Here is a 223,446-nt window from a genome sequence, read left to right as displayed (position 1 = left end):
AGCGGGTTCCGGCACCGCACCGCACGCAGAACCGGGCGGACGAGCGCCCCGCCGGCGTGACCGAGGGCTTCGCGAACCAGCCGGACAGCGACCCCGCGCTCGCCGCGAACCGCGCCTGGGGTCGCGACATCCTGCGCCGCTCCGTCTCCACGACGCTGGGGCGTGACGCGATCGCCGCCGCCCGCATCGAGACCGAGGCCGAGCTCGATGCGGTCTTCACCGCCGCGACCGCCGCCGCCGAGCGGTGGGCGGCGCTGCCGGCCGCCGAGCGTGCCGCCGTGCTGCACCGCGCGGGCGACGAGCTCGCCGCGCGCCGGGGACAGCTCATCGAGATCATGGCCAACGAGGCGGGCAAGACCATCGCGGAGGCCGATCCCGAGGTGAGCGAGGCCATCGACTTCGCCCACTACTACGCCGAGCGCGCGAAGGACCTGGAGGCCGTGACGGGCGCGGAGTTCGTGCCGTCGAAGGTCACCGTGGTCACGCCGCCCTGGAATTTCCCCGTCGCGATCCCCGCGGGCGGCGTGCTGGCCGGCCTCGCGTCGGGCTCCGGTGTGATCATCAAGCCCGCCAAGCTCACGCAGCGCTGCGGTGCCGTGATGGTGGAGGCGCTGTGGGCCGCTGGTGTGCCGCGCGACCTCCTCGCCCTCGTCGACCTGGCCTCGCGCGACCTCGGCACCCGCCTGGTCGCCAGCCCGCAGGTCGACCGGGTCATCCTCACCGGCGCCTACGAGACCGCGCAGCTGTTCCGCTCGTTCCGGGCCGACCTGCCGCTGCTCGCCGAGACCAGCGGCAAGAACGCGATCATCGTCACGCCCTCCGCCGACCTCGACCTGGCCGCCGCCGACGTCGCCCGCAGCGCCTTCGGCCACGCGGGACAGAAGTGCTCCGCCGCCTCCCTCGCGATCCTCGTGGGCTCGGTCGCGGACTCGAAGCGGTTCGAGCGGCAGCTCGTCGACGCCGTGACCTCGATGCGCGTGGGGCTCCCCGACGACCCCGCCACGCAGATGGGCCCGATCATCGAACCCGCGAACGGCAAGCTGCTCACGGCGCTCACCACGCTCGACAAGGGCGAGCGCTGGCTGGTCGAGCCCCGCAAGCTCGACGACGAGGGGAAGCAGTGGACCCCCGGCGTGAAGACCGGTGTGCGCGAGGGCTCGTACTTCCACCTCACGGAGTTCTTCGGCCCCGTGCTCGGCATCATGCACGCGAAGGACCTCGACGAGGCCATCCGCCTGCAGAACGCCGTGGACTACGGCCTCACCGCCGGCCTGCACTCGCTCGACTCCGCCGAGGTCGCCACCTGGCTCGACCGGGTCGAGGCGGGCAACCTGTACGTGAACCGCGGCATCACCGGCGCGATCGTGCAGCGGCAGCCGTTCGGCGGGTGGAAGCGCTCGGCCGTGGGCGCCGGCGCCAAGGCGGGCGGCCCGAACTACCTGTTCGGCCTCGGCGAGTGGCGGGCGGCCGAACTGCCCGCCGCCGCGCCCGGTGCCGCCGTGACCCCCGCGGTGTCGGGGCTGCTCGAGGCCGCCGCGCCCGAGCTCGACCCGGCCGCGATCGAGTGGCTGCACCGCGCGGCCGCCTCCGACGAGCGCGCCTGGGTGGACGAGTTCGGGGCGGTCAGCGACAAGTCCGGCCTCGGGGTCGAGCGCAACGTGTTCCGCTACCGCCCGGTCGCCGTCGACGTGCGCCTCGCGGAGGGCGCGACGCTCGTCGACGGTGTGCGTGTGCTCGCGGCCGCCCTGCGCAGCGGCAGCCCGTTCACCGTGTCGGCCGCGGCGCTGCCGTCGCGCGTGGCGAAGGCCCTCTCCGGTGCCGGTGTCGCCGTGAAGACGGAGTCCGACGCGGCCTGGACCAAGCGCTACGCGAAGGGCGCCCGGTCGTGGCAGCGCGTGCGGCTCGTGGGCGGCGACGCCACGGCGCTGTACCAGGCGCTCGAGGGCTCGCCCGATGTGGCCGTGTGGTCGCACGCGGTGACGGGTGCGGGTCGCGTGGAGATCCTGCCGTTCCTGCACGAGCAGGCCGTGTCGATCACCAACCACCGCTTCGGCAACCCGACCTCGCTGTCCGACGGCGTCATCTGACCCGCCGCCGCACACACGCCGAAGCCCCCTGCACCTCCGCGGTGCAGGGGGCTTCCTCGTGCGGGATCAGCCGCGCAGGGCCTCGGAGAGCTTGACGCGCGAGCCCATCCGCAGCAGCGAGTTCTCGTAGATCTTCGCGCCGATCACGATCGCGGCCACGCAGCTCGCGAGCAGGATCACGAGGCTCAGCAGCGGCTCCCACCACTGCGCCTCGCCGACGAACAGCCGCATGGGCATGCCGACCGGGGCGGAGAACGGCACGTACGACATGATCGTCAGCACCAGCGGGTTGTCGTTGAACACGATCACCAGGATGTACGGCGCCATGATCAGCATCGTGATCGGGGTGGTCGTGGAGCCGATGTCCTCCTGGCGCGACACCATCGAGGCCGCCGCCGCGAACATCGCCGCGAGCAGGATGAACCCGAACAGGAAGAACACCGCGAACCAGAGGATCGGGGCACCGAGCGTGGTCAGCACCTCGCGTTGACCCGTGACGATCAGGCCGATCGTCGCCACGGCCGCCAGCGCGAGGATCTGCCCCATCGCCAGCACCGTGTTGCCGACCACCTTGCCGGCCAGCAGGGTGCGCGCGGGGATGGCCGACAGCAGCACCTCCACCACGCGGGTCTGCTTCTCCTCGACGACGCTCTGCGCGATCGTGCCGCCGAACGTCGCCGCGGCCATCATGAACACCAGGCCGAACGCGATCGCGATGAAGTACCGCAGCAGCGGGTTGGTGGTGACCGGTTCCAGGATCACCACCTCGGGCGACAGAGACAGGGCCGACACCAGCGAGCCGGGAGCATCCTGCAGGGCGACGATCGAGTAACCCGTGTGACCCTCGGTGCCGCTCGCCGGGAGCACGGCCGCGTCGACCTTCTCCGCGCGGACCAGTTCCTCCGCCTCGGCCTCGTCGGCGACCGTGGTGACCTCGACGTTCGGGATCGCCGAGACGACCGAGGCGGTGTCGGCCGTCGCCGCGACCGGCATGGTGTCGGTGTTCTTGCTCGCGAAACCGCCGAACAGGACACCCGCGAGGGCGAGCACGAGCAGGATCCCGGTGGAGATCAGGAATGCCTTGCTGCGCAGCTTCGAGCCGATCTCACGCTCCGCGACGAGCCAGATGCCGCTGGGCGTGCGCGTGGGGGAGGGGGTGGGGGCGCTCACTGGATGACCTCCTTGAAGATCTGGGCGAGGGACGGGTGCTTGGGGGCGAAGCTCGCGACGTCGCCCCGGGCGACCGCCGACTGCAGCACGCGCTGCGCCGTCTCCGGACCGTCGGCGTCGAACAGGGCGTAGCCGCCCTCGAAATCGATCACGGTGACGCCCGGCTCGGTGCGCAGCCAGCCCGCGTCACCCGCCGACACCAGCTCGTAGCGGTCGCGGGCGTGCTCGGCGCGCAGGGAGTCACGCGAGCCCGCGGCGCGGATCGTGCCACCGGCGAGGATCACGAGGTCGTCGCACAGGCGTTCCACCACGTCGAGCTGATGGGAGGAGAACAGGATCGAGGCGCCCTTCGCGGCGCTCGACTGCAGCACGCCGGCGACCACGTCGACCGCGAGCGGGTCGAGCCCGGAGAACGGCTCGTCGAGGATCAGCACCTCGGGGTCGTGCACGAGGGAGGCGGCGATCTGCGCGCGCTGCTGGTTGCCGAGCGACAGCGACTCGATCGTGTCGTTCAGCCGCTCCCCGAGCCCGAGCTCCGTGAGCAGCGCGGTCGCGCGCGCGGTGGCATCCTGCTTGGCGAAGCCGTGCAGCCGCGCGAGATACACGATCTGCTCCAGCACCTTCATCTTCGGGTACAGGCCGCGCTCCTCGGGCATGTAGCCGAAGCGGCGGCGGTCCGTGGTGGTGAGCGGGGCGCCATCGAGGTCGACGCGGCCGCCGTCCGACGACAGCAGTCCGAGGACGATCCGCATGGTGGTGGTCTTGCCGGCGCCGTTGCCGCCGACGAAGCCCGTCAGGCTCCCGGGGGCGACCGTGAAGGAGACGTCGTCGAGCACGCGCCGAGAGCCGTAGCTCTTGGTGATGCCGGAGAGTTCGAGCAGTCCTGTCATGCCCCTCACGCTACGGAGCCCCGTGTTCCAGGGCATCCCCCGTGCGGCGGACCTTCCCTCCTCAGCCGTGGGGCGGAGGGGATCAGCGGTGGAAGGCGTGCAGCACGGTGCGCACCAGGAGGCCGGCGACCAGTGCCCAGAACGCGGCGCTCACACCCAGCACCGCGATGCCCGACGCGGCGACGAGGAACGTGACGACGGCGGGCAGGCGCTCGCCGGGGTCGTCGATCGCCTGCTGCACGGCCGAGCCGAACGCGGCGAACAGCGCCAGCCCGGCCACGGCGGGGATCACGGCCTGGGGGGCCAGCACCACGAGCGTCGCGAAGGCCGCCGAGAACCCGCCGAGCACCAGGTACGACACCCCGGTCGACACCCCGGCGACCCAGCGGCGCCGCGCATCGGGATCGGCATCGGGGGAGGCCGCGAGGGCCGCGCTGATCGCGGCGAGGTTGATCGCGTGTCCGCCCGCGGTGGCGCCGAGCGCCGTGCCGAGCCCGGTCACGAGCATCGCGGGACGCCACGGCACCTCGTACCCGAAGCTGCGCATGATCGCGATGCCCGGCACGTTCTGCGAGGCCATGGTCACGATGAACAGCGGCAGCGCGACGCCCACGAGCGCCCCGACCGTGAACACCGGAGCGGTCAGCTCCACCCGGGGCAGCAGCACCGCGGGGTCGACCGCGTCGCCCTCCGCCACCAGGGTCACCGCGACCACCGCGGCCGCGGCGAGGAACGCGAACGGCACCGCCCAGCGCGGCGCGAGGCGCGCGAACACCAGCCACGTGAGCACGACCGGGACCACGCCCCACGGGTTCGCGACGACGCCCGTGATCGGTGCGAGGCACAGCGGCAGCAGCACCCCGGCGAGCATGGCCTGCGCGATCGACGGAGGGATGCGGGCGATCAGGGCGCCGAGCGCGGGCCACAGCGCCGTGAGCAGGATCAGGGCCGCGGTGACCAGGAACGCCCCGACGGCCGCCGGCCATCCGCCCTCGATCGCCCCGGTGGAGGCCAGCAGCGCGGCGCCGGGGGTCGACCACGCGACCGTGATCGGCATCCGGTAGCGCCACGCCAGCATCACGCACGCGATGCCCATGGTCACCGTCACCGCCAGCAGCCCGCTGGCCGCCTGCGCCGCGGTCGCGCCCATCGCGTCGAGTCCCGCGAGCACCACGGCGAACGAACTCGTGAAACCGACCAGTGCCGTGACCACCCCGGCCAGGATCGGGCGCGACAGGGGAGCGGTTTCCGGCATGGCTCGGAGGCTATCGCGGAGCCCGGTCCCCGGCCGCGTCAGGCGAGCCCGAGCCGGTGCGCGAGCACCACGGCCTGCACCCGGTCGCGCGCGCCGAGCTTCTGCAGGATGCGCGACACGTGCGTCTTCACGGTCGCCTCGCCGATGTACAGCGCCCGCGCGATCTCGCCGTTGCTGCGGGCATCCGCGAGCAGCGCGAGCACCTCGGCCTCCCGCTCGGTGAGCGGCTCGGCGAGCGCGGGGGTCGTGCGTGCGGAGCTCGGCACCGGCGCGGGCGAAGGGGGGGCCGGCGCGGGCACCGCGGAGAACCGGGCGAGCACGCGCCGCGTCACCTCGGGCGCCAGCATGCCGTCACCCGCGGCGAGGGCGCGGACCGCGGCGATCAGGTCCTCCGCCCCGGCGTTCTTCAGCAGGAAGCCGCTGGCCCCGGCATCCAGCGCGCGGTACAGGTAGTCGTCGCGGTCGAACGTCGTGATGATCGCGATGGCCGCGCGGACCGCCGGATCCGCGACGATCCGCTCGGTGGCCTCGATGCCGTCCATGTCGGGCATCTGCACGTCCATCGTGATGACGTCGGGGAGCAGGGCGGACGCCTGGGCCACGGCCTCCGCTCCGGTCGAGGCCTCGCCCACCACCGTGATGTCGGGCTGCGTCTCCAGGATCGTGCGGAACCCGGTGCGCAGCAGCGCATGGTCGTCTACGAGCAGCACGCGGATGGCGTCGGCGCTCATCGGCTCGCTCCCGCCGCGACCGGGGCGAGGGGCACCCGGGCCCGCACGCGCAGCCCGCCGGACGGCCGCGGCGCCACCTCCAGCGTGCCCCCGGAGGCCGTCGCGCGCTCCCGCATCCCGAGCTGCCCGAGGCCCGGTCGCAACTGGGCGATCGCGCGGCCGGTGTTCACGACCTCCACCTCGACGCCGTCGTCGTCGTAGCGCACCCGCACATCGGCCGTGGCTCCCGGTCCTGCGTGACGGCGGGCGTTCGTGAGCGACTCCTGGGCGATGCGGTAGAGGTTCACGGCGACCACCGAGGGCACCGCGGTCGGAGTGCCGACGACTGTGTACGCGGTGGGGAGTCCCGCGGCCGTCGAGGCCTCCGCGAGTTCGGCGATGTCGTCGAGCCCGAGCGTCGAGGCGCCGTCCGCGGTCTCGCCGCCGGGCGTGCGCAGCGTCTCCAGCAGCTGCCGCAGCTCGTGGATCGCGTCGCGCGCCGAGCCCTCGACGCCCGACAGGATCTCGGCGGCCCGCGCGGGGTCCTGGGCCAGCACCAGGCGCGCCGCGCCGGCCTGCACGCCCATGACCGAGACGTGGTGGGCGACCACGTCGTGCAGCTCGCGGGCGATGCGCACCCGGTCGAGGGCGACGGCCTGCGCCGCCGTCACCTCGCGCTCGCGCTCCAGCTCGGTCGTGCGCTGCTCCAGCACCGACCGCTGCTCGGCGGCGGCCCAGGACCGTTCGCCGAAGTAGTAGGCCCCGCCGAAGTAGAGCCCATTGAGCAGGATCTGGATCAGCATGAAGGCGACGTAGGGCGACATCGCCCCGGCCACCACCTCGGCCTTGTCCGCCTCGCTGATCGCGTCGCGGTACATCGTGAGGAGCAGCCACACGAACATCCCGACGATGATCGCCACGCGCACGATGAGGGCGCGGCGCCGGTCGTTCATCCACGCGCCGACGGTGTAGAGGCCGATGAACATCGCGATGTTGCCGACGTAGATCTCCGGTACCCGGATCGTGACGGCCGCGAAGTAGGCGACGGATACGACCACGGCCACGGTGCCGGGCCAGCGTCGACGGAACGCGAGCGGACCGGACACCACGACGGCGTAGAGGAGGGCGGTCCACAGCGGGGCCTGCTCGTCGCCGTACACCTGGGCGATGGAAGAGAGCGCGGCGCTCAGGATCGCGCCGACGAACAGCACCCCGGCGAGCAGCAGGTCGCCGCGGCGGTCGCGCTCGGTCGGCGTGCGGGTGAAGGGCATCCCTCCACCGTAGGGCGGCGTTCGGCGGGGCCGCATCCCCCGGACGGCGGAGGCGGCGAGGAGGGGTCTTGACCGCGCACTTGTTTTTTGCAAGTATCACCGCATGAGCCTCTTCCTCACCTGCCCGGTCGAGAGCGTCGAACGCGCGACCGCCTTCTACACGGCCATCGGCTGGACCCTCAACGAGGAGATGTCCGACCACAACGTGTCGTGCTTCGCCATCGCGCCCGGGCAGTACGTCATGCTCGGCAGCCGCGAGATGTACGCCAGCGTCGGCGGCGTCGACGAGCTCGTCGGCGGCCCCGACACCCCGTCCAAGGTCACCGTCTCGTTCGACCTCGGCAGCCGCGAGGCGGTCGACGAGCTGGTCGAGCGCGCGAGAGCGGCGGGCGGGCGCATCGGCGACACCGACGACTACCCCTTCATGTACCAGCGTCAGTTCGACGACCCCGACGGCTACCACTACTCGCCGTTCTGGATGAAGCCGGACGCCGACGCCGACGCGTGAGCGACCTCGGTGCCGCGCTCGGCGTGGTCGGGGCGCGCTGGGCGCTGCTGATCGTGGAGCGGCTGCTCGACGGACCCCAACGCTACGGCGATCTGCAGCGCGACCTCGGAGTCCCCACGAACATCCTCGCCACGCGCCTGCGCGAGCTGGAGGCCGCCGGGGTGCTCGCGCGACTGCCGCTCCGGCACAACACCCGGGCGTACGCGCTCACCGACCGCGGGCTCGCACTGCGGGAGGCGATCGAGGCGCTGCGGGCGTGGGGTGCCGCGGAGGAGGATGAAGATCCCTCGACGAGAACGGAGAAGTGACATGAGCGACGACGCACCCGGTCGCATCCTGATCGACCTGTTCAGCACCCTCGACGGCGTGGCCCAGGGCCCCGGCGGCGTGGGGGAGGACACCTCGGGCGGATTCCGGTTCAGCGGATGGCAGGCCGGCTACCCCTCACCCGGCATGGGCGCCGAGGTCGACGCGGGCATGCGGGGCCTCGACGCGCTGCTGCTCGGCCGCCGCACCTACGACATCTTCGCCTCGTACTGGCCGCAGCACACCGACGGCGAGGAGGGCCACATCGGCCGGCTCTTCGACGCGGTGCCGAAGTACGTGGCGTCGCGGAACCCCGATCTCGCGCTCGACTGGCAGGGCAGCTCGCGCGTGGGCGACGACCTGGCCGCCGAGATCGCCCGCCTGCGCGCGACCCACCGCGAGGTGCACGTGATCGGCAGCATCGACTTCGTGCACACCCTGCTCGCCGAGGGGCTGTTCGATCAGCTCAACCTGTGGGTGTACCCGCTGCTGCTCGGCACGGGGAAGAAGGTGTTCGACGACGCAGCGCTCCCGTCGGTGCTGCGACTGCTCGAACCGCCGGTCGTCGACGACGCGGGCGTGATGCTCCTCCGCTACGGCCGCACCGATCGCACCCCGGAGGTCGGCACGTTCGGCGCCTGAGGCGGGTCAGCCCAGCAGTCGCTCGATCACGCGCGCGACGCCGTCCTCGTCGTTGGTCGCGGTGACCTCGTCGGCGGCGTCCCGCACCACGGGCTCCGCGTGCGCCATCGCCACCCCGCGGCCCGCCCAGCGGAGCATCTCGACGTCGTTCAGCGCGTCGCCGAACGCGACGACCTCGGCGCGGTCGATGTCCAGGTGCGCGCACAGCCGGGCGAGCCCGGTCGCCTTCGTCACGCCCTCGGCCATCACCTCCACGAACGGCGCGCCGGACAGGGTGGCTTCGAAGCCGGTGAGCCCGAGCGAGCGCAGCGTGTCGAACAGTGCGGCGGGTGCGAGCTCCGGGTGGCGGATCACGAGCTTCAGGCTCGGCGCCGCGAGCACCTGCTCCAGCGGCACCCCGCCCATCGTCGCCGGATCGCGCTTGTGGTCGGACAGGCTCGCGATCGCCGCGTAGCCGTCCTGCGCGACGAAGGTCTCGCCGCCCTCGCGCACGCTCGCGAACAGCAGCCCGGGGATGCTCGCGCGGAGGGCATCGGCGAGCGTGCGGATCGTGTCGGACGGCAGCTCCTCGGCGAACAACATCCGTCCGTCGCCGAGGTGCACCGCGTAGGCGCCGTTGCTGCACAGCGCCCACCCGTCGAATCCGGCGTCGGCGGCGATCGCGCGCAGTCCGATCGGCTGGCGCGCGGTGACGGGCACCACGGGGATGCCCCGCTCCCGCGCCGCGTCGAGCGCCGCGCGGGTGCGCGGTGTCACGGAGGAGGAGGAGTCGAGCAGCGTGCCGTCGAGATCGGTCGCGATCAGTCGCACGTCGTCGCGCTCCGTCAGGAGAAGATCATCGGCAGGTCGTCGTCGGCGTCTGCTCCGCCGAAGTCGAGGTCCACCACCACGGGCACGTGGTCGCTGGGCTGCTCGCCCTTGCGCTCGTTGCGATGGATCGACGCGCCGGTGACCGCGTCGGCCAGCGTCTTCGAACCGAGGATGAAGTCGATGCGGATGCCCTCGTTGCGCGGGAACTTGAGCCGCTGGTAGTCCCAGTAGGTGTAGCCCTCGGGCAGCAGCGGGCGCACCACATCGGTGACACCGGCATCGGCCAGGGCGAAGAACGCCTCACGCTCGGCGGGCGAGACGTGCGTCGAGCGGCCCACCACGATGTCGGGGTCGCCGTTGTCGTGGTCGAACGGGATGATGTTGAAGTCGCCGACGAGGGCGAGCGGCAGGTCGGGGTTCGCCGACAGCTCGGCCGCGGTGGACTGCCTCAGCTGCTCGAGCCAGTGCAGCTTGTACGCGTAGTGCGGGTCGTCGAGGGAGCGCCCGTTCGGCACGTACAGGCTCCATACGCGCACGCCGTCGACCATCACCCCGAGCGCGCGCGCCTCCTGCGGAGCGTCGGGGCCCTCGTGGCCCTTGGCGAAACCGGGCATCCCGTCGAACGCGGTGCGCACGTCGGTGATGGGCAGGCGGCTGGCGATCGCGACGCCGTTCCACTGGTTCAGGCCGTGAACCTCGACGTGGTAGCCGGCCTCCTCGAAGGGGGCGAAGGGGAACTGCTCCGGCTTGCACTTCACCTCCTGCATCGCGAGCACGTCGATGTCTTCACGGACGGCGAACTCGACGGTGCGGGCGACACGGGTGCGGATGGAGTTGACGTTCCAGGTGGCCAAGCGCATGCGTCCAGCCTAGTTGCGGCCTCCTACACTGGATGCCGTGACCGCACTCGACGCAGACCGCCAGACCCTCCTCGACCTCATCACCGACGAGGCGGTGTTCCACGGCGACTTCACCCTCTCCAGCGGCAAGAAGGCCACCTACTACGTCGACATGCGCAAGCTCACGCTCGACCACCGCGCCGCTCCCGCCATCGGCCGGATCATGCTCGACCTGATCGCCGACCTCGACGTCGTCGCGGTCGGCGGTCTCACGCTCGGCGCCGACCCCATCGCGAACTCCGTGCTGCACGCCTCGGTCGGCACCGACCGTCCGCTCGACGCGTTCGTCGTGCGCAAGGAGCCCAAGGACCACGGCCGCGGCCGTCAGATCGAGGGCGCCGACGTGAAGGGCAAGCGCGTGGTCGTGCTGGAGGACACGTCGACCACCGGGCAGTCCGCGCTCAAGGCCGTCGAGGCGCTGCGCACGGAGGGCGCCGAGGTCGTGGCCGTCGCCGTGATCGTCGACCGCAAGACCGGAGCGCAGGCGGCCATCGAAGCCGAGGGGCTGGAGTGGCGCGCCGCGTTCGACCTCGACGACCTCGGGCTCGACCCGCAGTGACCCGCTACGCCCTGGCCGTCGACGTCGGCGGCACCAAGATGGAGGCCGCCCTCGTCTCGGCGGACGGCGTGCTCGTCGAAGGCAGCCGCAGCCGCCAGCCCACCGGGCGCGAGGCCACGCCCCCGGCCCTCGCCGCCGCGGTCGACGCGATCGTGCGGCACGCCCTGGCCGCGCTGCCGGCCGACGCGGAACTCGTCGGGGCGGGGATCGGTAGCGCCGGTCCGGTGGATCGCGTCGCGGGCACCATCGAGCCCGTGAACATGCCGCTCGCGCACGGCTTCGCCCTCGCGGCGGCGGTGCGGGACGCGGCGACGGCGGTGCTCGGCCGCGACCTTCCCACGACGCTCGGCCACGACGGGGGCGCCCTCGCCCTGGCGGAGTCGTGGCTCGGGGCGACCCGTGACGCGGGGGCCTCGCTGTCGATCGTGGTGTCGACGGGCGTCGGCGGCGGCTTCGTGGTGAACGGCGCCTACATCCCGGGAGCCACCGGCAACGCGGGTCACCTCGGTCAGGTGCGCCGCGAGGGAGGGCTCACGCTCGAGGAGATCGCCTCCGGCCCCGCGAGCGCCGCCTGGGCGCAGGAGCAGGGGTGGACCGGCGCGACGGGGGAGGACCTCGCGCGCGACGCGGCAGCCGGAGACGCGATCGCCCGCGCGGCCATCGAGCGCTCGGCCCGCGCGGTCGGCGAAGCGCTCGCGGACGCCGCGACCCTGGTCGACCTCGACGTGGTGGCCATCGGCGGCGGGTTCTCGCGGGTGTCGTTCGACTACATCGACCTCGTGCAGCAGGCGCTCACCGCGCACGCGGTGCACCCGTACTCCCGGCGTACCCGGGCCGTGCGCTCGGGCCTCGGCGACGAAGGGCCCCTCATCGGCGCCGCCGCCCTCGCGCTCCGTTGAACCCTCACGCGCACGCCCTCAGCGGGCGGCGGTCAGCAGGTGGCGGGGCGGTCCCTCAAGTCGCGCGACCGCGATCTTGAGGTCGGTGACGTCGGATGCGACGGCGTCGAGGCGGGTGGTGAGCTTCTCCTCGACGGTGTCGATACGGGTGGTGAGCTTGTCCTCGACGCTGTCGATACGGGTGGTGAGCTTCTCGTCGACGGCGTCGATGCGGGTGGTGAGCTTCGCGTCGACGGCATCGATGCGGCGCACGACCCAGGCCATGGCGGCGAACATGCCGGTGCCGAGGGTGAGCACGATGCCGATCGCGCTGATGACGACCGTCAGGCTGTCGGTGGACACGGATGCTCTCCTCGGGTGCGGTGTGTCTTCGACGATACGTCGCCGCGGGTGTGGCGACTCCCGGAATCCCGGCATCTGTGAGGAAGGGGAGAGAGGCGCGGATGGGGGAGGAGGAGCGCCTCAGCCGGTCGCCGACACGCGCCGTCCGGAGCGCGACGTCACGAGCATCAGGACCGGGACGACAGCGCACAGCACGGCCGAGACGACGAAGGTCGCAGGAGCCGCCGGATCCCGACCGATGAGCAGGATCACCGTGGGCACGAAGGTGCCGCCCACCGCGCCGCAGGCGACCAGGGCCCCGGTCACGGCGGCGCTCCGTGCGGGGTCGAGGCGGTCGAGGGCGAGGCCGAGGATCAGGCCGTAGCTCGGCGCGAGCAGCACGACCACCGCCGCCAGGGCCACGAGCGCTCCCACCGGCTGAGGGCCCACGAGCGCGCCGGCCACGCCCATCAGCACGGCCGCGCCCGCCGTGGCCGCGACCAGGATCGCGAGCGGGGGCACCGACGCGCGGCGCAGGGCCGCTGCCCCGAAACGGCCCGCCGCCATCAGGCCCCAGAACGCGGAGGTGCCGAGCGCCGCCGCGGCCGGTTCGAGCGTGAGCACGCGCTCCGGGATCACGGCCGACCAGCCGGAGAGCACGGTCTCGACCCCCACGTAGAGCGGCAGGGCGAGCGCGAACGGCAGCAGCACCGCGAGCGATCGCACGTCACGCGGCGCCGGGGCTTTCGCGGCGACCGTCGGCACGGGCGCGATGAGCACCGACACGGTCACCAGCGGCACCGCGGCGAGAAGGGCCAGCAGCGGACGGGTGTGCGCTCCCAGCACCACCGCGAGCGGGGTGGCCGCGGCGCACACGGCGACCGTGCCCATCAGCGCACTCAGCAGCCCGGTCGCGCTGCCCGTGCTCGCGGCCTTCGCGGCCACCGAGCCCGAGGCCTCCACGAGCCCGAAGCCGAACCCGGCGACGGCGGCGGCGGCGATGAACACGACCGCATCGCCCGCCCACGCGGCGGCGACGAGCGCCACGGCCTGCAGGGCGCTGCCGAGCAGCAGTGTCGTGCGCGGGGGGTTCCGCGTCAGCAGCGGACCCGAGGCCAGCACGCCCACCAGCAGCCCGGCGAAGAGCACGGGCACCGCGGCGCTGAGGTCGGCGCCGATGTCCCGCTGCGCCGAGGGCAGCACGGCGGGGACGAACGCCGCGGTCACGCCGAGTCCTGCGAACGCGCTGAACAGGCCGAGGCGGATCCGGCCGTCCGCGCCCGTCATGCGCCGTTGGCGCGCACGTGGTGCACGGCCGCGAACGTGTCGCGCAGCGCCTCCATCGAGCGGTCGTAGTTCGACTGGGCGACCCCGATGAAGATGCAGTCGACGACCATGAGCTGGGCGATGCGGCTGCCGAGTGCGCCGGAGCGGAACCCGGTCTCGCGCGCGGCGGTCGTCAGCACGATGTCGGCCTGCCCGGCCAGCGGCGCGCCCGCGTGGTTGGTGATCGCGATCGTGGTGGCCCCCGCCTTGCGGGCGAGGAGGAGGAACTCGATGGTGTCGGTGGTCGCGCCGCTGTGCGACACCGCGATCGCGACGTTGCCGAGGCCGAGGGTGGCGGCGGAGGTCCAGGCGGCGTGCGGATCGGACCACTCCAGGGCCGTCCGCCCGATCCGGGTGAGCTTGCGCTGGAGGTCGAGGCCGACGATCGAGCTGGCCCCGACGCCGAAGATGTCGACGCGGCTCGACGACGTGATCGCCTCGACCGCGGCGCGCAGCGACTCGGTGTCGAGCACCTTGGCGGTGTCGGCGAGCGACAGCGTCTCGGCGAGGGACACCTTCGCCACGATGTCGGCGAGCGTGTCGTTGCGGTCGATGTCGCCCGATACGGCGGGGAGCGCGGCGGTGTCGTACGTCTCGCGCTCCACCTCGCGCAGCACGTGGTTGCGCAGCTCGCGCACGTGCTCGTATCCCAGGCGCTTGCAGAAGCGGACGACGGAGGTGGTGGAGGTGTCGCAGCGGTGGGCGAGCTCGGCGACCGAGAGGCCGGCGGTGGCGGCCGGGTCGGCGAGGAAGAGATCGGCGATGCGCTGCTCGCTCGGGCGGAGCTCGGGGCGGATCGCCCGCATGCGCACCAGCACGGGGGGAGCGCCGGCGTCGTCGCGGGCGGCGTCGTGGGACATGTGTTCTCCGATCGGTGTTCATAACAGTAGAGGAACTTCTGTTACACCGACAGCGACCTTCGTGTACTTTTGGTACCACCCAGACCGACGATGTTCACGGGACGTCAGGCAGCATCGCCTGAACCCAGCCAGGGCGACGCGGTCCCAGCCAGGAGGAAACAGCATGAGCACAGTACGGCGGGCGTCATTCGGCGCTCTCTCCGCCGCGGGCGTCGCGATGGCGCTCGTCATCACCGGGTGTTCCGCGCCGGCGTCGAACCCCTCGCCCTCCGAGGGCGGCACCGCGGGCGGCGACCTCGTCATCGGCGTCACCAGCGACCCGGACACCCTCTTCCCGTGGAAGGCCACGCAGTTCCAGGCGGTCAACGTCCTGCAGAACCTGTACGGCACGCTCACCGAGTTCGACGAGGACCTGAACGTGGTGCCCGGCCTCGCCGAGTCGTGGGACGTCTCGGAAGACGGCCTCACCGTCACCTTCCACCTCCGCGAGGGCGTCACCTTCGCCGACGGCAGCACGTTCGGCTCCGAAGACGTGAAGTACTCCCTCGACGCGATCGCCGCCGAGGCCACCGCGGCCGTCGCGCGCAGCTCGCTGGCGTCCGTCACCGCGGTCGAGGCGACCGACGAGACCACCGTCACCCTCACCCTCAGCGCCCCCGACGCGGCCCTGCCCGCCAACCTCGCCGTGATCAACATGGCCATGCTCTCCTCCGACGACACCGAGGAAGCGCTCAACACCACCCCGAACGGCACCGGCCCGTTCGTGCTCGAGGACCGCACCGCCAGCCAGTCGCTCACGCTCGCCAAGAACGACGACTACTGGGGCGACAAGGCGCTGCTCGACACGGTCGAGTTCCGCGTGATCCCCGACGAGTCGTCGATCGTGTCGGCCATGCAGTCCGGCAACGTGCAGCTCGCGGTGTTCGACGACCCGCTGGTCGCCCAGACCGCCGAGGGCGCGAACGTCGAGGTCGCCACGACCCCGCAGCTCAGCTACCACGCCCTTCAGCTCAACGCCACGCGCGGCGACCTGGCCGACGTGAACGTGCGGCTCGCGATCCAGTGCGCGATCGACCGCGAGGAGGTGCTGGAGACCGCCGCGCTCGGCGAGGGCGAGGTCACCGGGCCCATCACGTCGCCGGCGTTCAAGTCCGACCCCGACGCGCGCCCGTGCCCCGAGCGCGACCTCGACAAGGCGGCCGAGTACCTGAAGAAGGCCGGCAAGGAGGACGGCGTCACGATCAAGACGATCGTGTCGCAGGGCGAGTACGCCACCTCCGTCAACGAGGCGCAGAACCTGAAGGCGCAGCTCGCCGACGCCGACATCACGCTCGACCTCGAGGTGCTCGAGTCCGGCGCGTTCGTCGACCGCTGGATCGCCGCCGACTTCGACGCCGCGGTCGCCCTCAACGGCGGACGCCCCGACCCCGACGGCATGTACGGGCGCTACTTCACCAGCACCGGCAACCTGAACAAGGTCGCGGGGTACTCCTCGCCCGAGCTCGACGCGCTGTTCGCCGAGGGCCGCCAGACCGCCGACACCGAGAAGCGCAAGGAGATCTACGCCGAGGTCTCCGAGAACCTCGAGGACAACGCCGCCTGGGTCTGGCTGTTCACCAGCTACACCTACACGGCCACCGCCACCAGCGTGGACGGCTTCACCCCGATGGCGAACGGCTCGCTGCAGTACCTGCGGACCACCTCCATCCAGTAGCGGACCGGAGGGGGCGCGGCCGCCCGCGCCCCCTCCGTCCCCCTCCGACGACAGGCACCCTCACACGCGCATGTTCAGACAGCTCCTCCGCAACAGCGTGCTGCGACGCATCCTCGCAGCCCTCGGCACCCTCTTCGGGGTCGCCGTGTTCGTCTTCCTGATGCTGCGCGCCATCCCCGGCGACCAGATCAGCTCGGGACTCGGCACCGAGGCCGCCGCGCTCACCCCGGCGCAGCGTGAGGCTCTCGAGGCCTACTACGGCCTGGACCAGCCGCTGTTCGTGCAGTTCTTCTCCTGGCTGGGCAACATCTTCACCGGCAACCTCGGCTTCTCGTCGCGGGCGCAGACGAGCGTGCTCGACCTCACCGCGGCCGCCCTGCCCGTCACGTTCGAGCTCGCGATCCTCTCGATCGTGATCGCCCTCGCGATCGGCATCCCGCTCGGCATGCTGTCGGCCTCCAAGCCGGACTCGCTCCGCGACGGCGTCGGTCAGGTCGTGGGACTCGCGGGCCTCTCCATCCCGGCGTTCCTGCTCGGCACGGCGCTGCTGGCGATCCTGGCGCAGTCGCTCGGCTTCAACCCCAACGGCCAGGGCTACGCGCGGCTGTTCGACGACCCGCTGCTGAACCTGCAGCAGATGCTGCTCCCGTCGATCGTGCTCGGCTTCGGCATCGCGGCGCCCATCATGCGCACGACCCGCACCGCCGTGCTGGAGATCCGCGCGAACGACTTCATCCGCACGGCCCGGGCGAAGGGCGTGCCGCCCCGCCGCCTCCAGGTGCGCCACGTGCTCGGCAACGCGCTGGTCCCGATCGTCACCATGACCGGCCTGCAGTTCGGCTACCTGCTCGGCGGCGCCGTCGTGGTGGAGCAGATCTTCTCGCTCCCCGGCATCGGCCGTCAGGTGCTGCTCGGCATCCAGCAGAAGGAGTACGCGCTCGTGCAGAGCACCGTGCTGGTGATCGCGCTCGCCTTCGTCATCGTCAACCTGCTCACCGACCTGCTGTACCGGGTCATCGATCCCCGGGTGCGTGCCGCATGACCGACATCTCTCAGACACCGGCCCTCGCCCCCGGCGGAGGGCGCACCATGGAGCGCGTGCGTCTCCTGCTGCGCAGCCGCAGCGGGCTCGCCGGCCTCATCATCGTGTTCCTGCTGGCGGTGCTCAGCGTCGTGTCGGCGTTCGGGCTGCTGCCCTTCGACCCGCTGGCGCAGGATCCGCCCTCGCGTCTGCAGCCGCCGTCGGCCGTGCACTGGTTCGGCACCGACCAGTTCGGCCGCGACGTGTTCTCGCGCGTGGCCGCCGGCGTCGCGAACTCGGCGCTGATCTCGGTCGTCGCGGTGGCGTTCGCGACCGTGGTCGGCACGGTCTGCGGCCTCATCGCCGGCTTCTACCGCGGCATCTCCGACGGAGCGATCACCGCGGTCACCAACGTCCTGTTCGCGTTCCCGCCGCTGCTGCTGGCGCTGTCGCTCGCCTCGGTGTTCGACCGCAACTGGTTCACGATCGCGGTCGCCATCGCGATCGTCTACGTGCCGATCTTCATCCGCGTCACGCGCGGCCCGGTGCTGTCGCTGCGCGAGGTCGAGTACGTCAAGGCCGCCAAGAGCACGGGGCAGGGCCGCATGGCCACGATGTTCCGGCACGTGCTGCCCAACATCACGTCGATCATCATCGTGCAGGTCACGCTGTCCCTGTCGTGGGCCGTGCTGACCGAGGCGTCGCTGAGCTTCCTCGGCCTCGGCACGCCGCCGCCCGCGCCGTCGCTCGGCTCGATGATCTTCGAGGCGCGCACGCTCGTCACCATCGCGCCGTGGACCATGATCGCGCCCGGCGTGGTCGTGGTGCTGCTCGTGGTCGGGCTCAACCTGCTGGGCGACGGGCTGCGCGACAGCCTCGACCCGCGGAACCGGGGGAAGCGATGACCCTGGAGGATCTCGGCGCCCTCGCCACCGAGGCCAGCGACCCCCGCTACGCGCGACTCGACCAGATGAGCGTGGCGGAGCTCGCCCAGACCATGAACGACGCCGACGCCACGGTGCCCACGGCCGTGCGGCGCGCACTGCCGCAGATCGTCCCGGCCATCGAGGCCACCGCGGAGCGCATGGCGCGGGGCGGACGGCTGGTCTACGTCGGGGCAGGGACGCCCGGTCGCATCGGGGTGCTCGACGCCTCGGAGTGCCCGCCCACGTTCAGCACGCCGCCCGAGCTGGTGTTCGCCATCATGGCCGGCGGGCCCGGCGCGATCGTGAACCCGGTCGAGGGCGCGGAAGACGACGCCGAGGCCGGAGCCGCCGCGATCGACGCCGCCGACATCGGCCCGCTCGACACCGTGATCGGCATCGCCTCGAGCGGCCGCACCCCGTACGTGGTCGCGGCCGTCCGCCGGGCGCGCGAGCGCGGGGCGCTGGGCATCGGGCTGTCGTGCAACGCGGACACACCGCTGAGCGCCGTCGCCGAGCACGGCATCGAGGTCGAGGTCGGCCCCGAGGTGCTGTCGGGTTCCACCCGCCTCAAGTCGGGCACGGCGCAGAAGCTCGTGCTCAACATGTTCTCGACCATCTCGATGGTGCGAGGCGGCAAGGCCTACGGCAACCTGATGGTCGACGTGAAGGCCACGAACCACAAGCTCCGCGAGCGCGCGATCCGCATGGTGCGCACGATCGCCGAGGTCGATCGCGACACCGCGGTCGCGGCGCTGGAGACCGCCGCCTGGGACGTGAAGCTCGCGTCGATCATGATCCGCCGCGGCGAGGACCTCGCCGCGGCCACCACCCGACTCACCGCGGCAGGCGGACGCCTGCGCACGGCACTGGAGGAGAACTGATGCGCGTCCTCGGACTGATCTCCGGCACCTCGCACGACGGGATCGACGCCGCCGTCGTCGACTTCGCGACCAGCGGGGGCTTCACCGACCACGGCGTCGACCTGACCGGCACCGTGCTCGCGGCCACGAGCGTGCCGTACGCGCCGGAGCTGCGCGCCCGGCTGATCGCCGCCCTCCCGCCCGCGCCGACCACGCTCGCCGAGGTCGCGGAGCTCGACACCCTCATCGGCCAGGCGTTCGCCGACGTCGCGGCCGACATCGCCGCGCAGGTCGGCGGGGTCGACGCGATCTGCTCCCACGGGCAGACCGTGTACCACTGGGTCGACGGCGCCCACGCCCTGGGGACCCTGCAGATCGGGCAGCCCGCCTGGATCGCGGAGAGGGTCGGGGTGCCCGTGGTGTCGGACATCCGCATCCGCGACATCACCGCGGGCGGCCACGGCGCCCCGCTGGTGTCGTTCCTCGACGAGCTGCTGCTGCGCGGACGAGCCGGGGTCACGGCGGCCCTCAACCTCGGCGGCATCTCGAACATGACGGTCGTGCGCCAGGACGGCCTGGTCGCCTACGACATCGGTCCCGCGAACGCGCTGGTCGACGCGGTCATCGTGGAGCACGGGCTCAACCCGCTCGGCTACGACGACGATGCGGCCGTGGCGCGCACCGGCCGCGTCGACGAGGCGCTGCTGTCGGCGCTTCTCGACGACCCGTACTACGCGCTGACGCCGCCGAAGAGCACCGGCAAGGAGCACTTCCACCTCGGCTACGTGCACGAGCACCTGGCCGCGCAGGGCCGCGACATCCCGGTCGCCGATGTCGTGCGCACGCTCACCGAGCTCACGGTCCGCACGGTCGCCCGCGACGTCGCCGCGGCGGGCATCGGCTTCCTCGCCGTCTCGGGCGGCGGGTGCCGCAACCCGCTGATCCTCGAGGGTCTGCGCGCCGCGCTGCCGGAGACCGAGGTCGTGCTGGCCGACGAGCTGGGGGCTCCCGCCGACAGCAAGGAGGCGATCCTGCTCGCGCTCATCGGCTGGTCCACGATGCACGGTGTCCCCGCCATCGTCCCCGGCGGCACGGGCGCCCGCGAGCCCCGCATCCTCGGCACGATCACGCCCGGCGCCGGCCCGCTGCACATGCCGGAGCCGGTCGCGGCGATCGATTCGCTCACGCTCGGGGAGGCGACGGCGTCGTGAGCGGCCACGGAGCAGGCCAGGTGCGCGGCGCGAGCGCTGCGGGGGCCGTCGCGGCGGTGATGCGCGGCGACACCGCCCCCCGCGCGGTGGTCGCCGGGGTGGTCACGCGCACCTCGCGTGACGTCGCGGTGGGTGGCCTCGCGGACCTTGCGGGAACCCCGGTCACGCGCGACACCGCCTTCGACCTCGCCTCGGTGTCGAAGGTCGCGGCCACCACCACGGCTCTGCTGCGCCTGGTGAGCACGGGCGACCTCGGCGTCGACGACCCGGTCGACCGCTTCCTCCCGGGCACCGCGTGCGCTCCCGGCACCACGGTGCGCCACCTGCTGCAGCACCGCGCCGGACTGTGGGAGTGGCAGCCGCTGTACCTCGACCCCGCCCCCGCCGACGCGGTCGTGGACGCCCTGCCGCTGCGCTACGGCCTCGACGAGGGGCGGCACTACTCCGACCTGGGCTTCATCCTGCTCGGGCGCCTCATCACCGCGGTGACCGGCCTTCCGCTCGACGCCGCCGTGCGGGAGCTCGTCACCGCGCCGCTGGGACTCGCGCACACGGGCTACGGCCCCGTCGGCCCTCCCGTCGCGTCCTCCGGCATCGGCGACGCCGCCGAGCGCCGCATGGTGGCTACGGGCGACCCCTACCCGATCCTCACGTCGCGCCGGCACTTCCCGTGGCGGGAGGACGAGATCGCCGGCAGCGTCAACGACGGCAACTGCTTCCACGCGCTCGGCGGCGTCTCCGGGCACGCGGGCCTGTTCGGCACGGTCGACGACCTGCTCACGCTCGGCGCCGCGCTCGCCGACGCCGACCGGCACACCGACCTCTGGCACCCCGACGCGGTCGCCGACTTCTTCCGCGACGGCCCGGACGCCGGTCAGGCCCTGGGCTGGCGCAGCGACACCGTGCCGGTCGACGGCCGCCCCACCCGTCTGCTGTGGCACCCGGGCTACACCGGCTGCGCGCTCGGCCTCGTGCCGGCGACGGGGACCGCGGCCGTGCTGCTGAGCACCCGTCTCCTCGCGGCCGAGATCGCCCCGACCGAGACCCTGTGGCGTGCGGCGCTGCCCGCCCTCCTGGACCCCGAAGGAACGAGTACCCCATGAGCACCACCCCGCCCGTGCTGAGCATCGACGGCCTCGCCGTCGCCTTCCGGACCGGTTCCGAGCTGGTCACCGCGATCAGCGACGTGAACATCGACATCGCCGCGGGCGAGACCGTCGCGGTGGTCGGCGAATCCGGCTCGGGGAAGTCCACGACCGCCGCCGCCGTCAACCGCCTGCTCCCCGAGAACGGCGTGATCACGGCGGGCAGCATCCGCTTCGACGGGCGCGAGCTGACCGAGCTGCCCGAGAGCGCGATGATCTCGCTGCGCGGTGCCGGGATCGGCCTCGTGCCGCAGGACCCGATGTCGAACCTCAACCCGCTCATGCGCGTGGGGGAGCAGATCGGCGAGGCGCTGGAGGTGCACGGTTACACCAGCGGCGAGGCGACGAAGGTCCGCGTGGTCGAGCTGCTGGAGATGGTGGGCATCGCCGACGCCGCCCGGCGCGCACGGCAGTACCCGCACGAGTTCTCCGGCGGGATGCGCCAGCGCGTGCTGATCGCGATGGGGCTCGCGTGCAAGCCCCGGCTGCTGATCGCCGACGAGCCCACCTCGGCCCTCGACGTCACGGTGCAGCGCCGCATCCTCGACCAGCTCGACCAGCTCACCGACGAGCTCGGGACCGCGGTCTTCCTCATCACGCACGACCTGGCGCTCGCGGCCGAGCGCGCCGACCGCATCGTGGTCATGTTCCGGGGCCGCGTGGTCGAGGAGGGCACGTCCGCCCAGGTGCTGGGCAACCCGCAGCACGAGTACACCAGGCAGCTGCTGGCCGCGGCGCCGAGCCTCTCCTCCCGGCGCGACGCCCTGCCCGCGCGCACGGCCGCGACCGACGCCGTGCCGTTCGTGGAGATCCGCGACCTGCGCAAGGAGTTCCCGGTGCGCGGCGCCAAGGCCGGGGAGCCGCAGACCTTCACGGCGGTCGACGGTGTGAGCCTCACGATCCGCCGCGGCACGACCGTGTCGATCGTGGGGGAGTCCGGGTCGGGCAAGTCCACGACCGCGAACATGGTGCTGGGGCTGGAGGACGCCACCTCCGGATCGATCCTGTTCGACGGGCTCGACCTCACCACGCTGCGCCGCAAGGAGCTGTTCGCCCTGCGCCGCCGCGTGCAGCCGGTGTTCCAGAACCCCTACGCCTCGCTCGACCCGCGGTTCACCGTGGAGCAGTCGATCGCGGAACCGCTGCGCGTGCACCGCATCGGCACCGCGGCCTCGCGTCACGCCCGCGTCCTGGAGCTGCTGGAGCAGGTGGCGCTCCCGGCCGCGATGGCCGAGCGGCTGCCGCACGAGCTCTCCGGCGGACAACGGCAGCGCGTGGCGATCGCGCGGGCGCTGGCGCTCGAACCCGAGCTGGTGGTGCTCGACGAAGCCGTGTCGGCGCTCGACGTGCTGGTGCAGGCGCAGATCCTCGATCTGCTGGCGGAGCTGCAGACGCGCCTCGGCCTCAGCTACCTCTTCATCAGCCACGACCTCGCGGTCGTGCGGATGATCTCCGACGAGGTGCACGTGATGCAGCGCGGGGTCGTGGTCGAGAGCGGCACACCGGAGCGCATCTTCGACGACCCGCAGCACCCGTACACGCGGGAGCTGCTGGCGGCGATCCCCGGGGCCTCGCTGGCGTCCTGACCGCGGCCGGAGGCGACGGCCGCGGGCTCAGCGCTGGCGGTCGTCGTCGTCCCAGGGGCCTTCCCACCAGCCGGCACGACCGTCGTCCGAGCCGCGGCCGCGACGGGAGCGCACGAACTGCACGATGATCACGGTGAGCGACGTGAGCCCGATCAGGATCAGCACGAGGAACAGCAGGTCGTTCTGGGTCATGGGCGTTTCCCCTCCGCGGCGTCCGCCACGATCTTCGCGATGCGGGCGGCCTTCGTCTCCGGTCGCTTGGCCATCGCGATGTGCGTGAGTCCGAACTTCTTCACCGACTTCGGGAACGCGTCCCAGTTCTCACGGGCGGCGGGGTCTGCGTCGAGTGCGGCCGTGAGCTCGGGCGGCTCGATGCCCGCCTCCGGTCCGTCGAGCAGGGTCCACGAGCCGTTGGCGTTCGCGACCTCCAGGGCCCGGACGCCCGCGGGGGCCAGCAGCCCGGCGGCCTCCAGCTCGGCGATGCGCGCCTTGTTCGTCGCCGCCCACCCGCTGCCGGGTCGCCGCGGCGAGAACCACTGGCCGTTCGTCTGGTCGTCGAAGCTGCGCACCGGGCCGTCGATCCACCCGAAGCACAGCGCCTGCCGCACCGCGTCCTCATAGCCGACGCCGACGGCGGAGCGGCCGCGCACGCTCAGCAGCCACACGCCCGCGGTGCGCTCGTGGTGCTCCTCGAGCCAGGCGCGCCAGGCCGCGGCGTCGGCCGCCGCGATCCGCTCGCCGTCGTCGAGGGCGCCCACGTCAGTCCTCGTCCAGCGTGGGGATCGATGCGGTGATGGTCGGCAGCAGGTCGGCGACGGAGTCGACGATCTCGTCGGGCCGGAACGGGTACTGCTCGATGCTGCGCCGATCGCTGATGCCGGTCATCACGAGCACGGTGTGCAGGCCGGCCTCGATGCCGGCGACGATGTCGGTGTCCATGCGGTCGCCGATCATGCCCGTCTTCTTGGAGTGCGCGCCGATCTTGTTCAGCGCCGAGCGGAACATCATCGGGTTGGGCTTGCCGACCACGTAGGGCTCCTTGCCGGTCGCCTTCGTGATGAGCGCGGCGATCGCGCCGGTGGCCGGCAGCACGCCGTCGATGCTCGGGCCCGTCGCGTCGGGGTTGGTGACGATGAACCGCGAGCCGTTGATGATGTGACGGATGGCCTTGGTGATCGCCTCGAACGAGTAGTTGCGGGTCTCGCCGACCACCACGAAGTCGGGGTTCGTCTCGGTCATGATGAAGCCCGCCTCGTGCAGGGCCGTGAGGATGCCGGCCTCGCCGATCACGAAGGCGGAGCCGCCGGGCAGCTGCTGGGCCAGGAAGTCGGCCGTCGCGAGCGCCGAGGTCCAGATGCGCTCCTCCGGCACGACCAGGCCGCTCTGCCGCAGGCGCGCGGAGAGGTCGCGGGCGGTGAAGATCGAGTTGTTCGTCAGCACCAGGTAGGGGATGTCGTTGCGCTCCCACCCGGCGAGCAGTTCGGAGGCCCCGGGGATGGCGTCGTTCTCATGGACGAGCACGCCGTCCATGTCGGTGAGCCAGCATTCGATGTCGTCACGGTGTGCCATGTGCTCAGCCTAGAGGCCGCGTGTTTCCGGCAGGTCTCAGGCGGTGATCCACACGACGCCGGCGCTTCCGTCGGGAAGGGCTCGCTCGACGCCGTCCAGGCGCACGCCGTCGGCGAGGACCTCGACGGTGCTGCCGACCGTGAGCCCCTCGGCCTCCAGGGCCCGCAGCAGGTCGGAGTCGCGGTCGTCGACCCGCAGCACGCGACCGCTGTGCCCCTCTGCGGCGTCGGCGAGCAGCACGAACGGCTCCCGCTCGATGTGCCCGTCGGCGTCGGGGATCGCGTCGCCGTGCGGGTCGAAGAGCGGGCGGCCCAGGCGGGCGTCGATGCCCTCGAGCAGCCGGTCGCTGATGGTGTGCTCCAGCACCTCGGCCTCGTCGTGCACCTCGTCCCACCCGTAGCCGAACTCCTGCACGAGCCAGGTCTCGATGAGGCGGTGGCGCCGCACCATCGCGAGGGCTCTGGTCGTCCCGGCTTCGGTCAGCCGCACGGCACCGTAGGGCACGTGCGACACGAGCCCCGCGGCGGCGAGCTTCTTCACCATCTCGGTGACCGACGACGGGGCGATGCCGAGCTTGGCCGCCAGCACCGACGGGGTGATCGGGGCGTCCTGCCATTCGGTGTGGGCGTAGACGGTCTTGAGGTAGTCGTCAGCTGCGGGGGAGGCCACCCGTCCAGCCTACGCGGTGGCGTCGGAGGCTCTTTCGGCGCGCGCCCACGCGGTGAGGCCGTGGATGAGGGCGCGCACGCCGATCTCGAACGTGCGGCGGGCGGGGTCGGAGCTGAGGCGGGCGCGAGCGCGCTCGGCCTCGGCGAAGGTCGGGTAGGCGGGGGCGAGGTCGCCGGGCGACATGTTGTCCGCCGGGGCGAGGGCGTCGAGGGCGGATCCGATGATGAAGGACTCCAGGGCGACGATCGCGTCGACGATGGTGTCGGTGGGCCAGCCGTCGTCGGCGAGCAGGCGGGCGATCTGCTCGTAGTCGGCGAACGAGCCCTCGTCGGCGTCGATGGGGGAGGTGGCGAGCATGACCATCGCCTGGGGTGCGGCGATCGTGGCGTCGCGGTAGCTGTGCGCCCAGGCGAGGAGCGCGTCCTCCAGTGGCAGGGCCCCGGGCTCGGGGGTGGCGAGGTCGCGGCTGATCCGCCCGCGCATCGCCCGGATCACGGCGTCGCGGCTCTCGAAGTGGTGGTAGAGCGCCGAGGTGCGCACGCCCAGGGACTCCGCGAGCGCCGTCATCGTGAACTGCCGTGGTGTGCGCTCGGCGCTGAGCCGGAACGCCGCCGTGAGGATCCGCTCCTCGGTGAGCACCCTGGTCGACGGGCGGCCCACGCTGCGCGGGGATGTCGTCATCGTGGCTCACTCCTGCTCGGTGTCTGCTACTTTATTGAAACTCTTTCAATTCGCTCGAGGAAGAACGCCATGACGGGTTTCGACGCCGACACTATCGTCACCGGCGCGCGCGTCGTGACCATGGACCCCCGCCGCCCGGAGGCCTCGGCGTTCGCCGTGCGCGACGGCCGCTTCCTCGCGGTGGGCGACGACGCGCTCGTGCGGGAACTGCGCGGCCCGCGCACCGTCGTCCACGACCTCGCGGGAGCCGCGGTCACCCCGGGGCTCATCGACGCCCACCTCCACCCGCTGCAGGGGCTCGAGCTCACCGCCGGGGTCGACCTCGGCGGCATCACCACCGGCACCGCCTTCCTGGCGGCCCTGCGCGCCGAGGCCGACCGCGCGCTGCGCGACGACCGCGACCCCTGGGTGCGCGGCTGGAACCTCGACTACGACGTCTTCCACGAGCTCCCCATGACCGCCGATGCGATCGACGACGCCGTGCGCGGGCTCCCCGCCCTGTTCATCGTGTTCGACGGGCACACCGCCCTCGCCAGCCACGAGGGTCTCCGCCGCGCCGGCATCACCGGGGCCCGCGAGACCGACGACTCCTCGTGCATCGTCGTCGACGGCGACGGGCGGCCGACCGGGGAGCTGCGCGAGCTCGCGGCGTACGAGCCCGTGCGCCTCGCCGCCCCCGCCCTCGACCGCACGCAGACCCTCGCGGCGGGCCACGAGCTGCTGCGCGGACTGCGGGACTCCGGCCTCACGGGCGGCACCATCATGGACGGCGGCTTCGCCACGCTCGACCTGCTCGACGGTCTCGAGCACGGCCCGGGTCTGCCCCTCCGCATCGTGTCCGCGATCGACCACGAGCCCGGGTTCGACGCCGACCGCACGGCGGAGAACCTGCGGATGCGCGACCGCCGCGGCGAGCGGTGGCGCGGCGGGGTCGTGAAGCTGTACGCCGACGGGGTCGTCGAGACGGGCACCGCGTGGCTGTACGAACCCGATACGGCCGGCGGCGGCACGGAGCCCTTCTGGAAGGACGCTGCCGCCTACGCCCGCACCGTGCGGCGCTACGCCGACGCCGGCTTCCAAGTCGCGACCCACGCGATCGGCGACCGCGCGGTCGCCGAGGTCGTCGACGCCTACCTCGCCGCGGGCGCGCGCTGCGCCACCGGAGCCCCGCACCGCATCGAGCACCTGGAGACCACGACCGACCGCGACGTCGCCCGCATCGCCGCCGCCGGCATCACCGCATCGATGCAGCCGCTGCACCTGCAGTGGCGCAAGGCCGACGCCTCCGACGACTGGTCGCGGCGCCTCGGCCCCGCCCGGGCCGCCCGGGCCTGGCGCGTGCGCGACTACTGGGATGCGGGTGCCCCGGTCGCCCTCGGGTCGGACTGGCCGATCGCGCAGAACGACGCCCGGATCGGCCTCGCGTGGGCCATGCTGCGCCGCCGCCCCGGCGACCGCGACGCCCCGGTGTTCGAGCCCCACCAGGTGCTCACCCCCTACCAGGCGCTGCACGGCTACACCGTGGGCGCTGCGCGGGCGCAGGGCGACGGCGACCTCGGTCGCATCGCCCCCGGCTACCGCGCCGACTACGCCGTGTGGGCGGAGAACCCGCTGCACGTCGCACCCGACGACCTCCCCGACCTGCCCGTACAGCGGACGGTCGTCGGCGGCGTCGAGCCCTGACCCCCGGCTCGACCACCCCCTCCCTTTCCTTTCACACCGAGGTGAACCCCATGCCCGAATTCGGCGCCCTCGCGCTCCTGCCCATCGCGGTGATCCTCGTGGTCGCCGTCGCCACCCGCCGCACCCTCTTCGCGCTCCTCTGCGGCACCGTCGCCGGAGCTCTGATCCTCGGCGGCTGGGGCGGCTTCGACGTCTGGGTCGAGTACACCGGCAAGGCCCTGTCGAACGAGACGGCGCAGTGGCTGCTGCTGATCGTCGCCCTGTTCGGCATCCTGATGATGCTGTTCGAGAAGTCGGGCATCGTCACCGACTTCGCCCGCTGGGTCGAGCGGTTCGTGACCTCGCGGCGGAAGTCGACCCTGCTCACGTTCCTGCTCTCGATCGTGCTGTTCGTCGACGACTACCTCAACGTGCTCACCACCGGCACGTCGATGAAGCAGGTGACCGACCGTTACCGGGTTCCGCGCACCCAGCTCGGCACGATCATGAAGATGACCGCCGCCCCGATCGCCGTGCTCGTCCCCGTGTCGACGTGGGCACTGTTCTTCTCGGGCCTGTTCGAGGCGCAGGGGGTCACCGTCGGCGGCAGCGGCTTCGGGGCCTACCTGCAGTCCATCCCGTTCATCTTCTTCGGCTGGGCGGCCATCGCGGTGGCGCTGCTGATGAGCATCGGCTGGCTGCCGAAGCTCGGCCTGATCAAGAAGGACGCGCTGCGTGCCGAGCGCGACGGCGACGTCTTCCCGCTCGGCACGACAGACGCCGAACGCCGGGCCGAGGGCGCGGCGCTGCTCTCCGAGCTCCGCGCAGACGACGCGGACGGTTCGACCGCGCAGCGCGTCGCCGTGGCGCTCGAGACGACCACGGACACCGCGCGCAAGCCGCAGCCGTGGTCGTTCCTGATCGCGATGGCCGTGCTGGTCGGCGTCACGATCGCGACCGACGCCAATGTGGTCGCCGGTACCGCGGCGGCCCTCGCGGTCACGGTCGTGCTGGTGCTCGTGCAGCGTCGGCTCTCGGTGCGCGGCGTGCTGGACGCGGCGCTCGAGGGCATCGAGAGCATGCTCTTCGTGATGGTGCTCACCGTGCTCGCGTTCATGGTGCAGGAGATGAACATCGCCCTGCAGCTCGCCGAGTTCGTGATCCAGGTGACCGAGCCCGTGCTCACCCCCGCCCTGCTGCCGGCGATCGTGTTCGCCGTGTGCGGCGTCTACGCCTACGCGACCGGGTCGTTCTGGGACCTCGCGGCCGTCATCACCCCGGTCGTGCTGCCGCTGGCGCTCGCTCTCGGTGCCGACCCGATCCTGGCCGGTGCCGCGGTGTTCTCGGGCGCCGCGCTCGGCAGCACCACGTGCCTGTACGGCGACGGCATCATCCTGGCCTCGCGTTCGATCGGCATCAAGCCGATCAACCTCATGCTGGCGATCCTGCCCTACGCGGGGATCGCGGCCGGGCTCTCGCTCGTGCTCTATCTGGTGACGGGGTTCGTCGCGGCCTGAGTCACGGATTCGCGACGGCGACCAGCAGGCCGAAGGCCACCTGCCCCGCGAAGAACACCACGAGGAAGCCGAGGAGGGCGGCGGCGAGCGACAGGCGCCCGTCGAAGCCCTCCACCTCGGCGATCCCGACCTTGCGCGCGCGGAAGGCGAGCACGAGCGTGGCGATGCCGAGGGCGAGCTGCAGCCACGGTCCGAGCGGGTCGACGACCTTCGGGAACGCGATCAGCACGGCCCCGATCACCCCGGTCGCGATTCCGATCCAGGTGAGGATGCGGACGGTGCGGCGGGCGTTCTCGGCGGGCATGGTGTTGAGCCTATCCGGGCTCATGCCCCCGTCAGGACCAGCCAGAGCAGCGCGGCGTTGAGGGCGATGAGCAGCACCGAGGCGACGACCCCGGCGATGGTGGTCCACGCGCGGTTGACCCAGACCCCGAGCGTGCGCCGCTGCGCGGTCAGCGCCACCAGCGGGATGAGCGCGAACGGGATGCCGAACGACAGCACGACCTGGCTCAGCACGAGCGCGAGGGTGGGGTCGACGCCGAGGCCGAGGATCGCGAGGGCGGGGATCAGGGTCACCAGCCGCCGTGCGAGCAGCGGGATGCGCACGTGCAGCAGCCCGTGCATGATCTCGGCGCCCGCGTAGGCGCCGACCGAGGTGGACGCCAGGCCGGAGGCGAGCAGCCCCACTGCGAAGAACGTGGCGACGACGGGACCGAGACCGGCGGCCAGGGCGGCGTGCGCGCCCTCCAGGGAGTCGGTGCCCTCGACCCCGGCGAGGTTCGCCGCGGCCAGCAGGAGGATGCCGAGGTTGACCGACCCCGCGATGACCATCGCGATCGACACGTCCCAGCGCGTGGCGGTGAGCAGGCGGCGGATGCGGGAGGCCTCGGTCCGCGTGGCCTCCTCGTGGGGCAGGCCCGCGCTCCCGAAGCGGTCGCGGGCGAGCGAGGAGTGCGCATAGATCGCGTGCGGCATGATCGTGGCGCCGAGGATGGAGGCCGCGAGCAGCACCGACCCGGTGCCCTCGAAGCGGGGCACGAGTCCGCCGATGACACCCGCGGGGTCGGGCGGGGCGAGGAACAGGCCGGCCAGGAAGCCGACCGTGATGACGAGCATCAGTCCGATGATCACGAACTCGAAGGGGCGGGCGCCGCGGCGGCTCTGCACGGCGAGCAGGATCATCGACACGGCCCCGGTGATCAGCCCGCCGAGGAGCAGCGGCACGTCGAACAGCAGGTACAGCGCGACGGCGCCGCCGATCACCTCGGCGAGGTCGGTCGCCATGGCCACCAGTTCGGCCTGGAGCCAGTACGCGCGTCGCGCCCATGGGCGCTTCAGGCGTGCACCGAGCACCTCCGGCAGGCTCTGCCCCGTGACCACGCCGAGCTTGGCGGAGAGGTACTGGATGAGCCAGGCCATGACGTTTCCCGCGATGACCACCCACACCAGGAGGTAGCCGTACTGCGCGCCGGCGGTCATGTTGCTGGCGACGTTGCCCGGGTCGAGATACGCGACACCGGCCACGAGGGCGGGGCCGAGCAGCCACAGGCTGCGCGGGGCGGTGGCGGCGGACGGTGTCACGGGGGCGACGAGATTTTTCGGCACACCGAAACCGTAGCGCAGTTTTCGGCTTGCCTAAATATCCGGATCTGGGCCACCTCGGTGACGACGATCGCTCCGCCGAGACAGGCGGCAGTGGGGCGGCGATAGCCTGGCGGGATGGATGCACGCACGCCCGAGAGCCCGGCGACGGACGACTCCGCGGCCCCGGTCCCGGACGGCGCGGGCGGGTCCCTCGCCCAGCCCGGCTACGGCGTCGGCCCGTGGCCGGGAGGACGGGACGCCTGGCCCGAGGGGGAGCAGTACGACCCGGAGCTGCTCGCCAACGGCGACACCCGCAACGTGATCGACCGCTACCGCTACTGGCGGATGGAGCGGATCGTGGCCGACCTGGACACGCGGCGGCACCCGTTCCACGTCGCGATCGAGAACTGGCAGCACGACATGAACATCGGTTCGATCGTGCGCAGCGCCAACGCGTTCCTGGCCGACACCGTGCACATCATCGGGCGCCGCCGCTGGAACAAGCGTGGTGCCATGGTCACCGACCGCTACCAGCACGTCGTGCATCACGAGGACGTGGCGTCGTTCGCCGCCTGGGCTGCGGCGGAGGGGCTGCCCGTGATCGCGGTCGACAACGTCGAGGGCGCCGTCCCCGTCGACCGGGCAGACCTGCCGCGTGCGTGCGTGCTGCTGTTCGGGCAGGAGGGTCCGGGGCTCTCGGACGAGGCGCTCGCCGCGGCCTCCGCGCACGTGGAGATCACGCAGTACGGCTCGACCCGCTCCATCAACGCCAGCGCCGCGGCCGCCGTGATCATGTACGAGTGGTGTCGCCGCCACGCCGCGGACTGAGGCGCGCGTGTTCGGCCCGCCGCGCCGCGACGGTCAGGCGGCGGCGGAGAGCCAGCGTCCCGACCGCACCCGCCAGCCGAGCGTGCCGAGCCGCGCGAGCAGGTATACGCCGAAGAAGGCCACCGCGAGCCAGATCAGGCCCGCCGCGCCATCCACTCCCGTCGCCGCGATGATCCACAGCACGGGCAGGAACGGCACCAGGTTCAGGCCGCCCGCGATCGCGAGGTAGCGCGCATCGTTCGCGCCCATCAGCACACCGTCGAGCACGAACACGACACCGGCGATCGGCTGGGCGACCGCGAGCACCAGCAGCGCCGGCTGCACGAGTGCCGCGACGTGCGGGTCGCCCGTGAACACGATCCCGAGCACGCCCGACAGTGCGGCGATGACAGCGCCGACCGCCACGCCGAACCACGCGCCCCAGGCGACCGTCCGGCCGAGGACGCGCTGCACCTGCTGCTCGTCTCCGGCGCCCAGCTCCTTGCCGATCAGCGCCTGCGCGGCGATGGCCAGGGCGTCGAGGGCGAAGGCGGCCGCGGAGAAGATGGTGAACACGATCTGCCACCCGGCGAGCTCGTCGGTGCCGACCCCGGTCGCGACCGCCACGGTCGCCAGCAGCGCCACGCGGAGGCTGACCGTGCGCAGGAACAGCCATCCGCCCGAGGTGGCGGTGTTGCGCAGGCCGTCGCGCTGCGCCCGGAGCGAGGCGCTGTGGCGGGAGGCGAGCCGCTGCACCACCAGCACGTACGCGGCGACCATGCCCCACTGCGCGGCGACCGTGCCGGCCGCGGATCCGGCGATGCCCCAGCCGAACCCGTAGATGAAGAGCCAGTTGAGCAGCGCGTTGGCACCGAAGCCGAGGCCGGCGATCCAGAGCGGGGTCATCGTGTCCTGCATGCCGCGCAGCAGCCCGGTCGCCGCGAAGACGATGAGCATCGCCGGCAGCCCCCACATCGAGATCACCAGGTACTCGTCGGCCTGGGCGGCCACGGCCTCGCTCGCGCCGAACAGCGACACGAGCCATGGCGACGACACCGCACCGATCACGGCCAGCACGGCCCCGAGGCCCAGGGCCAGCCACATGCCGTTGATCCCGACCGACACGGCCTCGCCCGGCTGGCCGGCGCCGAAGCGCCGCGCGACCGCCGGGGTGGTCGAGTACGCGAGGAACACCATCAGGCCCACGACGGTCTGCAGCACGGCGCCGGCGATGCCGAGCCCCGCGAGCGGCGTGGTGCCGAGGTGGCCGACGAGCGCGGCGTCGACGATGAGGAACGCCGGCTCGGCGATCAGCGCACCGAGTGCCGGAACCGCCAGTCGCAGGATCTCTCGGTTGAGGGAGGTGCGCGCGGCCATCCTCCGAGCCTATGACCTCGCGCCGACACCCGTGCCGTGCCCCCGGACCGCACGTAGGCTGGAGGAGAGCAGGATGCGGCGGAGGTGCATCATGTCCGATCCCCGAGACGAGGCGGCGCGGTACCTCGCGCGCCGTCGGTCGCAGGGCGACGGGGCCGACGACGAGACGACCGTCTCCTCGACGCCTGGTGCGGCGGCGGCCGTGGATCGGGCGGCATTCATCGAGAGCGCGATCCAGGTGGCGATCCGCCGCGGCGACTTCGACGACCTCCCCGGTGCGGGCAAGCCCATCGAGGGGCTCGGCACCCACCACGACCCTGACTGGTGGATCCGGCGCAAGATCGAGACCGAGAATCTCACCGGGCTCGGGCCGCCCGCGCTGCTGCTGCGCACGGAGGACCGCGAGCTCGACGGACAGCTCGACCTCCTCGGACGAGAGTCCGACGTGCGGGCGGTGCTCGAGGACTTCAACCGCCGCGTGATCGAGGCCAGGCGGCAGCTGCAGGGCGGCCCGCCCGTGGTCACGGCGCCGCGGGACGTGGAGGCCGAGGTCGCCGCGTGGCGCGAGCGCCGCTCCGCCCGCGGGGTCGCATCGTCGGCAGAGGCCGCCCCCGCGCGTCCGCGTCGCCGGCTGTTCGGGCGACGGCCGCGCTGATCCGTGTCGGGGCGTGTCCGCCCTCGACACCGTGGGGGACCCCCGTCATAGGCTGGAGCGCATGACCGACGCGCTTCCCGTGGGCCTCGCCCTCGACGAGTTCAGCCCCGACATCCGCCCGCAGGACGACCTGTACCGTCACGTGAACGGCGCCTGGATCTCCCGCACCGAGATCCCCGGCGACAAGGCGCGCTGGGGCTCCTTCCACCTGCTGGCCGAGCAGGCGGAGAAAGACGTCCGCACGATCATCGAGGAGTCGCAGGACGCCGAGGAGGGCACGCTCGCCCGCAAGATCGGCGACCTGTTCGCGAGCTTCATGGACACCGACCGCATCGCGGCCGCCGGGGTCGCGCCGCTCGCGGAGACCCTCGCCGAGATCGACGCGATCGCCGACATCCCCGGCTTCCTGCGCACCGTGGGGGCGTACGACCGTGACGGTCGCGCCGCGGTGATCGGCCTCTACGTCGACGGCGACCCGGGAGACCCGGAGCGCTACATCCCGGTGCTCGTGCAGGCCGGGCTGTCGCTGCCGGACGAGAGCTACTTCCGCCTCGATACCTTCGCCGACACGCGCGCCGCGTACCGCGCCCACCTCGAGCGCCTGCTGTCCCTGGCGGGCATCGCCGACGCCGCGGACCAGGCCGAACGCTCCATCGCCCTGGAGACCGAGCTCGCGGGCCACCACTGGGACAACGTGCGCAGCCGCGACGCGGTCGCCACCTACAACCTCAAGACCTGGGACGAGCTGCAGGAGCTCGCGGGCGTCGACCTCGCACCGTGGCGCGAGGCCGTCACGCCGTCGAACCCCTCCGCGTTCGACGAGGTGGTCGTGTCGCAGCCCAGCTTCTTCGAGGGGCTGGGTGCGCTGCTCACCGCCGAGCGCCTCGACGACTGGAAGGCCTGGCTGCGCGCCAAGGTCGTGCACGCCGCCGCGCCCTACCTGACCGACGACCTGGTGCTGGAGAACTTCTCGTTCTACGGCACCGAGCTCACCGGCGTCCCCACGATCCGGGAGCGCTGGAAGCGCGGCGTCTCGGTCACCGAGGGCGCGCTCGGCGAGGCGATCGGCAAGGTGTACGTCGAGCGGCACTACCCGCCGACGGCGAAGGCCGCGATGGACGAGCTCGTCGGCAACCTCATCGAGGCGTATCGGCAGAGCATCGAGACGCTGGAGTGGATGACGGCGGAGACCCGGCAGCGTGCGCTCGCCAAGCTCGACGCGTTCACGCCCAAGATCGGCCACCCCGAGGTGTGGCGCGACTACTCCAGCCTCGTGATCGACCGCGAGGATCTGCTCGGCAACGTGCGTCGCGCGGCGACCTTCGAGCACGACCGCAACATCGACAAGGTCGGCAGGCCCATCGACCGCACCGAGTGGCACATGCCGCCGCAGATGGTCAACGCGTACTACAACCCGTCGATGAACGAGATCGTCTTCCCCGCCGCGATCCTGCAGTATCCGTTCTTCGACGCGGGTCGCGACGCGGCGGCGAACTACGGCGGCATCGGCGCGGTCATCGGACACGAGATCGGTCACGGCTTCGACGACCAGGGCAGCCGCTACGACGGCGACGGACGTCTGCAGGACTGGTGGACCGACGCCGACCGCGCCGCGTTCGAGGAGCGCACCAAGGCGCTGATCGCCCAGTACGACGAGCTCGTCCCTGAGGGGCTGGACGCGGAGCATCACGTGAACGGCGCCCTCACGATCGGCGAGAACATCGGCGACCTCGGCGGTCTGGGCATCGCGCTCCAGGCGTACGAGCTGTCGCTGGGCGGGCAGGAGGCGCCGGTCATCGACGGCTACACGGGCGTGCAGCGGCTGCTGCTGTCGTGGGCGCAGGTCTGGCAGCAGAAGAGCCGGGAGGCGGAGACGCTGCGGCTGCTCACGATCGACCCGCACTCGCCCAACGAGTTCCGTTGCAACCAGATCGTGCGCAACATCGACGCGTTCTACGAGGCCTTCGACGTGACGCCGGACGATGCCCTGTGGCTGCCCGAGGCGTCGCGGGTGACCATCTGGTGACCATTCTCCTCAGGCTGTGAGGTGTCCCCCGGCGGTGGGGTTACGATAGCCCTGCCGCTGGGGAGCGACTCCCTTGGCATGCCGATCAGCCCCCTCCCGAAGGATCACGCGTGGCCGCACTCGAGCCTGGCGACGGGTTCCGGAACTCCCCGGTCCCCGAGTCGATGGGAGGCGCGTCCGCGTCATCGAGCGGGCGCCGTTCGCAGCAGCGCACGAGCCGTCGTCTGCCCCGTCGGGCCGCCCTCGGCCGCCGATCGTTCACGGCCACGCTCAAGGCTCTCGAGGGCCTGGCCGATGCGGGCGCCCAAGTGTCGGTGCACGTGGTCGACCTCGACTCGCACGTGCATGTCCTGGCGGGCGACGACCACGTCACCATGCCCGTCGGCGGGCTCGGGGTCGTCCCGCTGCTGATCGAGGTCGCGGCGGCGTTCGAGTCCGGAGCGCTCGACCCGCTCGAGATCGTGGAGCGCGCGAGCGTCGACGCGGTCGAGTCGTCCGGGTTGTGGCGGCACCTGCGCGCTCCCGCGCTGCCCTTGGAGGATCTGGCGGTGCTGGCCGCGACCGCGGGCGACCCCATCGCGGTCAACATCCTGTTGGAGAAGGTCGGGCACGACCGGGTGCGCGAGCGCATCGAGGGGCTCGGCCTGCGCCGCACCGCGCTGCTCGACCGGTTCCGCGACCGCCGGGGCCCCGACGACGCGCCGCAGGTGGCGGTGGGGTCGGCGCGCGAGTTCGCCGGGCTGTTCTCCGCGCTCGTCAACTCCCAGGTGGTCGACGCCGCGGTGAGCGCGCAGGTGGCCGAGTGGCTGAGCCTCAACCAGGACCTGAGTCTGGTGGCCTCCGCGACCGGGCTCGACCCGTTCGCGCACGACCACGACGCGCACGGGCTGCTGTTCGTGAACAAGACCGGCCGCGACCGCGGTGTCCGCGCCGAGGCGGGCGTGCTGGCGGGACCGCGCGCGGGCGTCGGCTACGCGCTCATCGTGTGCTTCGACGACCTGTCGATCACGCACCGCCTGCGTGCGCACGACGCGTTCCGCGTGCTGGGCGTCGAGCTCATGGAGTACACCCACTGAGGCGACCGGCAGGGCAGCTCTCGACGAACCAGCCACTCATGTCCTCCGAAAGGTGGACAGACATGTGACGCATGACGTGTAACACTCTACAGGTCCACTGCGCTCACCCTTCGTCCAAACTCGATGCGGGTACGCCCGAAGAGTTCAAGGAGATCAGCATGCGCTCAACGGATTTCGGGGTCCCGGGATCGAGCGGGAAGGTCGACCAATGAGGCGGGGTTTGCAGATGTTCCTCGGCGCTGCCGTCGTACTTTGCACGGCACTCGCGACGGTGTCGCCCGCCAGCGCGCGAGAAGACGTGGCGGCGACGCCGAAAACGAGCGGTAGCGTCGCAGGTGCCCCTCCCGCAGGAGCGGTGGGCGGGGACGCATCGATCAATGCGCTTGTATCGCGGATCAATCAACTCGTGGCCGCCTACGACCACGACGCGCACCGGTTTGATCTCGCTGCAGTGCCGAGCGAGGTCTTGAACAGCGACGAAGGGCAGGCGTTCCTCGCGGTTGTGTCTCTGGGAGAGGCTGGCGCAAGCCCCGCCGAACTGAGTGAGGCATTTGCAGAGTTGCGCGACGGACTCCGAGAAACGAACGCACCCTCGTCGGTGGAGATCGATCGCAATGGCGTCGTCTCCACCTATGAGCTCGCGCCCGGGATGACCATCGTCTTTCCGACGGCTCTGGCCGCGGGAAGTGCGGTCCGCGGCCTCATGAGGGCGGCGGTGGTTGGCGGTGCTGACCCCTGGCCGTACATTCAGCTCACGAATGCCGAGCAACAGGCAATGGTGACCGGCGCATCTGGTGCGTTGGTCGCAGCGATCTGTGCGCTGCTCGCGCCGACCACCGCCGGTGTCGGTTGCGGCGTCGGTGCCGCTGTGATCGCAATGATCGTGGGAATCATCGTCGCCAATGGGGTATGCCCGTACAACCGACAGATGAGGATCTATCCGCTGGTCGGGCCGACTGGATTCAGTTGCCAGCGATGAAACGGAGACGAATGAGGCCGGCGCTGTTCGCGACACTTGTCATCGCACCGATCGTCGTCCTTCAGGGATTCTTCGTTGCGGTAGGGCTCTGGGCTGCATCGATCGAGTTGCTGTCCGTGCTCGCAATCGATGCCGGATTCTGGGTTGTGACCTACGTCCTCTGGTCTCAATCGGGTCGCATTCGCCATTGATCCGGCCCGCCCGCAGCGCACAGACTGGAGAGGCTCGCGCACGACGCGTTCCGCGTGCTGGGCGTCGAGCTCATGGAGTACACCCACTGACGCGTCGCGCCGAGGGCGTCACTCGGGCAGCGACGGATGCTGCTCGGCGGCGCGGCGCCGCGGGATGAACAGCGACAGCACGACCGCGAGCACCCCGGCCGCGATCGCGAGCCAGAAGCACACCTCGAACGCGCTGCGCGTAGGGACGGCCACCCCGTCGACGTCGATGCTCATGGCGGCGAGGACGCCGCCCATCACGGCCGAGGCGGTCGAGGTGCCCACCGAGCGGAACAGCGCGTTGAGCCCGTTCGAGGCGCCGGTCTCGTTCGCCGGCACCGAGCGCATGATGATCATCGGCATCGCGGCGAACGTGAAGCCGATGCCGATGCCGATGAAGATGTTCGCGACGAACACGTGCCACACGGCCGTGGACCACAGCAGCACGAACACGTAGGCGAGCACGATCGCGATCGCGCCCACGGTGAACAGGGGGCGCGGTCCGACGGTGCGCTCCAGCCAGCCGGACAGCGGGGAGATCACCATCATCACCAGGCCGGCCGGCATGATCACGAGCGAGGCCGCGACCATGTCGAGCCCGAAGCCGCCGCCGACCACCGGCATCTCCAGCATCTGCGGGAACGTGACGTTCGACGCGAACAGGGCGAAGCCCATCCCGATCGCGGCGATGTTGGTGAACAGCACGGCGGGCCGCGCGGCCACGCGCAGGTCGAGCAGCGGATCCCTCGTCCTGAGCTGGTACCAGCCCCACACCAGCAGCACGGCGACGCCGCCGATCACGCACGCGAGGGTCACGGGCGACGTCCAGCCCCACTCGGCGCCGCGCGACACGAAGAGCAGCAGTCCCGTGAGGCCGATCGCGAGGCCGACGGCGCCGAGCACGTCGAGCCGACCGGGGGAGCGGAGCACGTCTTCCGGCACGACCGCGAGCACGAGCGCGAGTCCGGCGACGCCGAGCGCTGCGGCGAGCCAGAAGAGCATGTGCCAGTCGGCGTTCTCGGCGAGCAGGGCAGCCACGGGCATGCCGATCGCGCCGCCCACGCCCATGGTCGCGCTCATGAGGGCGACCGCGGTGCCCAGGCGCTCGGGCGGGAGCACGTCGCGCATGATCGCGATGCCCAGCGGCACCACGCCCGTCACGGCACCCTGCAGGGCGCGGCCGATGATCACGCCGACGATCGAGCCGGACACGGCGGCGATCACGGAGCCGAGGATCAGGATCGCGAGCAGCACGATGACCACGCGGCGCTTGCCGTACATGTCGCCGAGGCGGCCCGAGATCGGGGTGGCGACGGCGGCGACGAGCAGCGTGATCGTGACGACCCACGTGGTGTCTTCGCGCGAGGCGTTCAGCAGCTGCGGCAGCTCGGCCTGCAGCGGCACGACGAGCGTGAACATGAACGACGAACACAGGCCCGCGAAGGCCAGCACCGCGATGATCGCCCACCGGGGCGGGGTGCGGGAGAGGCGCTTCCTGGCTCTGTCGTCGCTCGCACCCACCGGCCCAGGCTATCGGCCCGTGCGCGGTGCGGGGCCGTTCGGCCGTGGCTAGCATGTGGTCATGGTCACGAGCAGCGTCGCTCCGGACGATCCCGCCGCCCACCGCGGCATCTCCCGGCGTACCCAGTCCGACATCTATCGCGCCGGGATCAGCGGCAGCCGACCGGCCGTCCCGGTCGCTCCGGCCGCGCTGGAGGAGGCGGCGCGGAAGACGCTGAGCGCCGAGGCCTTCGCGTACATCGCCGGGGGTGCGGGAGCGGAGCACACGGTGACGGCGAACCGGGCGGCGTTCGATCGGTGGCAGGTCTGGCCGCGGCCGCTGCGCGACGTCAGCGAACGCGACCTCGGCGTCGAGTTCCTCGGGACACGACGGACGAGCCCGCTGATCCTCGCGCCGCTCGGGGTCATGGAGCTCGCGCACCCCGACGCCGACCGTGCGGTCGCCCGCGCCGCCGCCTCCCTCGGCGTCCCGTACGCGCTGTCGAACCAGGCGTCGCTCCCGATGGAGCACGTGGCGGCCGCGGCGCCGTCCGGGGCGCGGCTGTTCCAGCTGTACTGGTCGTCGTCGGACGACCTGAACCGTTCCCTGCTCGCCCGCGCCGCGGCGTCCGGCTGCGAGGCGATCGTCGTCACGCTCGACACGCACCTGCTGGGGTGGCGCACCCGGGACCTCGACCTCGCCTACCTGCCGTTCACCCGGGGCCTGGGCATCGCGCAGTACACCAGCGATCCCGTGTTCCGCGAGCTCGTGCGACAGCGGGCGGCCGCCCCGAAGAGCGACGCCTCCGCGGTGAAGGTCACCCCGACGGCGGTCGCCGCCGCGCTCAGCATCGCCAGGAAGGGCGCGGCCCTCACCGAGGGCGGACGCCTGCGCGACAACCTGCGCTCGCCGTTGCCGCGGGCGGCCGTCGAGACGTTCCTCGACGTGTTCTCCACCCCCGCGCTCACGTGGGACGACCTCGCGAAGGCGCGCGAGTGGACCACGCTGCCGATCATCCTCAAGGGCATCGTGCACCCGGACGATGCCCAGCGCGCGCTGGACGCGGGCGTGGACGGCATCTGGATCTCCAACCACGGCGGACGCCAGATCGACCGGTCCGTGCCCACCCTCGACGTGCTGCCGACGATCGCGGAGCGGGTGGCCGGGCGGGTGCCGATCGTGTTCGACTCCGGGGTGCGCGGCGGCGCCGATGTCGCGATCGCCCTCGCGCTCGGCGCCACGGTGGTCGCGCTCGGCCGGCCGTACGCGTACGGCCTCGGGATCGCGGGCGAGCAGGGGGTGCGCGAGGTGGTGCGGAACGTGCTCGCCGAGCTCGACATCACCCTCGGCCTCGCCGGGCTGACCGCGGTCGCGCAGCTCGACCGCGATGCCCTGCGCGCCGTGTGACCGGGTGGACCGCGCCGTGGTTGCATGAACGGATGAGCGACGGCGCCCCACCCACGCAGCACCCGGCCGATTCCCCGTTCCACCGCCGGCTGCCGATCGGAGAGGTGCTCGACGCCTCGGCGATCGCCGACGGTCTGCCGTGGGCCTTCGAGACGGTGACGATGCGACCGCTCGAGCCGATGCTGGTGCCGGAGGAGCCGAGGGCGGGGGAGCTCGACCCGCGCGAGTGCGGGCACTGCGGTCCGAGCCCGCACACGATCTGGCACGACGACCTCTGGCAGGTGCGCGCCGGCTGGGACGTCGGCGGCCTGCCGTTCATCGGCGGCGTCGCCCCGCGCGAGCACTGGCTGCTCGAGGACGCCCCGCATGACGTTCTCGCGGCGCTGGGCCCGCTGCTGCAGCGGGTGTCGCAGGCGGTGAAGAGCGTCCCCGGGGTCGCCCGCTGTCACTTCGGACGCTGGAACGATGGTTCTGCGCACTTCCACATGTGGGCGATGGGGCGCCCCGCCGGCATGATGCAGGGGCGCGGCGCGGTGCTCGCGTTCTGGGACGAGATCCTCCCCCCGCTGCCGCCCGAGATGGCGTCGGAGCACCTCCGCATCGTCGCCGATGCGCTCGCCGCGGGCGGGGGAGAGGCGTTCCCGTACCGCTGAGGCCCGCCCGGGTTTCCGCGAACCCGCCGTGGAGGGGCAGACTGGAGCCGTGCGTACCATCCGTGACCTCGACACCGTTGAACTCATCCTCGACGCGCAGGGCCTGCTCGACTCCATCCGGGGTCCGCAGCGCGTGGTGGATGCCGGCACCCTCCGCGCCCTGCAGCAGTCGGGCAACTACGTCGTCGGGTTCTTCGACGGCGAGGGCGATGAGGAGCGCATGGTCGGTGCGTCCATCGCGTTCTTCGGCGAACCGGCCCGCCGGGCGATGCACTCGCACATCACGGCGCTGCTGCCGGAGTACCGCGGCCGCGGCTGGGGTCGCGAGCTGAAGGAGCACCAGCGGCAGTGGGCCTTCTCGCGCGACGTCGGCCGCATCACGTGGGTGTTCGACCCGCTCGTGGCCCGCAACGCGCACTTCTTCTTCTCGGTGCTCGGGGCCCGCGCCACCGGCTACTCCGTGAACCGCTACGGCATCTTCGGCGGCGGTGACGCGGGCGATGAGAGCGACCGGCTCGATGTCGAGTGGGCGCTGGCCGACATCGCCAAGCCCCCGGCCGACGGCGACGTCGTGGAGACCCTGGAGATCCCGGACGACATCGAGGCGATGCGGGTCTCCGACCCGGCGGCCGCGCACGAGTGGCGGCTGCGGCTGCGCGCGCAGATGGAGGGTCTGCTCGGCAGCGGTCTGCGGATCGCCGGTTTCGAGTCGGGGCGCGGCTACCTGTTCACCGCCTGAGCGCCTCGCCGGGTTACGGCGCGGCTCAGCGCACGCCGCGCATGAGGCGCAGCACCGGCTTCACGCTCAGCAGCATCCCGACGCCGACGAGGATCGCGATCCCGCCGAGGATCGAGAAGAACGGCACCTCGTTCTCGGGGTCGTAGAACTGCACGAGCCACCCGGCGATCGCCGTGCCCAGCGCCACCGACAGGAAGAACAGCGCCACCATCTGCGTGTGGAACACCGCGGGGGCGAGCTTGGTCGAGGCGGAGAGCCCGACGGGGGACAGCAGCAGCTCGGCGACCGTGAACACGAAGAGGATGCCGACGATCGCCAGCAGCGGCGTGGAGTTCTCGCCGCCCCCGGAGAACGGCAGGAACAGCAGGAACGCCGCGCCCATGATGATGGCGGCGAGCCCGAACTTCACCGGCGTCGACGGCTGCCGGGTGCCGAGCTTGGTCCAGATCGCGGCGAAGACGCCCGACAGGATGATGATGAACACCGGGTTGATGGACTGCACCCACGACACCGGCATCTCCCACCCGAACAGGTTCCGGTCCAGGCGCTTGTCGGAGTAGACGGTCAGCACGGTGAACTGCTGCTGGTACAGCGACCAGAACGCCACGCTGGTGAGGAACAGCGGGACGAAGCTCCAGACGCGCGAGCGCTCGGTGGCGTCGATGCGGTGGCTGGACAGGATGACCGCGAAGTAGGCGATCGCCGCGACGATCGTGCCGATGATCACGATGAGTGCGAGGTTGTCGGCGTGGATCAGCCCGGTGAGCACGCACACGGCGATGACGAGCACGGCGCCGCCCGCGATGATCCCCACCAGCGGGTAGCGCGAGCGGGGCAGGGGGTTGGGCACCTCGCGCGCCGTGTCCGGGAGCCCGCGCCGTCCGAACGCGTACTGCACGAGGCCGAGCGTCATCCCGAGCGCGGCGAGTCCGAAGCCCCAGTGGAACCCGAGCGTGGACTGGAGCAGACCGGTGAGGATCGGCCCGAGGAAGGCGCCGAGGTTGATACCCAGATAGAACAGCGAGAACCCGGCGTCGCGGCGCACGTCGTCCGGGGCGTAGAGGGTGCCGACGACGGCGGTCGCGTTGGCCTTGAGGCCGCCGGAGCCGAGCGCCACGAGCACGAGTCCGACCCCGACGCCCACGAAGCCCGGCAGCAGGGCGAGCGCGAGGTGCCCGGCGACGATCACCATCGCGCTCACGAACAGCACGCGCTCCGAGCCGAACAGCCGGTCGGCGAGCCAGGCGCCGAGGATCGTCGCGAGGTAGACCGAGCCGCCGTACGCGCCGAGGATCCCGCCGGCCGTGGCCTCGGGCAGACCGAGACCGCCCTGCGTGGCCGAGTGGTAGAGGTAGATGAGCAGGATGCCCTGCATGCCGTAGAAGCTGAAGCGCTCCCACATCTCGACGCCGAAGACGTGCACGAGGGGCCAGGGCTGCCCGAAGAAGCGGGTGTCCTCGTCGCGGGAAGCGGGCTGTCGCTCGGTGGTGCTCATGCGTGGGACGGTACTCTCCGGCGGCGACCGCGGCCAGGGGGCGCGCTGCGACCACCGATAGAATGGGGATGCCCGTGCTCACGGGCGTTCTCCGCATCCGACCATTGGAGCCACCGTGGCCGAACAGTCCCGTCTTGACAAGGTCATCGCCCTCGCCCGCCACCGCGGGTTCGTGTTCCAGGCGGGTGAGATCTACGGCGGTTCCCGGTCGGCCTGGGACTACGGACCCCTCGGCACCGAGCTCAAGGAGAACATCCGTCGCCAGTGGTGGCAGACGTTCGTGCGCGGCCGTGGCGACATGGTCGGCCTCGACTCCAGCATCATCCTGCCCAAGCGCGTGTGGGAGGCGTCGGGTCACGTCGCCACCTTCACCGACCCGCTGGTGGAGTGCCTGCAGTGCCACAAGCGCTTCCGCGCCGACAACCTGATCGAGGACTTCGAGGCGCGCAAGGGCCGCAAGGCCGAGAACGGTCTCGCCGACATCCCGTGCCCGAACTGCGGCACCAAGGGCCAGTACACCGAGCCCAAGGCGTTCTCCGGTCTGGTGAAGACGTACCTCGGCGTGGTCGATGACGAGTCCGGCCTGTACTACCTGCGTCCCGAGACCGCGCAGGGCATTTTCGTCAACTTCTCCAACGTGCTCACCGCGAGCCGCAAGAAGCCGCCGTTCGGCATCGGCCAGGTCGGCAAGGCGTTCCGCAACGAGATCACCCCCGGCAACTTCATCTTCCGCACCCGCGAGTTCGAGCAGATGGAGATCGAGTTCTTCACGCCGCCCGCCGAGGCCCCGCAGTGGTTCGACCACTGGGTCGAGGCGTGCTGGAACTGGTTCATCGACCTCGGCATCGACCCGGAGAACATGCGGCAGTTCGACGTGCCCGAGGAGGACCGCGCGCACTACTCCGCCGGCACGATCGACGTGGAGTACCGCTTCGGTTTCGCGGGCAAGGAGTGGGGCGAGCTCATGGGCGTCGCCAACCGCACCGACTACGACCTCTCCAGTCACAGCGAGGCGTCCGGCCAGAGCCTGACCTACTTCGACCAGGCGACGGGCGAGCGCTACACGCCGTACGTGATCGAGCCGTCGTTCGGCCTCACGCGGGCCATGATGGCGTTCCTCGTCGACGCGTACGTGGAGGAGCAGGTGCCCAACGCCAAGGGCGGCACCGACACCCGCACGGTGCTCAAGCTCGACCCGCGTCTGGCTCCCGTCAAGGCCGCGGTGCTGCCGCTCAGCCGCAACGAGAACCTGTCGCCGCTCGCGCGCGAGGTGGCCGACACCCTGCGCGGCTCGTGGGCCGTGGACTTCGACGACGCCGGCGCGATCGGTCGCCGCTACCGTCGTCAGGACGAGATCGGCACCCCGTTCTGCGTGACGGTCGACTTCGACTCGCTCGACGACCGGGCCGTCACGGTGCGCGACCGCGACACGATGGCGCAGGAGCGGGTGCCGATCGACGGCCTGCACGCGTACCTCGCGGAGCGCCTGCGCGGGGCCTGAGCTCCGGGTCAGGAGCCCGCGACGGCCCTGGCATACCGCTCCGACAGCAGCTGGAGTCGGGGCAGCAGCTCGGGCGGCGACTCGACCGTGAAGTCCATCATCAGCATCCCGATGTAGGCCGCGATCGTGTCGAGGCTGTCGGCGCCGGTGACGAGGATGCAGTGTTCCTCGTCGACCGGCTCGACCACGCCGACCGCGGCGTGGATGCGGTCGAGCACGGCCTCGGCGGACGCGTCGATGCGCAGTCGCGCGTGCACCTGCCAGCCGCTCACGGCGATGGTGCGCATGGCGAACGCGGTGTAGTCGCCCCCGGGCAACGGCTGCGGGTCGAAGCGGCGGCGCGTCGGCATCCGCAGCTCCATCCAGTCCACGCGGTACGTGCCCCATTCGCTCGTCTGCGGGTCGCGGGCCACGAGGTACCAGCGTCGCACCCAGGTGAGCAGGCGGTACGGCTCGACCAGCACGGGGCGGCCGTCGTAGTCGAAGCGCAGCCACTCCTGGTCGCGGATCGCTCCCGCGACGGCCCGCAGCACGGCAGCGTCGACCTCCGGGTCGGGGGCGTCGGTGTCGTTGTTCTCCGGCGCGCGGTCGACGCTCGTGCGCAGTGCGTCGACGGTGGGGCGCAGGTGCGAGGGGAGGACCTGTTCGAGCTTGGCGAGCGCTCTCGCGCCGGAGTCGGCGATGCCCGCGATGCCGGCGGCGGCGCGCAGGCCGACGGTCACCGCCACCGCCTCCTCGTCGTCGAGCAGCAGCGGGGGGAGCTTGCCGCCCGCCCCGAGCCGGTAGCCGCCGGTGGAGCCGCGACGGGCGTCGACCGGGTATCCGAGTTCGCGGAGGCGCTCGACGTCGTGGCGCACGGTGCGGGGTGAGACGCCGAGCCGCTGCGCGAGCTCGCTGCCGGATCGCTCCGAACCCGTCTGCAGCAGGGCGAGCAGCGCCAGGAGCCGTGCGGTCGGGTCCGCCATGAGGCCTCCGAAAGTCGCCGAATAATTAGGAACGTATCCAGCCTAATGGGCTTCTATCGTCGGAGACATGAACACCACGACCCTCGCCTTCCGCCCCTTCTCCGTCGACGTCTCCGACGCCGAGGTCGCCGACCTCCGCGACCGCCTCGCCCGCACGCGCCTGCCCCGCACCGCGCCCGTCGACGACTGGGGCGCCGGCACCCCGAACCACTTCCTGCGCGAGGCGCTGACCGCGTGGCAGGAGTTTGACTGGGCTGCCGCGCAGGAGCGGCTCAACGCCCTCCCGCAGTTCACCACCGAGATCGACGGCCAGACGATCCGCTTCCTCCACATCCGCTCGCGGCACGAGAACGCGACCCCGCTGCTGCTCGCACACACCTACCCCGGTTCCTCCGTCGACTACCTCGACCTCATCGACCGGCTCACCGACCCCGAGGCGCACGGCGGTCGCGCGGAGGAGGCGTTCCACCTCGTGATCCCGGATGCCCCCGGCTACGGTTTCTCGCAACCGCTCGCCTCCGCCGGGTGGACGGTGGCGAAGGTCGCCGCCGCGTACGACCGGCTCATGCGCGGCCTCGGCTACGACAGCTACGGCATCCACGGCTCCGACAACGGCGCGATGGTCGCGCGCGAGCTCGGGCTGCTGGCGCCGGAGGGCTTCCTCGGGCTGCACGTGCTGCAGCTGTTCTCGTTCCCGTCGGGCGACCCCGCGGAGTTCGAGAAGCTCGAGCCGCAGGACTACGCGGGATTGGAGCACATGCAGTGGTTCCAGTCGGTGGGTGGCTACAACGCGATGAACGCCTCCCGTCCGCAGACCGTCGCGGTGGGCCTCAGCGATTCCCCGGTCGGGCTCCTCGCCTACAGTGAGCTGTTCACCTCCTTCGGCAACGGCACATCGCTCGTGCCGCTCGAGAGCATCCTGCTGGAGGTGAGCGTGAACTGGTTCGCGAACGCCGCCTCGGGCATGAGCCGCAGCTACCTGGAGAACGCGCGCGCCGAGGCCGAGCCGCAGGTCAACCACGCGCGGACCGGGGTCGCGGTGTTCGCGGACGACTTCCAGACCATCCGGGTCTTCGCCGAGCGCGACAACGACAACATCGTGCACTGGAGCCGTTTCGACGAGGGCGGGCACTTCGCCGCGCTGGAGCGCCCCGATCTGCTCGCCGCCGACCTCCGGGTCTTCTTCGCCGACCCGCGCTGAGCTCGTGCCACGATCGCCCCCGCGCCCCCACGGGCGGGGGCGATCGCGTGCCGACCCTGGCGTCGGGAGCCCGGGGCTGCTACGGTCTCTCTCCGTGGGTACTCTGATTCGCTAGATCGGGACACTGCGTCGAGACGTCTTCTCCGCGGTGGGTCCTGAGCGAACGCGTCCTCTTGTGACGCGATCGAGGTCCGTTTCCCTGCGTCGTCCGACGCGTATCCGCGGTGCCGTCCGCACCGCAGCGAGGACCCCTCATGTTCCCTGTACTCCCTTCCCCTTCTCCCTCCACCGTCCCGGCGATCCGTCCGCACCGCGTGTGCGAACTGCGCGCGGCCGGCGTGCGCTTCGCCGCGCACCGGGTGCTCGACGGGATCGATCTCGTCGTCGGTCCCGCGGATCGTCTGGCGATCATCGGCGACAACGGCGCCGGCAAGTCCACGCTGCTCGAGCTGCTTGCCGGAACGCTCGCACCGACCGCCGGGGAGGCGCGGCTGCACCTCCCGGGCGGTGTGGCCCACGCCCTCCAGAATCCGGAGTTCCCGCCGGGGGCGACGGTCTCCGCGGCGATCGACGACCTGCTGGGCGACCTGCGCGCGCTGGAACGCGAGCTCGCGCGGGCCTACGATCAGCTCGCCTCGGCCCTTCCCGCCGAGCAGGCGCAGCGCCTGGCAGCCGTATCCGACCTGCAGGACCGTTTCGAGACCAGGGCCGGCTATGACGTCGACCACCGCATCGACGTCGCGCTCGACCAGCTCGGCGTCGGAACCCTGGACCGCACGCGTCCCGTGGCCGCGCTGTCCGGCGGGGAACGTGCCCGGCTCGCGCTCGCGGTGGCACTGTCCTCCCGCGCCGAGCTGCTGCTGCTCGACGAGCCGACCAACGATCTCGACGAGCACGCGCTCGCCTGGGTCGAGGATCGGATCGCCGCGCACCGCGGGGCCCTGGTCGTGGTGACCCACGACCGCGACTTCCTCGACCGCTTCGCGACCGCGGTCGTGCACGTGAGTGACGGCGGCATCCGCCGGTACGGCGACGGCTACCCGGGGTTCCTGCGGGCGCGGGAGACCGAGCGACGACGACTCGCGGAGCGACACGAGGCGTGGAAGGCCGAGGTCGCCCGCACCGAGGAGCTGCTCGCGACGAACGCGTTCCGCCTGGACGCGATCCCGCGCAAGCTCGAACTCGACGGCTTCGGTCACGGCGCCTTCCGCGCCCGCAGCCGCGACCACGGCGCGGTCGGGCGCATCCGCATGGCGAAGGAGCGACTGTCTCGGCTGCGGGAGGATCCGGCGCCGCCCCCACCCGAGCCGCTGCGGTTCGTGCTGCCGGACGGCCCGGCTCCGGACGCGGAGCCGTCCGGCGAGGACGACGCCCTCGTCACGCTGCACGATGTCGTGTTCCAGGAGCCGGGCCGCCGGCTCACCGTGACCGCGTGGACCGTGGCGCCGGGTGACCGCTGGCTCGTGACCGGTCCGAACGGGGCAGGCAAGACCACGCTGCTCGACCTCCTCGCGGGCGAGCTGAGCGCCGCATCGGGTTCGATCGATCGGCGCGGGGGGCTCCGTGTCGCCCGACTGCGGCAAGACGTGGGGGCGGCCGCACGGGGCTCCGCGGTGGAGGTGTTCGCGCGACGGGCGGCGGTGCCCCCGAGCGATGCCCGTGCGGCTCTGCTCGCCCACGGCCTGTTCCGCGAGGACGAGGTCGAGCGCCCGGCGCGGGCCCTGTCGGTCGGGCAGCGGCGGCGGCTCGACCTCGCGGTCGCGCTGGCCTCCACGTTCGACGTGCTGCTGCTCGACGAGCCGACCAACCACCTCGACCCGGAGCTGGTCGAGCAGCTGGAGCGGGCGCTCGACGACCACCCGGCCGCGGTCGTCACGGTCTCGCACGACCGGCGGTGGCTGCGGCGGGCACGCCAGCACGGTGCCGCCGCGGTCCGTGTCACGGAGGGTGCGGCCGTGGTGGCGTCGTGACCCGGCGGCCGCGGGGGCGTGCGGTCAGCCGGTGACGGTGACCGCCGCGCCCACGTCGCCGCCCGCTTCGGCCCAGGCGAGCGAGTGCTCCAGGATCCCGCGCAGCACCGTCAGGTCCACCTGCTCCAGGTCGGGGAGGTAGAGGCAGCCGACGCCGGTGGTGTGCGGCCCGAGCCGTGCCAGGTCGTCCGCGTGCGCATCCGTCCCCTCGAAGAGGTAGATCGTGGTGGCGGCTCGGCGCGGCGCGAAGCCGAGGAGCGGGCTGTCGCCCTCGGTACCGGTCGGGTAGCGGTAGTGGCAGGAGCCGAAGCCGATGATGGTGCCCCAGGTCTGCGGCTCGCGGCCGGTGATCTCCTGCATGAGCGCGGTGAGCGTCTCCGCGTCTCGGCGCCGAGCGGCGGGGGAGGAGCGGGCGATGAGCCCGGCTACGTCGTTCCCCGTGGGCTTCACTTCGCCGCCTTGGCCGCGGCCTTCATCGCCTTCTTGTACTCGCGCACCTTCGTGAGCGACTCGGGGGAGACGATGTCGGCGACGCTGCGGTACGAGCCGTCCTCGCCGTAGGGCGCCGAGGCCTCGCGCCAGCCCTCGCCCGTGAAGCCGTACTGCTTGCCGAGCAGCGCCAGGAAGATCTTGGCCTTCTGCTCACCGAAGCCGGGCAGCGCCTTCAGGCGCTTCAGCACCTCCGCACCGTCCGGGTCGCCCGCGGTCCACAGCGCTGAGGCGTCGCCACCCCACTCGTCGACGATCGCCTGGCACAGCGTCTGCACGCGGGCGGCCATCGACCCGGGGAACCGGTGCACGGCGGGCGTCTGGCGGAACGCCTCGAGGAACTCCTCGGGTGCCATCCCCGCGATGGCCGCGGCATCGGCCGCACCGGTGCGCTGTTCGATCTTGAGCGGACCGGCGAAAGCGGTCTCCATGGGCACTTGCTGGTCGAGCAGCATCCCCACGAGCAGCGCGAGCGGGTTCTCGGTCAGCAGGGTGTCGGCGGCGGTGTCTCCGGTGATGTGAAGGGCCATGCCCCCAGTGTCCCATCCCGGGCGGATGCCGCGGGGGCGGTGGCAGGACCGTTCAGTGCAACGTCAGCGCGTATGACGCGATGTACCTCGTGCTCGCGCGCGCGGCGCAGTGCTCATTGCTGACTCTCGATGCTCGTCTCGCGGCATCCGCTCCGGATTGCGCACTGCTGCCGTAGTTCTTCGCGCATGACTGGCGTCGCCGCCTCCGGCTGAGCGGCTACGCGCTGATTTCGGGCGACCGCGCCGTCAGGCGGAGGCGGCGTCCTCGGCGGCGGGGGCCTTGGGGCTGAGGCCGTACAGGGCGGACAGCGCGGCGGCGAACTCGTCGGCCCTGCCTTCTGCGGCGAGCTCGTGGGCGCGGACGGTCGGGGTGTGCAGCAGCACGCCGACGAGGTGCCGCAGCGCCTGCTCGACCTTGCCGTCCTCGTCGCCGCGCGCACGGGCCCGGTCGATCTCGGTGTCGAGCAGCGAGAAGATGTGCGACCGCAGGGCCACGACCGAGGGGGTCACGCTCTGGCGGGCACCCACGACGTGGAAGGTGTCCGCGGCCTCACGCACGACGGTGCGGGCGGCGTCGGTCGCCTGCAGCTCCTCGAGCGGCGCGTGCAGGCGGATGGTCTCGAGGTCGAGCAGCGCCACGCCCTCCAGGGTCGCGACAGCGGGGTCGACGTTGCGCGGCATCCCGAGGTCGACGACCAGCTGACTGTGCGAGCCCACCGGGCACCCGGCCGCGGCGAGACCGACGGGGAGCTGCAGGTGCTCCGGTCCCAGCACCGGTTCGGTGGCGGACGTGCAGGTGATGAGCAGGCTGGAGTGTGCGGCTGTGCGGGCGTAGTCCGCGGCTGCGACCGCGCGGATGCCGTGCTTCGCCGCGAAGATCTCGGCCCGACCGGAGGGCGAGTACACGGAGATGTCGACCGCGCCGCGCTCGCGCAGCGTCGCGAGGGTCACGGCCGCGTAGGCGCCGGTGCCCACCAGGAGCACGCGCTCGGCGGACCAGTCGGCGATGCGGCTGTCGGCCAGTTCGAGTGCCAGGCGCACGAGCGAGCGACCGGCGCGCCCGAGCGCGGTGACGTTCTTGACCTTGCGCTGCGCCTGGCTCGCGCGCTGGAAGAGGCGCTCGAGCTCGGGGGAGGTGGTGCCGTCCTTGCGGGCCGACTTCAGGGCCCGGCGCACCTGGCCGGCGATCTCGCCCTCACCCGACACGACCGACTCGAGGCCGGAGGCGACGGAGAACAGGTGCTCGGCCACCCGGCGCCCGGCGTGGACGGTGTAGGCGCCGTCGAGGTCGGCGGCCGGAATGCCCGTGGCGGACTCGACGGCTTCGAGCACGGCCTCGACGCCGATCGCGCCCGCGGCGGTCATCGGCTCGTCCATCTCGACGTACGCCTCGAACCGGTTGCACGTCGCCAGCACCACGGCACCCTGCACGCACGGCGTCATGCCCACCAGGGTGGGGGCGACATCGTCGGGGGTGCGGCTCAGGCGTTCGAGCAGTTCGAAGGAGGCGGTCTTGTGACTCGCCGTCACACACAGCAGCACCCCTCGATTGTACCGGAGCGTTCGGACAGGCGGACTCGGCGGCCCCATAACCGGGCAATGGGAGGATGGGGGCATGGCCCTTTCCGACGCTCCGCTGCTGCGCGCCCTCACGGGCGACCGCCCCGACACGACGCCCGTCTGGTTCATGCGGCAGGCCGGCCGCTCGCTGCCCGAGTACCGGGAGCTGCGGGTGGGCACACGGATGCTCGACGCCTGCCTCACGCCCGACCTCGCGGCGGAGATCACCCTGCAGCCGGTGCGGCGGCACGGTGTGGACGCGGCGGTGTTCTTCAGCGACATCGTGATCCCGCTGCGCCTCGCCGGCGTCGAGGTGGAGATCGAGCCGGGGCGCGGGCCGGTGTTCGCGAACCCCGTGCGCACGAGGGCCGATGTCGAGCGGATCACCGCGATCGACCCGGAGTCGCTCGACGGCACGGCGATCGCGGAGGCGGTGGGCATCGTCGCGGCGGAGCTCGGCGACACCCCGGTGATCGGCTTCGCCGGCGCGCCCTTCACGCTCGCGGCCTACCTCGTCGAGGGCGGCCCGTCGAAGGAGCACCTGCGGGCACGCGGCATGATGCACGCGGACCCCGACGCCTGGCACCGTCTGGCGGGGTGGCTCGCCCGCGTCTCCCGACGATTCCTGGAGACGCAGCGCGACGCGGGTGCCGCGGTCGTGCAGCTCTTCGACAGCTGGGCCGGCTCGCTCAGCCCCGCCGACTACCGCACGTTCGTGGCACCGCATTCGACCGCCGCGCTCGACGGCATCGGTGTCCCCACCATCCACTTCGGCGTCGGCACCGGCCCGTTCCTCGCCGACATGCGCCTCGGCGGCATCGCCGACGGGGTCGGCGTGGACTGGCGTCTTCCGCTCGACGAGGCCGCGGCGATCCTCGGACCGGACACGAGCGTGCAGGGCAACATCGACCCCGCGCTGCTCGGGGCGCCGTGGCCCGTGCTGGAGGCGCACGTGCGCGACGTCCTGGAGCGCGGTCGTGCGGCCCGCGGGCACATCGTCAACCTCGGTCACGGGGTGCCGCCCGAGACCGACCCCGACCAGCTGACGCGCATCGTCGAGCTGGTGCACGGCGCCTGAGCACGCGTCGCCCCCGGGCGCGGTGGAAGGATGGACGGCATGAGCCCTGACCCCTCCGGTGCACACACGTCCGCGGCCGAGCCGGCCGACCTGGCCGCACGCGCCGCGGAGAAGCACGTCGTCGTGATCGGCGGGGGCATGGGTGGTCTCGTCGCCGCCCGCGAGTGCGCCAAGGTCGGCATGCGGGTCACGGTGCTGGAGGCTGCCGAGGCGCTGGGCGGTGCCCTGCGTCGCGTGGAGCTCGACGGTGTGACGCTCGATGCGGGCGCCGAGAGCTACGCGACCAGGGGCGGCCTCGTCCGCGCCCTGGTCGACGAGCTCGGACTCGCGGATCGGGTCGTGCCCCCTCGCGCGGGCGGCGCCTGGCTCTCCGGCATCCCCGGCACGGGTGCGGCTCCGCTCCCGGTGGGCGGGGTCCTCGGCATTCCCGGCAACCCGTTCCAGGACGACGTGCGGCGCATCATCGGATGGTCGGGCGCATGGCGCGCCTACCTCGACCGCGTACGGCCGCCGCTGACCATCGGCCACGAGCTGAGCCTCGGGCGGCTCGTCGCCTCCCGCATGGGCCCGAAGGTGCGCGACCGCCTGGTCGCCCCGGTCACGACGGGCGTGTACTCCGCGTCGCCCGACGACGTGGACATCGACGTGGCCGCCCCGGGGCTGAACGCCGCCCTGACCCGCGTCGGCTCGCTGTCCGGCGCGGTGCTGGCGCTGCGCGGGAACGGCGGCTCCGGTGGGGCGAAGGCTCCGGGCGCCGCGGTGGAAGGCCTCCGTGGCGGCATGACCGTGCTGGTGGACGCGATCGCCGACGACCTCGCCCAGCTCGGGGCGACCGTGCGCACGGGAGTGCGGGTGCTCTCGGTCGTGTCGGAGGACGGCGGTTGGCGGGTCACGGCCGCGACGCAGCTCGACACCCCGACGCAGACGCCGGAGCCGTGGGTTGCCGAGTCGGAGCCTCTGGCCGACGCCGTCCCGGTGACGGACGAGCCGGTGGAGGAGCTTCTCCGTGCGGACGCCGTGATCGTCGCGACCGCGGAGTCCGTGGCGCGCGAGCTGCTCGCCGACGCGGTGCCGGCGCTCGCTCTGGCCGAAGCGGCCGCGTCCCCGGAGATCGAGATCGTCACGCTGCTGCTGGATGCCCCGGCTCTGCGCAGCGTGCCGCGTGGCACCGGGGTGCTCACGGTGCCCGGGAGCCACACGGCCAAGGCGCTCACCCACTCGACGGCGAAGTGGGAGTGGGTGCGGGAGGCCGCGGGCGACAGGGAGGTCGTGCGGGTGTCGTTCGGCGCGCAGGGGGAGCCCGCCGCCACCGCCGCCCTCGACGACGCGGCGGCGATCGACCTCGCGCGGCGGGAGGCGGCCGCGCTGCTCGGCGTACCGCTGGAGCCGACCCAGGTGATCGCAGGGCACCGCGGACGGTTCGTGCAGTCGCAGCCCGCGTCGCTCCTCGGATCGGGGGCGCGGCGCCAGGCTGCGCGCGATGCGATCCAGGCGATCCCCGGCCTGGCGGTGGTCGGAGCCTGGGTGGCCGGGACCGGCCTCGCACAGGTGGTCCCGGACGCCACGGAGGCGTCCGATCGCCTCCGTCGCGCGCTCCTGTGGGACTGATCGGGCGACCTCCGCGCACCACGAAGCGCACAAGCGTGAGTGACGAAGGGCCCGCTGTCAACCCTCTCCGGGATTGATGCCGAAATCGGCATACGGGGTTACGCTGGGTACCTGATCGCGGCGGAGACGTCGGCGATCGGCGTCCGAACCGGACGACCACCGCCGGAACAACGTGAGGAGACCCCATGAAGGGGAAGATCGGACTCGTCGTCGGACTCGGCGTCGGCTATGTGCTGGGCACCCGTGCCGGACGCGAGCGTTACGAGCAGATCCGGACGCAGTGGCTCAAGGTCTGGAACACGGATCCCGTCCAGGACCAGGTGGAGAAGGTCAAGGACTTCGTCGGCGACAAGGCCGCGGCCGTCCCGGGTGCCGTGTGGACGGGCGCGGTGAAGATCGTGAAGTCGGTCACGGGCAACGGCACTCCCGGCCAGAAGCTCGACGCCGTGATCGCGTCGGGCAAGGAGGCCGCCGAGGAGGTCTCGGAGGCGGCGGAGGAAGCGGTCGACGAGGTCAAGGAGCGCGCCGCTGCGGCTGACAAGCCCGCTGCGAAGAAGCCCGCGACGAAGCCGGCAGCGCAGAAGTCCGGCGACTGACATGCCCCGCGGATACCGGGATCGCGCCGACGACAGTCTGCTGACCCTGCTCGGGGATCTGCCCGAGCTGGTCACCAACCTCGTGAAGGCGGAGATCGACGCCGCCAAGGCGTGGGTCTCGCGCACGGCGAAGGATGCGGGGATCGGCTCGGTCTGGTTCCTCGTCGCCCTGTTCTTCCTGTTCTGGGCCGTGCCGGTGATCCTCGTGTTCGCGATCGCCGGCCTGTCGTCGTGGTGGCCCGTGTGGCTGTCGGCGATCGCCGTGTTCGGCATCCTGATCCTCGCCGTGCTGCTGTTCGCGCTGCTCGGCATCCTCAAGTTCCGCAAGGTGCTCAAGCGCCAGAACCCGGCGCAGGCCGTGGCCGAGGACATCCGAATCGTGAAGGAGGCCGGCGATGAGCACCCCTGAGTCGCTGCCGCGCACCGCCGTCCCCGCGGGCATCGTCGATCCCGTGACGTCGGCCCGCGCCGAGCTGAAGGCGGCGCTCGCCGCGATCGAGATCAAGGGCAACATCCCGCGCCGGGTGGAGAAGGCGTCGGCGCGTGCCGCGGTCAAGGCACGCGCGTTCGCCGATCGGAACCCGGTGGGCGCGGTCGCCGCGGCCGTCGGGATCGCCGCCGTCGTCGGCGGCGCCGTGTGGGCGATCGCTCGGGCCATCGCACGCTGACGGTCGGCCGTTCCTCGCGGTATTCCCCTGATTAGGGGCTTCTCCGTGAAAGGGGCAGACTGGGATCATGTCCGAAGTGCGCGAAGAGAACCCGTCCGGCTTCACCCTCTGGGCTGTGTGGCGACGCAATCCCGATGCTCCCGTCACCGAGAACGACGCCACGGAGCTCGAGTCGATCGTCTCGCACATCGAGGACTCCGGCGTCACCGTCCGTGGCTTCTACGACGTCTCCGGGCTGAAGGCTGACGCCGATCTGATGGTGTGGCTGCACGGCGACACCGCCGAGGAGCTGCAGAAGGCGCTGCGCCGCCTCCGTCGCACGGAGCTGCTGCGCTCGCTGCTGCCGGTGTGGAACGTGATGGGCGTGCACCGCGACGCGGAGTTCAACCGCTCGCACGTGCCGGGGTTCCTCCGCGGCGTCGCACCGAAGGACTGGCTCTGCCTGTACCCGTTCGTCCGCACCCCGGAGTGGTACCTGGCGCCGGAGGCTGACCGCCGCGCGATGCTCGCCGACCACGGGCGCAAGGGCGCTGCGTTCACGGGCGTCATCGCGAACACCGTCGCCGCGTTCGCGCTGGGTGACTACGAGTGGCTGCTGCCGATGGAGGCCGACGACGTGACCGACCTGGTCGACATGATGCGCGACCTCCGTTACACCGAGGCGCGGATGTTCGTGAAGGAGGAGGTGCCCTTCTACACGGGGCGCCGTCTGCGCTTCGACGAGATCGCCGACGTGCTGCAGTAACCGCACCATGAGCACCCGCATCCGTCTCGGCACCCGACGCAGCGCGCTCGCGCAGGCGCAGTCGGGCCATGTCGCCGCCGCCCTCGAGAAGGTCACGGGGCGTGCCGTCGAGCTCGTCCCGATCACCAGCGAGGGCGACACCAATCGGGCGTCGCTGTCGGAGATCGGCGGTCTGGGCGTCTTCGCGACCCGGCTGCGCGAGGCTCTGCTCGCCGGCCGTTGCGACTTCCTCGTGCACTCCCTCAAAGACCTCCCGACCGCCGTGCCGGAGGGTCTCGTGATCGCTGCGACGCCCCGCCGAGAGGATGCCAGGGACGTGGTTCTCACGCGTCACGGCGCGCCCCTGCACGAGCTCGGCTCGGGCAGCACCGTCGGCACGGGCTCGCCGCGACGCATCGCCCAGGTTCGGCGCCGGGCACCGCAGGCGGAGGTCGTGGACATCCGCGGCAACGTCGACTCCCGGCTCGCGCGGGTGGCCTCGGGCGAGCTCGACGCCGTGATCCTCGCGGCCGCCGGGCTGTCGCGTCTGGGGACCGACTCGCCGCTGAAGCGCGAAGAGCTCGGGCTCGCGGAGTGGCCGACCGCGCCGGGGCAGGGGTCGCTCGCGGTGGAGACCAGGGCGGACGCCCCGGAGGAGCTGCGGGAGGCGCTCTCCGCCCTCGACGATCACGACACCCGACTGGCCGTCACGGTCGAGCGCGCCATTCTGGAGGGACTCGATGCCGGGTGTCAAGCCCCCATGGCGGCGCACGCACGCGTCGAGGGCGCCGAGATCCGCATCAGGACGGTCGTGTACGCCCCGGACGGGGGTCGGCGGATCGGGCTCGACGTCACGGAAGCCCTGAACGGGGAGTATATTCATCGGAACGGCAGTGGCAATGGAGCGGATGCTGCCGATGGTGCAGGCCCGATGCACGCAGCGCGCGAGCTCGGGCTCGCTGTTGCCCGTCGGCTGCTCGATCAAGGGGCGGCCGACCTCGTCCCCCGAGAGCACCCCGATTTCTCATGACCACATCCGAAACCAAGCAGGACCGACCGCTGGACGGCTGGCGCATCCTCGTGCCCCGTGGCGGGCCCTGGGGCGACAGTGTCGCCGCGAGCCTGCGTGCCCTGGGCGCCGTGCCGGTCGTCGCCCCGCTCATCAACTTCGCCCCCACGACCGATCAGGACACGCTCGACCGCGCGCTGGAGCAGCTGGCCGCCGGTGAGTTCGACTGGCTGACGGTGACGAGTGCGACCACGGTCGACGTGCTGTTCGCGCATCGCGCGGTCGTGCCCAAGTCCACGAAGATCGCGGCGGTGGGCGAGACCACGGCCGCAGCGCTCCAGGCCGTGGGCTACGAGGTGGCGCTGGTCCCCGAGCAGGACAACTCGGCGCAGGGCATGGCTCAGCAGCTGATCGCGCTCGAGCAGGAGCCCCGGCGCATCCTGGCGCTGCGCAGCGAGATCGCGAAGCCGGTGCTGAGCATCATGCTGTCCGAGGCCGGACACGACGTGCACGGTGTGGTCGCCTACCGCACGGTGGGCGTGCCGGTCACGGAGCGCATCCGTCGCGATGTGGAGAACGGCCGCATCAACGCCATCCTCATCACGAGCGGTTCGGTGGCGGAGCAGGTGCGCGAGCAGTTCCCCGACATCCCGGACGAGACCCTGCTCGCCGCGATCGGCCCGCGCACCGCGAAGGATGCCGAGCGTGCCGGTCTGCCGGTGTCGGTGGTGGCCGATCGGCAGACCATCGACGCGTTGATCGATGCCGTGTCCCAGTTCACGCTTCCGCACGCGGCAGACGAGTTCGCGCCGTGAGCTTCCCCGACATCCGCCTCCGTCGGCTGCGCCAGTCCCGCGCTGTCCGCGACCTCGTGCGCGAGACCTCGCTCGAGCCCCGTCAGCTCGTGCTTCCGCTCTTCGTGCGCGAGGGACTGACCGAGCCGGCGCCCATCGGCTCGATGCCCGGCGTGGCGCAGCACTCGCTCGACTCGTTGCGTGCCGCCGCCGTCGAGGCGGCCGAGGCCGGCGTCGGCGGGGTCATGCTGTTCGGTGTCCCGGCGGTGCGCGATGCGGTCGGCTCCGGAGCGGACGATCCGCGCGGCATCCTGAACGTCGCGACCGAGGCCCTCGCGGCCGAGGTGGGCGATGCGCTCGTGGTGCAGACCGACCTCTGCCTCGACGAGTTCACCGATCACGGGCACTGCGGGGTGCTCGCGGCGGACGGCTCGGTCGACAACGACGCGACCCTCGAGCGCTACACCTCGATGGCGTTGGCACAGGCGCGGGCCGGGTCGCAGCTGCTCGGGCTGTCCGGCATGATGGACGGCCAGGTCGCGGTGATCCGCCGGGCGCTCGACGCCGAGGGCTTCACCGACACGCTGATCCTGGCGTACGCGGCCAAGTACGCGAGCGCGTTCTACGGCCCGTTCCGTGAGGCCGTGGACTCCCAGCTGACCGGCGACCGGCGCACGTATCAGCTCGATCCGGGCAACCGCCGTGAGGGCGTGCGGGAGGCGCTGGTCGACGAGCAGGAGGGCGCCGACATCGTCATGGTCAAGCCGGCGATGGCGTTCCTCGACGTGCTGCGCGAGGTGCGCGACGCCGTGACCGTGCCCGTGTGGGCGTATCAGGTGTCCGGCGAGTACGCGATGGTCGAGGCCGCCGCGGCCAACGGCTGGATCGACCGCCGGGCGGCGATCCTCGAGTCGCTGCTGTCGATCCGGCGCGCGGGCGCCGACGCCGTGCTGACCTACTGGGCGACCGAGGCCGCCCGCTGGCTTCGCGGCTGACCGCCCCGCGGCGTCACCGCGCGGACTCCGGCGTCGGTACGGCGGGTTAGCCTGGAAGGGATGCCCGGGAGAGCTCCGCGCATCACCGAGGAGCTGCCATGACCGACCGCAATGACGACCTGTTCTCCGCTGCCCGCGCTGTGATCCCGGGCGGGGTGAACTCGCCGGTGCGCGCCTACGGCTCGGTGGGCGGGACGCCGCGGTTCCTCGCTTCGGCGAAGGGAGCGACCGTCACCGACGCCGCCGGCCGGGAGTACGTCGACCTGGTGGCCTCGTGGGGTCCGGCGCTGCTAGGCCACGCGCAGCCCGAGGTGGTCGCCGCCGTGCAGGACGCCGCAGCGCGGGGTCTGTCGTTCGGTGCCCCGACCGAGGGCGAGGTCGAGCTGGCCGCGCTGATCGCCGACCGGGTTCGTTTCGGCGACATCCGACCCATCGAGCGCGTGCGCCTGGTGTCCACGGGGACCGAGGCGACCATGACCGCGATCCGACTCGCCCGTGGCGCGACCGGTCGCGACCTGCTGGTGAAGTTCGCCGGGCACTACCACGGCCACTCCGACGGGCTGCTGGCCGAGGCGGGGTCGGGCGTCGCTACGCTCGCGCTGCCCGGATCCGCCGGGGTGCCGGCACCCATCGCCGCACAGACGCTCGTCATCCGCTACAACGACCCCGAGGCGCTCGACGCGGTGTTCGCCGAGCACGGCCAGCGCATCGCCGCCGTGATCGTCGAGGCGTCCGCGGCGAACATGGGCGTGGTCCCCCCGCGGCCCGGATTCAACCGCCTGATCGCCGACACCGCACACGCTCACGGCGCGCTCATGATCCTGGACGAGGTGCTGACGGGCTTCCGCGTGCACCCCGCGGGGTTCTGGGGTCTGCAGGCCGCGGCGGGCGAGGACTACCTCCCCGACATCATCACGTTCGGCAAGGTCGTGGGCGGTGGCATGCCGCTGGCCGCGCTCGGCGGTCGCGCCGAGGTCATGGACCTGCTGGCTCCGCTCGGCCCGGTGTACCAGGCGGGCACGCTGTCGGGGAACCCGCTGTCGGTCGCCGCGGGTCTCGCCACGCTGCGCCTCGCGACGCCCGAGGTCTACGCCACGGTCGACGCCGCGGCGACCCGGGTGGCGACCGCGCTCGACACCGCCCTCAGCGACGCGGGCGTGACGCACGCGGTGGCGTCGGCCGGCAACCTGTTCAGCGCCTCGTTCCGCGCCTCGATCCCGCGCGACTACGCCGAGGCGCAGGCGCAGCAGTCGTTCCGCTACTCGGCGTTCTTCCACGCCATGCGCGAGCACGGTGTCGCGCTTCCGCCGAGCGTCTTCGAGGCGTGGTTCCTCACGGCTGCGCACGGTGAGGACGAGTTGCAGCGCATCGAGGCGGCGCTGGCGTTCGCGGCCAGGGCCGCGGCAGACGCCCGGCCCTGATGTATCCGTGCCCACAACGGATCGTTGCTTTCCTGTGAGCAACTTCCAGCCAACCGGGAGCGCCGCGCTGGCAGACTAAGGGGCATGGTGACGTTGCTGCTGGACCAGACGCAACTCGAAGTCGTGCTCTCGCCCATCGAACGTGCCGCCACCTTCCACCGTGAGAACGTGCGGATCCCGCGCGACACCATCACCAAGGTGCAGCTGACCGACGACGCCTGGACCTGGCTCCGCGGTGTGCCGAACCCCGGGACCCACATTCCGACCGTGCTCGCCGCCGGCAGTTGGAAGGCCGCCGGAACCCTCGACTTCGTGCTCATCCGGCGGCGTCGCCCGAGCGTCGTGATCGACCTCGAGGGCGACCCGCAGTACAACCGGCTGATCCTCACCACGCGGCACGGCCTCGCACTCACGCAGGCGCTGCGGCTCGAGGTGTCGGACGAGCCGGCGAGCGTCGAGGAGATCGTCGCCACCGCACCGACGCCCGTGTCGAAGGGCAGCCGTCGTCCGGTCATCCGCCCGCGGCCGGCCTAGCAGCCCCACGAACGACAGACGCCCTCCCGGCCGTAGCCGGGAGGGCGTCTCGTGTCTCGGGCTCAGCCGCGGTGCTCGTCGCCGTCGGTGTGCTGCTCGCGATCGTGCCCGTCGTGATCGTGCGCGTCGCTCTGCCCGTCGTCGTGACCGGGGCCTTCGCTCTGCCCGTCGTCGTGACCGTGGCCCTCGCGGTCGCGGTCGTCGTCGCTGTGCTCGTCGCTGTGATCGCCGCTGTGCTCGCCGTCGTGCTCGTCGCTGTTCTCGCCGCTGTGCTCGCCGTCGTGCTCGCCGCTGTGCTCGTCGTCGTGCTCGCCGCTGTGCTCGTCGTCGTGCTCGGGCACCGCGTGTCCCTCGCTCTCGTGCCCCTCGCCGTCCTGCACCTCGGCGACACCGTCGTGGGGCTGGTGGTGCGCGTCGGCGGTGCCGTGGTCGTCCTGACCATCGGTCGCGGTGTCGCGCGCGAGCGGGACCGTGTCGATCACGCCGGTGGTCGCGACGCTCCAGTGGGCCCCGGCGTCGTGCGTCTCTCCCGGCGCGCCGGTCGCGGGCACGCTGTCGGCGGTGCTCAGCGGGTAGTCCCGCGGCTCGTCCTCGTAGTACGCGCGTGCGGCGGCGGAGAGCAGGGAGCTGACGGCGGCCGCGCGGGGGTCTTCGTCCTCGTCCGGGGTCGCGGCTCCGTCCGTGCCGCCCGCCTCGAGCGGCGCCTCCTCGCCATCGCGGTCGCCGTGGTCGGCCTCGTCGGTCTCGTCCGCCTCCTCGGCGTCGTCCAGCTCGGCGAAGAACTCGATGCCCGCGGGGTCTTCCTCGATGGACTCGTCATCGGCGGTGATCACCGGCTCGTTGTCCGCCGGAGCCGGATCTGCGGCGGGCTCGTCGGACGCGATTCCGGTGTCGTCCGCCGGCGCCTCATCCGCCGAGCTCTCGCTGTCGTGGGCGTCATCGACGGAATCCAGCGCGGACTCCTGATCGTCGGCGAGGGGCTCGTGGCCCGCGGGCTCGTCTACCGGAGTTCCGTCTGCCCCGGTTGCGTTCTCCGGAGTCTCGTCTGCCTCGGTTCCGTTCTCCGGGTCCTCGTCCGCCCCCTCCTCGGTCGGTGCGGAACCGGTGCTCCACGCCGAACCGCCCGTTGACTCCGCGTCGTCCGAGCCGATCGGGACATCACCCTCGGAGTCCTGCTCGTCGCTGGACACATGCTCCGGGGACGCGCTGTGGTCGTCGTCGGTGGACTCCGGCGTCGTCGCGAACAGCTGTGCGAGGCTGCGTCGGGTGGGCCGCTCGGTCGGCTCATCCTCCTGGACCGGCGCGGTGCCGCCGAACAGGATCTCGTCGAACGAGGTCGCCGTCTCCGCGCGCGACTCGGACAGGGAATCGCCATCGCCGATCCGCGCCGCGTCCTCCATCGTCACGGGACGCACGTCTTCTTCCACCGGGACGACCGCGACCGGGCCGGTGGCCGCCGTGACCTCCGCCACGGTCTCGATCACGTCGGAGTCCTCCGTGTCGGCGGCGACGAGGTCTTCCGACGCGGGCTCCGCGTCGGTCGACTGCTCGTCCACGTCGTCGTCTTCCGCCGTGGCGTCCGTCGGCTCGGGCATGGTCTCGGTGGTGAGGTCGTCCGCGAGAGCGGCCGCACCACCGGCAGCCAGAGCCGATGCGGCCGCACCGGCGCCCGCTGTCGCCACGTCGGCGGAGGAATCGCTCGCCTCATGGTTCGTATCGGTCGCTGCCGTCTCGCCCGGCGCCGCCCCGCCCGCAGCGGCCGCGGTCGTGTCCGCCGCTGTGCCGAAGCGACCACCGCGCATCAGATCGATGAAGACGTCTTCCAGCGTGGGCCCGCGCTGCACGAGGGTGCTGAGGGCGATGCCGGCCTCAGCGGCCACGGCACCCACCGTGCTCGCGTCGGCTCCGCGCACGGTCAGCCCGGAGCGCAGCACCTCGATGTCGAAGCCCGCCGCCACCAGCGCCGTCGTGAGGCCGGGACGATCCACGGAATCCACGATGACAGAGCCGCCGGCCGGGTCGGCCAGGGTCTCGATACCGCTGGACAGCACCAGCCGTCCCTTCGACAGCACCAGCACGTGGTCGGCCACCTGCTCGATCTCGCTGAGCACGTGCGACGACACCAGGACCGTGCGCCCCTCGTCCGCGAGACGGCGCATGAGCAGACGCATCCAGCGGATGCCCTCCGGGTCGAGGCCGTTCGCCGGCTCGTCGAAGACCAGGGCACCGGGGTCGCCGAGCAGCGCGTGCGCGACGCTCAGCCGCTGCCGCATGCCGAGGGAGAAGCCGCCGATGCGGGAATCGGCCTCGCTCTCCAGGCCCACGAGCGACAGGACCTCGTCGACGCGGGACAGGCGGATGCCGTTGGCCTTCGCGGCGATGGTCAGCTGCCGGCTGGCCGTGCGGCGAGGGCGGTAGACCGTCTCCTCCAGCACGGAGCCGATCGTGCGCAGCGGCTGGCGCAGCTCCGGATACGCGACGCCGCCGATCGTGGCGGTTCCCGACGTGGCACGCACCTGACCGAGCAGGATGCGGAGAGTCGTGGTCTTTCCGGCGCCGTTGGGACCGAGGAAGGCGGTCACGGCCCCGGGCTCGACGCGGGCGGAGAAGTCCGAGACGGCGGTCACCTCGTTGAAGCGCTTCGTCACATTCGTGAACTCGAGCACCTGTCCTTCAGGCATCCGGCACCTCTCGTCGCGATGAACAGTTCCCCCTATCCTGCCGGAAAACCGCCCCGGAACCCGCATTCCGTGCGGAATTCCACCCCTGGTGAGAAGGTAGCCTGGCACCCGTGACCGATACCTCTGCCGCCCCCCGTGTCCTCGTCCGCACGGAAGGAGCGCTCGGACGGCTCACCCTCAATCGCCCCGAGGCGATCAACGCGCTCGACGAGGACATGATCGCCGAGATCACCCGGGCGCTGGTGGCGTGGCGTGACGACTCCGACGTGCAGATCGTGCTGATCGACGGCGAGGGCGAGCGCGGCATGTGCGCGGGCGGCGATGTGCGCCGCCTGCACGAGCAGATCGTGTCCGGTTACCCCGAGCGGTCGGCCGAGTTCTTCCGCGCCGAGTACGCGATGAACGCGATGATCGCCGAGTACCCCAAGCCGGTCGTGGCGCTGGCCGACGGCATCACGATGGGCGGCGGCATCGGGCTCGCCGGGCACGCGGCCATCCGGATCGTCACCGAGCGGTCGAAGCTCGCGATGCCGGAGACCCGCATCGGCTTCACTCCCGACGTCGGTGGCACGTGGCTGCTCGGGCGGGCGCCGGGACGGTTCGGCGAGTACTTCGGGCTGACCGGGGCGACCATGAGCGCCGCCGACGCGGTGTACCTCGGGTTCGCCGACCACGTGGTGCCCTCCGACCGCCTCGACGCCCTGCGCGACGCGCTCGCGCACCGCGCCGACCCGACGAGCCCCAGCGAGATCGTGCTGCTGTTCGACGAGACGCCGGAGCCGTCGGCCCTCCCGGCATCGCGCGCCTGGATCGACGAGGCGTTCTCCGCGCCGACCGTGCCCGAGATTTTGGAGCGGCTGCACGCGCAGGGCACGACCGAGGCCGCAGCCGTGGCCGATCTCCTCGAAGGTCTCGCGCCGACCGGGCTGGTCGTGACGCTCGACGCCGTGCGTGAGGCGCGGGGGCTGCCGGGACTGCGCGCCGCGCTCGAGGGGGAGTACCGACGGGTGCTGTGGTTCGTCAACGAGCACCCGGACCTCGTGGAGGGCATCCGCGCGCAGCTGGTCGACAAGGACCGCAACCCGAAGTGGCAGCCGGCGACCCTCGCCGAGCTGCCGGCGGACGCGGGTGCGCCGGCCCGCGACTACACGCCGCAGCCGCCGTTGTTCTGAGGGGCGGCCCGCTCGCTGACGCGGGCGGCGATCGGGCAGGCTTCCGGCGGGCCCTTCTTCGTCACCGTGCAGAAAAGTGCTGATCGCACGGGATGCGGTTCGCTGTGAGCGAAGGTCCGCCCCCAGGGGGATACGAATGTCCCCGCTTCGTGGCACGCTGTCCTATGGCCGGTCGTCGGTCGGCATCCGTCTGCCGGGAGATCCGCCGCCTCCTCCTTCCTAGAAAGTCCGCCTGTGCTGGGAAAAATCCTCCTCCGCTATCTGTCCCGATATAAGTGGCTCCTCGTGGCCGTGCTGGTCTTCCAGTTCGCCAGCGCGGCTGCCACCCTCTACCTGCCCCGCCTCAACGCCGACATCATCGACAAGGGCGTCGCGCAGGGCGACACCGCCTACATCTGGCGCACCGGTCTGTTCATGCTCGCGGTCTCCCTGGGCCAGATCGTCGCCTCCGTGATCGCGACCTTCTTCGCCGCGCGCGCGGCGATGGGCGCGGGTCGCGACATCCGTGCCGACGTGTTCGGCAAGGTCAGCGGCTTCTCCGAGCGCGAGGTGTCGCAGTTCGGCGCCGGCTCCCTCATCACGCGCAACACCAACGACGTGCAGCAGGTGCAGATGCTGGCGATGATGGGCGCGACCATGCTCGTCACCGCGCCGCTGCTCGCGATCGGCGGCATCATCTTCGCCGTGCAGACCAACGCCGGGCTCAGCTGGCTCATCGCCGTGTCGGTCCCCGTGCTCCTGCTCCTCGCGGCGCTCGTGATCGGCCGCATGGTGCCGCTGTTCCGCAGCTACCAGGGCAAGCTCGACAACGTCAACCGCATCATGCGCGAGCAGCTCACCGGCGTGCGCGTCGTCCGCGCGTTCGTGCGCGAGCGCATCGAAGAGGAGCGCTTCCGCGGAGCCAACACCGACATCATGGTCGTCGGCCGCAAGGTCGGCTCGCTGTTCGTGCTGCTGTTCCCGCTGTTCATGCTCATCCTCAACGTGACCGTGGTCGCCGTGATCTGGTTCGGCGGCATCGAGGTCAACAACGGCACCGTGCAGGTGGGCACGCTGTTCGCCTTCATGCAGTACATCGGCCAGATCATGGGCGGCGTCATCATGGCCAGCTTCATGGCGATGATGATCCCGCGCGCCGCCGTCTCGGCCGAGCGCATCGGCGAGGTGCTCAACACCGAGTCGACCATGACGCGCCCCGCGAACGGCGTCACCGAGTTCCCGACGCCGGGTGCGGTCGCGTTCGACGACGTCGCCTTCACCTACCCGGGCGCCGACGCGCCCGTGCTGACCGGCATCAGCTTCGCGGCGCAGCCGGGTGAGACGGTCGCGATCGTGGGTTCCACGGGTGCGGGCAAGACCACGCTGGTCTCTCTCATCCCGCGTCTGTTCGACGTCTCGAGCGGCTCGGTGCACGTGGGCGGCACCGACGTGCGCGAGGCCGACGTGGAGGCGCTGTGGGACAGCATCGGTCTGGTGCCGCAGCGTCCGTTCCTCTTCACCGGCACCGTCGCGTCGAACCTGCGCTACGGCCGGGAGGACGCGACCGATGAGGAGCTGTGGCACGCGCTCGAGATCGCCCAGGGGCGTGACTTCGTGGAGGAGATGCCCGACGGGCTCGAGTCCCGCATCGCCCAGGGCGGCACGAACGTGTCGGGCGGCCAGCGCCAGCGCCTCGCGATCGCGCGGGCCATCGTGCACCAGCCGAAGGTGCTCGTGTTCGACGACTCCTTCTCGGCGCTCGACCTGACCACGGACGCGCGACTGCGGCAGGCGCTGTGGCGCGAGCTGCCGCACGTCACGAAGATCGTGGTCGCCCAGCGTGTCTCCACCATCACCGACGCCGATCGCATCGTGGTGCTCGAGGGCGGCACGATGGTGGGCGTCGGCACGCACGAGGAGCTGCTGGAGACCAGCGGCACCTATCGAGAGATCGTCGAGTCGCAGCTGGGGGTGGACGCATGAGCGCGCAGGACGACAAGCGCACCGCCGCGCCGAAGCGCGGACGGGGGAAGGCCCCGGTGCAGACCGAGGAGCGCGAGCTCACGGCGGAAGAGCAGTACGAGGCCGAGCTCGCGGAGCAGGCACGGCAGAACGGCGGCGGCTGGGACAGCGTCGCGCCGGGCAAGGCCGACAACTTCGGGCCGAGCTTCGCCCGCATGATCGGACTGCTCAAGCCCTCGGCCGTGTGGTTCGTGTTCGTGTCGATCCTCGGGGCCCTGGGCGTCGTGCTGACGGTCGCAGCTCCCAAGGTCCTGGCCGAGGCGACCAACATCGTCTACCGCGGCTTCATCTCCATCCAGCTCGGCCAGCCGAACGGCGACTTCCCCGGGTTCCCCGCCGGAACGTCGCAGGACGTGGTGGTCGATGCGCTGCGCGGAGCGGGACAGGACGACTTCGCCAACCAGGTCGGCGCCCTCGGCGACTTCCGGGTCGGCGACGGCATCGACTTCGATGCTCTGCGCTGGGTCATCGCCGCCGTCCTCACGATCTACGTGGTGGCCGCGTTCCTGAGCTGGCTGCAGGGATACGTGATCAACGTCATCATGGTGCGCACCATGTGGCGCCTCCGCGAGGCCGTCGAGGCGAAGATCAACCGGCTGCCGCTGTCGTACTTCGACAGGGTGCAGCGCGGCGAGCTGATCTCCCGCGTCACGAACGACATCGACAACATCACCCAGACGATGCAGCAGTCCCTCTCCGGGGCCCTGACCGCCGTGCTCACCGTGGTCGGCGTGCTGGTGATGATGTTCTCGATCTCGTGGCAGCTGGCACTGGTGGCCCTGGTCGCCCTGCCGCTCATGGGCGTGATCTTCGGCGTCATCGGCCCGCGCTCGCAGAAGGCCTTCGGCACACAGTGGCGCAAGGTCGGCCGTCTCAACGCCCGCGTCGAGGAGGCCTTCTCCGGGCACGCGCTCGTGAAGGTGTTCGGTCGGGAGCAGGACGCGCTCGACAAGTTCAAGGCCGAGAACGAGGAGCTGTTCCAGGCGAGCTTCAAGGCGCAGTTCCTGTCGGGCATCATCATGCCCGCCATGACCTTCGTCGGCAGCCTCACCTACGTCGGTATCGCGGTGCTCGGCGGCCTCATGGTCGCGAGCGGGCAGCTGCGCCTCGGCGACGTGCAGGCGTTCATCCAGTACTCGCAGCAGTTCACGCAGCCGCTGTCGGAGCTGGGCGGCATGGCAGCGGTCGTGCAGTCCGGCACGGCGTCGGCCGAGCGGGTGTTCGACCTGCTCGACGCCGACGAGCAGGAGCCCGACGAGGCCGACGCCCCGCGGCTCGGCGACGGCAAGGGCGTGATCGAGTTCGAGAACGTGTCCTTCTCCTACACGCCGGAGCGACCGCTGATCACCGACCTGTCGTTCCGGGTGGAGCCGGGCCAGACGGTCGCGATCGTCGGGCCGACCGGCGCGGGCAAGACCACGCTGGTCAACCTGATCATGCGGTTCTACGAGCTCAGCGGCGGGCGCATCACGCTCGATGGTCAGGACATCTCGCAGATCACGCGCGACGACCTGCGCTCGCGCACCGGCATGGTGCTGCAGGACCCGTGGCTGTTCGCCGGGAGCATCCGCGAGAACATCCGCTACGGTCGCTCGACCGCGACCGATGAGGAAGTGCTCACCGCCGCCAAGGCCACGTACGTCGACCGGTTCGTGCACGCCCTCCCCGAGGGCTACGACACCGTGCTCGACGAGGATGCGTCCAACGTGTCGGCCGGTGAGCGGCAGCTGATCACGATCGCGCGCGCGTTCGTCGCCCAGCCGTCGATCCTCATCCTGGATGAGGCCACCTCGGCCGTCGACACCCGCACCGAGCTGCTGCTGCAGCACGCGATGGCCGCGCTCCGCCAGGGGCGCACGTCGTTCGTGATCGCGCACCGCCTGTCCACCATCCGCGACGCCGACCTCATCCTCGTGATGGAGCACGGCGACATCGTGGAGAAGGGCACGCACGACGAGCTCATCGCCGCGCAGGGCGCCTACTGGCGGCTGTACCAGTCGCAGTTCGAGCAGGCCGCGACCGACCTCGACGCGGAGGAGGCCCTCACGGGCTCCACGCCCCTGGTCGTCACGGGGGAGGCCGCCGACGAGACGGCACGGGAGCAGGCCGACGACGCGATCGCCGGAGCCTCGGTCGGGGCGAACGTCCCGGCCGCGGAGGCCGCGGCCGCACGAGCGCTGCTCGATGACGGCGCCGAGGGCGCGGACCCCCGCGCCTGACACCTCGGCGGCCCCGCACCAACGACACGACGCCCCGCTCCGGATCCTCGGAGCGGGGCGTCGTCGTCTGCGCGGCCGGTGAACGGCGGCGCCTGGCTCAGTCGGTGTGGACGGTGATGCCCAGCAGATCGAGCGGGTGCGTCAGGCGCCACCAGGGACTGGGGCCCTCCACGTCTTCGCGCAGCACGAGGGCCGTGTCCTCCGTGTCGAGCGGCCCGGTGGTGGTCAGCGTGCCCACGCGGTCGTCGGCCTCTCGTCGCTCGCCCAGGTCGAACGCGGCGGTCGCGGTCGCGGCGGCACCGTTCCACAGCACGACGTCCGCGTCCTCCGCGGTGACCACGTCCACCTCCTCGCCCCACATCGTGGTGACGCGACCGACCACCGTGCCCGCGGCGACGGCCGGATCCTCCGTCTGCAGCTCCGCCTCGGCCTGACTGAACAGCGCGCGGGTGGCCGCGAGCCGCGACTCGTCGTCGGCCTGATCCAGCACTGCCGCGAACAGCCGCACGGTCGTGTCGCCCACCTCCACATCCTTCGCGGTGAGGAGGTTCCACCCGACCAGGGTCCCGGTCTTGATGCCGACGACGCCCGGATCGGCCAGCATGCCGTTGGTGTTCACGACCCTCCCCGCGCCCGGAAGCTCGACCGAGGCGGTGCCGACGATCTCCGCGAACACCGGGTTGCGCATCGCCAGCTCGCCCAGCGCGATCAGCGCCTCCGGCGTCGCGACGTTGCGCTCATCGAAACCCGACGGCGTCACCACCGTGATCCCGGTCAGACCACGCTCGCTCAGCCACTCCTCGGCCGCCCTGGCGAACTCGGAGTTCGACCCCCAGATCTCCGAGGCCAGCCGATCGATGTAGTTGTTCGCCGAGCCGAGCAGCGTGCCCTGCAACAGCTGATACTCCGTGAGCACACCGTTGACCGGGACGTCGAGCGCCGACTGATCCTGGCGTCGATAGTCCCAGTAGCGCACGCTGTCGCCGCGGGTGAAACGGAACTCCGGTCCCTGCTCACCCGGCGCGAGCGGCATCCGATCCAGCACCATCAGGCTGCTGACGACCTTCGTGATGCTCGCGATGCTCACCGCATCCGGGATCGACGCCGACGTGGTCATGCCGGCGACCCCCACGGCCGCGCTGCCCTCCGCAGGCCACGTGAGCTCGGCGGCCGAGGCGGGCGTCGTCTCGAACTGCACCGCCTCCACCGCCGGGGGCACCTCATGCAGCGGCCACAGCAGCGTCGTGCCCGAATAGGCCAGGACGAGCCCGGCCAGCACCCCCAACGGCACCAGCAGGCCGGGGCGCGCGATGGCCGGACGCAGCCGGGCCCCGCGGAACAGCCCCTCGGCGGTCTGCGCCTCCGGCTCGGCGTCCAGCGAGACGGCGGGAGCGTGGGCCGCGACATCGGCGGGATCCACCCAGGTCAGCGCGGTCGCCGGGGTCGCGTCGTCCGCCCACTGCGCGGCCGTACCGGACAGGAGGGCGATCGCTGCATCGTCGTCTTCGGCCGGGGGAGCCGGCTCCGAGACCCTCGCGCGGAACGGCGGCTTGGTCAGCGGCGGCGTCGGTGCCGTGATCGTCGAGGACGCGGAGTCCGCGGCGGGCGGGGCCGACGCGACGGACGCGATCGCGGGATCAGCGGAGGGGGAGGCGTCGGCCGCGGGGCGGTCCGTGCTCCCGTCCGCGTCGCCTGCGTCGGCGGCGTCGGTCGAGGAGGCGGAGTCCGCGGCGGGCGGGGCCGACGCGACGGACGGGATCGCGGGATCAGCGGAGGGGGAGGTCTCGACCGCGGGGCGGTCGGTGCTCCCGTCCGCGCCGTCTGCGTCGGCGGCACCGGTCGCGGAGGCATCGGTCGCGGTCGCGGTGCGCGCACGGTCGCCGAACAGCGCGCCGAGACCGGAGGTCGACACGGCGGAGGCGGCGGGAACCCGCGCCGGGGGTCGCGCGTCGTCGTCGCCCGCGTCGTCGCTCCCGGTCGGTGGGGTGGTGGTCGCCCGCGCCCGCGAGCGCAGCGCGGACGTGGGGGCGTCGTCGGAGGGGGCAGCAGTCGGAGCGGGGCCGTTGCCGCCGATGCCCGTCGCCTCGCCGGCGGGATCGGATGCGGTCACCCGCTTACGGTACCGAATCCGGCCGGGAATCGGCCGCGCCGGGGCGGCGACGCGCCAACCGGCGGACCGGGTAGGATCGTCAGCACAACCACGGGAGTCCGGCGAGCCGGGCTGAGAGGGAGCGAATCGCGCTTCGACCGTCGAACCTGATCTGGGTCATGCCAGCGCAGGGAGGAGTTCCTATGAGTACGTCCACGTCCACGTCCGCATCCGCGAAGACCTCGACGGCGGCCGCGCCGCGCAGCTACCTGCGCTGGCGCATCGTCGACATCGTCGTCGCCAGTGTCCTCGGTGTCGCCGCCGGCCTGATCTTCCTCGCCTGGAACGTCGGCTACCTCGGCCCCAAGGCCCTCCTCGAACCGCTGCTCCCGGGGCTGCAGGGCCTGCTCGACGGCCCCTGGCTGTTCGCGGGCGTGCTCGGCGGACTCATCATCCGCAAGGCCGGAGCCGCGATCTACGTCGAACTGCTCGCCGCCGTCGTCTCGGCGCTCATCGGCAACCAGTGGGGCGGCTTCCTCACCCTCGAGGCCGGGCTCGTGCAGGGGCTCGGCGCCGAGCTCGTCTTCCTGCTGTTCTTCTACCGTCGTTGGTCGCTGCCCGTCGCGATCCTCGCCGGTGCGGGCGCCGCGCTCGCGGGCGGCATCAACAACCTCGTGCTCTGGTACGCCGGATCCGGCCCGGCGTTCACGACGATCTACCTGCTCAGCACCGTCGTCTCCGGCGCGGTGATCGCGGGGGCGCTGTCGTGGGTTCTGGCCAGGGGCATCGCGGCGACCGGCGCGCTCGACCGGTTCGGCTCCGGCCGCGAGGCGCGCGTCCGCGTCTGATGGGGGCCGAGCAGGCCACCCCCGCCGCCGTCGAGGCCCGAGGGTGGGGGTGGCGTCACGCGAGTCGCCTCGCCTGGGCCCTGCGCGACGTGTCGTTCCGCATCGAGCCGGGCGAGCGCGTGCTCGTGCTCGGCGCATCCGGCGCGGGCAAGTCGACGCTGCTCCACGGGCTCGCCGGTGTGCTGGGCGGCGAGGAGGAGGGCGAGAGCGAGGGCCGGCTGCTCGTCGACGGCGCCGCGGCGACCGCCACCCGGGGTCGCGCAGGACTGGTGCTGCAAGACCCCGACTCGCAGGTGATCCTGGCACGCGTGGGCGACGACGTCGCCTTCGGCTGCGAGAACCTGGGCATCCCGCGCGCCGAGATCTGGCCGCGCGTCACCGCGGCCCTCGAGGCCGTGGGGCTCGACGTGCCGCTCGACCACCCCACCAAGGCGCTGTCGGGCGGGCAGAAGCAGCGCCTCGCGCTCGCGGGACTCCTCGCCATGCGCCCCGGACTGCTGCTGCTCGACGAGCCCACCGCGAACCTCGACCCGCACGGGGTGGCGGAGGTGCGCGACGCGGTGTCGCGCCTGCTCGACACCCACCCCGCCACGCTCGTGGTCGTGGAGCACCGGCTCGACGTGTGGCTGCCGCTCATGACCCGCGTGATCGTGATCGGCGAGGGCGGCGTGGTCGCCGACGGCCCCCCGCACGAGGTGCTCGGGGCGCAGGGGCAGCGGCTCGCCGACGACGGGGTGTGGGTCCCCGGGCATCCGCCCGCGTTCCCGCCGCCGCCGCGCACGGCCCCCCGCGAGGTGCTGCTCTCGGCGCGCGGGCTCGCGGTCGCCCGGGTGAAGGGTCGCCCGGTCGCCACGGGCATCGACCTCGACGTGCACGCGGGAGAAGCCGTCGCGGTCACCGGGCCCAACGGCGCCGGCAAGTCGACGCTCGGCCTCACGCTCGCGGGACTCCTTCCGCCCGCGGGGGGAGCAGTGGTCGCCGCGCCCGAGCTCGCGGACGGCGCCGACCCCGCGCCCATCCGGTGGAGCTCGCGCGACCTGCTCACCCGCGTCGGCATGGTGTTCCAGGAGCCGGAGCATCAGCTGCTCGCCACGACCGTGCGCGACGAGCTCGCCGTCGGCCCCCGCGCGCTCGGCCTCCCCGAGGACGAGATCGCCGCGCGCACCGACGAGCTCCTCTCCCGCCTGCGCCTCGACCGTCTCGCGGCCGCGAACCCGTACACGCTCTCCGGCGGGGAGAAGCGCCGCCTCACGGTCGCGGCCGCGATCGCCACACGCCCCCGGGTGCTCGTGCTGGACGAGCCCACGTTCGGGCAGGACGCGCGCACGTGGGCGGAGCTGGTCGCGCTGCTCGCGGCCTTGCGCGACGAGGGGTCGGCCGTGGTCGCGATCACGCACGACCTCGACGTGGCCAGAGCCCTCCACGCCACCCGGTTCGACCTGGGCGGCATGCCGTGACCCTGCTCGACGCGAAGGCCCGCACCGGCGCGGTGGCCCGCATCAACCCGGTCGCCAAGCTCGGCGTGAGCGCGCTGATCGCCGTGCCGCTCATCCTCACGCTCGACCCGGTCTCGGCCGCGGTCGCCCTGGCGCTCGAGTTCGTGCTGTTCCTGTTCGCGGGCATCGGCTGGCGGGAGTTCTGGGTGCGCACGTGGCCGGTGTGGCTCGCGGCGCCGCTCACCGGGCTCACGATCGCGCTGTACGGCGAGACCTCCGGCACCGTGTACGTGGACTGGTTCGTGCTTCGCATCAGCGAGGGCTCGCTCGCCCTCGCCGTGGCGACGATGCTGCGCGTGCTCGCGATCGCCCTGCCGTCCGTGGTGCTGTTCGTGACCGTCGACCCCACCGACCTCGCCGACGGGCTCGGGCAGATCCTCCGCCTCCCCGCCCGGTTCGTGCTGGGTGCGCTCGCGGGCCTGCGCATGGTCGGACTGTTCCTCGACGACTGGCGGGCGCTCGAACTGGCGCGGCGCGCACGCGGGGTGGCCGACCGCGGGCGCCTGCGCCGTTTCTTCGGGATGGCGTTCGCGCTGCTCGTGCTGTCGATCCGCCGCGGTGCCAAGCTCGCCACGGCCATGGAAGCGCGAGGGTTCGGGGCGCCGGGGCGCCGCACGTGGGCGCGCGAGTCGCGGTTCGGGGCGGCGGAGTGGCTGCTGCTCGCGGTCGGCGCGGCCATCTCCGGCATCGCGGTCGCGGCGGCCGTGCTCACCGGAGCCTGGAACTTCATCCTCGGTCCCGGCGCCTGAGCCTCACCCCGTTTACGCGAGGGGCGGGAGATACGTCAACGCGCCCTGGTTAGCGTGACGAACGGAGTGAGAAGCCGACTCAGCCGAAAGGACTCCGCACATGAGCACTGCACCCACCGACGGTCAGCCGATCTTCACCCGGCCGGGGGAGGCCACGGTCGCACCGCGACACGTGATCCCCGACGCCGAGTCGCTCCCGTCGACCGCGAAACAGATCGTCGAGGACGAGACCATCCTCGACGGCAACGCCCGTCTGAACCTCGCGACGTTCGTGAGCACCTGGATGGACGACGAGGCCAAGCAGGTGTACATGGCCTCGTTCGACAAGAACATGATCGACAAGGACGAGTACCCGCAGACCGCCGCGATCGAGGACAACTGCTGGCACATGCTCGCGAACCTCTGGCATGCGCCGGATGCCGCCCGCAGCATCGGCACGTCCACCATCGGCTCGTCCGAGGCGTGCATGCTCGGCGGGCTCGCGTTCAAGCGCCGGTGGCAGCAGGCGCGTCGCGCCGCGGGGAAGGACGCCTCCTCGCCGAACCTCGTGATGTCGAGCGCCGTGCAGGTGTGCTGGGAGAAGTTCTGCAACTACTTCGACGTGGAGCCGCGCTTCGTGCCGATCAGCGAGGAGCACAAGACGCTCGACGGGCACGAGCTGGAGAAGTACGTCGACGAGAACACGATCGGGGTCGTGGCGATCATGGGCGTCACCTACACCGGCATGTACGAGCCGGTCGCGCAGATCGCGGCGGCGCTCGACGAGATCCAGAAGAACACGGGGCTCGACATCCCGATCCACGTGGACGGCGCCTCCGGGGCGATGATCGCCCCGTTCCTGCAGCCCGACCTGGAGTGGGACTTCCGCCTGGAGCGGGTGCACTCCATCAGCACCTCCGGCCACAAGTACGGGCTCGTGTACCCCGGACTCGGGTGGGTCGTGTGGCGCGACGCCCAGTGGCTGCCGGAGGACCTCGTGTTCCAGGTCAGCTACCTCGGCGGGGAGATGCCCACGTTCGCACTGAACTTCTCGCGCCCCGGCGCACAGGTGCTGCTGCAGTACTACCTGTTCCTCCGCCTCGGCTTCGAGGGGTACCGGGCGGTGCAGCAGGCGTCGCAGGACGTGGCGAAGTTCCTGTCGGCGGGCATCGCGAAGCTCGACGCGTTCGAGCTGTGGAACGACGGCAGCGACATCCCCGTGTTCGCGTGGCGGTTGAAGGAGGGGCATACCGACAACTGGACCCTGTACGACCTGCAGGATCGGTTGCGCATGCGCGGCTGGCTCGTGCCCGCCTACCCGATGCCCGCCGACCTGGAGGAGCTCACGGTGCAGCGCATCGTGGTGCGCAACGGCCTCAGCATGGACCTGGCCGCCGAACTGCTCGACGCGATCACCGCCGAGGTCGCGCACCTCGACGCCCTCACCGCGCCGATGCCGGGCGACCACCCCGACTCGGCGTTCCACCACTGAGGCGCGGGTCATGTCTGCACACGGTGCCGAACACGCCCCCCGTCCCGCCGTCACCCCGTCGACCCGCGTCTCCCGGCCCGCGGTGGCCGTGCTGGGGGTGGGGCAGCTCGCCCTGCTGACGCTCGTCGTGGTGGCGAGCCTGCGCTCCCTGCCGGCGATGGCGGTCTACGGCCTCGGGAGCATCATGCTCTACCTCATCCCGGCGATCCTGTTCCTGGTGCCCACGGCGCTGGTGGCGGCCGAGCTCGCGACCGGGTGGAAGGGCGGCGTCTACGTCTGGGTGCGCGAAGCCCTCGGCAACCGCTGGGGGTTCACCGCGGTGTGGCTCCAGTGGATCCAGAACGTGGTGTGGTTCCCCACCCAGCTCGCCTTCGTGGCGGGCGCGCTCGCGTTCGTCTTCCTGGATCCGTCGCTGTCGAGCTCGGGCTTCTTCACCGCGGTCGTGATCATCGTCTGCTACTGGGGTGCGACGCTGGTCACCCTCCGCGGCGGCGACCTGTTCGCCAAGCTCGGCTCGTGGGGCGGCATCCTCGGCACGCTGCTGCCCGCCGTGCTGCTGATCGTGTTCGGCGCGGTCTGGGTGTTCAGCGGCGAGAAGAGCCAGGTCCCCCTCGAGGCGTCGGCGATGATCCCGCCGTTCACCGGGCTCGCCTCGATCGTGCTGATCGTGTCGAACGTGCTGGCCTACGCCGGTATGGAGGTGAACGCGGTGCACGTGAACCAGATGAAGGACCCCGGCCGCGGCTACCCCCGCTCGGTGTTCCTCGCGGCGGCGCTCATCCTGCTGGTGTTCATCCTGCCGACCCTCGCGATCGCGGTCGCGGTGCCGCCGAAGGAGCTCGGTCTCACGAACGGCATCATGCTCGCGTTCGGGGAGTACTTCGACCACTGGAGCATGGGCTGGGCCACCGCGGTGGTGTCGGCCCTGATCGCCGCGGGCGCCCTCGCCTCGGTCGTGACCTGGGTCGCCGGCCCGTCGAAGGGCGTGCTGGCCGCGGCGGAGACGGGGCTGCTGCCGCCGCTGCTGCAGAAGAGGAACAAGGCGGGCGTGCAGTCGGGCATCCTGATGCTGCAGGGCACGATCGTGACGGTGCTCGCGGCGATCTTCATCATCGTGCCGAACGTCAGCGCGGCCTTCGTCGCGCTGATCGACATGGCCGCCGCGCTGTACCTCGTCATGTACATGCTGATGTTCGCCTCGGCCCTCGTGCTGCGGCGGAAGGCGCCGGACGTGAAGCGCGCGTACCGGGTGAAGGGGCTGCCGCTGGTCGCCGGGGTGGGCTTCGTCGCCTGCCTGGCCGCGTTCCTCCTCGCGTTCATCCCGCCGGACGGCTTCACCGCGTTCCCGCCCGCGGCCTACCCGTGGATCGTGGGGGCGGTGATCGTGGTGCTGGGTGCTCCGCCCCTGGTGTTCTACGCGGTGCGCCGTCCGTCGTGGGACCGCCGGCCGGCGGACGGCAGCCTGCCCAGCGACGCCCACCCGGAGGCCTGAGCGCCCGGAACCGACGCCGACCCGCCGCCCGTCACAGGGGCAGCGGGTCGGCGCCGTCCTCGCGGGAGCCGTACCCCCAGCGGAGCGCGATCAGCCCCGGCGCGAACCCCGAGCGCACGGTGGTGGCCGTGCGGTTCGCGGGAGGCAGCGGCACGATCTCCTCCTCGCCGCCGACCATCGTGACCTCTTCGATCCAGGTGGGCGACGGCGACCGCGCGAAGTCCACGTGCAGGAGCAGCTCGGGCGTGCGGTACATGCTCGCGTAGGTCACGAGCCGGTCGCGCGGGTAGGGGAGCGGGTAGTGCAGGGTGAACTCGATGAGCGCGGACTGCCGCTGCTCGGGCGGATCGTCGACGGCGAGGAGCATGCCGAACGCCATGCGGGAGGAGTGCGCGTGGCGCTGCACCACGCGGCACCCGGTCACCGCGGTCAGCTCGGGCCACACGTCGGTCGGCACCCCGGGAAGGTCGATGTACGGGATGAGGCCGGCTCGTCCGCTGGGGGGCCGGAGGATCGCGCGGTAGTGGATGGTGTCGACGAGGCCGTGCGCGTCGGTGGTGCAGACCGCGTGGACGGAGTGGGTGTTGAACGACGCCGCGGGGTCGATGCCGAGCGCGCGGAACGTGTCGAGGATCGGCCCCTCCCTCGTCCAGTCCTCGCAGGGTGCCCGCGGCTTGGGTGGACGTCCGGCGCGGCGGCTGTGTCCGATGCGTCGCTGCAGGGTGCCGCTGTCGAGCAGGAGCAGCGTCTCGAGCTCCTCGACCGCCGCGAGCGAGCAGACCCCCTCGGGTTGCCGCGTGCCGTTCTGCCAGCAGCTGAGGGTGGCGATCGAGACGGGGTTCCCGTGTCGTCGGAGCCGATCGCTCAGCTGCGCGAGGGACGTGCCGCGGGCCGCGATGGCCTCCCGCAGTGTCTCGGCGAACCCGGCGACGGGAGCGGGTGGCGACGGATCGAGGTGCATGAGGCCTCCTGATCGGGGGGTCGTCCCACCCATAACACCAGATCAGACATCAGATGTCGAGAGTTCGTTGCCGCATCCCGACCTGCGCGCCGCCGGCCGGGAGCGTCAGGTGGCGTTCCACAGGTCGCGGTAGTACGCCATCCGCTCCCGGTCGGGTTCGAGGCCGTACGCCTCGACGAGGGCGTCTTCCCACCCCGGGCCGTAGTTCCACCCGGTGCTCATGGCGGCCACGGCGATGTCGGCCCAACGGTCGGCGACGCCCAGCTGCGCGAGGTCCACGTGCGCGAGCCACCGGCCGTCCGCGCCGATCAGGGTGTTCGGGCAGCAGGCGTCGCCGTGGCTCACCACCGCGCGGTCGATCGGCGGCGGAGTGCGCAGCGACTCCGGCACCACGATGCCCCGGCGCTCCGCGTTCGCGATGCGCGACGGCACGCTCCACTCCCACGGGCACTCGGCCACGGGCAGCGCGTCGTGCAGCGCCCGCAGCGCCTCACCCACCGCACGCACGGCGGTCGCGGGCTCGGCCGTCCACCGGGGATCCACGGCGCTCAGGCCGTCGAGGGCCGCCGTCACCAGCCACTCGTGCGTCTCGTCCTCGCCGCTGTCCAGCACGGTCGGCGCGCTGATCCACCGCGCGGCCCAGCGCATTCGCTCGGCCTCGTCGCGCAGCGTGGACTCGAGGTTGCGCGGACCCCACTTGATGTAGAACGGCTCGCCGACGCCGGTCGCGCGGAACGTGAGACCGCCGTCGTCGTTCCGCCAGACGCAGACGAGGTCTGCTCCGCGGGACAGCTCGCGCACCCGGTCGGGGACGACGACGGACTCGGCGGGGATCGTCATGCTCCCATCCTGCCGGACGCGCGGACGCTCAGGGCCGACCGGTCGCGCGAGGAGCGGACGCCGTCTCCGGACGGGCGGTGTCGTAGGCTCGCCTCGACGCCGTCCCCTCACGCCCGGTCGCACCGGCACCACCGCGGCCCGGGTTCGTCCTGGAACCAGGAACCACCTAGGCTGGGACTGCGTTTCAGGCATGTCGCACGACGTTCGAAGGAGAACCTCACATGCAGATCAGCGGACAGGGCGCCCTCGTCACCGGAGGGGCGTCGGGCCTCGGGCTCGCCACCGCGCGTCGCCTCGCGGCGGCCGGAGCCCACGTCACGATCATCGACCTCCCCTCCTCGGCGGGTGCCGAGATCGCGGAAGAACTGGGCGGGATCTTCGTGCCCGCCGACGTCACGAGCGTCGACGAGGTCGCGGCCGCGGTCGCCGCCGCACAGGCCGCCGCCCCGCTGCGCGTGGTGATCAACTGCGCCGGTATCGCCCCGCCCGCCAAGGTGCTCGATCGCGAGGGCAACCCCGCGGTGCTCGCCGACTTCGAGCGGATCGTGCGCATCAACCTCGTCGGCACCTTCAACGTCATCTCGCAGGCCGCGGCCGTGATCGCGACGAACGAACTGCACGACGAGGAGCGCGGCGTCATCGTCAACACCGCCAGCGTCGCGGCGTTCGACGGTCAGATCGGGCAGCCCGCGTACTCCGCGTCGAAGGGCGGCGTGCACGCCATGACCCTCCCGATCGCACGCGAACTCGCCCGGCACGGCATCCGCGTGTGCACCATCGCCCCCGGCATCATGGAGACCCCGATGCTGATGGGGCTGCCGCAGGAGGCGCAGGACTCGCTCGGCCAGCAGGTGCCGTTCCCCGCCCGCCTCGGCCGACCGGACGAGTACGCCGCCCTCGCGCAGCAGATCGTCGAGAACGGCTACCTCAACGGCGAGACCATCCGCCTCGACGGCGCCATCCGCATGGCACCGCGCTGACCACCCGCCCCGAAGGAGAACCCATGTCACTCGCCGGCAAGACCATCCTCATGTCGGGCGGCAGCCGCGGCATCGGCCTCGCGATCGCGCTGCGCGCCGCCGCCGACGGCGCCAACATCGCCATGCTCGCCAAGACCGACACCCCGCATCCGAAGCTCGAGGGCACCGTGCACACCGCGGCCGAGCAGATCCGCGCGGCCGGCGGCCAGGCGCTGCCGATCGTCGGCGACGTGCGCGAGGACGACGACATCACCGAAGCGGTCATGAAGACGCAGGGTGAGTTCGGCGGCATCGATATCGTGATCAACAACGCCAGCGTGATCGACCTGTCGCGCTCGCTCGACCTCTCGGCGAAGAAGTACGACCTGATGCAGGACGTCAACGTGCGCGGGACGTTCATGCTGTCGCGGGCGGCCGTGCCGATCCTGAAGGACGCCGAGAACCCGCACATCCTGTCGCTCTCGCCGCCCCTGAACCCCAGCCCGAAGTGGCTCGGGGCGCACACGGGCTACACGCTCGCGAAGTTCGGCATGACCATGGTCACGCTCGGGCTCGCGGCCGAGTTCGCGCGCGACGGCATCGCCGCCAACACGCTGTGGCCCCGCACGACCATCGCGACCGCCGCCGTGCAGAACCTCCTCGGGGGCGACAGGGTGATGGCCGCGAGCCGCACGGCCGACATCTACGCCGACGCCGCCTACGCGGTGCTGTGCCGGCCGGCCGCGACCACCACGGGGCAGTCGCTCATCGTGGAGGACGTGCTGGAGGCCGAGGGCGTGACCGACTTCTCGCGCTACGCCGCCGTGCCCGGCACCCCCGACAGCGCCCTGTTCCCGGACATCTTCCTCGACTGACCCGGTCCGCGGGGGATCAGAAGAGCAGGTAGAGCGCGCCGAGGATCGTGAGCGCGATCACGATGCGGTCGAACACCCGTTGATCGAGCCGTCGTGCCACGCGCAGTCCGAGGAGGGCGCCGAGCACCACCAGCGGCGCGAGCAGCGCGTCCGTCAGCAGCACCGGCGCGGTGAACAGTCCGATGCCGGCGAGGAACGGCACCTTGATCACGTTGATGATCGCGAAGAACCAGGCCGAGGTGCCCAGGAACACCTGGACCGGGGTGCGCGTCGCCAGGAAGTACATCGACATCACGGGTCCGCCGGCGTTGGCGACCATCGTCGTGAAGCCGCCCAGGGTGCCGTAGGCGCCGGCGAGCACGAGTCCGCCGCGGGGCGTGACCGTCGTCTCGACGCGCGACTGCCGCCATCGTCGCCACAGGGTGACGGCGATCATCAGCAGCAGGATCACGCCGATCGCGCGCCGCACCACGTCGTCGCCCGTCAGGGCGAGGAAGGCGAAGCCGAGCAGCAGTCCGGCGATGACGGCGGGGGCGAGTCGCAGCAGTGTCGGCCAGTGGGCGTGCCGACGGTAGGCGAGGAGCGCGAACACGTCGCCCACCATGAGCAGCAGCAGCGTGGCCGCGGTCGAGGTGCGGGCGGGCAGCACCGCGGCGAACAGCGCGATCGCGAGGATGCTGCCGCCGGGCAGTGCGGTCTTGGAGATGCCGATCACGACCGCGGCCAGGCCGAGCGCCGCCCAGGCCCACGCGTCGAGCGCCATCACCGGCGCAGCTCGTCCGCGATGTCTTCGAAGCCGCGGGCGGTCGCGAGGTCGAGCGGCAGCACGCCGTCGCCGTCGCGGATGGTCGGGTCGGCGCCGCCGTCGAGCAGGGCGCGCACCACGGCGACGTAGCGCCCCGAGCCGTCACCGAGCACGATCGCCTCGTGCAGCGCCGTCCACCCCAGGTTGTTCACGTGGTCGGGGTCGGCGCCCGCATCGAGCAGGATCTGCACGGTGTCGAGCAGTCCGCGCTCCGACGCGGGGATGAGGGCGGTGCCGCCGAAGCGGTTGGTGCTGGTCAGGTCGGCGCCGTTGTCGAGGGTGAGGCGCAGGATCTCGTCGTGACCGCGGGCACCCGCGTACAGATAGGCCGAGTCCTGGATGTCGTCTTTCGCATTCACGTCGGCACCCGCGGAGATCAGCGCGCGGGCGGCCTCGACGTGGTTCGCCTTGGTGGCCGCGACCAGTGCGGTCATGCCGCCCTCGCCGCGGGCCTCGATGTCGGCACCGGCGTCGAGCGCAACCCGGACGTCGGCGGCGTCACCGCGGGCGGCGGCGTCGAGCAGGGCGGACGTGGCGTCGCGCGGGGCGGGCGTGGTATCGGTCATCGGAGCCTCCGTGGTGGGTGCGGTCGGGTGCGTGGCGGTGGTCGCCGTGCACGCCGAGGTGAGCAGGGCGACCCCCGCGAGGGCCGCCCAGAGCACGCCCCGCCGCATCCGCATACCTCTGGTATACCAAACGGCCCGGAGGCGGGGGAGCGTCAGTCCCGGACGGAGGCGAGCGCGGCGGCGAACCGGGCGGCGCGCTGCTCCAGGTCGGCCCAGTCGGACGCCGCGATCGAGGCGCCGTTGGCGAGGTCGCCGCCGGCGCCCACCGCGACTGCGCCCGCGGCGTACCAGTCGGCGAGGTTGTCGGGCTTGACGCCGCCGGTGGGCATGAGCGGGGCGTCGGGGAACGGGCCGCGGAGAGCGCCGAGGTAGGCCGGGCCGCCGAGCGAGGCGGGGAAGATCTTCACGACGTCGACGCCGAGCTCCAGCGCGCCCATGACCTCGGTGGGCGTGAGGGCGCCGGTCATCACGACGCGGCCGGTGTCGAGCATCGCGCGGGTGAGGGCCGGGAGCGTACCGGGGCTCACCAGGAACTCGGCCCCGGCGTCGGCGGCCTGTGCGGCCTGTGCGGGGGTCGTCACGGTTCCGGCGCCGATGTAGGCGGCGTCACCGTGGCGGGCGATCAGCTCGCGGATCACGGCCGGGGCGTCGGGCGTGGAGTAGGTGACCTCGATGCCGGTCACTCCACCCCGGATGATCGCCTCCGAGGCCTCCAGGGCGAGTTCGGGCGAGGGGGCGCGGAGGACGGCGAGGACGCCGGTGGTGCGGGCGCGGGCGAGACGGTCGGACATGGCGCTCCTTGATCGAGGGATGCGTCCATTCTTCCGCACCACAACTTGTCATTACAAGTTGTGCTACTTGGCGACGAGCGTCGTCTCGAAGCTGTAGAGGTCGGGGCGGTAGCAGTGGTGGCCGAACTCGATCGCGGCGCCGGACTGGTCGAACGAGATGCGCTCCATTGTGAGCACGGGGCCGCCCGCCTCGATCTCCAGCAGCTCCGGCTCGTCGTCTTCCGCGCGGCGGGCGCCGATCTTCTGCTTCGCGATGCGGATCGCGACGCCCCGGGCGCGGAGCACCTGATAGAGGCCGCGCGACTCCAGCTGCTCGGTCGAGATGTCGGCCAGCTCGCGCGGGAGGTAGTTCTCGAGCACCGCGACCGCGACGCCGTCGGTGCTTCGTCTGCGGCGCAGATGCAGCACCTCGGTGCCCGGCTCGAGCCCGAGCGCGAGGGCCACCTCGTCGGTCGCGGGGATGATCTCGTGGGTCAGCACCTGCGTGCCCGGCTCGTGGTTCGCGCTCTGCAGGTCTTCGTACAGGCTGGTCAGCTCGACCTGCCGCGTGACCGAGCCCTGCACCACCTGGGTGCCGATGCCGCGGCGGCGCACGAGCAGGCCCTTGTCGACGAGCTCCTGGATGGCGCGGCGGATCGTGGGGCGGGAGAGTCCGAGCTGCTCCGCGATCGAGACCTCGTTCTCCAGGCGGGCGCCCGCGGGGATCGCGCCGGACTGGATCGCGCTCTGGAGTCGTGTGGACACCTGGAAGTAGAGCGGGACGGGCCCCGTGCGGTCGATGTCCGCGAAGAGCTCGTGGGGCCAGGGGGTGACGACATCGGCCATGGATGCTCCGCTCTGGGTTGGGGAGTCACATTGTAGCGACAATCATACGAGCGACTCCAGACGGCGTCGAGGCGCAGTATTCCGCGGATCCCGGCCGCGCCCGCGCACGACGGCGCCGCGGGTGAGCTCCGGGATGCTTAAAGTGCTATTGTGCTGACATGACGGGAGCAGCGTGAGCTTCGGGTGGGATCCCCACCTGCTCGTCGAGCTCGGGCTCCTCGGGCTGGCGTTCGTGCTCTCGCTGGCCGTGGGTGTCGAGCGCTCCCGCAAGCAGAAGAACGCCGGGCTGCGCACGCACGTGCTGGTGGGCCTGGGCTCGGCCATCTTCACCCTCATCTCGGCCTACGGCTTCGAGGGCGTGCTCGGGCCGGAGGTGGCCGTCGATCCCTCGCGCATCGCGGCGCAGGTGGTGTCGGGGATCGGGTTCCTCGGCGCCGGCGTGATCTTCGTGCGCAACAACGCCGTGTCCGGGCTCACCTCGGCCGCGACCATCTGGGTGGTCGCGGCGATCGGCATGGCCTGCGGGGCGAACATGCCCCTGCTCGCGATCGCGGGCACGGGTCTTCATCTCCTCACGGTCGGCCCGCTGTCGCGGCTGCGCGACCGCGTGCGCCCCGAGCCCGAGCGCCTGCGCGTGACCCTGCAGTACGAGGCCGACCGCGGCGCGCTGCGCGAGGTGCTGGCGGCGGCCGAGCGGCGGGGGCTGCCCGCCACACTGCTCGGTGCCGCGCGGATCCACGGTGAGGCGGACATGCGGGCGACGCTCGAGTTCGCGGAGGCCGAGCCGGGGTCGCGCTCCGAGCTGATCGACGCGATCGCCCGCCTCGACGGGGTGCGCTCGGTCGTGGTGCAGGGGTTCTCGGAGGACGATTGATGCATATGTCATGACCTGCTAACATTCGAGACGAACCCAGGGTTCGACCATTCAATGGAGAAAGGACAACGCGTGATCCGCATCGCGAACGCGCCGGTGAGCTACGGAGTCTTCGAACTCGCTCGACCGGACCTCGTGGCCCTCCCCGACGGGGAGCAGCTCGCCCGCTGGATCAGCGAAGCCGGATACCAGGGCATCGACCTGGGCCCCGTCGGTCTCCTCGGCCAGGGCGCCGAGCTCGACGAGCGCCTCTCCCGCCACGGCCTCGACCTCGCCGGCGGCTGGGTCGACCTGCCGTTCGCGGGCGAGGACGAGGAGTTCGCCGCCGCGCTGGCAGGCCTCGACCGCACGCTCGACGTGTTCGTCACCGCCGCCGAGCGCGGCCAGGACCTCGCACCGCTGCCCACCCTCGCCGACTCCGGCAGCCCCGCCCGCAAGGCCCGCCCGGGCGGCGCCCCCGAGCTCACGCTCCGCGGTGCCGCGTGGGAACGGTTCGCCGACCGGGTGAACCGCGCCGCCGCGCGCGTGCGCGACCGGGGCCTCGAGCCCACCTTCCACCACCACGCGTGCACGCACGTCGAGACGCCGGAGGAGATCGACGCGCTGCTCGCCTCCACCGACGTCGACCTCACGTTCGACTCCGGTCACCTGCTGATCGGCGGCGGCGACCCCCTGCCCGACTACCGGCGCTGGCGCGAGCGGATCAACCACCTGCACCTGAAGGACGCCCGCACCGCCCTGCTGCACGACGCCCTGGCCGCCGACGACCCCATGCGCTCGGTGTGGGAGAAGCGCGTGTTCGTACCCCTCGGGGAGGGCGACCTCGCCGTCGACGCCCTGCTCGACGAGATCGTCGCGAGCGGGTACTCCGGATGGCTGATCGTCGAGCAGGACGTGGTGCCGCGCTCGACCGCCGACGTGGAGCGCGCCGTGGCCGAGCAGGCCGCCAACCGCGAGGCCCTGCAGCGGTGGTTCGCATGAGCGCCGCCGTCACCCGCGTCGCCGTGATCGGACTCGGCGCGATCAGCCAGAGCGTGCACCTGCCGCTGCTGCGCCGCAACGCCGAGGCCTTCGCGATCGCCGCGCTCGTCGACCTGTCCGCCGCGCGCACCGCCGACATGGGCGCCCGCTACGGTGTGCCGTCCGCCCGGCAGTTCACCTCGGTCGACGAGCTCGTGGCCGCGACGGCCGCCGGCGACCTCGAGGTGGACGCCGCCATCCTCGCCACCACCGGCTCGCACGCGGGAGACACCCTGCGGCTCGTGCGGGCGGGCATCCGGGTGCTCGCCGAGAAGCCGCTCGCCTACTCGCTCGCCGAGCTGGACGAGCTCACGGCGTACGGGCGCGAGGCCGGCCTCGACCTGCGCGACTGGGTGCGCGTCGGCTACATGAAGGAGTACGACACCGCGTCGCTGCGCGCGAAGGAACTGCTCGCCGACGTGACCCTGCGCGCGATCGACGTGCAGGTCATGCACCCGCTCGACGGCTCGCAGCTCGCCTACGCGCGGCTCGCCGCTCCCACGGGCGACGTGCCCCGCGACACCATCGAGCCCCTGATCGCCGCCACAGCCGCCATCGTCGACGGTGCCGTCGGGTCAGACCTCCCCGTCGACCTCCGCACGCTGTACACCAACGTCGTGCTCGGCTCGATCGTGCACGACGTGGGGCTGCTCCGGTCGCTCGTCGGCGGCCTCGGCGAGGTCGCGTTCGCGCAGCACTGGGGCCCGAAGATGCCGGGCTCCGTGCACGTGCGCGGCACCCTCGCCCGCGACGAGACGCCGTGGACCGTCGACTGGCACTACATCGACGGCTACCCCGACTACCAGGAGACCGTCACGTTCCACCACGAGGCCGGATCGATCGAGCTCGTGTTCGGCGTGCCCTACGTGACGAACCTCCCCACCATCCTCCGCGTGACCGAGAGTCACCCGGAGCTCGGCATCCGCGTGAGCGAATCGCGGTGGATGCAACAGGAAGCATTCGAGAACGAGCTGTACGCGCTCGCGGCCCTGGTCCGCGGCGAACGCCCCGACGGGGCGAGCGTCGAGGAGTCGGTCGCCGACGTGCGCGTCGGGCAGCGGATCATCCGCGCGCTCGCGGTCTCGAAGGGCCACGCGCTCGACCCGAGCGCCGAAGCCGCGCAGTAGCCATCCCGCAACACCCGAATCCGAGCGCCACCGCTCGGCGATCAACGACAAGAAAGGTCGGAAATGGTCACGCAAGGAAAGCGCCGCCTGCTCGCGGCGTTCGCCCTCACCACCGTCGGTGCGGTCGTGCTGGCCGGCTGCTCCGGAGGATCGGAGCCCGAGGCCGAGGAGTCGACGGGGCCCGTCACCCTGACGCTCACCACCAACTCCATCACGGGAGGCAAGAACGCCGCCGAGGCCGACTGGATCGCGGACTGGGTCGTCCCCGAGTTCGAGAAGGCCATGGAGGAGGACGGCAAGGACGTCACCGTCGAGTTCCAGCCGCAGGGCGTCGACGACGAGGACTACAAGACGAAGATCGCCCTCGACCTGCAGTCCGGCAAGGGCGCCGACATCATCGGCATGGACGGCATCTGGGTCGGCGAGTTCGCCGAGGCCGGCTACATCAAGCCGCTCGCCGAGGTCGGCGGCGACGCCGTGGACGACTGGGACGGCTGGGGACAGATCCCCGACGCCGTGCAGAGCGCGCTGTCGTTCGACGGCGACCGCTACGGGGTGCCCCAGGGCGCGGACGGCCGGGTGCTCTACTACAACAAGGACCTGTTCGCGCAGGCCGGCCTCGACGAGGACTGGGCGCCGGAGAGCTGGGACGACATCCTCGATGCCGCGAAGGACCTCAAGAAGATCGAGGGCGTGACCCCGATCCAGCTCAACGCCGGTACCGCGATGGGCGAGGCCACGACCATGCAGGGCCTGCTCCCGATGCTCGTCGGCACCGGCGAGCAGGTGTACGAGGACGGCAAGTGGATCGGCGCCACCGACGGCATGCAGGAGGTGCTCGACCTCTACAAGACGATCTACGTCGATGAGGGCCTGGGCGACCCCGTGCTGCAGCAGGAGGCCTCCGGCCGCGACACGTCGTTCCAGCTGTTCGCCGAGGGCAAGATCGGCATCCTCCTGGAGGGCGACTACTTCTGGCGCTCCGTGATCAACCCCGCGGAGGGTGTGGGCACCGCGCCCATGGCCAACCGCGACGAGGTCGTCGGCTACGCCAAGATCCCCGCGGTCGAGCCCGGCGAGGGCATCAAGGGCCAGGACTTCGTGTCGATGTCGGGCGGCACCGGCCGCGTGCTCAACCCGAACTCGAAGCACGCCGAGCTGGCGTGGGAGCTGCTCGCGTTCATGAACTCGCCCGAGGCATACGAGGCCCGTGCCGCCGGCACGCTCGCGATCTCGCCGCGTGACGACGTGAACGAGAAGCTGCTGTCGTCCGACCCGATGCTGACGTTCGTGAGCCAGGAGGTGCTGCCGATCACGGCGTACCGCCCCGGTCTCGCCGCGTACCCGCAGGTGTCGGTGCTGCTGCAGCAGGCCACGCTCGACGTCGCCACCGGAACGTCGGTCGACGATGCGCTGAAGACCTACGTCCGTGGTCTCGAAGGCGTCGTGGGACCGGACGCGATCTCCGAGTGACCATGACGAATGCAACGATGCCGGCGGGGAGCGTCCGCGCTCCCCGCCGGCGCCGCGCGGAGGACGTCGCCGGTCTGGGGCGCGCCAGGGCGACGCTGTTCGCGGCCCCCGGGCTCCTCCTGATCGGCCTGTTCCTCCTCTTCCCCGCGATCTGGACCGTCTACCTGGGGATGACGAACTACCGGCTCACCGGCTTCGCGGCCGCCAACCCGCAGTTCGTCGGCCTGGACAACTTCTCCACCGCGCTGAACGACCCGCGGTTCTGGAACTCCCTGTGGCTCACGCTCGTGTTCGTGCTCGTCTCGGGCATCATCGGGCAGACCGTGCTCGGATTCGCGCTGGCGTGGATGCTGCGCAACGTCCGTCCCGGCGTCAAGACCTTCATCGAGACGCTCGTGCTCGCGGCCTGGGTCATCCCGGCCTCGGTCGCCTCGTTCCTGTGGCTCGCCCTGCTCGACCGCCGCACCGGCACGCTCAACGCCCTGCTCGGCACCGAGGGTGCCGCCTGGCTGATCGAGCATCCGATGGAGTGCATCATCATCTTCAACATCTGGGTCGGGACCGCGTTCTCGATGCAGCTGTTCTCGTCCGCCATCAGCGCCGTGCCGCCGTCGCAGCTGGAGAGCGCCCGCATGGTCGGCGCCAACACGTGGCAGCAGCTGCGCGACGTGATCCTGCCCAACATCAAGGGGCACCTGCTCACCAACACGCTGCTGATCACGCTGTGGACGTTCAACACGTTCACGCCGTACCTGCTGACCGCGGGCGGCCCCAACGGGCAGACCGACATCCTCTCGGTGTACATCTACCAGACCGCGATCCCGGGCGGACAGCTCGGCCTCGGTGCGGCGATCTCGCTCATCATGCTCCTGATCAACCTCGTGATCGCGCTGATGTACACGCGCGTCTCCCGGGGTGCGAATCCGAAGAAGAAGAAGGTGCGCTCATGATGTCGACCATCAAGACCGTCGCGCGCGACCGGTCCGTGACCCACTTCGTCTCGCGGATCCTGTTCACGCTCGTGCTCGTGATCGTGTCGCTGTTCTTCGCGCTGCCGATGGTCTGGCTGATCCTCGCACCGTTCGACGCGACCCCGTCGCTGACCGTGTCGTGGCCGGACTGGACGCTCGACAACTTCGCGCGCCTGGCGGAGAACCCCTACGCGCTGAAGTCGATCCTGAACTCGCTGATCCTCGGCGTGGGCACGATGGCGCTGGTGATCGTGCTGGGCGCGCTGGCGTCGTACGCCATGAGCCGCATCAACATCCCCGGCCGCGACGGCATCCTCTACGGGCTGCTGCTGCTGTCGTCGATCGTGACGGGGACCGCGGCCATGGTGCCCACGTTCCAGCTCATCAACCAGCTGCAGCTCATCAACACGCACGTCGGGGTGATCCTCGTGCTCGCCGGCGGCATCCTGCCCACCGTGATCTTCATCCTCAAGGACTTCATGGACTCGATCCCGAAGTCGTACGAGGAGTCGGCGCGACTCTACGGCGCAGGGCCCTTCCGCATCCTGAAGGACGTGGTCGTGCCGATCGCCCGACCCGGGCTCGCGTTCATCGCGATCTGGACCATCGTGCAGGTGTGGGGCAACTTCCTCGTCCCGTTCCTGCTGCTGCGCACGCCCGACATGCAGCCGGCCGCCGTGCTCATGTACACGTTCTACACCGAGAGCGGCCAGGCCGACCTGCGGCTCATCTCCGCGTTCTCGCTGGTCTTCTCGGTGCCCGTCCTCCTCATCTACTTCTTCGTCAACCGCCGCTACGGCTTCCGCTTCCACGGAGGGATCAAGTCCTGATGGCCGCCATCACTGCAACCCAACTCGTCAAGGAGTACCCCGGCGGGGTGCGCGGCGTCGACAGCGTCGACGTCGAGATCGCCGACGGCGAGTTCTTCGCCCTCCTCGGTCCCTCCGGCTGCGGCAAGACCACGCTGCTCCGCTCGATCGCCGGCCTGGAGAGCATCACGTCCGGCCGCCTCACCATCGGCGACAAGGACGTCACGAACGCCGAGCCGGGTGAGCGCGGCGTGGCCATGGTGTTCCAGGACTACGCGCTGTTCCCGCACATGGACGTGGCCGACAACATCGCCTACCCGCTGCGCATCCGCCGCGTCGCGAAGAACGAGCGCCGCACCACGGCCGAGTCGGTCGCGAACGGCCTGTCGCTGAACGGCCTCATCGAGCGTCGCCCCGGCCAGCTCTCGGGCGGGCAGCAGCAGCGCGTGGCCCTCGCCCGCGCGGTCGCCACGCGGCCCGACGTGCTGCTCCTGGACGAGCCGCTGTCGAACCTCGACGCCCGGCTGCGGCTCGAGGCGCGCACGTTCCTCAAGGAGCTGCAGCGCGACCTCGGCGTGACCACCGTGTTCGTGACGCACGACCAGGCCGAGGCGCTCGCGCTCGCCGACCGGATCGCGGTCATGAAGGCCGGGAAGCTGCAGCAGATCGGCTCGCCGCGGGAGATCTTCCACCGCCCCAACAACACGTTCGTCGCGGGGTTCATCGGCTCCGTGCCCATGAACCTGCTGGAGACCACGGTCACCGGCGGCCACGTGCGCATCGGCGACACCGACGTGCCCGTGCCCGCCGAGGCTGCCGCGGACGTGCGCGACGGGCAGGCCGTGAGCTGGGGCATCCGCCCGGAGTACGTGCGCTGGTCGACCGAGCCCGTCGCCGACGGCATCGCCGCAGAGGTCGTGGTGACCGAGACCCTCGGTGCGACCAGCCTCGTGCTGGTGAGCTCCGTCGACCACAAGCTGCAGGTCGTCGTGCCCGAGGAGCTCGAGCCGCAGCCGGGCGACCGCGGCTGGATCGTGCCGCAGCGCAACCGCGCCCTGCTGTTCGACACCGAGACCACCGAGCGGATCGGCTGATGGCCGCGATCCGCACCACCCTGCGCCTCACGCACGAGATCCAGAACGCGGACCGTTACGTGCGCGTGCCGTTCGAGGTGCCGCCCGGCACGGACTCGCTCGAGGTGCGCCTGTCGTACGACACCGAGGCGGCCGTGATCGACCTCGGCTGCGAGGGTGCGGCGGGGTGGCGCGGATGGTCGGGCGGCTCGCGGCAGGACTTCGTGATCCGCGCCGACGACGCCACGCCCGGCTACCTCCCCGGTCGCCCGGAGGAGGGGGAGTGGCACGTGATCCTCGGCGTGCACCGGCTCCCCGCGGGCGGGACCGACGCGACCGTCGAGGTGCTGCTCCCCGCGGAGTCGGGCATCGACCACGGCCCGGTGCCCGCGCGGATCGACGGGGTGCCCCGGGGGAGCAGCCGCGAGCTGCCCGCGGACGCCGGACTGCGGTGGTACGCGGGTGACTTCCACGCGCACACCCTGCACTCCGACGGGCACGAGAGCATCGCGGGGCTCGCGTCGCTCGGGGTGCGGGCGGGCCTGGACTTCCTGTCCGTGACCGACCACAACACCACCAGCCACCACGCGCACCTCCCGGTCGTGGGTGCGCAGCAGGGCATCACGCTGCTGCCCGGCCAGGAGGTCACGACCCACCGCGGTCACGCGAACGCGTTCGGCGACATCGGCTGGATCGACTTCCGCCGTCCGGCCCAGGAGTGGGTCGACGAGGTCGAGCGCCGTGGCGGTGTCCTCAGCGTGAACCACCCGATCTCGGGCGACTGCTCGTGGCTGCACCCGCTGGAGCGCACGCCCCGGGCGATCGAGCTGTGGCACTCCACCTGGTACCGCGAGCTGATCGCCACCTCGCCCCTCGCGTTCCACGAGCACTGGGACAGGGGGGCCGTGCTGCTGGGAGGCGCCGACTTCCACATGCGGAGTCAGGGTGTCGGCCCGGGCACGCCCACCACGTGGGTCGCGGCGGAGGACGACTCGGCCGAGGCGATCCTCGCCGGGGTCGCCGCCGGCCGCACCGCGATCATGGGCGGCGTCGCCGTGCGCGACGGCCTCACCGTGCCCGAGCTGTTCACCGCGCCCGTGCTGCTGCGCGTGGACGGCGACCTGCTCGCGATCGACGCCGACGGGCTCATCCTCGTCGACGGTGCGGGCGAGCGTCGTGCCGTGCACGGCGACCGCGCCTCCTTCTCCGGCGATCCCGCCGCCGGCCCGTACTACCTGCTGCACCCCGACCGCAGCATCGCCGCCCTGTGCGCCTGAGCGCCGCCCGAACCCCCCGAGATACAGGAGTCCCCGCCCGTGAGCAGTGAGATCGTCGTCGTCCCCCACACCCACTGGGACCGCGAGTGGTACGAGCCGCACGACGTGTTCCGCCTGCGGCTCGTGCACATGCTCGACCGCCTGATCGGCATCCTCGAGGCGGAGCCGTCGTACCGGTTCACGCTCGACGGACAGGCCGCGGCCATCGAGGACTACCTGGAGATGCGCCCGGACATGCGCGACCGCGTGGTGGCACTCGTCGAGAGCGGGCAGCTGAGCATCGGCCCCTTCCTGATCCTGCTCGACGAGTTCGGCTGCGACGGCGAGACCATCGTGCGCAACCTGGAGCTGGGCCGCGCCGCGAGCGCCCGCCTCGGCCGCACCATGCCCGTCGGCTACCTGCCCGACATGTTCGGCCACGCGGCGCAGATGCCGCAGATCCTGGCGGGCTTCGGCATCCGGCACAGCGCCCTGTGGCGCGGCGTGCCCGGTGACGTGCAGGAGCACGCGTTCTCCTGGGTCGCGCCCAACGGCGACGCGGTGCGCTGCGAGTACCTTTTCGACGGCTACGGCAACGGCCTCGACATGTTCGCCCTGCCCGGTCAGCTCCCCGCGCTCGCCCCCGACTACGCCGCCCGCACCGCGTCGTGGTACGGCGACGACCCCGTGCTGGCGATGCTCGGCACCGACCACTCCGCGCCCCCGGAGGACCTGGCCGAGGTGATCCGCGACTACGACGCGGCCGGCGGTGAGCCCCGCCTGTCGATCGCGACGCTCGACGAGCACCTCGCGCGCTACGCGACCGACGCGGACGCGCTCGCCGCGCTGCCCCAGGTGCGCGGGGAGATGCGCTCGCACGCCCGCGGCAACCTGCTGCCCGGCGTCTTCTCGATCCGCACGAACCTCAAGCGCGAGATGGCCCGCTCGGAGCAGGCGCTCGCCGCGGCCGAACGGCTCGACCTGCTGTACGGCACGCGCGACCACCGCTCGTTCTTCGACACGGCGTGGTACCGCCTCGTGGAGAGCACCGCGCACGACTCGGTCACCGGCTGCGGCGTCGACAGCACCGCGGAGCAGGTGGGCACCCGCATCCACACGGCCGGGCACATCGCCCGCGGCGTGATCGACAGCGTGCTGCGCGACCTGGCGGTGTCGGTGAGCCCCGCCCAGCACCTGGTGTTCAACCCGTCCGGCTTCGCCCGGCGCGCGCAGGTGGAGGTCACGCTGCACGGTGTGGATCCCGCCGCCCTCGCCCCCGGCGTGCAGGTGCTCGACCCGCTGCCCACGGTGCTGGGCGACGAGCAGTTGCGCACGGCCGACCTGCCCAAGCTCCTGCGCCGCATCCACGGGCGCGAGCTGTTCGGGCAGCAGATCAACGGCTACGCGTGGGGCGAGCGGTCGCTGCGCTTCGAGGTGGCCGAGAGCCCCCGCGGGGTGTGGGATCTGGCCGCGTTCACGGTCGAGCTGGAGGAGCGCGTGGCCGCCGATGCCGCGGGCGAGGACCTGTGGCACGTGGAGACCATCGCGGATCCGCGGCACCGGGCGCTGCTCGCGGTCGACCTCGACGGTGTCGCGCTCGCGGCCGTGTCGGAGACCTCGGCCCCCGCGCCCCTCGACCCCGTGCGGGTGACCGCGACCTCGCTGTCGAACGCGGCGCTGACCGCGACCGTGAACCCCGACGGCACGGTGCGCATCGACGGCGCGGACGGCTCCGCGATCGACGGCGCCCTGGCCCTGGTCGACGAGGGCGACTGCGGTGACTCGTACAACTACGGACCGGTCGACCCCGCCTCCGCCGTGACCGCCCCGGCGTCGGTCGAGGTGACGGTGGTCGAGGAGGGGCCGCTGCGCGGGCGACTGCGCATCCGCCGCGTGTACGACCTGCCGGAGCGCCTGGACGCCGACCGTCGTCGCAGCACCGCGACCGTGCCGCTGGTGACCGAGACCACGGTCGAGCTGCGCGAGGGCGAGGGCTTCCTCCGGGTGGGCATCGACTACGTCAACACCGCGTCCGACCACCGGCTGCGGGTGCTCGTGCCCACCGGGGCCGCGGGGCTGGAGTCGTCGCGCAGCGCCGGTCAGTACGGGCTCACGGTGCGCGGGCGCGAGGCCGAGGGCGGCTGGGGCGAGTTCCCGCTGCCGACCTACCCCGCGTACCGGTTCGCCGCGGCGGGCTCGACGGCGGTGCTGGTGCAGAAGCTGTCGGAGTACGAGCTCGTCTCGACCGCGGGGGAGCAGGACGCCCTCGCGGTGACGCTGTCGCGCTCGGTGGGCATGATGAGCGTGAACCTGCACCCGCTGCGCGATGAGCCGGCCGGCTCCGAGATCCCGGTGCCGGGCGCGCAGTACCTCGGGGTGCCGGTGCACACCGAGCTGGCGATCCTGGTCGGTGCCGACGATGCGACGGCGGTGCGGGCGTCCGACCTGTTCCGGCACGAGCCGCTCGTGGTGCGGGGCACCGGAGAGACGGACGGGCCGCTGCCGGAGCCCGCGTTCCGTGCGGAGCTGTCGGGTGACGTGGTGCTCGAGTCGGCGCGACGCGTGGACGACGAGGCCGAGCTGCGCTTCGTGAACTACCTCGACGGCGAGCGCGACCTGGCGTTCGCGGCCGAGGGTGCGTGGGCGCGTACCGATCTGCGCGGTGAGGTGCAGGAGGACGCCCTGGACACCCGCGGTGCGCGAGTGGCGGGCGGCGGCGTGGTCAGCCTGCGGCGCGCGATCCGGTGACGGCCGCACGGGTGGGAGCGCAATAGTGCTAATGTTAGGACAAATGCAGCGAGAGGAGGCGGGGCGATGAGCGAGCGACCACGGGCGACCGAGATCCTCAGCATCGGACGCCTCGGCGTCGACCTGTACCCGCTGCAGGACGGCGTGGGGCTCGGCGAGGTCACGAGCTTCGGCAAGTACCTCGGCGGCAGCGCCGCCAACGTCGCGGTCGCCGCCGCCCGGTACGGCCACGACACCGCGCTGTTCTCCCGTGTGGGCGACGACCCGTTCGGGCAGTACCTGCGCGACGAGCTGGAGCGCCTCGGGGTGTCGAGCCGGTTCGTCGCCACCGACCCCGATTACAAGACCCCGATCACGTTCTGCGAGATCTTCCCGCCCGACGACTTCCCGCTCTACTTCTACCGCGAGCCGTCGGCGCCCGACCTCCAGCTCCGGCCGGACGACGTCGACGCCGACACCGTGCGCGACACGGCCCTGGTGTGGTTCACCGCGACCGGTCTCAGCGAGGACCCCAGCCGCACGACCCACCTGGAGCTGCTGGAACAGCGCGGCCGCCGGGCGCACACCGTGTTCGACCTCGACTACCGCCCGATGTTCTGGGAGTCGGCCGAGGCCGCACGCCCGTGGGTCCAGCGGGCGCTGGGCTTCGCCACGGTCGCCGTCGGCAACCGCGAGGAGTGCGAGGTCGCCGTCGGCGAGACCGATCCCGAGCGCGCCGCCGACGCCCTGCTCGACCGCGGCGTGGAGCTCGCGATCGTGAAGCAGGGCCCCCGCGGCGTGCTCGCCAAGACCGCCACGGAGCGCGTCGAGATTCCGGCGCGACAGGTCGCCGTGGTCAACGGCCTCGGGGCGGGCGACGCGTTCGGCGGTGCGCTGTGCCACGGGCTGCTCGCCGGGTGGCCGCTGGAGAAGACCCTGACGTGGGCCAACGTGGCGGGCGGCATCGTCGCCGGCCGCCGCGAGTGCTCCACGGCGATGCCGACCGAGCGCGAGATCGCGGAGGTCGTGAACGGAGATGCGTGACATGACAGCACTGACGCAAGAGGACTTCGAGCGACTGCGCACCGTGCGGGCCGAGTCCCCCCGGGCGATCCGCGAGCTGCTGGCCGCGCGCCGCCGCCGCGACATCATCCGCGGCGACGGACGGCTGTTCATCATCGCGGCCGACCATCCCGCACGCGGAGCCCTCGCAGTGGGCGCGGAGCCCTACGCCATGGCCGACCGCTACGAGCTGCTCGACCGCCTCGCGATCGCGCTGCGCCACCCGGGCGTCGACGGGGTGCTCGGCACGCCCGACATCATCGACGACCTGGCCGTGCTCGGCCTGCTCGACGACAAGATCGTGGTCGGCTCGATGAACCGCGGTGGGCTGCGGGGTGCGAGCTTCGAGATGGACGACCGCTACACCGGGTACGACGTGCCGGCGATGGTGGACTCGGGCATCGACTTCGCCAAGGCGCTGCTGCGCGTGAACCTCGACGACGACGGCACGGCGCCGACCCTGGCCTCCACGGCCGACGCGGTGACCGCGGCGGCCCGCGCCGACCTGCCGATCATGCTCGAGCCGTTCCTGAGCCGCCGCGTCGACGGCCGTATCGTCAACGACCTCAGCCCCGACGCCGTGATGCTGTCGATCGCCATCGCGAGCGGTCTGGGCGCCAGCAGCGCGAGCACGTGGCTCAAGCTGCCCGTGGTCGACGACATGGAGCGCGTGCTCGCCGCGACCACCCTGCCCGTGCTGCTGCTCGGCGGCGACGCGGGTGCCGACCCCGACGACACGTTCTCCTCGTGGGAGGACGCCCTGTCGCTCCCCGGCGTGCGCGGCCTCACGGTCGGCCGCACGCTGCTGTACTCCGCCGACATCGACGTGGCCGCGGCCATCGACGTCGCCGCCTCCCTCGTCCACCCCGGCCTGTCGGCCTGATCCCGAAGGACCCGCATGAGCTCCGACACCCCCGTCATCGGCCACTGGATCGACGGTGCCCCGCACGCCTCGACCAGCGGGCGGACCGCCCCCGTGTTCAACCCCGCCACGGGCGCCGAGACCGCCAGGGTCGCGCTCGCCGACGAGGCCGAGATCGCCGCGGCCCTCGCGTCCGCGGAGCGCGGTTTCGCGGAGTGGAGCACGTGGTCGATCGCGAAGCGGCAGGGCGTGCTGTTCGCGTTCCGGGAGCTGCTGAACGCCCGCAAGGGCGAGCTCGCCGCGATCATCACCGCCGAGCACGGCAAGGTGCTCTCCGACGCGATGGGCGAGATCCTGCGCGGACAGGAGGTCGTGGAGCTGGCGACCGGGTTCCCGCACCTGATCAAGGGCGCCTACTCGGAGAACGCCTCGACCGGGATCGACGTGTACTCGCTCAAGCAGCCCCTGGGTGTCGTGGGCATCATCTCGCCGTTCAACTTCCCGGCGATGGTGCCGATGTGGTTCTTCCCCGTGGCGATCGCGGCGGGCAACGCGGTGGTCCTCAAGCCGAGCGAGAAGGACCCGTCCGCCGCGCTGTGGCTGGCCGAGCTGTGGGCCGAGGCGGGGCTGCCCGCCGGGGTGTTCACGGTCCTGCAGGGCGACAAGCAGGCGGTCGACGGGCTGCTGCACAGCGACATCGTGCAGTCGATCTCGTTCGTGGGATCGACGCCCATCGCGCAGTACATCTACGAGACGGCGTCGCGCACCGGCAAGCGCGTGCAGGCCCTCGGCGGTGCGAAGAACCACATGCTGGTGCTGCCGGACGCCGACCTCGACCTGGTCGCGGATCAGGCCGTGAACGCGGGCTTCGGTGCCGCGGGCGAGCGCTGCATGGCCGTGTCGGTCGTGCTGGCGGTGGAGCCCGTCGCGGACGAGCTCATCGCGAAGATCACCGAGCGGATCGCGACGCTGCGGGTGGGCGACGGCGCGGGCGACGGCACCGGCGAGCCCGACATGGGCCCGCTGATCAGCGCGGAGCACCGGGCGAAGGTCTCCGGTTACGTCGACATCGCGGAGGCCGACGGCGCCCGCATCGTGGTGGACGGCCGTGGCCTGACGGTGGACGGGCGCGAGGACGGCTTCTTCTTCGGCCCCACCCTGATCGACGACATCCCCACCGACTCCCGCGCCTACACGGAGGAGATCTTCGGCCCGGTGCTCTCGGTCGTGCGGGTCGAGACGTTCCAGGAGGGCGTCGACCTGATCAACTCCGGGCGCTTCGGCAACGGCACCGCGATCTTCACGAACGACGGGGGAGCGGCCCGCCGCTTCCAGCACGAGGTGCAGGTGGGCATGATCGGCATCAACGTGCCCATCCCGGTACCCGTCGCCTACCACTCGTTCGGCGGGTGGAAGGCGTCGCTGTTCGGCGACGCCAAGGCGTACGGTGTGCACGGGTTCGACTTCTTCACCCGCGAGAAGGCCGTCACCAGCCGCTGGCTCGACCCCGCCACCCACGGCGGCATCGACCTCGGCTTCCCGCAGAACCGCTGACGACACCGACCATCCGATCGACACCGACAGGAGGCGCCATGACCGCGAACGATCCGTGGTTCCACCCGCGCGGTGCCCTCGGCCGCGACGGCTGGGAGAGCGTGGTCGACGAGGCGCTGCCGGGGTGGGCGCACACGGGCCTGCGCGTGGGCGTGCTCGCGGACGGGGAGAGCCTCGCGCTCGCCGAGACCGGGGTCGAGCGCATCGTCGTCCCGCTCTCCGGCTCCTTCACGGTGACGCACACCGAGGGCGGCGCGACGACGGAGACGACCCTCGCCGGACGGACCTCCGTGTTCCACGGTCCCACCGACGTGCTGTACCTCTCGTGCGCCGCGACCGCCGTGATCCGCGGGACCGGACGGGTCGCGGTGGCCTCCGCCCCGACGACGGTCGTGCATCCCACCAGGCACCTCCGCGCCGATGAGACCCCGGTCGAGCTGCGCGGGGCGGGGCGGTCGAGCCGGCAGGTGCACAACTTCGGCACCCCGGCGACCCTCGACGCGGAGCGCCTGATCGTGTGCGAGGTGCTCACTCCCGCGGAGAACTGGTCGTCGTACCCGCCGCACAAGCACGACGCCCGGGTGCCGGGGCGGGAGTCGCGCCTGGAGGAGATCTACTACTTCGAGGCCGCGCCCACGCGTGACGGCGGGCAGGCGGCGTCGGCCGACGCGGCGTTCGGGATGTTCGCCACCTACTCCTCGGACGCGGGCGACATCGACGTCTCGGCGATGGTGCGCACGGGCGATGTCGCGCTCGTGCCCTACGGCTATCACGGGCCAGCGGTCGCCGCCCCCGGCTACGACCTCTACTACCTGAACGTGATGGCGGGCCCCGACCCGGAGCGCTCGTGGCTCATCACCGACGACCCCGCGCACGCGTGGGTGCGCGACAGCTGGAGCGGGCAGGACATCGACCCGCGGCTTCCCTATCGAGCAGAAGGAGCGCAGTGATGCGGACGAGGCGGATGACGGTCGGCCAGGCGCTGGTGGAGTTCCTGGCGCAGCAGTGGACGGTCGACGGCGAGCACCGCGAGCGCACGATCCCCGGCATGTTCGGCATCTTCGGCCACGGCAACGTCGCCGGTCTCGGGCAGGCGCTGCAGCAGTACCACCTCGAGCAGCCGGAGCTGATGCCGTACCACCAGGCGCGCAACGAGCAGGCGATGGTGCACCAGGCCGTCGGGTTCGCACGGATGCACCGCCGCCGCGCGACGTTCGCCAGCACGGCCTCGGTGGGCCCCGGCGCCACGAACATGCTCACCGGTGCGGCCCTGGCGACCACCAACCGCCTGCCCGCGCTGCTGCTCCCCAGCGACACCTTCGCCACGCGCGTCGCCGACCCGGTGCTGCAGCAGCTGGAGCGACCGCACGACATCGGGCTCACCGTCAACGACGCCTTCCGCCCGGTGTCGGTGTTCTTCGACAGGGTGCAGCGGCCGGAGCAGCTGTTCTCCGTGGCGCTCGCCGCGCTGCGGGTGCTCACGGATCCGGCCGAGACCGGGGCCGTGACGATCGCGCTGCCGGAAGACGTGCAGGCCGAGGCGCTGGACGTGCCGGTCGAGTTCCTGCAGGAGCGGGAGTGGCACGTGCGCCGGCCCCTCCCCGAGCGCGGACCCCTGGCCAGGGCGGTCGCCGCGATCCGCGGGGCGCGGCGGCCGTTCCTCATCGCGGGCGGCGGTGTGCTGTACTCCGAGGCGGAGGGCGCGCTGCGCGACTTCGTCGAGGCGACCGGCATCCCCGTCGGCACGACCCAGGCGGGCGGCGGCGCGCTGCCATGGGATCACCCGCAGTATCTGGGCGGGGTCGGCGCCACCGGCTCCACGGCCGCGAACCGGCTCGCGGCCCAGGCCGACGTGATCATCGGCGTCGGAACGCGGTACAGCGACTTCACGACGGCGTCGAGGTCGGCCTTCCAGCACCCCGACGCGGTGTTCGTGAACGTGAACGTCGCCCCGTTCGACGCCTACAAGCACGGCACGCAGCTGCCGGTGATCGCCGACGCCCGGGAGGCGCTGGAGGCGCTGACCGCCGAGCTGCGCGGCACCCGCGTGCGCACGGAGCTCGCCGACGAGGCCGCCGCGCAGAAGCGGGAGTGGGACGCGACGGTCGACGCCGCCCTCGCCCCGACCGGCCGCGACCTGCCGGGGCAGCCCGAGATCATCGGGGCGGTGCGGGCCGAGGTCGCGGACCGGGATGTGATCGTGCAGGCCGCGGGTTCGCTGCCCGGCGACCTGCACAAGCTGTGGCGCGTCAGCGACCCGCTCGGCTACCACGTGGAGTACGCCTTCTCCACGATGGGCTACGAGATCGCGGGCGGGCTGGGCGTCAAGCGCGGCCTGGAGGCGGCGGGCGACGACCGCGACGTGGTGGTGATGGTCGGCGACGGCTCCTACCTCATGCTCAGCTCCGAGCTCGCGACGGCGGTGGCGGAGGGCATCAAGCTCATCGTGGTGCTCATCCAGAACCAGGGCTTCGCGTCGATCGGGCACCTGTCCGAGACGGTCGGGTCGGAGCGCTTCGGCACGAAATACCGCCGGTACGACGCGCAGGCCCGCAGCTTCCAGCACGGCGACGTGCTGCCGGTCGACCTCGCCATGAACGCGCGCAGCTACGGCGTCGACGTGATCGAGGTCGCCCCCGGTCCCTCCGCGATCGAGGACCTGCGGGCGGCGGTGCGCGCGGCGAAGGCGGCGGAGCGCACGACCGTGATCCACGTGGAGAGCGACCCCACGGTCTATGCGCCGGACGGCGAGGGCTGGTGGGACGTGCCGGTCGCCGAGGTCGCGTCGACCGACAGCGCCCGGCGGGCCCGCGCGGAGTACGAGCAGCAGCGCACGGCGCAGCGCCCGCTGCTCGGCTGATCCGGCCCAGCCGCCTCCCACCCGGCCCCCGGTATCCTGGAAGGATGACTGAGAACCCCCGCACGCGCGAGACGCGCCCCCAGGCAGCGCCCGCGTCGTCCCGCTCGGGGGCGATCCGTGAGACCCGTGCCCCCCAGGTGCGCCCGGCGACCGAGGGCTGGACGCAGAAGAAAGACGCCGAGGGCCGTCCGCTGCTGCAGTTCGCGAGCCCCAAGCGCGGCAAGCCGCCGGTGCACCTGGCCGACCTCACCCCGGCCGAGCGCATCTCGAAGGTGAAGGAGCTCGGGCTGCCCGGCTTCCGCGCCAAGCAGCTCGCCACCCACTACTTCCGCCACTACACGTCCGACCCGGCCGAGATGACCGACCTCCCCGCCGGGATCCGCGACGAGCTGGTCGCGGGCATGCTCCCGCCGCTGATGACCGAGGTGCGCCGGCTGGAGACCGACCGTGGCGACACGATCAAGTTCCTGTGGCGCCTGCACGACGGCGCTCTCGTCGAGTCGGTGCTCATGCGCTACCCCGGCCGCATCACCCTGTGCGTGTCGAGCCAGGCCGGCTGCGGCATGAACTGCCCGTTCTGCGCGACCGGCCAGGCCGGGCTGACCCGCAACATGTCGACCGCCGAGATCATCGAGCAGATCGTGCGGGCCAACCGGGCGATCGCGAACGGCGAGCTGGGCGGCAAGAAGCGCGACGACCACTCGATGGAGCGCGTGTCGAACATCGTCTTCATGGGCATGGGCGAGCCTCTCGCGAACTACAAGCGCGTGATGGATGCGGTGCGCATCATGGTCGCGCCGCAGCCCGACGGCCTGGGCATGAGCGCCCGCGGCATCACGGTCTCCACGGTCGGCCTCGTGCCCGCGATCAGGAAGCTCGCCGACGAGAACATCCCGGTCACCTTCGCGCTGTCGCTGCACGCGCCCGACGACCACCTGCGCGACGAGCTCATCCCGGTGAACTCGCGGTGGAAGGTCGACGAGGCCCTCGACGCCGCCTACGACTACTACGCCAAGACCGGCCGCCGCGTGTCGATCGAGTACGCGCTCATCAAGGACATGAACGACCACGCCTGGCGCGCCGACCTGCTGGCCGAGAAGCTCAACCAGCGCGGTCGCGGCTGGGTGCACGTCAACCCGATCCCGCTGAACCCGACGCCCGGGTCGATCTGGACCTCGTCCGAGCGTGACGTGACCGACGAGTTCGTGCGCCGCCTCAACGACGCCGGCATCCCGACCACCCTCCGCGACACCCGCGGCAAGGAGATCGACGGGGCGTGCGGTCAGCTCGTCGCCACCACCGAGGACGAGGCCGCCGCCGCCGCGATGGCCTGAACAGGGCTTTCCTGAGAGCGACTCCAAGGCGGGCTTCGTACCCTGTCCGGATGCCCTATTCCGCCCATCGCCCGGGTCGCTTCGACTCGCAGGGTCGGATCATCCTCGACGGCGACCCGAACGCCGAGACGGATGACCTCGACTTCCTGCGCGAGTTCGAGCCGACGGGACCCGACCCCGACCCCTTCGTCGACGCTCCGGAGCATGCCGAGTCCGTGCGGACGACGGAGGACGCCGACGCCGATGCCGCAACCGAGGAGCAGCCGGCCCGCGCGCGTCGCGCCCGCCCGCCCCGTCGTCGCCGCACGGCCGCCGAGCGACTCCGCGCCCTCGCGATCCTCGGCGGCGCGGAGGGCGAGATCCTCGACCGCGTGCCCGGCGAGACGCCCCGCTTCGTGCAGATGTTCTTCGTGCTCGCCGGCACCGCACTGGTGTCCGCGATCTCGATGCTGTTCGCGCTGACCACGGGTGTGCAGGCCGCGATCTGGCTCGCGGTGCCGCTCGCGGTGGTGTGGGCGCTCATCATCTTCAACCTCGACCGGTTCCTCACCTCGACCATGACGTCGACCAGGAACGTGTGGAAGCTCATCGGGCTGGCGATCCCGCGGGTGATCATGGCGGCCATCATCGGCTTCGTCGTGGCGGAGCCGCTCGTGCTGCAGATCTTCCACAACGACATCTCTCGCGAGGTCGCCGCGACCAACATCGTCCAGGCGCAGTCCGATCAGGAGGCGCTCGAATCGGGCCCGGAGCGCAAGGCCCTCGACGCCGCCTCCGAGCGGGTCTCGGAGCTGGAGAACCAGGCGGCGACCGGGATCGTCGCGGGCACCGACTCGTCGTCCGCCAGCGAGTCGGCCGCGCAGGCCACGGTCGACGACCTCACCGCGAAGATGACCGCGCAGCAGGCCGTGATCGACCAGGCGCGCGTGCTCTACCAGTGCGAGCTGACGGGCGAGGGCGCTGGCACCGTCCCCGGGTGCACCGGGGTGAACGGCGAGGGCGCGAGCTCGCAGGCCGCGCAGGCCCAGCTCGCCGAGGCGCAGCAGACCTACGACGCGCTGGCCGCCCAGCTGCGCACGGCCAACGACGAGCTCGCGGCCGCCGGCACCGCCGCCAAGGAGAACACCTCGACCTCCGAGACGCAGAACCGCCAGCAGGCGAAGGACGAGCTTCCGGCCGCGCGCGAGACGTATGACCAGGCGCTCGCCGCGTACAACGCCCGCGCGGATGCCGTCGCGCAGGGCAACGCGGGTGCGGTGGGGCTGCTCAGCCAGATCAGCGGACTCAACCGGCTCAGCGAGAAGGAGCCGGCCATCCTGTGGGCGCACATCCTGATCGCCGCGCTGTTCTTCATGATCGAGCTGCTGCCGGTGCTGGTGAAGGTGCTCACGAGCTACGGCGACCCGAGCCTGTACGAGAAGGCCGTCGCGATCCGCAAGCAGGTGGCGCTCGACCGGGTGACGGCCGAGGGCTTCCGCGACCGCGCCGACATCGTCACGACCCCGGGCGCTCAGGCCACCTGACGCTCGCGGCCGCTCGCGCGCCCCGCGCTGGCTGAGGGATCCGCGTCCCGCACGGGGGTCCGTGCGCCGGCGGGGGAGCCCGGTGCCGTGAACGGCCCCGCGGTGCCCGTGTCCGCGGCAGCGGCGGGGCGATGCGCGGGGGCGACGTGCGGGGCCCGGGCGTCGCGCGGCACCCCGGCACCCCGCGTGCGGGCGGACGTGAGCACGTCGTGCAGGGTCCGCGCGCGGAGGGCCGGCGTCGCGGCGACGGCGAGGACCAGGGAGCGGACGAGCACGATCGCGGCGAGCGGCCGCCCGCCGTCGCTCCCCGTGATCGCGGCGTCGAGGCGGCGCAGGGGGCCGACCAGCGCGGGGTCGTCGAGCGCACGGTCGTCGGCGAGGTGAGCGAGCAACCGGTCGATGGTCCAATCCGCGGGGATTGGCCCCAGATCCGGCGTGAGAGTAGTGGTGGAGGTGTCCATTGGTCCAGAATCGGGTCACATGGACACGGACGACAGGGCCAATGCGGCGCCGATGGACCACGGATCGGCCCCGGGTCGCGCGACTCCGCTGGTGCGAGCGGGCGAGGTGTCGACCGAGGGGCTGGCCGCTCGGCTCGGCCGCTGGACCCACGGCGACGGAACGCTGGCGACCCGGCTCGCGCGCGGCATCTCGGCGCTGATCGCGGGTGGCGAGCTCCGCGCGGGCGACCGGCTGCCGGCCGAGCGCTCCCTGGCGTCCGCCGTGTCGGTGTCGCGCGGCACGGTCGTCTCCGCCTACGCCGTGCTCGCGGAGCAGGAGCTCGTGGAGCGGCGGCAGGGGAGCGGCACCCGCGTGGCGGGGACCGGTGCCCCCTCGGCCCCTGCGCGTCCCGGTCGCGGCGAGGCCCTGTTCTCCGCGGTGCCGAACACGATCGACCTGCTGCGCACGGTGCCGCAGATCCCGGAGCTCGGCGTGCAGCTGATCCGCGACCATCAGCCGCGTCTCGACCTCGCGCTGCTGCCCGAGACCGACCCCGCAGGGCTCCCGGTGCTGCGCGAGCTGATCGCCGAGATGTACCGCGCGGAGGGCACGCCCACCACGCCCGAGCAGATCCTGGTGACGCACGGCGCGCAGCAGGCGATCAGCCTCGTGGTGAACGCGCTCGTCGAGCCGGGCGACATCGTGCTCGCGGAGGAGATCACCTGGCCCGGGGTGACCGACAGCGTGGGGCTGCGCGGCGGCACCGTCCAGGGGGTGCCGATGGGCACGGACGGCCTCGACGTGGTCGCGCTGGAGCAGGCGATGGCCCGGCTGCGCCCCGTGCTGGTGGCGCTCAACCCCCACCACCAGAACCCCACGGGCACGCGCCTGCCCGCCGCGGCCCGGCACCGCGTGGCCGAGCTCGCCGCGCAGTACGGTGTGCCGGTGATCGAGGACCGCGTCGTCGCGGGGATCTCGTTCGACGGGGTCGTGCCGCCCACGCTCGCCTCGGAACGACCGGACGCCCCCGTGATGGTCGTCGAGTCGGTGTCGAAGTGGGCGTGGGCGGGGCTGCGGATCGGGTGGCTGCGTGCCGACCCGGTGCTGGTGCGGCGTCTGCGCGGCGCCCGGCAGCTCGCCGACCAGTCCACGAGCGTGCCCGGTCAGCTGCTCGCGCTCGACCTCATCGCGCACGCCGACGAGCTGCGGCGGGCCAACAGCCGCGTGCACCGGGAGCGGCTGCGGCTGCTGGAGCACCTGATGGCCGAGCACCTGCCCGACTGGACGTACGTGGCGCCGCGGGGCGGACTGGCGCTGTGGGCCGCGCTGCCCCGGGGGGCCGCGTCGGCTCTCGCCCGCGTCGCGGCGACCCACGGCGTCTCGATCGCCGGCACCGCCGCCTTCGCCGCGTCCCCCACAGCCCCCGACGACCACGTGCGCCTGCCCTTCACGGCGCCCGATGACGTGCTCGCGGAAGGGGTGCACCGCCTGGGCGCGGCGTGGGGCGAGTATCGGGAATCCCTCGGCCGACCGGCCTGAGCGTCCGCCGCCGGGACTAGCGTTGATCCATGGTCAACTATCGCTATCTCGGCAACAGTGGTCTCAAGGTCTCGGAGATCACCTACGGCAACTGGGTCACGCACGCCTCGCAGGTCGAAGACGACGCGGCCGTCAAGACCGTCCATGCGGCGCTCGACGCCGGCATCACCACGTTCGACACCGCCGACACCTACGCCAACACGGCGGCCGAGGTCGTGCTCGGCAAGGCGCTCGAGGGCCAGCGCCGCGAAGGGCTCGAGATCTTCACGAAGGTCTACTTCCCGACCGGCCCGAAGGGCCCGAACGACACCGGGCTGAGCCGCAAGCACATCATGGAGTCGATCAACGGCTCGCTGAAGCGCCTCGGCACCGACTACGTCGACCTGTACCAGGCGCACCGCTTCGACTACGAGACCCCGCTGGAGGAGACGTTCCAGGCGTTCGCCGACGTCGTGCGGCAGGGCAAGGCGCTCTACATCGGCGTCTCGGAGTGGACGGCCGAGCAGTTGCGCGAGGGTCACGCGCTGGCGACGCAGCTCGGCATCCAGCTCATCTCGAACCAGCCGCAGTACTCGATGCTGTGGCGCGTGATCGAGGGCAAGGTCGTGCCCGCGTCGGAGGAGCTGGGCATCTCGCAGATCGTGTGGTCGCCGATGGCGCAGGGTGTGCTCAGCGGCAAGTACCTGCCGGGGCAGCCGGTGCCGGAGGGCTCGCGCGCGACCGATCAGAACTCCGGGGCCGGGTTCATCCAGAGCTTCCTGCAGGACGACATCCTCACCGCGGTGCAGCGTCTCAAGCCGATCGCCGAGCAGGCGGGGCTCACGATGCCGCAGCTCGCGATCGCGTGGGTGCTGCAGAACCCCAACGTGGCGGCGGCCCTGGTGGGCGCCTCCCGGCCCGAGCAGCTCGCCGACACCGTCAAGGCCTCGGGCGTGACGCTCGACGCCGACACGCTGTCCGCGATCGACGAGGCCCTGGGCGACACGGTGAACCGCGACGCCGAGCACACGTACTCCGTGTCCCCGAAGTCCCGCCTGGTCTGACCGGGGCAGGCGAAGGCCCCCTCCCGCGATGGGCGAGAGGGGGCCTTCGTCCGCGCGCGGGCTACTCCTTCACGGCGCCGGCCGTCAGGCCCTGCACGATCCAGCGGCTGGCGAGGGCGAACATCACCATGGTCGGCAGGATCGTCAGCACGGCCGCGGCCGACATGGAGCCCCAGTCGATGTTGAACGTGGAGATGAAGCCGTTCAGCGCCGAGGGCACGGTGCGGTTCGCGTCGGTGTTCATCAGCACGACCGACAGGAACAGCTCGTTCCAGCAGTTGACGAAGTTGAAGATGAACGCCGCGATGATGCCGGGCGTCATGACCGGCACCAGCACCCGGAACAGGGCTCCCAGGCGCGAGCAGCCGTCGATCATCGCCGCCTCCTCCAGCGCGTCGGGCACGTTCTCGAAGAAGCCGCGCAGCATCACGGTGGAGAACGGGATGCAGATCGCGATGTAGACGAGGATGAGTCCGGGCTTGGTGTCGACGAGGCCCAGGTCGGTCATCATCGAGTACAGCGGGCCGAGGGCGATGAACGCGGGGATCATCTGCGTCAGCAGGAACGCGATGAGGATCGCCCCCTTGCCGCGGAACTCGAAGCGCGCGAGCACGTAGGCGCTGAGCAGGGCGATGAGCGTCGCGACGGCTCCGGCCGACACCGCCACGATCGCCGAGTTGGCCAGGAAGACCCCGAACGAGCTCTTCTCGAACAGGCTCGTGAAGTTGTCGAACGAGGGCTCGCTCGGCCAGTACTCGATCGGGAAGCGGTTGATGGTCCCCGGCGACTTGAACGCGGTGAGCGTGATCCAGTACAGCGGGAACAGCGTGATCAGGAGCCACAGGGCCAGCCCGACCACGCGCACGACACCGCCGACGGTCACCCGCGGCCTCGGTCGCGGAGCGGCCTTCGGGTCGGGCACCGTGATCCGACGGGTCTCGGTGATCGAGGAACCGGTCCGGGTGGTCGAGGTGATGGTCATCGCTGCACCCTCCGCATCGCCATCAGGTAGAAGGCGCAGAACACCATGAGGAACGCCACGACGATGAGCCCGATGGCGCTCGCGATGCCGTAGTTGCCCTGCTGCGTGTAGTTGATCATCCACGTCGTGATGATGTGGGTCTGGTTGGCCGGGCCGCCGTTCGTCATCGCGTAGATGATGTCGGGGAAGTTGAAGATCCAGATCACGCGCAGCAGGATCGTCAGCAGCAGCGTCATCGAGATGTACGGGATGATGATCGAGAACAGCTGCCGCACCTTGCCGGCGCCGTCGAGGCTCGCCGCCTCCAGCATCTCGTCGGGCACCGACTGGAGTGCCGCGAGGATCATGATCGCGAAGAACGTCACGCCGTACCAGATGTTCGCGACGATGACGGCGAACATCGCCAGCTTCGGGTCGGCCAGCCAGGGCAGGGGGGCGTCGATGAGGCCGGCCTTCATGAGCAGGTCGTTGACCACGCCGAACTCGGCGTTGAACATCCAGCGGAACAGCATGCCGATGAGGAAGCCCGACACCGCCCACGGGAAGAACACCAGCGCCTGGTAGAGCCCGCGGAAGCGGAACCGCTTGCGCAGGGCCAGCGCGATGAGGAAGCCGATGACGAGCTGGGGCACGAGCGAGCCGACCACCCACAGCACGGAGTTCCACGCCACGGTCGGGAACGCCGGGTCGCGGAACACGGCGAGGAAGTTGTCGAAGCCGACGAACGGGGTCGACGTGAGGTCCCACAGGTTCCAGTCGTGGAACGCCATGCGGGCGCCCTGCAGCATGGGCCAGTAGGTGAACCAGCAGACGAACACGATCGCCGGGGCGAGGAACGCCAGCAGCGTCAGGGCGTGACGGCCGCGGAACGGCCGACGCCGTCCGCGTGCCGGGGAGGCCCCGCCGGCAGTGCCGACGGAGCCCCCTTCACGGATGGTGCGGGCCACGGGTCAGCCCTTCTCCGCGGCGTACTTCTCGGTCCAGAACGCATCCCACGAGGCGAGCAGGTCCTTCGTCGACATGTTGCCGAGCAGCACGCTCTGCACGTCCTGGTCGGACTTCTGGATCCACTCGGTCCACCAGCTCACGCCGCGCGGCTGGCGCACGTTGACGTAGGTGTCCGGGTCCTCGGTCATGGTGACGTAGCTGGTCCAGGGGCCCGTGGAGTAGAACTCGTCGTCGGCCGCGGCGGCGATGATCGGCACGAGGCTGTTGGCCTGGGCGAACTCGGTCGCGGGCTCGGCCGACGACAGGAACTCGACCAGCTTCACGGCCGCCTCGGTGTGCTCGCTGTTCTTCGCGACACCCCAGCCGGCGACGGCGAGCGGCTGCGCGGCCTTGCCCGACGGGCCGACGAGCAGCGGAGCGGTGTCCCACTGGTCTTCGGTGAGGGAGGAGTCCTGCACGGTCGCGATCACCTCGGGGTCCTGCAGCAGGAAGGCCGTGGTGCCGTTGGTGAAGCCGGCGACCATCTCGGGGTAGCCCCAGGAGACGGCGGACGGCGGCGACGCCTCCTTGAAGAGGTCGAAGTAGTCGTCGACCGCCTCCTGCGCCTCGGGAGCGGCGAAGATCGTCGAGCCGTCCTCCATGAGGAACGCATCTTCCGTGTCGAGCCCGTCGATCGTGTAGGCCTCGATCGCGGCGACCACGTTGCTGTTGGCGTTCTGGCCGCCGCGGAACGCGTAGCCGTAGATGTTGTTCGACGGATCCTGGATCGCGGACGCCTGCTCCAGCAGGTCCTTCCAGCTGTGCGGGGGACCGTCGAAGCCCGCCTCCTCCACGAGGTCGGTGCGGTAGAACAGCGACAGGCCGTAGAAGCCGTACGGGACGAAGTAGCTCTTGCCGTCCTCGGCGACGCCGGCGGACTTGGCGTTGTCGGTCAGCGCGTCCCAGCCGTCCCACTTCTTCAGGTCGGGGCCGAGGTCGTACAGCCAGCCGTTGTTGGCGAACGGACCGACCGTGATGTCGCGCACCTCGAGCACGTCGACGCCCTTGCCGGACTGGAGCATCTGCTGGATCTTCTGGTCGGCCTGCTCGGTGGGCGGCGAGACCAGGTTCACCGTGATGTCGGGGTTCTCCTTCTCGAAGTCGTCGAGGAGCCCGCGGATGAGCTCGGTGCGCGCCGGGTTCGTCAGGCTCTCGACCATCTGGAGGGTGACGTCTCCGTCGCCGCCGGACGAGCCGGAGCCTCCGGAGCAGCCGGTGAGTGCGAGGACGGCGACGGTGCCGACTCCCGCTGCGGTCGTCAAGATCTTGTTCTTCACGATGTGCCTCTCGGTGGGGGATGGGTGGGTGTGTTTCGGGTGGGTCGGGTCGTGCGGGTGGTCAGGGGAGGATGAGGGCGTCGGCGGGGCGGATGCCGGCGCGGCGCAGGATCGCGGGGATGCAGCGCTCGACGAACGCCTCGACGTCGGAGGCCTCGGTGTAGAGGTGCGCGGAGAGGCGGAAGTAGCCGACCCCGCGGAAGCTCGTGAAGGCGGTCTCCACGCCGACCTCGTCGAGCAGGTCCATGCGCAGCGCGTCGGCCTCCTCGCGCGTCGCGCCGAGCCCGAGCGGCAGGCGGATCAGGCGCATGGACGGCACGGGGGAGGGCAGCGGGGTGAGCGGATCCTCGTCGCCGTACGGGCGCAGCGCCTCGGCGATCAGCTCGGCCCCGGCGTCGGCGCGCTCGGCCATCGCGGCGCGGGCGTGCTCCCACCCGAACTCGGCCTCGATGAACTCGACCGCGGTGGGGGTGGCCAGGTACGTCGTGGCGTCGATCGTGCCCTGGGTGTCGAAGCGCCCGGGGTAGGGCTCGCGGGCGGCCCACGAGTCGATCAGCGGCCACAGCTCGTCGCGGTCGGGTGCTGCCGTGACGAGCAGGGCCGAGCCGCGGGGGGCGCAGGGCCACTTGTGCAGGTTGCCGAACCACCAGTCGCCGCCCGCGACCGCGGCGGCGTCGGCGATCAGGCCGGGGGCGTGGGCGCCGTCGACGAGGGTGCGCACGCCGCGCTCGGCCGCGAGGTCGGCGATGCGGCGCGTGGGCAGCAGGCGGGCGGTGGGCGAGGTGATCTGGTCGACGACGATCAGCCGGGTGCGCGGGGTGAGGGCGTCGGCGAACAGCTGCACGATCTCGTCGTCGGGCGCGAGCAGCGGGAGGGCGACGGTGCGGACGGTCGCCCCGAAGCGGCGGGCGAGGCGTTCCGCCCCCATGGTGATCGCGCCGTAGCCCTGATCCGTCACCAGGATCTCGTCGCCGTGCTCGAGTCGCAGCGCGTTGTACACGACGGTCGCCGCGGCGGAGGCGTTGGGCACGAAGGCGCTGTCGTCCGCCCGGGCGCCGACGAACGGGGCGGTGCGCTCCCTGGCGTCCTGCACGCGCTCGGCGATGCGGGGGAACCACTCGACCGGGCTGAGGTCGGCGCGGCGACGCAGGGCGTCCTGGTGTGCGACCACGACCGACGGCACCGCGCCGAACGACCCGTGGTTGAGGTGCACGACCGCGGGGTCGAGAGGCCAGGCGTCGCGCGCTCGCAGGCCGGAGTTCAGCGTGAGCGGAGCGGGGAACAGCGGAGCGGGCATCGGACCTCATCGATGAGTGGGGGCGAGTTGTTGCACAACTTTGCCACAAGGCCCCGATTTTGGCTACGAATCCGCGAGGATGAAACATAGTTGTCATACGAGTTTGTCGCGTGGAGCGGTTCCGACAGACTGCACGAGGGGCGGGGGTGTCAGGGAGGATGACGATGAGCGCACTCGACACGGCGTTGCACGGCCTGCGGGCGCTGATCGCCGACGGTGCGCTGCGCCCCGGCGACCGCCTGCCCAGCGAGGGGGAGCTGTGCGAACGGCTCGGCGTCTCCCGCGGATCGCTGCGCGAGGCCATCCGCACGCTCGCGGCGCTGGGCGTGCTGGAGACGCGCCACGGCTCGGGCAGCTACGTCAGCGAGCTGCGCGCGGCCGACCTCATCGGCAGTCTGTCGCTCACCGTCGGGCTGCTGCCCATGGCGGGAGTGCTGGAGCTGACCGAGCTGCGCCGGGTGCTCGAACCCCATGCCGCCGCCCTCGCGGCCGCCCGCATCGACGCAGACACCGTGGCGGCGCTCGCCGCGGTGCTGGACGAGATCGAGGCCACGACCGACTTCGAGGCGCAGTCACGCCTCGACCACGAGTTCCACATGCGCATCTCCGCGGTCGCGGGCAACGAGGCCCTCACGAGCCTGATCGACGTGCTGCGCTCCCGCTCCCGGGCGTACCGCATCTCGGAGCCCGACGACGCCGCGGAGCTCAAGGTGCACTCCGACGCCGGGCACCGCGCGATCCTGCGGGGCCTCGCCGCCGCCGATCCCGTCGCCGCGTCGGCCGCGGCATCCGCGCATGTCGCGTACACCGAGTACTGGGTGCGGCGGTACTCCGGGCTCGACGACGTCCCGACCGCGGAGACGCCGTCCGCCTGAGTGCGCGCCGGCGGGGTCCGCTCAGCCGAGGGTGATGTCGACCTGGATCTCGGTCGCGAGTCGCTCCAGGTCGGCCCGCAGCGCGTCGAGGTCGACCGTCGGCGGCACCTTCGCGATCACCGACGCCTCGAACAGCCGTCCGCCCGCCATCGCCGCATCGCGGGTCTCGGTCGCGAGCTCCTCGATGCTCAGCGCGTGCGCGTTCAGCACGGCCGACACCTCCCGCACGATCCCGGGATGGTCGTTGCCGAGCACCTGCATCACCAGCAGCCGCTCCTCGTCCTCCTCCGCCACGCCGCGGGTCCCGGTGAGCACCGACAGGGTCAGGAGCCCCTGACCCTGGATCGCCCGGAGCGCGGTCTCCAGGTCGCCCGCGCGGTCGGTCGGCACCGACACCTCGATCACGCCCGCGAACGTTCCCGCGAGCTCGGCCAGCGAGCTGTTCTCCCAGTTGCCGCCGTGGGCGTCGACGACGTCGGCGACCGCCGCGACGAGTCCCGGCCGGTCGGCACCCGCGACAGTGAGGATGAGTGTGGTCATGGCCTCAGCGTAGGGGGCGTTCGGCGTTCGGGACATGCCCTTGACGCGGGCGTCGTGCGCTCCGCTCAGCTGAAGTCGAGCGTGCCGCGCACGATGGAGTTCCCCGAGTGGGCCGGGTCGCCGTCGATGGGTTCGAACGAGATGTCGACGAGGTCGTACTCGTCGAGGTCGACGTTCGCGGGGATGGCGAATGCGCCGGTCGCGGCGTCGAGCACGCCGAGGCTAATGAGCGCCTTCCCGTCGTTGCGGATGAGCCAGACCTCCCGGTAGTCCTCCGACCCGACCTCGCCGTCGAGCGACACCGTGAGGGTGCGCGCGCCGTCGCGGTCCTCGTCCACCTCTGCCGTGCCGATCGCATCGGGGTGGTCGGGGAACGGGTCGAGCGTCGCCGTGGCGACCGTGACCGGCCGGAGCGCGGCCGAGATCACCGTCCACGTGCTCACGCCCACGGTGACGACGAGGACCGTGACGGCGGCGAGCACCCACCAGCGGGCGGCGGTTCTGCGCCGCGGGCGTGGGGCGGAGGACGGCTCGCCCGCTGTCGGTTCCGCCGGGCGGAGAGGGTCGGCCCGGAGCCGCTCCGGCAGGCCCAGCTCGTCGTGCATGCGCGCCCACACGTCGGCGGGCGGCGACTCCAGCTCCGCGTCGGCGACGGTCGACCGCGCGACACCCGCCGCGTGGGCGAGGTCGGCGATCTCGGCGGCGCACGCCCGGCACTGGTCGAGGTGCGCGCGCTCGCGCTCGGAGGCGACCGGCTCGCCGAGCGCGAGCAGGGCGAGCTGCTCGGGGTCAAGGTGCGACACGGTTGACCTCCAATCGGTCGCGCATTCGGGAGAGGCTCCGGCGGATGTGGCTCTTCACGGTACCCAGTGGCATGTCCAGCCGTCGGGCGATCTCCTCGTGCGTCAGGTCGTCGAAGAACGCCAGCCGCATGACCTCGCGCGCCTCGGGTCGCAGCTGCCGCATCTCGTTCGCGATCAGGATGGACTGCGACAGGTCGACCGGTGCGCTGACGAGATCGTCGGGAGAGGTGACGCGCATCATCTCCTCCTGCAGCCGCTGGATGCGGGCCCGCGACTCGTGCATGTCGGCGATGCGGCGCCGGGCGATGGTCACCAGCCACGTGCTCAGGCGGGCCTTCGACGGGTCGTACCCCGTTCTCGACGTCCAGGCCGACACGAACGTGCGCTGCGTCACGTCGGCGGCGTCGGCGCGATCGCCGAGGGAGCGCAACGCGAGCGTGAACACCACCGGCGACCACCGCCGATACAGCTCGGCGAGGGCATCCTCGTCGCCCCGGACGAAGCGCTCGTTGAGCTGCGTCTCGTCGTCGGGGTCGTCCGCGGAGGTCATGCGCGCCTCCCTTCCGTTCGGGGCGTCGGGTACGGGTGGTCAGGCGGGCCGTGCGATGGCGACGACATTATCGCGGTAGTGACCGGTCGTGCTGTCGAAGGGTCCTCCGCACGTGATGAGGACCAGGCCGGGCGGGCCCTCCCTGGCGAACAGCTCCCCGGTGGGGAGAGCCGCCTTCTCGTAGAAGGCCAGCGACTCCACCGCGTAGGTCCGGGGCACGCCGTTCGCGTCGGTCACCTCGACGGTCGCTCCGGCACCGAGCTCGCGCAACCGGGAGAGCGGGCCGATGGGGTATCCGACGGCGTCCACGTGCGCGGCCAGCACGACGAGTCCGGCCGTGCTGGCGGCATCGGCGCCGTACCGGTACCACCCCGCCACCGCCGGGTCCTCCGGGAGCTGCATCTGCCCTGTCGGCTCCACTCCCACGTCGACCACGGTCATGTCGACGCCGAGGTCGGGGATGCGCAGCCGGGTCGGAGGGGTCGTGGGCTGCGGTGCGGGCAGCTCGGCGGAGTGCGTCTCCGGGCGCAGCATCGAGGTGGGGGCGGGCGACGGCGAGCGTGGGGGGTCGGAGGGGGGATCCGACGTCATCACCTCGCCCGCCCCCACGGGGGTGCAGGCGATCAGGAGCGCCGCGCACGCGGCACCGCATCCGGCGAGGAGTCCTCGCCGGATGCGGCGGCGCAGCGCCCCCGGTCTCATCGGCGCGCGATCCGCTGACGACGCACGGCGACGGTCGCACCCGCAGCCGCGATCATCGCCAGGCCGATCAGTGCCGTCGCCAGGACGATGACGGTGTCGGCGTCCCGCTGCGCCGCGTAGCCCGCGGTGCCGGAGGGCACGCCGCCGGGGTTGGTGTGCAGTCCCGAGACCGTCTGTGCGGCGATGGCGAGGGTGCCCTCCTCGGCGCTGCCCCACGCGTACAGGATCGTGAGCACGCCGTCCTGCACCGCCACGTCCTGCGGGCCGAGCACGGGGTCGGTGGTGCCGGCGAGGGCGACGGCGGCCGAGACGTTCCCGGCGGGCAGGTTCAGCGTCGCCTCGTTCGGGTTGGTCAGATCCTCGACCACCGGTGAGCCGCCGGCGAGGATGTCGACGGCGGGCGCGGCCGCGACGTGACGGACCGTGAGCCGCCCCTGGCCGGGTGCGGTGGGGGACGTGTCGTTCGTGAAGAGGTTCAGCCCGGGGTCGCCCGCCTCGGTGAGGTGCGCGACGGCGGTGTAGTTGGCACCGGCCGTAAGGGTCAGCGTCGCCGGGCCGAGCACGGGCGCACTCGCGTCGGCCGCGTCCGGCGCGGTCAGCGCGACCTCGTAGCTGCCGGCGGGGAGTTCCAGCGGACCGGCCAGTGAGCCGGGCTGGAAGTCGTCGATGGTGCGCTCGCCGTTGACGTACACGTCGACCGGGGTGTTCGGGATGGCGTGCAGCACCGAGAGCTGGGCGCTGCCGGTGGTCGCGGCGGTCGCGGGCGTGGCCAGGGCCGCTGCGGCCAGTAGTCCGACGACGAGGCCGGCTGTGGTGATTCTTCGCACGATGCTCCTCCTTGAACAGGGGCGGCGGTCGCCACCCATTGCCCCCTTATTCCGGGCGAGGGCGGTCGGCGGATGCACCCGAACCCGATCTTGTCGGCACTCTCCGGTCCCGGTGGTGCTTTTTTAGACGGTGCCCAGAAACTGATGGACATCGATCGGGACCGCGCGCATAATCGCATCCACACACCCGGACCCGGCAAAGGAGCACGCCATGAGCGACACGAACCACCCCGCCGAACTGTTCTCGTCTTCCACCGGCCCGACCGGCGCCTCCATCACCGACTGGACCGATCTCGGCCGGGAGATGTGGGCGTACCTGACCGGCCGAGGAGCGGCGGTGAACTACACCTTCGAGGACATGACCGTCGAGGTGCCGCGCGACATCGGCCCCGACGCGCCCCGCGCCACCTGGAAGTTCAACGGCACCCTGCGGGTGACCACGAGCGACCGCGCCACCGACGGACCGCACGCCGCCTGAGCGGATACGGCCATGATCCGCCTCGACATCGACCTGGAGGTCGAGCACCGCGGCCCGGACGACGACACCCCCACGCGGTTCACCGTGCACGCGGCGGGACGCGAGGTCGTCATCACGATCGCGGACACGTCCACCCTCGGCGGCATGGGTCGCCGCGACCTCGCGCAGCTCGCCCCCGTCGCGGACGGCCTCGCGCGCCGCGGCATCCGGGTGCGGGTGGAGGGACCGCGCGGCACCCTGGTGGAGTTCGGCGACGTGCGGTCGGGACCCGTGGGTCGCGCGGTCGCGGGATCACCGCACATCCGGCTCGGCCACCTCACCACGTTGCTGACGGAACTGCAGCGCCGCGACCGCGACCGCGGCGGCGGCTCGCTGCTCTCCATCCCGCCCGGCACGCTGTTCCCGCTCGTGCCCACCGTGGTGCGCCACGTCCGCCGCCGCGTGACCACGACGCACTACCTGCCCGGCTCGGGACGCCCGCGCCTGATCTTCTCGGTCGGCTCGGGCGACTGGGACCGCAGTCGTCCGCGCGAGTTCGACCTGCTGCCCGACCGGACCGTGATCGGCTCGAGTCCCGACGCCGATCTGCGGCTCGACGGACTCGAAGCGGTGCACGCCGAGATCCGGCACAACGAGGACGACGAGTACGTGCTGTACCCGCACGCCCCCACCGGCGGCGGGTGGCCGAACCTGCCGCACAGCTCGGACGGCGCGCGCATCCTCCGCACGGGCTCGCGGATCGAGCTGGGCACCTGGCGCCTCGCCTACTACCGGGAGGAGTTCGCCGACCACGGTCGTCCGTTCGGCGGGCGCCAGGGCGGGGAATACGAGTTCCAGAAGCAGCAGCCGGTGCGACCCTACGGCTCCGGCGAGCTCGGCTGACCCGGCACCGCGAGCATCAGTCCGCCCAGACCCCGGTCGCGAGGAAGTGCTCCAGGCGGGCGCGGTGCGGGGCGAGGTCCCACCCCTGCTGCGCGACCCACTCGTCGGAGTAGTAGGTGTTGGCGTAGCGCACGCCGCTGTCGCAGATGAGGGTCACGACGCTGCCGGTCTCACCCGCGGCTCGCATGCGAGCGATGAGCTGGAACGCACCGGAGAGGTTGGTGCCGGTGGAGCCGCCCGCCCAGTGCAGCGTGCGCTCGCGCAGCAGGCGGATCGCGGCGATCGAGCCCGCGTCGGGCACCTGGATCATCTCGTCGATCACGGTCGGGACGAAGGATGCCTCCACGCGGGGGCGGCCGATGCCCTCGATGCGGCTCGGGCGCCCGGCGGGCGGGTCGACGGTCCCGGCCCAGCCGTCGTAGAAGGCGGAGCCCTCGGGGTCGACCACGGCGATCCGGGTGTCGTGCCGGCGGTAGCGCACGTAGCGGCCGAAGGTCGCGCTCGTGCCGCCGGTGCCCGCACCCATGACGATCCACCGCGGGATCGGATGCCGCTCCTGGGCGAGCTGGCTGAACACGCTCTCCGCGATGTTGTTGTTGCCGCGCCAGTCGGTCGCGCGCTCCGCGAACGTGAACTGGTCGAGGTAGTGGCCGCCGCACACCGACGCCAGGCGCTGGGCCTCCGGCGACATGTCCTCTGCGCGGTCCACGAAGTGACAGGTCCCGCCGTAGAACTCGATCAGGTCGATCTTCTCCTGCACGGTCGACCGGGGTACCACGGTGATGAACGGCAGACCGAGCATCCGCGCGAAGTACGCCTCGGACACGGCGGTCGACCCGCTCGACGACTCCACCAGCGTCGTGTCCTCGCGGATGCGCCCGTTCACCAGCCCGTACAGCAGCAGCGACCGCGCCAGCCGGTGCTTGAGCGAGCCCGTCGGGTGCACCGACTCGTCCTTCAGGTACAGGTCGATGCCCCACTCGGCCGGCAGCGGGAACAGGTGCAGGTGCGTGTCGGCGCTGCGGTTCGCGTCGGCTTCCAGCAGGGCGATCGCGGTGCTGGTCCAGTCGCTCATGTCTTCGAGCGTAGTGGGGCTGCCCTCAGCCGACGGTACCCGCGGGCGAGGCCCCGCCGTCGCCGTCGACGTGCAGCAGCGACGCCTGCGACTGCTCCTGCTGCAACTGGAACTCGAAGCGCGAACGGTCGCCGCGGTGGTAGGCGATGAAGTACTCGATGGGCGTGCCGTCCTCGCTGCGGCTGACGCTGCGCAGCCGGAGCAGGGCCGAGCCGGCGCTGACGCCCAGGTGCTGCGCCTGCTCGTGCGTGGCGACGGTCGCCTCCGCCGAGCGCACGCCGTGCGTCGCCACGATGCCGTGCATCGCCAGCAGCCGGTACAGCGACGCCTCGGTCAGGTCGGCGCCGAGCGTGACCCCGCCGACGGCCTCGGGCATCCACGTGGTCGACAGCGACCAGGGCTCCCCGTCGACGTGCCGCAGCCGCTCGAGCGCCACCACGGGCGACCCGACCGGCACTTCCAGCGCCAGCGCGACCTCCTCGTCGGCCACGGTCTGCTCGTGCCGCAGCACGTCGCTGTGCACGTGCCCGCCGCGACGCTCCACGTCGTCGTACAGGCCGACGAGGGTGTGCACCAGGCTCTCGCTCGTGCGCGGGCGGGAGACGAACGTGCCCTTGCCCTTCACCCGCTCGACCAGCCCCTCGTGCTCGAGCTGCGCGAGCGCCTGGCGCACGACCGTGCGCGAGATGCCGTAGCGCTCGCACAGGCGGTGCTCGCCGGGCAGCGGGTCGCCGGGCTGCAGGCCGTCGCGGGCGATACCGTCGATGATCAGCTGCCGCAGCTGGTCGTACATGGGGGCGGCGGAGTGGCGGTCGATCGCGTCCTCGACGGTGGTCATCAGTACGCCACCCCCGCGTGCAGGATCACGTTCGCATACGGGGTGAACTCGCCGGAGCGCACGAACGCCCGTGCCGTGCGGGTGCGCTGCTTGAACTCGACGTGCGGCACCAGGTCGATCTCGAAGCCCATCCCGGCGAAGCGCTCGCGCAGGGCATCCAGCACCTCCGGGCTCTTCTCCGCGACCTCCGCGGATACCGTGGCGCCCTCCACCACGAGCTCGGCGAGCACGGTGTCGAGCACGTCGAGGAAGGCGGGGGCGCCCGGGCGGTAGGCCAGGTCGATGCGCTCCGACCCCGGGGGGATGGGAAGGCCGGCGTCGGTCACGACGATCGTGTCGGTGTGGCCGGTCTCGCTGATCACCCGGGACAGGGCGGGGTTGATCGTGGTGGACGTCTTGCGCATCGGTGCTCCTGGCTGGTCAGTTCGCGACGGGGGCGGTGTCGCGCTCGGTGAGGAACGCGTCGACCTCGGCGCGGTGCGGAAGGCTCGGCGACGCGCCCTGCTTCGTGACGGCGAGGGCGCCGGCGGCGGTCGCCAGGCGCACGGCGTCGGTGAGGGTGCTGCCGCTCGCGAGGGCGGCACCGAGGTAGCCCGCGTAGGCGTCGCCCGCGGCCGTGGTGTCGACGGCCTCGACGGGGAACGGCGGGACGACCGTGGCGCCCTCCGCGGTGACCACGCACGACCCCTGTCCGGCGAGCGTGACGACCGCGGCGCCCACGCCCTGGGCGAGGAACCAGCGGCCCGCGCGCTCGGCCGACGCCGCGTCGGTCACCTCGATGCCGCTGATGAGCGACGCCTCGGTCTCGTTGGGCGTGACGATGTCGATGCTGCGCCAGAGGGCGGGCGGGAGCTCCGTGGCGGGGGCGGGGTCGAGGATCACGGTCATGCCGTGCTCCCGGCCACGCGCCGTGATGTGGGCGGTCAGCGCCGACGGCGTCTCCAGCTGGGTCAGCAGGACGGAGGTGGTGGGGGCGAGGGCGGTGAGCGCCTCGTCGATCTGCGCGGTGCTGAGCGCGGCGTTCGCGAGCGGCACCATCACGATGTCGTTCTGCGCCGACGCGTCGACGCGGATGTGCGCGATGCCCGTGGGGCCGGGGACCGTGCGCAGGTGGGTGAGGTCGACGCCGGCGGCCGTGAGCCCGTCCACCACGAGGTCGTGGAACAGGTCGTCTCCCACGCAGCCGACGAAGCTCGTGCGTGCACCGGAGCGTCCGGCCGCGACCGCCTGATTCGCCCCCTTGCCGCCGAGCATGAGCGTGAACTCGTCGCCCAGGATGGTCTCGCCGCGGGCCGGCAGCCGACCGGAGAAGGTGGTGACGTCGGCCGTGACGCTGCCGACGATGACGACGCCGGTGCGGTCACCGGGGTGTGCGGGTGTCATCTCGCTCCTGATCCTCCTCGACAGCGCGGGCGCTCCGGTGGCGTTGACTAGGCTCGGAGCTGTCATTACATTAGCCGAAACCGAACCTGTAACGACAGGTTCCCGCGAGGAGACCCCGATGACCCCGATCGCGCCCCGCCTGTACGTCGACAGCGCCGACGTCGACCGCGTCTCCCGGCTGCTCGCCGCGGGCGTGGTCTACGGGGTCACCACCAACCCCACGATCCTCGAACGGGGCGGCCGCACCGCCGCGGAGATCCCCGACCTCTACGCCCGATGGGTCGAGGAGGGTGCCCGCGAGGTGTTCTTCCAGACCTGGGGTGGCGACACCGCCTCCTTCCTGCGCAACGCCGAGGGCATCCGGGCGCTGGGCGACCGGGTCGCGGTGAAGGTCCCCGCCACGCCCGACGGCTTCGCGGCCGCGTCCGCCCTCGTGCGCGACGGGGCGACCGTGCTCGTCACGGCCGTGTACTCCGTGGCGCAGGCCCTCGCGGGCGCCGCGATCGGCGCCCGGTACCTCGCGCCCTACCTCGGCCGGATGCGCGACGCGGGCGTCGACGGCGAGGTCGTGATCGCGCGGATGCAGGAGATGTGCGCGGGGACCGACTCGAACGTGCTCGCCGCGTCGCTGCGGTCGGCGGAGGATCTGGTCGGCCTCCGACGCGCCGGCGTGCCTTACTTCACCGCCGCCCCCGACGTGCTCGACCAGGTGCTGTCCAACCCGGTCAGCGACGCCTCCGCCGCCGAGTTCGACGCGGCCATGGTGCGCCTGGGAGCCTGACCCGCCCCGCTCGCTCCGTCGCGGTGCGGCTCAGGCGGTCGCGGCCTGCCGCAGCCAGCGCTCCACGCCCGCGATGTGGGCCGTGGCGAGCGACGTGGCGAGAGCGGAGTCGCGCTGGGCGATGGCGTCGGCGATCGCGCGGTGCTCCGACAGCGTGCGCTCGACCGCGCCGCCCTCGGTGAGCCCTCGCCACACGCGAGCCCGCACGGTCTGGCTGCTCAGGTGCTCGATCAGGCTGGCCAGATAGGCGTTGCCCGCCATCGCCACGATGTCGCGGTGGAAGCGGATGTCGTGGTCGACGAGCTCCTCGATGCTCACGCCGGCGTCGATGCCGGCGACCTCCTCCTGCACGGCCGCGATCGCCTCCTCGCTGCCGAGCGTCGCGGCGAGCCCGGTCGCCTGCGACTCGAGCATCCGCCGCACCGCGAACATCTCCAGCATCGAGTCGTCGTCGTGCATGTCGACCACGAACGCGATCGCCTCGAGCAGCAGATGCGGCTCCAGGCTCGTGACGTAGGTGCCGTCGCCGCGGCGCACGTCGAGCACGCGGATCACCTCGAGCGCCTTGACCGCCTCGCGCATCGAGTTGCGCGAGAGCCCGAGTCGTTCGGACAGCTCCTTCTCCGGGGGCAGGCGATCGCCGGGCGCCAGTTCGCCCGACACGATCATCGCCTTGATCTTCTCGATCGCCTCGTCAGTGACAGCCATGGCGTCATCCTTGCACAGTGATCGGATGTCTACGGCAGGATGGGGGCATGCGCACCCTCGACTCGCACCTGCACCTGTGGGACCCGGAGGTTCTGACCTACTCGTGGCTGGAGGGGCCCCTCGCCGGGCGGTTCGCCGCGGAGGAGATCGAGAGCGCCCGCATCGACGGGTCGACCGAGGAGCGCGCGATCTTCGTGCAGGCGGGCACCGCGGTCGACGACGAGCTCGACGAGGTGCGGTGGGTCGCGGGACAGGCCGAGCGGCTCGGGGTGGTCGGCATCGTCGCGGGTGCCCGACTCGACCGCGGCACCGACACGACCGTGCACCTGGAGAGCCTCACGGCGGAGCCGCTGGTGGTGGGCGTGCGGCACATCCTGCAGGACGAGCCGGATGCGGTGGCGCTGTCGTCCGCGTTCGTGACGGGCGCGCGAGAGGTCGCGGCCCACGGCTGGGCGTTCGACGCGTGCGTGCGGTCGTGGCAGCTGCCCGACGTCGCGCGGCTGTCCGCCGCGATCCCCGAGCTGCGCATGGTGCTGGATCACCTCGGCAAGCCCGCGGTCGGCACCGCGCACGCTCCGCTGGCCCCGACCGCGGAGTGGGAGCGTGACCTCGCCGAGCTCGCACGCCACCCGCAGGTGTACTGCAAGGTGTCGGGCCTTCCGGCGGAGGCGGGTGGTGACTGGAGCCTCGCGCAGCTCGAGCCGTTCCTGGACACCGCGGCCGACGTCTTCGGGCCGGAGCGCCTGATGTGGGGTACCGACTGGCCGGTCTCCGCGGTCGGCCCGGCCCGCACGGACGCCGCCTCGGACGCCCCGTCGACGTATCAGCCGACCGCCCGCAGCCGCTGGGCCGACGCGGTCTCGACGTGGGCGGACTCCCGCGGCATCGACCGGACCGCCCTCTTCCACGACACCGCCGCCGCGTTCTACCGCCTCTGACCCCCCCGCCCCATCCCGTCGCGCGGTGCGCGTGCGATATGTCCCCCCCCGAAGCCCCTGCGCGGCACGTTTTCGATCCCGCACCGACTCCGCACGGCAGCCCACACGCGAAAGGGCCCGGCGGCTCAGGGAGTCGCCGGGCCCTCTCGTCGAGGAGGGTGCGAGGTCACTCGGGGCGGAGCCGCAGCTGCGCCATCCCGCCGTCCACCTCGAGGAACGTGCCCGTGGTCGAGCCCGCGCCCGGTCCCACCAGGTAGGCGACGGCCGCGGCGACCTCGTCCGGGCTGACGAGCCGTCCGTGGGGCTGTCGTGCTTCGAGGGCGGCGCGCTCGGCCTCGGGGTCGGCGGCGGAGTCGAGCAGCCGCCCGACCCAGGGGGTGTCGGCGGTGCCGGGGTTCACGGCGTTGACGCGGATGCCCTCGCGCAGGTGATCGGCGGCCATCGCGCGGGTGAGGGCCGACACGGCGCCCTTCGACGCGGAGTAGAGCGCGCGCTGCGGGAGGCCGGTGGTGGAGGCGATCGACGCGGTGTTGCACACGGCGGCGGCGGGCGACTTCCGCAGCCACGGCAGTGCCGCCGAGGTCACGCGGGCGATGCCGGTCACGTTGATCGAGAGCACGCGCGCCCACTCGTCGTCGTCGTTCGCGGCGATGTCGCCCTGCGCGCCGATGCCGGCGTTGTTGACCACGATGTCGATGCGGCCGAAGCGCTCGGCGACCGCGGCCACGGCCGCGTCGACGCTCGCGCGGTCGGACACGTCGGCCGTGAACGCGGCGAAGCTCTCGTCGGCGTTCGTCGTGTCACGGTCGAGCACGGCGATCGTGGCGCCGTCGTCGTGCAGTCGGCGGGCGATCGCCGCGCCGATGCCGGAGGCTCCGCCCGTGACGATCGCCACCAGGCCGTCCATCGTTCCGCTCACTTCTGCGCCTCCCATGCCACGAACTCCTGTCGCTGCCGGCCGAGGCCGTCGATCTCGATCTCCACCACGTCGCCCGGGGCGAGATAGGGGTACTTGCCCGACAGGGCCACGCCCTGCGGGGTGCCGGTGAGGATCAGGTCGCCGGGCTCCAGCGTCACGTACTGCGACAGGTGGTGCACGATCTGCTCGACGGGGAAGATCATGTCGCTCGTGTTCGAGTCCTGCCGCGGCTCGCCGTTGACGAAGCTGCGGAGGCCGAGGGCCCGGTGGTCCACCTCGTCGGGCGTGACCAGCCACGGTCCGGTGGGGTTGAAGCCGAACGCGATCTTGCCCTTCGACCACTGCCCGCCCGACACCGCCATCTGGAAGTCGCGCTCCGACACGTCGTTCGCGGCGACGAAGCCGGCGACGTGCGCCATCGCCTCGTCGGGGGAGTCGAGGTAGGCGGCGCGGGCGCCGATCACGATGCCGAGCTCGACCTCCCAGTCGGTCTTCTCGCTGCCGCGCGGAATCGTGACGGTGTCGTTCGGGCCGACCACGGTGTTCGGGGTCTTGAGGAAGATGATCGGGATGGTCGGCGGCTCGGAGCCGGACTCGGCCGCGTGCGCGGCGTAGTTCATGCCGATGCAGATGACCGCGCTGGGGCGGGCGATGGGGGCGCCGACGCGCATCCCCGCAGCGTCGGGCAGCTCGGGGAGCTCTCCGGCGTCGCGCGCGGCGGCGACGCGGGCGGCGACGTCTCCGGCGAGGAAGTCGCCGTTGACATCGGATGTCAGTGGGCGGAGGTCGAGGTAGCGGTCACCCTCCACGAGGACGGGGATCTCCGCCCCAGGGGTGCCGAGCCGCGCGAACTTCATGATTCTCCTGATCGTTCGGGAAGCCGCTCTGCGGCGGCCGGTCTCGTTGACAGTATAGACATCGGATGTTTACACTCCAAGGGATCCGCACGGAAGAAGTCCCGTGCATGGAGAGGAATCCCGTGAGCCGTATCGTCGCCCTCGACACCACCGACATCCGCTTCCCTACGTCCCTGAGCCTGGACGGGTCGGACGCGATGAACCCCGACCCCGACTACTCCGCCGCGTACGTCATCGTGCGCACGGATGCGGAGGACGACATCGAGGGGCACGCGTTCGTGTTCACGATCGGACGGGGCAACGACGTGCAGGTGGCTGCGATCGACGCCCTCGCGGGGCACCTGGTCGGCCGGGAGCTCGAGCCGCTGCTCGACGACATGGGCGGCACCTTCCGCGAGATCATCGGCGACTCGCAGCTGCGCTGGCTCGGGCCGGAGAAGGGCGTCATGCACATGGCCATCGGCGCCGTGATCAACGCGCTGTGGGATATCAAGGCCAAGCGCGCGGGCCTGCCGCTGTGGCAGCTCCTCGCCCGGATGACGCCGGAGGAGCTGGTCGACCTGGTCGACTTCCGCTACCTCACCAACGCCCTCACCCGCGACGAGGCGCTGGACATCCTCCGCGCCGCCGAGCCCGGTCGCGCCGAGCGGGAGCAGCAGCTGCTCGCCACCGGCTACCCCGGCTACACCACCAGCCCGGGGTGGCTGGGCTACTCCGACGAGAAGCTCGAACGCCTGGCGCGCGAGGCGATGGCCGACGGCTTCACGCAGATCAAGCTCAAGGTCGGCGCCGACCTGCAGGACGACATCCGCCGCTTCCGCAAGGCGCGCGAGGTCTGCGGCCCCGACTTCCCGATCGCGATCGATGCCAACCAGCGCTGGGAGGTATCGGAGGCGATCGAGTGGGTGAACGCCCTCGCCGAGTTCCACCCCGCCTGGATCGAGGAGCCCACGAGCCCCGACGACATCCTCGGGCACGCCGAGATCGCCCGCGGGGTGGCGCCCATCCGCGTCGCCACCGGCGAGCACGCGCAGAACCGCATGATCTTCAAGCAGCTGCTGCAGGCCGACGCGATCTCCGTCATGCAGATCGACGCCGTGCGCGTGGCCGGGGTCAACGAGAACATCGCGAACCTGCTGCTCGCCGCGAAGTTCGACGTGCCGGTCTGCCCGCACGCCGGCGGCGTCGGGCTGTGCGAGGCCGTGCAGCACCTGTCGATGTTCGACTTCGTCGCCGTCTCGGGCACGCGCGAGGGCCGGCTGATCGAGTTCGTCGACCACCTGCACGAGCACTTCGTCGTGCCGACCGACATCCAGGGCGGCTCGTACATGGCGCCCACCGCGCCCGGTACCGGCATGGAGATGAAGGCCGACAGCATCGCCGAGTACACCTGGACGGGTGCGCATGTCGGTGCCTGACCGCCTGGCCGTCCCGACGCTCGGCTACGGTGCCGCGAACGTCGGCAACCTGTTCCGGGAGCTGTCCGACGACGACGCCTGGGCCGTGCTGGACGCGGCGTGGGAGAGCGGCATCCGCTTCTACGACACCGCGCCGCACTACGGGCTCGGGCTGTCCGAGCGTCGTCTCGGCGCCTTCCTGCGCACGAAGCCCCGCGACGAGTACGTGCTGTCCACCAAGGTCGGACGGCTGCTGCGCCCCAACCCCGACCACGCGGGCGGTCTCGACACCGCGAACGACTTCCACGTGCCCGACGACCTGCAGCGCGTGTGGGACTTCTCGGCGGAGGGCATCCGCACGAGCCTCGACGAGTCGCGCGAACGCCTCGGCATCGAGCGCATCGACCTGCTCTACCTGCACGACCCCGAGCGCCACGACCTCGACCTCGCGCTGGCGGAGGCCCTCCCCGCGCTGGAGCAGGTGCGTGCGGACGGCGAGGTGACCGCGATCGGCATCGGCTCGATGGTGTCGGAGGCGCTCGCCGCGTCGGTGCGGGCCGCGGACCTCGACCTCGTCATGGTCGCCGGGCGGTACACGCTGCTCGAACAGCCCGCCGCGGTCGACGTGCTGCCGGCGTGCCGCGAGACCTCGACCGGCATCGTGGCGGCCTCGGTGTTCAACTCCGGGCTGCTCGCGTCGAACGAGCCGCGGCGCGACGGACGCTACGAGTACGGGCAGCTGCCCGACGAGCTGTGGGACCGGCTGGTGCGCATCGCCGCGGTGTGCGCCGACCACGGGGTGCCGCTGCCCGCGGCCGCGATCCAGTTCCCGCTGCAGTCCGACGTGGTGCGCTCGGTGGTCGTGGGCGGCAGTCGCCCCGCACAGCTGACGCAGAACGCCGAGTACGCTGCGCGGGAGATCCCGTCTGCACTGTGGGAGAACCTCGCCGCCGAGGGTCTCATCCCCGCCTGACCCGAGAGGAGCCGTCGTGCTCGAAGGAATCCACCCGCTGCTGACCGGCGAACTGCTGCTGCACCTCGACCGCATGGGGCACTCCGACGCCGTGGTCGTCGCCGATGCGCACTTCCCCGCGTGGGGGCTGGGCGCCCGGGTGGTCGACCTCCCCGGCACGACGACGCCCGAGGTCGTCGCGGCGATCCGCACGGTGCTGCCCCTCGACGATGCGCCCGGCCTCGACCTGATGGCGTCAGCCGACGGGGAGGTGCTCGACGTGCAGCGCGAGCTCATGGACGCGGCGGGCACGGCGGTCGACACGACCCGGTTCGTGGAGCGCTTCGCCTACTACGGCGTCGCGAAGGACGCGTATCTCCTGGTGCGCACGGGCGAGACCCGCAAGTACGGCAACGCCCTGCTCCGCAAGGGCGTCGTCGGCCACCCCTCCGCCTGACGATCGGTTCATGACTCAGGGGAACAGCGGGGACACCCGGCCTCCCGCGCGCTACCGGCGCCGGACGCGCCCCTTCTCCGGAGGTGTGACCCGGATCCGGCGCCCACGGTGCGTGCGGTGTGATGCGGGTCAGCGGCCGCGGGTGGATTCGCGGATGATGAGCTCGGCGGGGAACGGCGGGGTCGCGGGCGGGGGAGCCGCGGGGTCGGCGAGCTGAGCCAGCAGCGCTGCACCGGCCGCGCGACCGATCTCGTAGCCGGGCTGGCGGACGCTCGTGAGCGGCACGACGCTCTGGTGCGCCTCGGCCACGTCGTCGAAGCCGACCAGCGCGATGTCCTCCGGCACGCGGATGCCGTGCCGCAGCAGCTGTGTCAGCACGCCGAGCGCCACCATGTCGTTCGCGGCGAAGATCGCGTCGGGCCGTTCGTCCGCGGGTTGCGCCACGATCTCCGCGCCCGCGGTCAGTCCGTCCTCGGTGGCGAGGTGCCCGACCTCCCGCACCTCGACCTCCGCGCCCGTGCCCGCCGTGGCGTCACGCAGTCCCGCCAGGCGGTCGTTCGACTCGGTCACCGCGGGGTTGCCCAGGAAGAGGATGCGCCGCCGCCCGAGGTCGACGAGGTGCTCGCCGGCGAGCCGTCCGCCCGCGCGGTCGTCGAACAGCACGGAGGCGACGGTGGCGGATTCGCGGATCGGCCCGACCACGACGGAGCGGATGCCGCGATCGGCGAGTCGCTCCAGGCGCGGCACCACGTCGCCGAGCGGGTAGATGACGATGCCCTGCACCCGATGCGCCTCGAACATGTCGATGTTGCGCTGCTCGCGGTCGGCATCCCGGTCGCTGTTGCTGAAGAAGAGCGACCAGCCGCCCTCGCGTGCCACGTCGTCGACACCGCGGGACAGCTCGTGGAAGTACGGCAGCCAGGCGTCGAGGAGGATCAGCGCCAGGGCCTTGCTCGACCCCGCCCGCAGCTGCCGCGCCGATTCGTTCGGCACGAAGCCCAGCTGCTCGATGGCCGCCCGCACCTTCTCCCGGCTGCCCTCCCCGAGCACGTGGGGGTGGTTGAGGTAGTTGGAGACCGTCGAGGAGGAGACGCCGGCGAGGGCGGCCACGTCTTTCACGCTGGCGGGCATCGGTCTCCTTCGTCGATACGGGCCGAGGCGACCCCGGCGGCGACACCAGGCTAGCCGAGGGATTGGAACGTGCCAAGAAAGTTCTTGACAGGCCGTCGTCGTCGGACCTAACGTGTGTCGAACCCGGAATTGGAACGTGCCAAGTCCGGACGGCGACGGTGCCGCACACCCGCCGGGAGAGGTCTCATGAACATCGGCTGTCACGGACTCGTCTGGACCGGAACCTTCGACGCCGACGGCATCCGCCTCGCGGTGGAGAAGACGAAGCAGGCCGGGTTCGACCTGATCGAGTTCCCGCTGATGGACCCGTTCACGTTCGACGTCGCGGCGGCGAAGGGCGCCCTCGCCGAGCACGGTCTCGCGGTCAGTGCCTCCCTCGGGCTCTCCGCGGAGACCGACGTCACGAGCTCCGACCCGGATGTGGTCGCGGCCGGTGAGGCGCTGCTGCTGCGCGCGGTCGACGTGCTGGCCGAGCTGGGCGGGACCCACTTCTGCGGCGTGATCTACAGCGCCATGCAGAAGTACATGGACCCGGTGACACCGGAGGGGCTCGCGTCGAGCCGTCGCACGATCGCCCGGGTCGCCGACCACGCCGCCGAGCGCGGGGTCTCGGTGTCGCTCGAGGTGGTGAACCGCTATGAGACCAACGTGCTCAACACCGCGCGGCAGGCCCTGGCGTACCTGGCGGAGGTGGACCGCCCGAACCTCGGCGTGCACCTGGACACGTACCACATGAACATCGAGGAGTCGGACATGTTCGCCCCGGTGCTCGACGCGGCTCCGGCGCTGCGGTACGTGCACATCGGCGAGAGCCACCGCGGGTATCTGGGCACCGGCACGGTCGACTTCGACACGTTCTTCAAGGCGCTCGGCCGCATCGGCTACGACGGGCCGATCGTCTTCGAGTCGTTCTCGTCGGCGGTGGTCGCTCCCGACCTCAGTCGCATGCTGGGCATCTGGCGCAACCTCTGGACCGACAACGACGAGCTCGGCGCGCACGCCAACGCCTATATCCGCGACAAGCTCGTCGCGGTCGACTCGATTCGGCTGCACTGAGCCGGGTCAGCGGCGACGGGATCCTCGGTCGAGATCAAGATGTTATTACAGGTCTTCCCGATCGAATGATCTTTAGATACATTTAGATACAACTTGCACCAGCCCGGGTGCAGGACGCAGAATTGATCCGATGTTTACGGCGGAATGATCCGCCAATCGCGAGACGACCTCCAAGGAAGCAGGTGAGCGCATGAGTGGACCCATCCTCAGGGTCGAGGGGATCAGCAAGGGATTCCCCGGCGTGCAGGCGCTGAAGGATGTGCACCTCGAGGTGCGCGAGGGCGAGGTGCTCGTGCTCGTGGGAGAGAACGGCGCCGGCAAGTCCACGCTGATGAAGATCCTCTCCGGCATCTACACCAAGGACGAGGGCACCATCACGTTCGAGGGCCGCGAGGTCGAGCTCACCAGCCCGCTGCAGGCGCAGGAGCTCGGCATCACGATCATCCATCAGGAGCTCAACCTGATGCCCGACCTCACCGTCGCCCAGAACATCTACGTCGGCCGCGAGCCCACGACCGGCCCGTTCCTGTCGGAGCGCAAGCTCAACACGCAGACGGCGGAGCTGCTCCAGCGCCTCGGCATCCACCTCAACCCGCGACAGCTCGTCGGCGAGCTCACGGTGGCCGAGCAGCAGATGGTCGAGATCGCCAAGGCGCTGTCGTTCAACGCCAAGGTGCTCATCATGGACGAGCCCACCTCGGCCCTCACCGACAGCGAGGTCGAGACGCTGTTCGTGCTGATCGAGCAGCTCAAGGCGCGCGGCACCGGCATCGTCTACATCTCGCACCGGATGGACGAGCTGCGGCGCCTCGCCGACCGCGTGACCGTCCTCCGCGACGGCACATACATCGGATCACTCGACAAGGCGGAGATCACGATCCCGAAGATCATCGAGATGATGGTCGGCCGCGTGATCGACGAGGGGACCCGCCCGCAGGCCCGCGAGCACCTGAACGACCCGGTCGTGCTCGACGTGCAGGGGCTGTCGACGAAGACCCTCCTGAAAGACGTGTCGTTCCAGCTGCACAAGGGCGAGATCCTCGGGTTCGCCGGCCTCATGGGCGCGGGACGCACCGAGACCGCCCGTGCCGTGATCGGCGCCGACCACCGCGACGGCGGCACCATCACCATCGGCGGGCGCCAGGCGCGGATCGCCCAGCCCGCCGACGCGGTCAAGCACGGCGTGGGCTACCTCTCCGAAGACCGCAAGCTGCTCGGGCTCATGCTCGAACAGGACGTCACGTTCAACACCGTGCTCGCCTCGCTCGGCAGCTATGCCAACGGCATCGGCTGGATGGGCGACGGCAAGGCCAAGAACCGCACCAAGGAGTACGTGCAGCAGCTGCGCGTGAAGACCCCCTCGGTCAACCAGGTCGTCAAGCTGCTCTCCGGAGGGAACCAGCAGAAGGTCGTCATCGCCCGGTGGCTGATGCGCGATTGCGACATCCTCATCTTCGACGAGCCGACGCGAGGCATCGACGTCGGCGCGAAGGAGGAGATCTACCGCCTCATGCAGCAGCTCGCCGACAGCGGCAAGTCCATCATCGTCATCTCGTCGGAGCTCCCCGAGATCCTGCGCGTCGCGAACCGCATCGCCGTGTTCGCGAACGGGCGCATCACCGGGACGCTCCGCAACGAGGAAGCCAGCCAGGAGAAGATCATGCAACTCGCAGCCCACGGGGAGGAAGACTGATGAGCACCCCACAGCAGCCCGGAGGGTCGACGACGACCATCATCCAGACGGCCGTGAACGAGAACACCGACAAGCGCGACATCGGCGGATTCCTGAAGCGCCAGTTCCAGCAGTCGCTGGCCTTCGGCACCCTGATCGTGCTGGTCATCTTCTTCTCGATCGCCAGCCCCAACTTCTTCACCTTCAGCAACATCGCCACCGTGCTGCTGTCGACCGCGGTCATCGGCATCCTCGCCCTCGGCACCACGTTCGTCATCATCACGGGCGGCATCGACCTGTCGATCGGCACCGGCATGGCCCTGTGCGCCGTGATGACCGGCGTGATCGTCACCAACCTCGGCCTCCCCGTCTGGCTGGGCGTGATCGGCGGCATCGCGACCGGTGTGCTGATGGGCCTCATCAACGGCGTGAACATCACGTTCCTCCGCCTTCCCCCGTTCATCGCCACGCTCGCGATGATGATGATCGCCGGCGGCCTCGCCCTCGTCATCTCGAACGTCGCGCCGATCTACTTCTCGACCTCGGCGCCCGACTTCAAGAAGATCGCGCTCGGCGTGATCATCCCCGGCATCCCCAACGCCGTGCTGATCACCGCCGCCCTCGCGATCGTGGCGTGGCTGGTGCTGTCGAAGACGCTCCTCGGCCGCTACACCTTCGCGATCGGCTCGAACGAGGAGGCCACCCGCCTCTCCGGTGTGAACACGCGCCGCTGGACGATCCTCATCTACATGTTCGCCGGGGCCTTCACCGGAGTCGCGGGCATCGTGATCGCCTCGCGCCTCGACTCCGCCCAGCCGCAGATCGGCACCGGGTACGAGCTGCAGGCCATCGCGGCCGTCATCATCGGCGGCACCTCTCTCCTCGGCGGACGCGGCTCGATCCTCGGCACCGTGATCGGCGCGCTGATCATGAGTGTGCTCGTGAACGGACTGCGCATCATGTCGATCCAGACCGAGTGGCAGAACATCGTCGTCGGCGTGGTCGTCCTGCTGGCGGTCTTCCTCGACTCGCTGCGCAACCGGCAGCGCACCTGAGACCAGGGCGGCGGCGAAACCCGTGCCCGCCGCCGCCCCACCCGGCCCCGGCCGGACCCGCGGAGTCCCTCCGCACAGGCACCAGGAATGTCCCACAGCCGGCCCTGGCCGGCATCACACAGAACCATCCGGCTCGTACTCAAACAATGGAGTTTTCATGAAATTCGGGAAGAAGACCGCCTTCGCAGCCCTCGTGGCCGCTTCCGCGCTCGTGTTCGCCGGCTGTGCCGGCGGTGGCGGCGACGTCATCGAGGAAGGCTCCGGCTCCGGCAGCGGCAGCGGCGACGGCGAGATGTACATCGCGCTCGTCTCGAAGGGCTTCCAGCACCAGTTCTGGCAGGCCGTGAAGAAGGGTGCGGAGCAGAAGGCCGAGGAGCTCGGCGTGAAGATCACGTTCGAGGGCCCCGCCGCGGAGACCGAGATCGCGCAGCAGCTCGAGATGCTGACCGCCGCGATCGACAAGAACCCCGACGCCATCGCCTACGCCGCGCTCGACCCCGAGGCGTGCGTCGCCCCGCTCGAGCAGGCGAAGTCGAAGGACATCCCGGTGGTCTACTTCGACGCCCCGTGCGACGGCGACGCGGGCCTGAGCCTCTCCGCGACCGACAGCAAGGTCGCCGGTGCGCTCGCGGCCGAGCACATGGCCGAGCTGATCGGCGGCGAGGGGCAGGTCGCGATCGTCGGCCACTCGCAGATCAACTCGACCGGTGTCGAGCGTCGCGACGGCTTCGTCGAGAAGATCGAGTCGGACTACCCCGACATCGAGATCGTCGACATCCAGTACGGTGACGGCGACCACCTCAAGTCGGCCGACATCGCCAAGACGCTGATCGCCGCCCACCCCGACCTCAAGGGCATCTACGGCACCAACGAGGGCTCCGCGATCGGTGTCGTGAACGCCGTCAACGAACTGGGCCTGGAGAAGGGCAAGATCACCATCGTCGGCTTCGACTCCGGCGCCGCGCAGATCAACGCGATCAAGGATGGCACCATGGCCGGCGCCATCACGCAGGACCCGATCGGCATCGGCGCGCAGGTCGTGCAGGCCGCATACGACGCCGCGAACGGCGACGACGTCGAGGAGTTCTACGACACCGGTTCCTACTGGTACGACAAGAACAACATCGACGACGACAAGATCGCCGCGGTGCTCTACGAGTGACACCCCGCTGAACCACGGAGCCCCTCGCCTTGCGGCGGGGGGCTTCGTGTTTCCGGGACGGGAGGATCATCAGGACAGGATCTGACCGCGGAGCACGGCATCCTGTGCGGAACGAAAGGATGCACCATGCCCACACCTGCTCCCGTTCCTGCCGGGTCGAACACCGTCAACCCCTTCCTCATGACCGACGATGCCGCCCGCATCATCGATTTCGTGATCGAGGTCTTCGACGCCTCGGATGTGCCCCAGGCGCGAACGCTCGACACCGACGGCCTGATCCTGCATTCCGAGCTGCGCATCGGGGACTCGATGATCACGGTCGCCGACCGCAAGCCGGACTGGCCGTTCACCCCCGGGTTCCTCCAGGTGTACGTCGTCGACGTGGAGGCGACGCTGGCGCGGGCCGTCGCCCTCGGCGCCCGCGTCGTGAACACACCGACCGACTTCTTCGGTGACACGCTCGCAAGGTTCGTCGACCCCTCGGGCAACCTCTGGTGGGTCTACCGGCACGCCGCCCAGGAGCAGACCGACGACACGAGCGGTGAAGACGAGGCCTGGTCCACGGATGGCGCCGACACCGCCGAGGACTGGTCGAGCTTCACATCGCCGGAGTTGGACTACATCCACGAGAGCCTGGTCCAGGCGATCGCATCGCTCCGGGACCCGCGACTGCCGAGCTGACGGGATTGCAACCGTGTTGTTGATCCTCGCGCAGGTGCCCGTTGCCGAGTCGAACCGCCCAGCGGAGGTCGAAGAACATCCCGGCGGTCTCCTTCGACGCTCCGTGCGACGGCGACGGGACGGGAGTCAGCAGCCGGCTGCGGTGGGCTGCTCGTCGCACGTGTAGCGGACGAGAGCGGACCTGGCCTCGTAGATGCGGATGCTGTGGGCGGGCCCGGCGACCGAGAGCTCTCCCGCGACGGGGAACCAGCCGTTGCCCAGGTCGACCTCGGCCGTGTAGCGGACCGTGGTGACGGCGGTGTAGGTGCCGCGGTCGCGGTAGACGTGGCTCGTCGGAGTCGGGGTGAACTGCGGCTGGTGGGCGGCGGCCCAGGTGCGGCCCCCGGTGGCGGTGGTGGCGCTGGTGCCGTCGCCGAACGTGGTGTCGAACGCGACGGGGGTGAAGCGCACCGTGACGGCCAGGTCGAGGATGGTGCCCTGCTGCGTGTGCGCGGTCGCGGCGGTGACGAAGTTCGTCGGAAGCCCGGCGACCCCGACCCCACCCGGCTCGGCCGCCGTGGCGACCGGTTCGGGAGCGAACCGGGCGAGATCCGAGATGGTGAGCGGGTCGCCGTCGGCGCTGGTGACACGGACACCGTAGATCCCGCACGAAGCCTTGTACGGGTACGGCACGGTGGCGCACGGGTCGGCCGGCTTCGGCGCGGCGCTGCCGTTCTTCCGACCGCGGGGAGCGCTGTCGCCGCGCGGTGCGGGGGTGGTCTGGGTGGCGGTGACGGTGAGGCTGGAGGTACCGGCGAAGACGGATCCAGTTCCCCAGGACGCGTCGTCTTGAGAATCGCCGAAAGCCGATGACGAGGCCGCGACCGTGAGGATCACGGAGAACAGGATCGCGGCGGTGGACGCGCGCATCAACATGCGGCATCAACGTCCGGATGTGCTTGGTTGACGGTGTAGTGACGGCCCTCCGCACGGAACCTTATGCGCAACCCGTACACATCCGGCCTGGAAGGGTCGACGACTGAGATCCCGCTTGCATCCGTGAGGGTGATGCCGCTCACATCCAGGCAGGTGAATGCCTCCACCGAGGTGTAGGGCGGTTTCGCGGACAAGCCGGTAAAGGATACGACCCTGGCCTTCCCCGCGAGAACGATTCCCTCCGCGTGCATCGTGGAGTATGTCTTGCGGTCGGAAATCTCGTATTCTCCGCTGGACAAGTCGAACAGGGGCTCGAACGTGTGAGGGTCGGCCGTGTCCACTTCGTTGGCCCGATCGATGAGCTCTCGATACGTGGCCTCGGCGGCGGCGAAGGCGTCCTTCTTCGAGGCGAACAGCGGGGTCGGCGTCGGAGACGGGGAGGGTTTCGGATCGGCAGTGCAGCCGGTGAGCAGGACGAGGGAGACGGCGAGGGCGGCGAGGGCGCGCGTCGAAAGGGAGTGGGGACGAGTCACCGGGCCACGGTACGTGCAATGCCGGCGCGTCGGTCCGGGTTGTCCACAGGGGCCCGCGCGAGCACCTCGGACAGGGGGTCAGACGCGGCGGAGGAAGGTGAGGATCGAGGCCGGCTCGACGATCAGCTCCTGCAGCGCGGCGTTGAACGGCACCCCGGCGGACGCCTCGAGGTGCTCCTGGAACGCGGCCTCGTCGCGGTACACCTCGTATACGAAGAAGCGGTCGGGGTCGTCGACGAGTCGCGTGGCGTCGAACACCACGTTGCCCTCCTCGGCGCGGACGATCTCGGCGAACTCCCGCAGGAGTGCGGCGACCCGGTCGGCTGCCCCGGGCTTCGCGGTGAAGACGGCGTGCAGGATGGTGGGTTCGGTCATGGGGGCTCCTCGGGTGGAGGCGACGAGACGGCGTCGGGCGGCGCGGTCTCAGTGGTCGAGGGTGAGCAGTCGTGCGGGCGTGTGCACGAGCATACGCTGCACGGCCGCATCGCCGACCGCGTCGCGCAGTCGCGGCAGGTACCGGTCGCCGAGGTAGGCGAGCCCGGGCATCCCGCCGTAGGCGATGTACCGCGTGCGCCGGGCGACGTCGCCGCCGAGCACGATGCGGTCGCCCGCGCCGCGTTTCACCACGGCGGCGGTCAGGGCCAGCAGTTCCGCGTCGGATCGGGTGCGCGGACGAGCGAAGCCGTCGTAGCCGAGGTGGGCGCCGCGCTCCGCGAGCGACACGTGGAGTCCGGGGTCGGGGTCGCGGTCGGCGTGGGCGAGCACCACCCGATCGCTCGCCACGCCTTCGGCCGCGAGCAGATCGAGCACCTCGTGCGCCGCCGTGCAGAACTCCAGGTGCACCATGACGGGGGCACCGGTCTCGCGGTGCGCGGCCGCCACCGCGTCGAGGGTCGTGCGCTCGAACAGGCTGATGCGCCAGTAGTCGATGCCCGCCTTGAGCATCCCCGCGCGCACCGGGGCGCCCGTGGGCGAGGTCGCGACGGGCACGTCGGGCGCGGCGAAGACCGCGTCGTCGGAGGCGGGCATGCCGCGGGTGAGGTCCGCCACGAACAGCGCGGACAGCCGCTCCGCGTCCCACACCTGCATCGGGTGGTCGTCGCCGTAGTGGGCTTCGCGGTGCCGACCCGTGGTCGCGACGATGCCCAGTCCGGTCGCCGCGCTGATGCGGACCAGGGCCTCCGGGTTCCGGGCGAGCCCGAACGGCGTGGCGTCGACCATCGCGTCGAAGCCGCTCGTCTGCAACGCCGCCGCCTCGTCGCCCGACGCCTGCTCGTCGTCGAGCTCGTCGCCCGGCAGCAGCGGCGACACCTGGAACAGGTGCTCGTGGTAGTTCACGCGCCCGAGCTCCGACGCGTCGACGTCGCCGAGCACCGTGCGCACGACGGGCATCAGCGCACCGACTCCGCTGCCGCGGCCAGCCGCTCCACGGTCTCGGGCGTCAGCTCCAGCTCGAACACATCGGCCACCACCTGCGACCAGCCGTGGATGAAGTAGCGCCAGCCGTCGACCACGTGCAGGTCGCGCGACGCGCGCTGCGCCTCGGCCTGGTGCAGGAACTCCAGCGACCCGCGGTAGTTGAACTCCCACGCGTACGCGCCCGCGGGGAACACGACCGCGTCGCTGAGCGGCGAGCCGGGACGGTCCTTGCCGAGCCCCGTGGCGTTCGCGATCACGGAACCCGCGGGCGCCGCCGCCACCAGCGCATCGGCCTCCTCCGGCGCCGTCACCACGTAGCGCAGCAGGTCGTCGGCGGTGCCGTGCTGGCGGTGCACCTCGCGCAGGTGGTCGAGCTTGTCCTGCGTGCGCGCGGTCACCGTGATGCGGGCGGGGGCGTCGGTGCGCTCCGCGAGGGCCCAGCTGAGCGCGGTGCCCGAGCCGCCCGCACCCAGGATGACGACCTCCGCCCCGGTGCGGGCGAAGTGGTCGGCGGGCAGGAAGTCGTTCAGGGCGAGGTCGACCGTGATCGGATCCTTCGCGCGGCCCGACAGGCGCGAGCCCCGCTTGGCGATGCTGGAGATCTCGGAGCACGACACCGCGAACGGGTCGAGCTCGTCGAACAGGTCGGACGCCGCCGCGTACACGTTCATCTTGTGCGTGGTCACCAGGGCGCCCCGGTGGTGGGGGTCGTCGCGGATCTGCTCCACCATCGCGCGGTACTGCGCGGGGTTGGCGTCCATCGGCAGGTCGTGGCCCACGAGCCTGCGGGTCGGGAGGTCGAGGATGTCGGCCCAGAGCGGGAACACCTTCATGATCGAGGAGGACGCGGTGGTCACGCCCACGAACCCCATGTAGTCGGCGGTGGCGGCGGGTGCGGCGGGTGCGGCGGTGTCGGCGGTGGTGGTCATCGCATCTCCTGGGGAACGGGCACGGGGTGGGCGGGCTCGGCGCCGCGCAGCACGGCGATCACGTCGTCGAGCGACAGGGAGCCCATGTTGTCGACGGCCTGGGTGGTCTGCGCACCGAGGTGGGGGGTGACGATCACGCGGTCGACGAGATCGGCCGCGAGCAGCGGACTGTCGTGGGCGGCGGTGTCGCCGTCGAGCGTGTCGGCCGCGTAGCCGGCGAGCGTGCCGTCGCGCAGGGCCTCGGCCACCGCCTGTTCGTCGACCAGGTCGCCGCGGGCCGTGTTCACCAGCACCGTGCCGCGGCGCATGTCCGCGAGGCGCTCGGCGTCGACCAGCCGCTGTCCGCCCGGCGCGTGCAGGGTGATCACGTCGGCCGCGCGGAACAGCTCGTCTAGCGGGACCGGCTCCGCGCCCTGCGCCCGCACGAGCTCGACGGGAAGGAACGGGTCGGCCGCGAGCACCCGGGAGCCGAAGCCGCTCAGGCGCCGCGCGACACCCTGGCCGATACGGCCGAAGCCCACGATGCCCACGGTCGCGGCACCGAGCTCCCGGCCGCGCCGCACACCCCAGTCGCCCGCCCGCACCCGGCGGTCGCCGTCTGGCACGAACCGGAGCGCCGCGAGCATGAGCCCCACCGCGTGGTCGGCGACCGCGTCGGCGTTGGCGCCCGGGGTGTTCGTGACGGGGATACCGCGCTCCCGGGCCGCCGCGAGATCGACGGCCTCGGTGCCCACGCCGTAGCGCGCCACCACCTTGAGCTTCGGTGCCGCGGCGAGGTGCGCCTCGGTCACGGGACCGGTGCCCGCGATCCACGCGTCGGCCCCGTGCAGCAGCGACCGCAGCTCGTCGAGGTCGTGATGCGCGGGCCCGCGGAGGATGCGGTGCCCCGCCCGCGCCGCGCGCTCCACCAGGTCGAGGTCGCCGTCGGAGAACGAGCGACTGGTGACGAGGATGACGCCCATCAGCGCGGCCGTCCGGCGAACCAGGGCGCGAGCGCGGTGTAGGCGTCGGCGAACCGGGCATGCCGTTCGGCGTACACCGCGTGCCGGGCGGGGTCGGGCGTGAACTCGGCCGTGACCTCGCTCAGCGCCCGCGCCGCCGAGAAGTCGGTGAGCCCGAGACCCACGGCTCCGGTGACCGCCGCGCCGAGGCTGTTCGCCTCCTCCACGATCGTGCGCCGCCGCACGGGAACGCCCCACACATCCGCGAGCACGGAGAGGTACACGTCGCTCTGGGCCCCGCCGCCCACCGCGTCGATGCGGTCGATCACGGCGCCCGACTCCCGGAACGCCTGGATGCACGTGAGCAGGTTGAACGCGGTGCCCTCCAGTACCGCCCGCACCAGGTGTGCCCGGCCGTGATGGCGCGCGAGACCCACGAAGGCCCCGCGGGCATCAGGGTCCCACAGCGGAGAGCGCTCGCCGAGCAGATAGGGGAGGAAGTAGAGGTCGTCGGTGTCGACGTCGGCCGAGGCCTCGGCGGTCAGGCGCCCGGTCTCGGGGTGCGCGGGATCGGGCGACAGCGCCTCCGCGATCCACTGCACCGACGCGCCGCCCGCCTGCATGGTGGCCGTCGGGACGAACGAGCCGGGCACGACGTTGTCGAACGTGAAGGTGCGCATGGCCGGGTCGTGCAGCGGGGCATCCGCCGCGAACGAGATCCACGACGAGGTGCCCAGGCAGACATAGGCGCCGTCCTCGGGGGCCACGACGCCGGAGCCGACCGCGGCCAGGGGTCCGTCGCCGCCGCCCATCACCACACGCACGCCGGTGTGCAGGCCCAGGGCCTCGGCCGCCGCGGGGGTGAGGGGACCTGCGATCTGCGTCGACTCCAGGATCTCGGGGAACAGGGCCGGGTCGAGCCGAGCGGCTGCCAGCACCTCGCTCGACCACGTGCCGGCGGCCTGGTCGTAGGCGTTCATGCCCGAGGCGTCGGAACGGTCGGTGGCCAGGCGCCCGGTGAGCCGCAGCACGATGAAGTCCTTCGCGACGCACACCCGGCGCACGCGCGCCCACACGTCGGGCTCGTTGTCGCGCACCCACATGATCTTCTCGACCGAGTAGGTGGGGTTCAGGCGGTGGCCGAGGATGCCGTACGCCCGCTCGGCGCCGAGCGCGGCCTCGAGCTCGCGCTGCTGCGCCCCGGCGCGGGTGTCGGCCCAGATGATGGCGGGACGTGCGGGCTCGCCGTCGCCGTCGAGCAGCACGGCGCCCATCATCTGTCCGCTCACCACGAGCCCCGCGACGTCGGAGGGTGCGGTGGCCGTGCGTGCGAGCAGGTCGCGGGTGGCGGCGACGACCGCGTTCCACCAGTCGTCGGGGTTCTGCTCGGCGATCCCGCCCGCGGCGAAGTGCGCGGGATACGGCACCGTGACCGCGGCGATCAGGCGGCCGTCGTCATGGTGCAGCGAGGCCTTGTTGCCGGTGGTGCCGAGGTCGTGCGCGATCAGCATGGCCGGAGCCTATTCCGCGTACGGGCGCAGGTCGACGCCGGACTCCGCACGGTAGGCGCGCGAGCCCATGCCGTGCTCCAGCACCCACCCGTAGTCGTGCCCCGCGCCGCCCGGGTAGACGGCGAGGAAGGCGTAGGGCTCGTCGCCGGTGTTGACCGAGCGGTGCGCCCAGCCCGGGGGGATGTAGCCGATGGTGCCGGGGAGCATGTCGAGCCACTCGGTGCGCTCGCCGTCGAACATGAGCAGTCCGCCGCGGCCCTTCAGCGCCAGGTAGATCTCGCCCTGGTGGTCGGGGTGCTGGTGGCCCTTCGTCATCCACAGCTCGCCCGACGTGTCGCCGGGCATGATCGTCGTGATCGACTGCGGCAGCTCGCGGTCGACCTCGGGCACGGGGGAGCTGACGACGGTGTAGACCACCGGGTCGTCGCCCGATGCGGAGGCGGCCCAGGCGTCGTGATCCCGGAACAGGCCCTCGAGGTCGGACATCCGCCGCGTGAGCGTGGGGCCCTCGGGGGAGAGCGTCAGCTTCTCGGCGTCGAAGGCGATGGCCATCGGCGGGATCGGCGGGGTCTGGTACTCGGGCATCGATGCTCCTCGGACGGGATGCTGCGGCGCTGCGCAACCTGTAATGACAAGCTCACTGTACCTGTTATGACAGGTTGCGTCCAGTGCTCGCGTGCGCGGACCCGCGTGCGCGCCTGCGGCATCTCCGGGCGCTCACCGGGCGAGCACGCGCTCCAGATGTTCCCGGCCCTCGCGGATCGCCGCCGCCGTCACGGCCGCCCACCCGGGGTACTCGGCGTGCCCGGCTGGGAGTACGGCGAGCTCGACCTCGCGGGCACCGGCGGCCACGGCGAACTGTCCCTGCGGCGGCACGTACTGGTCCCACAGGGCGGCCTCCACGCGCACCGGCATGCGCGCGAAGCCGATGCTCGTGGAGGAGTCGAACCAGCGCAGCACCTCCCGCGCGTCGGGGTGGCGGCGCACGTGCTGCCGCACGGTCTCGCCGCTGCCGAGGCACCGCACGGCGAGGCGCTCGTCGTACTGCCCGAAGCTCGGCACGATGAGCGTCGCGCCCACGAAGCGCTCGTCCCAGGGCAGCGCCAGCGCACCGATGCCGCCGCCGAAGCTCTCACCGACGTAGTACAGCGGCAGCTCCCCGACGAGCGCGGACAGGGCATCGGCGGCCAGCCACAGGTCGCGCGCGCAGAGGCCGAGCACGTAGCGCTCCGGGTCGTCGATGCCGGCGAGCACGTGCTCCGCGGTCGACTCGGGTGCGCCCACCCCGGCGTTGAGGGCGCCGAGGCCGCGGGCGACCGGGAAGATCGCCGCGAGGCCCTCGGGCACGCGCGCGAGGTCGACCTCCTCGCGGCCGCCGTAGCCGTGGCTGTGGACGACGCCTGCCCGCGGTCGCCCGTCGAGGGGCTCCACGACCCAGGCCCGCAGACGCACGCCGTCGACGCCGCTGTGCTCGACCACCGACACCCTCCGCCCGTGCTCGACCGCCGACGACAGCACGACGGGAGCCGCGTCCACCGCGGCGGCCTCACGGCGCCAGCGCCGCCACCGCTCCGCGAAACCCGGCGGCGCGGGCGCGGGCGCGACCGCGCGGAGGTCGGCCTCGGTGCGTCCGTAGCGTCCGTCGAACGCGGCAGCGGGGAACCAGGTGGCGTAGGGCTCGGGGAGGGTCATGCGACGTCGGGGATCCTGTTCCGGGAGTGGGGCGGGCGGGGGTGCGTCGACCGCGGCGGGCCGAGGGGGCGCGTGGCAGACTGGAGGCCCCACCGGAAGGAGACCGCGTGCTGGTCACGGAGCGACGCGAGCGCATCCTCGCCCTCACCCGCGACCGCGGTACGGCCTCCATCGGCGAACTCGCCGCCACGCTGCAGGTGAGCGAGATGACGGTGCGGCGCGACATCGACCAGCTCGCCGAGGAAGGCGCCGTCGAGCGCATCCGCGGGGGTGTGCGCGTGCGCGGCCCGCAGCGGCTGCTCCCGGCTCCCGCGATCTCGGACGAGCGGCGCGCGATCGTCGCCGCGGCCGCCGCGCTCGTGGAGCCCGGCATGGCCGTCGGCATCTCCGGGGGAGCCACGGCGCTCGCCCTGGCCCGCGCGCTCGTGCAGGTCCCCGAGCTCACGGTCGTCACCAACGCGCTCCCGGTGTCCGACCTCTTCTCGCCGCCCGAACGCGCCGACGCGCCCTACACGCAGACCGTCGTGCTCACCGGGGGCGTCCGCACGCCGTCGCAGGCCCTCGTCGGCCCCGTGGCCGTGCGCGCGCTCGAGCACCTGCACTGCGACCTCGTCTTCCTCGACGCGCACGGCCTCGACGTGCAGGCGGGCATGACCACGATGAACCTGCTCGAGGCCGAGACGAATCGCGCGCTCATGGCCGCCGGCCGCGAGGTCGTGGTGCTCGCCGAGCACGACCGCTGGGGCGTGGTCGGTCTCACGACGGTGGCCGACCTCAGCGACATCGACCGTCTCATCACCGACGACGGGCTCGACGACGCGGCCAGGGAGGCGCTCGACGCCCACGTCGGAACCCTGCACCTCGCGCCGCGCGACGCCGGCGACGAGCGGGCGCTCGCCACGGCCCTGGCGGACTGAGTCCGCGACGGTCATCGAGCCGTGCTCGCCCGACGGACGAGCCGGGCATCGACGGTCACGTGCCGCACCGGGAGGTCGGCTCCGGGCGGGGCGGCGATCTGACGCTCCAGCTCGGTGAACGCGGCATCGACGAGCTTCTCGTGGTCGGGGGCGATCGTCGTGAGCGCGGGGACCGCGAAGCGCGCGGCGCGGATGTCGTCGATCCCCACCACCGCGACGTCGGCCGGCACCCGTCGCCCCCGCGCCTGCAGGGCAGCGAGAGCGCCGAGGGCCACCGAGTCGTTCGAGCACACGAGGCCGTCGAGGTCGGAGATGGCGGCCGCCATGGCGCCCGCCACCCGCTCGCCCTCCTCCGCCGTGAACGCATCGACCTGCGCGGTGAGGACGGGGTCGGCGGGAAGGCCCGCGGCCGCGAGGGCCTCCAGGTATCCGGTGTGCCGCCGGTCCGCCGCATCCGAGGGGCGCGCGTCGCGGCGCCCGACGAAGCCGATGCGACGACAGCCGACCGCCAGGAGATGCTCGGTGGCCGTGAACGCCGCCGCGCGGTTGTCGATCGTCACGTGCGTGAACGGGCTCACCTGGATGTGCTCGCCCAGCAGCACGAGCGGGCCCGGCGACGTGCGGCGGGTGAGGTCGGCCACCGTGAGGGAGCGCGGGATGTGGATGAGACCGTCGATCGGCGGGAGCCCCACACCGTTCGCGACGTCGATCTCGCGGCCGTGGTCGCCCTCGGTCTGGACGATGAGCACGGCGAGACCGCGCTCATCGGCGGCGCGCACGATGCGCGACCCCAGCTCGGCGAAGTAGGGCTCCTCCAGGTGCGGCACCGCGAGCGCGATGAGGCCCGTGCGGGTGGCGCGCGCGGCGGGGAGCACGCGGCCGCCGGGCGAGGTGGTCACCTGCGGCCTCCTGGAGGGACGACGGTCGCCGCCGTGCCGGCGGATGCCCTTCACGTTAGCGCTCTCCGTCACGATTGCACCCGGAACGCGACGACCCTGGCCTCCGCGGCCCCGTTCGTGCGCTCCACCACGAGGCGCGCCGCGGTGAACGGCCCGAGGTCGGCGGGGAGCGGGTGCACCCGCAGTCGATGGCGGTTGTCGTGCTCCTCGGCGACCACGCGCCACTCGCCCGCACCGGGCGCCTGCACCTCGACGCGGTAGTCGCGCACGAGCGGGGGCATCACCTCGTCGGGGCTGCGGTGGTGGTGCAGCGTGTTGAGCTCGAGGTCGACGTCGTCGTCGAACACCAGACGCACCTCCGCGGCCTCGACGGGGTGCTCCCAGTCCAGCCGGAGCCAGGCGGGCCCGTCCGCCGCGGGGTCCGACGCCCACAGGTGGGGTCCGCCGAAGGGCCGGTTGTACCCCGACGTCGCCCGCTCCGGGGCCAGCGCCTCCGAGGGCGGGCTCGTGCGGAACACGGGGCTGCGTCCGCGCAGGGGCTTCGTCGGCCACTGCACCAGCAGGCCGTCGCGGTCGACCTCGACGTTGCGGTCGTCGTTGTCGACGCGGTGCACCAGCGTGAGCACGCCGGGCGGCAGCGGAGACGTCAGGTGCGCGTGCACGCCGGGGGCGGCCCTCACCACGACGATCGCGTTCTGGGCCTCGTCCGGGGCGAACGGGGTGTCCGCGCGCACCCACGAGGGTCCGCCGGCCGGAACCTCCACCACGGTGCGGTGCTCGAGCCGCGCGGGCACGACGTTCTGCGGGCGACCCGTCGACCACACCTCGACGGTGACCTGCGTGTTGGCCTCGGCGGAGAGCAGGAGCTCGGTCGTCTCCAGTCGCGGATGCACCGGAACCACGATGCCGAGGTCTTCGACGAGCGCGTGCGGGACGGCGTCCGCGGTGGCGCTCGCCGCGGTGCCGATGGTGCGCAGCGTGCTGGAGGCGGTCACGGCCGCGGTGCGGGCGAGGTCGGAGTCGTCCTCGTTGGCGACGCCGATGAGGCTGGCGTCGGCGCGCAGCAGCGTCTGGCGCAGCTCCGCGCGGTGCTGCTCGTACAGCTCGCGCGGGGTGGCGTCGAACGCATAGCAGAGGGCGGCGGCGGTGCCCGCGGCCTCACCCATCGCGGCGCAGGTGGCCATGACCCGCGCGGCCCCGAACGCGATGTGCGTCGCGGAGATGTCGCGACCGGCCATGAGCAGGTTGTCGACGTTGACGGAGTACAGCGACCGGAACGGGATCTCGAACACCCCGTCGGAGAAGCGCTGCACCGCGCCGGCGCCCGTCGCGTACATGCCCTCGGCGGGGTGCAGGTCGATGGACCAGCCGCCGAACGCGATGCCGTCGTCGAACGACGTCTGCTCCAGGATGTCCTGCTGGCGCAGCGTGTAGTCGCCGATGAAGCGGCGGTACTCGCGCTTGCCGGGGATGTTCCCGATCCACTCCAGGGTGAGGGTGTCGGCGTCGAACTCGCCGGAGTTCTTGATGTGGTCCCAGATGCCCAGGATCACCGAGCGCAGCTCGTCGCGGATCGCCTCGTTGTCGTCGACGATGTCGAGCGTGCCACCCCATTCGATCCACCAGTAGTGGGCGCCGCTGTCGCCGCTGCGGATGATGCGGGAGGACGGGATCGGCGTCGTCGAGATGTCCTTCGCGCTCTCGGGGGCGACGTACTTGACCGGGTGCCCGAGGTCCTTCGTGTAGAACAGCAGCGTCGAGCCGAGGAACTCCCGCACCGGCTGCTCGGGGGCCCAGTCCTCGCCGAACTCGCTCCTGCTCTCCTTGCCGAGCCGGTGCCGCGCACCGACCAGGCGCCCCACCAGGCCGTCGCCCGTGCAGTCGATGAACAGCGGTGCACGGAACACCGTGCGGATCTCCGAGCCCATCGTCCACCCGGTGACCGACCGGACCCGACGGGCGTCGTCGGGTCCGGTGGCCTCGGCCTCGAGCACCTCGGTGTTGAGGAAGAGGGTGAGGTGGGGCTCCCGGCGCACGATGTCGAGCACCACGTCGTCCCAGTACACCGGGTTGCCCTCGGGGTTGCGGTACTGGTTTTCGCGGTACATCTCGCCGATGATCCCGGTCTCGCGCGCCCAGCGCTGATTGCCGTGCGCGGTCGCCCCGCACACCCACACCCGCACCTCCGACGAGGAGTTGCCGCCGAGCACCGGCCGGTTGTTGATCAGCACGGTACGTCGGCCGAGGCGGGCGGCCGCGACGGCGGCGCTCACTCCGGCGAGGCCGCCGCCGACGACGATGATGTCGGCTTCGACGGTCTGGGTGCGCATGGGGGTCCTTTCGGGGGTGGGGAGAGGGGGCGCCGCTCAGAGGGCGGCTGCGGAGGCGGCGGTGGTCACGAGCCCGTGTCCGTGCAGCCGCCGGCGTCGCCGCGCAGGGCGGACACGATCGCGGCGAGGGAGGTGCCGCCCTGCTGCCCGTCGCGCGGCACCTCGGCGTGGCGGAGGGTGCCGCCGCCCGGAACCGCGGGTGCGCTCAGGTACACCACATCGGTGCCGTCATCGCGCGTGGCCGCCCGGAGGCGCTGCTGCCCGGTGACCGGGTCGCCGACGGCCTCGACCGCCCAGCCTGACGCGCCGGACGTGTGCGACAGCAGCACCGTCTGCGTGCGGGTCACTCCGCAGTCCTGCACCGACACCACGGCGTAGACACGGGTCTCGGAGCCCGCGGTCGTGGTGTCCAGCGCGGCGATCGTCTGCACGCCGCTGCCGAGGGCGCCGGTGTCCACGAGGGTCTCGCTCGTCCAGGCCGAGCCGTTCCAGGTGGCCCAGCGCACGTCGAAGTCGTTCTCGGTCGTGTCGGCGTAGCGGTACGTGACACCGACCAGCGCGCCGTCGGCGATCGCCATCTTCGCGGTTTGCACGGCGGGCACGGCGTCGCCGATGGTCTCGCCCTGCTCGTACCCGCGCCACACGACCGCCCCGGGGGTGTCCGGACGGATCGGGGTGGGCAGGGCCTGGCCGGCGACGTCGCGGAAGCCGCCCGTGGCCGGGTCGTACACCGCGTACGAGCCGAGGTGACGGTAGGGGTCGGCGGGCCAGGGCCCCCACTCCCACAGCACGTGCACCCTGCCGTCGGCATCGACCTCGAGGTCGTCCGGGTAGAAGGAGTGGTTGACGGCGGCGGCGATCACGGTCTCGCGGGCCCACGTGCCGACGGCGGGATCGTAGTGGTACAGCACGCCGTCCCTGCGGGCCTGCGGGTCGGCGCCGACGCGGACCATGAGCCATACGTCCCCGTCCGCGCCCTGGGCGGTCACCGGGTACGAGATCGCGGCACCGGCGTCGGGCATCTCGGCGCTGACGTCGACGAGCGAGGTGACGTCGAACGGCGTCGTGGAGCGGAAGTACTTCCAGGGCTCGTGGTGCATCGACACGAACGCGTGGATGTGTCCGTCCCCGTCGACGGCGAGCGACGGCTGGTTGTGGCCGTTGTCGTCGTCGTACTCGGCGCAGACGCCCGTGGCGAGCTTCAGGCACCCCGAGGTCCACGTGCCGTCCGCGGTGCGCACGGCGACGTTCACCCGGTGCTTCGCGGCGACCGAGCCCGGCACGTTGTAGGCGAAGAAGGTGCGGTCGCCGACGACGACGAGCGGGTTCCACCAGCCGGACTGGTTGGAGCTGTCGACCGTGACGGGCAGGGTCTCGACGGTGGTGGTCGTGACGTCGGCCTGTGCGGGCACGGCGAGCGCGACGGCGGCGACCACGGCGGCGACGGCGGCGCCGGTCTTCGAGCGGAAGGACATGGCGGCGGCCTCAGCCCAGCAGCTTCTGCGCTTCGTCGCCGGCCTGGGACATGGCGTCCTTGGCGCTCTGCTGGCCCACGAGCACGGCCTGCACGCGGTCGGCGATGGCGGTCTCGATCTGCGCGTACTGGGGGAACTGCCAGAACGGGTTGGTGGTGGCGGTCGCGGTGATCTTCTCCGCGAAGCGGGCACCGAACGCATCGGACGAGACGACCTCGGACGTCTGGGCCTCTTCGGTCACGGGCGGCAGGCCCCGCAGCTCGTAGTCGCCGAGCACGGCGTCGAGGTCGCTCGTGGCCCACTGCCCGAAGTCGGCGGCGGTGCGCGCGCTGTCGCCCTCGCCTCCGCCGACGATCGCGATCGCACCGCCCCAGACGAGCGCGCGCGGGGTGTCGACCTTCTTCAGGACCGGCCGCGACTCGGGCACGAGCTTGGACGCGAGGTCCGGGTCCGGCGAGTCCTTGGTGACGGAGCCGCGGCCCACCGGGGCGTCGTCGTAGATGGCGGCACGCCCCTGCGCGAACAGGGAGCGGGCGTCGAAGCGGTCGACGTCGGCGGCGATGAGGCCCTGGTCGTACAGCGACTTGTACCAGGACACCGCCTCGATGCTCGCGTCGTCGCCGATCGTGACCTCGCCGTCCTTGACGAGGTCGCTGCCGAAGGTCTGCATCCAGATGAGGATGTCTTTGAGCTGGGCGGCCTTGGTGGAGGCGGCGTAGGGGATGAGCCCGCCGCCGAGACCCTTGAGCTTCTTAAGCGACGACTCGAAGTCGTCGACCGTGGTCGGGAACTGCGAGATGCCGGCCTTGTCGAGGATCTCGGAATTGGTGATGAGGCCGATCGCGCCGATGGTCCACGGGAACGCGTACTGCACGCCGTCGAGCTGAGTGGCCTCGAGGCTGGAGGCCGTGTAGCCGCGGTCCTTCGTGAGCGCCGAGACGTCTTCGAGCTTGCCGAGGGCGGCGAGGGAGGCGAGCCAGGCGACGTCGACGTGGGCGGCGCCCGTGAACTGCCCGCCGCGCACCTGCAGCATGAGCTGCTTGAAGTACTCGTTGTAGGGGAACGACACCTCGGTGATGCCGACCTTCTGGGCGCTGGTGTAGCCCTCCAGCAGGGCGCGGGTGGCCGGGGCCGCGGCCTCTTCGGTGAGCGACCAGCTCGAGAACGAGAAGTCGGTGGCGGTGAAGTCGCCGGTGCCGAAGGCGGAGCCGGCGGACGACGCGGGGCTGGTGGAGCCGCTGCCGCCGCCGCTCGGCATGCAGCCGGCGAGCAGGAGGCCGGCGGCGCCGAGCCCGGCGAACTGGAGGAGCTGGCGACGGGAGACGGTGGTGTTCTCGGACATGGGGGTGCTCTCTCTTCTTCGAGGGACTGCGGGTGAGGGGTGGTGCGGGTCAGCCCTTGACCGCGCCGGCGGTGAGACCGCCGACGAGGAAGCGCTGCAGGGCGATGAACGCGATGGCCACGGGGAGCGAGACCACGAGCGAGGCCGCCATGAGCTCCGGCCAGGCGGTCGACGCCTCGCCGATGAACGTGTTGACGAGGCCGGGCGGCAGGGTCTGCTTGTCGGGTCCGGCCAGGGTGAGGGCGAAGATGAAGTCGTTCCAGCCGCGGACGAACGCGAACAGTCCGGCGGCGATGAGGCCGGGGGCCGCGAGGGGCAGGACGATCGAGTGGATGATGCGCATCCGGGAGGCGCCGTCGACGCGGGCGGCCTCGATGAGCTCGTCCGGGATCGTGTCGAAGAAGCCCTTCAGCATCCACACGCACAGCGGCAGCGTGAACGTGGTGAACGACAGCACCAGCGCCGTGTAGGTGTTCAGCAGCCCGTAGGCCGAGAACACCGCGTAGAGGGTGATGAGCAGCAGCGCCTGCGGGAACATCTGCGAGGCCAGCACGAAGTACATGAGGCTGCGGCGCCCGCGGTAGCGGAACTTCGAGAACGCGTAGCCCATGTAGGCCGAGACCAGCACCGAGAGGATCGCGGTGATGACCGAGACCACGATGCTGTTGCGGAGGTAGCCGAACAGCGCGGGGTTGTTCGCGAGCGCGGCATAGGCCTCGAAGGTGATCTCCGTGGGGAAGAGCTTGGGCGGGTAGCTGAACACTTCGGTGCGCGGGGTGAGGGAGGTCGCGAGCAGCCAGTACACGGGCAGCAGCGCGAACCCGCCGAACACGACCACGGCGATCCAGGCACTGATGGTGGAGGCGCGGCGGTCGGCGCGGGCGCGGCGGCGCCGCGGGGGAGCGGGCGGGGCGGCGACGGCGGTCACCGTCTCCTCGGTCAGCACGGCGGTCATCGCTTCTCTCCCTTTTCGGACAGGCGGACGTAGACGACGACGAGCGCCATCAGCAGGACCATCCAGAGGAGCCCGATCGCGCCGGCGTGACCGAGGTCGAAGCCGTCGAACGCGGTCTCGTACACCGCCGTGGCGAAGGTCTGGGTGGAGCCGGCGGGGCCGCCGCCGGTGAGGACGTAGATGATGTCGAAGTGCTGGAAGTTCCAGATGAACTCCAGCAGGATCACGAGCCCGATGATGCCGCTCATCTGCGGGACCGTGATGGAGAAGAAGCGGCGGATGGTCCCGGCGCCGTCGATCTCCGCGGCCTCGTGCAGTTCGATCGGGACGGTCTGCAGGCCGGCGAGGAGCATGACCATCATCCAGGGGAACGACTGCCAGGTCTTCGCGACGATGACGGCGATCATGGCGGTGGTGGGGTTCGCGAGCCACGCCTGCGGGGAGTCGATGAGTCCCACGGTCTCCAGGGCCGCGTTGAGCACGCCGTAGTTGGCGTTGAAGATCCACATCCACAGGAACGACACGACCACGCCGGGGATCAGCCAGGGGATGAGCATGAGGCCGCGCAGCACCTTGGCACCGCGGATGCGCGTGTTGAGGGCGAGCGCGAGACCGAAGCCGATGACGAACGGCGCGATGGTCGTGCCGAGCGTGAAGACGAGGGTCTGCACGAGGAGCTGGACGAACTCCCCGGTGAGGACGTCGACGATGTTCTGGAAGCCGACGAACTCGCGTCCCGGTTCGACGAGGCTCTGCTTGTAGAACGCGGTGATCAGCGCGGTGATGAGCGGGTACACGACGACCGCGGCGAGGAGCGCGAGGCCGGGGGCCGTGAGGAGGAGCGCGAACATCCCGTCGGAGAGGCGACGGGGGCGGCGACCTGTTCCTATCTGTGAGGAAATGGTCTGTTCTGTCATCTAGGTCATCCTTGGCCTGGGGTGATGTGTCCGCACGCTCGCGGTGCGGTCTCGGGCTTCCTCAGTATTTCCGGCAGATTACGGGCTCGTCAACCGGAGAGCCCAAGAGTGATGAATTGGTATGAACTGTGAAATCTGTGAAGCGCTGCACATACTTAAGAATCGATCCTTGATAGTCGATTATCGATTGGGTAGGGTCCTGTGCAGCCGCCCGCTGCGGCACCGCGCGAGCTCTTCGCGCGGGAATCGAGAGTTCGGAGACGCAATGAAGCGTGTGCTGGCAGGACTGGCCCTGGCCGCCGTGTTCGGATCCGCCCTCGGCGTCGCCCCCGCGGCGTCGGCCGCGGTCGACGACGACGCCCTCTACATCGCACCGGGGGGTGACGACGACGCCGCCGGAACCAAGGACGACCCGCTCGCCACCCTCGAGGGAGCCAGGGACCGCATCCGGGCACTCAAAGCCGACGAGCAGATCCCCGCAGACGGCCTCACGGTCTACCTGCGCGAGGGCGAGTACCCGCGCAGCGCCTCGTTCGAGATCGGCGAGCAGGACTCCGGTGCCGCCGACGCCCCGATCACCTACCGCTCCTATCCGGGCGAGACCGCCACGCTCACCGGCGGTCGCGCGCTGCCCCGCGACGAGTTCGCGCCCGTCGAGGACGCCGCCGTCACCGACCGGATCATCGACCCCGCCGCCCGCGACCAGGTGGTCGCGGTCGACCTCGCCGGCCTCGGCATCACCGACTACGGCCAGCTCAGCCGCCACGGCTACTGGAAGGCCAACGACGTCAGCACCACCCCGCCGATGGAGCTCTTCATCGACGGCCAGGGCATGACGCTCGCGCGCTGGCCCAACGCCGACGCCGCCACCCCCACCGTGCAGATGGGCGACATCATCGACGTCGGCCCCGACCGCAACGACCCGGATCTGCAGAACCGCGGCGGCACCTTCACGTACGGCTACGACCGGCCCCAGTACTGGACCCAGGCCGACGACGTGTGGCTGGACGGCATCTTCGGCTACAGCTGGGAGTGGTCGTACAACAAGATCGAGAGCATCGACACCGCGGCGAAGACGATCACCCTCCGCTACGGCGAGATGTCCGGGATCATGAAGAGCTGGTTCCCCGACTTCCACTTCGCGCAGAACCTGCTGGAGGAGCTCGACGCACCGGGCGAGTACTACATCGACCGCGCGGCGGGGAAGCTCTACCTCATCCCCAACGCCGCCTTCACGTCCGGACGCGGCGACGTCACCGTCACCACGCTCGACGAGCCGATGCTGCGCGCCGACGGGGCGTCGTACGTGAACTTCGACGACCTCGTCCTGGAGTACGGCCGCGCCACCGCCGCCGTGATCCTCGGTGGCTCCCACGTCACGATCTCGCACAGCGACATCCGCAACTTCACCGACGGCGGCGTGCTCATCAACTCGCCGGGGCGATACACCTACGACGGCATCCCGGTGAACCGCGGCGGCCGCGACCACGCCGTCACCGACAGCCGGCTCACGCACGTCGGCGGCGTCGGCGTGGTGCTCCAGGGCGGCGACAAGACCACCCTCGAGCCGGGCCGCAACCGGGTCGAGAACTCCGAGATCGCCGACTTCGCGTACTACCACAAGGCCTACAACCCCGGTGTGATGTTCGACGGGGTCGGCAACGTCGCCAAGAACAACGAGATCCACGACGCGCCGCACCCCGGCATCATCGTGCACGGCAACGACCACCTCTTCGAGCGCAACGAGGTGTACGACGTCTGCAAGCAGTTCCACGACCTCGGCGCGATCTACATGAACTCCGGCAAGACGCCGCAGCAGCGCGGACACGTCTTCCGGGAGAACTACTTCCACGACATCGGCGCCGGCATGGCGGGCGTCGAGGGCATCTACGCCGACAACTTCACGTGGGACCTCACGATCGAGAAGAACGTGTTCGTCAACATGGGCAACGGCGCCATCAAGAGCGGATCCGCCGACTACATCGAGGCGCGCAACAACGTCTTCGTCGACGCCTACGCGCCCTACGACAACTACGAGCAGTGGATGGGCGACCACGAGGGCAACGTCGTCGACAAGGACTACATGCCCGCCTGGCAGCAGGTGTTCGCCGACAACAACGACTTCGTCGGCACGCCGTATCTGGAGAAGTACCCCGAGCTCGGGCACTTCTTCGAGGACGACCACTACTTCCCGAACCACAGCACGTTCGCCGAGAACGTGGTCTGGAACCCGAACCGCCCCCGCATGGCGGGCGTCAACGAGCACGGCGCCAAGGACGGCAAGAACCTGCTGAACTACGAGGACAACTGGGTGGCCGACGCCGACCCCGGGTTCGTCGACGCCGCCGGCGGCGACTACACGCTGAAGGCCGACGCCGCCGTGTTCGACCAGATCCCCGGCTTCGAGGCGATCGCGTTCGGCGAGATCGGGGTCGACGGACACATCGGCCAGACGCAGCAGCCGCAGTCCGTCCCGCTGGAGGACATCGCGTTCGACACCGACTCGGTCACGATCGACGCCGGCGACCAGGTGCGCGTGCGCGCCGTGCCGCTGCCCTGGAACGCCGACGACACCGCGGTGACCTACGCCTCCGCCGACGCCGCCGTCGCGACCGTGGACGACACGGGCGTCGTGCTGGGCATGGGCCCCGGCACCACGACCATCACGGCGACCGCGAAGGCCGACGCCGCCAAGACCGCGACCATCGAGGTGATCGTGGAGGAGGGCGACGGCGTGCTGCACTTCACCGACTTCGAGTCGGGGTCGAACGGCTGGGCGACCGACCCCAACCGCAGCATCCAGGCCGACGCCACGGGTGACAAGGTCTACCGGATCCTCAAGGGCGCGAACAGCATCCTGCCCCGCGACTTCACCGAGTTCGTGCTCGACGTCGACGTGACGACGCCGGCGACGACGCCCACCAACGCGGGGCTCATCGTGTACGACCGCAACGGCAAGGGCGGCGGCTACATCCGCTTCCGTCAGGCCGCGGCCGGCCCGACCTGGACCATCTTCGACGACGCCTGGCAGGTGGTCGCCGAGAAGGTCGTGCCCGCCGAGCAGGGCCTCGTCCCCGGTGCGACCTCGCACGTGCGCATCGCGGTCCAGGACGGGCGGATCCGCATCTCCGTCAACGGCGCGATCGCCCTCGAGGGGGCCGATCCCGCGCCGGGTGCGGCCGGTCGCGTGGGCTTCTACGTCGAGAACTACCCGTCGCTGGACTTCGACGACATCGGGTTCTCCCTCTCCGGGGTGCCCGTGACCGGGGTCATCCTCGACGCCGACGCGGTGGCGCTCTCGGTGGGGGAGCGGCGGACGGTCGCCGCGACGGTCGCCCCGCAGGACGCCAGCGACGCCAGGGTGACCTGGACCAGCGACGCCCCCGCGGTCGCCACGGTGGCGGACGGCCGCATCGCCGCCGTCGCCGCGGGCACCGCGACCATCACGGCCACCTCGGTCGCGGACCCCGCGTTCAGCGACACCCTGACGGTCACCGTCGCCGACGCGGAGTACCCGACGACCCGGCTCGACGCGCAGCTGAAGGACCCCGCGGCCTGGAGCACATCCGACCACATCGCCGTCGACGACGCGGGCGTGGTGATCAGCGGCGAGGGGGTGCACGGCTACGAGGGCGAGCGCTTCGGCGACACGCTCCTGCAGTTCGACGCGGACTTCGGTGCCTTCTCCGGAGGGTGGTACGGCTTCCAGGCGCGGTCCGACCAGACCGGTGTGCCCGCGTGGCAGAACTCCAACACCGGGTACCTCGTGGTGATCAAGCAGGACACGATCGAGTTCCAGAGCTGGACCCCCGGTCAGACGATGCTCGACGCGATCCCCAACACCGTCATCGCCCCCGACACCTCGCACCGCATCGAGTTCGGCGCGATCGCGGAGGGCGAGGGCACGCGCATCGTGTTCCGGGTGGACGGCGTGACCGTGTGGAGCATGGTCGATGCGCGGGAGAACCTGCGCATCGGAGCGGACGGCTTCTTCAACGTGTACCACTACGGCAAGACGACGGCCCTCGCCGTGCGCCCCACGCCGCCGCCCGCGAGCGTGACCGGCATCTGCTGGGCCGCGGAGGCCGACCCCAAGACCCGCTACCTGCGCGGCGAGGAGCTCGACGTCACCGGGATGATCCTCGGGGTGCGCTGGAGCGACGGCACCCTCACGACGCAGCAGGTCACGGCCGATATGGTGAGCGGGTTCGACAGCAGCAAGGTGCGTCCGCACCAGACGCTGACCGTGACCTACGCGGGCGCGACGGTCGAGCTGGAGACCTCGGTCAAGCCCAAGCTCAAGGACGATGAGGAAGAGGTGCCCCGGTGCGAGTGACGTTCATCGGAGACTCCATCACGGATGCGGGGCGCGACCGTGCCGACCCCGACTCCCTCGGTGACGGCTACGTGGCCCTCCTCGCCCCGGAGCTGCGGGCGGCCGGCGCGACGGTGCGGAACCTCGGCATCGCCGGGAACCGGGCGCGCGACCTGGCCGCCCGGTGGGACTCCGAGCTCCTGCCGACCGCGCCGGAGCTGCTGACCGTGTACGTCGGCGTGAACGACATGTGGCGACGGTTCGACAGCGACGACCCGACGTCGGCGGAGGAGTTCCGGGCGACGCTCGACCCGCTGCTGGCCGGCGTCGCCGGGGAGCGGGGCCCCCGCCTGATCCTCATGGAGCCGTACTTCCTTCCGGTGACGGAGGAGCAGCGCGAGTGGCTCGACGACCTCGACGGCAAGCGGGCGGTCGTGCGCGACCTGGCCGCGTCGCATGGCGCCGCCTTCGTGCCGCTCCACGAGGTGCTCACGGCCGCCGCCACACGGCAGCCGGTGGCGGAGCTCGCCCCGGACGGCGTGCATCCGACGCCGCGCGGATCGGCGCTGATCGCCGAGGCCTGGCGCACGGCCGCGTCCATTAGCGATAGTCGATAATGGACGTAGACTGATGGTCATGACGGATGCTCTGGGCACAGCGGGACTGCAGCGAGGACTGCTGTCGGATCAGATCTACGCGATGATCAAGGCGATGATCAAGGAGTCGACCCTCGCCCCGGGCGAGCAGCTCGTCGAGTCCCAGCTCGCGCGACAGCTCCAGGTGAGTCAGGCTCCCGTGCGCGACGCCCTCAAGCGCCTCGCGCACGAGGGGCTCGTGTCGCACGTGCGGCACCAGGGCAACTTCGTCGCGAGCTACTCCGCCGAGGAGGCCGAGCAGGCCAAGGTCGCCCGGGTCGAGCTCGAGGGCCTGGCCGGCCGGCTCGCGTGTGGCGCGCTCGACGCCGCCCGCCGCGACGAGCTCGTGTCGCTCATCGCGCAGATGCATGAGGCGGCCGAATCCGCCGACCTCGCCCGTTTCCGCGAGCTCGACTTCACGTTCCACCGCGCCGTGATCGAGGCGAGCGGCAACGTGTACCTGCCGCGGATGTGGGATCTGCTCGAGCCGAGCCTGCGGGTGATGCACGTGCTGGGCGACCCGACGTTCACCGGCGACTGGCACGAGGTGGCCGACTGGCACAAGGGGCTGCTCGACGTGCTCGACGCGGGCGATGTCGAGGCCGCGTCCGCGCTGTTCCGTCGCCACGCCGCCGGCACCCTCCTCGACGACGCCTGACCTTCCCGCGCCGTCCCGCGCGACTCCGTGCGAGCCGCCGCGCGACGAGACAGACGGCGGGGGTCAGGCGCCCGTGGGGTAGAGGCGGTCGGCGGTCGCGGACCAGAACGCCCGTTCCTCGGCGCCGGAAAGGCGGGGCAGCGCCGCGCGCGTCGCGGCGAGCACGTCCGCATAGCCGATGCTCCGCGTCGACATCGGCCAGTCGCTGCCGAACGCCAGCCGCTCCGCGCCGAAGAGGTCGAACGCCAGCCGTAGCAGGCCGCGCGATTCCTCCGCGCCGCGGGCCGAGAGGTCGAGCCCGGAGACCTTCGCCGACACCCCCGGCGCCCACGCGGCCTCGCCCAGTGCTGCCCGCCACGTGCCGTCGGGCGTCCGCGCCCCGAGGCCCAGGTGGCACACCACGATCGCGGTGCCCGGGTGCCGGCGAGAGAGGGTGGCGGCGGCGGGCAGCTGCTCCGGGCGGATCAGCAGCTCGAGCGCACGGCCGGTCGCGCCGAGGTGGTCGGCGAGCGCGTCGAGGCCGTCCACGTCGGACAGGTCGGCGGCGAACTGGGGCACCGCCGCCCGCACGCCGACGACCGCGGGGGTGACGGCGACGCCGGTCGCACCGGCCGCTCGTCCGGGCGCGGGGGAGTACTGCAGCACCACGCGCCGCAGGAACGGGTCGCGCGCGGCGGTCGCGGTCAGCCACTCCGCCTCCGCCACGGAGTCCGCGGCCTGCACCGCGATCGCGGAGGCGACACCGGCCGCGGTCAGCTCCCGTCCGAGCCCGACGGCGGAGGCGTGCCGCGGCAGGTCGAGGTCGTCGCGGAACCAGGGGATCGGCACGGCGTCCACATCCCAGACGTGCACGTGGGCATCGACGATCCGCATGTCAGGTCCCGTGCGGCGCCATCAGGCGGCGACCGCGACGACCGCGGCGCCCGCGGCACGGGGGAGCCGCCGTCGCCGCCCGCTCACACGGCCTCCTCGTCGAGTGCATCCCACAGCGCCGCGGGGAGCGCGGCGTCGAGGCCGTCGACGAACGCGTGCACCTCGGTCGGCGTCCGCGCCCCCACGACCACCGCGTCGGCGCCGTGGCGCAGCGGGAACTGCACGGCCGCGTCGGCCAGCCGCGCGTCGTGCGCCGCACACACGGCCTGCAGTCGCAGCGCCCTCTCCTGCAGCGCGGCGGGCGCCGGCTTGTACTCGTAGAACGGCGAGCCGACCGGGTCGACGAGGATGCCGGAGTTGAACACCGCCGCCGCCAGGACACCGATGCCCCGTGCGCGAGCGGTGGGGACGAGGCGGTCGAGCGCGGTGCGGTCGAGCAGCGTGAGCCGCCCGGCCTCCATCACCACGTCGAGCGGCACCTCGGCCACATAGCGCTCCAGCGGGTCGAGGCGCCCGAGCCCGACGCTGATCGCCCGCACCACGCCCTGGTCCCGCAGATCGAGGAGGGCCGGGAAGGCCGTCGCGAACGCGGCCTCCACATCGAGGGGGTCGTGCAGGTGCAGCACGTCCACCCGGTCCACGCCGAGGCGGGCGAGGCTGCCGTCGAGGCTGCGGAGGATGCCGTCGCGGCTGAGGTCGACCACGGAATCGTGCCCGCTCGCCGCACCGCGCACCGGGGCGCCTTCGGCGTCGACGAGCACCCGTCCCACCTTGGTCGCCAGCACGTAGTCGTCGCGGGGCACGCCGCGCAGGGCGAGGCCGAGCTTGCGCTCGCTCTCTCCCGAGCCGTACAGCGGCGCCGTGTCGAAGAACCGCACGTCGCGGGCGAGGGCCGCGTGCACGGTGTCGACGGCATCCGCGTCCGGCACCGGCGCGAACAGGTTGCCGATCGGGGCGCAGCCGAGCCCGGCGTCGCCGCGGGCGGCGACGGCCGGGTTCAGAGGACGGAGCTGCGGACGGAACGCCATGCCTCGTACTCCTCGCGGCTGTCGGGGGTCAGGGGGTAGTAGTCGCTCAGCCGGGCGCCCTCGTCGAGGCGCTTGCGGCTGAACACCTCCCACTCCTCATGATCCTGCGCGTCCTCGACCACCTGGGGCGCCATCGCCTGCGGGACCACGACCGGTCCGTCGTCGTCGGCCACGACCAGGTCGCCGGGCATGCACAGCGCACCGCCCACCGCCACGGGCACGTCGAACGCCCACGGCACGAGCTCCGACTGCGAGGCGTAGTGCGGGGTCGTGCCGGTCGACCACACGGGGATCCCGAGCTCGCGGATGCGGCCGGCGTCGCGGATGCGCCCGTCCACGACGATGCCCGCGCCGCCCTTGCGGGCGAAGTAGCGCGCGAGGATGTCGCCGACGCAGCCGGAGAAGCGGCTGCCGTACGCCTGGATCACCAGCACGTCCCCCGGCTGCACCGCTTCGAGCACGTGCCACAGGGCCGTGTGCCGTTCGGCGTACTCCTGGCCGTCGCCCGAGGCCATGTCCTCCCGCTGCGGCATGAACTGCAGCGTCAGGGCGGAGCCGACCACGCGCTGGCCGAGGCTCAGCGGCTCCGGTCCCTCGATGTAGCTGCGGCGGATCCCGAGGCCGTGGAGCTTGGCGCAGGCGGTCGCCGCGGAGATCGCGTCGAAGGAGTCGAGCACGTCGCGCGACGGCCGCTGGTACGCCGCCCCCCGCACGGGCAGGGGGAAGTCGGGTCGGATCAGGTCGCTCATGCGGCTCCTTCGGAGAAGAGGTGGCGCGGCGAACCGGTCGCGCGCGCGATGGTCAGGTCGAGGTCGGCGAGGTGCGCCGGTGGCAGGGTCACGACGAGGTCGTCGTCGCAGGGGAAGGTGTGCGTGACGATCTCGCCCTCCGGTCCGGCGTACGTGCCGGAGGCGCCGGGCCAGCCCGAGGCGTCCTCCGCGGTCGCGGTCACCTCCACGATGCGGTCGAGGCCGAAGCGGCCGCCGCGCAGCCGCACGGTGCGGGTGTGCACGGCCGAGGTGTTCACGAGCTGCACGCCGATCCCGCGGTTGTCGAGGCGGTGCACGAGCGCGGCGACGTCGGGCGGGAGCCCCGGCCGGCCGCGGTCGGCGTCCTCGTAGCGGAGCGCGGTGAACCCGAGCCCGCCGTTGTAGAGCACCTGCGGGGCCCCGGCGACGAGCTGCGTGAGCACCTCGGTCACGACGGGGTTGACGCGCTGCCAGAAGTGCAGGTGTGCGGCATCCGGATCGCGGTCGTCGGCGAGCATCATGGCCGTGCGCCGCGCGACCTGACCGAGCGCCATCTCGAGCGCACGCACCGGGTACTCCGGCAGGTCTCCGCGGAGATAGGCGAACCATCCGGCCTCGTGCCCCGCCTCCTCCTTGTCGCGGAAGGGCGCGACGGGGTCGGCGGAGGAGGGGAGTCCCGCGATCGCCCGCTCCAGGCGGCTGCGGTCAGCGGTCGAGCGCGACCACCACCACAGCCACAGCGGCAGGTCGAGCTGCAGCGGACCGAAGTCGAACCACCCGTCGGGTCCATAGCGGTAGGGCACGAGGACCCCGGGCTGCGTGGCTGCGGCTCCGAGCCGGGCCATCCAGCCGCCGCGCAGGCTGTAGGTCGAGTCGGCGACGGTGCCCGTGCGGCCCTCCGCGAGCACGGTGTCGAGCATCGTGCGCACGAGGTCGAGGGCGGCATCGTCGCCGGTGACGAGCGCGTGGTTGAGGGCGCCGATGAGGGCGCTCATGCCGACGGAGTGCAGTCCGTGCGGCCACGCCCACCCGTAGTGGCCGCCCCACCAGCGCCCGTCGTGGAGCTCGCCCACCGTGCCGCCGGGGCCGACGTTGTCGGGGAGTAGCCCGCCGTCGGCCCGTGTCCGCCACCCGTCGACGTACCGCTCGATCCAGTCGGCCGCGGCGGCGTCGCCGTCGTACAGCCACCGGTTCGCCGCGAGCGAGGTGGCGGCGAGGTTCACGGCGATGTCGCCCGCGGCGCGACGCTGCATCTCCTCGGCCATGCGGTGCGCGTTGTCCGGGTCGGCGAGGTCGTCCCAGGTGCGGATGCCGTCGAGCCCGTGCAGGGGCAGACCGTAGGGTCGCATCTCGGCCCGGTCGGCCACATACGGCACGATCTTCTCGTCCAGGCCCGGTCGAGCGCCCAGGGCACCGTTGTGCGGCGCGCGGATGATGGTGTGCTCCGGGTCGTAGTTGCCCTTCGCGGGATCGGTGAAGAGCGCGGAGAACCGGGCGGCGCGCGCCGCGAACGCCGTGTCGGCCGGGTCGGCCTGGCAGATGCCCGCGAACAGCAGCAGCGACTCGCCCTGGTGGAACCAGTCGTAGCCGTTGTCGTACTCGTCGGCGAGCATGCCCGCCTCCGCGAGCTGCACCGTCACGCCCTCCCAGTGCCGCTTGGCGTCGGCCAGCACCTCGTCGGGCCCGCCGAGCAGGTAGAAGGCCGGCCAGTTGAAGAACGGCTCGTAGAGGTCGTCGACCCCGTCGCGGTCCACGAACTCGGCGACGCCGCGGAGGCGGCCGTCGGGGAGCGTGTACCGGTCGCGGAAGACGCGGCGGGCCTCCTCGATCTCGGAGAAGAGGCGCCGCTGCAGCACGGCCCAGGCCGGGATCGCCCGCAGGGGGCGGGTGAGCGGATGCGCGGGCACGGTCATCCCTTCGTCGCGCCGGCCACTAGGCCGCCGATGATGTGGCGCTGCATCACGATGAAGAACACCATCGCGGGCAGCACGGCGAGCAGCAGGGTCGGGAACACCTGCGTGTAGTCGGTGGAGAACTGCCCGACGGCGGCGTACACACCCGTGGTGACGGTGTAGATGCCGGAGCTGGGCCCGAGGATGATCTGCGGACTCACGAAGTCGTTCCACACGCCGATCGAGTTCAGCACCACCGCCGTCGCCACGACCGGCTTCATGATCGGGAACACGCACGCCCAGAACGCGCGGATCGGACCGGCGCCGTCGAGGGACGCGGCCTCGTCGATGTCGCGCGGCACGCTGCGCAGGTACGCGGTGAACAGGAAGATCGTCACGGGGAGCGTCGCCGCCGTCTCGAAGAGGATGAAGCCCGGGATCGTGTTGATCAGTCCGAGCACCCGCAGCACGAACACGACGGGGATCAGCGTGACCTGCCCCGGGATGAACAGGCCGGAGACGAACAGCAGCAGCAGCCCCAGGTGCCACTTGGAGCGGCCGCGGGCGATCACGTAGGCGACCGGTGCGGCCAGGGCGATGCAGCAGAGGTTCACGAGCACGACGAACAGGAGCGTGATGCCGTAGGCCGCGATCACGTTGAACTTGCTGCTCGTGATCGCCTCCCACAGGTACTCGAACGTGAACATCTGCGGCGTGATCAGGAGCGGGTTCTCGATGATCTCCGCCTGCGGCTTGAAGGCGTTGATGACCATCGTGTACATCGGGATCAGCATGGTGATCGCCACGACGCCGAGGACGATCCAGCGGATCGCGCTCACCGCGAGCGCCGGCCGGTTGCGGGTCTGCTTCATCAGTCGGTCGCCTTCTTCTCGGAGCGGCGTCGCACCAGCGTGACGGCGAGACCGATGACCGCGGTGACGATGAGGAGGATCATGGACTGCGCGGCGCCGAACCCGAGGGCCGAGTTCGCGAACGAGTCCTTGAGGATCTGGTAGACGATCGTCTGGGTGGAGCCCGCCGGGCCGCCGTCGGTGAGGGAGAGCACCACGTCGTAGGCCTTGAGGAGCCCGACGAGGGTCAGCACCAGGTTCACCGTGAACACCGGCGCGATGAGCGGCAGGGTGATGGAGCGGAACTGCTGCCAGCGCGAGGCGCCGTCCACGGTCGCGGCCTCGTAGTACTCGGCGGGCACCGACTTGATGCCGGCGAGGAACAGGATCATGTTGAAGCCGAAGTGCGACCACACGATCGTGAAGATCACGCTCGCCTTCGCGAAGGTGGGGTCGGTGAGGAAGGGCATCGCGGGCAGGCCGACGGTGGTGAGGAACCCGTTGACGGCGCCGCTGGGGGAGAGCATCGCCGACCACAGGAACCCGATGATGAGGGCGCTGATGACGTACGGGTAGAAGAAGATCGTGCGCAGGATCGTGTTCGAGCGGCCGGGACCGGCGATGAGCGCGGCGATCGCGAGACCGATGGCGTTGCAGAGGATCGTGCCGACCACGGCGATGATGCCGGTGAAGATCGCGGCCTGGGTGGAGCGGGGGCTGCGGAACGCCTTGATGTAGTTCTCCCAGCCGACGAACGTGAAGTTGAGGCTGTACCCGTTCCAGTCCGTGAAGCTCAGCACCGCGGCGAGGATCATCGGGATGACGAACATCGCCAGGAAGACGGCCACGGCGGGCCCTCCCATGAGGATGCCGGGGAGGCGGTGCCGCCACCGCTGCAGCGCGGAGCGCTTGCGGGGGGCGGGGGTCGAGCTCATCGGCGTCGATGGTCCTGTCGGGGCGGTCGCCGCGGCCGGGGGCGGCGCGGTCGTGGTGGGCGGAGTCATGGCGGCACTCTCGTTCTCGGTGGCGCGTTGGTGGGGGTGGCGCGGATGCGGCGCCGGGGAGGCGCCAGGGACGGATGCGGTCCCCGGCGCCTCGAGCGGTCAGCCGGCGTTCGCGGCGAACCAGTCGTCCATGGCCTTCAGGACCTGCTCGGCGGAGGCACCGCCGATGAGGGCCTGGGTCTGGGTGTTGATCTCGCCCGGGTAGCCGTCGGGGAGCGTGCGCTCGCCGTAGCCGCCGCCGGTGGGGGTGTAGGCCTCGGCGGGCGTGTCGGCGACGATCTGCAGCAGCTCTTCGCCCAGCGGCGTCATGTCGTACTCGTAGCCGTCGCGGAAGTTGCCGTCGACCGCCAGCTGGTCGCTGACCGCGGTCTGGTCGGTGGTGAGGAACTCGACGAGCTTCGCCGCGGCGTCCTGGTGCTCGCTGGACTTGAGGATCGAGTACGGGCTGGCGATGTTGGCACCCATCGCGGGCTGCTCGTCGCCGTCGAACGACGGGGCGCGGAAGACCCCGATGTCGGCCGACTCGGCGGCCTTGGCCTGCGTGCCGGCGAACCAGCTGCCCATCGAGTACACGGCGGTCTTGCCCGACAGGAACGCCTGCTCGGCGTCGGGGTACTTGATGCCGAGCGCGTCGGTGGGGATGTAGCCCTCGGACACCCACTCCGCGTAGGTCTCGACCGCGTCGCCGTAGGTCTCGCTGAAGGTGTCCTCGCCGGACGACATCTTCTGGAACCATTCCGGGTCCTCGGCGATGATCGTCGGCAGGCCGAGGGCCTGCAGCGTGTGGCTGCTCATCCAGTCGCCGCCGGTCTGGATCGGGGTCCACCCCGCCGCCTTCAGCTTGCCGAGGGCCTCGGTGAGCTCGTCGACGGTGGTGGGCAGCTCGGTGATGCCGGCCTCCTCGAACGCGGTCTTGTTGTAGAAGAACAGGCTCTGCAGCTGCACGCCGATCCCGGCCATGTAGTTCTTGCCGTCGATCGAGTACTGGTCGGCGAGGGGACCGGACGAGGCCCACTCGTACCCGGACAGGTCGACGAGCTCGGGCGCGAGCTTCGTCGTCGGGGCGATCGACTGCACGACGTCGGGGGCGTCGCCGGCCGCGAGCAGGCGGGGCACGGCGGCCTCCACGCCCTCCGCGCCGGGGTTCTGGATGACGACGTCGATGTTCGGGTTGGCCTCCTCGAACGGGGCGACGAGGTCGTTCCAGAACTCCTCGGTCAGGTTCGGGGTGACGTTGACGAGCATGCGCACCTCGATGTCCTCCGAGGAGGAGCCGCCGTCGTCTCCGGCGGGGGTGGAGCAGCTGGCGAGAGCGAGCGCGGACACTGCCGCGATGCCGACGAGGGGGAGGAGTCGGGCCTTGATCATCGTTGATCCTTTCCTGATGCATGAGGGAGGGCCGCTGGCGACATTACACTAATCGATAATCGTTTGTGAAGAGCGCAGTCGATCCGCGAATGAGCGCAGCGGGACGAAGGACGGTCGCTGTTCAGGGGCCGTGGAGCGAGATGGGCTCACTCGCTCAGGAGTTGCGCGAGACGGGCGCGGGCGACCGGCGAGGCGTCGGTGTCAGGCGTGTGCGCGCCGAGCGCGGTAGGCCGCGACCGCGTTGCGGTTCGCGCACGTCGTGGAGCAGTACCGCTTGGAGCGGTTGCGGGAGAGGTCGAGTGCGATCGCCTGGCAGGTGTCGTCCTCGCAGACCGTGAGGCGCGAGCCCTCGTCCGCGCGGATCACGTCGATGAGCGCCATCACCGTCTCGACGAGCACGCGCTCGGCGAGCGGCCGCTCGTCGTGCACCGCATGGAGGTGCCAGTCCGCTCCGTCGTGCCGCACCAGCCGCGGAGTGAGCTGCAGCTCGGCGAGGGCATCGTTCACGTGTGCGGCCATCTCGTCGCGCGGGGCGAGCAGCATCGCTCGTAGCCGCGGGCGGAGGGCGCGCAGGTCGTCGAGTTCCACGCCGTCGCGGTCGATCCTCCCGGTGTAGGGGAACACCGCGAGGAACGTCTTCTCGTCGTCGATGTCGACGAGGGTGTCGGGCTCTTCGGCGGAGTTCGCGAGCCAGACCGCCGCGCGCAGCGCATCCTCGGTGTCATCGGTGAAGACCATGTTGACATCTTACTCCGTCCGCGAGTAGCGTCATCGTCCATGAGCACCGTGGCGGATGACAGGAACCGCACGCGGAGCGGTGTGCGCCTCGGGCTCCCGCTGGCCGTCGCCGCCGCGTTCGCGTTCGGCTCCTCCGGGGCGTGGGCGCGCGGACTCATCGACGCGGGGTGGACGCCCGGCGCGGCCGTCACCGTTCGGGTGGGGGTCGCCGCGCTCGTCCTGCTGCTCCCGACCCTCCTGGCGCTGCGAGGGCGGTGGCGCGCCCTCCGCCGGAACGCCGGGATGGTCCTCGCCTACGGGCTGCTCGCCGTGGCGGCCACTCAGCTCTGCTACTTCCAAGCCGTCGCCGTCATGGATGTCGGGATCGCGCTGCTCATCGAGTACACGGCTCCGGTCGCGGTGCTGCTCTGGCTGTGGCTGCGCCGCGGCGAGCGACCGACGCGGCGCAGCGTGCTCGGGGCGGGGATCGCCTTCGTCGGACTCGTGCTGATGCTCGACATCGTCACCGGTGCGCAGGTGAACGTGGTCGGCGTGCTCTGGGCGCTGGGGGCGATGGTGGGGGCGGCGAGCTACTTCGTGCTCTCGGCGAAGGCCGACACCGGACTCCCGCCGATCGCGCTCGCCGGGAGCGGGCTCCTGCTCGGTGCCGTCGGTCTGGCCCTCGCCGGCCTGGTCGGGGTGCTGCCGTTCGCGTGGACGACGGCCGATGTCGCGTACCGCTTCGGCACGGTTCCCTGGTTCGTGCCCGTCCTCGCGATCGGGCTCATCGCGACGGCGCTCGCCTACGTGCTCGGCATCGTGTCCACGAGGATGCTCGGCTCGCGTCTCGCCTCGTTCGTCGCGCTCGCCGAGGTCGTGGCCGCCCTGCTGTTCGGGTGGCTCCTGCTCGACCAGCTCCCCGGCCCGCTGCAGGCGCTGGGGGGCGTGCTCGTGCTCGCCGGCGTGGTCGTGGTGAAGCTCGGCGAGCCGCGGGTCGCCGCGTCCGAGCCTATGTATACGAATACAGCCTGAACGCGACCGCGCGTCCACCTCGAGCGGGTTTATGTATACACTGAGGGCATGGTTCTCCCTGTCGAGCGCACGTCCGCGAGCGATCGCGCCTATGCGGCCCTCCTCGACGGCATCCAGTCGGGCGCCCTCCCCGCGGGGTTCGTGCTGGGCGAGGTCGAGCAGGCCGAGCGCCTCGGCGTCAGCCGCACCCCGATGCGCGAAGCCCTCCGCCGCCTCGCCGCCGACGGACTGGTGGTGCAGCAGTCCCCCCGGGTCACGGTGGTGGCCGCCCTCGACGCCGACGACATCCGCTCGCTGTTCGAGATCCGCCGCGCGCTGGAGGAGACCTCGGCCCGCCTCGCCGCCGCCCGGGGTGACGCCGATCTCTTCGCCGCCCTCGCCGACGAGTTCTCCCACGTCGACCTGACGCGGGCCGCGGGCCGCGACGCCTACTACGCCCTGATCGCCCGCTTCGACGCGGCCCTCGACGACGCCGTCGACAACGACTACATCGCCGCGGCCCTGCGCACCGTGCGCACGCACCTGGTGCGGGTGCGGCGCATGGCCAAGGACAAGCCCGCCCGGCTCGCCGCGTCGGCCGCCGAGCACCGCACGATCGCGCAGGCGCTCGCCGCGCGCGACGGCGACCTGGCCGCCCATGCCACGCACGTGCACCTGCACAACGCGCTCACCGGCATCCTCGACTCCCTCCCCGACAGCGAAGGACACTCATGACCGTCACCCACCACGTCCGCGTGCACGCCAGCTCCGAGAACCTCGCCCGCGAGGACCAGCTCGCGTGGAAGATCGCCGAGGTCGCCGTCGACCGGGTCGAGGTCGAGCAGCCCGTCGTCGACATGATCGTCAACCGCATCATCGATAACGCCGCCGTCGCCGCGGCCTCGCTCACCCGCGCCCCCATCGTGGCCGCCCGCGCGCAGGCGTTCAGCCACCCGGTGTCGACCGGGGGTGCCGGGGCGAACCTGTTCGGCGCCGCGCTCGACCACCGCACCAGCCCGGAGTGGGCGGCGTGGGCGAACGGTGTCGCCGTGCGCGAGCTCGACTACCACGACACGTTCCTCGCCGCCGAGTACTCGCACCCCGGTGACAACATCCCGCCGATCCTCGCGGTCGCCCAGCACGCGGGCAAAGACGGCCGGGCGCTCGTGCGCGGCATCGCCACCGGCTACGAGATCCAGATGGACCTGGTGCGCGCGATCTGCCTGCACCGGCACAAGATCGACCACGTCGCCCACCTCGGCCCGTCGGCCGCGGCCGGCATCGGCACCCTGCTCGACCTCGACGTCGAGACCATCTACCAGGCGGTCGGCCAGGCGCTGCACACCACCACCGCGACCCGGCAGAGCCGCAAGGGCGAGATCTCCACGTGGAAGGCGCACGCCCCGGCCTTCGCGGGCAAGATGGCCGTCGAGGCGGTCGACCGGGCGATGCGCGGACAGACCAGCCCGGCACCGATCTACGAGGGCGAGGACGGCGTGATCGCCTGGATGCTCGATGGCAAGGACGCCGCGTACGACGTGCCGCTGCCCGCCGCGGGTGAGCCGAAGCGCGCGATCCTCGACTCGTACACGAAGGAGCACTCCGCGGAGTACCAGGCGCAGGCGCTGATCGACCTCGCCCGCCGCCTCGGCTTCGCGAACCCGGCCCTCCGCGACCCCGCGAACATCGAGTCCATCGTCATCCACACCAGCCACCACACGCACAACGTGATCGGCTCCGGCGCGAACGACCCGCAGAAGTACGACCCCACCGCGTCGCGCGAGACCCTCGACCACTCGGTGCCGTACATCTTCGCGGTCGCGCTGCAGGACGGCGGCTGGCACCACGTCGACTCGTACGCCCCGGAGCGCGCGGGCCGCGCCGACACCGTCGCCCTGTGGCACAAGATCACCACGGCCGAGGACCCGGAGTGGACGCGCCGCTACCACTCGGAGGATCCGGACGAGAAGGCGTTCGGCGGTCGCGTCGAGATCCGCCTCACCGACGGCAGCACCGTGGTCGACGAGATCGCCGTGGCCGATGCGCACCCGCTCGGCGCGCGACCGTTCGCCCGCGCCGACTACATCGCGAAGTTCCGTCTGCTCGCGGAGCCCGTGCTGGACCCGGCCGAGATCGACCGGTTCCTGGAGCTCGTGCAGCGCCTCCCCGAGCTCACGGCCGCCGAGGTCGCCGAGCTGTCGATCGTCGCGAAGCCCGGTGTGCTCGACGCCGCCCCGGCTCCCCGAGGCCTGTTCTGATGCTGTACTCCACCGTCACGCCCGCCGAGAAGCGGCGGCTGTTCCGGGAGCGCCTGTCCTCGGGCGAGCTGCTGCGGTTCCCCGGCGCGTTCAACCCGCTCAGCGCCCGGCTGATCGAGCAGAAGGGGTTCGACGGCGTGTACATCTCGGGCGCGGTGCTCTCCGCCGACCTGGGGCTGCCCGACATCGGCCTCACGACGCTGACCGAGGTCGCCGGACGCGCCAAGCAGATCGCGCGCATGACCGACCTGCCCGCGATCGTCGACGCCGACACCGGCTTCGGCGAGCCCATGAACGTGGCCCGCACCATTCAGGAGCTGGAGGACGCGGGACTCGCCGGCACCCACATCGAGGACCAGATCAACCCGAAGCGCTGCGGTCACCTCGACGGCAAGAGCGTGGTCGATCAGGACACCGCGATCAAGCGGATCCGTGCCGCCGCCGACGCCCGCCGCGACGAGAACTTCCTGATCATGGCGCGCACCGACATCCGGGCGATCGAGGGACTGGACGCCGCGATCGACCGCGCGAAGGCCCTGGTCGACGCGGGTGCCGATGCGATCTTCCCCGAGGCGATGCGCACGCTCGGCGAGTTCGAGGCGATGGCGGAGGCGCTCGACGTGCCGATCCTCGCGAACATGACCGAGTTCGGCAAGAGCGAGCTGTTCTCGGTCGACCAGCTCCGCAGCGCCGGGGTGCGGATGGTGATCTGGCCGGTGTCGCTGCTGCGGATCGCGATGGGCGCCGCGGGCCGTGCGCTCGATACGCTGAACGACGAGGGGCATCTGACCTCGACGCTCGGCGAGATGCAGCACCGCGCCGATCTCTACGACCTGATCGACTACGAGTCGTACAACCACTTCGACTCCGGGGTCTTCAACTTCACCATCACGAAGGAGTGAGCATGACCGAGCCGGACATCAAGAAGGGCCTCGCGGGGGTCGTCGTCGACACGACCGCGATCTCGAAGGTCAACCCCGAGACGAACAGCCTGCTGTACCGCGGCTACCCGGTGCAGGAACTCGCCGACACGCAGCCGTTCGAGGCCGTCGCGTATCTGCTGTGGAACGGCGAGCTGCCCACGGGGGACGAGCTCGCGGCGTTCCGGCTGGAGGAGCGGCGGCACCGCGCCCTCACGCCCGAGGTGAAGGATGCGATCGACCGGCTGCCGCTGGACGCCCACCCGATGGACGAGGTCCGCACGGCGGTGAGCGTGATCGGCGCGGTCGAGACGGCCGGCATCCGCAACGTGCTCGATGCGGTCGGCACGCCCGAGGTCAACCTGGAGCGCAGCCTGCGCCTGTTCGCGGCCCTTCCGGCGATCGTCGCCTACGGGCAGCGGCGGCGGCGGGACCTGCCGGCGGTCGAGCCGCGGGACGACCTGGACTACGCGGCGAACTTCCTCTGGATGACGTTCGGCGAGGAGCAGGACCCGGTGGTGGTCGATGCGTTCAACCGCTCGATGACGCTCTACGCGGAGCACTCCTTCAACGCGTCCACCTTCACGGCGCGCGTGATCACCTCGACGCTCAGCGACCTGTACTCCGCGGTCGTCGGGGCGATCGGGGCGCTCAAGGGCCCGCTGCACGGCGGTGCGAACGAGGCCGTGATGCACATCTTCGACGAGATCGGCGCGGCCGACCGCGTGACCGAGTGGCTCGACAAGGCGCTGGCCGAGAAGCGCAAGATCATGGGGTTCGGTCACCGCGTCTACAAGCGCGGCGACTCGCGGGTGCCCACCATGAAGGCCGCGCTCGACACCCTGGTGCGCCACTACGACCGCCCGGAGGTGGCCGAGCTCTACGAGCGTCTGGAGGGCGAGTTCGTGGAGCGCAAGGGCATCTACCCGAACCTGGACTACCCGTCGGGCCCCGCCTACAACCTGATCGGCTTCGACACCCTGACCTTCACGCCGCTGTTCGTCGCGGCGCGGATCACGGGGTGGACGGCGCACATCCTGGAGCAGCAGTCGTCGAACGCCCTGATCCGGCCGCTCTCGGCGTACGTCGGAGCCGAGGAGCGGCACGTCGAGGGGTACACGCCGGACACCGCCGCGATCGAGGTGCAGGAGCGCCCCGAGGAGGCGTCGGCCTGACCGCCGCGAGCACGATGTGACAGCGCCGCCGAGGGCTCTCGGCGGCGCTGTAGCGTGATGGAGCCCTCGGGGTCAAGGCGATGCGGCGAATTCCCGGGCGGAGTAGAACCGGATGCGGGCCGTTCGCGCCCCGCACGAAGGAGGGTTCATGTCCGCATCCGAGGTCACCGTCAAGGAGGTCCGGTCGCTCGTCCCGGCGCGCATGGACCGGCTGCCGTGGTCGCGCTTCCACTGGATGATCGTCGTCGGCCTCGGCTTCTCGTGGATCCTCGACGGGCTCGAGGTGCAGATCGTCGCCGCGAACGGCTATGCCGAGACCCTCGGCATGGGCCCCGCCGAGGTGGGTCTCGCCGGCACGTGCTACCTGCTGGGCCAGGTGTTCGGGGCGCTGGTGTTCGGTCGCCTCGCCGATCGCCTCGGCCGCAAGAACCTCTTCCTGATCTCGCTGGCGGTCTACCTCGTGGGCTCCGCGGTGGCCGGTCTCGCGTTCGCCCCGTGGTTCTTCTACATCTGGCGGTTCGTCGCCGGCGCGGGCATCGGCGGCGAGTACGCCGCCATCAACTCCGCGATCGACGAGATCATCCCGGCGAAGTACCGCGGCCGCGTCGACATCGCGATCAACGGCACCTACTGGGGCGGTGCGGCCCTGGGTGCCGTGGCGAACATGTTCTTCCTCAACACCGACCTCCTGCCCGCCGACCTGGGCTGGCGGCTCAGCTTCTTCGTCGGTCCGATCCTCGGCCTGCTGATCATCTGGCTGCGTCGGCACATCCCGGAGAGCCCGCGCTGGCAGATGACGCACGGCCGTGAGGAGGAGGCGGAGCGCAACGTCGACGCGATCGAGGAGCGCATCCGCAAGGAGGGCAAGACGATCGACCCGGTCGACGAGGACAAGGCGATCACGGTCAAGGAGTACGGCAGCGTGCCGTTCCTGGTGATCGCGAAGGTGCTGTTCCAGAAGTACCCGCGCCGTACGCTGGTCGGCATCACGATGATGGTGACGCAGTCGTTCCTCTACAACGCGATCTTCTTCACCTACGCGCTGGTGCTCGAGAACTTCTACGACACCCCGCCCGCCTCCGCGTCGCAGTACTTCATCGTCTTCGCGGTCGGCAACCTCGCCGGCGCCCTCATCCTCGGCCACTTCTTCGACACGTGGGGCCGGCGCCGCATGCTGTTCGGCACGTACGTGCTCGCCGGGCTGATCCTGCTGGTCAGCGCCTTCCTGTTCAACGCGGGTGTTCTGAACGCCGCGACGCACACGGCGTTCTGGTGCGCCTCGTTCTTCTTCGCCTCCGCCGGTGCGTCCGCCGCCTACCTGACGGTGAGCGAGATCTTCCCGCTGGAGCTGCGCAGTCAGGTGATCTCGTACGTCTTCTCCATCGGCCAGCTCGTCGGCGCGATCGCCCCGGTGCTCTACGGGGCGCTGATCGGGGCGAGCGCCGAGTCCGGCGACCGCGGCCCGCTCTTCTGGGGCTACGTGCTCGGTGCCGCGATCATGATGTTCGGCGGCGTGGTCTGCGGGGTGTTCGGGGTGAGCGCGGCGGGCAAGTCGCTGGAGGACATCGCGGATCCGCTGTCGCTCGTCGAGCCGGGGAAGAAGAAGGTCACGCCGGACGGCGCGTGAGCGTCAGCGGGCGAGCCAGCCGCGCAGGGAGCGGGTGACCCAGGGGAGCACCCAGTAGGTCATGATCGGCGTGAGCACGAGCGTGGTCGCGAGAACGCGTAGCCAGATCGGCAGGCCGTCCCATCCCGGCACCGGGCTCATGGCGTAGGTGAAGACGAGGTTGACGGGGAAGAAGCCGAGCCAGATCGACACCGCCTGCTTCCAGCGCGGCGGTGCGGGGGCCACGGCGACCGTGGTCGTGCCGTCGGGCTCGACCACGGGGATGGAGCCCGTGGACGGCTCGTCGAACCACCCCTCGATGCCGGTGCGGCGCTTGGAGCGCTCGCTGCGCACGAAGCCCTCGCCCATGGAGAGCCACCAGGTGCGCTCGCCCGACTGCTCCCAGGCGGTCAGCGACTCCTCGCTCGCGAAGCGGTAGAGCATGTGCCACACCTGCGAGTCCTCGCCCGCGCGCACCCACCCCGAGCCGAGGAAGCCCGGGTACTTCGTCGCCAGGTTCACGCCGGTCTGCACCCAGGCGGTCGCCTCGGCGATGCGCTCGGGGTCGACCTCGCGGCGGATGGAGACGGTGACGGGCTCGGACACGGGGGCGGTTGCGGACATGGTGCGGTCCTCGGGGGTGGGGGCATCGGGGTGCGGACGCCGGGTGGGGTGGGGGCGCCAGGGTCGCGGCGCCAGCACGATTCTATTTCGCCGGAGCGCGGCGGCGTCCGCACGGAGAAGACCCCCGCCGACCCGATTCGGCGGGGGTCACGCGGCGTTGGGGGCCGCGACGGGAGCGAGAGCGCTCACCGTGCGCACGGAGGACGCGATTACCCGATCCGGTCTGAGTCACTGTCCGTGCACCTGCAGTTGTAATCGGCCGAGGTGACGCGCGGGTGAACGGGGTGCGAACGGCACCGCTCGGTCGGGGATCGGCCGTGCGCGGAGATACAAGGACGTCCTCGTATTTTCACGGACGCCGGAGTAAACTCGCGATGTGCCAACGACGGCACGGAGGGATGTCACACAATGACCCGTACGATCCCGCACTTCGTGGGCGGAACGCTTCTCACCCCCGACGACGGACGCTTCGCCGACGTCTTCGATCCGAGCACCGGCGCGGTGCAGGCGCGCGTGCCGCTCGCCTCCGCCGAGGAGGTGCGCCGCGTGATCGCCACCGCCGAGGAGGCGCAGGCCGCCTGGGCCGCGACCAATCCGCAGAAGCGCGCGCGGGTGCTGCTGCGGTTCCTCGACCTGGCGCAGCGCGAGATGCAGTCGCTCGCCGAACTGCTGGCGAGCGAGCACGGCAAGACCGTCGACGACGCGAAGGGCGACATCCAGCGCGGCCTCGAGGTGATCGAGTTCTCCGCCGGAGCGCCCCACCTGCTCAAGGGGGAGTACTCCACCGGCGCGGGCGCGGGCATCGACGTGTACTCGATGCGACAGCCCCTGGGTGTCGTCGCCGCCATCACCCCCTTCAACTTCCCGGCCATGATCCCGCTGTGGAAGGCCGGGCCCGCGCTCGCCGCCGGCAACGCCGTGGTGCTCAAGCCCAGCGAGCGCGACCCCTCGGTGCCCGTCCGGCTGGCGGAGCTGTTCCTCGAAGCCGGGCTCCCGGCGGGCGTGCTCAACGTGGTGCACGGCGACAAGGAGGCGGTCGACACGCTGCTGAGCGACGACCGGATCCGCGCGGTCGGCTTCGTGGGCTCGACACCCATCGCCGAGTACATCTACGCCACCGCGGCCGCGCACGGCAAGCGGGCGCAGTGCTTCGGCGGCGCCAAGAACCACATGATCGTGATGCCCGACGCCGACCTCGACCAGGCGGTGGACGCGCTGATCGGCGCGGGCTACGGTTCGGCGGGCGAGCGCTGCATGGCGATCTCGGTCGCGGTGCCCGTGGGGGAGGAGACGGCGGACGCGCTCGCGGCCAAGCTCGTCGAGCGGGTCGCCCAGCTGCGGGTCGGGCCCTCGCTCGCGGCCGACGTCGACTACGGCCCGCTGGTCTCGCGCGACGCCGTGGACCGCGTCACCGGCTACATCCAGCAGGGCGTGGACGAGGGGGCGACGCTCCTCGCCGACGGCCGCGGCTTCACGGTGCCAGGGCACGAGGAGGGGTTCTACCTCGGGCCGACGCTGTTCGACCACGTGACGACCGACATGGCGATCTACCGTGAGGAGATCTTCGGTCCCGTGCTCGTGATCGCGAGGGCCGCGGACTACGAGGAGGCGCTGCGGATGGCGTCGGAGCACGAGTACGGCAACGGCGTCGCGATCTTCACGCGCGACGGCGACGCGGCCCGCGACTTCGCCGCCCGTGTGGAGGTCGGCATGGTCGGGGTGAACGTGCCGATCCCGGTGCCCATCGCGTACTACACCTTCGGCGGCTGGAAGCGCAGCGGCTTCGGCGACCTCAACCAGCACGGCGCCGATGCCTTCCGCTTCTACACCAAGACCAAGACGGTGACGAGTCGCTGGCCCAGCGGCATCCGCGACGGCGCCAGCTTCGTCATCCCCACCATGCACTGAACGCCCGAGGAACCGACATGACCATGACCAGCGTCACCACCACCGCCGAGGAGCGCGAGGCCATCCTCGACGCCGTCCGCGAGTTCGCCGAGACCGAGCTCGCCCCGCAGGCCGCCGAGCGCGACGAGAAGCACCTGTTCCCACGGGAGTCGCTCAACCGCGGCGGCGAGCTCGGGCTCGGCGGCATCTACGTGAGCGAGGAGTACGGCGGCACCGGGCTGTCCCGCGTCGACACCGTCGCGATCTTCGAGGAGCTCGCCAAGGCCGACCCCGCGGTCGCCGCCTACATCTCCATCCACAACATGGTGGTGTGGATGATCGACACCTACGGCGACGACACCCAGCGTGCCGCCTGGCTGCCGCAGCTCACGGCCATGCAGGAGTTCGGCGGCTACTGCCTCACCGAGCCGGGGGTCGGATCCGACGCCGCCAACGTGGCGACCAGCGCCGTGCGCGACGGCGACGACTACCAGCTCACCGGCGTCAAGCAGTTCATCTCGGGGGCGGGCGAGGCGGCCGTGTACGTCGTGATGGCGCGGACGGGCGAGCCGGGGGCGCGCGGCATCAGCGCCTTCCTCGTGCCGGGCGACGCCGAGGGGCTGAGCTTCGGCGCCCCGGAGAAGAAGATGGGCTGGCACGCGCAGCCCACCCGGCAGGTGATCCTCGACGGCGTGCGGGTGCCCGCAGCCGCGATGCTCGGCGACGAGGGTCGCGGGTTCGCGATCGCGATGTCGGCGCTCAACGGCGGGCGCCTCAACATCGCCGCCTGCTCGCTCGGCGGAGCCCAGGCGGCCCTCGACTGCGCCGTGCAGTACGTGCACGAGCGGGTGGCGTTCGGGGAGCCGCTGGCCGAGAAGCAGTCGATCCTGTTCGCGATCGCCGACATGCGCACCGATCTCCAGGCCGCGCGGCTCATGGTGCGCGACGGTGCGGAGGCGGTGGACGCGAAGGCGCCGGACGCCACGATGCGCTGCGCCATGGCGAAGCGGTTCGCCACCGACGCCGGCTTCGACGTCGCCAACCGCGCGCTGCAGCTGCACGGCGGCTACGGCTACCTGCAGGACTACGGCATCGAGAAGATCGTCCGCGACCTGCGCGTGCACCAGATCCTCGAGGGCACCAACGAGATCATGCGACTCATCGTCGGCCGGGAGATGCTGCGGCCGGCGGGGTCGGCGTCAATGCGGAGCGCCTCATGACCCGCGTGGCCTTCCTCGGCCTCGGCCACATGGGCCTGCCGATGGCGAAGAACCTCGTCGCGGCGGGACACGAGGTGCACGGCTTCGACCTCGTGCCCGCGGCCGTGGAGGCGGCGCGGGCGGCGGCCGGGATCCCGGTGGCGGCCAGCGGCGCGGAGGCCGTGACCGACGCGGAGGTCGTGATCACGATGTTCCCCGCCGGGAAGCACGTGATCGAGGCGTATCGCACCGAGCTGCTGGCGGCGGCGCGCCCCGGCACCCTGTTCATCGAGTCGTCCACGATCGCGGTCGACGAGGCCCGCGCCGCGCACGCGCTCGCGCTCGCCGCCGGTCACCGCAACATCGACGCCCCGGTGTCCGGCGGGGTCGTGGGCGCCGAGGCCGGGACGCTGGCGTTCATGGTGGGCGGCTCGGACGAGGACTACGCGGCGGCACTGCCGCTGCTCGAGGTCATGGGCAAGCGGATCGTGCACTGCGGTGGCTCGGGTCTCGGCCAGGCGGCGAAGGTCTGCAACAACATGGTGCTCGCGGTGTCGCAGATCGCCGTGGCGGAGGCGTTCGTGCTCGGCGAGCGGCTGGGGCTCGAGCACCAGGCGCTGTTCGACGTGGTGTCGCAGGCGTCGGGGCAGTGCTGGTCGATCACGACGAACTGCCCCGTGCCCGGTCCGGTGCCCACGAGCCCCGCCAACCGCGACTATCAGCCCGGCTTCGCGGGGGCGCTCATGGCGAAGGATCTCGGGCTCGCGCTGCAGGCGATCGAGCAGACCTCCACCGACGCGAAGATGGGCCGGCTCGCGCAGCAGCTCTACGCCGCGTACGCCGCGGGCGACGGGGCCACGCGCGACTTCTCCGGCATCATCACCGACATCCGCGACGACCGCGTGTAGCACCCCCGTCGCGGAGCACGGAGCGCCGGCGACCGGACGACCGGTGCCCGAGCGGGAGCGCCGGCGACGGGCGAGCGACGCGACGGGCGATACTGAAGCAGAACCACGACGGAGAGGGAGACAGATGACCGAGTACGAGACGATCCTGGTGGAGCAGCGCGGACGGGTCGGATGGATCACCCTGAACCGCCCGCAGGCCCTCAACGCGCTGAACAGCACCGTCGCCGAGGAGGTCACGGCCGCCGCGCTCGCCTTCGACGCCGACGACGGCATCGGCGCGATCGTCGTCACGGGTTCGGAGAAGGCGTTCGCCGCCGGAGCCGACATCAAGGAGATGGAGGGGATGTCGGCGGCGCAGATGCGCGAGACGGATCACTTCGGGGCGTGGCGGGACTTCGCCGCCGTGCGCACCCCGGTCATCGCCGCGGTGTCGGGCTTCGCGCTCGGCGGGGGGTGCGAGCTGGCGATGATGTGCGACATCATCCTCGCGGCCGACACCGCGCAGTTCGGCCAGCCCGAGATCAACCTCGGCGTCATCCCGGGCATGGGCGGCACGCAGCGGCTCATCCGCGCGGTCGGCTACTACAAGGCGGCCGAGCTCGTGCTGTCCGGCCGCTTCCTCGGCGCGGAGGAGGCCGAGCGGGCGGGACTGGTGTCGCGCGTCGTGCCCGCGGCGGAGCTGCTGGCCGAGGCGACCGCGCTCGCGGAGGGCATCGCGGCGAAGTCGCTGCCGTCGGTGTACGCCGCCAAGGCCGCCCTCGATGCGGCCATGGAGACCACGCTCGCGGAGGGCCTCGCTCACGAGAAGGAGGCGTTCGCGGCGCTGTTCGACACGGCCGACCAGAAGGAGGGCATGGCCGCGTTCCGCGAGAAGCGCCAGCCCGACTTCCAGAACCGCTGACCCCGGTTCACGGCTCCTCAGAGACGCGGGACTGCTGCGCGCCGCGCGGTGTGGCGCCGGTTCGCCCGGGGTCCCGAGGGGCTGTGAACGGTCAGCCGCGGAGACCGTCGAGGATCTTCGCGATCCGGCGGTCGCGCGTCGCCGGCTGCTTGGCGTCGGCGACCGCGCGCGCGTGCTCCTTGCGGGCGCTGGGGGAGAGGGCGTCGAAGGCCGCCCGCAGGGCGGGGTCGGCGTCGAGCGCCTCGGCCAGCGCGGGCGGCACGTCGACGGTGCGCTCGGCGGTGTCGAGGCGGATCACGGCGTCGACCTCCTGGTCGATCTCCACCCCGAGGTCGGCGCGAACCGCCTTGCTGAAGCCGATGAGGTTCTCGCCGCCCATGCGGGCCAGCCGCAGTCGCGCGGTGCGGCCGCCGATGGTGACGGCGACGGGGAAGCTCTTGCCGGCCCCGAACGAGGCGACCTGCTCGTCGGTGAGCTGGATCGCCGCGGCGGGACCGCGACCGGTGAGGACGGTGTGCAGGCGCAGTTCGCTCATGCCCAGAGGTTACGCCCGCCGCCCCTCGATCGCAGCGACCAGGGCGTCGTTGCGCTCGCGGATGAGCCGTTCCATGTAGCGGCCGAGCACCAGGGCGTCGACGAGGCGGCCGAGCGGCCCGAGGGGCGAGTGGAACGCGATGGTGTCGCGCATGAGGGTGCCGCGCGGATGCGGTTCGAAGACGTGCTCGTGCCGGAGGTCGCCGAACGGCCCGCGGAGCTGGCGGTCGGTGAACCGGGACGGCGCCTCGATGTCGAAGACCACGGAGCGCAGCCGGAAGGGGATGCCGAAGTGCCGCGCGCGCCAGGTCACCGTCGACCCCTCGGAGAAGCGGCCACCCGCGGGTTCCTCGATCATCGTCTCGCCGTAGCGGGCCATCGACGCGAGGTGCAGGGCCGGGTCGAGCGCGGCGTCGAACACCTCCTGCGGAGGCGCGGCGACGACGGTCTCGATCACGAACCGGGGCATCAGAGGGGCTCGGGGAGGGGGCGGGGGTCGATGAAGTCCCCGGCGTCGCGGCGCATGCGGGCGACGATCGCGACCAGTTCGGCGGCGTCGTCGTGGCTCAGGCCGGGGTCGGCGAACACGTCGGCGTTGAGCGCGGCGGTGGCACGCTCGACCAGGTCGCGTCCCTCCGCGGTCAGTGCGAGCATCGCGGCCCGGCCGTCGTGCGGGTGCGGCTCGCGCACGACGAGGCCGTCGCGGACCAGGCGCTCGGCGGTGCTGGTGACCGTGGTCGCATGCACCTGGAGGCGCGCGACGACGCTCGACAGCGGAAGCCGCCCGGTGCGGCTGAACGCGAGCAGCCGCAGCACCTCGTACCGCGCGAAGCTCAGCGCGAAGGGCTTGAGGGCCGCGTCGACCCGGGCGAGCAGCAGCTGCTGCGCGCGCATGACCGAGGTGACGACCGTCATGCCGTCGGCCGCGTCGGTCCAGCCGTGCGCGACCCACTGCCGCTTGGCTTCGGCGAGCGGATCGACGGGGAGAGGGCGAGGGCGGACCACGTCTCTACGGTACCGGCGCGTCGCGGGTTGCCTCGGACGCGGTCGCGCAGGGCGTGGCTGTCGGTTATGTATACATTCACCGCGGATTCGCGGGCCGCAGCCGGGGGTTTCCTCGGTTTTTGGCTACATAGACCGCCATGCCGATAGACTCGCCGTGTCGTGAGGAGCATTCGATGAAGATCTTCGTCCTGGTCAAAGAGGTGCCGGACACCTATGGCGATCGCAAGCTGGATCTCGAGACGGGGCTCGCGGATCGTGCGGCCGGAGACGTCGTGCTCGACGAGATCACGGAGCGGGCCCTCGAAGTGGCCCTGAGCTACGCCGACAAGAACGAGGGCACCGAGGTCGTCGCCGTCGCCATGGCACCCGAGGGGTCCACCGCGTCGGTGCGGCGCGCGCTCGCGATCGGAGCCGGTTCGGCCATCCACATCGCGGACGAGCAGCTCGCGGGCGCCGACCTGGGGCTCACCGCGGAGGTCCTCGCCGCGGCCATCCGTCGTGGCGCCCCCGGCCTCGTCATCACGGGCAACCTCTCGACCGACGGCTCCGGCGGTGTGATCCCCGCCATGCTCGCCGAGCACCTGGGCTGGGCGCAGGCCACCGCGCTCACGTCCGTGGAGATCACGGCGGACGGCGTCTCGGGCACCCGCGGTGCGGACTTCGGCGGACAGCAGGTCACGGCACCGCTGCCCGCCGTCATCTCGATCACCGAGGCGCTTCCCGACGCCCGGTTCCCGAACTTCAAGGGCATCATGGCGGCGAAGAAGAAGCCGCTGGAGGTGCTGACCCTCGCCGACCTCGACGTGTCGGCCGATCCCGCCGCCGCGCCCCGCACCATCATGACCGCGGTCGCGGAGAAGCCCCCGCGCGCCGCGGGCGTCAAGATCACCGACGAGGGCGATGCCGCCGACAAGCTCGTCGACTTCCTCGTGCAGAACAGGCTGGTGTGACATGGCGTACCCCGAGAACCCGATCCTCGTCCTGGTCGACCTCGACCCGTCGGGCAACGCCGCCAGCAGCACCGCCGCCCTGTTGGGGGCTGCGGCCGGCATCGGCACCCCCGTGGCTCTCGTCGTGGGCGGCGGGAAGGAGGCCGTGGATCAGGCCGCGGCCGCCGGTGCCGCCGTCGTGCTGACCGCCGAGGGCGATGCGACCGCGCTCACCGTGCCGCTCGTCGACGCCCTGCAGGCCGCGGTCGCACAGGTGCAGCCCGATGCGGTGCTCGTGTCGAACTCGATCTCCGGACGCGACGTCGCCGGTCGCCTCGCGGTGCGCCTCCCCGGTGCGCTCGCCGTCGACGCCGTGGGGGTCTCCCGCGACGAGGAGGGCGTCGTGGCCCACCACTCGGTGTACGGCGGGGCCTACCTCGTCGATGCGGCCGCGACCTACGGCACGCTCGTGGTCACGGTGCGGCAGGGCGCGGTCGACGCGCGGGCCGAGGCCGTCGCCTCCCCGCAGGTCGAGCAGCTGACGGTCGCCCCGTCGGGTGCGGTCGCGGCGACCGCCGGTCCGGTCGAAGCCGTCGAGGCCACGTCGACCCGGCCCGAGCTGCGCGGGGCGGCCCGTGTCGTCTCCGGCGGGCGCGGCCTGGCGTCGAAGGAGAAGTTCGTGCTCGTCGAGGAGCTCGCCGACGCCCTCGGTGCGGCGGTCGGCGCCTCGCGCGCGGCCGTCGACGCGGGCTACATCCCCCAGTCGCACCAGGTCGGGCAGACGGGTGTCTCGGTGTCGCCGCAGCTGTACGTCGCGCTCGGCATCTCCGGCGCGATCCAGCACCGGGCGGGCATGCAGACGTCGAAGAACATCGTCGCGATCAACAAAGACCCGGAGGCGCCGATCTTCGACGTCGCGGACTTCGGCATCGTCGGCGACGTGTTCACGATCGTGCCGCAGGTGATCGCCGCGCTCGAGGCGCGGAAGAAGTAGTCATGGCCACGCGGATGCTGCGACGCGGTCTGCCGCGTGTGCCCGGTGGCGAGCCGTGGCCGCCGGCCGACGTGTCCGTCGAGGTCGCGGATGCGGCCTCCGTCGGTGCGGATGAGGCGTCGGCGGCCCTCTCCGGCTCGCAGGCGCAGCCCGGGGCCGCTGTCGGTTCCGAGGCCGCGGAGGAAGGTGCGAGCGGTGTCGGCGTCGCGGCCGCATCGCCCGTGATCGAGACCAGCGCCGAGACGACCCCGCCGGCCGAGCCGAGCACGAGCTCCGCGGCCTCCTCTGTCGCCGCGCCGGCTCCCGCGACGGCCGCATCCGGGCCGTCGCGTCTTCGTCGAGGCCTGCCGCGCGTTCCGGGCGGAGAGCCCTGGCCGCCCGCGTCGGCCTCCGCCGGGCTCGGATCTGCGACCGGCGCCGAGCCCGCCCCCGTTCCCGAGGCCGCTTCGGTGACGGCTGCGCCCGGTGCCGCTGCTTCGGTGGCAGCTGCTTCGGTGGCGGCTGCGCCCGGTGCCGCGGCACCCGGTGCCGCTGCACCCGGTGGCGCGGCACCCGGGATCGCCTTGCCCGCCGAGGGTGCGGCGACTGATGCGCCCGGAGCCTCGATCGCGGGCGGCGCGCCGTCCGCCCCCTCGACCACACCCGGCGCCGCGACGGTGCGCCGGGGTCTGCCGCGCGTCGCCGGTGGCGAGCCGTGGCCGCCCGCCGGGACCGTGCCGTCGTCCGCCGGGACCGTGCCGTCGGCCATCGGGACAGCTGCCGCTCCCGCCGCTGCTGCGACCGCTCCCACGCCCGCCGCTCCCACGCCCGCCGCGACCACTCCGGCCGCTACTGGGACAGCTGCCGCTCCCGCCGCCGCTGCTGCAGCTTCCGCCGCTTCCGCCGCTGCTGCCGCTCCCGCCGCTGCCGCCGTTCCCGCTGCCGCCGCTCCCGCCGCCACCGCTCCCGCCGCCACCGCTCCCGCCGCGACCGCTCCCGCCGCCACCGCTCCCGCTGCCGCTGCCGTTCCCGCCGCCGCGACGCCGAGCACGACGGAGATCGTGCCGGCCGCCGACCTCGCGACGCCGCTGCCGTGGACGCGGACGGTGTGGAACGGCCGTGCGCCGCGTCACCTCACGACCTCTCCGGACACGGGTCGCCGCCGCCCGACCTGGACGCAGGCGATCGCGGGGCTCTTCGGTGCCGCGGCCCTGGGCGTGCTGGCCGGCGCGGCCGTCGCGCTGGTGCGGGCGCTGCTGAGCGTCCCGTTCATGCAGGACTTCCTGGCTGCGTTCCCCGGCGAGTACGAGCCGGCGATCCCGGTCGAGCCGGGCTTCGCGCCGTGGGTCAACTGGGCGCATTTCTTCAACATGTTCCTGATCGTGCTGATCATCCGCTCGGGTCTGCAGGTGCGCACCGAGAAGCGGCCGACCGTGTTCTGGACGCCGCGGAACAACCCCAAGGGAAAGATCAGCCTGAACCTCTGGTTCCACCAGGCGCTCGACATCCTGTGGCTCGTGAACGGCGTGGCCTTCGTGGTGCTGCTCTTCGTCACCGGGCACTGGGTGCGCATCGTGCCGACGAGCTGGGAGGTCTTCCCGAACGCGCTGTCGGCGGCCCTGCAGTACGTCTCGCTCGACTGGCCGCACGAGAACGGCTGGAACAACTACAACAGCCTGCAGCAGCTCGCCTACTTCGTGACCGTGTTCGTGGCGGCGCCGCTCGCCGCCGCCACCGGTTTCCGCATGTCGGGGCTGTGGCCGAAGAGGGCGGAGCGGCTGTCGAAGGCGTACCCGGTGGAGTGGGCGCGCGCGCTGCACTTCCCGATCATGCTGTACTTCGTGGCGTTCATCGTCGTGCACGTGGCACTCGTGATGCTCACCGGGTTCCAGCGCAACCTCAACCACATGTTCGCGGCGCAGGATGCGGCGACCTGGACCGGGTTCTGGGTGTTCGTGCTCTCGCTCGTCGTGATCGCGGGCGCATGGGCGGCGGCGCGTCCGCTCGTGCTCGCCCCGATCGCGAAGCTCTTCGGGAAGGTCTCCGGTCGCTGATCGCCCGACGCGAGTGGGTGTTGACAGGTCACCAAGCAAACGCTTGACTGGGGCGTGTCGCTGCCTCTCGCCTTCTTCTCCTTCGTCCGTCTCGACGACCGCTCACAGCACGCCGAGTACAACCGCTGGCATCAGCTCGACCACCGGCCCGAGAACCTCGCCCTGCCCGGCGTCGCAGGGGGAGACCGGTGGGAAGTGCGACCGACGGGTGATGGTCTGGCCACAGGGTCACTCGCCGGCGCTGTGGACTTCGTCGCCATGTACTGGTTCCGCGACCCGGTCGACGAGTCCGTCGCCGCGTGGGATGCGCTCGGGGAGGCCTCGTTCCAGTGGGGTCGCGGGCCGCTGCTCCCGGGCATCCAGCGCCCCCTGCTCGCGTTCTTCCGTCCGGTGAAGGGCTATGCCGCCCCGCGCGCTCTGGTGTCGCCCGACGTGCTGCCCTACCGCCCGAACCGCGGACTGCACCTCACCGCCACCCGCTTCGCCGAGCCGCATGGCCACAAGGCCCACGAGGCGCATCGGCGAGAGGACCGCGAACTCATCCCGGCCCTGCTCGACGTGGACGGCGTCGCCGGCGCCTGGACCTTCTCGTACAGCCACCCGCAGCGGCACTCCTCCCTGCCGTTCGACGAGAGCCCGGCCGATGAGCCGGGGTCCCTGCGCCTCCGCCTGCTCTATCTGGAGGACGATCCCGACCTCGTGACCCCGGCTCTGCGCGCCGTGGAAGAGCGGTTCCCCGGGGCGGGCGAGGTCGTGCTGTCGACCCCGGTGCACACGATCATCCCGTGGCAGGACTGGTGAGCGCCGATCTCGAACGGCGGCTGCGGGCGCTCGAGGACCGCGCAGAGATCGCCGAGCTGATCGCGCGGTACGGGCCCGCCGTGGACAGCGCGGACGCCGCCGAGGTCTCGGCGCTCTGGGCGGCGGATGGCACCTACCGCTTTGACGACACGGTTCTGGACGCGGACGGTATCCGGACCCTGGTCGACCTGCCGTCGCACCGCGAGTATCTGCGCCGCGGCTGCGCGCACGTACTCTCCGCCCCTCGGATCGAGATCGACGGGGACACAGCGGTGGCCGTGACGCACTCCGTGGTGCTGCTGCGCGACGGCGACCACTGGGAAGCGGAGCGGGTCAGCGCCAACCGGTGGGAACTGGTGCGCACGACGAACGGATGGCGCGTGCGGGAGCGCCGCAATCACCTGCTCGACGGGGATGCGGTCGCCAGAGAGCTGCTCGCTCCCTGAGTGCTCGGGCTCCGGCTCAGCCCTCGAAGCGCGAGAGCGGGGTCTCACCCGCGGCGGCGAGCCGGGCGAGCGTCCGCGCGCGCGGACCGAGGGCGCTGCCGAACCGCACGTCCCATCCCTCGTGGCTGTCGTCGCCGAGCGCCGCGCGCGCGTGATGCGGCCAGTTGGGGTCGTCGAGCGCCTCCCGGCCGAGCAGCACGAGATCGGCGTCGCCGTGGTCGAGCAGTCGATCGGCCTGCACGGGGTCCACGATCAGGCCCACCGTCGCGGTCGGCACCCCGGCCTCGTCGCGGATGCGGCGGGAGAAGTCGGCGTGGAAGGCGAAGCCGCGACGGACCCTGGTGTCCGTCGAGCGGTCGGTGGTGATGCCCCCGGACGAGGTGTCGATGAGGTCCACGCCCTCCGCGGCGAGGGCGCGCGCGATGCCGACCGTGTCGTCGATCCCCAGTCCGTCCGCGGCGCCGTCGACCGCGGACAGCCGGAACGACAGCGGGATGCCGTCGCCGATCGCCGACCGCACGGCGGCGACCACCTCGCGCGGGTAGCGGAGCCGGTTCTGCGGACTGCCGCCGTACGCGTCGGTGCGACGGTTCGACACGGGGGAGAGGAACGAGTGCAGCAGGTAGCCGTGGGCGCCGTGCAGCTCGACGAAGCGGAACCCCGCGGCGACCGCCCGCACCGCGGCGTCGTGCCAGTCCTGCACGGAGCGGGCGATGTCGGCCGCGGTGACCGCCGCGGGCACGGCGTGGCCCGGTCCTGCCGCCAGGGCGCTCGGGGCGTCGAGGGGCCAGGGGCCGTGGCCGACCGCGGCGTCGGTCTCGTCCAGGGGTGCACCGGCCCGCCACGGCTCGCGCACCGCTGCCCGCCGCCCCGCGTGGCCCAGCTGCACCCCGGGAACGGCGCCCGCGGCACCCACGACCTCGGCGACCCGACCCCACCCCGGCACCTGCTCGTCGCTCCACAGCCCCGCGTCGAACGGCGAGATGCGGCCCCGCGGATGCACGGCCGTCGCCTCGGCGATCACGAGCCCCGCACCACCCAGGGCGAAGCGTCCGAGATGCGCGACGTGGAAGTCGGTCACGAAGCCCTCACGGGACGCGTACATGCACATGGGGGAGATGCCGATGCGGTTGGGCAGCGTCACGGAGCGCAGGGTCAGTGGCGAGTACAGGGTCATGGCGACTCCGGGAGACGGGGGAGGCGGAGGACGGTGGCGAGCACGGCGGTCACGGCACCGCACAGCGCTGCGGCGCCGAAGCACAGCAGAAGCGCCTGCTCGGACAGGAAGGACGGATCGGCGGCCGAGGGCAGGGCGGTGATCGCGAACGCGAAGAGAGCGGCGACGACCGCGCCGGACAGCGTGCGGATGACCGAGTTCACACCGTTCGCGGTGGCGACCTCGTCTGGAGGGACCGAGGCGGTGATGAGCGACGGCATCGCCGCGAACGCGAACGCCACCCCCGCGCCGACCAGTGCCGAGCCGAGCAGGACGGGCAGGGCCGCGCCGTGGAACAGCATCCGCAGCAGGAACGCCGCGGCCATGAGCGACGACCCCAGCAGCAGTGCGCGCTGCCCGCCGAAGCGACTGATCACACGGGCGGCGAGGGGCGCGAGGGCGATCATCGTCACGGCGGACGGCAGCAGGAAGAGCCCGGCGGCGGCGGTCGTGGTGGCCAGGCCGTAGCCGGTCGCGGCGGGTGCCAGGGCCTCCTGGGTGGTGAGCAGGTGGTTGGCGTACATGCCGGCCGTCGCGAAGAACGAGGCCACGTTGATCGGCAGGATCGGCGCGCGCAGGCTCGTGCGCACGTCGATCAGCGGTGCCGGGTGCCGTCGCTCCCACAGCAGCCAGGCGAGCAGTGCCGCGGCCGCGAGTGCCGCGAGTCCGAGCGTCGGCATGCTGGCCCATCCCCAGTACTGACCCCGCGAGATGGCGAGCAGCAGAGCCGTGAGCCCGAGCGCGAGCAGCACGGCCCCGATGCCGTCGAATCCCCGCACGGGCCGCGTGGGGGCTTCATCGATGCGCAGCCGGATGAGCACGCAGAACACGGCGCCCACGATGGCGGAGCACCAGAACACGGCCGGCAGTCCGCCCCACGCGAGCAGCGGCCCGGCGAGCACGAGGCCCAGCGCGGAGCCCATGCCGAGCGTGCCGCTCATGAGGGCGATGCCGAGCACGGCGCGGCGGCGGGAGACGAGGGCGCTCAGGAGGGCGATGCCGATCGGCACCACGGCGGTGCCGAAGCCCTGGAGCGCTCGGCCGATGAGCACCGCGAGGAATCCGGGCACGACGGCCGCGATGACCGATCCGGCGACGAGCAGCGCCATGGCCACGAGCAGCATCCGCCGGCGGCCGTGCAGGTCGGCGAGCCGCGTCACCACCGGTGTGCCGACCACCCCGGTGAGCAGGGTGACCGTGATGAGCCAGGACGCATCGGCGGCCGTGGTGCCGAGCAGGGCGGGCATGAGCGGCAGGATGGGCACGATGAGCGTGAACTGCAGGGAGGTCAGCATGCCGCATGCGGCGAGCAGTGCGACCACTGCGCGCTCGTGGCGCTCTCGTCCCGACTCCACTGTCACCGTCCCGCTCGCGGGACCGCGTCCCAGGCGTCAGGCTAGCCGGATCTCGTGAAATGAACAAGCGATTGCTAGGGTGGTGTCATGAACGCGGTAGCGGACGACGTGGTCCCCGTCGACGAGGCGGAGCGGACGGCGTGGGATCGCGGTGAACTGCGCCCGCCCGCCGAGATCGCCCCCGGCCTGTGGTGCATCCCGGTCGAGATCCCCGAGGGCACGCTGCCCGGCACGCTCGCCTACGCCGTGCTCGGCGGCGACGGCGTGCACCTGATCGATCCGGGGTGGGACACCCCGGGCAACCTGTCCCGCATCGAGGATGCGTTCGCCGCCGCCGGCCGCGCGCTGTCCGAGCTCGCGACGGTCGTCGTGACCCACCACCACCCCGACCACCTCGGGCTCGCCGCACGGCTCCGCGACCGCACGGGAGCCCGCATCGCGATGTCGTCCGCCGAGCGACGGGTGCTGGGTGTCGTGGTCGATCCCGCGGCCACCGACCCCGCGGCCTACCGCCATACGGTCGAGCGCTGGGGCGTCCCCCGCGATCGCCACGCCGAGCTCCTGGCGTCGTTCACGCGTCCGTCCCTCACCGGCGACGTGGAGCCCGACGTGCTGCTCGCCCACGGCGACGTGCTCGACCTCGGCGGGCGGCGCCTCGAGGTCGTCGCGACCCCGGGGCACACGGGCGGTCACGTCTGCCTCGCCGACCGAGAGGCGCGACTGCTGTTCACGGGCGATCACGTGCTGCCGCGCATCTACTCGGGTGTCGGCATCGGCGTGCTGCCGGGCGATGAGCCCCTGGGTGACCTGCTCGACTCGCTCGACCGCCTGGCGCCGTTCGACGCCTTCACGGTGCTGCCCGGCCACGAGTTCCGGTTCACCGGGCTGAGGGAACGGCGGGCTCGGATCGCGGCCCACCATCTGCGTCGCACGGCCGAGGTGGCAGCGCTGGTCGACGAGCTCGGCGACAGCCCGGTGTGGGAGTACGCGCAGCGCCTCACGTGGACCGCGGGATGGCAGGGGCTCGACGGATTCTGGCTGCACTCCGCGCTGCGGCAGACCGAGATGCACCGCGAGCTCGTACGCAGCGGCCGGGCCCGCGCGTGGCTCAGCCCCGGCTGATCACGCGTCGCCGCAGCAGCCAGCGGTCGCCGTCGCGCACGAACTCGTCGGCGTACACCCCCATCGCCGCGAGCACCGGCGCCCCGTCGGTGCCGCGGTAGTAGCGGAAGTAGGCGCGCGACCGCGCCCGGTCGCCGTCCACCTCGACCGCGATGCTCGACACGTCGTGCCGCGTGTGGGTGCCCGGGCCCTGGATGCCGGCCGCACGGCGCTCGTGCACGCCCGCGAGCAGCGCCGCCCTCCCGGAGATCGTCTGCACGTCCATCGGCAGGTCGGTCGCGTCGGTGAGGTCCCAGACCGCGTCCGGAGTGAAGCACCGCACGTACTCCGCGGGGTCTCCCGCGTCGGCCAGGTGGGCGATGCGGGCGAGCAGCATCGCGATCTCCTGACGGTCGCCGATCGTGCGCAGGTCGACGTTCATGCGGCACCCCCTCCCGCCCAGCGCTCCAGGTGCGCGCGCAGGTCGGCGGGGATGCGCACGGGCTCCTGCGCGGGGGAGACCGTCACGACCGTGTTCTCGGCGCGCGCGACCGGCACGTCGTCGTCGAGTCGGGTCATGCGGAACGCGAAGCGGAACGACGAGGCGCCGATGCGTCCCAGACGCAGGTCGATGCGCACCTCGTCGAACAGGCGGGCTGCGGCCAGGTACTCGCACGTCGTGGCGCGTGACACCGTCCACCACCCGAAGCGCTCGACCAGCGTGTCCTGCCGTAGCCCCTGCAGATAGAGGAACTCCGACTGCAGCGCCTCCATCTTCGGGAACCAGGCGGCGTAGTAGAGGATCCCCGCGGGGTCGGTGTCCGCGTAGCTGAGGCGGGTCGTGTGGGAGTGCAGCACCGGGCGCTCGGGCTCCGCGCTCACTGGGTGACCGTCCAGCCCCCGTCGACCGGGAGGAAGGCGCCGTTGACGTAGCCCGCGAGCGGCGAGAGCAGGAACAGTGTGGCCCAGGCGATGTCGTCGGGCGTGGCCATGCGCTTCAGCGGAATGCGCGTGAGGACACGCTGTCCGGTCTCGCTGCTCGCGAACCCGGCGAGCCGCGGGGTGTCGGTCATCCCGGGCGCCACGCCGTTGGAGCGGAACTCGTGGGCGCGGTGGGCGGCGAGGTGGCGGACGTAGCCCATGATGGCGGCCTTCGCGGCGGAGTACCACGCGCTGTCGGTGCCCACGAGGTTGCCGGCGACCGAGGTGGTGGCGACCATCGCGGCGCCGGTGCCGGGACCGGCCGCCGCCCAGGCGTCGGTCACACGGCGCACGCTGCCCACGCAGATCTCCAGGGCACGGTCGAAGGGGAGTGTGGAAGCAGACGCGGGGCCGGCGTTGTTGTGCAGGTAGCGCACCGGGCCGAGGGTGGCGGCGGCGTCGGCGAAACCCGCGGACACGGCGGCATCGTCCGACACGTCGGCCACCCAGGTGTGCACCGCGGGGGCGACCGCGCGCACCTGCGTCGCGGTCTCCTCGAGTCCCTCGGGGTTCAGATCCCACAGGCTCAGGGCCAGCCCGAGCTCGGCGGCGCGCACGGCGGTCGCCCGGCCGATGCCGCTGCCCGCGCCGGTGATGAGCACCGCGTCTCCCGTGGTGAATCCGAGGTCGATGGCACTCATCCCGCGCTCCTTTGCCCAAGCATTTGCTTGTTTGACTCTAGCGGCGAGGTCGTCCGAAGGCCAGCCCGACTCCGCGATCAGCGCGACGACAGCACGAAACCGCGGAACCCGGCGGCGGCGACCTCCTCGCACCGGTCGATGTAGGCCTTGAAGCCGCCGATGTACGGCAGGAAGCCGCGAGCCTTCCCCGCGATGTTGGCGCCGGTGTACCACGAGGGTGCGGAGCCGAACAGCGTGCGGTCGGCGAGCTCGAGGGAGTGCGCCGTCCACGCCTCCGCCGCATCCGCGCGCGCCTCGATCGACGTGAACCCGCGGTCACGGCAGTGCGCGATCATCCGCAGCGCCAGGTCGCCCTGCTGCTCCGACGTCAGCGCCATGTTCGACAGCACGCTGGGGCTGCCCGGGCCGTTCAGCACCAGCAGGTTCGGGTACCCGGGCAGTCCGATACCGAGGTAGGTGGAGGGAAAGCCGCTCCAGTCCTCGCGCAGCGAGCGGCCCTCGCGGCCCCGGATGTCGATCGCCGTCAGGGCCCCGGTCATGGCGTCGAAGCCCGTGGCGTACACGATCACGTCGTGCTCGCGGTGCCGGGCGGCCGTGCGGATGCCGGTGGGGGTGACCTCGGCGAGAGGCTCCGTGCGCAGATCCACGAGCGTCACGTGCGGGGCGTTGAACGTCTCGTAGTAGCCCGAGTCCGTGCAGATGCGCTTGGTGCCCACGGGGTGATCGCGCGGGGTCAGCGTCGCGCGCACCTCGGGATCATGCACCCGCTCGGCGAGCTTCTCCTCGAAGAACAACCGCGCGGCGTCGTTGATCACCGGGTCGACCGTGAGGCCCTGAAACGCCTTCGCGAACAGCACGCCGCCGCGGGTCCAGCTCTCCTCGAACACCGCCCGCCGCTCCTCCTCGCCGGTCTCCGCGAAGGGCACGGGATGACTCGTCCACGGCGAGCCCGCGGCACCGTTCCACGACAGCTCGCGCCGTCGCGGTAGGGCCCGCTGCTGCTGTGCGCACTCCTCGTCGTCGATCGGACGGTTGAACGCGGGCACGCTGTAGTTGGCGCTGCGCTGATACACCGTGAGCTCGGACGCCTGCTCCGCGAGCAGCGGGATGGCCTGCACACCGGACGACCCCGTGCCGATCACGGCCACGCGCCGCCCCCGCAGGTCGACCGGGCCCTCGGGCCAGGCGGAGGTCTGCAGCACGGTGCCGGCGAAGGTGTCGCGCCCGGGGAGATCGGGCAGCTGCGGCTTCGAGAGCCCGCCCGTCGCCATCACCAGCCACCGCGCGGTCGCCGTCAGCCCGGTCTCCGTGCGCACCTCCCAGTGCTGCAGCCCCTCGTCCCAGGTCGCGGCGGACAGGCGCTGCCCGAACCGGTAGTGGCGGCGCACGTCGAAGCGGTCGGCCACGTGGTTCAGGTAGCGCAGGATCTCGGGCTGTGTCGCATAGCGCTCGGTCCATCGCCATTCGCGCTGCAGCTCGTCGTCGAACGAGAACGAGTAGTCGATGCTCTCCACGTCGCACCGCGCACCGGGGTAGCGGTTCCAGTACCAGGTGCCTCCCACGTCGTCGCCGGCCTCCAGCCCGAGCACGTCGAGCCCGGCCCGTTCGGCGTGGATCGTGGTGTACAGCCCGGCGAGGCCGGCGCCGACGACGAGGAGGTCGTGCTGGGTGGTCATGTCTGCTCCTTCGCAGGGGTGGGGGTGAGCGCGCGCACGTCGCTCCAGAGGAGGGCCGCGGCGGACGCGGCGGGGCCGTAGCCGGGGATCGTGAGGAATCCGTGGAACTGGTCGGGATGGTGTCGCTCGACCACGGGCACCCCGGCGGCGCGGAGACGCCGGGCGTACAGCGCCCCCTCGTCGCACAGCGGGTCGAGCCCGGCGGTCACGACGACGGCGGGCGGCAGATCGCCCAGGTCGTCGACCGCGAGCGGCGTGACGTCGGGGTGGACCCGGTCGGCGGTGTCACCGAGGAAGGTGCGCCAGTAGTGGGCGAGCAGCTCGGCGGTCACGAAGTACCCCGCGGCTCGCGTGCGATGGCTCTCCGTGGCCATGGCCGGGTCCAGGAACGGGTACAGCAGCACCTGGCCGACGACGGGGCTGTGGCCGCAGTCGCGGAGGGCGATCGCGGCGCCGGCGGCGATGTTGCCCCCCGAGCTGTCCCCTGCGAGGAGCAGCCCGTGCGGCGCGAGGCCCGCCGCGATCGCCCAGTCCGCGGCGGCCACGAGGTCGTCCCGGGCGGCGCCGGGTCCCGCCTCCGGCGCGAGCCGGTAGTCGACCGACACGACGATCGACTCCGTCTCCCGCGCCCAGCGTCGGCAGAAGCCGTCGTGTCCGGCGATCGAGCCGTGCAGAAAGCCGCCGCCGTGCGCGTACACGGTGGCGGGCGCGCCATCGCGGATCGTCGCGGGGCGGTACACGCGGATCGGGATCGGGTGCGTGCCGCGCGCGACCACCGCGTCCTCCGCGTCGGCGTCGTCGAGGTTCGCGGCGGGGCGGATGCGCGCATCCACGGCGGCGCGTCCCGCCAGCGGGTCCATCGTCCAGATCGGCGGGAACGTCGCGTTGAGCAGGTCCAGCATCCGGGTCGTCTCGTCCACCTGATCTCCTTCGATCGGCGTCGGTATGACTGTTAGTCATAGTACGATCAGGAATATCTCACTCAACGACGAGGAGGTCAAGTGACCGATCACGAGAACACCCCGCAGCTGCCGGAGCTGCCCGCCACGAGCTGGGCCGTCCTGGGCATCCTGTCGTTCGACACCGAGCTGTCGGGCTACGACGTCAAGCAGTGGGCCGACCAGAGCCTCGCGTTCTTCTACTGGGCTCCGTCGCAGAGCCAGATCTACACCGAGCTGCGCCGGCTGGAGGACCTCGGCCTCGCGGTCTCCCGGGTGGAGCAGACGCACGCCGCGAAGAGCCGGCGCCTGTACGCGATCACCCCGCTCGGACGCGACCACATGCGGCGCTGGACCGACGACGTGCCGCCCGAGCCGGTGGTGCTCAAGCACCCGCAGATCCTGCGCCTGTGGGCCGCGCACAACGGCGATCTCGACCGCCTGCGCGCCGCGCTCACCGCCTACCGCGACGAGGCACTGCGGACCGCTGAGGACGCGGGGGCGCACGCCAGGGGAGCCGAGCGCGAAGAGGCGTGGCGGTTCTCCGGGGTCGCCCTGGAGTGGGCGGAGCGGTTCAACCGCGACGAGGCCGCCCGCATCGACTGGCTGCTCGAGCGCCTGCAGGGCATGCGATGACGCCGGGCCGCGCGTGACCGTCCCCGGGGCTCAGAGCCCGAAGCCCCCGTCGACGTCGAGCTTCTGCCCCGTGATGAACCCGGCCGCGGGCGACGCGAGGAAAGAGACCGCCGCGGCGATGTCGTCCGCGGTGCCGAAGCGGCGCATCGGGATGTTGGCCATGGCCACGTCGAGCGCCCGCTGGTCGAGGTCGCCCGAGGCCATGAGGCGGGCCGACATGCCGTCCCACAGCATCCCGGGGCCCACGGCGTTCACGCGCACGCCGAAGCGGCCCTCCTCCGCGGCGAGCCCGCGCGCCAGTGCTTCCACCCCGCCCTTCGGGGCCACCGAGAGCCCGTCGCGGACGGGGTATCGGCGGGTGCCGGCGCTGGTCACGACCGTGAGCGAGCCGGACGCCTGGCGCAGGGCGGGCAGGAATGCCGAAGCGATCGTGAAGAAGCCCACGAGGTCGTCGTCCACCTGGCGGGCGAACTGCGCTACGGGGACCTTCGACAGGTGCACCATCGGCACGTGGGGACCGGCGGCGTGCACCACCGTGTGGATCGCACCGTGGCGCGCCACGAGGTCGTCCGCGAGGGCGCGGGCGGCCTCCTCGTCGCGCACGTCCAGGCGGTGCAGCTCGATGTCGGCACCCAGGGCCGTGCGCACCTCGGGGGCGGGCACGGAGCGGTGGGTGACGACCACGCGCATGCCCGCCGCGGCCAGGCTGCGCGCAATCGCCGAGCCGATCCCTCCGGTGCCTCCCGTCACCACGGCGACGCCGTCGAGGGGGGAGGGCTGGCGGGCGTCGATGCTCTGCTGAGTGTCCATGAGCGGCGAATCTAACAGCAGTTCCGTCATCAACCAAGCAATTGACCGGTTGGGCATTGTCCGGGTGATCCGAGTGTGATTTACTAAGCAAGCGTTTGGTCGCTCTAACTCAACGATGAGAGAGGTTCGGAAATGCGATTCAAGAGGCTCGCGGCAGTCGCCGCAGGGATCGTGGTGTCGTCCATGGCGCTCGCCGGCTGCTCCGGCGGCGATGCGGACGCCGACAACAGCGGCGGCGGGGACGCCGGGGGCGATCCGATCAAGATCGTGGTGCTGGGCGGCATGGGCGCGGAGGGCATCCTGGCGGACAACGCCACCACCGCCGTCACGGCAGCCCTCGCCTCCGTCGACGCCGTCAACGACATGGGCGGCATCCTCGACCGCGAGGTCGAGATCACGCATCTGGAGGACAACGCCGACCCGACCGTCGCCGTCACCAAGCTGCGCGAGTACATCGCCACCGAGGGCAAGCCCGCCCTCGTGATGAACTCCGGCCCTTCCACCATCACCGAGGCGATGCTGCCGATCCTCACGCAGAACCAGATCGTGTCGTTCAACATCGGCCCGACCACCGGCTCCGGCGACCCCTCGGTCAACCCCTACAGCTTCGACCTCAGCGCGTCCGTGCCCGACTACCTCGGCTCGTTCGTCGCCGAGATGGAGGATCGCGGCTACGAGGACGTGGCCATCCTGCACGGCTCCAGCGCCTACGGCGAGCTGTTCGGACAGCTCGGTGAGACCACCTTCGCCGACGCGGGCTTCACCGTCACCGGCAACGAGGGCTTCGACAACGCCGCGCTCGACATGACCCCGCAGCTGTCGGCGCTCCAGCAGGGCGACCCCGACGTGCTCGTTCTCGACGCCTACGGCGCCCCGCTCGGCTACGTGCTGCAGAGCCTCGAGAAGCTCGGCTGGGACGTGCCGGTGATGGGCAACTCCTCCGTCGCCGCGACCGGTCTGATCGCCACGCCCGCCCCCGACGGCGTGCTCGGCACCGATCAGGTGAAGAACCTCACCATGCAGGTGTACTCCAGCACCCAGTACAACCCCGACGACACCAAGGTCAACGACGCCGTGGAGCGCATGCTCGCTGCGGGCGACATCAAGTCGTCGCTGATCCTCGCGTACAACTACGACTCGGCGCTGCTGTTCAAGGCCGCCGCGGAGAAGGCCGGTGGCATCGACGACCCCGACGCCCTGGTCGAGGCGCTCATCGACCCCGAGGTGCAGAAGGCGGCCGAGACGGCGATCCTCGCCAACTACGCGTTCGAGAAGGACGCGCACAGCCCGCACGTGAGCCCGGACCAGTTCGCGTTCATCCCCCCCGGCGAGCTCGTCAACGGTCAGTTCCAGCCCTGACCCGGCCGGCGAGCGACCACGGCCGGCGGCTCGGATCCCCCGCGGATCCGAGCCGTCGGCACACGGAGCCCGCCGCCTCGAAGCCACAATGATGGAAGGACCCGACCGCAATGACCATCATCTGGTCCGGCCTCGCGCTCGGTGCGATCTACGCACTGGTGGCGATCGGCTACAACATCGTCTTCCTCTCCCAGAAGACCTTCAACTTCGCCCAGGCGGCGCTCATGATGCTCGGTGCGTTCCTCGCGTACGTCGGCATCGTCGTCTGGGGTCTGCCCTGGTGGCTCGTCGCGATCGGCGCGGCCGTGATCGTCGGCGGGATCGCCGCGCTGGAGGAGCGCGTCGCCATCCGACCGGTGAAAGACCCGCACAACCTGCTCGTCACCACGCTCGGCGCGTCGATCATCATGGAAGGCGTCGCACAGGTGATCTGGGGCGGTGAGCCCAAGCGTGTCCCCTTCTTCATGGGCGACCAGGTGCTCGAGTTCCTCGGCGGCCGCGTGTACCCCGTCGAGATCGCCCTGATCGTGCTCGTGATCGTGCTCGTGGTGGTGCTCACCCAGTTCGCGAAGCGGAGCATGACCGGCATCGCCCTGCTCGGCATGAGCGAGAACCGGGAGGCGGCCCAGCTGCGCGGCGTGAACGTGCGGCGCTTCGCCCTGCTGGCCTTCATCTTCACGGGGGTGCTCGCCGGGTTCCTCGGCGTCTTCGTCGGGCCCAAGACCTACGCGGTCGCGACCCTCGGCGCCTCGCTCGCGCTCAAGGGCTTCGTGGTGCTCGCCATCGGCGGCTTCGGGTCGCTGGGCGGCGTGCTGGTCGGGGGGCTGATCGTCGGACTCGCCGAGGCCCTCGCCACGCGCTACATCGGCGCGGACTACGCGGGGCTGACGGTGTTCTTCATCCTGATCGTGATCCTGATGGTCAAACCGACGGGGCTCTTCACCCGTCGCGTGGAACGGACGGTGTGACCATGGCCGCTCTCTGGCTGAAACTGCGTGCCGTCCCCGGGTGGCTCTGGCCGCTCGCCATCGGCGCGGTGCTGCTCGTGCTGCCCTTCCTGGGGCTCAACTACGGCGCGACCCGGCAGATCGAGCTCACGCTCATCCTCGCCCTCATCGTGCTCGGCCTGAACCTCTCGCTCGGCTACGCCGGCGAGCTCGCGATGGGTCAGGTCGCCATGTACGCCGCCGGTGCCTACGCGGCGGGTCTCGCCAACAAGGCCGGCGTGACCGACATCTGGCTGCAACTGCTGATCGGCGGAGGGGCCGCCCTGATCGTCGGCCTGATCTCCGGCATCCCCGGGCTCCGGCTCGGCAGCTGGTCGCTCGCGATGACCTCGTTCTTCCTGATCCTGATCGTCCCCGACGTGCTGTCGATCTTCAAGGAGGAGACCGGCGGTCGCAACGGCCTGGCCGGCATCATGCCCGCGACCTCCTTCGGGCAGATGATCGACGGGCGGACGTACTACGTGCTGATCGTCGCGATCGCGATCGTCGTGTTCGCCCTCATCCGCAACCTCGTCGTGTCCGACCACGGCACCGCCCTGCGCGTGCTCAAGCAGAGCCCCGTGCTGGCGTCGTCCATGGGCATCTCGGTCTTCCGCGCCAAGCTCACCGCGTACGCGATCGGCGCGGTGCCGGCCGGCATCGCGGGCGTGCTGTTCGCCAACCTCGACCTGTTCATCTCGCCGGAGGCGTTCGCGTTCTCCTTCGCGATGACGGTGCTCGCGGCGTCGATCTTCGGCGGATCCGCAAGCATCTACGGGGCGCTCATCGGCGCGGCCGTGCTGCAGTTCGGCATGAACCAGTCGACGAACTTCAGCAAGTTCGGCCTCATCATCTCCGGTGCGTTCCTGCTCATCGGAGGGGTCGCATTCACCGGCGGTCTCTCCGGGCTCGTGCGCAGCCTCGTGCGCAAGGCCGACATCGCTGCGAAGCGCAGGGTCGGCATCGAGCCCGTGCCCGCAGCCCCGGCCGACGTCGAGAGGCTCGACGGCGCCCTGCTGCGCACCGACGGTGTCTCGAAGGCGTTCGGTGGCAACCAGGCACTCTCGAAGGTCTCGATCGAGGCGGCGCCGGGCGCGGTCACCGCGATCATCGGGCCCAACGGCTCCGGCAAGACCACGCTGCTGAACATGATCTCGGGGTTCTACCGCACCGACGCCGGCACGATCGAGCTCGACGGGCGGCCCATCCAGGGGCTCTCGTCGTATCGGGTCGCGCGGGCCGGAGTGTCGCGCACGTTCCAGACCCCCAACATCCCCGAGAAGCTCACCGTGTTCGAAGCCGTGCAGGCCGGGTGCTACGCGACCGAGCGCGCCAGCGTGTTCGCGTCGGTGCTGCGCCTGCCGTCGTTCTGGCGGGCGCGTCGGGAGAACCGCGCGGCGGCCGAACGTGCCCTGGCACTGGTCGGGCTGAGCGCGCAGCGCGACGAGCCGGCCGACTCCCTCCCGCTCGGCAACCGCCGCCTGCTGGAGGTCGCCCGCAGCCTCGCGGCCTCGCCCCAGGTCGTGCTGCTCGACGAGGTCGCCTCCGGCCTCGACGAGGACGAGCTGGAGGTGCTGGAGAGCCTGGTGCGCCGGCTGCGCGACGCCGGGATGACCGTGATTCTCGTGGAGCACAACTTCCAGCTGGTGCTGCGTCTCGCCGACGACATCTACGTGCTCGCCCAGGGCGCGGTCATGGCGCACGGCACCCCGGAGCAGATCGAGAGCAACCCGCGCGTGATGGAGGAGTACCTCGGCGTCACGGCGGAGACCAACGCGGCGGGAGGCGGCGACCATGAGTGACGTGCTGCTGGAGGTGTCGGCGCTGCAGACCGGCTACGGCGACCTGACCGTGGTGCGCGACGTGTCGCTCACGGTGCGGTCGGGAGAGATCACGGTGCTGCTCGGTCGCAACGGCGCCGGCAAGACCACCACGCTGCGTGCCATCACCGGATTGAACCGGGTCACGGGCGGGTCCGTCTCCTACCTGGGGGCGCCCCTCGCCGACGCGCCGCACAAGCGGGTCGCGCGCGGGATCTCCTACGTGCAGGAGGGCAAGAAGGTCTTCCGTGAGCTGACGATCGAGCAGAACCTGATCCTCGGCGGCTTCTCGCGACGCCTCGGCAAGCGCGGCCTCGCCTCCTCGGTCGACGAGATCTACCAGCTGTTCCCGATCCTCGGCAGCAAGCGGGCCCTCCCGGCTGCGAGCATGTCGGGCGGACAGCAGCAGATGCTCGCGATCGGGCAGGCGCTCATGGCGAAGCCGAAACTGCTGATCCTCGATGAGCCGAGCCAGGGCCTGGCCCCCGTGATCGTCAAGGAGGTCATGGAGCGGGTGCACGAGCTGAAGGCGACCGGCATCGGCATCCTCCTCGTCGAACAGGCGGTGCAGGAGTCCGTCGCGATCGCCGACGAGGTGGCCGTGATCGAGATGGGCCGCACGACGCTCGCGGGCGCCGCGGCCGACGTGTCCCTGGAGGATCTGCAGCGGGCGTACTTCGGCGCGGTCGCGTGACGGCAGGCGGTCCCGGGGGTGTCCGCCGCTAGTCTGGGCGGGTGGATGACGGTGCGGGGATCGAGCAGTACTGGCGCGACGCGAGGGCGGCGCTGCCGCACCTTCCCGAAGCGGTGCCGGAGGCATGGGCGTTCGGTGCCACCCCGGCGCACGCCGACGAGCTGCTCGCGCTGGTGCTCGCCGGTGTGAAGGTCGGCACCGCGTCGTCGCTGTGGGACTACGAGGCGACCGGCGACCCGCTGCCCGAGGTGGGTGAGCTCAGCATCATCCTCGACGGACGCGGGGAGCCGCGCGCCGTGATCGAGACGACCGCGCTCGAGGTCGTGCCGTTCGACCGGGTCGATGCCGTGCACGCCTTCGCCGAGGGGGAGGGTGACCGCACGCTGGAGCACTGGCGCGAGGTGCACGAGCGCTACTGGCGCACCCACTCCGAGAGCCCGCGCGGCTACGCCCCGGACATGCCCGTGCTCTGCGAGCGGTTCCGGCTCGTCCTCCCCGTCTGACCGGGGCCGCGCCTGACCGTGACCTCGCCCGACCTCCGCTCGGATCAGTCCGGCAGCACGGCCGCGGGCGGATAGCCGAGCACCGTTGTCTGTTCGCGTCCGAACGCCGTGGTGACGCGGTGGGCGATGCGCCAGCGACCGTCCACCCGGCGATACGCCACGTCGTAGTACCCGCGCATCGCCACGCGGGGTGCGCCCGGGTCCGCAGGGTGGTCGCCGTGGAACTCGAGGTGCACGCGGGCGGTCGCCCGGTCGCCGTCGAACCGCAGCTGCGGCAGGTGCAGGAAGTGGATGCCCGAGAACGGGGCGTCGCGGCAGAACGCCTCCAGCGCAACACGACCCTGTACGAACGTGACGGGCGGCGCGTCGCCTACGGGCCGGGACTGGTACACCCCGTCGTCCGTGAAGAGCGCGCTCCACACGGCGCCGTCGCGTTCGTCGAACGAGCGCGCGTACGTCGCCTCCAGGTCGATGAGCTCCAGGCGGTCCTCCAGCAGCCGCAGCCGCCGTTCGATGTCCGCGGTCATGTCATCCTCCTCGCGCTCTCGGCTGTCGTCCGCACCCGCTCCCGGAACGCGGTGGAGGGGTCGTCCGGTCCTCGCCGTCCGCGTGGGCCGTCGCCCTCGGGATCGCGCAGGCGCCCGGCGTCGGACCGGGTCCAGTCGCGCACCGCGAGGCGCTCGACGATCCGCCAGCCGTCCGGGTCGCGGCGCAGGTGGTCGAGGTAGCGGAAGCCGCTCGTGAAGTTGCGGGTCTCGTCGTCGGCCGGGGATCCCCAGTGCACAGCGGTGCCGGAGGTCTCCGCGTACGCGTGGTCGCCGAGCAGCTCGACCGTGTGGTTGGCGGTGAGGTGCGCAGTGCCGTCGAAGACCGCGGTCCGTTCGCGCAACCAGGCCACGTAGGCGTCGGCGTCACCGGAGAAACCGGTGTGGTGGTCGACGCCGTCCGTGGCATACACCGCACGCACCGCGCCCCAATCCGCCCGGTCGACCCCAGCACAGTAGCGGAGCACGAGGGCGTGGATCTCCTGACGATCGACCAGCTCCGCGAGGTTCATGCTCGATCCGGCAGGTTGGTCCAGCCGCGGCCCTCCGCGCGGCCGTACCAGCCGGAGGCGGCGAGCGTGCCGCCGTCGACCGGAATGGTGTGTCCGGTCACGAAGGCGGCGTCGTCGGAGGCGAGGAACGCCACCACGCCCGCGAAGTCCTCCGGTCGACCGAAGCGCCCGGCAGGGAGCCAGGAGCGCAGCAGAGCGGGGTCGCGTCCGGCGAGCATCAGCTCGGCCGGTGTCTGAGGGGTGTCGGCGAGGTCGGGGGCGATCGCGTTGACGCGGATGCCGGAGGGGCCGAGCTCGACCGCCAGGCTCTTGGTGAAGGCGGACACGCCGGCGTTGTAGGCGGAGTACACCGCGTTGCCGGGGATGCCGCGGAAGGCCTCCACGGTGGACACGTTCACGATGCTGCCGCGGCCGGCCGCGATCATTCCGGGCAGCAGGGCGTGCGTCACCGCGAACACGTGCCAGAGGTTCAGCTCGTGCAACCGCTGCCACTGCTCCGGTGGGCTCTTGGCGAAGAATGACTTCGCGGGGCGGAAGTCGCCGACGTTGTTGACGAGCACCTCCGCATGACCGTGCTGCTCCTGAACGTGGGCCGCCAGGCGGGCGACCGCGTCGTCCCGGGTGATGTCGCCGACGAGCGCGGTGCAGCTCCCGCCGTCTTCCTCGATCTCCGACGCTGTCGCCTCAGCGGCGTCGGCGTCGATGTCGACCAGCACCACGTGGTCGCCCTCAGCGGCGAAGCGGCGGCTGATGCCGCCACCGATGCCGAGCGCACCGCCGGTGACGACGATCGTGCGCGGAGAGCGGGGAGGTACGTCTTCGTGACCCATGCAACAAACCTAGCATTTGGTTGGTAGCATGGACAGGCCGTCGCACCGGAGCGCGGTACGGAGGAGTGCGCAGTGAGTCTGGTCATCGATTTCGCGGGGAAGGTCGTCGCGGTCACCGGCGGCGGTCGCGGTGTCGGCCGGGGCGTGGTCGACGCGTTCCTGGACGCCGGGGCCGAGGTCGAGTTCTGCGGGCGCTCCGAGCCCGACGGGGTTCCCGAGCGCGACGGGCGCCGCGCTTCCTTCCGCCCCGTCGACGTGCGCGACGCGGCGCAGAACGAGGCGTGGATCCGCGACGTGGCCGAGCGCCACGGACGGCTCGACGTACTCGTCAACAACGTCGGCGGCTCCCCCTTCGGCCGGTTCGAGGCGGGCTCGCCCCGCTACTTCCAGGCGATCACCGAGATCAACTTCCTCTCGGCCGCCGTCGCCACGCGCGCCGCGTTCGAGCCTCTGCGCGCAGCGAAGGGCAGTGTCGTCAACATCACCTCGATCAGTGCGCGCCGTCCGAGTCCGGGCACCGCCGTCTACGGGGCGGCCAAGGCGGCACTGGAGAGCCTGACCCGCAGCCTCGCCGTCGAGTGGGCCCCCGAGATCCGCGTCAACGCGGTCAGCAGCGGGCTCGTGCACACCGAGAGCGCCGCCGATCACTACGGCACGCCCGAGCAATACGCCGAGATCGCGCGCACCATCCCGCGCGGACGTCTCGCCGACCCCGCCGAACTCGGGGCCGTGTGCGTCGTGCTCGCCTCCCCCCTCTCCGCGCACCTCACCGGTGCCGTGATCCCGGTCGACGGCGGCGGCGAATGGCCGGCCTTCCTCGCCCACACCCCGAACGCCGACATCGTGCGGCAGGCCGACCGCCTGCCCGACTCTGGAGGAACCCCCTCATGACCGAAGCCGTCATCGTCTCCGCCGTGCGCTCGCCCATCGGCCGCGCGTTCAAGGGCAGCCTGAAGGACATGCGCGGCGACGACCTCGCGACGCAGATGGTGCGCGCCGCCGTGGAAGCCGTGCCGGGACTCGACCCCGCCGAGATCGACGACCTGATGATGGGGTGTGCGCAGCCGGCCGGTCAGCAGGGGTACAACATCGGCCGCATGGTCGCGCTGCAGCTCGGGTGGGACGGCGTGCCCGGCACCACCGTCAACCGCTACTGCGCGTCCTCGCTGCAGACCACTCGCATGGCCTTCCACGCGATCAAGGCGGGCGAGGGCGACGTGTTCGTGTCGGCCGGGGTCGAGGCGGTGTCGCAGTTCGGGTCCGGCAAGGCCGACGGCATGCCCGACACCAAGAACCCGCGGTGGGCCGACGCCGCTGCCCGCACCGCGCGGGACGCGCAGGACCCGGAGTTCGTGTGGTCCGACCCGCGCGCGCGCGGCGAGCTCGCCGACATCTACATCGCGATGGGCGAGACCGCCGAGAACGTGGCCACGTTCCGCGGCGTCTCCCGGCGCGAGCAGGACGAGTGGGCCGTGCTCAGCCAGAACCGTGCCGAGGCCGCGGCCGCCCGCGGCTTCTGGCAGAAGGACATCACTCCCGTGCGTCTGACCGACGGCACGCTGGTCTCGGCCGACGACGGCCCCCGCGCGGGGGTGACCCTGGACGGCATCAGCGGGATGCAGCCCGTGTTCCGCCCGCACGGCACCGTGACGGCCGCGAACTGCTGCGCGCTGAACGATGGGGCGGCGGCGCTCGTGGTCATGAGCGACACCCGAGCCGCCGAGCTGGGGCTGACCCCGCTCGCCCGCATCGTGTCGACCGGGGTGTCGGCGCTGTCGGCCGAGATCATGGGGCTCGGTCCCGTGCAGGCCGTCGAGCGGGCGCTCGCCCACGCCCGCATGAGCATCGGCGACATCGACCTCCTGGAGATCAACGAGGCGTTCGCGGCCCAGGTCGTGCCGTCCATCGCGGACATCGGCATCGATCCGGAGCGCGTGAACGTCAACGGCGGCGCGATCGCCCTCGGCCACCCCTACGGCATGACGGGTGCGCGCATCACGACCACGGCGATCAACGCGCTGCGGGAGCGAGACGAGCAGTTCGCGGTCGAGACCATGTGCACCGCCGGTGGCCAGGGCATGGCGATGGTGCTCGAGCGCCTGAGCTGACGCCCCGGATCCCGGTCAGGCCTCTTCGGCCTGGAACACGAGGCTGTGATCCTCGCTGCCGCCGTCGCGCAGCAGCGTGAGGGTGAGCGTGGTGGGCCACGCCGCGGCGACCGGGAATCCCTGCACCCCCGCCGCGATGGTGGCGGACGAGCCGGGCGGGACCGTCGTCGAGCCCGTGGTGGGCCCGGTCATCCAGTCCAGCTCGGGTGACACCGCGACCGACCACGTCACGGTGATCGGCGTCGTCCCAGGGTTGCCGACCACCGCTCCCGGCCAGGTGAAGGTCGCGCGGTCGATGGTGACGGGCAGCATCTGCACCGCCGGGCGCGCGGTGGACGCCGCCGCCAGTGGCGCCGCGCAGGTCACCGCCACCACCGGTACCGTCCACACCGCCGCCCGCATCGCCGTGCGTCGCGTGATCCCCGCCGATCGGTCGTGTCCCCGCATCCCCGTCCTTCCCCGTGGCCGACCTCGAAGGCTACCGGCCGGGGGTCGCGCGGGCCAATCGACCGCGGCGGGTCAGGCGCGGTCGCGGAGCTCGGACTTGAGGATCTTGCCGGTGGCGTTGCGGGGGAAGTCCTCCACGAGCACGAACTCGCGCGGCACTTTGAAGTTCGCCAGGTGCCGGCGGCAGAAGGTCTCGAGTTCGGCGGCGTCGGGGCGCGGTTCCGCGTTGTGCAGCAGCAGCACGTAGGCGCGGCCGACGGTGCCGAGCCGGTCGTCGTCCACACCGATCACGGCCGACTCGTTCACCGCCGGGTGCTTGCGCAGCGCGTTCTCGACCTCGGCGGGGTACACGTTGAAGCCGCCGACGATGAACATGTCCTTCAGGCGGTCGGTGATCTTGAGGCAGCCGTGCTCGTCGAGACGGCCGACGTCGCCGGTGTGGAACCAGCCGTCCGCGTCGAGCACGGCGTCGGTCGCGGCCGGGTCCTCGAAGTAGCCGAGCATCACATTGGGGCCGCGCAGCAGGATCTCGCCGTCCACGTCGACCCCCGCGTCGTTCCCCTCCTCGTCCACGACCCGGATCTCCACGCCCTCGACCGCGGGTCCGGTGGTCTGGGCCGTGTGCTCCAGCGACTCGCCGGGGCGGGAGAGGGTGGCGACGACGCACTCGGTGAGGCCGTACGCCTGGGCCACGGTCTCGAAGCCGAGCACGTTCACCATGTCGTGGAAGAGCGTCGCGGGGGCGGCCGTGGCCCCGGCGATCGCGAACCGCAGCGACGACAGGTCGTACTCGCTGAGGCGGGGGTGGTCGAGCAGCGATGTGAAGATGGTGGGCACGCCGGGCAGCACGCTGATGCGGGCGGACTGCACGAGGTCGAGCAGGCGGTCGGCGTCGAACACGGCCAGGGGGTAGATCGTGGTGCCGGCCATGAGCGACGTGATCATGCCCGCCTTGTAGCCGAAGCCGTGGAAGAAGGGGTTCACGACGGCGTAGCGGTCCTCCGGCGTGAGGCGGGCTCCGAGGCCCCAGGCGCGCGCGACCGACAGGGTCTGCCGGTGCGCGCTGAGCACGCCCTTGGGCACGCCCGTGGTGCCCGAGGTGAACAGCACGTCCATGATGTCGTCCGGACCGACCGCCGCGGCAGCTTCGGCCACCCGTGACGGTGCCACGGCTCCACCGCCGGCGAGGAAGGCGTCCCACGACAGCAGCCCGCCGGCACCGTCGCCGTCCAGGCAGACCACTGTGCGGAGGTGCGGGAGCCCGGGGAACACGGGTCCGTCCCCGCCGCGCTCGGCCGCTGCATCGCGCAGCATCTCGCTGTAGGACTTGCCGAGGAAGCCGTCCGCCAGCACGAGCGCGGTGGCGCGGGAGCGGGCGAGGATCTCGGCGGCTTCGTGACCCGTGAAGCGGGTGTTCAACGGCACGACCGCGATCCCGACCAGCTGGGCGCCGAGCATCGCGAGGATGAACTCGTACCGGTTGGGCGCCCAGAGACCGATGCGGTCGCCGGGCGCCACGCCCTGCGCCACGTAGGCGCGGGCGACGTCCTCCACGCGGTCCCGCAGCTCGGCGTAGCCGATCGTCACGTCGCCGTCGACGATGGCGGGGTGATCGCCGAGCGCCGCCATCTCCGTGAGGAGGGCGGGGACCGTGGTGGCTTCCGAGACTGTCATGGACGTCCTTTCCCAGATCATGCGTACACTCCGAAGGGATGTTTCGGGAAACCGCTCGCATGCGGCACACTTGAGCAAGCGCTTGTGAGATTTTCTGTGAAGGAGCAGCAATGGCAACGACCAAAAGCGGAGGCCGCCAGGAGCAGAGCTCCGAGCGGCGCGATCAGATCCTCTCGATCGCCGCGCGCCTGATCGCCAAGCGCGGGTACTCCGCGACCACGGTCCGCGACATCGCCGACGAGGCTGGCATCCTCTCCGGAAGCCTCTACCATCACTTCTCCTCCAAGGAGGCGATCCTCCAGGAGATCCTGGGCAGCTTCATGACCGGGCTGCTCGATCGGTTCGAGGAGATCGTGGCCGAGGGCGGCAGCCCCCGCGACATCCTCGACAAGCTCATCGCGCACGCCTTCACGACGATCGAGAGCCAGCCCGACGCGGTCGGCCTCTACCAGAACGAGCTGTCGTTCCTCGGCCGCCAGCCCGGCTTCGAGTTCCTGCGCGAGAACAGCGAGCGCATCGAGGAGCTGTGGCTGTCGCAGATCCGTGAAGGGCAGAAGGTCGGCGTGTTCCGCGACTCCATCGACGCGCCCATCGCCTACCGCTTCATCCGCGACGCCGTGTGGTCCACGGTCGCGTGGTACCGGCCCGGCCGCGGGCACACTGCCGCCAGCCTGACCGACAACTTCCTCGACCTGCTGCACAAGGGCCTCCTCTCCGACTGAGCGGAGCCCGCGTCAGTCTGCGACCTCGCGGCTGCGGGTGCCGCGCGGGTCGAGCACGTCGCGGATCAGCCGCAGCTCCTCCGCGTCGGGCGTGCGCGTGAGGGGTGCGGCGCTCGCATCCAGCGCGAAGCCGGTGCTGTCCGCCACGAGCTGCGGGTCGACGCCGGGGTGCACCGAGAGCACCGTCACGATGCCGTCCGCGTCGAAGCCGAGCACGGCGAGGTTGGTGACGATCACGCCGAGGCGGTGGTGCTCCAGCCCGGCTTCGGCCGCACGGTCGGTGCCGACACCCGACACCATGTCCACCGACTCCACGAACACGCGGGGGCTGTGCCGGGCCACCCAGTAGTCCACACGGTGGTTGGCCGTGTTGCCCGGAGCCCCGCGCACGCCGATCAGCTGCTTGGTGGGGCGGTCCCAGTCGCCGATGAGCGAGATGTTCTGGTTGCCGTGCCGGTCGATCTGGCTGGCGCCCATCATGCTCTGGCGTCGGCCGGTCGCGAGGATGTCGAAGATGCGGCGGAACGGCGCCCACCCCTCGATCGTCGGTGCGGGGGCTGCGGTGTCGCCGGGCATCGGCGGACCGCTGAGGAAGAAGGCCTCGCCGTCGCTGAGCACCAGGTCGGGCGCCGTGGTGAGCTTGGCCAGACGGGCGCCGAGGGACGGGATGATCCCGACGGCGTGGGCGAGCACCTCGCCGGAGTCGCGGTAGGTGTCGGCGCAGGCCGCGACGCAGACCTCGGCGGTGGTGGCGACGGTCGCGGGCGTGGGGGCGACGGTGGTCATGACTCTCCTCGGTCGGCGTGGAAGCGGGCGACGGCGGCGTGGTACCCCGCCTCGTCGGTGTGCAGGTACGTGCGCGCGAACTCCGCCCACGCGTCGGGGTCCTTGGCGGATGCGGCGTAGTGCTTCTGGAACGCCTCGTCGCGGTCGTAGTCGGGCGCGCACGTGGTGAAGTGCGCCCCGCGTGGTGCCTCGACCACGGCGGAGGCGTAGAGGCGGCTGAACAGCAGCGTGTGGAACGAGCCCTCGTCGAGCAGTGCGGCGGTCGGCACGACCTTCTCGGCCGAGACGATCGTGCGCTGCGCGGCCATCGCGAACAGGTCGTCGAAGTACGGGTCGGGGCCGAGGTACTGCGCGTTGCCCTGCGGGTCGGCGCGGTTCACGTGCACGAGGGCGACATCGAGGGGGAGCGCCGGCATCGCGACGTACTCGGCGTCGGAGTAGGGGGAGCGGACGGTGCGCAGCCGAGGGTTCGCCGGGAGCACGTCGGAGCCGAGGCCCGCGCGGATCGGGAGGAAGTCGAGGCGGGCGTTCGCGGCACGCAGCCCCGCGACGAACATCCCCTCGTCGTACTCCTCGACCTCGATCGCCCCGCGCTCGCGCGCCCGCGTGAACAGCGGATCGAGCGGGATGCTGTCGAGCGACACGAAGCCGTAGACGAGGCGACGGATGCGCCCGGCCTCGGCAAGCAACCCCACGTCGGGGCCGCCGAAGGCCACCACGGTGAGGTCGGTGATGTCGCGGCGCAGGATCTCGCGCACCAGGGCCATGGGCTTGCGCCGCGACCCCCACCCGCCGATGCCGACCGTCATCCCGCTCTCGAGGGTGCCGATCGCCTCCTCGATGCTGACCTGCTTGTCCGCCATTCCCGCTCCTTCGCGCGACCGACGCTAAACCTAGCGCTTGTTTGGGAATCACAGTAGCATGCCCGGGAGGGCGAGCAGCGAGGGAGCTGGATGATGCCGGAGCAGGCGCAGGATCGACCCGCCGACCACGTCGTGGTCACCGGGGGAGCGAGCGGGATCGGCGACGCGGTGGTGCGGCTGCTCCGCGAGCGCGGACTCACCGTGACGGTGTTCGACCTGAGCCCGAGCGCCCACGACGACGTGAGCTCCGAGGCGGTCGACCTGCGTGACGAGGCGGCGGTCGAGGCCGCGATGGAACGCGCCTGGCAACGCGCGCCCGTGGGCGGCGTGGTCGTGTGCCACGGAATCCGTGGGGCGTACATGCCCGCGCTGGAGATCGGCCTCGACCGGCTGCGGCTGCTGTACGACGTGCACGTCGTCGGGGCGCTCGCCGTGTCGCGGGCCCTCGTGCGGCGTCTCGATGGAGAACCAGGGTCGATCGTGATGGTGTCGTCGACCACGGCCTATCGCGGCTGGGCGAACCAGGCCGACTACGGTCCGGCGAAGGCGGCGGAGCGGCAGCTGATGGAGAACCTCGCGGTCGAGTGGGCGCCGCTCGGCGTGCGCGTGAACGCGGTCGCCCCCGGCCACACGCTCACCCCGATGGTGCAGGAGCTGGTGGCCGGCGGCTACGACCTCGCCGCGGTCGAGCGCCGCACGCCGCGCGGCCGTCTCGCCGATCCCGAGGAGATCGCCGCCGCGATCATCTGGCTGCTGCGCGATGCCACGCACGTGATCGGCCAGTGCCTGCCGGTGGATGGTGGCTGGACGGTCGTGGGCCGATGATGCCGCAGCGCGCGCTCGGCGACCTGCGGGTCTCGGCGCTCGGGATGGGCGCGATGACGCTCACGCAGACCCCGGAGTCGGATGTCGAGCGGGGCGTCCGCGCCGTGCACGCCGCGGTCGATGCCGGCATCACGCTGTTCGACACCGCCGACTCGTACGGACCGTCGAGCGAGATGGGCGTGAACGAGCGCGCCCTCGCCGCGGCCCTGCGCCGGTACCCCGACGCGAGGGACCGCGTGGTCGTCGCCACGAAGGGCGGCCACACGCGCGGGCCCGCCGCGACGTGGTGGGTGGACGGCACGCCCGCGCATCTCGCCGCCGCCGCGCGTGCCTCGGCGCGGCGTCTCGGACTCGACGCGCTCCCGCTCTACCAGCACCACCGGCCCGACGTGCGCGTGCCCTATGCGGACTCGATGGGGGCCCTGCGGCAGCTGGTGGACGACGGGGTCGTGGTGCGGGTCGGGGTGTCGAACGTCGACGTTGCGCAGCTCGACCTCGCCCGGGGCGTCCTCGGCGACGCGCTCGTGAGCGTGCAGAACGAGTACAGCTTCCTGGAGCGGTCGAGCGAGCCCGTGCTGCGGCGCTGCGAGGAGCACGGCCTGGCGTTCCTCGCGTGGGGTCCGCTCGGCGGCATGCGCCAGGCGAAGGCGCTCGGCGGGGCGGCGGCGCCCGTGGCCGAGGTGGCGGCGCGCTCCGGCGTCAGCCCGCAGCGCGTGGTGCTGGCGTGGCTGCTCGCACGATCGCCCGTGCTGATCCCGATCCCCGGTGCGAGCCGGCCGGAGAGCGTGCGGGATTCCGTCGCGGCGGTCGAGCTGACGCTGGACCCCGCCGACCTGCGGCTGCTCGACGGCGCCGGTCAGGCGGTGCCGGGATGAGGCTCCTGCAGCAGCTCGACCCGCACGTCGTCGGGCCCGAGCACGTACACGTAGCGGAAGCCGTCGAGCGGTCCGGCCGTCGCGGTCATGACCGCCGAGAGCGGGTGGTGGCCGAGCTCCGCCAGCCGCGCGAGGCTCTGCGCGATGTCGGGCACCGTGATCGCGGGGTGGGCAGCGCCGATGTGGCCGTTGTGCGGGTCGATGCGCGCAGCGTCGACCCCGCGGTACTCCGCGAGCTCCAGGAAGACGCCGTCGTCGAGCCGCACGAACGTGAGCAGGATCTCGGCACCGGGGCGTCCGGTCGCGGCCTCGACCGCGGGGCCGCTCTTGACCAGGGGGCCGGTCACCGTGCCGCCCGTCGCGGCGGCGTAGAACGCGGCGGCCGCCGCCGTGTCGCTCACGGTGATGCCCATGTGGTGCAGGCGCGGCATGCCGTCTCCCATCTCTCAAGCAAACGTTTGTTCGATCACTATCGCGGAGGAACCCCATGAGTGCAAAACCCGTCATCGACCTGACCGGACGCGTCGCCGTCATCACCGGCGCCGCCGGAGGGCAGGGCCGCTCGCACGCCGCTCTGTTCCACGAGCTCGGCGCCGACCTGGTGCTGACCGACCTCGACGGGGCGGCCGTGCAGGAGGTCGCGACCGCGTACGGCGATCGCGCGATCGGCCTCGCGCACGACGTCTCCTCCGCCGACGCGTGGGGCGCGGTCGCCGAGGCTGCGCGCGAGCGGTTCGGCCACGTGGACGTGCTGGTGAACAACGCCGGGTTCTGCCCCGAAGGACCGCTCGCGGAAACGGCCGAGCGCGTCATCCGTCTCACGCTCGACGTGAACCTCATCGGCCCCATGCTCGGCGTGCAGGCGCTGCTCCCGCTCCTGGGCGACGGCGGCTCGATCATCAACATCGCCTCGACGGCCGGGGTCGCCGGCTACGCCAACCGCGTGCCCTACTCGGCGTCGAAATGGGGGCTGCGGGGGGTCTCCCACGCGTTGGCCCGCGAGCTGGCGGGCAGCGGCATCCGCGTGAACACCGTGTGTCCCGGCGCCGTCGACACGCCCATGATCACCGAGGACACCCGGGCGGGGGTCGGGTTCATCTCACGCATCCCCATCCCGCGCGCGGGCCGGCCCGAGGAGATCTCGGCACTCGTCGCCTACCTCGCGAGCCCGGCCAGCAGCTACTGCACGGGACAGGACTTCGTCATCGACGGCGGTCAGGTCGCCTGATGCCGTCGTACGCGTTCGACGGCGTGGTTCCGGTGGTCGACCCGACCGCGTTCGTGCACGAGACCGCGAGCCTGATCGGTGACGTCGTGATCGGTCCCGGCTGCTACATCGGACCCTTCGCGAGCCTGCGCGGAGACTTCGGTCGCATCGTCGTGGGGGAGGGGTCGAACGTGCAGGACTCGTGCGTCATCCACGCGTTCCCCGGTGCGGACGCGGTGCTCGACCCGCACAGCCACGTCGGCCACGGGGCGGTGCTGCACGGCTGCCGCATCGGGTCGTTCGCGCTGATCGGCATCGGGGCCACCGTGCTCGACGGCGCCGAGATCGGGGCGGACGCGCTGCTGGGCGCGGGTGCCGTGGTCACCGCGGGCACCGTGATCCCGCCCGGGTCGAAGGCGCTTGGAGCCCCGGCGCGGGTGGTCGGGCTCCTCGACGACGACGCGCAGGAGTGGAAGCGGAACGGCGTGCGCATCTACCAGGAGCTCGCCCGGCGCAGCCGTGAGACCCTGGTGGCGGTGGAGCCGCTGCCGGCTGCGGAGCCCGACCGCCGACGCACCACTTGGGCCGCGGACGCCGCGACACCGCTGCGCCGTCGACGCGCGGAGGGACCCCGGTGAGCACGGCTGAGTTCGCGGACTGGCTCGACATCACCCGCACGATCCTGCGGTACGGGCGCTACGCCGATCAGCGGAGGTTCGCCGACATGGCGTCGTTGTTCGTGCCGGACGGGCGGATGCTCCTGTATCGGCCGCGTGCCGATCACCCGGCCGAGACGCCGCGGGGGACGGCGGAGCTGGTCGCGGCGTTCGAGGCCCTCACGGCCTTCGTGGCGACCAGTCACGCGCTGTCTCCGAGCGATGTGGAGGTGCGAGGCGACACCGCCCGGGTGCATACGGCCTGCCTGTCGCACCACATCCGCGAGACCTCGGAGGGACGCATCCGCTTCACCCTCGCCGACCGCTACGACGACGACCTCGTGCGGGTGGACGGCCGCTGGCTGTTCCGCGAGCGCCGCAAGTACACCGACTGGACCGAGACCACCCCGCTTCGCCGCTGAGGCCGCCGTCAGGGCTGCGGTCAGAGGCGTGCGAGGGCCCAGGGCTCGGCGGCGGCGCGGAGCTCGCGCGGGGTGCCGAACAGGGTGCCGAGGGCGTGCGCGCGCTTGAACACCAGGTGCGCGTCGTGCTCCCACGTGATCGCGATCCCGCCGTGCAGCTGGATCATCTCTCCCGCGACCCGGGTGAGCGCTTCCGAGCACACGGCCTTCGCGATCGTGGCCAGCTCCGCGCGGTCGGGGGCGCCGGACGCGAGGGCGTCGGCGGCCGCGCGGGACGCGGTGCGCGCCACCTCCACCCGCACGTGCAGGTCGGCCATGCGGTGCTTGAGCGCCTGGAACGAGCCGATGGGTCGCCCGAACTGCACCCGCTGCTGCGCGTAGGCCACGGTGTCGTCGAGGGCCCGCGCCGCTGTGCCCGCCTGCACCGCCGCGACCGCCGCGAGCGCGAGCGCCCGCACGTCGTCGAGCACGGCGGGATCGCCGTCGCCGAGCGGACGGGCAGGGACCCCGTCGAACCGGAGGGTGGCGAGCCGCAGGGTCTGGTCCATCGTCGGGTCGTCCTCGCGCGCGACCGCCGCGGCGTCGAGCACCTCGAACAGGCGCGAGCCGTCGGCGGTGCGGGCCACCGCGACCAGCACGTCGGCGGGCAGCCCGTCCAGCACGAAGCCCGCCGTGCCGGTGAGCGTCCACGCCTCCCCGTCGGCCTCGGCGTGCACGTCGATGTGGTCGGGGGCGAAGCGTCCGGACGGGTCGGCCCACACGAGCGCCGCCGCCGACGATCCCTCCGCGATGCCGGGCAACAGTCGGGCGGACGCCTCCGCATCGCCCGCGGCCAGGATCGCCTGCGCCGCGATCGCGACCGAGCCGAGGTACGGCGACGGCGCGAGCGCGTAGCCGATCTCCTCCAGCGCCAGCTGCGCCTCCCGCAGTGTGAAGCCGGCGCCGCCGTGCTCCTCGGGGACGGCCATGCCGGCGATGCCGATCTCCTCGCAGAGCAGACGCCACAGGTCGGCGTCGAACCGTTGGTCCGACTCCAGGGCCCGACGCGTCGCCGCACTGTCGGCGCGTTGGCTCAGGATCCCGCGCACGAGGGCGACGAGCTCCTGCTGATCCTCATCGGGTTCGAAAGACATCACCGCTCCTTCGGAAGGATGTCGCGGGCGATGCGCGCCCGATGGAAATCCGGCGTGCCCCACGCCGCGGACAGCGCGGGCGCGAGGCCCAGCCAGATCCGCAGCGTGTGCTCGGCCGTGTAGCCGATCGCGCCGTGCACCTGCAGCGAGGTGCGCGCGGCGCGCAGCGCGGCGTCGCCCGCGGCGACCTTGGCGGCCGACACCGCCCGGTCCTCGTCGGGCTCGTCGGCGCGCAGTGCCGCGTTCCACACGAGCGGCCGCGCGAAGCTCAGCGCGATCCGCACATCCGCCAGCTGGTGCTTGAGCGCCTGGAACTCCCCGATCGGACGGCCGAACTGTTCGCGCACCTTCGCGTACGACACGGCCTCCGCGAGCAGCCGCTCTCCCGCGCCCACGAGCAGCGCGGCGGCGGCGAGGGCTGCTTCGTTCAGGGCCGCGTCGAGGGCGCCGGGCACGAGCGGGGTCGAGGCTCCCGTGGGGGAGAGCCGGGCGAGACGCCGGGTGGGCGCGACCGAGGTCAGCTCTGCGCCCGGCTCGCCCTCGTTCAGCGCGTCACCGCGGACGAGGTAGCGGTGCGTGGCCACGGCGGCGTCCACGGCGGCGGGAGCGACACCGTCGACCGCCGCGGTGGCGATGGCTCCCGCGGCGAGGGCCTGCCGCGTCCCGTCGTCCACCAGGGAGGGCAGCAGCGCGACCGTCTCCAGGTAGGGGCCGGGCACGCCGTGGTAGCCGAGCCGCTCGAACACCACCACCAGGTCGCCGAGGGTGCCGCCGAAGCCGCCCGCCTCCTCGCTCACCCGCAGCCCCAGCAGCCCGAGCTCGGCGAACTGCGCCCACAGGGCGAGCCCGGGGGCGGTGTCGCCGTCGGCCCAGGCACGTGCGACGTCGGCGCCGCCCGCGCCCTCCACGATCTCGTCGATGGCCTCCGCGAACGCGGTCTGTTCTTCCGTGGGCAGGAACCGCATCAGGCGCGCCTTCCGTCTCCGCCGCGGGGGAGTCCGAGGATCCGCTCCGCGATGATGTTCCGCTGCACCTCGTTGGTGCCCGCGTAGATGGGACCGGCGAGCGCGAACTGGTAGTCGTCGACCCAGCGCCCGCCGTCGACCGCCGACTCCCCGCGCAGCTCGGACTCCGGTCCCAGGATGCGCAGCGCGGTCTCGTGGATGTGCACGTCGAGCTCCGACCAGAACACCTTGTTGATGCTGCCCTCCGCGCCGACCGCACCACCGTCGAGCAGGGTGCTCACGGTCTGCCACGTGAACAGCCGGTAGGCCTCCGCGCCGATCCAGGCGTCCACCACGGCGTCATCCTCGCCGGTCGCGCCCCGCTCGGACTGCAGTGCGATCAGGCGGTCGGTCGCGGCGAGGAACCGTCCCGGCGCCCGCAGCGACAGTCCGCGCTCGTTGCCCGCGGTGCTCATGGCCACGCGCCATCCGTCGCCGGGAGCGCCCAGCACGTCCTCATCGGGCACGAACACGTCGTCGAAGAAGATCTCGGCGAACCCGGTCGTGCCGTCGAGCTGGGCGATCGCCCGCACCGTGATGCCCTCGGCGTCCATCGGGAACAGGAAGTACGTCAGGCCGCGGTGCCGCTGCGCTTCGGGGTCGGACCGGAACAGGCCGAACCCGCGGTCGGCCCACACCGCGCGCGAGCTCCAGATCTTCTGGCCGTTGAGCACCCATCCGCCGCGGTCGTCGTCGCGGCGGGCGGTGCTGCGGATCGCGGCGAGGTCGCTGCCCGCTCCGGGCTCCGACCACGCCTGCGCCCAGATCAGCGAGCCGTCGGTCATGGCGCGCAGGTACCGCTCGTGCTGATCCGGGGTGCCGTGCTCGAACAGGATCGGCGCGAGCAGGGAGATGCCGTTCTGCGCCACCCGGGTCGGGGCGCCCGCGCGGTAGTACTCCTCCTCGAACAGCACCCACTCCGTGATTCCGGCGTCGCGGCCGCCGTACTGCTCGGGCCAGGAGACGACGGACCAGCGGCCCTCCGCCAGCTCGGCCTCCCACGCGCGGTGCGCCGCGAAGCCCTCGGCCGTGTCCATCGAGGGCAGCGGTGTGGACGGCACGTGCTCGGTGAGCCAGGCGCGCGCCTCCGCGGCGAAGGCCTCCTGCGCGGGGGTGAGGTCGAGGTTCATCGGGATGCTCCGTCCGCGGTGTCGGCCTTGATGGTGCGCACGTCCACGCCGCCGAGGGAGTCGCCGCCCACCTCGGCGTTGTGCGCGTGGGCGGCGTGGTGCAGCCCGAACACGGAGTCCATGCCGGGGCGCAGGCCCTGCAGATCCTCCGCCTGGTTCACGGCCTTCTTCGCGAGGGCGAGCCCGAGTCGGGGCATGCGGCCGATGCGCTCGGCGAGCTCGAGCGTGCGCTGCTCCAGCTCGGACGACGGGACGACGTGGTTGACCATGCCGAGTTCGTGCGCGCGGGCGGCGGGCATCCGGTCGCCGGTGTACAGCATCTCCTTGGCCGCGCGGGGGTTGGTCACCCAGGGGTGTGCGAAGTACTCGACGCCGGGGATGCCCATCGCGACGACCGGGTCCTGGAAGAACGCGTCGTCGGAGGCGACGATGAAGTCGCACGACCAGGCGAGCATGAGCCCTCCGGCGATGCAGGCACCCTGCACCATCGCGATCACGGGCTTGGGGATCTCGCGCCAGCGGCGGCACATCCCCAGGTAGACCTCGGACTCGCGGGCGAAGCGGGAGTCGACGCCCTGGGCTCCGACGTGGTCCCACCAGATGACGGCCCTGCGCTCGAAGCTCTGGTCGATGTCGCGCTCGGGGGTGCCGATGTCGTGCCCGGCGCAGAAGTGCTTCCCGTTCCCGCCGAGCACGATGACCTTCACGGCGTCGTCGTCCACGGCGCGGGTGAACGCGGCGTCGAGGGCGTAGGTGACCTTCGAGTTCTGGGCGTTGCGATACTGGGGGCGGTTCAGCCGGATGATCGCGGTCGCGCCGCGCACCTCGTAGGTGACCACGGCGTCCGAGTCGTCGGTCATGGCGGGTTCCTCTCTGAACTCCCGGGAGCGAAACCAAACAATCGCTTGGTTTAGTTTGATACTATACGGGAACGGTCCGCCGAAGACCACGACTCGATGAGGAGCACAGATGGACGCGACGCAGCACGACGCGGACGAGCGATTCCGCGCCGAGATCCGCGGCTGGCTGGAAGAGAACCTCACCGGTCGCTTCGCCGCGCTGCGCGGCCGCGGCGGCTCCGGTCGCGAGCACGAGGACTTCGAGGCGCGCCTGGAGTGGAACCGGCACCTGGCCGCTGCGGGGTGGACGTGCGTGGGCTGGCCGGTCGAGCACGGCGGCCGCGGACTCAGCATCGCGCAGCAGGTCATCTTCCACGAGGAGTACGCCCGCGCCGACGCCCCCGCCCGCGTGAACCATCTGGGGGAGGAGCTGCTCGGCCCCACCCTCATCGCGCATGGCACGCCCGCGCAGCAGGCCCGCTTCCTGCCGCGCATCGTCGCGGTCGAGGAGCTGTGGTGCCAGGGCTACTCGGAGCCGGGCGCCGGATCCGACCTCGCCGCGGTGGCGACCAAGGCTCAGCGCACGGGCGACGAGTGGTCCGTCACGGGGCAGAAGGTGTGGACGTCCCTCGCGCAGCACGCCGACTGGTGCTTCGTGATCGCCCGCACCGAACCGGGATCGAGCCGCCACCAGGGTCTGTCGTATCTGCTCGTGCCGATGGACCAGCCCGGCGTCGAGGTGCGCCCGATCCTGCAGCTCACCGCGACCAGCGAGTTCAACGAGGTGTTCTTCGACGACGCCCGCACCGATGCCGACCTCGTCGTAGGCGGCGAGGGGAACGGCTTCCGCGTCGCGATGGCGACCCTCGGCTTCGAGCGCGGCGTCTCCACCCTCGCGCAGCAGATCGCGTTCCGTCGCGAGCTCGACGCCGTGATCGAGACGGCGCAGCGCACCGGCGCGATCGACGATGCCGTGATCCGCGACCGCCTCGTGCGCGCCCGCATGGACCTGGAGGTGATCCGCCAGCACGCCCTCCGCACGCTCGGCGGTGCCCAGGGCGACGGCGCCTCCGTCGCGAAGCTGCTGTGGTCGAACTGGCACCGCGCGCTCGGCGAGCTCGCGATGGAGGTCGCCGGACCCGAGGCCCTGCGGGTCGGCGCGGACTACGCGCTTGACGACCTGCAGACGCTGTTCCTGTTCAGCCGCGCCGACACGATCTACGGCGGTTCCGACGAGATCCAGCGCACCGTCATCGCCGAGCGCGTGCTCGGCCTACCCCGAGAGGCCCGCCCATGAGCTCTTCCGCCCCCGCCTACGTCCCCGGTCACGGCCTGCTCGACGGGAAGCGCGTCGTCATCACGGCCGCCGCCGGAGCCGGCATCGGTCAGGCCGCCGCGGTCCGCTGCCTGGAGGAGGGCGCGGCGCTCGTGGTGCTCGGCGACACGCACGCCGGCCGCCTCGCCGAGACGCAGAGCGAGCTGGGTGACCGTTTCGGCGCCGACCGCGTGCGCACCGCCGTGTGCGACGTGACCGTCGAGGACCAGGTCGCCGCCCTCCTCGACCTCGCGGAGGACGGCGGCGCGATCGACGTGATGATCAACAACGCCGGGCTCGGCGGGTCGGTGTCGATCCTCGACATGACCGACGAGCAGTGGGACAGGGTGATCGACGTGACCCTCACCGGCACGTTCCGGTGCCTGCGCGCGGTCGGCCGCCGCATGGTCGCGGCGGGCACGGCCGGCGTCATCGTCAACAACGCGTCCGTGATCGGCTGGCGCGCGCAGGTGGAGCAGGCCCACTACGCCGCCGCGAAGGCCGGCGTGATGGCGCTCACCCGCAGCGCGGCGATGGATTTCGCGCCGCACGGCATCCGCGTGAACGCCGTGTCACCGAGCCTCGCGATGCACCCGTTCCTGGAGAAGGTCACCTCGCCCGAGCTGCTGGAGCAGCTGAAAGCGCGCGAGGCGTTCGGCCGGGCCGCGGAACCCTGGGAGGTCGCCAACGTCATGGTGTTCCTCGCCAGCGCATACTCCTCTTATATGACCGGCGAGGTCGTCGCCGTCAGCAGTCAGCACGCGTGAACCCGGAGAGAAGGAACACCATGGCAGAGGCATACATCGTCGACGCGGTCCGCTCGCCCGTCGGGAAGCGGGGCGGCTCGCTGTCCGGCATCCACCCGGCCGACCTCGGCGCGCACAGCCTGAAGGCGCTCGTGGAGCGGACGGGCATCGACCCTGGCGCGCTCGACGACGTGATCATCGGCGCGACCGACACGATCGGAGGACAGGCGGGCAACGTGGGCCGCTCCGCCGTGCTCGTCGCTGGCTTCCCCGAGCACGTGCCCGGCGTCACGATCGACCGGCAGTGCGGTTCGAGCCAGCAGGCCGTGCACTTCGCCGCGCAGGCCGTGATGAGCGGGACCAGCGACCTGGTGATTGCCGGCGGTCTGCAGAACATGTCGCAGCTGCCGATCTCCTCGGCCATGGTGGCCGGAGAGGCATACGGCTTCACCACGCCGTTCGCCGAGTCGCCGGGCTGGCAGGAGCGCTACCCCGGGCAGGAGATCTCGCAGTTCGTCGGCGCGGAGATGATCGCCGAGAAGTGGGACATCACGCGCGAGGAGATGGAGCGGTTCGCGCTGGAGAGCCATCAGCGGGCGGCCAGAGCGCAGGACGAGGGTCGGTTCGACGGCGAGATCGCCCCGCTGAACGGGCTCGACCGCGACGAGGGCGTGCGCCGCGACACCTCGCTCGAGCGTATGGCGGGCCTGCAGACGCTCACCCCCGGCGGACGGCTCACGGCTGCCGTGGCCTCGCAGATCAGCGACGCCTCCAGCGCGGTGCTCGTCGCGAGCGCGCAGGCGGTGAAGGACCACGGGCTCACGCCCCGCGCGCGCATCCACCACCTGTCGGTGCGCGGCGACAGCCCGGTGTTCATGCTCACCGCGCCGATCCCCGCCACGCGGTACGCGATGGAGCGCACGGGCATGAGCCTCGACGACATCGACCTGTTCGAGGTGAACGAGGCCTTCGCGTCGGTCGTTCTCGCCTGGATGCGCGAGACCGGGGTGCCGCACGAGAAGGTGAACGTGAACGGGGGCGGCATCGCCCTCGGTCACCCGATCGGCGCGACGGGCACCCGTCTCATGACGACGCTGCTGAACGAGCTCGAACGCACCGGCGGTCGCTACGGTCTGCAGACCATGTGCGAGGGCGGCGGTCTCGCCAACGTCACCATCATCGAGCGCCTCTGAGGCTGCGCATCCGGGCCTGACGACGGACGACCCGCGGATGGCGTGCGTCCGGGCCCCGGGGGGCGCGGCTCCCCGGGGCTCAGGCGAGGACGCAGGAGGCGGCGGCGCGGAGGTGGGCCACGGCGTCGCGCACCACGCGGTCGACGAGCTCCTCGCAGCTGGGGAGGTCGTCGATCAGCCCCACCACCTGGCCGGCGGCGAGCATGCCCGCGGAGGTGTCGCCGTCGACGAGCCCGGCCTTCAGCAGCATCGGAGTGTTCGCGGCGAGGGTCATCTGCGTCCAGGAGCGCCCGGTCGCCTTCTTCATCGACACCGCATCCCGCACCAGCTGCGGCCAGCTCAGGCCGCTCAGCTTCTTGAACTCCCACGACCGGCGCAGCGTCGGCAGCAGGCGGGACACCCCGCTTCCGCCCTCCAGTCCCTCCACGAACTCGGTGCGCAGCAGGCGGTGGGGCATGCCGTCGGCCTTCGAGGTGACGACCGTGCCGTCCAGCCCGAAGTCGAGGTATCGCCGCTTCACGGCCTCGGGCACCGAACTGTCGCTCGTGAGCAGGAACCGCGTGCCCATCCCGACCCCGGCGGCGCCGTACGCGAGCGCGGCGGCGAGACCCCGTCCGTCGTGGAAGCCGCCGGCCGCGATCACGGGGATGTCGACGGCCGCGACCACCGAGGGCAGCAGGATCGAGGTGGGCACGGCGCCGGTGTGACCGCCGCCCTCACCGCCCTGCACCATCACGGCGTCCGCACCCCACGCCGCGACCTTCTCGGCGTGCCGCACGGCCCCGATCGAGGGGATCACGACCACGCCGTGGTCCTTGAGTCGCTCGATCAGCTCGCGTCGTGGGGCGAGAGCGAAGCTGGCGACCTTCACGCCGTGCCGGATGAGCAGTTCGACGCGCTCGGTGGCATCCCCGGCGTCGGCGCGCAGGTTCACGCCGAAGGGCCGGTCGGTGCGCTCGGTCACCTCGATGATCTGCCGTTCGAGCTCGTCGATGGTCATGGTGGCGGAGGCGAGGATGCCCAGCGCTCCGGCCTGCGCGGTGGCGGTGACCAGGCGGGCGCCGGCGACCCAGCCCATGCCGGTCTGCACGATCGGATGGTCGACGCCGGTCAGGCGCGTGAGCGGCGTGGAGAGCTGCGGGGGCGTGGTCATGATGCGATCACCTCTCGGTCGCGGAGTCCGCGGGGGTCGAGACGCTCGCGCACCAGGCGCAGCTCCTCGGCGGTGGGCTGCCGGGTCTCGGGGACGCCGGCGGGGATGTGCAGCGGGAAGCCGGTGGCCGCGACCACCCGGTCGAGGGTCACGCCGGGGTGCAGGCTGACGAGGGCGACCGTGTCGCCGGGGCCGGTCAGGTCGAGCACCGCGAGGTCGGTGACGATGCGGCGCACGTCGTGGAAGCGGTGGGCCCCGGCCGTGCGCGCCCTGGCCGGCCCGACGCCCGTGACCACGTCCACCCGGTCCACGAACACGCGCGGGCTGTGGCGGGCGACCCAGTAGCTGGTCGCGTGGTTGACGGTGTTCGTGGCGGCGGCCCTGGCGCCGAGCAGCTGCCGGGTGGGACGGTCGCGGTCGCCGATCGCGGACAGGTTCTGGTCGCCGTGGCGGTCGAGCTGTGCGGCCCCCATGATCACGTGGCGGCGACCGCGGGCGATCAGCTCGAACAGCTGCGCGTAGGGGAGCGGCGCCTCCGGCTCGCGGAACGGCTCGTCGACGGCGGGGGTGTCGGCGTACAGGGTGGCTTCGCCGTCGCTGAGCAGCAGGCCGGGCGCGTGCGTGAGCCGCGCGAGCCGCACCCCGACGGTGGGCACGATGCCGACGGGGCTCGCGAGGATCGTGCCCGCGCCGCGGAAGAGGTCGCTGCACGCGGCGATCGCGACCTCGGCGCGCGTGGCCGTCATGGTGTCGCCGCCTCACTCGTCCGCGGGGCGAGCTCGCCCGCCCGAAACCGGGTCAGATACGCCTCACGGTCCGCGGGCGAGGCGGCCGCGGCGGCGTAGGCGCGCTGCCCCTCCTCGTCGCGGTCGTGATGGGGCGGATACGCCGTGAACCCGGCTCCGCCCGGGGCATACACGATCCGGTCGGTGAGCGTGCGGTCGAGGAAGCGCGCCGTGGGGCCGAGCCCCGTCCACAGCGCGGCGGTGTCCACCACCTCCTCCACGCTCACCACGGTGTGCGCCGCCGCGCCCGCGAACAGGTCGTCGAAGAACAGGTCCGGCCCGAGGCACACGGCGGTGCCGGCGGCGTCGGCCCGGTCGAGGTGGAGCAGGGCGAGGTCGAGGGGCACGGCGGGCATCGCCACCAGCACCTCGGCGTCGGCGTAGGGCGATGTGATCGTGCGGATCTGGGGGTTGCGGCTGACGGCGTCCGAGCCCGCCCCCGCCCGGGTGGCCTCGAAGGGCAGGCGCCGGGCGGCGGCGCGGAGTCCGGCGACCAGCATCGCCTCGTCGTACTCCACGCTGCGCACCGCGCCGGACTGCCGGGCGTCCGCGAAGTAAGGGTCGATCGCGATGCTGTCGAGCGAGACGAACCCGTGCACGATCTCGGACGCCTGGCCGGTGGCGCAGAGCAGGCCCACGTCCGGTCCGCCGAAGCTGACGATGCGCAGGTCGCGCGCCCCGGAGAGCACGATCTGCCGCACGAGGGCCATCGGCTTACGCCGTGAACCCCAGCCGCCGACGCCGATCGTCATGCCGTCGCGGATCAGCGGCGCGAGATCGGCGGCGGATCCGGCGGTGGTCATGTCGTCAGGTTCTCGCCGGTCGCGACGAACGCGTCGCGGTGCTGGTCGGCGACGCCGGCGAGGTTGAGCTCGAACGTGAAGCCCTGCTCGAACCGGTAGCTGCGGTTGACGTCGATCGGGTCGATGCCGTTCAGCGCCTCCTTGGCGGCGCGGATGACGCGCGGGTCCTTCGCGGCGATCTCCTCCGCGAGCGCGAGCGCGGTCGCGTCGAGGTCGGCGCGTGGCACCACCGCGTCGACGGATCCGAACTCCGCGAGACGCTGCGCCGTCACCGTGCGGCTCGTGAAGTACAGCGAGCGCAGCAGATGCTGCGGCACGAGGCGGGCCAGGTGGGTGGCGGCGCCGAGCGCGCCGCGGTCCACCTCGGGCACGCCGAAGGTCGCGTCGTCGGAGGCGACGATCACGTCGCTGTTGCCGACGAGGCCGATCCCGCCGCCCAGGCAGAAACCGTTGACGGCGGCGATGACCGGAACGGCGCACTCGTAGATGGCCTTGAACGCCTCGTAACAGCCGCGGTTGGCGCCGAGGATGCCGGAGAAGCCCTCGATGCGCTGCATCTCCTTGATGTCGACGCCCGCGTTGAACCCGCGGCCCTCGGCGCGGAGGATGACGACGCGGGTCTCGGCGTCGGCCGTGGCCTCGCGCATCGCGGCGGCCACGTCGAACCACCCGGCGACGGGGAGTGCGTTCACCGGCGGGTAGTCCATCGTGACGGTGCGGACGCCGCGAGGGTGCAGGGTGGAAGTGATCGTCATCGGACACCTAACCTAACGTTTGCTCAAGCGCACCCTAGCAGTTGCTTGGTTATCGACGGAACCCTCACCGTGCATTTGCCCTAGCAATTGCTTGGTTGGTATGCTCGGGCGCATCCCACCCGCGTCCGCCGACGCCGCTCGAAGGAGAGTCGACCATGGCAGGAATACTCGAAGGCCGCGTGGCCATCGTCACCGGTGCTGGTCGCGGCCTCGGCCGAGAGCACGCGCTGGAGCTCGCGCGCCAGGGGGCGAAGGTGGTCGTGAATGACCTCGGCACGACCCTCGACGGTGACGGCGTCTCGGTCGGTCCGGCGCAGGAGGTCGTCGAGCTCATCGAGGCCGCCGGGGGAGAGGCGATCGCGAACGGCGCCGACATCGCCGACTTCGCGCAGGCCGGGGCCCTCGTCGAGCAGGCGCTCACG

The 223,446-nt window shown here is 71.8% G+C and carries 217 protein-coding genes and 1 riboswitch (2 of these 218 running past the window's edge); of the genes, 116 read left to right on the top strand and 101 right to left on the bottom strand.

The window, feature by feature from the left end:
• A protein-coding gene (locus ACWH95_RS03640; protein ID WP_454120187.1) for a proline dehydrogenase family protein crosses the window boundary here: on the top strand, window positions 1-2,087 show its 3' portion. 1,375 nt of this gene lie to the left of the window's left edge; the window shows 2,087 of its 3,462 coding nt (coding positions 1,376-3,462); the start codon falls outside the window, past its left edge; the stop codon is at window positions 2,085-2,087.
• Window positions 2,088-2,153: 66 nt separating this feature from the next.
• Here ACWH95_RS03640 and ACWH95_RS03635 read toward each other — a convergent pair whose 3' ends face one another.
• The 5 genes from ACWH95_RS03635 to ACWH95_RS03615 all read right to left on the bottom strand — a co-directional run bounded on the left by ACWH95_RS03635 (window position 2,154) and on the right by ACWH95_RS03615 (window position 7,383).
• The gene (locus tag ACWH95_RS03635) at window positions 2,154-3,257 is read right to left on the bottom strand and encodes an ABC transporter permease (RefSeq protein WP_136044416.1); all 1,104 of its coding nucleotides are present in this window, start codon (window positions 3,255-3,257) and stop codon (window positions 2,154-2,156) included.
• Window positions 3,254-4,138, bottom strand: a complete 885-nt coding sequence (locus ACWH95_RS03630; RefSeq protein ID WP_454120652.1) for an ABC transporter ATP-binding protein — start codon at window positions 4,136-4,138, stop codon at window positions 3,254-3,256. The genes ACWH95_RS03635 and ACWH95_RS03630 overlap by 4 nt, the downstream gene beginning before the upstream one ends.
• A gap of 91 nt (window positions 4,139-4,229) precedes the next feature.
• Window positions 4,230-5,402, bottom strand: coding sequence for a benzoate/H(+) symporter BenE family transporter (locus ACWH95_RS03625; RefSeq protein WP_447653319.1), 1,173 nt, complete (start codon window positions 5,400-5,402; stop codon window positions 4,230-4,232).
• Between the two features lie 38 nt (window positions 5,403-5,440).
• Entirely contained in the window at window positions 5,441-6,133 is a 693-nt protein-coding gene (locus ACWH95_RS03620) for a response regulator (protein ID WP_447653318.1), read from the bottom strand.
• Window positions 6,130-7,383 (bottom strand): sensor histidine kinase, encoded by a 1,254-nt coding sequence (locus tag ACWH95_RS03615; protein ID WP_206252442.1) that lies wholly within the window; start codon window positions 7,381-7,383, stop codon window positions 6,130-6,132. Before ACWH95_RS03615 ends, ACWH95_RS03620 begins: the two co-directional genes overlap by 4 nt.
• A gap of 103 nt (window positions 7,384-7,486) precedes the next feature.
• Here ACWH95_RS03615 and ACWH95_RS03610 point away from each other — a divergent pair, with 103 nt between their 5' ends.
• From ACWH95_RS03610 to ACWH95_RS03600, 3 genes are read left to right on the top strand one after another with little or no spacing between them, the layout of a single operon-like run.
• A complete protein-coding gene (locus ACWH95_RS03610; RefSeq protein ID WP_136028513.1) occupies window positions 7,487-7,891 on the top strand; it encodes a VOC family protein in 405 nt (134 codons plus the stop codon).
• Window positions 7,888-8,199, top strand: coding sequence for a winged helix-turn-helix transcriptional regulator (locus ACWH95_RS03605; RefSeq protein WP_247982332.1), 312 nt, complete (start codon window positions 7,888-7,890; stop codon window positions 8,197-8,199). Before ACWH95_RS03610 ends, ACWH95_RS03605 begins: the two co-directional genes overlap by 4 nt.
• A gap of 1 nt (window position 8,200) precedes the next feature.
• A complete protein-coding gene (locus ACWH95_RS03600; RefSeq protein ID WP_136028511.1) occupies window positions 8,201-8,839 on the top strand; it encodes a dihydrofolate reductase family protein in 639 nt (212 codons plus the stop codon).
• A gap of 6 nt (window positions 8,840-8,845) precedes the next feature.
• Here the strand turns inward: ACWH95_RS03600 and ACWH95_RS03595 are convergent, their stop codons facing one another.
• Together ACWH95_RS03595 and ACWH95_RS03590 are read right to left on the bottom strand one after the other, a co-directional pair.
• Window positions 8,846-9,649, bottom strand: a complete 804-nt coding sequence (locus tag ACWH95_RS03595; protein WP_454120186.1) for an HAD family hydrolase — start codon at window positions 9,647-9,649, stop codon at window positions 8,846-8,848.
• 14 nt (window positions 9,650-9,663) lie between these two features.
• Window positions 9,664-10,509 carry an exodeoxyribonuclease III gene (locus ACWH95_RS03590; protein WP_136036466.1) on the bottom strand — a complete coding sequence of 282 codons (846 nt, stop codon included), beginning with the start codon at window positions 10,507-10,509 and terminating at the stop codon, window positions 9,664-9,666.
• A gap of 37 nt (window positions 10,510-10,546) precedes the next feature.
• On the opposite strand from ACWH95_RS03590, the gene pyrE reads away from it, so the two are divergent.
• Both pyrE and ACWH95_RS03580 read left to right on the top strand, forming a co-directional pair.
• Window positions 10,547-11,107, top strand: coding sequence for an orotate phosphoribosyltransferase (gene pyrE / locus ACWH95_RS03585; RefSeq protein WP_136036467.1), 561 nt, complete (start codon window positions 10,547-10,549; stop codon window positions 11,105-11,107).
• Window positions 11,104-12,006, top strand: coding sequence for an ROK family protein (locus ACWH95_RS03580; protein WP_136036468.1), 903 nt, complete (start codon window positions 11,104-11,106; stop codon window positions 12,004-12,006). The genes pyrE and ACWH95_RS03580 overlap by 4 nt, the downstream gene beginning before the upstream one ends.
• Window positions 12,007-12,024: 18 nt before the next feature.
• On the opposite strand, the gene ACWH95_RS03575 is transcribed toward ACWH95_RS03580, so the two are convergent.
• The 3 genes from ACWH95_RS03575 to ACWH95_RS03565 form a co-directional block, all read right to left on the bottom strand.
• Window positions 12,025-12,348: a hypothetical protein gene (locus ACWH95_RS03575; RefSeq protein WP_136036469.1), complete on the bottom strand. Its 324-nt coding sequence runs from the start codon at window positions 12,346-12,348 to the stop codon at window positions 12,025-12,027.
• Window positions 12,349-12,468: 120 nt separating this feature from the next.
• Complete coding sequence (locus ACWH95_RS03570; protein WP_454120185.1) at window positions 12,469-13,614, bottom strand: MFS transporter; 1,146 nt, start codon at window positions 13,612-13,614, stop codon at window positions 12,469-12,471.
• Entirely contained in the window at window positions 13,611-14,513 is a 903-nt protein-coding gene (locus ACWH95_RS03565) for a MurR/RpiR family transcriptional regulator (RefSeq protein WP_454120184.1), read from the bottom strand. The genes ACWH95_RS03570 and ACWH95_RS03565 overlap by 4 nt, the downstream gene beginning before the upstream one ends.
• A 163-nt stretch (window positions 14,514-14,676) precedes the next feature.
• Here ACWH95_RS03565 and ACWH95_RS03560 point away from each other — a divergent pair, with 163 nt between their 5' ends.
• The 7 genes from ACWH95_RS03560 to ACWH95_RS03530 all read left to right on the top strand — a co-directional run bounded on the left by ACWH95_RS03560 (window position 14,677) and on the right by ACWH95_RS03530 (window position 22,976).
• The gene (locus ACWH95_RS03560; protein ID WP_454120183.1) at window positions 14,677-16,227 is read left to right on the top strand and encodes an ABC transporter substrate-binding protein; all 1,551 of its coding nucleotides are present in this window, start codon (window positions 14,677-14,679) and stop codon (window positions 16,225-16,227) included.
• A 70-nt stretch (window positions 16,228-16,297) separates the two neighbouring features.
• Complete coding sequence (locus ACWH95_RS03555) at window positions 16,298-17,269, top strand: ABC transporter permease (protein ID WP_136030810.1); 972 nt, start codon at window positions 16,298-16,300, stop codon at window positions 17,267-17,269.
• Window positions 17,266-18,153, top strand: coding sequence for an ABC transporter permease (locus ACWH95_RS03550; RefSeq protein ID WP_136030808.1), 888 nt, complete (start codon window positions 17,266-17,268; stop codon window positions 18,151-18,153). Before ACWH95_RS03555 ends, ACWH95_RS03550 begins: the two co-directional genes overlap by 4 nt.
• The gene (gene murQ, locus ACWH95_RS03545) at window positions 18,150-19,055 is read left to right on the top strand and encodes an N-acetylmuramic acid 6-phosphate etherase (RefSeq protein WP_454120182.1); all 906 of its coding nucleotides are present in this window, start codon (window positions 18,150-18,152) and stop codon (window positions 19,053-19,055) included. Before ACWH95_RS03550 ends, murQ begins: the two co-directional genes overlap by 4 nt.
• Window positions 19,055-20,245, top strand: a complete 1,191-nt coding sequence (locus ACWH95_RS03540; protein WP_206252451.1) for an anhydro-N-acetylmuramic acid kinase — start codon at window positions 19,055-19,057, stop codon at window positions 20,243-20,245. The genes murQ and ACWH95_RS03540 overlap by 1 nt, the downstream gene beginning before the upstream one ends.
• Window positions 20,242-21,348 carry a serine hydrolase domain-containing protein gene (locus ACWH95_RS03535; RefSeq protein ID WP_366626485.1) on the top strand — a complete coding sequence of 369 codons (1,107 nt, stop codon included), beginning with the start codon at window positions 20,242-20,244 and terminating at the stop codon, window positions 21,346-21,348. The genes ACWH95_RS03540 and ACWH95_RS03535 overlap by 4 nt, the downstream gene beginning before the upstream one ends.
• On the top strand, window positions 21,345-22,976 hold the full coding sequence (locus ACWH95_RS03530) for an ABC transporter ATP-binding protein (RefSeq protein WP_454120181.1): 1,632 nt from the start codon (window positions 21,345-21,347) through the stop codon (window positions 22,974-22,976). The genes ACWH95_RS03535 and ACWH95_RS03530 overlap by 4 nt, the downstream gene beginning before the upstream one ends.
• A gap of 27 nt (window positions 22,977-23,003) precedes the next feature.
• Here ACWH95_RS03530 and ACWH95_RS03525 read toward each other — a convergent pair whose 3' ends face one another.
• From ACWH95_RS03525 to ACWH95_RS03505, 5 genes are read right to left on the bottom strand one after another with little or no spacing between them, the layout of a single operon-like run.
• The gene (locus tag ACWH95_RS03525) at window positions 23,004-23,168 is read right to left on the bottom strand and encodes a hypothetical protein (RefSeq protein ID WP_168387172.1); all 165 of its coding nucleotides are present in this window, start codon (window positions 23,166-23,168) and stop codon (window positions 23,004-23,006) included.
• Window positions 23,165-23,734 (bottom strand): YdeI/OmpD-associated family protein, encoded by a 570-nt coding sequence (locus tag ACWH95_RS03520; RefSeq protein ID WP_454120180.1) that lies wholly within the window; start codon window positions 23,732-23,734, stop codon window positions 23,165-23,167. Before ACWH95_RS03520 ends, ACWH95_RS03525 begins: the two co-directional genes overlap by 4 nt.
• A 1-nt stretch (window position 23,735) precedes the next feature.
• Window positions 23,736-24,545 carry an HAD-IIA family hydrolase gene (locus tag ACWH95_RS03515; protein WP_136036235.1) on the bottom strand — a complete coding sequence of 270 codons (810 nt, stop codon included), beginning with the start codon at window positions 24,543-24,545 and terminating at the stop codon, window positions 23,736-23,738.
• A 36-nt stretch (window positions 24,546-24,581) separates the two neighbouring features.
• The gene (locus ACWH95_RS03510) at window positions 24,582-25,214 is read right to left on the bottom strand and encodes a metal-dependent transcriptional regulator (RefSeq protein WP_454120179.1); all 633 of its coding nucleotides are present in this window, start codon (window positions 25,212-25,214) and stop codon (window positions 24,582-24,584) included.
• 9 nt (window positions 25,215-25,223) lie between these two features.
• Window positions 25,224-25,895, bottom strand: a complete 672-nt coding sequence (locus ACWH95_RS03505; protein WP_136030791.1) for a TetR/AcrR family transcriptional regulator — start codon at window positions 25,893-25,895, stop codon at window positions 25,224-25,226.
• Between the two features lie 69 nt (window positions 25,896-25,964).
• On the opposite strand from ACWH95_RS03505, the gene ACWH95_RS03500 reads away from it, so the two are divergent.
• On the top strand, window positions 25,965-27,578 hold the full coding sequence (locus ACWH95_RS03500) for an amidohydrolase (protein ID WP_454120178.1): 1,614 nt from the start codon (window positions 25,965-25,967) through the stop codon (window positions 27,576-27,578).
• Between the two features lie 50 nt (window positions 27,579-27,628).
• Window positions 27,629-29,074 carry a Na+/H+ antiporter NhaC family protein gene (locus ACWH95_RS03495; RefSeq protein WP_454120177.1) on the top strand — a complete coding sequence of 482 codons (1,446 nt, stop codon included), beginning with the start codon at window positions 27,629-27,631 and terminating at the stop codon, window positions 29,072-29,074.
• Between the two features lies 1 nt (window position 29,075).
• On the opposite strand, the gene ACWH95_RS03490 is transcribed toward ACWH95_RS03495, so the two are convergent.
• Together ACWH95_RS03490 and ACWH95_RS03485 are read right to left on the bottom strand one after the other, a co-directional pair.
• On the bottom strand, window positions 29,076-29,378 hold the full coding sequence (locus ACWH95_RS03490) for a hypothetical protein (RefSeq protein ID WP_454120176.1): 303 nt from the start codon (window positions 29,376-29,378) through the stop codon (window positions 29,076-29,078).
• Window positions 29,379-29,398: 20 nt separating this feature from the next.
• The gene (locus ACWH95_RS03485; protein WP_454120175.1) at window positions 29,399-30,679 is read right to left on the bottom strand and encodes an Nramp family divalent metal transporter; all 1,281 of its coding nucleotides are present in this window, start codon (window positions 30,677-30,679) and stop codon (window positions 29,399-29,401) included.
• 114 nt (window positions 30,680-30,793) lie between these two features.
• On the opposite strand from ACWH95_RS03485, the gene ACWH95_RS03480 reads away from it, so the two are divergent.
• On the top strand, window positions 30,794-31,486 hold the full coding sequence (locus tag ACWH95_RS03480; protein ID WP_136030783.1) for an RNA methyltransferase: 693 nt from the start codon (window positions 30,794-30,796) through the stop codon (window positions 31,484-31,486).
• A gap of 33 nt (window positions 31,487-31,519) precedes the next feature.
• On the opposite strand, the gene ACWH95_RS03475 is transcribed toward ACWH95_RS03480, so the two are convergent.
• Window positions 31,520-32,842 (bottom strand): MATE family efflux transporter, encoded by a 1,323-nt coding sequence (locus tag ACWH95_RS03475; RefSeq protein WP_454120174.1) that lies wholly within the window; start codon window positions 32,840-32,842, stop codon window positions 31,520-31,522.
• 91 nt (window positions 32,843-32,933) lie between these two features.
• On the opposite strand from ACWH95_RS03475, the gene ACWH95_RS03470 reads away from it, so the two are divergent.
• The 4 genes from ACWH95_RS03470 to ACWH95_RS03455 all read left to right on the top strand — a co-directional run bounded on the left by ACWH95_RS03470 (window position 32,934) and on the right by ACWH95_RS03455 (window position 37,578).
• Window positions 32,934-33,497 carry a DnaJ family domain-containing protein gene (locus tag ACWH95_RS03470; protein ID WP_452312926.1) on the top strand — a complete coding sequence of 188 codons (564 nt, stop codon included), beginning with the start codon at window positions 32,934-32,936 and terminating at the stop codon, window positions 33,495-33,497.
• Window positions 33,498-33,558: 61 nt separating this feature from the next.
• Window positions 33,559-35,523: a M13 family metallopeptidase gene (locus ACWH95_RS03465; protein WP_136030777.1), complete on the top strand. Its 1,965-nt coding sequence runs from the start codon at window positions 33,559-33,561 to the stop codon at window positions 35,521-35,523.
• A 110-nt stretch (window positions 35,524-35,633) separates the two neighbouring features.
• On the top strand, window positions 35,634-36,599 hold the full coding sequence (locus ACWH95_RS03460; RefSeq protein ID WP_136045959.1) for a serine hydrolase: 966 nt from the start codon (window positions 35,634-35,636) through the stop codon (window positions 36,597-36,599).
• Window positions 36,600-36,819: 220 nt separating this feature from the next.
• Window positions 36,820-37,578: a hypothetical protein gene (locus ACWH95_RS03455; RefSeq protein ID WP_247637878.1), complete on the top strand. Its 759-nt coding sequence runs from the start codon at window positions 36,820-36,822 to the stop codon at window positions 37,576-37,578.
• 299 nt (window positions 37,579-37,877) lie between these two features.
• On the opposite strand, the gene ACWH95_RS03450 is transcribed toward ACWH95_RS03455, so the two are convergent.
• The gene (locus ACWH95_RS03450) at window positions 37,878-39,317 is read right to left on the bottom strand and encodes an MFS transporter (RefSeq protein ID WP_136030769.1); all 1,440 of its coding nucleotides are present in this window, start codon (window positions 39,315-39,317) and stop codon (window positions 37,878-37,880) included.
• A gap of 61 nt (window positions 39,318-39,378) precedes the next feature.
• Here ACWH95_RS03450 and ACWH95_RS03445 point away from each other — a divergent pair, with 61 nt between their 5' ends.
• The 3 genes from ACWH95_RS03445 to ACWH95_RS03435 are packed head-to-tail and all read left to right on the top strand — an operon-like array spanning window position 39,379 to window position 42,096.
• Window positions 39,379-40,704 carry an alpha-hydroxy-acid oxidizing protein gene (locus ACWH95_RS03445; RefSeq protein ID WP_454120173.1) on the top strand — a complete coding sequence of 442 codons (1,326 nt, stop codon included), beginning with the start codon at window positions 39,379-39,381 and terminating at the stop codon, window positions 40,702-40,704.
• A 32-nt stretch (window positions 40,705-40,736) separates the two neighbouring features.
• A complete protein-coding gene (locus ACWH95_RS03440) occupies window positions 40,737-41,357 on the top strand; it encodes a hypothetical protein (protein ID WP_454120172.1) in 621 nt (206 codons plus the stop codon).
• A 49-nt stretch (window positions 41,358-41,406) separates the two neighbouring features.
• On the top strand, window positions 41,407-42,096 hold the full coding sequence (locus tag ACWH95_RS03435; protein ID WP_136030761.1) for a GNAT family N-acetyltransferase: 690 nt from the start codon (window positions 41,407-41,409) through the stop codon (window positions 42,094-42,096).
• 25 nt (window positions 42,097-42,121) lie between these two features.
• Here ACWH95_RS03435 and ACWH95_RS03430 read toward each other — a convergent pair whose 3' ends face one another.
• Complete coding sequence (locus ACWH95_RS03430; RefSeq protein WP_454120171.1) at window positions 42,122-43,591, bottom strand: peptide MFS transporter; 1,470 nt, start codon at window positions 43,589-43,591, stop codon at window positions 42,122-42,124.
• Window positions 43,592-43,706: 115 nt separating this feature from the next.
• Between ACWH95_RS03430 and ACWH95_RS03425 the strand changes: the two genes are divergently transcribed.
• Window positions 43,707-45,092, top strand: a complete 1,386-nt coding sequence (locus ACWH95_RS03425) for a glycine--tRNA ligase (RefSeq protein WP_136030756.1) — start codon at window positions 43,707-43,709, stop codon at window positions 45,090-45,092.
• An 8-nt stretch (window positions 45,093-45,100) separates the two neighbouring features.
• Here ACWH95_RS03425 and ACWH95_RS03420 read toward each other — a convergent pair whose 3' ends face one another.
• Complete coding sequence (locus tag ACWH95_RS03420) at window positions 45,101-46,057, bottom strand: helix-turn-helix transcriptional regulator (protein ID WP_454120170.1); 957 nt, start codon at window positions 46,055-46,057, stop codon at window positions 45,101-45,103.
• A gap of 67 nt (window positions 46,058-46,124) precedes the next feature.
• On the opposite strand from ACWH95_RS03420, the gene ACWH95_RS03415 reads away from it, so the two are divergent.
• Together ACWH95_RS03415 and ACWH95_RS03410 are read left to right on the top strand one after the other, a co-directional pair.
• A complete protein-coding gene (locus tag ACWH95_RS03415) occupies window positions 46,125-47,258 on the top strand; it encodes an epoxide hydrolase family protein (protein ID WP_454120169.1) in 1,134 nt (377 codons plus the stop codon).
• A 254-nt stretch (window positions 47,259-47,512) separates the two neighbouring features.
• Window positions 47,513-49,228: an ABC-F family ATP-binding cassette domain-containing protein gene (locus ACWH95_RS03410; RefSeq protein WP_454120168.1), complete on the top strand. Its 1,716-nt coding sequence runs from the start codon at window positions 47,513-47,515 to the stop codon at window positions 49,226-49,228.
• A gap of 24 nt (window positions 49,229-49,252) precedes the next feature.
• Here the strand turns inward: ACWH95_RS03410 and ACWH95_RS03405 are convergent, their stop codons facing one another.
• The 3 genes from ACWH95_RS03405 to ACWH95_RS03395 form a co-directional block, all read right to left on the bottom strand.
• Entirely contained in the window at window positions 49,253-49,678 is a 426-nt protein-coding gene (locus ACWH95_RS03405; protein WP_454120167.1) for a DUF1801 domain-containing protein, read from the bottom strand.
• A complete protein-coding gene (locus tag ACWH95_RS03400; RefSeq protein ID WP_136030746.1) occupies window positions 49,675-50,247 on the bottom strand; it encodes an HhH-GPD-type base excision DNA repair protein in 573 nt (190 codons plus the stop codon). Before ACWH95_RS03400 ends, ACWH95_RS03405 begins: the two co-directional genes overlap by 4 nt.
• Before the next feature lie 246 nt (window positions 50,248-50,493).
• Window positions 50,494-51,789, bottom strand: coding sequence for a glutamyl-tRNA reductase (locus ACWH95_RS03395; protein ID WP_454120166.1), 1,296 nt, complete (start codon window positions 51,787-51,789; stop codon window positions 50,494-50,496).
• A gap of 73 nt (window positions 51,790-51,862) precedes the next feature.
• Between ACWH95_RS03395 and hemE the strand changes: the two genes are divergently transcribed.
• From hemE to ACWH95_RS03340, 11 genes are all read left to right on the top strand, one after another.
• Window positions 51,863-52,885 (top strand): uroporphyrinogen decarboxylase, encoded by a 1,023-nt coding sequence (gene hemE / locus ACWH95_RS03390; protein ID WP_247637870.1) that lies wholly within the window; start codon window positions 51,863-51,865, stop codon window positions 52,883-52,885.
• A 39-nt stretch (window positions 52,886-52,924) separates the two neighbouring features.
• Window positions 52,925-54,493: a protoporphyrinogen/coproporphyrinogen oxidase gene (locus ACWH95_RS03385; protein ID WP_454120165.1), complete on the top strand. Its 1,569-nt coding sequence runs from the start codon at window positions 52,925-52,927 to the stop codon at window positions 54,491-54,493.
• 185 nt (window positions 54,494-54,678) lie between these two features.
• A complete protein-coding gene (locus ACWH95_RS03380; protein ID WP_454120164.1) occupies window positions 54,679-55,089 on the top strand; it encodes a hypothetical protein in 411 nt (136 codons plus the stop codon).
• 1 nt (window position 55,090) lies between these two features.
• Complete coding sequence (locus ACWH95_RS03375) at window positions 55,091-55,498, top strand: phage holin family protein (RefSeq protein WP_136030735.1); 408 nt, start codon at window positions 55,091-55,093, stop codon at window positions 55,496-55,498.
• On the top strand, window positions 55,485-55,757 hold the full coding sequence (locus ACWH95_RS03370) for a hypothetical protein (RefSeq protein ID WP_136036607.1): 273 nt from the start codon (window positions 55,485-55,487) through the stop codon (window positions 55,755-55,757). Before ACWH95_RS03375 ends, ACWH95_RS03370 begins: the two co-directional genes overlap by 14 nt.
• A gap of 67 nt (window positions 55,758-55,824) precedes the next feature.
• Entirely contained in the window at window positions 55,825-56,502 is a 678-nt protein-coding gene (gene hemQ, locus ACWH95_RS03365) for a hydrogen peroxide-dependent heme synthase (RefSeq protein WP_206252488.1), read from the top strand.
• A 7-nt stretch (window positions 56,503-56,509) separates the two neighbouring features.
• A complete protein-coding gene (hemC, locus tag ACWH95_RS03360; RefSeq protein ID WP_454120163.1) occupies window positions 56,510-57,511 on the top strand; it encodes a hydroxymethylbilane synthase in 1,002 nt (333 codons plus the stop codon).
• Window positions 57,508-58,305 (top strand): uroporphyrinogen-III synthase, encoded by a 798-nt coding sequence (locus ACWH95_RS03355; RefSeq protein WP_136030727.1) that lies wholly within the window; start codon window positions 57,508-57,510, stop codon window positions 58,303-58,305. Before hemC ends, ACWH95_RS03355 begins: the two co-directional genes overlap by 4 nt.
• Window positions 58,302-59,279 carry a porphobilinogen synthase gene (hemB, locus tag ACWH95_RS03350; protein WP_136045113.1) on the top strand — a complete coding sequence of 326 codons (978 nt, stop codon included), beginning with the start codon at window positions 58,302-58,304 and terminating at the stop codon, window positions 59,277-59,279. Before ACWH95_RS03355 ends, hemB begins: the two co-directional genes overlap by 4 nt.
• 98 nt (window positions 59,280-59,377) lie before the next feature.
• Window positions 59,378-60,700 carry a glutamate-1-semialdehyde 2,1-aminomutase gene (hemL, locus tag ACWH95_RS03345; RefSeq protein ID WP_136030724.1) on the top strand — a complete coding sequence of 441 codons (1,323 nt, stop codon included), beginning with the start codon at window positions 59,378-59,380 and terminating at the stop codon, window positions 60,698-60,700.
• An 84-nt stretch (window positions 60,701-60,784) separates the two neighbouring features.
• Entirely contained in the window at window positions 60,785-61,234 is a 450-nt protein-coding gene (locus tag ACWH95_RS03340) for a hypothetical protein (RefSeq protein WP_136030722.1), read from the top strand.
• A gap of 62 nt (window positions 61,235-61,296) precedes the next feature.
• Here the strand turns inward: ACWH95_RS03340 and ACWH95_RS03335 are convergent, their stop codons facing one another.
• A complete protein-coding gene (locus ACWH95_RS03335) occupies window positions 61,297-63,915 on the bottom strand; it encodes an ATP-binding cassette domain-containing protein (protein ID WP_454120162.1) in 2,619 nt (872 codons plus the stop codon).
• A gap of 110 nt (window positions 63,916-64,025) precedes the next feature.
• Here ACWH95_RS03335 and ACWH95_RS03330 point away from each other — a divergent pair, with 110 nt between their 5' ends.
• From ACWH95_RS03330 to ACWH95_RS03320, 3 genes are all read left to right on the top strand, one after another.
• The gene (locus tag ACWH95_RS03330) at window positions 64,026-65,087 is read left to right on the top strand and encodes an enoyl-CoA hydratase/isomerase family protein (RefSeq protein WP_454120161.1); all 1,062 of its coding nucleotides are present in this window, start codon (window positions 64,026-64,028) and stop codon (window positions 65,085-65,087) included.
• A 234-nt stretch (window positions 65,088-65,321) separates the two neighbouring features.
• Window positions 65,322-67,049, top strand: coding sequence for an ABC transporter ATP-binding protein (locus tag ACWH95_RS03325; protein WP_136030718.1), 1,728 nt, complete (start codon window positions 65,322-65,324; stop codon window positions 67,047-67,049).
• Entirely contained in the window at window positions 67,046-69,307 is a 2,262-nt protein-coding gene (locus tag ACWH95_RS03320; RefSeq protein WP_454120160.1) for an ABC transporter ATP-binding protein, read from the top strand. The genes ACWH95_RS03325 and ACWH95_RS03320 overlap by 4 nt, the downstream gene beginning before the upstream one ends.
• A gap of 97 nt (window positions 69,308-69,404) precedes the next feature.
• On the opposite strand, the gene ACWH95_RS03315 is transcribed toward ACWH95_RS03320, so the two are convergent.
• Window positions 69,405-71,417 (bottom strand): D-alanyl-D-alanine carboxypeptidase, encoded by a 2,013-nt coding sequence (locus ACWH95_RS03315; protein ID WP_454120159.1) that lies wholly within the window; start codon window positions 71,415-71,417, stop codon window positions 69,405-69,407.
• Between the two features lie 80 nt (window positions 71,418-71,497).
• A riboswitch (TPP riboswitch) is annotated at window positions 71,498-71,609 on the top strand.
• Between ACWH95_RS03315 and ACWH95_RS03310 the strand changes: the two genes are divergently transcribed.
• From ACWH95_RS03310 to ACWH95_RS03290, 5 genes are all read left to right on the top strand, one after another.
• Complete coding sequence (locus tag ACWH95_RS03310; protein ID WP_136033345.1) at window positions 71,600-72,244, top strand: ECF transporter S component; 645 nt, start codon at window positions 71,600-71,602, stop codon at window positions 72,242-72,244. Its footprint overlaps the riboswitch before it by 10 nt.
• Window positions 72,244-73,701: an ABC transporter ATP-binding protein gene (locus tag ACWH95_RS03305; protein ID WP_206253498.1), complete on the top strand. Its 1,458-nt coding sequence runs from the start codon at window positions 72,244-72,246 to the stop codon at window positions 73,699-73,701. The genes ACWH95_RS03310 and ACWH95_RS03305 overlap by 1 nt, the downstream gene beginning before the upstream one ends.
• Window positions 73,698-74,489 carry an energy-coupling factor transporter transmembrane component T family protein gene (locus tag ACWH95_RS03300; protein ID WP_206252502.1) on the top strand — a complete coding sequence of 264 codons (792 nt, stop codon included), beginning with the start codon at window positions 73,698-73,700 and terminating at the stop codon, window positions 74,487-74,489. Before ACWH95_RS03305 ends, ACWH95_RS03300 begins: the two co-directional genes overlap by 4 nt.
• 100 nt (window positions 74,490-74,589) lie before the next feature.
• Window positions 74,590-75,960 carry a glutamate decarboxylase gene (locus tag ACWH95_RS03295; protein WP_206252504.1) on the top strand — a complete coding sequence of 457 codons (1,371 nt, stop codon included), beginning with the start codon at window positions 74,590-74,592 and terminating at the stop codon, window positions 75,958-75,960.
• A 10-nt stretch (window positions 75,961-75,970) separates the two neighbouring features.
• Window positions 75,971-77,452, top strand: a complete 1,482-nt coding sequence (locus tag ACWH95_RS03290) for an amino acid permease (protein WP_206252507.1) — start codon at window positions 75,971-75,973, stop codon at window positions 77,450-77,452.
• 31 nt (window positions 77,453-77,483) lie between these two features.
• Here ACWH95_RS03290 and ACWH95_RS03285 read toward each other — a convergent pair whose 3' ends face one another.
• Entirely contained in the window at window positions 77,484-78,413 is a 930-nt protein-coding gene (locus tag ACWH95_RS03285; protein WP_136033351.1) for a helix-turn-helix domain-containing protein, read from the bottom strand.
• Between the two features lie 105 nt (window positions 78,414-78,518).
• Entirely contained in the window at window positions 78,519-79,253 is a 735-nt protein-coding gene (locus ACWH95_RS03280; RefSeq protein WP_206252509.1) for an aminoglycoside 3'-phosphotransferase, read from the bottom strand.
• Between the two features lie 221 nt (window positions 79,254-79,474).
• Here ACWH95_RS03280 and ACWH95_RS03275 point away from each other — a divergent pair, with 221 nt between their 5' ends.
• Together ACWH95_RS03275 and ACWH95_RS03270 are read left to right on the top strand one after the other, a co-directional pair.
• Entirely contained in the window at window positions 79,475-80,233 is a 759-nt protein-coding gene (locus ACWH95_RS03275; RefSeq protein WP_454120158.1) for an SDR family NAD(P)-dependent oxidoreductase, read from the top strand.
• A gap of 23 nt (window positions 80,234-80,256) precedes the next feature.
• On the top strand, window positions 80,257-81,087 hold the full coding sequence (locus ACWH95_RS03270; RefSeq protein WP_136033357.1) for an SDR family oxidoreductase: 831 nt from the start codon (window positions 80,257-80,259) through the stop codon (window positions 81,085-81,087).
• Between the two features lie 16 nt (window positions 81,088-81,103).
• Here ACWH95_RS03270 and ACWH95_RS03265 read toward each other — a convergent pair whose 3' ends face one another.
• The 4 genes from ACWH95_RS03265 to ACWH95_RS03250 form a co-directional block, all read right to left on the bottom strand.
• Window positions 81,104-81,853: a sulfite exporter TauE/SafE family protein gene (locus ACWH95_RS03265; RefSeq protein ID WP_372490548.1), complete on the bottom strand. Its 750-nt coding sequence runs from the start codon at window positions 81,851-81,853 to the stop codon at window positions 81,104-81,106.
• Entirely contained in the window at window positions 81,850-82,572 is a 723-nt protein-coding gene (locus ACWH95_RS03260) for an ankyrin repeat domain-containing protein (protein ID WP_454120157.1), read from the bottom strand. The genes ACWH95_RS03265 and ACWH95_RS03260 overlap by 4 nt, the downstream gene beginning before the upstream one ends.
• Before the next feature lie 38 nt (window positions 82,573-82,610).
• Complete coding sequence (locus ACWH95_RS03255; RefSeq protein ID WP_366626490.1) at window positions 82,611-83,249, bottom strand: bifunctional 4-hydroxy-2-oxoglutarate aldolase/2-dehydro-3-deoxy-phosphogluconate aldolase; 639 nt, start codon at window positions 83,247-83,249, stop codon at window positions 82,611-82,613.
• Between the two features lie 63 nt (window positions 83,250-83,312).
• Window positions 83,313-84,074, bottom strand: a complete 762-nt coding sequence (locus ACWH95_RS03250) for a GntR family transcriptional regulator (protein ID WP_136033361.1) — start codon at window positions 84,072-84,074, stop codon at window positions 83,313-83,315.
• Between the two features lie 172 nt (window positions 84,075-84,246).
• Between ACWH95_RS03250 and ACWH95_RS03245 the strand changes: the two genes are divergently transcribed.
• The 16 genes from ACWH95_RS03245 (at window position 84,247) to ACWH95_RS03170 (ending at window position 104,599) form a co-directional block, all read left to right on the top strand.
• Entirely contained in the window at window positions 84,247-84,948 is a 702-nt protein-coding gene (locus ACWH95_RS03245; protein ID WP_136033363.1) for an MgtC/SapB family protein, read from the top strand.
• 72 nt (window positions 84,949-85,020) lie between these two features.
• On the top strand, window positions 85,021-85,929 hold the full coding sequence (locus ACWH95_RS03240; RefSeq protein ID WP_454120155.1) for a sugar phosphate isomerase/epimerase family protein: 909 nt from the start codon (window positions 85,021-85,023) through the stop codon (window positions 85,927-85,929).
• Window positions 85,926-87,095, top strand: coding sequence for a Gfo/Idh/MocA family protein (locus tag ACWH95_RS03235; protein ID WP_454120154.1), 1,170 nt, complete (start codon window positions 85,926-85,928; stop codon window positions 87,093-87,095). The genes ACWH95_RS03240 and ACWH95_RS03235 overlap by 4 nt, the downstream gene beginning before the upstream one ends.
• Before the next feature lie 63 nt (window positions 87,096-87,158).
• Window positions 87,159-88,568, top strand: a complete 1,410-nt coding sequence (locus ACWH95_RS03230; protein ID WP_136033371.1) for an extracellular solute-binding protein — start codon at window positions 87,159-87,161, stop codon at window positions 88,566-88,568.
• A 2-nt stretch (window positions 88,569-88,570) separates the two neighbouring features.
• Window positions 88,571-89,518 carry a carbohydrate ABC transporter permease gene (locus ACWH95_RS03225; protein ID WP_240744632.1) on the top strand — a complete coding sequence of 316 codons (948 nt, stop codon included), beginning with the start codon at window positions 88,571-88,573 and terminating at the stop codon, window positions 89,516-89,518.
• Window positions 89,515-90,369, top strand: a complete 855-nt coding sequence (locus ACWH95_RS03220; protein ID WP_205812745.1) for a carbohydrate ABC transporter permease — start codon at window positions 89,515-89,517, stop codon at window positions 90,367-90,369. Before ACWH95_RS03225 ends, ACWH95_RS03220 begins: the two co-directional genes overlap by 4 nt.
• Window positions 90,369-91,442, top strand: a complete 1,074-nt coding sequence (locus tag ACWH95_RS03215) for an ABC transporter ATP-binding protein (protein WP_454120153.1) — start codon at window positions 90,369-90,371, stop codon at window positions 91,440-91,442. The genes ACWH95_RS03220 and ACWH95_RS03215 overlap by 1 nt, the downstream gene beginning before the upstream one ends.
• Window positions 91,442-92,698, top strand: a complete 1,257-nt coding sequence (locus ACWH95_RS03210) for a CehA/McbA family metallohydrolase (protein ID WP_454120152.1) — start codon at window positions 91,442-91,444, stop codon at window positions 92,696-92,698. The genes ACWH95_RS03215 and ACWH95_RS03210 overlap by 1 nt, the downstream gene beginning before the upstream one ends.
• Before the next feature lie 39 nt (window positions 92,699-92,737).
• A complete protein-coding gene (locus ACWH95_RS03205) occupies window positions 92,738-95,425 on the top strand; it encodes a glycoside hydrolase family 38 N-terminal domain-containing protein (protein ID WP_454120151.1) in 2,688 nt (895 codons plus the stop codon).
• Between the two features lie 66 nt (window positions 95,426-95,491).
• Complete coding sequence (gene iolC / locus ACWH95_RS03200) at window positions 95,492-96,448, top strand: 5-dehydro-2-deoxygluconokinase (RefSeq protein ID WP_136033378.1); 957 nt, start codon at window positions 95,492-95,494, stop codon at window positions 96,446-96,448.
• Window position 96,449: 1 nt separating this feature from the next.
• On the top strand, window positions 96,450-97,349 hold the full coding sequence (locus ACWH95_RS03195; protein WP_206252520.1) for a Cgl0159 family (beta/alpha)8-fold protein: 900 nt from the start codon (window positions 96,450-96,452) through the stop codon (window positions 97,347-97,349).
• Between the two features lie 15 nt (window positions 97,350-97,364).
• Window positions 97,365-98,882 carry a CoA-acylating methylmalonate-semialdehyde dehydrogenase gene (locus tag ACWH95_RS03190; protein ID WP_136033383.1) on the top strand — a complete coding sequence of 506 codons (1,518 nt, stop codon included), beginning with the start codon at window positions 97,365-97,367 and terminating at the stop codon, window positions 98,880-98,882.
• A gap of 38 nt (window positions 98,883-98,920) precedes the next feature.
• On the top strand, window positions 98,921-99,832 hold the full coding sequence (iolB, locus tag ACWH95_RS03185) for a 5-deoxy-glucuronate isomerase (RefSeq protein ID WP_378802884.1): 912 nt from the start codon (window positions 98,921-98,923) through the stop codon (window positions 99,830-99,832).
• The gene (gene iolD / locus ACWH95_RS03180) at window positions 99,832-101,742 is read left to right on the top strand and encodes a 3D-(3,5/4)-trihydroxycyclohexane-1,2-dione acylhydrolase (decyclizing) (RefSeq protein WP_206252521.1); all 1,911 of its coding nucleotides are present in this window, start codon (window positions 99,832-99,834) and stop codon (window positions 101,740-101,742) included. The genes iolB and iolD overlap by 1 nt, the downstream gene beginning before the upstream one ends.
• 44 nt (window positions 101,743-101,786) lie before the next feature.
• Window positions 101,787-103,076 (top strand): 23S rRNA (adenine(2503)-C(2))-methyltransferase RlmN, encoded by a 1,290-nt coding sequence (gene rlmN / locus ACWH95_RS03175; RefSeq protein ID WP_205828305.1) that lies wholly within the window; start codon window positions 101,787-101,789, stop codon window positions 103,074-103,076.
• A 50-nt stretch (window positions 103,077-103,126) separates the two neighbouring features.
• On the top strand, window positions 103,127-104,599 hold the full coding sequence (locus ACWH95_RS03170; protein WP_454120150.1) for a DUF4407 domain-containing protein: 1,473 nt from the start codon (window positions 103,127-103,129) through the stop codon (window positions 104,597-104,599).
• Here ACWH95_RS03170 and ACWH95_RS03165 read toward each other — a convergent pair.
• Window positions 104,587-105,060 (bottom strand): hypothetical protein, encoded by a 474-nt coding sequence (locus ACWH95_RS03165; RefSeq protein ID WP_378802883.1) that lies wholly within the window; start codon window positions 105,058-105,060, stop codon window positions 104,587-104,589. The genes ACWH95_RS03170 and ACWH95_RS03165 overlap by 13 nt on opposite strands.
• 19 nt (window positions 105,061-105,079) lie before the next feature.
• Between ACWH95_RS03165 and ACWH95_RS03160 the strand changes: the two genes are divergently transcribed.
• Both ACWH95_RS03160 and ACWH95_RS03155 read left to right on the top strand, forming a co-directional pair.
• The gene (locus ACWH95_RS03160) at window positions 105,080-106,579 is read left to right on the top strand and encodes an aminotransferase-like domain-containing protein (protein ID WP_378802882.1); all 1,500 of its coding nucleotides are present in this window, start codon (window positions 105,080-105,082) and stop codon (window positions 106,577-106,579) included.
• Window positions 106,580-106,608: 29 nt separating this feature from the next.
• Window positions 106,609-107,622 (top strand): aldo/keto reductase family protein, encoded by a 1,014-nt coding sequence (locus ACWH95_RS03155; RefSeq protein WP_136036085.1) that lies wholly within the window; start codon window positions 106,609-106,611, stop codon window positions 107,620-107,622.
• 61 nt (window positions 107,623-107,683) lie between these two features.
• Here the strand turns inward: ACWH95_RS03155 and ACWH95_RS03150 are convergent, their stop codons facing one another.
• From ACWH95_RS03150 to ACWH95_RS03135, 4 genes are all read right to left on the bottom strand, one after another.
• Window positions 107,684-108,604, bottom strand: a complete 921-nt coding sequence (locus ACWH95_RS03150; RefSeq protein WP_205812679.1) for a carbohydrate ABC transporter permease — start codon at window positions 108,602-108,604, stop codon at window positions 107,684-107,686.
• On the bottom strand, window positions 108,601-109,551 hold the full coding sequence (locus tag ACWH95_RS03145; protein WP_136029429.1) for a carbohydrate ABC transporter permease: 951 nt from the start codon (window positions 109,549-109,551) through the stop codon (window positions 108,601-108,603). Before ACWH95_RS03145 ends, ACWH95_RS03150 begins: the two co-directional genes overlap by 4 nt.
• Before the next feature lie 3 nt (window positions 109,552-109,554).
• A complete protein-coding gene (locus tag ACWH95_RS03140; protein ID WP_378802881.1) occupies window positions 109,555-110,868 on the bottom strand; it encodes an ABC transporter substrate-binding protein in 1,314 nt (437 codons plus the stop codon).
• 61 nt (window positions 110,869-110,929) lie between these two features.
• Window positions 110,930-112,165, bottom strand: a complete 1,236-nt coding sequence (locus ACWH95_RS03135; RefSeq protein ID WP_454120149.1) for an aminotransferase class V-fold PLP-dependent enzyme — start codon at window positions 112,163-112,165, stop codon at window positions 110,930-110,932.
• Window positions 112,166-112,329: 164 nt separating this feature from the next.
• Here ACWH95_RS03135 and ACWH95_RS03130 point away from each other — a divergent pair, with 164 nt between their 5' ends.
• Entirely contained in the window at window positions 112,330-113,040 is a 711-nt protein-coding gene (locus tag ACWH95_RS03130) for a FadR/GntR family transcriptional regulator (RefSeq protein WP_136029435.1), read from the top strand.
• A 21-nt stretch (window positions 113,041-113,061) separates the two neighbouring features.
• On the opposite strand, the gene ACWH95_RS03125 is transcribed toward ACWH95_RS03130, so the two are convergent.
• From ACWH95_RS03125 to ACWH95_RS03105, 5 genes are all read right to left on the bottom strand, one after another.
• On the bottom strand, window positions 113,062-113,580 hold the full coding sequence (locus ACWH95_RS03125) for a glycine cleavage system protein R (RefSeq protein WP_136036054.1): 519 nt from the start codon (window positions 113,578-113,580) through the stop codon (window positions 113,062-113,064).
• Window positions 113,581-113,645: 65 nt separating this feature from the next.
• On the bottom strand, window positions 113,646-114,383 hold the full coding sequence (locus ACWH95_RS03120) for an anti-sigma factor (RefSeq protein WP_454120148.1): 738 nt from the start codon (window positions 114,381-114,383) through the stop codon (window positions 113,646-113,648).
• Complete coding sequence (locus tag ACWH95_RS03115) at window positions 114,370-114,933, bottom strand: RNA polymerase sigma factor (protein ID WP_136036703.1); 564 nt, start codon at window positions 114,931-114,933, stop codon at window positions 114,370-114,372. The genes ACWH95_RS03120 and ACWH95_RS03115 overlap by 14 nt, the downstream gene beginning before the upstream one ends.
• A gap of 39 nt (window positions 114,934-114,972) precedes the next feature.
• Window positions 114,973-115,635, bottom strand: coding sequence for a class F sortase (locus ACWH95_RS03110; protein WP_454120147.1), 663 nt, complete (start codon window positions 115,633-115,635; stop codon window positions 114,973-114,975).
• The gene (locus tag ACWH95_RS03105) at window positions 115,632-116,462 is read right to left on the bottom strand and encodes a DUF4397 domain-containing protein (RefSeq protein ID WP_206252528.1); all 831 of its coding nucleotides are present in this window, start codon (window positions 116,460-116,462) and stop codon (window positions 115,632-115,634) included. Before ACWH95_RS03105 ends, ACWH95_RS03110 begins: the two co-directional genes overlap by 4 nt.
• Before the next feature lie 211 nt (window positions 116,463-116,673).
• On the opposite strand from ACWH95_RS03105, the gene ACWH95_RS03100 reads away from it, so the two are divergent.
• Window positions 116,674-116,940: a hypothetical protein gene (locus ACWH95_RS03100; RefSeq protein WP_136029443.1), complete on the top strand. Its 267-nt coding sequence runs from the start codon at window positions 116,674-116,676 to the stop codon at window positions 116,938-116,940.
• Window positions 116,941-116,952: 12 nt separating this feature from the next.
• On the top strand, window positions 116,953-117,822 hold the full coding sequence (locus tag ACWH95_RS03095) for an FHA domain-containing protein (RefSeq protein ID WP_454120146.1): 870 nt from the start codon (window positions 116,953-116,955) through the stop codon (window positions 117,820-117,822).
• A gap of 16 nt (window positions 117,823-117,838) precedes the next feature.
• Here ACWH95_RS03095 and ACWH95_RS03090 read toward each other — a convergent pair whose 3' ends face one another.
• The 4 genes from ACWH95_RS03090 to ACWH95_RS03075 are packed head-to-tail and all read right to left on the bottom strand — an operon-like array spanning window position 117,839 to window position 121,118.
• Window positions 117,839-118,897, bottom strand: coding sequence for a PLP-dependent cysteine synthase family protein (locus ACWH95_RS03090; protein WP_136029448.1), 1,059 nt, complete (start codon window positions 118,895-118,897; stop codon window positions 117,839-117,841).
• Between the two features lie 25 nt (window positions 118,898-118,922).
• Window positions 118,923-119,735 carry a GntR family transcriptional regulator gene (locus ACWH95_RS03085; RefSeq protein WP_247982289.1) on the bottom strand — a complete coding sequence of 271 codons (813 nt, stop codon included), beginning with the start codon at window positions 119,733-119,735 and terminating at the stop codon, window positions 118,923-118,925.
• On the bottom strand, window positions 119,735-120,139 hold the full coding sequence (gene rbsD, locus ACWH95_RS03080) for a D-ribose pyranase (RefSeq protein ID WP_454120145.1): 405 nt from the start codon (window positions 120,137-120,139) through the stop codon (window positions 119,735-119,737). Before rbsD ends, ACWH95_RS03085 begins: the two co-directional genes overlap by 1 nt.
• A 16-nt stretch (window positions 120,140-120,155) precedes the next feature.
• On the bottom strand, window positions 120,156-121,118 hold the full coding sequence (locus tag ACWH95_RS03075) for a ribokinase (RefSeq protein ID WP_454120144.1): 963 nt from the start codon (window positions 121,116-121,118) through the stop codon (window positions 120,156-120,158).
• A 118-nt stretch (window positions 121,119-121,236) separates the two neighbouring features.
• On the opposite strand from ACWH95_RS03075, the gene ACWH95_RS03070 reads away from it, so the two are divergent.
• Window positions 121,237-121,899 carry a transaldolase family protein gene (locus ACWH95_RS03070; RefSeq protein ID WP_168442788.1) on the top strand — a complete coding sequence of 221 codons (663 nt, stop codon included), beginning with the start codon at window positions 121,237-121,239 and terminating at the stop codon, window positions 121,897-121,899.
• 30 nt (window positions 121,900-121,929) lie between these two features.
• Here the strand turns inward: ACWH95_RS03070 and ACWH95_RS03065 are convergent, their stop codons facing one another.
• A complete protein-coding gene (locus ACWH95_RS03065; protein WP_136029458.1) occupies window positions 121,930-122,607 on the bottom strand; it encodes a FadR/GntR family transcriptional regulator in 678 nt (225 codons plus the stop codon).
• Window positions 122,608-122,654: 47 nt separating this feature from the next.
• Between ACWH95_RS03065 and ACWH95_RS03060 the strand changes: the two genes are divergently transcribed.
• Window positions 122,655-123,545 (top strand): amidohydrolase family protein, encoded by an 891-nt coding sequence (locus ACWH95_RS03060; RefSeq protein WP_454120142.1) that lies wholly within the window; start codon window positions 122,655-122,657, stop codon window positions 123,543-123,545.
• A gap of 166 nt (window positions 123,546-123,711) precedes the next feature.
• Here the strand turns inward: ACWH95_RS03060 and ACWH95_RS03055 are convergent, their stop codons facing one another.
• Together ACWH95_RS03055 and ACWH95_RS03050 are read right to left on the bottom strand one after the other, a co-directional pair.
• Window positions 123,712-124,479: an SDR family NAD(P)-dependent oxidoreductase gene (locus tag ACWH95_RS03055; RefSeq protein ID WP_136029462.1), complete on the bottom strand. Its 768-nt coding sequence runs from the start codon at window positions 124,477-124,479 to the stop codon at window positions 123,712-123,714.
• On the bottom strand, window positions 124,461-125,321 hold the full coding sequence (locus tag ACWH95_RS03050) for a fumarylacetoacetate hydrolase family protein (protein ID WP_247637841.1): 861 nt from the start codon (window positions 125,319-125,321) through the stop codon (window positions 124,461-124,463). Before ACWH95_RS03050 ends, ACWH95_RS03055 begins: the two co-directional genes overlap by 19 nt.
• 122 nt (window positions 125,322-125,443) lie before the next feature.
• Here ACWH95_RS03050 and ACWH95_RS03045 point away from each other — a divergent pair, with 122 nt between their 5' ends.
• Genes ACWH95_RS03045 through ACWH95_RS03035 form a run of 3 tightly spaced genes read left to right on the top strand, consistent with a single transcriptional unit; the run spans window position 125,444 to window position 128,127 of the window.
• Entirely contained in the window at window positions 125,444-126,739 is a 1,296-nt protein-coding gene (locus tag ACWH95_RS03045) for an L-fuconate dehydratase (RefSeq protein WP_247637840.1), read from the top strand.
• Complete coding sequence (locus ACWH95_RS03040) at window positions 126,726-127,691, top strand: aldo/keto reductase (protein ID WP_247637839.1); 966 nt, start codon at window positions 126,726-126,728, stop codon at window positions 127,689-127,691. Before ACWH95_RS03045 ends, ACWH95_RS03040 begins: the two co-directional genes overlap by 14 nt.
• 16 nt (window positions 127,692-127,707) lie before the next feature.
• On the top strand, window positions 127,708-128,127 hold the full coding sequence (locus ACWH95_RS03035; RefSeq protein WP_247637838.1) for an RbsD/FucU family protein: 420 nt from the start codon (window positions 127,708-127,710) through the stop codon (window positions 128,125-128,127).
• A gap of 129 nt (window positions 128,128-128,256) precedes the next feature.
• On the opposite strand, the gene ACWH95_RS03030 is transcribed toward ACWH95_RS03035, so the two are convergent.
• A complete protein-coding gene (locus tag ACWH95_RS03030) occupies window positions 128,257-129,258 on the bottom strand; it encodes a LacI family DNA-binding transcriptional regulator (RefSeq protein WP_136044848.1) in 1,002 nt (333 codons plus the stop codon).
• A 186-nt stretch (window positions 129,259-129,444) separates the two neighbouring features.
• Between ACWH95_RS03030 and ACWH95_RS03025 the strand changes: the two genes are divergently transcribed.
• The 5 genes from ACWH95_RS03025 to ACWH95_RS03005 all read left to right on the top strand — a co-directional run bounded on the left by ACWH95_RS03025 (window position 129,445) and on the right by ACWH95_RS03005 (window position 134,884).
• A complete protein-coding gene (locus ACWH95_RS03025) occupies window positions 129,445-130,314 on the top strand; it encodes a sugar phosphate isomerase/epimerase family protein (RefSeq protein WP_136044847.1) in 870 nt (289 codons plus the stop codon).
• 190 nt (window positions 130,315-130,504) lie between these two features.
• A complete protein-coding gene (locus tag ACWH95_RS03020) occupies window positions 130,505-132,007 on the top strand; it encodes a sugar ABC transporter ATP-binding protein (protein WP_136036281.1) in 1,503 nt (500 codons plus the stop codon).
• Complete coding sequence (locus tag ACWH95_RS03015; RefSeq protein ID WP_205812648.1) at window positions 132,007-133,041, top strand: ABC transporter permease; 1,035 nt, start codon at window positions 132,007-132,009, stop codon at window positions 133,039-133,041. The genes ACWH95_RS03020 and ACWH95_RS03015 overlap by 1 nt, the downstream gene beginning before the upstream one ends.
• Before the next feature lie 157 nt (window positions 133,042-133,198).
• Window positions 133,199-134,203 carry a substrate-binding domain-containing protein gene (locus ACWH95_RS03010; RefSeq protein WP_454120141.1) on the top strand — a complete coding sequence of 335 codons (1,005 nt, stop codon included), beginning with the start codon at window positions 133,199-133,201 and terminating at the stop codon, window positions 134,201-134,203.
• Window positions 134,204-134,329: 126 nt separating this feature from the next.
• Window positions 134,330-134,884: a VOC family protein gene (locus tag ACWH95_RS03005; protein ID WP_454120140.1), complete on the top strand. Its 555-nt coding sequence runs from the start codon at window positions 134,330-134,332 to the stop codon at window positions 134,882-134,884.
• Window positions 134,885-135,010: 126 nt separating this feature from the next.
• Here ACWH95_RS03005 and ACWH95_RS03000 read toward each other — a convergent pair whose 3' ends face one another.
• The 9 genes from ACWH95_RS03000 to ACWH95_RS02960 all read right to left on the bottom strand — a co-directional run bounded on the left by ACWH95_RS03000 (window position 135,011) and on the right by ACWH95_RS02960 (window position 142,824).
• Window positions 135,011-135,799, bottom strand: a complete 789-nt coding sequence (locus tag ACWH95_RS03000; RefSeq protein WP_454120139.1) for a hypothetical protein — start codon at window positions 135,797-135,799, stop codon at window positions 135,011-135,013.
• Window positions 135,793-136,332 (bottom strand): hypothetical protein, encoded by a 540-nt coding sequence (locus tag ACWH95_RS02995; RefSeq protein ID WP_454120138.1) that lies wholly within the window; start codon window positions 136,330-136,332, stop codon window positions 135,793-135,795. The genes ACWH95_RS03000 and ACWH95_RS02995 overlap by 7 nt, the downstream gene beginning before the upstream one ends.
• A gap of 78 nt (window positions 136,333-136,410) precedes the next feature.
• Window positions 136,411-136,707, bottom strand: a complete 297-nt coding sequence (locus ACWH95_RS02990; protein ID WP_454120137.1) for a putative quinol monooxygenase — start codon at window positions 136,705-136,707, stop codon at window positions 136,411-136,413.
• A 48-nt stretch (window positions 136,708-136,755) separates the two neighbouring features.
• Window positions 136,756-137,724 (bottom strand): phosphotriesterase family protein, encoded by a 969-nt coding sequence (locus tag ACWH95_RS02985; protein WP_454120136.1) that lies wholly within the window; start codon window positions 137,722-137,724, stop codon window positions 136,756-136,758.
• Window positions 137,724-138,680, bottom strand: a complete 957-nt coding sequence (locus ACWH95_RS02980) for a shikimate dehydrogenase family protein (protein WP_454120135.1) — start codon at window positions 138,678-138,680, stop codon at window positions 137,724-137,726. Before ACWH95_RS02980 ends, ACWH95_RS02985 begins: the two co-directional genes overlap by 1 nt.
• Complete coding sequence (locus ACWH95_RS02975) at window positions 138,677-139,642, bottom strand: phosphoglycerate dehydrogenase (RefSeq protein ID WP_206252555.1); 966 nt, start codon at window positions 139,640-139,642, stop codon at window positions 138,677-138,679. The genes ACWH95_RS02980 and ACWH95_RS02975 overlap by 4 nt, the downstream gene beginning before the upstream one ends.
• Window positions 139,642-141,132: a xylulokinase gene (xylB, locus tag ACWH95_RS02970; protein WP_136035453.1), complete on the bottom strand. Its 1,491-nt coding sequence runs from the start codon at window positions 141,130-141,132 to the stop codon at window positions 139,642-139,644. The genes ACWH95_RS02975 and xylB overlap by 1 nt, the downstream gene beginning before the upstream one ends.
• Window positions 141,133-141,141: 9 nt before the next feature.
• Window positions 141,142-141,717, bottom strand: a complete 576-nt coding sequence (locus ACWH95_RS02965; protein WP_206252559.1) for a glucose-6-phosphate isomerase family protein — start codon at window positions 141,715-141,717, stop codon at window positions 141,142-141,144.
• Window positions 141,718-141,849: 132 nt separating this feature from the next.
• Window positions 141,850-142,824 carry an acetylxylan esterase gene (locus ACWH95_RS02960; RefSeq protein WP_454120134.1) on the bottom strand — a complete coding sequence of 325 codons (975 nt, stop codon included), beginning with the start codon at window positions 142,822-142,824 and terminating at the stop codon, window positions 141,850-141,852.
• A 107-nt stretch (window positions 142,825-142,931) separates the two neighbouring features.
• On the opposite strand from ACWH95_RS02960, the gene ACWH95_RS02955 reads away from it, so the two are divergent.
• On the top strand, window positions 142,932-143,741 hold the full coding sequence (locus ACWH95_RS02955) for a DeoR/GlpR family DNA-binding transcription regulator (protein WP_136029496.1): 810 nt from the start codon (window positions 142,932-142,934) through the stop codon (window positions 143,739-143,741).
• A gap of 11 nt (window positions 143,742-143,752) precedes the next feature.
• On the opposite strand, the gene ACWH95_RS02950 is transcribed toward ACWH95_RS02955, so the two are convergent.
• From ACWH95_RS02950 to ACWH95_RS02925, 6 genes are all read right to left on the bottom strand, one after another.
• Window positions 143,753-144,640: a LacI family DNA-binding transcriptional regulator gene (locus tag ACWH95_RS02950; RefSeq protein WP_240744503.1), complete on the bottom strand. Its 888-nt coding sequence runs from the start codon at window positions 144,638-144,640 to the stop codon at window positions 143,753-143,755.
• A 68-nt stretch (window positions 144,641-144,708) separates the two neighbouring features.
• A complete protein-coding gene (locus tag ACWH95_RS02945) occupies window positions 144,709-146,970 on the bottom strand; it encodes an FAD-dependent oxidoreductase (protein WP_452313368.1) in 2,262 nt (753 codons plus the stop codon).
• Window positions 146,971-147,035: 65 nt separating this feature from the next.
• Window positions 147,036-148,445 carry a BNR-4 repeat-containing protein gene (locus tag ACWH95_RS02940; RefSeq protein WP_378802866.1) on the bottom strand — a complete coding sequence of 470 codons (1,410 nt, stop codon included), beginning with the start codon at window positions 148,443-148,445 and terminating at the stop codon, window positions 147,036-147,038.
• Between the two features lie 10 nt (window positions 148,446-148,455).
• A complete protein-coding gene (locus ACWH95_RS02935) occupies window positions 148,456-149,787 on the bottom strand; it encodes an ABC transporter substrate-binding protein (RefSeq protein ID WP_452313367.1) in 1,332 nt (443 codons plus the stop codon).
• A gap of 49 nt (window positions 149,788-149,836) precedes the next feature.
• Window positions 149,837-150,742 carry a carbohydrate ABC transporter permease gene (locus tag ACWH95_RS02930; RefSeq protein WP_136029501.1) on the bottom strand — a complete coding sequence of 302 codons (906 nt, stop codon included), beginning with the start codon at window positions 150,740-150,742 and terminating at the stop codon, window positions 149,837-149,839.
• Entirely contained in the window at window positions 150,739-151,593 is an 855-nt protein-coding gene (locus ACWH95_RS02925) for a carbohydrate ABC transporter permease (protein ID WP_205812600.1), read from the bottom strand. The genes ACWH95_RS02930 and ACWH95_RS02925 overlap by 4 nt, the downstream gene beginning before the upstream one ends.
• Before the next feature lie 331 nt (window positions 151,594-151,924).
• Here ACWH95_RS02925 and ACWH95_RS02920 point away from each other — a divergent pair, with 331 nt between their 5' ends.
• The 3 genes from ACWH95_RS02920 to ACWH95_RS02910 are packed head-to-tail and all read left to right on the top strand — an operon-like array spanning window position 151,925 to window position 157,267.
• A complete protein-coding gene (locus ACWH95_RS02920; RefSeq protein WP_454120133.1) occupies window positions 151,925-155,995 on the top strand; it encodes an Ig-like domain-containing protein in 4,071 nt (1,356 codons plus the stop codon).
• The gene (locus tag ACWH95_RS02915) at window positions 155,992-156,591 is read left to right on the top strand and encodes an SGNH/GDSL hydrolase family protein (RefSeq protein ID WP_206252573.1); all 600 of its coding nucleotides are present in this window, start codon (window positions 155,992-155,994) and stop codon (window positions 156,589-156,591) included. Before ACWH95_RS02920 ends, ACWH95_RS02915 begins: the two co-directional genes overlap by 4 nt.
• A 19-nt stretch (window positions 156,592-156,610) precedes the next feature.
• On the top strand, window positions 156,611-157,267 hold the full coding sequence (locus ACWH95_RS02910; protein ID WP_136044536.1) for a GntR family transcriptional regulator: 657 nt from the start codon (window positions 156,611-156,613) through the stop codon (window positions 157,265-157,267).
• 63 nt (window positions 157,268-157,330) lie between these two features.
• On the opposite strand, the gene ACWH95_RS02905 is transcribed toward ACWH95_RS02910, so the two are convergent.
• The 8 genes from ACWH95_RS02905 to ACWH95_RS02870 form a co-directional block, all read right to left on the bottom strand.
• Entirely contained in the window at window positions 157,331-158,140 is an 810-nt protein-coding gene (locus tag ACWH95_RS02905; protein WP_454120132.1) for an amidohydrolase family protein, read from the bottom strand.
• A gap of 83 nt (window positions 158,141-158,223) precedes the next feature.
• Window positions 158,224-159,168: an aldo/keto reductase gene (locus ACWH95_RS02900; protein WP_454120131.1), complete on the bottom strand. Its 945-nt coding sequence runs from the start codon at window positions 159,166-159,168 to the stop codon at window positions 158,224-158,226.
• Window positions 159,138-159,917 carry an RraA family protein gene (locus ACWH95_RS02895; protein ID WP_136029516.1) on the bottom strand — a complete coding sequence of 260 codons (780 nt, stop codon included), beginning with the start codon at window positions 159,915-159,917 and terminating at the stop codon, window positions 159,138-159,140. The genes ACWH95_RS02900 and ACWH95_RS02895 overlap by 31 nt, the downstream gene beginning before the upstream one ends.
• Window positions 159,914-161,830: a hypothetical protein gene (locus tag ACWH95_RS02890; RefSeq protein ID WP_454120130.1), complete on the bottom strand. Its 1,917-nt coding sequence runs from the start codon at window positions 161,828-161,830 to the stop codon at window positions 159,914-159,916. Before ACWH95_RS02890 ends, ACWH95_RS02895 begins: the two co-directional genes overlap by 4 nt.
• Window positions 161,827-162,681 (bottom strand): carbohydrate ABC transporter permease, encoded by an 855-nt coding sequence (locus ACWH95_RS02885; protein ID WP_136029520.1) that lies wholly within the window; start codon window positions 162,679-162,681, stop codon window positions 161,827-161,829. Before ACWH95_RS02885 ends, ACWH95_RS02890 begins: the two co-directional genes overlap by 4 nt.
• Entirely contained in the window at window positions 162,681-163,664 is a 984-nt protein-coding gene (locus tag ACWH95_RS02880) for a carbohydrate ABC transporter permease (RefSeq protein ID WP_206252580.1), read from the bottom strand. The genes ACWH95_RS02885 and ACWH95_RS02880 overlap by 1 nt, the downstream gene beginning before the upstream one ends.
• A gap of 99 nt (window positions 163,665-163,763) precedes the next feature.
• Complete coding sequence (locus ACWH95_RS02875; RefSeq protein ID WP_454120129.1) at window positions 163,764-165,032, bottom strand: ABC transporter substrate-binding protein; 1,269 nt, start codon at window positions 165,030-165,032, stop codon at window positions 163,764-163,766.
• Window positions 165,033-165,233: 201 nt separating this feature from the next.
• Entirely contained in the window at window positions 165,234-165,770 is a 537-nt protein-coding gene (locus ACWH95_RS02870; protein ID WP_136045049.1) for a CGNR zinc finger domain-containing protein, read from the bottom strand.
• Window positions 165,771-165,809: 39 nt separating this feature from the next.
• Between ACWH95_RS02870 and ACWH95_RS02865 the strand changes: the two genes are divergently transcribed.
• From ACWH95_RS02865 to ACWH95_RS02840, 6 genes are all read left to right on the top strand, one after another.
• The gene (locus ACWH95_RS02865; RefSeq protein ID WP_168387222.1) at window positions 165,810-166,781 is read left to right on the top strand and encodes an EamA family transporter; all 972 of its coding nucleotides are present in this window, start codon (window positions 165,810-165,812) and stop codon (window positions 166,779-166,781) included.
• Between the two features lie 48 nt (window positions 166,782-166,829).
• Window positions 166,830-167,495, top strand: coding sequence for a GntR family transcriptional regulator (locus tag ACWH95_RS02860; protein WP_136029526.1), 666 nt, complete (start codon window positions 166,830-166,832; stop codon window positions 167,493-167,495).
• Complete coding sequence (locus tag ACWH95_RS02855; RefSeq protein ID WP_454120128.1) at window positions 167,492-169,018, top strand: MmgE/PrpD family protein; 1,527 nt, start codon at window positions 167,492-167,494, stop codon at window positions 169,016-169,018. Before ACWH95_RS02860 ends, ACWH95_RS02855 begins: the two co-directional genes overlap by 4 nt.
• Entirely contained in the window at window positions 169,018-169,920 is a 903-nt protein-coding gene (gene prpB, locus ACWH95_RS02850; RefSeq protein ID WP_247637818.1) for a methylisocitrate lyase, read from the top strand. The genes ACWH95_RS02855 and prpB overlap by 1 nt, the downstream gene beginning before the upstream one ends.
• Window positions 169,921-169,922: 2 nt before the next feature.
• A complete protein-coding gene (locus ACWH95_RS02845) occupies window positions 169,923-171,113 on the top strand; it encodes a bifunctional 2-methylcitrate synthase/citrate synthase (protein ID WP_136029533.1) in 1,191 nt (396 codons plus the stop codon).
• A gap of 148 nt (window positions 171,114-171,261) precedes the next feature.
• Complete coding sequence (locus ACWH95_RS02840) at window positions 171,262-172,740, top strand: MFS transporter (protein ID WP_136029535.1); 1,479 nt, start codon at window positions 171,262-171,264, stop codon at window positions 172,738-172,740.
• Window positions 172,741-172,743: 3 nt separating this feature from the next.
• On the opposite strand, the gene ACWH95_RS02835 is transcribed toward ACWH95_RS02840, so the two are convergent.
• Window positions 172,744-173,343: an antibiotic biosynthesis monooxygenase gene (locus ACWH95_RS02835; protein WP_447653260.1), complete on the bottom strand. Its 600-nt coding sequence runs from the start codon at window positions 173,341-173,343 to the stop codon at window positions 172,744-172,746.
• A 408-nt stretch (window positions 173,344-173,751) separates the two neighbouring features.
• Here ACWH95_RS02835 and ACWH95_RS02830 point away from each other — a divergent pair, with 408 nt between their 5' ends.
• From ACWH95_RS02830 to ACWH95_RS02815, 4 genes are all read left to right on the top strand, one after another.
• Window positions 173,752-175,251, top strand: a complete 1,500-nt coding sequence (locus ACWH95_RS02830; RefSeq protein ID WP_136029537.1) for a CoA-acylating methylmalonate-semialdehyde dehydrogenase — start codon at window positions 173,752-173,754, stop codon at window positions 175,249-175,251.
• 17 nt (window positions 175,252-175,268) lie between these two features.
• Complete coding sequence (locus ACWH95_RS02825) at window positions 175,269-176,450, top strand: acyl-CoA dehydrogenase family protein (protein WP_454120127.1); 1,182 nt, start codon at window positions 175,269-175,271, stop codon at window positions 176,448-176,450.
• The gene (gene mmsB / locus ACWH95_RS02820; protein ID WP_454120126.1) at window positions 176,447-177,337 is read left to right on the top strand and encodes a 3-hydroxyisobutyrate dehydrogenase; all 891 of its coding nucleotides are present in this window, start codon (window positions 176,447-176,449) and stop codon (window positions 177,335-177,337) included. Before ACWH95_RS02825 ends, mmsB begins: the two co-directional genes overlap by 4 nt.
• 124 nt (window positions 177,338-177,461) lie before the next feature.
• Complete coding sequence (locus tag ACWH95_RS02815) at window positions 177,462-178,238, top strand: enoyl-CoA hydratase-related protein (protein ID WP_378823376.1); 777 nt, start codon at window positions 177,462-177,464, stop codon at window positions 178,236-178,238.
• Between the two features lie 91 nt (window positions 178,239-178,329).
• Here ACWH95_RS02815 and ACWH95_RS02810 read toward each other — a convergent pair whose 3' ends face one another.
• The 3 genes from ACWH95_RS02810 to ACWH95_RS02800 are packed head-to-tail and all read right to left on the bottom strand — an operon-like array spanning window position 178,330 to window position 179,777.
• The gene (locus ACWH95_RS02810; protein WP_136036581.1) at window positions 178,330-178,773 is read right to left on the bottom strand and encodes a YdeI/OmpD-associated family protein; all 444 of its coding nucleotides are present in this window, start codon (window positions 178,771-178,773) and stop codon (window positions 178,330-178,332) included.
• Window positions 178,774-178,782: 9 nt separating this feature from the next.
• Window positions 178,783-179,241 (bottom strand): SRPBCC family protein, encoded by a 459-nt coding sequence (locus ACWH95_RS02805; RefSeq protein WP_136029547.1) that lies wholly within the window; start codon window positions 179,239-179,241, stop codon window positions 178,783-178,785.
• Window positions 179,241-179,777 carry a MarR family winged helix-turn-helix transcriptional regulator gene (locus ACWH95_RS02800; RefSeq protein ID WP_136029549.1) on the bottom strand — a complete coding sequence of 179 codons (537 nt, stop codon included), beginning with the start codon at window positions 179,775-179,777 and terminating at the stop codon, window positions 179,241-179,243. Before ACWH95_RS02800 ends, ACWH95_RS02805 begins: the two co-directional genes overlap by 1 nt.
• Before the next feature lie 173 nt (window positions 179,778-179,950).
• Here ACWH95_RS02800 and ACWH95_RS02795 point away from each other — a divergent pair, with 173 nt between their 5' ends.
• The 5 genes from ACWH95_RS02795 to ACWH95_RS02775 are packed head-to-tail and all read left to right on the top strand — an operon-like array spanning window position 179,951 to window position 184,980.
• Window positions 179,951-180,727 carry an electron transfer flavoprotein subunit beta/FixA family protein gene (locus ACWH95_RS02795; RefSeq protein WP_454120125.1) on the top strand — a complete coding sequence of 259 codons (777 nt, stop codon included), beginning with the start codon at window positions 179,951-179,953 and terminating at the stop codon, window positions 180,725-180,727.
• Window position 180,728: 1 nt separating this feature from the next.
• A complete protein-coding gene (locus tag ACWH95_RS02790) occupies window positions 180,729-181,700 on the top strand; it encodes an electron transfer flavoprotein subunit alpha/FixB family protein (protein ID WP_454120124.1) in 972 nt (323 codons plus the stop codon).
• Between the two features lie 2 nt (window positions 181,701-181,702).
• Entirely contained in the window at window positions 181,703-183,733 is a 2,031-nt protein-coding gene (locus tag ACWH95_RS02785) for a cytochrome b/b6 domain-containing protein (RefSeq protein WP_454120123.1), read from the top strand.
• 54 nt (window positions 183,734-183,787) lie between these two features.
• The gene (locus ACWH95_RS02780) at window positions 183,788-184,534 is read left to right on the top strand and encodes a hypothetical protein (RefSeq protein ID WP_136034426.1); all 747 of its coding nucleotides are present in this window, start codon (window positions 183,788-183,790) and stop codon (window positions 184,532-184,534) included.
• Window positions 184,519-184,980 (top strand): nuclear transport factor 2 family protein, encoded by a 462-nt coding sequence (locus ACWH95_RS02775; RefSeq protein WP_136034428.1) that lies wholly within the window; start codon window positions 184,519-184,521, stop codon window positions 184,978-184,980. The genes ACWH95_RS02780 and ACWH95_RS02775 overlap by 16 nt, the downstream gene beginning before the upstream one ends.
• A gap of 16 nt (window positions 184,981-184,996) precedes the next feature.
• On the opposite strand, the gene ACWH95_RS02770 is transcribed toward ACWH95_RS02775, so the two are convergent.
• Complete coding sequence (locus ACWH95_RS02770) at window positions 184,997-186,157, bottom strand: NADH:flavin oxidoreductase/NADH oxidase (RefSeq protein ID WP_454120122.1); 1,161 nt, start codon at window positions 186,155-186,157, stop codon at window positions 184,997-184,999.
• The gene (locus ACWH95_RS02765) at window positions 186,154-187,518 is read right to left on the bottom strand and encodes an MFS transporter (RefSeq protein WP_454120121.1); all 1,365 of its coding nucleotides are present in this window, start codon (window positions 187,516-187,518) and stop codon (window positions 186,154-186,156) included. The genes ACWH95_RS02770 and ACWH95_RS02765 overlap by 4 nt, the downstream gene beginning before the upstream one ends.
• A gap of 120 nt (window positions 187,519-187,638) precedes the next feature.
• Here ACWH95_RS02765 and ACWH95_RS02760 point away from each other — a divergent pair, with 120 nt between their 5' ends.
• On the top strand, window positions 187,639-188,673 hold the full coding sequence (locus tag ACWH95_RS02760) for an MBL fold metallo-hydrolase (protein ID WP_454120120.1): 1,035 nt from the start codon (window positions 187,639-187,641) through the stop codon (window positions 188,671-188,673).
• On the opposite strand, the gene ACWH95_RS02755 is transcribed toward ACWH95_RS02760, so the two are convergent.
• The 5 genes from ACWH95_RS02755 to ACWH95_RS02735 all read right to left on the bottom strand — a co-directional run bounded on the left by ACWH95_RS02755 (window position 188,660) and on the right by ACWH95_RS02735 (window position 192,870).
• The gene (locus tag ACWH95_RS02755; RefSeq protein WP_136045339.1) at window positions 188,660-189,094 is read right to left on the bottom strand and encodes a nuclear transport factor 2 family protein; all 435 of its coding nucleotides are present in this window, start codon (window positions 189,092-189,094) and stop codon (window positions 188,660-188,662) included. The genes ACWH95_RS02760 and ACWH95_RS02755 overlap by 14 nt on opposite strands.
• Complete coding sequence (locus ACWH95_RS02750) at window positions 189,091-189,534, bottom strand: acyl-CoA thioesterase (RefSeq protein ID WP_168387243.1); 444 nt, start codon at window positions 189,532-189,534, stop codon at window positions 189,091-189,093. Before ACWH95_RS02750 ends, ACWH95_RS02755 begins: the two co-directional genes overlap by 4 nt.
• Complete coding sequence (locus ACWH95_RS02745) at window positions 189,531-190,274, bottom strand: SDR family NAD(P)-dependent oxidoreductase (protein ID WP_454120119.1); 744 nt, start codon at window positions 190,272-190,274, stop codon at window positions 189,531-189,533. The genes ACWH95_RS02750 and ACWH95_RS02745 overlap by 4 nt, the downstream gene beginning before the upstream one ends.
• Window positions 190,275-190,351: 77 nt before the next feature.
• The gene (locus ACWH95_RS02740; RefSeq protein ID WP_454120118.1) at window positions 190,352-191,950 is read right to left on the bottom strand and encodes a flavin-containing monooxygenase; all 1,599 of its coding nucleotides are present in this window, start codon (window positions 191,948-191,950) and stop codon (window positions 190,352-190,354) included.
• The gene (locus tag ACWH95_RS02735; RefSeq protein WP_136034055.1) at window positions 191,947-192,870 is read right to left on the bottom strand and encodes an alpha/beta hydrolase; all 924 of its coding nucleotides are present in this window, start codon (window positions 192,868-192,870) and stop codon (window positions 191,947-191,949) included. The genes ACWH95_RS02740 and ACWH95_RS02735 overlap by 4 nt, the downstream gene beginning before the upstream one ends.
• 81 nt (window positions 192,871-192,951) lie before the next feature.
• Between ACWH95_RS02735 and ACWH95_RS02730 the strand changes: the two genes are divergently transcribed.
• Window positions 192,952-193,524 (top strand): PadR family transcriptional regulator, encoded by a 573-nt coding sequence (locus tag ACWH95_RS02730; protein WP_136034057.1) that lies wholly within the window; start codon window positions 192,952-192,954, stop codon window positions 193,522-193,524.
• A gap of 30 nt (window positions 193,525-193,554) precedes the next feature.
• On the opposite strand, the gene ACWH95_RS02725 is transcribed toward ACWH95_RS02730, so the two are convergent.
• Window positions 193,555-194,334, bottom strand: coding sequence for an SDR family NAD(P)-dependent oxidoreductase (locus ACWH95_RS02725; RefSeq protein WP_136034058.1), 780 nt, complete (start codon window positions 194,332-194,334; stop codon window positions 193,555-193,557).
• Window positions 194,335-194,466: 132 nt separating this feature from the next.
• Here ACWH95_RS02725 and ACWH95_RS02720 point away from each other — a divergent pair, with 132 nt between their 5' ends.
• The 5 genes from ACWH95_RS02720 (at window position 194,467) to ACWH95_RS02700 (ending at window position 199,696) form a co-directional block, all read left to right on the top strand.
• Window positions 194,467-195,693 carry an ABC transporter substrate-binding protein gene (locus tag ACWH95_RS02720; protein ID WP_136034060.1) on the top strand — a complete coding sequence of 409 codons (1,227 nt, stop codon included), beginning with the start codon at window positions 194,467-194,469 and terminating at the stop codon, window positions 195,691-195,693.
• 110 nt (window positions 195,694-195,803) lie between these two features.
• Window positions 195,804-196,661 carry a branched-chain amino acid ABC transporter permease gene (locus tag ACWH95_RS02715; protein ID WP_136034062.1) on the top strand — a complete coding sequence of 286 codons (858 nt, stop codon included), beginning with the start codon at window positions 195,804-195,806 and terminating at the stop codon, window positions 196,659-196,661.
• Window positions 196,662-196,663: 2 nt separating this feature from the next.
• On the top strand, window positions 196,664-198,481 hold the full coding sequence (locus ACWH95_RS02710; RefSeq protein WP_136034064.1) for a branched-chain amino acid ABC transporter ATP-binding protein/permease: 1,818 nt from the start codon (window positions 196,664-196,666) through the stop codon (window positions 198,479-198,481).
• Complete coding sequence (locus tag ACWH95_RS02705) at window positions 198,474-199,193, top strand: ABC transporter ATP-binding protein (protein ID WP_136034066.1); 720 nt, start codon at window positions 198,474-198,476, stop codon at window positions 199,191-199,193. Before ACWH95_RS02710 ends, ACWH95_RS02705 begins: the two co-directional genes overlap by 8 nt.
• Window positions 199,194-199,234: 41 nt before the next feature.
• The gene (locus ACWH95_RS02700; RefSeq protein ID WP_136034068.1) at window positions 199,235-199,696 is read left to right on the top strand and encodes an ASCH domain-containing protein; all 462 of its coding nucleotides are present in this window, start codon (window positions 199,235-199,237) and stop codon (window positions 199,694-199,696) included.
• Between the two features lie 44 nt (window positions 199,697-199,740).
• Here ACWH95_RS02700 and ACWH95_RS02695 read toward each other — a convergent pair whose 3' ends face one another.
• Genes ACWH95_RS02695 through ACWH95_RS02685 form a run of 3 tightly spaced genes read right to left on the bottom strand, consistent with a single transcriptional unit; the run spans window position 199,741 to window position 201,583 of the window.
• A complete protein-coding gene (locus tag ACWH95_RS02695) occupies window positions 199,741-200,223 on the bottom strand; it encodes a nuclear transport factor 2 family protein (RefSeq protein WP_136034070.1) in 483 nt (160 codons plus the stop codon).
• The gene (locus ACWH95_RS02690; RefSeq protein WP_136034072.1) at window positions 200,220-200,753 is read right to left on the bottom strand and encodes a nuclear transport factor 2 family protein; all 534 of its coding nucleotides are present in this window, start codon (window positions 200,751-200,753) and stop codon (window positions 200,220-200,222) included. Before ACWH95_RS02690 ends, ACWH95_RS02695 begins: the two co-directional genes overlap by 4 nt.
• Window positions 200,750-201,583: an SDR family NAD(P)-dependent oxidoreductase gene (locus tag ACWH95_RS02685; protein ID WP_454120117.1), complete on the bottom strand. Its 834-nt coding sequence runs from the start codon at window positions 201,581-201,583 to the stop codon at window positions 200,750-200,752. Before ACWH95_RS02685 ends, ACWH95_RS02690 begins: the two co-directional genes overlap by 4 nt.
• 72 nt (window positions 201,584-201,655) lie before the next feature.
• On the opposite strand from ACWH95_RS02685, the gene ACWH95_RS02680 reads away from it, so the two are divergent.
• Window positions 201,656-202,474: an SDR family oxidoreductase gene (locus ACWH95_RS02680; protein ID WP_136034077.1), complete on the top strand. Its 819-nt coding sequence runs from the start codon at window positions 201,656-201,658 to the stop codon at window positions 202,472-202,474.
• Window positions 202,471-203,691, top strand: coding sequence for an acetyl-CoA C-acetyltransferase (locus ACWH95_RS02675; RefSeq protein WP_136034079.1), 1,221 nt, complete (start codon window positions 202,471-202,473; stop codon window positions 203,689-203,691). Before ACWH95_RS02680 ends, ACWH95_RS02675 begins: the two co-directional genes overlap by 4 nt.
• Before the next feature lie 15 nt (window positions 203,692-203,706).
• On the opposite strand, the gene ACWH95_RS02670 is transcribed toward ACWH95_RS02675, so the two are convergent.
• Together ACWH95_RS02670 and ACWH95_RS02665 are read right to left on the bottom strand one after the other, a co-directional pair.
• Window positions 203,707-204,138: a hypothetical protein gene (locus tag ACWH95_RS02670; protein WP_136034081.1), complete on the bottom strand. Its 432-nt coding sequence runs from the start codon at window positions 204,136-204,138 to the stop codon at window positions 203,707-203,709.
• Window positions 204,139-204,210: 72 nt separating this feature from the next.
• Complete coding sequence (locus tag ACWH95_RS02665; protein WP_136034083.1) at window positions 204,211-205,812, bottom strand: AMP-binding protein; 1,602 nt, start codon at window positions 205,810-205,812, stop codon at window positions 204,211-204,213.
• Between the two features lie 110 nt (window positions 205,813-205,922).
• Between ACWH95_RS02665 and ACWH95_RS02660 the strand changes: the two genes are divergently transcribed.
• Entirely contained in the window at window positions 205,923-206,534 is a 612-nt protein-coding gene (locus ACWH95_RS02660; protein ID WP_136034085.1) for a TetR/AcrR family transcriptional regulator, read from the top strand.
• A gap of 12 nt (window positions 206,535-206,546) precedes the next feature.
• On the opposite strand, the gene ACWH95_RS02655 is transcribed toward ACWH95_RS02660, so the two are convergent.
• Both ACWH95_RS02655 and ACWH95_RS02650 read right to left on the bottom strand, forming a co-directional pair.
• The gene (locus ACWH95_RS02655) at window positions 206,547-207,320 is read right to left on the bottom strand and encodes a CoA-transferase subunit beta (protein ID WP_136034087.1); all 774 of its coding nucleotides are present in this window, start codon (window positions 207,318-207,320) and stop codon (window positions 206,547-206,549) included.
• Window positions 207,317-208,183, bottom strand: coding sequence for a CoA transferase subunit A (locus ACWH95_RS02650; protein ID WP_136034088.1), 867 nt, complete (start codon window positions 208,181-208,183; stop codon window positions 207,317-207,319). Before ACWH95_RS02650 ends, ACWH95_RS02655 begins: the two co-directional genes overlap by 4 nt.
• Window positions 208,184-208,273: 90 nt before the next feature.
• Here ACWH95_RS02650 and ACWH95_RS02645 point away from each other — a divergent pair, with 90 nt between their 5' ends.
• A complete protein-coding gene (locus ACWH95_RS02645; RefSeq protein ID WP_205812726.1) occupies window positions 208,274-209,008 on the top strand; it encodes an SDR family NAD(P)-dependent oxidoreductase in 735 nt (244 codons plus the stop codon).
• Window positions 209,005-209,883, top strand: coding sequence for an aldo/keto reductase (locus ACWH95_RS02640; RefSeq protein WP_454120116.1), 879 nt, complete (start codon window positions 209,005-209,007; stop codon window positions 209,881-209,883). Before ACWH95_RS02645 ends, ACWH95_RS02640 begins: the two co-directional genes overlap by 4 nt.
• Here ACWH95_RS02640 and ACWH95_RS02635 read toward each other — a convergent pair.
• Window positions 209,865-210,314 (bottom strand): VOC family protein, encoded by a 450-nt coding sequence (locus tag ACWH95_RS02635; RefSeq protein WP_168442885.1) that lies wholly within the window; start codon window positions 210,312-210,314, stop codon window positions 209,865-209,867. The two genes, ACWH95_RS02640 and ACWH95_RS02635, sit on opposite strands and share 19 nt — an antisense overlap.
• A 56-nt stretch (window positions 210,315-210,370) precedes the next feature.
• Between ACWH95_RS02635 and ACWH95_RS02630 the strand changes: the two genes are divergently transcribed.
• Genes ACWH95_RS02630 through ACWH95_RS02620 form a run of 3 tightly spaced genes read left to right on the top strand, consistent with a single transcriptional unit; the run spans window position 210,371 to window position 212,168 of the window.
• Window positions 210,371-211,111 carry an SDR family NAD(P)-dependent oxidoreductase gene (locus ACWH95_RS02630; protein WP_206252610.1) on the top strand — a complete coding sequence of 247 codons (741 nt, stop codon included), beginning with the start codon at window positions 210,371-210,373 and terminating at the stop codon, window positions 211,109-211,111.
• Window positions 211,111-211,728, top strand: a complete 618-nt coding sequence (locus ACWH95_RS02625; RefSeq protein ID WP_454120115.1) for a gamma carbonic anhydrase family protein — start codon at window positions 211,111-211,113, stop codon at window positions 211,726-211,728. The genes ACWH95_RS02630 and ACWH95_RS02625 overlap by 1 nt, the downstream gene beginning before the upstream one ends.
• Window positions 211,725-212,168, top strand: a complete 444-nt coding sequence (locus ACWH95_RS02620) for a nuclear transport factor 2 family protein (RefSeq protein WP_378802844.1) — start codon at window positions 211,725-211,727, stop codon at window positions 212,166-212,168. The genes ACWH95_RS02625 and ACWH95_RS02620 overlap by 4 nt, the downstream gene beginning before the upstream one ends.
• 20 nt (window positions 212,169-212,188) lie before the next feature.
• Here ACWH95_RS02620 and ACWH95_RS02615 read toward each other — a convergent pair whose 3' ends face one another.
• The 4 genes from ACWH95_RS02615 to ACWH95_RS02600 are packed head-to-tail and all read right to left on the bottom strand — an operon-like array spanning window position 212,189 to window position 216,295.
• Entirely contained in the window at window positions 212,189-213,301 is a 1,113-nt protein-coding gene (locus tag ACWH95_RS02615) for an acyl-CoA dehydrogenase family protein (RefSeq protein ID WP_454120114.1), read from the bottom strand.
• Window positions 213,301-214,266, bottom strand: a complete 966-nt coding sequence (locus ACWH95_RS02610; RefSeq protein ID WP_136034100.1) for an acyl-CoA dehydrogenase family protein — start codon at window positions 214,264-214,266, stop codon at window positions 213,301-213,303. The genes ACWH95_RS02615 and ACWH95_RS02610 overlap by 1 nt, the downstream gene beginning before the upstream one ends.
• A complete protein-coding gene (locus tag ACWH95_RS02605; protein ID WP_136034102.1) occupies window positions 214,266-215,435 on the bottom strand; it encodes an acyl-CoA dehydrogenase family protein in 1,170 nt (389 codons plus the stop codon). The genes ACWH95_RS02610 and ACWH95_RS02605 overlap by 1 nt, the downstream gene beginning before the upstream one ends.
• Complete coding sequence (locus tag ACWH95_RS02600) at window positions 215,432-216,295, bottom strand: enoyl-CoA hydratase (protein ID WP_136034104.1); 864 nt, start codon at window positions 216,293-216,295, stop codon at window positions 215,432-215,434. Before ACWH95_RS02600 ends, ACWH95_RS02605 begins: the two co-directional genes overlap by 4 nt.
• Window positions 216,296-216,404: 109 nt before the next feature.
• Here ACWH95_RS02600 and ACWH95_RS02595 point away from each other — a divergent pair, with 109 nt between their 5' ends.
• The 3 genes from ACWH95_RS02595 to ACWH95_RS02585 are packed head-to-tail and all read left to right on the top strand — an operon-like array spanning window position 216,405 to window position 219,528.
• Entirely contained in the window at window positions 216,405-217,571 is a 1,167-nt protein-coding gene (locus ACWH95_RS02595) for an acyl-CoA dehydrogenase family protein (RefSeq protein ID WP_136034106.1), read from the top strand.
• Entirely contained in the window at window positions 217,568-218,356 is a 789-nt protein-coding gene (locus ACWH95_RS02590; protein WP_136034109.1) for an SDR family oxidoreductase, read from the top strand. Before ACWH95_RS02595 ends, ACWH95_RS02590 begins: the two co-directional genes overlap by 4 nt.
• A gap of 20 nt (window positions 218,357-218,376) precedes the next feature.
• Entirely contained in the window at window positions 218,377-219,528 is a 1,152-nt protein-coding gene (locus ACWH95_RS02585) for an acetyl-CoA C-acetyltransferase (RefSeq protein WP_136034111.1), read from the top strand.
• Window positions 219,529-219,607: 79 nt separating this feature from the next.
• On the opposite strand, the gene ACWH95_RS02580 is transcribed toward ACWH95_RS02585, so the two are convergent.
• From ACWH95_RS02580 to ACWH95_RS02565, 4 genes are read right to left on the bottom strand one after another with little or no spacing between them, the layout of a single operon-like run.
• A complete protein-coding gene (locus ACWH95_RS02580) occupies window positions 219,608-220,681 on the bottom strand; it encodes an NAD(P)H-dependent flavin oxidoreductase (RefSeq protein WP_206252617.1) in 1,074 nt (357 codons plus the stop codon).
• Window positions 220,678-221,427, bottom strand: coding sequence for a CoA-transferase (locus ACWH95_RS02575; RefSeq protein WP_452313269.1), 750 nt, complete (start codon window positions 221,425-221,427; stop codon window positions 220,678-220,680). Before ACWH95_RS02575 ends, ACWH95_RS02580 begins: the two co-directional genes overlap by 4 nt.
• Window positions 221,424-222,269 (bottom strand): CoA transferase subunit A, encoded by an 846-nt coding sequence (locus tag ACWH95_RS02570; protein WP_452313270.1) that lies wholly within the window; start codon window positions 222,267-222,269, stop codon window positions 221,424-221,426. Before ACWH95_RS02570 ends, ACWH95_RS02575 begins: the two co-directional genes overlap by 4 nt.
• The gene (locus ACWH95_RS02565) at window positions 222,266-223,024 is read right to left on the bottom strand and encodes an enoyl-CoA hydratase family protein (RefSeq protein ID WP_136037419.1); all 759 of its coding nucleotides are present in this window, start codon (window positions 223,022-223,024) and stop codon (window positions 222,266-222,268) included. Before ACWH95_RS02565 ends, ACWH95_RS02570 begins: the two co-directional genes overlap by 4 nt.
• Before the next feature lie 155 nt (window positions 223,025-223,179).
• On the opposite strand from ACWH95_RS02565, the gene ACWH95_RS02560 reads away from it, so the two are divergent.
• A protein-coding gene (locus ACWH95_RS02560; protein WP_454120113.1) for an SDR family oxidoreductase crosses the window boundary here: on the top strand, window positions 223,180-223,446 show its 5' portion. Its footprint extends 636 nt past the window's final position; the window shows 267 of its 903 coding nt (coding positions 1-267); its start codon is at window positions 223,180-223,182; its stop codon lies beyond the right edge, outside the window.

This window comes from Microbacterium sp. NPDC055502 (assembly GCF_053643635.1).
This window is presented reverse-complemented; position numbering and strand designations above follow the sequence as displayed.

Coding starts and splice junctions, on each gene's coding strand:
- ACWH95_RS02920 (WP_454120133.1), top strand. CDS start 151,925: ATGAAGCGTGTGCTGGCAGGACTGGCCCTGGCCGCCGTGTTCGGATCC.
- ACWH95_RS02725 (WP_136034058.1), bottom strand. CDS start 194,334: ATGGACACTCAGCAGAGCATCGACGCCCGCCAGCCCTCCCCCCTCGAC.
- ACWH95_RS03470 (WP_452312926.1), top strand. CDS start 32,934: ATGTCCGATCCCCGAGACGAGGCGGCGCGGTACCTCGCGCGCCGTCGG.
- ACWH95_RS03475 (WP_454120174.1), bottom strand. CDS start 32,842: ATGGCCGCGCGCACCTCCCTCAACCGAGAGATCCTGCGACTGGCGGTT.
- ACWH95_RS03340 (WP_136030722.1), top strand. CDS start 60,785: ATGGTGACGTTGCTGCTGGACCAGACGCAACTCGAAGTCGTGCTCTCG.
- ACWH95_RS03620 (WP_447653318.1), bottom strand. CDS start 6,133: ATGAGCGCCGACGCCATCCGCGTGCTGCTCGTAGACGACCATGCGCTG.
- iolC (WP_136033378.1), top strand. CDS start 95,492: ATGAGCGAGCGACCACGGGCGACCGAGATCCTCAGCATCGGACGCCTC.
- ACWH95_RS02675 (WP_136034079.1), top strand. CDS start 202,471: ATGACCGAAGCCGTCATCGTCTCCGCCGTGCGCTCGCCCATCGGCCGC.
- ACWH95_RS03465 (WP_136030777.1), top strand. CDS start 33,559: ATGACCGACGCGCTTCCCGTGGGCCTCGCCCTCGACGAGTTCAGCCCC.
- ACWH95_RS03525 (WP_168387172.1), bottom strand. CDS start 23,168: ATGACCCAGAACGACCTGCTGTTCCTCGTGCTGATCCTGATCGGGCTC.
- ACWH95_RS02980 (WP_454120135.1), bottom strand. CDS start 138,680: ATGACCACCACCGCCGACACCGCCGCACCCGCCGCACCCGCCGCCACC.
- ACWH95_RS03430 (WP_454120171.1), bottom strand. CDS start 43,591: ATGAGCACCACCGAGCGACAGCCCGCTTCCCGCGACGAGGACACCCGC.
- ACWH95_RS02585 (WP_136034111.1), top strand. CDS start 218,377: ATGGCAGAGGCATACATCGTCGACGCGGTCCGCTCGCCCGTCGGGAAG.
- ACWH95_RS03225 (WP_240744632.1), top strand. CDS start 88,571: ATGACGAATGCAACGATGCCGGCGGGGAGCGTCCGCGCTCCCCGCCGG.
- ACWH95_RS02650 (WP_136034088.1), bottom strand. CDS start 208,183: ATGGCGGACAAGCAGGTCAGCATCGAGGAGGCGATCGGCACCCTCGAG.
- ACWH95_RS02885 (WP_136029520.1), bottom strand. CDS start 162,681: ATGAAGCAGACCCGCAACCGGCCGGCGCTCGCGGTGAGCGCGATCCGC.
- ACWH95_RS03375 (WP_136030735.1), top strand. CDS start 55,091: ATGCCCCGCGGATACCGGGATCGCGCCGACGACAGTCTGCTGACCCTG.
- ACWH95_RS02890 (WP_454120130.1), bottom strand. CDS start 161,830: ATGACCGTGCCCGCGCATCCGCTCACCCGCCCCCTGCGGGCGATCCCG.
- ACWH95_RS02935 (WP_452313367.1), bottom strand. CDS start 149,787: ATGTCCGAGAACACCACCGTCTCCCGTCGCCAGCTCCTCCAGTTCGCC.
- ACWH95_RS02770 (WP_454120122.1), bottom strand. CDS start 186,157: ATGACCCTGTACTCGCCACTGACCCTGCGCTCCGTGACGCTGCCCAAC.
- ACWH95_RS03480 (WP_136030783.1), top strand. CDS start 30,794: ATGGATGCACGCACGCCCGAGAGCCCGGCGACGGACGACTCCGCGGCC.
- rlmN (WP_205828305.1), top strand. CDS start 101,787: ATGACTGAGAACCCCCGCACGCGCGAGACGCGCCCCCAGGCAGCGCCC.
- ACWH95_RS03295 (WP_206252504.1), top strand. CDS start 74,590: ATGAGCACTGCACCCACCGACGGTCAGCCGATCTTCACCCGGCCGGGG.
- iolB (WP_378802884.1), top strand. CDS start 98,921: ATGACCGCGAACGATCCGTGGTTCCACCCGCGCGGTGCCCTCGGCCGC.
- ACWH95_RS03100 (WP_136029443.1), top strand. CDS start 116,674: ATGAGCGACACGAACCACCCCGCCGAACTGTTCTCGTCTTCCACCGGC.
- ACWH95_RS02805 (WP_136029547.1), bottom strand. CDS start 179,241: ATGCCCCGGTTCGTGATCGAGACCGTCGTCGCCGCGCCTCCGCAGGAG.
- ACWH95_RS03380 (WP_454120164.1), top strand. CDS start 54,679: ATGAAGGGGAAGATCGGACTCGTCGTCGGACTCGGCGTCGGCTATGTG.
- ACWH95_RS03420 (WP_454120170.1), bottom strand. CDS start 46,057: ATGGCGGACCCGACCGCACGGCTCCTGGCGCTGCTCGCCCTGCTGCAG.
- ACWH95_RS03155 (WP_136036085.1), top strand. CDS start 106,609: ATGGTCAACTATCGCTATCTCGGCAACAGTGGTCTCAAGGTCTCGGAG.
- rbsD (WP_454120145.1), bottom strand. CDS start 120,139: ATGCGCAAGACGTCCACCACGATCAACCCCGCCCTGTCCCGGGTGATC.
- ACWH95_RS03005 (WP_454120140.1), top strand. CDS start 134,330: ATGCCCACACCTGCTCCCGTTCCTGCCGGGTCGAACACCGTCAACCCC.
- ACWH95_RS03075 (WP_454120144.1), bottom strand. CDS start 121,118: ATGACACCCGCACACCCCGGTGACCGCACCGGCGTCGTCATCGTCGGC.
- ACWH95_RS02570 (WP_452313270.1), bottom strand. CDS start 222,269: ATGACCACCGCCGGATCCGCCGCCGATCTCGCGCCGCTGATCCGCGAC.
- ACWH95_RS03280 (WP_206252509.1), bottom strand. CDS start 79,253: ATGACGATCCCCGCCGAGTCCGTCGTCGTCCCCGACCGGGTGCGCGAG.
- ACWH95_RS02930 (WP_136029501.1), bottom strand. CDS start 150,742: ATGACCGCCGTGCTGACCGAGGAGACGGTGACCGCCGTCGCCGCCCCG.
- ACWH95_RS02665 (WP_136034083.1), bottom strand. CDS start 205,812: ATGACAGTCTCGGAAGCCACCACGGTCCCCGCCCTCCTCACGGAGATG.
- ACWH95_RS03135 (WP_454120149.1), bottom strand. CDS start 112,165: ATGCCCGCTCCGCTGTTCCCCGCTCCGCTCACGCTGAACTCCGGCCTG.
- ACWH95_RS02625 (WP_454120115.1), top strand. CDS start 211,111: ATGCCGTCGTACGCGTTCGACGGCGTGGTTCCGGTGGTCGACCCGACC.
- ACWH95_RS02595 (WP_136034106.1), top strand. CDS start 216,405: ATGGACGCGACGCAGCACGACGCGGACGAGCGATTCCGCGCCGAGATC.
- ACWH95_RS02945 (WP_452313368.1), bottom strand. CDS start 146,970: ATGCGCACCCAGACCGTCGAAGCCGACATCATCGTCGTCGGCGGCGGC.
- ACWH95_RS03285 (WP_136033351.1), bottom strand. CDS start 78,413: ATGCACCTCGATCCGTCGCCACCCGCTCCCGTCGCCGGGTTCGCCGAG.
- ACWH95_RS03010 (WP_454120141.1), top strand. CDS start 133,199: ATGAAATTCGGGAAGAAGACCGCCTTCGCAGCCCTCGTGGCCGCTTCC.
- ACWH95_RS03290 (WP_206252507.1), top strand. CDS start 75,971: ATGTCTGCACACGGTGCCGAACACGCCCCCCGTCCCGCCGTCACCCCG.
- ACWH95_RS03410 (WP_454120168.1), top strand. CDS start 47,513: ATGTTCCCTGTACTCCCTTCCCCTTCTCCCTCCACCGTCCCGGCGATC.
- ACWH95_RS03560 (WP_454120183.1), top strand. CDS start 14,677: ATGAGCACAGTACGGCGGGCGTCATTCGGCGCTCTCTCCGCCGCGGGC.
- ACWH95_RS02760 (WP_454120120.1), top strand. CDS start 187,639: ATGAACGCGGTAGCGGACGACGTGGTCCCCGTCGACGAGGCGGAGCGG.
- ACWH95_RS03215 (WP_454120153.1), top strand. CDS start 90,369: ATGGCCGCCATCACTGCAACCCAACTCGTCAAGGAGTACCCCGGCGGG.
- ACWH95_RS02840 (WP_136029535.1), top strand. CDS start 171,262: ATGTCCGCATCCGAGGTCACCGTCAAGGAGGTCCGGTCGCTCGTCCCG.
- murQ (WP_454120182.1), top strand. CDS start 18,150: ATGACCCTGGAGGATCTCGGCGCCCTCGCCACCGAGGCCAGCGACCCC.
- ACWH95_RS03235 (WP_454120154.1), top strand. CDS start 85,926: ATGAGCGCCGCCGTCACCCGCGTCGCCGTGATCGGACTCGGCGCGATC.
- ACWH95_RS03255 (WP_366626490.1), bottom strand. CDS start 83,249: ATGTCCGACCGTCTCGCCCGCGCCCGCACCACCGGCGTCCTCGCCGTC.
- ACWH95_RS02905 (WP_454120132.1), bottom strand. CDS start 158,140: ATGCGGATCGTCGATGCCCACGTGCACGTCTGGGATGTGGACGCCGTG.
- ACWH95_RS03160 (WP_378802882.1), top strand. CDS start 105,080: ATGGACACGGACGACAGGGCCAATGCGGCGCCGATGGACCACGGATCG.
- ACWH95_RS03055 (WP_136029462.1), bottom strand. CDS start 124,479: ATGGGAGGCGCAGAAGTGAGCGGAACGATGGACGGCCTGGTGGCGATC.
- ACWH95_RS02825 (WP_454120127.1), top strand. CDS start 175,269: ATGACCATGACCAGCGTCACCACCACCGCCGAGGAGCGCGAGGCCATC.
- ACWH95_RS03625 (WP_447653319.1), bottom strand. CDS start 5,402: ATGCCGGAAACCGCTCCCCTGTCGCGCCCGATCCTGGCCGGGGTGGTC.
- ACWH95_RS02745 (WP_454120119.1), bottom strand. CDS start 190,274: ATGAGTGCCATCGACCTCGGATTCACCACGGGAGACGCGGTGCTCATC.
- ACWH95_RS02635 (WP_168442885.1), bottom strand. CDS start 210,314: ATGCCGCGCCTGCACCACATGGGCATCACCGTGAGCGACACGGCGGCG.
- ACWH95_RS03020 (WP_136036281.1), top strand. CDS start 130,505: ATGAGTGGACCCATCCTCAGGGTCGAGGGGATCAGCAAGGGATTCCCC.
- ACWH95_RS02845 (WP_136029533.1), top strand. CDS start 169,923: ATGACCGAGCCGGACATCAAGAAGGGCCTCGCGGGGGTCGTCGTCGAC.
- ACWH95_RS03060 (WP_454120142.1), top strand. CDS start 122,655: ATGCGCACCCTCGACTCGCACCTGCACCTGTGGGACCCGGAGGTTCTG.
- ACWH95_RS02925 (WP_205812600.1), bottom strand. CDS start 151,593: ATGTTCGCGCTCCTCCTCACGGCCCCCGGCCTCGCGCTCCTCGCCGCG.
- ACWH95_RS02580 (WP_206252617.1), bottom strand. CDS start 220,681: ATGACCACGCCCCCGCAGCTCTCCACGCCGCTCACGCGCCTGACCGGC.
- ACWH95_RS03570 (WP_454120185.1), bottom strand. CDS start 13,614: ATGACGGGCGCGGACGGCCGGATCCGCCTCGGCCTGTTCAGCGCGTTC.
- ACWH95_RS03270 (WP_136033357.1), top strand. CDS start 80,257: ATGTCACTCGCCGGCAAGACCATCCTCATGTCGGGCGGCAGCCGCGGC.
- ACWH95_RS02900 (WP_454120131.1), bottom strand. CDS start 159,168: ATGGCGTTCCGTCCGCAGCTCCGTCCTCTGAACCCGGCCGTCGCCGCC.
- ACWH95_RS02860 (WP_136029526.1), top strand. CDS start 166,830: ATGGTTCTCCCTGTCGAGCGCACGTCCGCGAGCGATCGCGCCTATGCG.
- ACWH95_RS03070 (WP_168442788.1), top strand. CDS start 121,237: ATGACCCCGATCGCGCCCCGCCTGTACGTCGACAGCGCCGACGTCGAC.
- ACWH95_RS03115 (WP_136036703.1), bottom strand. CDS start 114,933: ATGACCTCCGCGGACGACCCCGACGACGAGACGCAGCTCAACGAGCGC.
- ACWH95_RS03310 (WP_136033345.1), top strand. CDS start 71,600: ATGAGTACGTCCACGTCCACGTCCGCATCCGCGAAGACCTCGACGGCG.
- ACWH95_RS02645 (WP_205812726.1), top strand. CDS start 208,274: ATGATGCCGGAGCAGGCGCAGGATCGACCCGCCGACCACGTCGTGGTC.
- ACWH95_RS02810 (WP_136036581.1), bottom strand. CDS start 178,773: ATGAGCGAACTGCGCCTGCACACCGTCCTCACCGGTCGCGGTCCCGCC.
- ACWH95_RS02610 (WP_136034100.1), bottom strand. CDS start 214,266: ATGCGGTTCCTGCCCACGGAAGAACAGACCGCGTTCGCGGAGGCCATC.
- ACWH95_RS02855 (WP_454120128.1), top strand. CDS start 167,492: ATGACCGTCACCCACCACGTCCGCGTGCACGCCAGCTCCGAGAACCTC.
- ACWH95_RS02615 (WP_454120114.1), bottom strand. CDS start 213,301: ATGTCTTTCGAACCCGATGAGGATCAGCAGGAGCTCGTCGCCCTCGTG.
- ACWH95_RS02895 (WP_136029516.1), bottom strand. CDS start 159,917: ATGAGCGACCTGATCCGACCCGACTTCCCCCTGCCCGTGCGGGGGGCG.
- ACWH95_RS03165 (WP_378802883.1), bottom strand. CDS start 105,060: ATGGACACCTCCACCACTACTCTCACGCCGGATCTGGGGCCAATCCCC.
- ACWH95_RS02640 (WP_454120116.1), top strand. CDS start 209,005: ATGATGCCGCAGCGCGCGCTCGGCGACCTGCGGGTCTCGGCGCTCGGG.
- ACWH95_RS03400 (WP_136030746.1), bottom strand. CDS start 50,247: ATGGCCCTTCACATCACCGGAGACACCGCCGCCGACACCCTGCTGACC.
- ACWH95_RS02715 (WP_136034062.1), top strand. CDS start 195,804: ATGACCATCATCTGGTCCGGCCTCGCGCTCGGTGCGATCTACGCACTG.
- ACWH95_RS02630 (WP_206252610.1), top strand. CDS start 210,371: ATGAGTGCAAAACCCGTCATCGACCTGACCGGACGCGTCGCCGTCATC.
- ACWH95_RS02790 (WP_454120124.1), top strand. CDS start 180,729: ATGGCGTACCCCGAGAACCCGATCCTCGTCCTGGTCGACCTCGACCCG.
- ACWH95_RS02795 (WP_454120125.1), top strand. CDS start 179,951: ATGAAGATCTTCGTCCTGGTCAAAGAGGTGCCGGACACCTATGGCGAT.
- ACWH95_RS02985 (WP_454120136.1), bottom strand. CDS start 137,724: ATGCCCGTCGTGCGCACGGTGCTCGGCGACGTCGACGCGTCGGAGCTC.
- ACWH95_RS03170 (WP_454120150.1), top strand. CDS start 103,127: ATGCCCTATTCCGCCCATCGCCCGGGTCGCTTCGACTCGCAGGGTCGG.
- ACWH95_RS03220 (WP_205812745.1), top strand. CDS start 89,515: ATGATGTCGACCATCAAGACCGTCGCGCGCGACCGGTCCGTGACCCAC.
- ACWH95_RS03000 (WP_454120139.1), bottom strand. CDS start 135,799: ATGTTGATGCGCGCGTCCACCGCCGCGATCCTGTTCTCCGTGATCCTC.
- ACWH95_RS02605 (WP_136034102.1), bottom strand. CDS start 215,435: ATGAACCTCGACCTCACCCCCGCGCAGGAGGCCTTCGCCGCGGAGGCG.
- ACWH95_RS02600 (WP_136034104.1), bottom strand. CDS start 216,295: ATGACCGACGACTCGGACGCCGTGGTCACCTACGAGGTGCGCGGCGCG.
- ACWH95_RS03550 (WP_136030808.1), top strand. CDS start 17,266: ATGACCGACATCTCTCAGACACCGGCCCTCGCCCCCGGCGGAGGGCGC.
- ACWH95_RS03440 (WP_454120172.1), top strand. CDS start 40,737: ATGAGCGACGGCGCCCCACCCACGCAGCACCCGGCCGATTCCCCGTTC.
- ACWH95_RS03565 (WP_454120184.1), bottom strand. CDS start 14,513: ATGTCCCACGACGCCGCCCGCGACGACGCCGGCGCTCCCCCCGTGCTG.
- ACWH95_RS03230 (WP_136033371.1), top strand. CDS start 87,159: ATGGTCACGCAAGGAAAGCGCCGCCTGCTCGCGGCGTTCGCCCTCACC.
- ACWH95_RS02740 (WP_454120118.1), bottom strand. CDS start 191,950: ATGACCACCCAGCACGACCTCCTCGTCGTCGGCGCCGGCCTCGCCGGG.
- ACWH95_RS03095 (WP_454120146.1), top strand. CDS start 116,953: ATGATCCGCCTCGACATCGACCTGGAGGTCGAGCACCGCGGCCCGGAC.
- ACWH95_RS02705 (WP_136034066.1), top strand. CDS start 198,474: ATGAGTGACGTGCTGCTGGAGGTGTCGGCGCTGCAGACCGGCTACGGC.
- ACWH95_RS03130 (WP_136029435.1), top strand. CDS start 112,330: ATGAGCGCACTCGACACGGCGTTGCACGGCCTGCGGGCGCTGATCGCC.
- ACWH95_RS03590 (WP_136036466.1), bottom strand. CDS start 10,509: ATGCGCTTGGCCACCTGGAACGTCAACTCCATCCGCACCCGTGTCGCC.
- ACWH95_RS02755 (WP_136045339.1), bottom strand. CDS start 189,094: ATGAACGTCGACCTGCGCACGATCGGCGACCGTCAGGAGATCGCGATG.
- ACWH95_RS03615 (WP_206252442.1), bottom strand. CDS start 7,383: ATGCCCTTCACCCGCACGCCGACCGAGCGCGACCGCCGCGGCGACCTG.
- iolD (WP_206252521.1), top strand. CDS start 99,832: ATGCGGACGAGGCGGATGACGGTCGGCCAGGCGCTGGTGGAGTTCCTG.
- ACWH95_RS02870 (WP_136045049.1), bottom strand. CDS start 165,770: ATGGTCTTCACCGATGACACCGAGGATGCGCTGCGCGCGGCGGTCTGG.
- ACWH95_RS03210 (WP_454120152.1), top strand. CDS start 91,442: ATGGCCGCGATCCGCACCACCCTGCGCCTCACGCACGAGATCCAGAAC.
- ACWH95_RS03305 (WP_206253498.1), top strand. CDS start 72,244: ATGGGGGCCGAGCAGGCCACCCCCGCCGCCGTCGAGGCCCGAGGGTGG.
- ACWH95_RS03275 (WP_454120158.1), top strand. CDS start 79,475: ATGCAGATCAGCGGACAGGGCGCCCTCGTCACCGGAGGGGCGTCGGGC.
- ACWH95_RS02670 (WP_136034081.1), bottom strand. CDS start 204,138: ATGCGGGGACACGACCGATCGGCGGGGATCACGCGACGCACGGCGATG.
- ACWH95_RS02575 (WP_452313269.1), bottom strand. CDS start 221,427: ATGACGGCCACGCGCGCCGAGGTCGCGATCGCCGCGTGCAGCGACCTC.
- ACWH95_RS03065 (WP_136029458.1), bottom strand. CDS start 122,607: ATGGCTGTCACTGACGAGGCGATCGAGAAGATCAAGGCGATGATCGTG.
- ACWH95_RS03505 (WP_136030791.1), bottom strand. CDS start 25,895: ATGACGACATCCCCGCGCAGCGTGGGCCGCCCGTCGACCAGGGTGCTC.
- ACWH95_RS03090 (WP_136029448.1), bottom strand. CDS start 118,897: ATGAGCGACTGGACCAGCACCGCGATCGCCCTGCTGGAAGCCGACGCG.
- ACWH95_RS03445 (WP_454120173.1), top strand. CDS start 39,379: ATGGTCACGAGCAGCGTCGCTCCGGACGATCCCGCCGCCCACCGCGGC.
- mmsB (WP_454120126.1), top strand. CDS start 176,447: ATGACCCGCGTGGCCTTCCTCGGCCTCGGCCACATGGGCCTGCCGATG.
- ACWH95_RS02990 (WP_454120137.1), bottom strand. CDS start 136,707: ATGACCGAACCCACCATCCTGCACGCCGTCTTCACCGCGAAGCCCGGG.
- ACWH95_RS02965 (WP_206252559.1), bottom strand. CDS start 141,717: ATGCCCGAGTACCAGACCCCGCCGATCCCGCCGATGGCCATCGCCTTC.
- ACWH95_RS02660 (WP_136034085.1), top strand. CDS start 205,923: ATGGCAACGACCAAAAGCGGAGGCCGCCAGGAGCAGAGCTCCGAGCGG.
- ACWH95_RS03025 (WP_136044847.1), top strand. CDS start 129,445: ATGAACATCGGCTGTCACGGACTCGTCTGGACCGGAACCTTCGACGCC.
- ACWH95_RS03190 (WP_136033383.1), top strand. CDS start 97,365: ATGAGCTCCGACACCCCCGTCATCGGCCACTGGATCGACGGTGCCCCG.
- ACWH95_RS02975 (WP_206252555.1), bottom strand. CDS start 139,642: ATGGGCGTCATCCTCGTCACCAGTCGCTCGTTCTCCGACGGCGACCTC.
- ACWH95_RS02815 (WP_378823376.1), top strand. CDS start 177,462: ATGACCGAGTACGAGACGATCCTGGTGGAGCAGCGCGGACGGGTCGGA.
- ACWH95_RS03355 (WP_136030727.1), top strand. CDS start 57,508: ATGACCACATCCGAAACCAAGCAGGACCGACCGCTGGACGGCTGGCGC.
- ACWH95_RS02720 (WP_136034060.1), top strand. CDS start 194,467: ATGCGATTCAAGAGGCTCGCGGCAGTCGCCGCAGGGATCGTGGTGTCG.
- ACWH95_RS03415 (WP_454120169.1), top strand. CDS start 46,125: ATGAACACCACGACCCTCGCCTTCCGCCCCTTCTCCGTCGACGTCTCC.
- ACWH95_RS03250 (WP_136033361.1), bottom strand. CDS start 84,074: ATGGCCGATGTCGTCACCCCCTGGCCCCACGAGCTCTTCGCGGACATC.
- ACWH95_RS02865 (WP_168387222.1), top strand. CDS start 165,810: ATGAGCACCGTGGCGGATGACAGGAACCGCACGCGGAGCGGTGTGCGC.
- ACWH95_RS02590 (WP_136034109.1), top strand. CDS start 217,568: ATGAGCTCTTCCGCCCCCGCCTACGTCCCCGGTCACGGCCTGCTCGAC.
- ACWH95_RS02875 (WP_454120129.1), bottom strand. CDS start 165,032: ATGATCAAGGCCCGACTCCTCCCCCTCGTCGGCATCGCGGCAGTGTCC.
- ACWH95_RS02835 (WP_447653260.1), bottom strand. CDS start 173,343: ATGTCCGCAACCGCCCCCGTGTCCGAGCCCGTCACCGTCTCCATCCGC.
- ACWH95_RS03530 (WP_454120181.1), top strand. CDS start 21,345: ATGAGCACCACCCCGCCCGTGCTGAGCATCGACGGCCTCGCCGTCGCC.
- ACWH95_RS03320 (WP_454120160.1), top strand. CDS start 67,046: ATGAGCGCGCAGGACGACAAGCGCACCGCCGCGCCGAAGCGCGGACGG.
- ACWH95_RS03540 (WP_206252451.1), top strand. CDS start 19,055: ATGCGCGTCCTCGGACTGATCTCCGGCACCTCGCACGACGGGATCGAC.
- ACWH95_RS03150 (WP_205812679.1), bottom strand. CDS start 108,604: ATGACCATCACCTCGACCACCCGGACCGGTTCCTCGATCACCGAGACC.
- ACWH95_RS02880 (WP_206252580.1), bottom strand. CDS start 163,664: ATGACTCCGCCCACCACGACCGCGCCGCCCCCGGCCGCGGCGACCGCC.
- ACWH95_RS03015 (WP_205812648.1), top strand. CDS start 132,007: ATGAGCACCCCACAGCAGCCCGGAGGGTCGACGACGACCATCATCCAG.
- hemE (WP_247637870.1), top strand. CDS start 51,863: ATGGCCCTTTCCGACGCTCCGCTGCTGCGCGCCCTCACGGGCGACCGC.
- ACWH95_RS03125 (WP_136036054.1), bottom strand. CDS start 113,580: ATGACCACACTCATCCTCACTGTCGCGGGTGCCGACCGGCCGGGACTC.
- ACWH95_RS03040 (WP_247637839.1), top strand. CDS start 126,726: ATGTCGGTGCCTGACCGCCTGGCCGTCCCGACGCTCGGCTACGGTGCC.
- ACWH95_RS03030 (WP_136044848.1), bottom strand. CDS start 129,258: ATGCCCGCCAGCGTGAAAGACGTGGCCGCCCTCGCCGGCGTCTCCTCC.
- ACWH95_RS02910 (WP_136044536.1), top strand. CDS start 156,611: ATGACGGATGCTCTGGGCACAGCGGGACTGCAGCGAGGACTGCTGTCG.
- xylB (WP_136035453.1), bottom strand. CDS start 141,132: ATGCTGATCGCGCACGACCTCGGCACCACCGGCAACAAGGCCTCGCTG.
- ACWH95_RS03610 (WP_136028513.1), top strand. CDS start 7,487: ATGAGCCTCTTCCTCACCTGCCCGGTCGAGAGCGTCGAACGCGCGACC.
- ACWH95_RS03050 (WP_247637841.1), bottom strand. CDS start 125,321: ATGAAGTTCGCGCGGCTCGGCACCCCTGGGGCGGAGATCCCCGTCCTC.
- ACWH95_RS03195 (WP_206252520.1), top strand. CDS start 96,450: ATGACAGCACTGACGCAAGAGGACTTCGAGCGACTGCGCACCGTGCGG.
- ACWH95_RS02785 (WP_454120123.1), top strand. CDS start 181,703: ATGGCCACGCGGATGCTGCGACGCGGTCTGCCGCGTGTGCCCGGTGGC.
- ACWH95_RS03495 (WP_454120177.1), top strand. CDS start 27,629: ATGCCCGAATTCGGCGCCCTCGCGCTCCTGCCCATCGCGGTGATCCTC.
- ACWH95_RS02830 (WP_136029537.1), top strand. CDS start 173,752: ATGACCCGTACGATCCCGCACTTCGTGGGCGGAACGCTTCTCACCCCC.
- hemQ (WP_206252488.1), top strand. CDS start 55,825: ATGTCCGAAGTGCGCGAAGAGAACCCGTCCGGCTTCACCCTCTGGGCT.
- ACWH95_RS02960 (WP_454120134.1), bottom strand. CDS start 142,824: ATGACCCTCCCCGAGCCCTACGCCACCTGGTTCCCCGCTGCCGCGTTC.
- ACWH95_RS02685 (WP_454120117.1), bottom strand. CDS start 201,583: ATGGGTCACGAAGACGTACCTCCCCGCTCTCCGCGCACGATCGTCGTC.
- ACWH95_RS03555 (WP_136030810.1), top strand. CDS start 16,298: ATGTTCAGACAGCTCCTCCGCAACAGCGTGCTGCGACGCATCCTCGCA.
- ACWH95_RS02690 (WP_136034072.1), bottom strand. CDS start 200,753: ATGAACCTCGCGGAGCTGGTCGATCGTCAGGAGATCCACGCCCTCGTG.
- ACWH95_RS02655 (WP_136034087.1), bottom strand. CDS start 207,320: ATGACCACCGTCGCCCCCACGCCCGCGACCGTCGCCACCACCGCCGAG.
- ACWH95_RS03085 (WP_247982289.1), bottom strand. CDS start 119,735: ATGACCACCGTCGAGGACGCGATCGACCGCCACTCCGCCGCCCCCATG.
- ACWH95_RS03500 (WP_454120178.1), top strand. CDS start 25,965: ATGACGGGTTTCGACGCCGACACTATCGTCACCGGCGCGCGCGTCGTG.
- hemL (WP_136030724.1), top strand. CDS start 59,378: ATGACCGACCGCAATGACGACCTGTTCTCCGCTGCCCGCGCTGTGATC.
- ACWH95_RS02565 (WP_136037419.1), bottom strand. CDS start 223,024: ATGACGATCACTTCCACCCTGCACCCTCGCGGCGTCCGCACCGTCACG.
- prpB (WP_247637818.1), top strand. CDS start 169,018: ATGCTGTACTCCACCGTCACGCCCGCCGAGAAGCGGCGGCTGTTCCGG.
- ACWH95_RS03515 (WP_136036235.1), bottom strand. CDS start 24,545: ATGGCACACCGTGACGACATCGAATGCTGGCTCACCGACATGGACGGC.
- ACWH95_RS03490 (WP_454120176.1), bottom strand. CDS start 29,378: ATGCCCGCCGAGAACGCCCGCCGCACCGTCCGCATCCTCACCTGGATC.
- ACWH95_RS03110 (WP_454120147.1), bottom strand. CDS start 115,635: ATGAGACCGGGGGCGCTGCGCCGCCGCATCCGGCGAGGACTCCTCGCC.
- ACWH95_RS02940 (WP_378802866.1), bottom strand. CDS start 148,445: ATGTCCTTCCGCTCGAAGACCGGCGCCGCCGTCGCCGCCGTGGTCGCC.
- ACWH95_RS03370 (WP_136036607.1), top strand. CDS start 55,485: ATGAGCACCCCTGAGTCGCTGCCGCGCACCGCCGTCCCCGCGGGCATC.
- ACWH95_RS03260 (WP_454120157.1), bottom strand. CDS start 82,572: ATGCGGATGCGGCGGGGCGTGCTCTGGGCGGCCCTCGCGGGGGTCGCC.
- ACWH95_RS02695 (WP_136034070.1), bottom strand. CDS start 200,223: ATGACCGCGGACATCGAACGGCGGCTGCGGCTGCTGGAGGACCGCCTG.
- ACWH95_RS03385 (WP_454120165.1), top strand. CDS start 52,925: ATGAGCCCTGACCCCTCCGGTGCACACACGTCCGCGGCCGAGCCGGCC.
- ACWH95_RS02710 (WP_136034064.1), top strand. CDS start 196,664: ATGGCCGCTCTCTGGCTGAAACTGCGTGCCGTCCCCGGGTGGCTCTGG.
- ACWH95_RS03600 (WP_136028511.1), top strand. CDS start 8,201: ATGAGCGACGACGCACCCGGTCGCATCCTGATCGACCTGTTCAGCACC.
- ACWH95_RS03335 (WP_454120162.1), bottom strand. CDS start 63,915: ATGCCTGAAGGACAGGTGCTCGAGTTCACGAATGTGACGAAGCGCTTC.
- hemC (WP_454120163.1), top strand. CDS start 56,510: ATGAGCACCCGCATCCGTCTCGGCACCCGACGCAGCGCGCTCGCGCAG.